The 228,849-nt window shown below is 72.5% G+C and carries 197 protein-coding genes and 1 pseudogene (2 of these 198 running past the window's edge); 110 read left to right on the top strand and 88 right to left on the bottom strand.

Translation table 11 applies throughout. The features are described 5' to 3' along the window. Positions 1 to 420 carry the 3' portion of a hypothetical protein gene (locus ACBJ59_RS32850; RefSeq protein ID WP_375114083.1) on the top strand. 39 nt of this gene lie to the left of the window's left edge, so 420 of the gene's 459 nt are visible here — the last part of the coding sequence; the start codon falls outside the window, past its left edge; its stop codon occupies positions 418 to 420. Between the two features lie 49 nt (positions 421 to 469). Here the strand turns inward: ACBJ59_RS32850 and ACBJ59_RS32845 are convergent, their stop codons facing one another. Beyond that, positions 470 to 1,633, bottom strand: a complete 1,164-nt coding sequence (locus ACBJ59_RS32845) for a pyridoxal phosphate-dependent aminotransferase (protein WP_375114082.1) — start codon at positions 1,631 to 1,633, stop codon at positions 470 to 472. A gap of 59 nt (positions 1,634 to 1,692) precedes the next feature. Further along, positions 1,693 to 2,817 (bottom strand): PP2C family protein-serine/threonine phosphatase, encoded by a 1,125-nt coding sequence (locus tag ACBJ59_RS32840; RefSeq protein WP_375114081.1) that lies wholly within the window; start codon positions 2,815 to 2,817, stop codon positions 1,693 to 1,695. 465 nt (positions 2,818 to 3,282) lie between these two features. Between ACBJ59_RS32840 and ACBJ59_RS32835 the strand changes: the two genes are divergently transcribed. The 7 genes from ACBJ59_RS32835 (at position 3,283) to ACBJ59_RS32805 (ending at position 14,186) form a co-directional block, all read left to right on the top strand. Beyond that, entirely contained in the window at positions 3,283 to 6,252 is a 2,970-nt protein-coding gene (locus ACBJ59_RS32835; RefSeq protein WP_375114080.1) for a lantibiotic dehydratase, read from the top strand. Next, entirely contained in the window at positions 6,252 to 7,667 is a 1,416-nt protein-coding gene (locus ACBJ59_RS32830) for a hypothetical protein (RefSeq protein WP_375114079.1), read from the top strand. The genes ACBJ59_RS32835 and ACBJ59_RS32830 overlap by 1 nt, the downstream gene beginning before the upstream one ends. Beyond that, the gene (locus ACBJ59_RS32825; RefSeq protein ID WP_375114078.1) at positions 7,664 to 9,172 is read left to right on the top strand and encodes a hypothetical protein; all 1,509 of its coding nucleotides are present in this window, start codon (positions 7,664 to 7,666) and stop codon (positions 9,170 to 9,172) included. The genes ACBJ59_RS32830 and ACBJ59_RS32825 overlap by 4 nt, the downstream gene beginning before the upstream one ends. A gap of 140 nt (positions 9,173 to 9,312) precedes the next feature. Then, complete coding sequence (locus ACBJ59_RS32820; protein WP_375114076.1) at positions 9,313 to 11,076, top strand: ABC transporter ATP-binding protein; 1,764 nt, start codon at positions 9,313 to 9,315, stop codon at positions 11,074 to 11,076. Between the two features lie 49 nt (positions 11,077 to 11,125). Beyond that, positions 11,126 to 12,955: an ATP-binding cassette domain-containing protein gene (locus ACBJ59_RS32815; RefSeq protein ID WP_375114075.1), complete on the top strand. Its 1,830-nt coding sequence runs from the start codon at positions 11,126 to 11,128 to the stop codon at positions 12,953 to 12,955. Continuing rightward, positions 12,955 to 13,803 carry an NAD-dependent protein deacetylase gene (locus ACBJ59_RS32810; protein ID WP_375114074.1) on the top strand — a complete coding sequence of 283 codons (849 nt, stop codon included), beginning with the start codon at positions 12,955 to 12,957 and terminating at the stop codon, positions 13,801 to 13,803. The genes ACBJ59_RS32815 and ACBJ59_RS32810 overlap by 1 nt, the downstream gene beginning before the upstream one ends. A 5-nt stretch (positions 13,804 to 13,808) precedes the next feature. Next, entirely contained in the window at positions 13,809 to 14,186 is a 378-nt protein-coding gene (locus ACBJ59_RS32805; RefSeq protein WP_375114073.1) for a YchJ family protein, read from the top strand. Here the strand turns inward: ACBJ59_RS32805 and ACBJ59_RS32800 are convergent. From ACBJ59_RS32800 to ACBJ59_RS32780, 5 genes are all read right to left on the bottom strand, one after another. Next, positions 14,168 to 15,016 carry an SAM-dependent methyltransferase gene (locus ACBJ59_RS32800; protein ID WP_375114072.1) on the bottom strand — a complete coding sequence of 283 codons (849 nt, stop codon included), beginning with the start codon at positions 15,014 to 15,016 and terminating at the stop codon, positions 14,168 to 14,170. The two genes, ACBJ59_RS32805 and ACBJ59_RS32800, sit on opposite strands and share 19 nt — an antisense overlap. A 71-nt stretch (positions 15,017 to 15,087) precedes the next feature. Then, positions 15,088 to 16,083: a LacI family DNA-binding transcriptional regulator gene (locus ACBJ59_RS32795; RefSeq protein WP_375114071.1), complete on the bottom strand. Its 996-nt coding sequence runs from the start codon at positions 16,081 to 16,083 to the stop codon at positions 15,088 to 15,090. Beyond that, on the bottom strand, positions 16,080 to 16,958 hold the full coding sequence (locus tag ACBJ59_RS32790) for a carbohydrate ABC transporter permease (RefSeq protein ID WP_375114070.1): 879 nt from the start codon (positions 16,956 to 16,958) through the stop codon (positions 16,080 to 16,082). Before ACBJ59_RS32790 ends, ACBJ59_RS32795 begins: the two co-directional genes overlap by 4 nt. After that, positions 16,958 to 17,842: a carbohydrate ABC transporter permease gene (locus ACBJ59_RS32785; RefSeq protein WP_375114069.1), complete on the bottom strand. Its 885-nt coding sequence runs from the start codon at positions 17,840 to 17,842 to the stop codon at positions 16,958 to 16,960. Before ACBJ59_RS32785 ends, ACBJ59_RS32790 begins: the two co-directional genes overlap by 1 nt. After that, entirely contained in the window at positions 17,839 to 19,155 is a 1,317-nt protein-coding gene (locus ACBJ59_RS32780; RefSeq protein ID WP_375114068.1) for an ABC transporter substrate-binding protein, read from the bottom strand. Before ACBJ59_RS32780 ends, ACBJ59_RS32785 begins: the two co-directional genes overlap by 4 nt. Positions 19,156 to 19,335: 180 nt before the next feature. Between ACBJ59_RS32780 and ACBJ59_RS32775 the strand changes: the two genes are divergently transcribed. The 7 genes from ACBJ59_RS32775 (at position 19,336) to ACBJ59_RS32745 (ending at position 27,054) form a co-directional block, all read left to right on the top strand. Further along, entirely contained in the window at positions 19,336 to 21,333 is a 1,998-nt protein-coding gene (locus tag ACBJ59_RS32775) for a beta-galactosidase (RefSeq protein WP_375114067.1), read from the top strand. Between the two features lie 9 nt (positions 21,334 to 21,342). Beyond that, positions 21,343 to 22,449, top strand: coding sequence for an arabinogalactan endo-beta-1,4-galactanase (locus ACBJ59_RS32770; RefSeq protein ID WP_375114066.1), 1,107 nt, complete (start codon positions 21,343 to 21,345; stop codon positions 22,447 to 22,449). Between the two features lie 68 nt (positions 22,450 to 22,517). Then, complete coding sequence (locus tag ACBJ59_RS32765) at positions 22,518 to 22,979, top strand: RrF2 family transcriptional regulator (protein ID WP_375114065.1); 462 nt, start codon at positions 22,518 to 22,520, stop codon at positions 22,977 to 22,979. 130 nt (positions 22,980 to 23,109) lie between these two features. Further along, complete coding sequence (locus tag ACBJ59_RS32760) at positions 23,110 to 24,300, top strand: globin domain-containing protein (RefSeq protein WP_375114064.1); 1,191 nt, start codon at positions 23,110 to 23,112, stop codon at positions 24,298 to 24,300. A 54-nt stretch (positions 24,301 to 24,354) separates the two neighbouring features. Continuing rightward, positions 24,355 to 24,993, top strand: coding sequence for a nitroreductase family protein (locus ACBJ59_RS32755; protein ID WP_375114063.1), 639 nt, complete (start codon positions 24,355 to 24,357; stop codon positions 24,991 to 24,993). Between the two features lie 55 nt (positions 24,994 to 25,048). Continuing rightward, positions 25,049 to 26,143, top strand: a complete 1,095-nt coding sequence (locus tag ACBJ59_RS32750; protein WP_375114062.1) for a uroporphyrinogen decarboxylase family protein — start codon at positions 25,049 to 25,051, stop codon at positions 26,141 to 26,143. Between the two features lie 77 nt (positions 26,144 to 26,220). Then, positions 26,221 to 27,054, top strand: coding sequence for an SAM-dependent methyltransferase (locus ACBJ59_RS32745; protein WP_375114061.1), 834 nt, complete (start codon positions 26,221 to 26,223; stop codon positions 27,052 to 27,054). Here the strand turns inward: ACBJ59_RS32745 and ACBJ59_RS32740 are convergent. The 8 genes from ACBJ59_RS32740 to ACBJ59_RS32705 all read right to left on the bottom strand — a co-directional run bounded on the left by ACBJ59_RS32740 (position 27,051) and on the right by ACBJ59_RS32705 (position 37,415). Next, a complete protein-coding gene (locus ACBJ59_RS32740; protein ID WP_375114060.1) occupies positions 27,051 to 28,442 on the bottom strand; it encodes a GH1 family beta-glucosidase in 1,392 nt (463 codons plus the stop codon). The two genes, ACBJ59_RS32745 and ACBJ59_RS32740, sit on opposite strands and share 4 nt — an antisense overlap. 1 nt (position 28,443) lies before the next feature. Next, a complete protein-coding gene (locus tag ACBJ59_RS32735; protein WP_375114059.1) occupies positions 28,444 to 29,211 on the bottom strand; it encodes a TIM-barrel domain-containing protein in 768 nt (255 codons plus the stop codon). A 192-nt stretch (positions 29,212 to 29,403) separates the two neighbouring features. After that, a complete protein-coding gene (locus ACBJ59_RS32730; protein WP_375114058.1) occupies positions 29,404 to 31,473 on the bottom strand; it encodes a beta-galactosidase in 2,070 nt (689 codons plus the stop codon). Next, positions 31,470 to 32,495: a LacI family DNA-binding transcriptional regulator gene (locus ACBJ59_RS32725; RefSeq protein ID WP_375114057.1), complete on the bottom strand. Its 1,026-nt coding sequence runs from the start codon at positions 32,493 to 32,495 to the stop codon at positions 31,470 to 31,472. The genes ACBJ59_RS32730 and ACBJ59_RS32725 overlap by 4 nt, the downstream gene beginning before the upstream one ends. 189 nt (positions 32,496 to 32,684) lie before the next feature. Continuing rightward, positions 32,685 to 33,644 (bottom strand): arabinan endo-1,5-alpha-L-arabinosidase, encoded by a 960-nt coding sequence (locus ACBJ59_RS32720; protein WP_375114056.1) that lies wholly within the window; start codon positions 33,642 to 33,644, stop codon positions 32,685 to 32,687. Between the two features lie 331 nt (positions 33,645 to 33,975). Beyond that, on the bottom strand, positions 33,976 to 34,980 hold the full coding sequence (locus ACBJ59_RS32715) for a LacI family DNA-binding transcriptional regulator (protein ID WP_375114055.1): 1,005 nt from the start codon (positions 34,978 to 34,980) through the stop codon (positions 33,976 to 33,978). Next, entirely contained in the window at positions 34,977 to 35,456 is a 480-nt protein-coding gene (locus ACBJ59_RS32710) for a hypothetical protein (protein ID WP_375114054.1), read from the bottom strand. Before ACBJ59_RS32710 ends, ACBJ59_RS32715 begins: the two co-directional genes overlap by 4 nt. A 51-nt stretch (positions 35,457 to 35,507) precedes the next feature. Further along, complete coding sequence (locus ACBJ59_RS32705; protein WP_375114053.1) at positions 35,508 to 37,415, bottom strand: aldehyde ferredoxin oxidoreductase C-terminal domain-containing protein; 1,908 nt, start codon at positions 37,413 to 37,415, stop codon at positions 35,508 to 35,510. Positions 37,416 to 38,020: 605 nt separating this feature from the next. Here ACBJ59_RS32705 and ACBJ59_RS32700 point away from each other — a divergent pair. From ACBJ59_RS32700 to ACBJ59_RS32685, 4 genes are all read left to right on the top strand, one after another. Beyond that, entirely contained in the window at positions 38,021 to 39,196 is a 1,176-nt protein-coding gene (locus ACBJ59_RS32700; RefSeq protein WP_375114052.1) for an ROK family transcriptional regulator, read from the top strand. Between the two features lie 139 nt (positions 39,197 to 39,335). Beyond that, the gene (locus tag ACBJ59_RS32695) at positions 39,336 to 40,508 is read left to right on the top strand and encodes a sugar phosphate isomerase/epimerase family protein (protein ID WP_375114051.1); all 1,173 of its coding nucleotides are present in this window, start codon (positions 39,336 to 39,338) and stop codon (positions 40,506 to 40,508) included. 94 nt (positions 40,509 to 40,602) lie between these two features. Next, complete coding sequence (locus ACBJ59_RS32690; protein WP_375114050.1) at positions 40,603 to 43,899, top strand: PQQ-dependent sugar dehydrogenase; 3,297 nt, start codon at positions 40,603 to 40,605, stop codon at positions 43,897 to 43,899. A 105-nt stretch (positions 43,900 to 44,004) separates the two neighbouring features. Continuing rightward, positions 44,005 to 45,264, top strand: a complete 1,260-nt coding sequence (locus tag ACBJ59_RS32685; RefSeq protein WP_375114049.1) for a cation:proton antiporter — start codon at positions 44,005 to 44,007, stop codon at positions 45,262 to 45,264. On the opposite strand, the gene ACBJ59_RS32680 is transcribed toward ACBJ59_RS32685, so the two are convergent. From ACBJ59_RS32680 to ACBJ59_RS32665, 4 genes are all read right to left on the bottom strand, one after another. Beyond that, on the bottom strand, positions 45,235 to 47,565 hold the full coding sequence (locus ACBJ59_RS32680; protein WP_375114048.1) for a WD40 repeat domain-containing serine/threonine protein kinase: 2,331 nt from the start codon (positions 47,563 to 47,565) through the stop codon (positions 45,235 to 45,237). The genes ACBJ59_RS32685 and ACBJ59_RS32680 overlap by 30 nt on opposite strands. 97 nt (positions 47,566 to 47,662) lie before the next feature. Continuing rightward, on the bottom strand, positions 47,663 to 47,833 hold the full coding sequence (locus tag ACBJ59_RS32675) for an MbtH family NRPS accessory protein (protein ID WP_364137353.1): 171 nt from the start codon (positions 47,831 to 47,833) through the stop codon (positions 47,663 to 47,665). Then, positions 47,812 to 53,400, bottom strand: coding sequence for an amino acid adenylation domain-containing protein (locus ACBJ59_RS32670; protein WP_375114047.1), 5,589 nt, complete (start codon positions 53,398 to 53,400; stop codon positions 47,812 to 47,814). Before ACBJ59_RS32670 ends, ACBJ59_RS32675 begins: the two co-directional genes overlap by 22 nt. Beyond that, complete coding sequence (locus ACBJ59_RS32665; RefSeq protein WP_375114046.1) at positions 53,397 to 59,837, bottom strand: amino acid adenylation domain-containing protein; 6,441 nt, start codon at positions 59,835 to 59,837, stop codon at positions 53,397 to 53,399. The genes ACBJ59_RS32670 and ACBJ59_RS32665 overlap by 4 nt, the downstream gene beginning before the upstream one ends. A gap of 436 nt (positions 59,838 to 60,273) precedes the next feature. Between ACBJ59_RS32665 and ACBJ59_RS32660 the strand changes: the two genes are divergently transcribed. The 9 genes from ACBJ59_RS32660 (at position 60,274) to ACBJ59_RS32620 (ending at position 70,915) form a co-directional block, all read left to right on the top strand. Next, positions 60,274 to 60,594 carry a phosphopantetheine-binding protein gene (locus ACBJ59_RS32660; protein WP_375114045.1) on the top strand — a complete coding sequence of 107 codons (321 nt, stop codon included), beginning with the start codon at positions 60,274 to 60,276 and terminating at the stop codon, positions 60,592 to 60,594. A gap of 38 nt (positions 60,595 to 60,632) precedes the next feature. Further along, positions 60,633 to 62,195 (top strand): glycosyltransferase, encoded by a 1,563-nt coding sequence (locus ACBJ59_RS32655; RefSeq protein ID WP_375114044.1) that lies wholly within the window; start codon positions 60,633 to 60,635, stop codon positions 62,193 to 62,195. Continuing rightward, positions 62,192 to 63,436 (top strand): glycosyltransferase, encoded by a 1,245-nt coding sequence (locus ACBJ59_RS32650; protein ID WP_375114043.1) that lies wholly within the window; start codon positions 62,192 to 62,194, stop codon positions 63,434 to 63,436. Before ACBJ59_RS32655 ends, ACBJ59_RS32650 begins: the two co-directional genes overlap by 4 nt. After that, a complete protein-coding gene (locus ACBJ59_RS32645; RefSeq protein ID WP_375114042.1) occupies positions 63,433 to 64,353 on the top strand; it encodes a thiamine pyrophosphate-dependent dehydrogenase E1 component subunit alpha in 921 nt (306 codons plus the stop codon). The genes ACBJ59_RS32650 and ACBJ59_RS32645 overlap by 4 nt, the downstream gene beginning before the upstream one ends. After that, positions 64,350 to 65,363, top strand: coding sequence for an alpha-ketoacid dehydrogenase subunit beta (locus tag ACBJ59_RS32640; protein ID WP_375114041.1), 1,014 nt, complete (start codon positions 64,350 to 64,352; stop codon positions 65,361 to 65,363). The genes ACBJ59_RS32645 and ACBJ59_RS32640 overlap by 4 nt, the downstream gene beginning before the upstream one ends. Continuing rightward, entirely contained in the window at positions 65,360 to 66,559 is a 1,200-nt protein-coding gene (locus tag ACBJ59_RS32635) for a 2-oxo acid dehydrogenase subunit E2 (protein ID WP_375114040.1), read from the top strand. Before ACBJ59_RS32640 ends, ACBJ59_RS32635 begins: the two co-directional genes overlap by 4 nt. Then, positions 66,556 to 67,866 carry a condensation domain-containing protein gene (locus tag ACBJ59_RS32630; RefSeq protein WP_375114039.1) on the top strand — a complete coding sequence of 437 codons (1,311 nt, stop codon included), beginning with the start codon at positions 66,556 to 66,558 and terminating at the stop codon, positions 67,864 to 67,866. Before ACBJ59_RS32635 ends, ACBJ59_RS32630 begins: the two co-directional genes overlap by 4 nt. A 102-nt stretch (positions 67,867 to 67,968) precedes the next feature. Then, on the top strand, positions 67,969 to 69,831 hold the full coding sequence (locus tag ACBJ59_RS32625; protein ID WP_375114038.1) for a LamG-like jellyroll fold domain-containing protein: 1,863 nt from the start codon (positions 67,969 to 67,971) through the stop codon (positions 69,829 to 69,831). Positions 69,832 to 69,934: 103 nt separating this feature from the next. After that, complete coding sequence (locus tag ACBJ59_RS32620; RefSeq protein ID WP_375114037.1) at positions 69,935 to 70,915, top strand: lytic murein transglycosylase; 981 nt, start codon at positions 69,935 to 69,937, stop codon at positions 70,913 to 70,915. Between the two features lie 5 nt (positions 70,916 to 70,920). On the opposite strand, the gene ACBJ59_RS32615 is transcribed toward ACBJ59_RS32620, so the two are convergent. The 4 genes from ACBJ59_RS32615 to ACBJ59_RS32600 all read right to left on the bottom strand — a co-directional run bounded on the left by ACBJ59_RS32615 (position 70,921) and on the right by ACBJ59_RS32600 (position 75,819). Then, on the bottom strand, positions 70,921 to 71,472 hold the full coding sequence (locus ACBJ59_RS32615; protein WP_375114036.1) for a hypothetical protein: 552 nt from the start codon (positions 71,470 to 71,472) through the stop codon (positions 70,921 to 70,923). Then, a complete protein-coding gene (locus tag ACBJ59_RS32610; protein WP_375114035.1) occupies positions 71,469 to 73,220 on the bottom strand; it encodes a histidinol-phosphatase in 1,752 nt (583 codons plus the stop codon). Before ACBJ59_RS32610 ends, ACBJ59_RS32615 begins: the two co-directional genes overlap by 4 nt. 159 nt (positions 73,221 to 73,379) lie before the next feature. Beyond that, the gene (locus ACBJ59_RS32605) at positions 73,380 to 75,134 is read right to left on the bottom strand and encodes a glycoside hydrolase family 15 protein (protein WP_375114034.1); all 1,755 of its coding nucleotides are present in this window, start codon (positions 75,132 to 75,134) and stop codon (positions 73,380 to 73,382) included. Positions 75,135 to 75,213: 79 nt separating this feature from the next. After that, on the bottom strand, positions 75,214 to 75,819 hold the full coding sequence (locus ACBJ59_RS32600) for a YitT family protein (protein ID WP_375114033.1): 606 nt from the start codon (positions 75,817 to 75,819) through the stop codon (positions 75,214 to 75,216). Between the two features lie 62 nt (positions 75,820 to 75,881). On the opposite strand from ACBJ59_RS32600, the gene ACBJ59_RS32595 reads away from it, so the two are divergent. Continuing rightward, a complete protein-coding gene (locus tag ACBJ59_RS32595; protein ID WP_375114032.1) occupies positions 75,882 to 77,312 on the top strand; it encodes a PLP-dependent aminotransferase family protein in 1,431 nt (476 codons plus the stop codon). Positions 77,313 to 77,314: 2 nt separating this feature from the next. Here the strand turns inward: ACBJ59_RS32595 and ACBJ59_RS32590 are convergent, their stop codons facing one another. Together ACBJ59_RS32590 and ACBJ59_RS32585 are read right to left on the bottom strand one after the other, a co-directional pair. Next, positions 77,315 to 77,923 (bottom strand): trimeric intracellular cation channel family protein, encoded by a 609-nt coding sequence (locus ACBJ59_RS32590; RefSeq protein ID WP_375114031.1) that lies wholly within the window; start codon positions 77,921 to 77,923, stop codon positions 77,315 to 77,317. 11 nt (positions 77,924 to 77,934) lie between these two features. Next, positions 77,935 to 79,416 (bottom strand): peptide MFS transporter, encoded by a 1,482-nt coding sequence (locus ACBJ59_RS32585; protein ID WP_375114030.1) that lies wholly within the window; start codon positions 79,414 to 79,416, stop codon positions 77,935 to 77,937. Positions 79,417 to 79,564: 148 nt separating this feature from the next. On the opposite strand from ACBJ59_RS32585, the gene ACBJ59_RS32580 reads away from it, so the two are divergent. The 3 genes from ACBJ59_RS32580 (at position 79,565) to ACBJ59_RS32570 (ending at position 83,539) form a co-directional block, all read left to right on the top strand. Next, a complete protein-coding gene (locus tag ACBJ59_RS32580) occupies positions 79,565 to 81,397 on the top strand; it encodes an AMP-dependent synthetase/ligase (protein WP_375114029.1) in 1,833 nt (610 codons plus the stop codon). Positions 81,398 to 81,505: 108 nt separating this feature from the next. Continuing rightward, positions 81,506 to 82,885: a hypothetical protein gene (locus ACBJ59_RS32575; RefSeq protein ID WP_375114028.1), complete on the top strand. Its 1,380-nt coding sequence runs from the start codon at positions 81,506 to 81,508 to the stop codon at positions 82,883 to 82,885. 156 nt (positions 82,886 to 83,041) lie between these two features. Beyond that, positions 83,042 to 83,539 carry a hypothetical protein gene (locus ACBJ59_RS32570; protein WP_364136119.1) on the top strand — a complete coding sequence of 166 codons (498 nt, stop codon included), beginning with the start codon at positions 83,042 to 83,044 and terminating at the stop codon, positions 83,537 to 83,539. Positions 83,540 to 83,602: 63 nt separating this feature from the next. On the opposite strand, the gene ACBJ59_RS32565 is transcribed toward ACBJ59_RS32570, so the two are convergent. After that, positions 83,603 to 84,250: an NAD(P)H-binding protein gene (locus ACBJ59_RS32565; RefSeq protein WP_364136122.1), complete on the bottom strand. Its 648-nt coding sequence runs from the start codon at positions 84,248 to 84,250 to the stop codon at positions 83,603 to 83,605. Positions 84,251 to 84,364: 114 nt separating this feature from the next. Here ACBJ59_RS32565 and ACBJ59_RS32560 point away from each other — a divergent pair, with 114 nt between their 5' ends. The 3 genes from ACBJ59_RS32560 (at position 84,365) to ACBJ59_RS32550 (ending at position 86,503) form a co-directional block, all read left to right on the top strand. Continuing rightward, positions 84,365 to 84,730: a helix-turn-helix domain-containing protein gene (locus ACBJ59_RS32560; RefSeq protein WP_364136125.1), complete on the top strand. Its 366-nt coding sequence runs from the start codon at positions 84,365 to 84,367 to the stop codon at positions 84,728 to 84,730. A gap of 313 nt (positions 84,731 to 85,043) precedes the next feature. Further along, positions 85,044 to 86,033: a GTP 3',8-cyclase MoaA gene (gene moaA, locus ACBJ59_RS32555; protein WP_375114027.1), complete on the top strand. Its 990-nt coding sequence runs from the start codon at positions 85,044 to 85,046 to the stop codon at positions 86,031 to 86,033. A gap of 212 nt (positions 86,034 to 86,245) precedes the next feature. Further along, positions 86,246 to 86,503: a DUF6457 domain-containing protein gene (locus tag ACBJ59_RS32550; RefSeq protein ID WP_364136131.1), complete on the top strand. Its 258-nt coding sequence runs from the start codon at positions 86,246 to 86,248 to the stop codon at positions 86,501 to 86,503. 305 nt (positions 86,504 to 86,808) lie between these two features. Here the strand turns inward: ACBJ59_RS32550 and ACBJ59_RS32545 are convergent, their stop codons facing one another. Then, positions 86,809 to 87,123, bottom strand: a complete 315-nt coding sequence (locus ACBJ59_RS32545; RefSeq protein WP_364136134.1) for a DUF3099 domain-containing protein — start codon at positions 87,121 to 87,123, stop codon at positions 86,809 to 86,811. Between the two features lie 99 nt (positions 87,124 to 87,222). Between ACBJ59_RS32545 and ACBJ59_RS32540 the strand changes: the two genes are divergently transcribed. Both ACBJ59_RS32540 and ACBJ59_RS32535 read left to right on the top strand, forming a co-directional pair. Further along, positions 87,223 to 87,435, top strand: a complete 213-nt coding sequence (locus tag ACBJ59_RS32540) for a dodecin (protein WP_364136137.1) — start codon at positions 87,223 to 87,225, stop codon at positions 87,433 to 87,435. 300 nt (positions 87,436 to 87,735) lie between these two features. Then, a complete protein-coding gene (locus ACBJ59_RS32535) occupies positions 87,736 to 88,293 on the top strand; it encodes a hypothetical protein (protein ID WP_375114026.1) in 558 nt (185 codons plus the stop codon). 19 nt (positions 88,294 to 88,312) lie between these two features. Here the strand turns inward: ACBJ59_RS32535 and ACBJ59_RS32530 are convergent, their stop codons facing one another. Next, a complete protein-coding gene (locus ACBJ59_RS32530) occupies positions 88,313 to 89,683 on the bottom strand; it encodes a metallopeptidase TldD-related protein (RefSeq protein ID WP_375114025.1) in 1,371 nt (456 codons plus the stop codon). Further along, positions 89,680 to 91,173, bottom strand: coding sequence for a TldD/PmbA family protein (locus tag ACBJ59_RS32525; RefSeq protein ID WP_375114024.1), 1,494 nt, complete (start codon positions 91,171 to 91,173; stop codon positions 89,680 to 89,682). The genes ACBJ59_RS32530 and ACBJ59_RS32525 overlap by 4 nt, the downstream gene beginning before the upstream one ends. A 77-nt stretch (positions 91,174 to 91,250) precedes the next feature. Between ACBJ59_RS32525 and ACBJ59_RS32520 the strand changes: the two genes are divergently transcribed. Then, entirely contained in the window at positions 91,251 to 91,946 is a 696-nt protein-coding gene (locus ACBJ59_RS32520; protein WP_375114023.1) for a beta-ketoacyl-ACP reductase, read from the top strand. Between the two features lies 1 nt (position 91,947). Further along, on the top strand, positions 91,948 to 92,712 hold the full coding sequence (gene fabI / locus ACBJ59_RS32515) for an enoyl-ACP reductase FabI (protein WP_364136152.1): 765 nt from the start codon (positions 91,948 to 91,950) through the stop codon (positions 92,710 to 92,712). A 45-nt stretch (positions 92,713 to 92,757) separates the two neighbouring features. On the opposite strand, the gene ACBJ59_RS32510 is transcribed toward fabI, so the two are convergent. After that, positions 92,758 to 93,591, bottom strand: coding sequence for a hypothetical protein (locus ACBJ59_RS32510; protein WP_375114022.1), 834 nt, complete (start codon positions 93,589 to 93,591; stop codon positions 92,758 to 92,760). Between the two features lie 160 nt (positions 93,592 to 93,751). Next, on the bottom strand, positions 93,752 to 94,699 hold the full coding sequence (locus ACBJ59_RS32505; protein WP_375114021.1) for an aldo/keto reductase: 948 nt from the start codon (positions 94,697 to 94,699) through the stop codon (positions 93,752 to 93,754). 64 nt (positions 94,700 to 94,763) lie between these two features. On the opposite strand from ACBJ59_RS32505, the gene ACBJ59_RS32500 reads away from it, so the two are divergent. The 6 genes from ACBJ59_RS32500 (at position 94,764) to ACBJ59_RS32475 (ending at position 100,371) form a co-directional block, all read left to right on the top strand. Beyond that, complete coding sequence (locus tag ACBJ59_RS32500; RefSeq protein ID WP_375114020.1) at positions 94,764 to 95,450, top strand: MSMEG_4193 family putative phosphomutase; 687 nt, start codon at positions 94,764 to 94,766, stop codon at positions 95,448 to 95,450. Positions 95,451 to 95,459: 9 nt separating this feature from the next. Further along, positions 95,460 to 96,008 carry a DUF3090 domain-containing protein gene (locus ACBJ59_RS32495; protein ID WP_364136164.1) on the top strand — a complete coding sequence of 183 codons (549 nt, stop codon included), beginning with the start codon at positions 95,460 to 95,462 and terminating at the stop codon, positions 96,006 to 96,008. Beyond that, the gene (locus ACBJ59_RS32490; protein ID WP_364136167.1) at positions 96,005 to 96,769 is read left to right on the top strand and encodes an SCO1664 family protein; all 765 of its coding nucleotides are present in this window, start codon (positions 96,005 to 96,007) and stop codon (positions 96,767 to 96,769) included. The genes ACBJ59_RS32495 and ACBJ59_RS32490 overlap by 4 nt, the downstream gene beginning before the upstream one ends. 32 nt (positions 96,770 to 96,801) lie before the next feature. Further along, positions 96,802 to 97,452 (top strand): NRDE family protein, encoded by a 651-nt coding sequence (locus ACBJ59_RS32485; RefSeq protein WP_375114019.1) that lies wholly within the window; start codon positions 96,802 to 96,804, stop codon positions 97,450 to 97,452. Positions 97,453 to 97,462: 10 nt separating this feature from the next. After that, entirely contained in the window at positions 97,463 to 98,686 is a 1,224-nt protein-coding gene (gene mshC / locus ACBJ59_RS32480; protein WP_375114018.1) for a cysteine--1-D-myo-inosityl 2-amino-2-deoxy-alpha-D-glucopyranoside ligase, read from the top strand. Positions 98,687 to 99,408: 722 nt separating this feature from the next. After that, complete coding sequence (locus ACBJ59_RS32475; protein WP_375114017.1) at positions 99,409 to 100,371, top strand: NAD-dependent epimerase/dehydratase family protein; 963 nt, start codon at positions 99,409 to 99,411, stop codon at positions 100,369 to 100,371. Between the two features lie 37 nt (positions 100,372 to 100,408). On the opposite strand, the gene ACBJ59_RS32470 is transcribed toward ACBJ59_RS32475, so the two are convergent. Genes ACBJ59_RS32470 through ACBJ59_RS32430 form a run of 9 tightly spaced genes read right to left on the bottom strand, consistent with a single transcriptional unit; the run spans position 100,409 to position 109,883 of the window. After that, complete coding sequence (locus ACBJ59_RS32470; RefSeq protein ID WP_375114016.1) at positions 100,409 to 101,371, bottom strand: UDP-glucuronic acid decarboxylase family protein; 963 nt, start codon at positions 101,369 to 101,371, stop codon at positions 100,409 to 100,411. Then, complete coding sequence (locus tag ACBJ59_RS32465; protein ID WP_375114015.1) at positions 101,368 to 102,255, bottom strand: glycosyltransferase family 9 protein; 888 nt, start codon at positions 102,253 to 102,255, stop codon at positions 101,368 to 101,370. Before ACBJ59_RS32465 ends, ACBJ59_RS32470 begins: the two co-directional genes overlap by 4 nt. After that, positions 102,246 to 102,920, bottom strand: a complete 675-nt coding sequence (locus ACBJ59_RS32460) for an SDR family oxidoreductase (RefSeq protein ID WP_364138585.1) — start codon at positions 102,918 to 102,920, stop codon at positions 102,246 to 102,248. Before ACBJ59_RS32460 ends, ACBJ59_RS32465 begins: the two co-directional genes overlap by 10 nt. Further along, positions 102,917 to 104,257: a PfkB family carbohydrate kinase gene (locus ACBJ59_RS32455; protein ID WP_375114014.1), complete on the bottom strand. Its 1,341-nt coding sequence runs from the start codon at positions 104,255 to 104,257 to the stop codon at positions 102,917 to 102,919. Before ACBJ59_RS32455 ends, ACBJ59_RS32460 begins: the two co-directional genes overlap by 4 nt. After that, positions 104,254 to 104,802: an SIS domain-containing protein gene (locus ACBJ59_RS32450; protein ID WP_364135003.1), complete on the bottom strand. Its 549-nt coding sequence runs from the start codon at positions 104,800 to 104,802 to the stop codon at positions 104,254 to 104,256. Before ACBJ59_RS32450 ends, ACBJ59_RS32455 begins: the two co-directional genes overlap by 4 nt. A 2-nt stretch (positions 104,803 to 104,804) precedes the next feature. Beyond that, positions 104,805 to 105,995, bottom strand: a complete 1,191-nt coding sequence (locus ACBJ59_RS32445) for a glycosyltransferase (protein ID WP_375114013.1) — start codon at positions 105,993 to 105,995, stop codon at positions 104,805 to 104,807. Then, positions 105,992 to 107,221: a glycosyltransferase family 9 protein gene (locus ACBJ59_RS32440; protein ID WP_375114012.1), complete on the bottom strand. Its 1,230-nt coding sequence runs from the start codon at positions 107,219 to 107,221 to the stop codon at positions 105,992 to 105,994. The genes ACBJ59_RS32445 and ACBJ59_RS32440 overlap by 4 nt, the downstream gene beginning before the upstream one ends. An 8-nt stretch (positions 107,222 to 107,229) precedes the next feature. Beyond that, a complete protein-coding gene (locus ACBJ59_RS32435) occupies positions 107,230 to 108,255 on the bottom strand; it encodes a glycosyltransferase family 2 protein (RefSeq protein ID WP_375114011.1) in 1,026 nt (341 codons plus the stop codon). Continuing rightward, positions 108,252 to 109,883, bottom strand: a complete 1,632-nt coding sequence (locus tag ACBJ59_RS32430; protein WP_375114010.1) for a carbamoyltransferase — start codon at positions 109,881 to 109,883, stop codon at positions 108,252 to 108,254. Before ACBJ59_RS32430 ends, ACBJ59_RS32435 begins: the two co-directional genes overlap by 4 nt. A 169-nt stretch (positions 109,884 to 110,052) precedes the next feature. Here ACBJ59_RS32430 and ACBJ59_RS32425 point away from each other — a divergent pair, with 169 nt between their 5' ends. Genes ACBJ59_RS32425 through ACBJ59_RS32415 form a run of 3 tightly spaced genes read left to right on the top strand, consistent with a single transcriptional unit; the run spans position 110,053 to position 111,893 of the window. After that, positions 110,053 to 110,646 (top strand): HAD-IIIA family hydrolase, encoded by a 594-nt coding sequence (locus ACBJ59_RS32425; protein ID WP_364135017.1) that lies wholly within the window; start codon positions 110,053 to 110,055, stop codon positions 110,644 to 110,646. After that, positions 110,643 to 111,578 (top strand): glycosyltransferase, encoded by a 936-nt coding sequence (locus tag ACBJ59_RS32420; RefSeq protein ID WP_375114009.1) that lies wholly within the window; start codon positions 110,643 to 110,645, stop codon positions 111,576 to 111,578. Before ACBJ59_RS32425 ends, ACBJ59_RS32420 begins: the two co-directional genes overlap by 4 nt. A 30-nt stretch (positions 111,579 to 111,608) precedes the next feature. Continuing rightward, positions 111,609 to 111,893: a WhiB family transcriptional regulator gene (locus ACBJ59_RS32415; protein WP_375114008.1), complete on the top strand. Its 285-nt coding sequence runs from the start codon at positions 111,609 to 111,611 to the stop codon at positions 111,891 to 111,893. Here the strand turns inward: ACBJ59_RS32415 and ACBJ59_RS32410 are convergent. Beyond that, on the bottom strand, positions 111,829 to 112,293 hold the full coding sequence (locus tag ACBJ59_RS32410) for a peptide deformylase (RefSeq protein ID WP_375114007.1): 465 nt from the start codon (positions 112,291 to 112,293) through the stop codon (positions 111,829 to 111,831). The two genes, ACBJ59_RS32415 and ACBJ59_RS32410, sit on opposite strands and share 65 nt — an antisense overlap. A 259-nt stretch (positions 112,294 to 112,552) precedes the next feature. On the opposite strand from ACBJ59_RS32410, the gene ACBJ59_RS32405 reads away from it, so the two are divergent. Then, positions 112,553 to 113,719 (top strand): uroporphyrinogen-III synthase, encoded by a 1,167-nt coding sequence (locus ACBJ59_RS32405; RefSeq protein WP_375114006.1) that lies wholly within the window; start codon positions 112,553 to 112,555, stop codon positions 113,717 to 113,719. An 88-nt stretch (positions 113,720 to 113,807) separates the two neighbouring features. Beyond that, a complete protein-coding gene (locus tag ACBJ59_RS32400; protein ID WP_375114005.1) occupies positions 113,808 to 114,527 on the top strand; it encodes a sirohydrochlorin chelatase in 720 nt (239 codons plus the stop codon). Between the two features lie 21 nt (positions 114,528 to 114,548). Here the strand turns inward: ACBJ59_RS32400 and ACBJ59_RS32395 are convergent, their stop codons facing one another. The 3 genes from ACBJ59_RS32395 to ACBJ59_RS32385 all read right to left on the bottom strand — a co-directional run bounded on the left by ACBJ59_RS32395 (position 114,549) and on the right by ACBJ59_RS32385 (position 117,008). Continuing rightward, a complete protein-coding gene (locus ACBJ59_RS32395; RefSeq protein WP_364135032.1) occupies positions 114,549 to 114,824 on the bottom strand; it encodes a TetR/AcrR family transcriptional regulator C-terminal domain-containing protein in 276 nt (91 codons plus the stop codon). A gap of 447 nt (positions 114,825 to 115,271) precedes the next feature. Then, a complete protein-coding gene (locus ACBJ59_RS32390; RefSeq protein WP_375114004.1) occupies positions 115,272 to 116,129 on the bottom strand; it encodes a PAC2 family protein in 858 nt (285 codons plus the stop codon). A 420-nt stretch (positions 116,130 to 116,549) separates the two neighbouring features. Then, positions 116,550 to 117,008 (bottom strand): universal stress protein, encoded by a 459-nt coding sequence (locus tag ACBJ59_RS32385; protein WP_375114003.1) that lies wholly within the window; start codon positions 117,006 to 117,008, stop codon positions 116,550 to 116,552. Positions 117,009 to 117,158: 150 nt separating this feature from the next. Between ACBJ59_RS32385 and metH the strand changes: the two genes are divergently transcribed. The 8 genes from metH to ACBJ59_RS32345 all read left to right on the top strand — a co-directional run bounded on the left by metH (position 117,159) and on the right by ACBJ59_RS32345 (position 128,340). Next, positions 117,159 to 120,623 carry a methionine synthase gene (metH, locus tag ACBJ59_RS32380; RefSeq protein WP_375114002.1) on the top strand — a complete coding sequence of 1,155 codons (3,465 nt, stop codon included), beginning with the start codon at positions 117,159 to 117,161 and terminating at the stop codon, positions 120,621 to 120,623. Between the two features lie 299 nt (positions 120,624 to 120,922). Continuing rightward, the gene (locus ACBJ59_RS32375; RefSeq protein WP_375114001.1) at positions 120,923 to 121,567 is read left to right on the top strand and encodes an HAD family hydrolase; all 645 of its coding nucleotides are present in this window, start codon (positions 120,923 to 120,925) and stop codon (positions 121,565 to 121,567) included. A gap of 96 nt (positions 121,568 to 121,663) precedes the next feature. Next, positions 121,664 to 122,167: a cellulose synthase gene (locus tag ACBJ59_RS32370; protein ID WP_375114000.1), complete on the top strand. Its 504-nt coding sequence runs from the start codon at positions 121,664 to 121,666 to the stop codon at positions 122,165 to 122,167. Positions 122,168 to 122,395: 228 nt separating this feature from the next. Continuing rightward, the gene (locus ACBJ59_RS32365) at positions 122,396 to 123,388 is read left to right on the top strand and encodes an ABC transporter permease (RefSeq protein WP_375113999.1); all 993 of its coding nucleotides are present in this window, start codon (positions 122,396 to 122,398) and stop codon (positions 123,386 to 123,388) included. A gap of 48 nt (positions 123,389 to 123,436) precedes the next feature. Then, positions 123,437 to 125,203, top strand: a complete 1,767-nt coding sequence (locus ACBJ59_RS32360) for an ABC transporter substrate-binding protein (protein WP_375113998.1) — start codon at positions 123,437 to 123,439, stop codon at positions 125,201 to 125,203. A gap of 85 nt (positions 125,204 to 125,288) precedes the next feature. After that, entirely contained in the window at positions 125,289 to 126,302 is a 1,014-nt protein-coding gene (locus tag ACBJ59_RS32355) for an ABC transporter permease (protein WP_375113997.1), read from the top strand. Next, entirely contained in the window at positions 126,299 to 127,324 is a 1,026-nt protein-coding gene (locus ACBJ59_RS32350; protein WP_375113996.1) for an ABC transporter ATP-binding protein, read from the top strand. The genes ACBJ59_RS32355 and ACBJ59_RS32350 overlap by 4 nt, the downstream gene beginning before the upstream one ends. A 32-nt stretch (positions 127,325 to 127,356) precedes the next feature. Next, positions 127,357 to 128,340: an ABC transporter ATP-binding protein gene (locus ACBJ59_RS32345; RefSeq protein WP_375113995.1), complete on the top strand. Its 984-nt coding sequence runs from the start codon at positions 127,357 to 127,359 to the stop codon at positions 128,338 to 128,340. 107 nt (positions 128,341 to 128,447) lie between these two features. Here the strand turns inward: ACBJ59_RS32345 and ACBJ59_RS32340 are convergent, their stop codons facing one another. The 3 genes from ACBJ59_RS32340 to ACBJ59_RS32330 form a co-directional block, all read right to left on the bottom strand. Next, positions 128,448 to 129,131 (bottom strand): response regulator transcription factor, encoded by a 684-nt coding sequence (locus ACBJ59_RS32340; protein ID WP_364135064.1) that lies wholly within the window; start codon positions 129,129 to 129,131, stop codon positions 128,448 to 128,450. Further along, positions 129,128 to 130,330 carry a sensor histidine kinase gene (locus ACBJ59_RS32335; RefSeq protein ID WP_375113994.1) on the bottom strand — a complete coding sequence of 401 codons (1,203 nt, stop codon included), beginning with the start codon at positions 130,328 to 130,330 and terminating at the stop codon, positions 129,128 to 129,130. Before ACBJ59_RS32335 ends, ACBJ59_RS32340 begins: the two co-directional genes overlap by 4 nt. 468 nt (positions 130,331 to 130,798) lie before the next feature. Beyond that, positions 130,799 to 131,659: a RecB family exonuclease gene (locus ACBJ59_RS32330; RefSeq protein WP_375113993.1), complete on the bottom strand. Its 861-nt coding sequence runs from the start codon at positions 131,657 to 131,659 to the stop codon at positions 130,799 to 130,801. 115 nt (positions 131,660 to 131,774) lie between these two features. Here ACBJ59_RS32330 and ACBJ59_RS32325 point away from each other — a divergent pair, with 115 nt between their 5' ends. Together ACBJ59_RS32325 and ACBJ59_RS32320 are read left to right on the top strand one after the other, a co-directional pair. Further along, complete coding sequence (locus ACBJ59_RS32325) at positions 131,775 to 132,911, top strand: site-2 protease family protein (protein WP_375113992.1); 1,137 nt, start codon at positions 131,775 to 131,777, stop codon at positions 132,909 to 132,911. A gap of 341 nt (positions 132,912 to 133,252) precedes the next feature. Next, positions 133,253 to 134,737, top strand: a complete 1,485-nt coding sequence (locus ACBJ59_RS32320) for an FHA domain-containing protein (protein ID WP_375113991.1) — start codon at positions 133,253 to 133,255, stop codon at positions 134,735 to 134,737. A 72-nt stretch (positions 134,738 to 134,809) separates the two neighbouring features. On the opposite strand, the gene ACBJ59_RS32315 is transcribed toward ACBJ59_RS32320, so the two are convergent. The 4 genes from ACBJ59_RS32315 to ACBJ59_RS32300 all read right to left on the bottom strand — a co-directional run bounded on the left by ACBJ59_RS32315 (position 134,810) and on the right by ACBJ59_RS32300 (position 140,366). After that, positions 134,810 to 135,682 carry a sugar nucleotide-binding protein gene (locus ACBJ59_RS32315; protein WP_375114172.1) on the bottom strand — a complete coding sequence of 291 codons (873 nt, stop codon included), beginning with the start codon at positions 135,680 to 135,682 and terminating at the stop codon, positions 134,810 to 134,812. Positions 135,683 to 135,759: 77 nt separating this feature from the next. Beyond that, entirely contained in the window at positions 135,760 to 138,132 is a 2,373-nt protein-coding gene (locus ACBJ59_RS32310; protein WP_375113990.1) for an AAA family ATPase, read from the bottom strand. A 403-nt stretch (positions 138,133 to 138,535) separates the two neighbouring features. Further along, positions 138,536 to 139,033, bottom strand: coding sequence for a hypothetical protein (locus ACBJ59_RS32305; RefSeq protein ID WP_364135081.1), 498 nt, complete (start codon positions 139,031 to 139,033; stop codon positions 138,536 to 138,538). A 247-nt stretch (positions 139,034 to 139,280) separates the two neighbouring features. Beyond that, positions 139,281 to 140,366, bottom strand: a complete 1,086-nt coding sequence (locus tag ACBJ59_RS32300; RefSeq protein ID WP_375113989.1) for a GNAT family N-acetyltransferase — start codon at positions 140,364 to 140,366, stop codon at positions 139,281 to 139,283. A gap of 55 nt (positions 140,367 to 140,421) precedes the next feature. Between ACBJ59_RS32300 and ACBJ59_RS32295 the strand changes: the two genes are divergently transcribed. The 5 genes from ACBJ59_RS32295 (at position 140,422) to dop (ending at position 148,618) form a co-directional block, all read left to right on the top strand. Further along, entirely contained in the window at positions 140,422 to 141,273 is an 852-nt protein-coding gene (locus ACBJ59_RS32295) for a tRNA (adenine-N1)-methyltransferase (RefSeq protein ID WP_375113988.1), read from the top strand. Positions 141,274 to 141,477: 204 nt separating this feature from the next. After that, positions 141,478 to 143,241, top strand: coding sequence for a proteasome ATPase (gene arc, locus ACBJ59_RS32290; protein ID WP_364135090.1), 1,764 nt, complete (start codon positions 141,478 to 141,480; stop codon positions 143,239 to 143,241). A gap of 182 nt (positions 143,242 to 143,423) precedes the next feature. Further along, positions 143,424 to 145,682 (top strand): carbamoyltransferase HypF, encoded by a 2,259-nt coding sequence (hypF, locus tag ACBJ59_RS32285; RefSeq protein ID WP_375113987.1) that lies wholly within the window; start codon positions 143,424 to 143,426, stop codon positions 145,680 to 145,682. Positions 145,683 to 145,919: 237 nt separating this feature from the next. Next, the gene (locus ACBJ59_RS32280) at positions 145,920 to 147,017 is read left to right on the top strand and encodes an acyltransferase family protein (RefSeq protein WP_375113986.1); all 1,098 of its coding nucleotides are present in this window, start codon (positions 145,920 to 145,922) and stop codon (positions 147,015 to 147,017) included. An 86-nt stretch (positions 147,018 to 147,103) separates the two neighbouring features. Next, positions 147,104 to 148,618 (top strand): depupylase/deamidase Dop, encoded by a 1,515-nt coding sequence (gene dop, locus ACBJ59_RS32275; RefSeq protein ID WP_375113985.1) that lies wholly within the window; start codon positions 147,104 to 147,106, stop codon positions 148,616 to 148,618. 35 nt (positions 148,619 to 148,653) lie between these two features. Here the strand turns inward: dop and ACBJ59_RS32270 are convergent, their stop codons facing one another. Beyond that, complete coding sequence (locus ACBJ59_RS32270; protein WP_375113984.1) at positions 148,654 to 149,058, bottom strand: hypothetical protein; 405 nt, start codon at positions 149,056 to 149,058, stop codon at positions 148,654 to 148,656. A gap of 146 nt (positions 149,059 to 149,204) precedes the next feature. Between ACBJ59_RS32270 and ACBJ59_RS32265 the strand changes: the two genes are divergently transcribed. Both ACBJ59_RS32265 and ACBJ59_RS32260 read left to right on the top strand, forming a co-directional pair. Continuing rightward, entirely contained in the window at positions 149,205 to 149,414 is a 210-nt protein-coding gene (locus ACBJ59_RS32265; RefSeq protein ID WP_148031422.1) for a ubiquitin-like protein Pup, read from the top strand. Between the two features lie 32 nt (positions 149,415 to 149,446). After that, positions 149,447 to 149,854: an endonuclease domain-containing protein gene (locus ACBJ59_RS32260; protein WP_375113983.1), complete on the top strand. Its 408-nt coding sequence runs from the start codon at positions 149,447 to 149,449 to the stop codon at positions 149,852 to 149,854. Positions 149,855 to 149,933: 79 nt separating this feature from the next. Here ACBJ59_RS32260 and ACBJ59_RS32255 read toward each other — a convergent pair whose 3' ends face one another. From ACBJ59_RS32255 to ACBJ59_RS32235, 5 genes are read right to left on the bottom strand one after another with little or no spacing between them, the layout of a single operon-like run. Then, positions 149,934 to 150,980 carry a DNA polymerase IV gene (locus tag ACBJ59_RS32255; RefSeq protein ID WP_375113982.1) on the bottom strand — a complete coding sequence of 349 codons (1,047 nt, stop codon included), beginning with the start codon at positions 150,978 to 150,980 and terminating at the stop codon, positions 149,934 to 149,936. A gap of 46 nt (positions 150,981 to 151,026) precedes the next feature. Then, positions 151,027 to 152,082 carry an ABC transporter ATP-binding protein gene (locus ACBJ59_RS32250; protein ID WP_375113981.1) on the bottom strand — a complete coding sequence of 352 codons (1,056 nt, stop codon included), beginning with the start codon at positions 152,080 to 152,082 and terminating at the stop codon, positions 151,027 to 151,029. Then, entirely contained in the window at positions 152,079 to 152,897 is an 819-nt protein-coding gene (locus ACBJ59_RS32245) for an ABC transporter permease subunit (protein ID WP_364137518.1), read from the bottom strand. Before ACBJ59_RS32245 ends, ACBJ59_RS32250 begins: the two co-directional genes overlap by 4 nt. Beyond that, positions 152,894 to 153,820: a sugar ABC transporter permease gene (locus ACBJ59_RS32240; RefSeq protein ID WP_364137520.1), complete on the bottom strand. Its 927-nt coding sequence runs from the start codon at positions 153,818 to 153,820 to the stop codon at positions 152,894 to 152,896. Before ACBJ59_RS32240 ends, ACBJ59_RS32245 begins: the two co-directional genes overlap by 4 nt. Then, positions 153,795 to 155,168 (bottom strand): extracellular solute-binding protein, encoded by a 1,374-nt coding sequence (locus tag ACBJ59_RS32235; protein WP_375113980.1) that lies wholly within the window; start codon positions 155,166 to 155,168, stop codon positions 153,795 to 153,797. The genes ACBJ59_RS32240 and ACBJ59_RS32235 overlap by 26 nt, the downstream gene beginning before the upstream one ends. 215 nt (positions 155,169 to 155,383) lie before the next feature. Between ACBJ59_RS32235 and prcB the strand changes: the two genes are divergently transcribed. The 8 genes from prcB to ACBJ59_RS32195 all read left to right on the top strand — a co-directional run bounded on the left by prcB (position 155,384) and on the right by ACBJ59_RS32195 (position 163,115). Beyond that, the gene (prcB, locus tag ACBJ59_RS32230; RefSeq protein ID WP_375113979.1) at positions 155,384 to 156,232 is read left to right on the top strand and encodes a proteasome subunit beta; all 849 of its coding nucleotides are present in this window, start codon (positions 155,384 to 155,386) and stop codon (positions 156,230 to 156,232) included. Between the two features lie 21 nt (positions 156,233 to 156,253). After that, complete coding sequence (gene prcA, locus ACBJ59_RS32225) at positions 156,254 to 157,048, top strand: proteasome subunit alpha (protein WP_375114171.1); 795 nt, start codon at positions 156,254 to 156,256, stop codon at positions 157,046 to 157,048. A gap of 296 nt (positions 157,049 to 157,344) precedes the next feature. Beyond that, positions 157,345 to 157,872: a hypothetical protein gene (locus tag ACBJ59_RS32220; RefSeq protein ID WP_375113978.1), complete on the top strand. Its 528-nt coding sequence runs from the start codon at positions 157,345 to 157,347 to the stop codon at positions 157,870 to 157,872. A 133-nt stretch (positions 157,873 to 158,005) separates the two neighbouring features. Next, on the top strand, positions 158,006 to 159,364 hold the full coding sequence (gene pafA, locus ACBJ59_RS32215; protein ID WP_357812676.1) for a Pup--protein ligase: 1,359 nt from the start codon (positions 158,006 to 158,008) through the stop codon (positions 159,362 to 159,364). A 360-nt stretch (positions 159,365 to 159,724) separates the two neighbouring features. Next, positions 159,725 to 160,666, top strand: a complete 942-nt coding sequence (locus ACBJ59_RS32210) for an FKBP-type peptidyl-prolyl cis-trans isomerase (protein ID WP_375113977.1) — start codon at positions 159,725 to 159,727, stop codon at positions 160,664 to 160,666. A 265-nt stretch (positions 160,667 to 160,931) separates the two neighbouring features. Further along, positions 160,932 to 161,876 carry an FKBP-type peptidyl-prolyl cis-trans isomerase gene (locus tag ACBJ59_RS32205; RefSeq protein WP_375113976.1) on the top strand — a complete coding sequence of 315 codons (945 nt, stop codon included), beginning with the start codon at positions 160,932 to 160,934 and terminating at the stop codon, positions 161,874 to 161,876. A gap of 81 nt (positions 161,877 to 161,957) precedes the next feature. Further along, positions 161,958 to 162,602: a helix-turn-helix transcriptional regulator gene (locus ACBJ59_RS32200; protein ID WP_375113975.1), complete on the top strand. Its 645-nt coding sequence runs from the start codon at positions 161,958 to 161,960 to the stop codon at positions 162,600 to 162,602. A gap of 33 nt (positions 162,603 to 162,635) precedes the next feature. After that, positions 162,636 to 163,115, top strand: a complete 480-nt coding sequence (locus ACBJ59_RS32195) for a DUF3291 domain-containing protein (RefSeq protein WP_375113974.1) — start codon at positions 162,636 to 162,638, stop codon at positions 163,113 to 163,115. Here the strand turns inward: ACBJ59_RS32195 and ACBJ59_RS32190 are convergent. Next, on the bottom strand, positions 163,061 to 164,128 hold the full coding sequence (locus tag ACBJ59_RS32190) for a DUF3866 family protein (RefSeq protein WP_375113973.1): 1,068 nt from the start codon (positions 164,126 to 164,128) through the stop codon (positions 163,061 to 163,063). The two genes, ACBJ59_RS32195 and ACBJ59_RS32190, sit on opposite strands and share 55 nt — an antisense overlap. A gap of 38 nt (positions 164,129 to 164,166) precedes the next feature. On the opposite strand from ACBJ59_RS32190, the gene ACBJ59_RS32185 reads away from it, so the two are divergent. The 9 genes from ACBJ59_RS32185 (at position 164,167) to ACBJ59_RS32145 (ending at position 174,347) form a co-directional block, all read left to right on the top strand. Next, positions 164,167 to 165,117: a helix-turn-helix transcriptional regulator gene (locus ACBJ59_RS32185; RefSeq protein WP_375113972.1), complete on the top strand. Its 951-nt coding sequence runs from the start codon at positions 164,167 to 164,169 to the stop codon at positions 165,115 to 165,117. Positions 165,118 to 165,175: 58 nt separating this feature from the next. Next, complete coding sequence (locus ACBJ59_RS32180; RefSeq protein ID WP_364131536.1) at positions 165,176 to 166,141, top strand: WYL domain-containing protein; 966 nt, start codon at positions 165,176 to 165,178, stop codon at positions 166,139 to 166,141. Beyond that, positions 166,138 to 166,338 carry a hypothetical protein gene (locus tag ACBJ59_RS32175; protein ID WP_375113971.1) on the top strand — a complete coding sequence of 67 codons (201 nt, stop codon included), beginning with the start codon at positions 166,138 to 166,140 and terminating at the stop codon, positions 166,336 to 166,338. The genes ACBJ59_RS32180 and ACBJ59_RS32175 overlap by 4 nt, the downstream gene beginning before the upstream one ends. A 29-nt stretch (positions 166,339 to 166,367) precedes the next feature. Next, entirely contained in the window at positions 166,368 to 166,718 is a 351-nt protein-coding gene (gene tatA / locus ACBJ59_RS32170) for a Sec-independent protein translocase subunit TatA (protein WP_375113970.1), read from the top strand. Between the two features lie 92 nt (positions 166,719 to 166,810). Next, positions 166,811 to 167,680 carry a twin-arginine translocase subunit TatC gene (gene tatC / locus ACBJ59_RS32165; RefSeq protein ID WP_375113969.1) on the top strand — a complete coding sequence of 290 codons (870 nt, stop codon included), beginning with the start codon at positions 166,811 to 166,813 and terminating at the stop codon, positions 167,678 to 167,680. Between the two features lie 41 nt (positions 167,681 to 167,721). Beyond that, entirely contained in the window at positions 167,722 to 168,609 is an 888-nt protein-coding gene (locus ACBJ59_RS32160; RefSeq protein WP_375113968.1) for a diacylglycerol/lipid kinase family protein, read from the top strand. A gap of 118 nt (positions 168,610 to 168,727) precedes the next feature. Then, entirely contained in the window at positions 168,728 to 171,451 is a 2,724-nt protein-coding gene (locus ACBJ59_RS32155) for a DEAD/DEAH box helicase (protein WP_375113967.1), read from the top strand. Positions 171,452 to 171,958: 507 nt separating this feature from the next. After that, complete coding sequence (locus tag ACBJ59_RS32150) at positions 171,959 to 173,608, top strand: ABC transporter ATP-binding protein (protein WP_375113966.1); 1,650 nt, start codon at positions 171,959 to 171,961, stop codon at positions 173,606 to 173,608. A 160-nt stretch (positions 173,609 to 173,768) separates the two neighbouring features. Next, the gene (locus ACBJ59_RS32145; RefSeq protein WP_375113965.1) at positions 173,769 to 174,347 is read left to right on the top strand and encodes a TetR/AcrR family transcriptional regulator; all 579 of its coding nucleotides are present in this window, start codon (positions 173,769 to 173,771) and stop codon (positions 174,345 to 174,347) included. A 127-nt stretch (positions 174,348 to 174,474) separates the two neighbouring features. Here the strand turns inward: ACBJ59_RS32145 and ACBJ59_RS32140 are convergent, their stop codons facing one another. The 3 genes from ACBJ59_RS32140 to ACBJ59_RS32130 form a co-directional block, all read right to left on the bottom strand. Next, positions 174,475 to 175,896, bottom strand: a complete 1,422-nt coding sequence (locus tag ACBJ59_RS32140) for an RNB domain-containing ribonuclease (protein ID WP_375113964.1) — start codon at positions 175,894 to 175,896, stop codon at positions 174,475 to 174,477. Between the two features lie 54 nt (positions 175,897 to 175,950). Continuing rightward, positions 175,951 to 176,274 (bottom strand): STAS domain-containing protein, encoded by a 324-nt coding sequence (locus tag ACBJ59_RS32135; protein WP_375113963.1) that lies wholly within the window; start codon positions 176,272 to 176,274, stop codon positions 175,951 to 175,953. Between the two features lie 221 nt (positions 176,275 to 176,495). Next, positions 176,496 to 177,086, bottom strand: coding sequence for a TetR family transcriptional regulator (locus tag ACBJ59_RS32130; RefSeq protein ID WP_375113962.1), 591 nt, complete (start codon positions 177,084 to 177,086; stop codon positions 176,496 to 176,498). Between the two features lie 153 nt (positions 177,087 to 177,239). Here ACBJ59_RS32130 and ACBJ59_RS32125 point away from each other — a divergent pair, with 153 nt between their 5' ends. Next, positions 177,240 to 178,193, top strand: coding sequence for a hypothetical protein (locus ACBJ59_RS32125; RefSeq protein WP_375113961.1), 954 nt, complete (start codon positions 177,240 to 177,242; stop codon positions 178,191 to 178,193). Positions 178,194 to 178,346: 153 nt separating this feature from the next. On the opposite strand, the gene ACBJ59_RS32120 is transcribed toward ACBJ59_RS32125, so the two are convergent. Then, positions 178,347 to 179,240 (bottom strand): siderophore-interacting protein, encoded by an 894-nt coding sequence (locus ACBJ59_RS32120; RefSeq protein WP_375113960.1) that lies wholly within the window; start codon positions 179,238 to 179,240, stop codon positions 178,347 to 178,349. Positions 179,241 to 179,397: 157 nt separating this feature from the next. Here ACBJ59_RS32120 and ACBJ59_RS32115 point away from each other — a divergent pair, with 157 nt between their 5' ends. Together ACBJ59_RS32115 and ACBJ59_RS32110 are read left to right on the top strand one after the other, a co-directional pair. Beyond that, complete coding sequence (locus tag ACBJ59_RS32115; RefSeq protein ID WP_375113959.1) at positions 179,398 to 179,973, top strand: hypothetical protein; 576 nt, start codon at positions 179,398 to 179,400, stop codon at positions 179,971 to 179,973. Positions 179,974 to 180,028: 55 nt separating this feature from the next. Then, positions 180,029 to 182,110 carry an alpha-galactosidase gene (locus ACBJ59_RS32110; RefSeq protein ID WP_375113958.1) on the top strand — a complete coding sequence of 694 codons (2,082 nt, stop codon included), beginning with the start codon at positions 180,029 to 180,031 and terminating at the stop codon, positions 182,108 to 182,110. A 19-nt stretch (positions 182,111 to 182,129) separates the two neighbouring features. Here the strand turns inward: ACBJ59_RS32110 and ACBJ59_RS32105 are convergent, their stop codons facing one another. From ACBJ59_RS32105 to ACBJ59_RS32090, 4 genes are read right to left on the bottom strand one after another with little or no spacing between them, the layout of a single operon-like run. Beyond that, positions 182,130 to 182,750, bottom strand: coding sequence for a hypothetical protein (locus tag ACBJ59_RS32105; RefSeq protein WP_375113957.1), 621 nt, complete (start codon positions 182,748 to 182,750; stop codon positions 182,130 to 182,132). Further along, a complete protein-coding gene (locus ACBJ59_RS32100) occupies positions 182,737 to 184,299 on the bottom strand; it encodes a substrate-binding domain-containing protein (protein WP_375113956.1) in 1,563 nt (520 codons plus the stop codon). Before ACBJ59_RS32100 ends, ACBJ59_RS32105 begins: the two co-directional genes overlap by 14 nt. After that, positions 184,296 to 185,438 carry a toxic anion resistance protein gene (locus ACBJ59_RS32095; RefSeq protein WP_375113955.1) on the bottom strand — a complete coding sequence of 381 codons (1,143 nt, stop codon included), beginning with the start codon at positions 185,436 to 185,438 and terminating at the stop codon, positions 184,296 to 184,298. Before ACBJ59_RS32095 ends, ACBJ59_RS32100 begins: the two co-directional genes overlap by 4 nt. Before the next feature lie 17 nt (positions 185,439 to 185,455). Then, positions 185,456 to 186,532, bottom strand: coding sequence for a hypothetical protein (locus tag ACBJ59_RS32090; protein WP_375113954.1), 1,077 nt, complete (start codon positions 186,530 to 186,532; stop codon positions 185,456 to 185,458). 187 nt (positions 186,533 to 186,719) lie between these two features. On the opposite strand from ACBJ59_RS32090, the gene ACBJ59_RS32085 reads away from it, so the two are divergent. Together ACBJ59_RS32085 and ACBJ59_RS32080 are read left to right on the top strand one after the other, a co-directional pair. Beyond that, positions 186,720 to 187,493 (top strand): neutral zinc metallopeptidase, encoded by a 774-nt coding sequence (locus tag ACBJ59_RS32085; RefSeq protein ID WP_375113953.1) that lies wholly within the window; start codon positions 186,720 to 186,722, stop codon positions 187,491 to 187,493. Between the two features lie 115 nt (positions 187,494 to 187,608). Continuing rightward, positions 187,609 to 188,433, top strand: a complete 825-nt coding sequence (locus tag ACBJ59_RS32080; protein WP_375113952.1) for an ACT domain-containing protein — start codon at positions 187,609 to 187,611, stop codon at positions 188,431 to 188,433. 94 nt (positions 188,434 to 188,527) lie between these two features. Here ACBJ59_RS32080 and ACBJ59_RS32075 read toward each other — a convergent pair whose 3' ends face one another. The 10 genes from ACBJ59_RS32075 to ACBJ59_RS32030 all read right to left on the bottom strand — a co-directional run bounded on the left by ACBJ59_RS32075 (position 188,528) and on the right by ACBJ59_RS32030 (position 199,743). After that, positions 188,528 to 189,418 carry a dihydrodipicolinate synthase family protein gene (locus ACBJ59_RS32075; protein ID WP_375113951.1) on the bottom strand — a complete coding sequence of 297 codons (891 nt, stop codon included), beginning with the start codon at positions 189,416 to 189,418 and terminating at the stop codon, positions 188,528 to 188,530. Then, complete coding sequence (locus ACBJ59_RS32070; RefSeq protein WP_375113950.1) at positions 189,415 to 190,755, bottom strand: aminopeptidase P family protein; 1,341 nt, start codon at positions 190,753 to 190,755, stop codon at positions 189,415 to 189,417. Before ACBJ59_RS32070 ends, ACBJ59_RS32075 begins: the two co-directional genes overlap by 4 nt. Beyond that, positions 190,748 to 192,022 carry an alpha/beta fold hydrolase gene (locus ACBJ59_RS32065; RefSeq protein ID WP_375113949.1) on the bottom strand — a complete coding sequence of 425 codons (1,275 nt, stop codon included), beginning with the start codon at positions 192,020 to 192,022 and terminating at the stop codon, positions 190,748 to 190,750. Before ACBJ59_RS32065 ends, ACBJ59_RS32070 begins: the two co-directional genes overlap by 8 nt. Next, entirely contained in the window at positions 192,019 to 192,831 is an 813-nt protein-coding gene (locus ACBJ59_RS32060; RefSeq protein ID WP_375113948.1) for an ATP-binding cassette domain-containing protein, read from the bottom strand. Before ACBJ59_RS32060 ends, ACBJ59_RS32065 begins: the two co-directional genes overlap by 4 nt. Continuing rightward, the gene (locus ACBJ59_RS32055; protein ID WP_375113947.1) at positions 192,828 to 193,628 is read right to left on the bottom strand and encodes an ABC transporter ATP-binding protein; all 801 of its coding nucleotides are present in this window, start codon (positions 193,626 to 193,628) and stop codon (positions 192,828 to 192,830) included. Before ACBJ59_RS32055 ends, ACBJ59_RS32060 begins: the two co-directional genes overlap by 4 nt. Next, positions 193,625 to 194,623, bottom strand: coding sequence for an ABC transporter permease (locus ACBJ59_RS32050; protein WP_375113946.1), 999 nt, complete (start codon positions 194,621 to 194,623; stop codon positions 193,625 to 193,627). The genes ACBJ59_RS32055 and ACBJ59_RS32050 overlap by 4 nt, the downstream gene beginning before the upstream one ends. After that, positions 194,620 to 195,555 (bottom strand): ABC transporter permease, encoded by a 936-nt coding sequence (locus ACBJ59_RS32045; protein ID WP_375113945.1) that lies wholly within the window; start codon positions 195,553 to 195,555, stop codon positions 194,620 to 194,622. The genes ACBJ59_RS32050 and ACBJ59_RS32045 overlap by 4 nt, the downstream gene beginning before the upstream one ends. Then, entirely contained in the window at positions 195,556 to 197,247 is a 1,692-nt protein-coding gene (locus tag ACBJ59_RS32040) for an ABC transporter substrate-binding protein (protein ID WP_375113944.1), read from the bottom strand. Further along, entirely contained in the window at positions 197,244 to 199,163 is a 1,920-nt protein-coding gene (locus ACBJ59_RS32035) for a glycoside hydrolase family 127 protein (RefSeq protein ID WP_375113943.1), read from the bottom strand. Before ACBJ59_RS32035 ends, ACBJ59_RS32040 begins: the two co-directional genes overlap by 4 nt. 208 nt (positions 199,164 to 199,371) lie before the next feature. Continuing rightward, positions 199,372 to 199,743: a hypothetical protein gene (locus tag ACBJ59_RS32030; protein ID WP_364131459.1), complete on the bottom strand. Its 372-nt coding sequence runs from the start codon at positions 199,741 to 199,743 to the stop codon at positions 199,372 to 199,374. 193 nt (positions 199,744 to 199,936) lie between these two features. On the opposite strand from ACBJ59_RS32030, the gene ACBJ59_RS32025 reads away from it, so the two are divergent. The 5 genes and pseudogenes from ACBJ59_RS32025 (at position 199,937) to ACBJ59_RS32005 (ending at position 203,158) form a co-directional block, all read left to right on the top strand. Next, positions 199,937 to 200,680 carry a hypothetical protein gene (locus tag ACBJ59_RS32025; protein ID WP_375113942.1) on the top strand — a complete coding sequence of 248 codons (744 nt, stop codon included), beginning with the start codon at positions 199,937 to 199,939 and terminating at the stop codon, positions 200,678 to 200,680. 36 nt (positions 200,681 to 200,716) lie between these two features. Beyond that, positions 200,717 to 201,595 carry a serine hydrolase gene (locus tag ACBJ59_RS32020; RefSeq protein ID WP_375113941.1) on the top strand — a complete coding sequence of 293 codons (879 nt, stop codon included), beginning with the start codon at positions 200,717 to 200,719 and terminating at the stop codon, positions 201,593 to 201,595. A 13-nt stretch (positions 201,596 to 201,608) separates the two neighbouring features. Further along, on the top strand, positions 201,609 to 202,136 hold the full coding sequence (locus ACBJ59_RS32015; RefSeq protein WP_375113940.1) for a hypothetical protein: 528 nt from the start codon (positions 201,609 to 201,611) through the stop codon (positions 202,134 to 202,136). Next, positions 202,123 to 202,377, top strand: a pseudogene (locus tag ACBJ59_RS32010) (aldo/keto reductase); the annotation flags it as partial. The gene ACBJ59_RS32015 and the pseudogene ACBJ59_RS32010, both read left to right, overlap by 14 nt. A 91-nt stretch (positions 202,378 to 202,468) precedes the next feature. After that, positions 202,469 to 203,158 (top strand): aldo/keto reductase, encoded by a 690-nt coding sequence (locus ACBJ59_RS32005; protein WP_375113939.1) that lies wholly within the window; start codon positions 202,469 to 202,471, stop codon positions 203,156 to 203,158. 97 nt (positions 203,159 to 203,255) lie between these two features. On the opposite strand, the gene ACBJ59_RS32000 is transcribed toward ACBJ59_RS32005, so the two are convergent. Then, on the bottom strand, positions 203,256 to 203,996 hold the full coding sequence (locus ACBJ59_RS32000; protein WP_364131444.1) for a GntR family transcriptional regulator: 741 nt from the start codon (positions 203,994 to 203,996) through the stop codon (positions 203,256 to 203,258). An 85-nt stretch (positions 203,997 to 204,081) separates the two neighbouring features. On the opposite strand from ACBJ59_RS32000, the gene ACBJ59_RS31995 reads away from it, so the two are divergent. Beyond that, complete coding sequence (locus ACBJ59_RS31995; protein ID WP_375113938.1) at positions 204,082 to 204,894, top strand: inositol monophosphatase family protein; 813 nt, start codon at positions 204,082 to 204,084, stop codon at positions 204,892 to 204,894. Here ACBJ59_RS31995 and ACBJ59_RS31990 read toward each other — a convergent pair. Both ACBJ59_RS31990 and ACBJ59_RS31985 read right to left on the bottom strand, forming a co-directional pair. Further along, on the bottom strand, positions 204,857 to 205,561 hold the full coding sequence (locus ACBJ59_RS31990; protein WP_375113937.1) for an HAD family hydrolase: 705 nt from the start codon (positions 205,559 to 205,561) through the stop codon (positions 204,857 to 204,859). The genes ACBJ59_RS31995 and ACBJ59_RS31990 overlap by 38 nt on opposite strands. Before the next feature lie 55 nt (positions 205,562 to 205,616). Next, complete coding sequence (locus tag ACBJ59_RS31985; protein WP_375113936.1) at positions 205,617 to 206,342, bottom strand: hypothetical protein; 726 nt, start codon at positions 206,340 to 206,342, stop codon at positions 205,617 to 205,619. Between the two features lie 135 nt (positions 206,343 to 206,477). On the opposite strand from ACBJ59_RS31985, the gene ACBJ59_RS31980 reads away from it, so the two are divergent. Both ACBJ59_RS31980 and ACBJ59_RS31975 read left to right on the top strand, forming a co-directional pair. Further along, complete coding sequence (locus ACBJ59_RS31980) at positions 206,478 to 207,314, top strand: Scr1 family TA system antitoxin-like transcriptional regulator (protein WP_375113935.1); 837 nt, start codon at positions 206,478 to 206,480, stop codon at positions 207,312 to 207,314. Positions 207,315 to 207,352: 38 nt separating this feature from the next. Then, positions 207,353 to 208,147 (top strand): SAM-dependent methyltransferase, encoded by a 795-nt coding sequence (locus tag ACBJ59_RS31975; protein ID WP_375113934.1) that lies wholly within the window; start codon positions 207,353 to 207,355, stop codon positions 208,145 to 208,147. Positions 208,148 to 208,247: 100 nt separating this feature from the next. Here ACBJ59_RS31975 and ACBJ59_RS31970 read toward each other — a convergent pair whose 3' ends face one another. Beyond that, the gene (locus tag ACBJ59_RS31970) at positions 208,248 to 208,901 is read right to left on the bottom strand and encodes a GntR family transcriptional regulator (RefSeq protein ID WP_375113933.1); all 654 of its coding nucleotides are present in this window, start codon (positions 208,899 to 208,901) and stop codon (positions 208,248 to 208,250) included. 68 nt (positions 208,902 to 208,969) lie between these two features. Between ACBJ59_RS31970 and ACBJ59_RS31965 the strand changes: the two genes are divergently transcribed. Genes ACBJ59_RS31965 through ACBJ59_RS31950 form a run of 4 tightly spaced genes read left to right on the top strand, consistent with a single transcriptional unit; the run spans position 208,970 to position 212,723 of the window. Further along, on the top strand, positions 208,970 to 210,157 hold the full coding sequence (locus tag ACBJ59_RS31965; RefSeq protein WP_375113932.1) for a CaiB/BaiF CoA transferase family protein: 1,188 nt from the start codon (positions 208,970 to 208,972) through the stop codon (positions 210,155 to 210,157). Continuing rightward, positions 210,154 to 211,083, top strand: coding sequence for an HpcH/HpaI aldolase/citrate lyase family protein (locus ACBJ59_RS31960; RefSeq protein WP_375113931.1), 930 nt, complete (start codon positions 210,154 to 210,156; stop codon positions 211,081 to 211,083). Before ACBJ59_RS31965 ends, ACBJ59_RS31960 begins: the two co-directional genes overlap by 4 nt. A 60-nt stretch (positions 211,084 to 211,143) precedes the next feature. Continuing rightward, positions 211,144 to 212,481, top strand: coding sequence for a TRAP transporter large permease subunit (locus ACBJ59_RS31955; protein WP_375113930.1), 1,338 nt, complete (start codon positions 211,144 to 211,146; stop codon positions 212,479 to 212,481). Positions 212,482 to 212,495: 14 nt separating this feature from the next. Further along, positions 212,496 to 212,723, top strand: a complete 228-nt coding sequence (locus tag ACBJ59_RS31950; RefSeq protein WP_364131420.1) for a hypothetical protein — start codon at positions 212,496 to 212,498, stop codon at positions 212,721 to 212,723. Between the two features lie 10 nt (positions 212,724 to 212,733). On the opposite strand, the gene ACBJ59_RS31945 is transcribed toward ACBJ59_RS31950, so the two are convergent. From ACBJ59_RS31945 to ACBJ59_RS31935, 3 genes are all read right to left on the bottom strand, one after another. After that, positions 212,734 to 213,375 (bottom strand): TetR/AcrR family transcriptional regulator, encoded by a 642-nt coding sequence (locus ACBJ59_RS31945; protein WP_375113929.1) that lies wholly within the window; start codon positions 213,373 to 213,375, stop codon positions 212,734 to 212,736. Between the two features lie 47 nt (positions 213,376 to 213,422). Next, positions 213,423 to 214,595 carry an FAD-dependent monooxygenase gene (locus ACBJ59_RS31940; RefSeq protein ID WP_375113928.1) on the bottom strand — a complete coding sequence of 391 codons (1,173 nt, stop codon included), beginning with the start codon at positions 214,593 to 214,595 and terminating at the stop codon, positions 213,423 to 213,425. A gap of 132 nt (positions 214,596 to 214,727) precedes the next feature. After that, entirely contained in the window at positions 214,728 to 215,471 is a 744-nt protein-coding gene (locus ACBJ59_RS31935; protein WP_375113927.1) for an SDR family oxidoreductase, read from the bottom strand. A gap of 81 nt (positions 215,472 to 215,552) precedes the next feature. On the opposite strand from ACBJ59_RS31935, the gene ACBJ59_RS31930 reads away from it, so the two are divergent. Both ACBJ59_RS31930 and ACBJ59_RS31925 read left to right on the top strand, forming a co-directional pair. Continuing rightward, positions 215,553 to 216,044, top strand: coding sequence for an RrF2 family transcriptional regulator (locus tag ACBJ59_RS31930; protein WP_375113926.1), 492 nt, complete (start codon positions 215,553 to 215,555; stop codon positions 216,042 to 216,044). 150 nt (positions 216,045 to 216,194) lie between these two features. Next, entirely contained in the window at positions 216,195 to 217,760 is a 1,566-nt protein-coding gene (locus ACBJ59_RS31925; RefSeq protein ID WP_375113925.1) for a phosphodiester glycosidase family protein, read from the top strand. Here the strand turns inward: ACBJ59_RS31925 and ACBJ59_RS31920 are convergent, their stop codons facing one another. After that, positions 217,761 to 218,636 carry an NmrA family NAD(P)-binding protein gene (locus ACBJ59_RS31920; RefSeq protein ID WP_375113924.1) on the bottom strand — a complete coding sequence of 292 codons (876 nt, stop codon included), beginning with the start codon at positions 218,634 to 218,636 and terminating at the stop codon, positions 217,761 to 217,763. A gap of 175 nt (positions 218,637 to 218,811) precedes the next feature. Between ACBJ59_RS31920 and sigJ the strand changes: the two genes are divergently transcribed. Continuing rightward, positions 218,812 to 219,699 (top strand): RNA polymerase sigma factor SigJ, encoded by an 888-nt coding sequence (gene sigJ, locus ACBJ59_RS31915; RefSeq protein WP_375113923.1) that lies wholly within the window; start codon positions 218,812 to 218,814, stop codon positions 219,697 to 219,699. Between the two features lie 28 nt (positions 219,700 to 219,727). Here sigJ and ACBJ59_RS31910 read toward each other — a convergent pair whose 3' ends face one another. Both ACBJ59_RS31910 and ACBJ59_RS31905 read right to left on the bottom strand, forming a co-directional pair. Continuing rightward, entirely contained in the window at positions 219,728 to 220,576 is an 849-nt protein-coding gene (locus tag ACBJ59_RS31910; protein ID WP_375113922.1) for a phosphotransferase, read from the bottom strand. 63 nt (positions 220,577 to 220,639) lie between these two features. Continuing rightward, the gene (locus ACBJ59_RS31905; RefSeq protein ID WP_375113921.1) at positions 220,640 to 221,452 is read right to left on the bottom strand and encodes an oxaloacetate decarboxylase; all 813 of its coding nucleotides are present in this window, start codon (positions 221,450 to 221,452) and stop codon (positions 220,640 to 220,642) included. 110 nt (positions 221,453 to 221,562) lie between these two features. On the opposite strand from ACBJ59_RS31905, the gene ACBJ59_RS31900 reads away from it, so the two are divergent. From ACBJ59_RS31900 to ACBJ59_RS31880, 5 genes are all read left to right on the top strand, one after another. Then, the gene (locus ACBJ59_RS31900) at positions 221,563 to 222,477 is read left to right on the top strand and encodes a LysR family transcriptional regulator (RefSeq protein ID WP_375113920.1); all 915 of its coding nucleotides are present in this window, start codon (positions 221,563 to 221,565) and stop codon (positions 222,475 to 222,477) included. A 64-nt stretch (positions 222,478 to 222,541) separates the two neighbouring features. Next, positions 222,542 to 222,997, top strand: a complete 456-nt coding sequence (locus tag ACBJ59_RS31895) for a MarR family winged helix-turn-helix transcriptional regulator (RefSeq protein WP_375113919.1) — start codon at positions 222,542 to 222,544, stop codon at positions 222,995 to 222,997. Between the two features lie 119 nt (positions 222,998 to 223,116). Beyond that, a complete protein-coding gene (locus tag ACBJ59_RS31890; RefSeq protein ID WP_375113918.1) occupies positions 223,117 to 225,129 on the top strand; it encodes an MFS transporter in 2,013 nt (670 codons plus the stop codon). A gap of 32 nt (positions 225,130 to 225,161) precedes the next feature. Further along, positions 225,162 to 225,545: an arsenate reductase family protein gene (locus tag ACBJ59_RS31885; RefSeq protein WP_364131383.1), complete on the top strand. Its 384-nt coding sequence runs from the start codon at positions 225,162 to 225,164 to the stop codon at positions 225,543 to 225,545. Between the two features lie 134 nt (positions 225,546 to 225,679). Next, positions 225,680 to 226,195 carry an XdhC family protein gene (locus ACBJ59_RS31880; protein WP_375113917.1) on the top strand — a complete coding sequence of 172 codons (516 nt, stop codon included), beginning with the start codon at positions 225,680 to 225,682 and terminating at the stop codon, positions 226,193 to 226,195. A 57-nt stretch (positions 226,196 to 226,252) separates the two neighbouring features. Here ACBJ59_RS31880 and ACBJ59_RS31875 read toward each other — a convergent pair whose 3' ends face one another. Then, complete coding sequence (locus ACBJ59_RS31875; RefSeq protein ID WP_375113916.1) at positions 226,253 to 227,815, bottom strand: choice-of-anchor I family protein; 1,563 nt, start codon at positions 227,813 to 227,815, stop codon at positions 226,253 to 226,255. A gap of 205 nt (positions 227,816 to 228,020) precedes the next feature. On the opposite strand from ACBJ59_RS31875, the gene ACBJ59_RS31870 reads away from it, so the two are divergent. Beyond that, positions 228,021 to 228,767, top strand: a complete 747-nt coding sequence (locus ACBJ59_RS31870) for a maleylpyruvate isomerase family mycothiol-dependent enzyme (RefSeq protein WP_375113915.1) — start codon at positions 228,021 to 228,023, stop codon at positions 228,765 to 228,767. A 33-nt stretch (positions 228,768 to 228,800) separates the two neighbouring features. Here ACBJ59_RS31870 and ACBJ59_RS31865 read toward each other — a convergent pair whose 3' ends face one another. Continuing rightward, a protein-coding gene (locus ACBJ59_RS31865; protein WP_375113914.1) for a hypothetical protein crosses the window boundary here: on the bottom strand, positions 228,801 to 228,849 show its 3' end. Its footprint extends 530 nt past the window's final position; only the last 49 of its 579 coding nucleotides appear in the window; its start codon lies off the right edge, out of view; its stop codon occupies positions 228,801 to 228,803.

Genomic DNA, 228,849 nt, shown 5'->3' with positions numbered 1-228,849 from the left:
GTGTTCCTCGGGCGGCGGTACTCCGACGGGGACGAGGACGCGCTGATCCGGATGGGTGACGAGCACGAGGGCCACGCCGCCGCGTTGCTGGGACTCGACGGCATGGGACGGGGCGACATAGGACGGGGCGGCACGGGTCCGGGTGGCACGGGTCCGGGTGGCACGGGTCCGGGTGACATGGGACCGGGTGACATGGGACCGGCCGGCACCGGCGCCCAGGTCGTCGGGCTCGGGCTGAAGGCGTCCGCCGGGATCGTGCTCGCCCACAAGGGGATCACCCTGCTGCAGTACGCCCTCACCGCGGCCGCGCTGGCCGAGACGCTCGCGACGGGCGGAACGCTGGCGCCGGTCGTGCGGCAGGCCGGGCAGCGGGCGCTCGACGCGGTCTCGACCGTCACGGTGAACGAGCTCCCGACCTGAGGTCACGGCCGGGGCGGGGCTCTCCCGCCGGGGCCCGGCTCCGGCCGGGTCACGCGGACAGCGGGTTGGCGCGCCTGTGGTGCAGGCCGATCACGGGGATCTCGTGCAGGCTGCCCGAGTACAGGAACTGCGTCATGCCGATCAGCAGCCGGCGCACGTCCTCCTGCGGGCGCACGACCAGGCGCAGGAACTGGCTGGTGGTGCCCAGCTTGTTGCCGCACTCGCGGACGTACACGCCGTGCTCGGTGAGCAGGTGGTCGCGCAGCGGCACCCCGTCGTGCCCGGGCGGCAGCTTCACCAGCAGGAAGTTGCCCTGCGAGGCGAACACCGACAGCCCCGGCATGGTGCTGAGCTGCTGGAACATCGCCCGCCTGTCGCCGCCGAGCCGCTTGAGGCTCTCCTGGTACTCGGGCATGAACTGCCGCATCATGAACACCACGACCTCGGCGAACGAGTTGAGGTTCCACTTGGGCAGCGCGTCGCGCACCCGGCCCGCGAGCGCCGGGTTGGCGACCATGTAGCCGAAGCGGATGCCGTGCAGGCCGAAGTTCTTGCCCAGGCTGCGCAGCACGATCACGTTCGGCCGCACGGCGGCCTCCGCCGCCACCCCCGGGTACGGCTCGGCGTCCACGAAGTCCCCGAAGGACTCGTCCACGATCACCAGGTCCAGGTCGATGAGCTGGTCGAGCAGGTGCAGGACCTCGTGCTTGGGCAGGTAGCCGCCGTCGGGGTTGTTCGGGTTGCAGATCACCGCCACCCGGGAGCCGCGCATGCGGATGAACGAGACGTAGTCGTTCACGTCCAGCGTGAAGTTGCGGCTCTCCAACAGCGGGTACATGTCCACCCGCTTGCCCGTCTCCAGCGGCTGGTCGGTCCAGCGGCCGAAGGTGGGGATCGGGATCGCCAGGCTCTCGCGCACCAGCAGGTGGTCGATCCACGTGATCAGCTCCGTCGAGCCGTTGCCCATCGCGACCGTCTTGGGGTGCAGCCCGAGCGTGGAGCAGAGCTCCTCGGTGATCGTCCCCGCGTCGCTGGGATAGAACTTGAGTATCGTCTCCAGGTTTCTCCCGAGGTGATCGAAGATCTCCGGCGTGGGGAAATACGGGTTGCACGGTATGCAGAAGTCCACCGGGGCGCGCTCTCCCGTCGAGCTGCGCATGAGTGAGAAGTACGACGGGCTGTGCGCTTGTGCCCGCAAGAGACTGAGCTCCACGACACCTCCATGGACCACGTGTCCGATGTGTGTAGGTACGCGCCAGTGGAGCGAGCGGTTCATGATGTTGGGCGGAAGAGCCTCAGGGATGTTTCCGTCCTGCGGAGCGTGAGGACGGCGATGTCGTCGCGCGGGGCGGCCCGGGTGAACTCCCGCAGGTCGGCCCCCAGCGTACGGGCGAGCCCGGCGGGCGGGTCGAGGGCCCACGCGCGCAGCCGCTCCTCCAGCGGGTAGAAGGCGCCGTCGGGGTCGCGGGCCTCGGTGACGCCGTCGGTGCACAGCAGCAGCGTCGCGCCCGGCGGGAACGCGAACCGCACGCCCCGGCGCGGCGTCTGCGTCAGCGACGCCAGGCCGAGGGGCACCGCCGCCTCGCCCAGGTTCGCCTGGTGGGCGTCGCCGTCGTGGATGACGTACGGGGCGATGTGGCCGCAGTTGACCGCCTCCACCCCCGGCTCCTTGCCGATGTCCAGCACGAGGGCGGTGACCAGCCGCTCGGGCTCGCCGGTCATGGAGGCGAAGGTGTTCTGGCGGACCACGGTGTTCTCCAGAGCGGCCACGACGCCGGTGAGCGTCTCCTCCCGGTAGGCCGCCTCCCTGAACGAGCCCAGCACGGCCAGCGCCGTGCCGATCGCCGGCAGGCCCTTGCCCTGGACGTCCGCGATCAGCACCCTGGTTCCGCGCCTGGAGGGCGCCACCTCGTACATGTCGCCGCCCACCATCGTGTCCTCCTCCACCGGCTGGTAGAGGCCGTCCACCACCACGTCCGCGGTGCGCAGCGGGAGCGGGCGCACGATCAGCCGCTGCAGGGCGGCCGCCGCCGAGCGCAGCCGGTGGACCTCCTCCTCGCGCCGTACGCGGTAGCGGCAGCCCAGCACGCTCAGCACCCCGAACAGCGCCGTGAAGCCGGTCGCCAGCAGGATGTCGTCCGTCTCCCCGCGCAGGTGGATGCCGGTGATCACCTCCACCACGACCACCCACACCGAGGCGACCACCGTCTGCCACACCTCGCCGAGGCCCGAGACGATCGCCGGCAGGAAGATCAGCAGCGGGAACAACCGCACCGCCGTGCCCGTGGTCACGTCCAGCGCGATCACCACTCCGGTGACGAGGAGGAGCCCCGCCACAAACACCGGTGTCCACAGGTGGGGCCCGTCGCCGCGCCGCCGCCGTCCGTCTTCCGTCACTGCTCCCCCTTCACCCCCGTGTCACCTTCTATCAGTCCGTTTCTCCTCTCCGGCGTGCTGGCACGCGCCCTTGACCCCACCTTGCCCTGGCGCGGAAATGGGAACCCGAATTAAACGCGATTGAACGAACGGCCGCGAGAAATCATCGGCCGGCGGTTCGGCCGCGTATTGAATGGGCGGCTGAATCGGCGGGCCGGGGCGCTGTTGCCGAATTTAATCGGGCGTTCTCGCGAGAGAGCATCAATGACCCTCTGTGCTGCAAGGATAGGTCGAATGGCTACGCAAAGTAAACAGCTGTGCCCCTTATGGCGGGGTTTGTTTGTGTTGGCGGTCAATTCTCCGTGGGGATTGGCGGTTCTCATTTTCTTCTAATCCGGCAACTCATTGACACATGAAAATGATCTTGTAAATATCTGAGTTGAGGCGCCGTGCGGCGAATTCACGCCAGGAAAGGGAGAAGTCCATATGGGCATCGAGCACGACTGGACCCTGCTGCCTGCCGTGGTCGTACGGAGTGCCGGGTTTCCCTGGGAGCTCGTCCTGTCCCTCGTCCACCCCAGGGCGGCGGAGGCGGCCGCGGCCGTCGTACGGCTGGAGCGGCAGGCGCTCGACCTGCTCGACGACGGGCCCGGCCACGGGGCGGACGCCGGTTCTTCCGGCGGGGGAAGGCCGCCCCGTGGCTTCCGCGGCCGCCTGCGCGCGCTACGCCCGCTGCCACCCGGCTCGCCCGGTCCCGACGACTGGCTGGCGGCCTGGAACGACGTGACCGGCCAGCTGGAGGAGGCGCGCCTCACCCTGGCCGGCATGGTCGCGGGCGACGCGGCGCTCGTCCGGGCGGCCATGGCCGGGATCGTGGCCGACGAGCGGTTCCTCGACGCGCTCGTGTGCTCCTCGCCCGGCCTCTACCGCGACCTGCGGCACGGGGCCAAGGGGAGCGAGATGCGCCGGCAGGTCGCCGCCCACGTGCAGCGGCTGTCGGCCTCGTGCGAGACGGAGGGCTGCTACGGGCCGCTCGGCTACGGGGCCGTCGAGGCGGGGGCCGGCGGCTACACCTGGGCGGGTCATCGCGAGTGCGACCGGCGGGTGGCGTTCGCGGCGGCGCGCGTGGAGGAGGCGCTGCAGCAGCGCGTCCTGGCCGATCCCGCGCTGGTGGCGGGGCTGGTGCCGCGGCGCAGGACGTGGACGGGGGAGGCGCCCGACGGCGCCGCGTTCGCCGGACACTGCGACGGGCGGCGCACGCTGGCCGAGATCGCGGCCGAGACGGGGACGGGGCTGGAGCGGGCGTCGGCGGCGCTGGCCGTGGCGGTGCGGCGGGGGCTGCTCACCCACGACCTGTGCCCGCCCGCCACCGTCTCCGACACCCTGGGCTGGCTCCGGGAGCGGCTCGCCGCCCGGGGGGTGCCGGTCGTGCCGGGGGCCGGGGGGAACGGCCCAGCGGTGGCGGGTGAGGCACCGGGGCGCGACCGGGATGGTCCGCGAAGCGCCCTCGGCGGGCCGCCCGGAAGGGACCGGGGCGGTCCGCGGGGGGCCTTCGGCGGGCCGCCCGTCTCCGGGCGCGGCCGGGCGGGTCTCGCCGGCGCCTGCGAGTGCGGTCTCGCCGGCCCCTTCGAGGAGGGGGTCGGCGGCGCCCGGAGCCCCTCCGAGCGGGAGGCGGGTCCTTCCGAAGAGGGTGCCGCCGGGGCATCGGGTTCCTCGGGGAGGGGCGCGGCGGGGGCGGCTCCTGCCGAGGACGGTGCCGGCGGCGGCGCGGGAGAGGGTGCCGGGGGGTCGGATCCCTCCGGGCCGGGCGGTGGCGGGTGCGGGCACGGAGGCGCGCGGGAGGTGCGCGGGCGGGGGCTCGCGGAGGCTCCCGGCGTGCCGGGGCAGGGGTTCGTGGCCCCTGCGGTCGTACCGGAGCGGGGGGACGGCCCGGCCGGGGTGCCGGCGCAGCGGGAGCACGTGGCCCCCGGCCATCGCGTGGCGGACGCCGACCTGCCGCTGGGCAGGCGCGTCGGCGAGATCGGCGAGCTGCTCTGGCAGTACCCCGCCGCCTCGCCCGATGTGAAGCTGGCCGTGCAGCGGCGGATCGAGGCGCTGGCCGGCGGGGGGCAGCGCGACGACCGGGTGATCGTGCACGAGGCGGCGGCCGGCACCCTGCGGGTCACGGTCGGCGACGCGCTCGCGGCCGACCTCGAGAGCCGCGTGCCCCGGGTGCTCGACCTGCTCGCCGAGGAGGCCGAGCTGACCAGGCTGCGTACCAACCGGCTGGTGGCGGGGCGGCTCGGGGCGGGCACGTTCCCGCTGGCCGAGGCCCTGCGGGCGACCGGCGACCTGGAGATCGAACACGGTGACCGGCTCGCGCGGCGCGTCGCGGCCATCGTGCGCGACGCGCCGGTGGCGGCCGAGCTGAACCTCGCCGGCCTGCTGGACGAGCCCGCCCCGCCGGCCGTGCCCGTGCTCTGCTCGGCCGACGTCATGGTGGCCGCGCCCTCGCTGGAGACGTACGAGCCGGGGGTGACCCCGCTGGTCCTCAGCCGGCTGCACGACGCGGTGCTGCTCACGCCGTGGGCGCTGCAGTTCCACGAGGAGCGCGCCATGTGCCTCGCCCAGCGGGACACGGAGATCAGGCTGGCGCTGTCCGGGTTCACCGTGCTGAACGTCATCTCCCGCCGCTCCGACGGCGTGCCACCGCTGGAGCTGCCCGGGCCCGTCCTGGAGCTGGGCGGGGTGGCGGCCGACCCGGGGCGGCGGCGGATCGGGCTCGACGAGCTGTACGTGCACAGCGACGGGCAGCGGGCCCTCCTGTACGCCAAGGGGCTGGACGAGCCGCTGCTGCTGCACAACGGCGGGCACGACCCGGCCCTGCACGCAGCGCTGCACACCTCACTGCACACGGCCCTGCACACGGCCCTCGCCCTGCCCAGGATCAGCCTGCCCCGCCTCCATGGCCTCGCCCGGGTCCCCCGGCTGACGTGGGACAACGTCGTCGTGTCGGGGCGGCGGTGGCGGGTGGGCCGATCGTCGTTCGAGGCGCTCGGGCAGGCGGCCGGCGATCGCGAGCTCCTGGTGGCGATGGCGCGCCTGCGGGAGGATCACGACCTGCCGGTCGCGTTCTTCGCCTCGTCGGCCCGGGAGCGCGAGCCCGTCTACGTGGACACCCGCGCGCCCGCGCTCCTCGAAGGGCTGGCCCGCCTGGCGGCCATGGCCGATGAGGTCACGGTGACGGAGGTGCCGGCGGGGCCGGACGAGTGCTGGCTGCGGGAGGGCGAGCAGCGTTTCGCGGCCGAGCTGCGCTGTGTCTACCTGCGACCGGCCAGAAAGGGGCGCCGCGACGGCCACCGGGACCCCGGCCGGGGCGCGTCCGAGAGACCCGGCCGGGGCGCTCCTCCGAGTCTTCCGGGCGGTCGCCATGAACCGGCGGCGCATCCGTACCCGTGGCCTGGAGGGGGCTGCTGATGGAGCTGCTCGTCATTCCGCCGTTCACGGACTTCACGACCGAGGTCGTTCCGCCGGCCGGGGTCGAGGTGGTCGATCTGGGAGCGCGGCTCGTCGAACGGCTCGCCGAGCCGGCGCGGCTGCGGGCCGCCGCCGAAGGGCTGCCTGACGGGCCGCTCACCGCGCTGTTCGGGCGGGCGGCGGCGGCCATCCTGGAGCGCGAGGCGTACGACGACGCCCATCTGCGGGCGGTCGGCACGGCGCTCCGGCTGGCGGGCGACCCCGCGGTCCGGCTCAGCATCGACGATCTGGAGCTGGCCGAGGGCAGCACGCAGAGCAGCCGGGACGTGCTCGGCGCGGCCGCCCGGTGCCGGTTGTTCCGGCCCGAGGTCGAGATCGCCCTGGAGGCGGCCAGGGGGCGGCGGGTGCACGTCGTGGTGGACGGTGAGCAGCAGCTTCCCGCCGCGTTCGCGCTGGTCAAGGCGTTGGGGGCGGAGCGGGTGACGTTGTGCGGGCGGCTGGTGGCCGAGCAGGTCGCGGCGCTGCGGCGGGTGCCGGAGCTGGCCGGGGTCGAGTGGCTGGACTGGTCGCCGGATCGGGTGATCAGGCGCTGCTGGACCGCCGGGCACGACGCGGCCGTGCGCTGGGTGACCGGGGCGGACCGGCCGCCGGTGAGCGGTCCCTGGGCGGGGTGGCTGGACGCGGTCCGGGCGGGGGCGTTCTCGCGGGAGGCGCTGGCCCGCTGCCGCGGCCTGACGATCACCGTGACGCGGATCGACTTCCTGGCCGCCGCCACCGGGCTCAACGGCGTGACCGTCAACCTGCGGCGGCTGCTGGCCGCGATCCCCGCCGAGGTGCCGGTGACGTGCGAGCTGGCGGTGGGCGCGCCGGGGATGGCCGCGGGCGTCGTGGGGGAGTCGCTGGAGCTGCTGGCGGACGGGCCCGGCGGGGTGCGGCCGGCGGGGCTGCGGCCGTACCGGATGGGCATCCGTACGGTCTGGGCCGGTCAGAGCGTGCGCTTCCCGCCACGCGCCGGGAACGACCTGGCCCGATGGATCGAGTTCGACGCGCCCGAGACCATGCGCGCCCGCGAGGTGACGGCCATGATCCGGGGGTGGCTGGACCGGCTTCCCGGGTTGCCGCCCGGCAGGCTCGCCGCCTGTTCCGTCGCGGGGCAGGCGCTGCCCGTGCCGGCGTGTGCGTGGGACCCGTGCGCGGAGGTGGTCGCGGGGGCCGGGCCCGACGGGCGGGGGCCGGGCACGTTCGCCGTGAGCCTGCGGTCCGGGCGGTCGTTCCGGTTGCATCAAGGGCTGGTCTCGCCGGTCGCGCGGCTGGCCGCCGACGACCCGCACGCCCTCGACGGCCTGACGGACGGGGCGCGGGAGCGGCTGACGGCGGAGCTGGCCGAGGCCGGGGTGTTGAGGGGGCGCGGGTGAGCGGCACGTGGCAGGGGGAGGAACCGCCTGGCGCCCGGGCGGCGGCGTTAGGCGGGGACGGCGGCGTCTCGGGCTCCGGGGAGATCTCGTGGCGGATCCGGGCCGGTGTCGCTGAGCTGGTCGTCGAGCTGCGTCCGTGGTTCCTGCCGCGGACCCCCGGGCTGCCGGCGCGGCTGCTCGACGGGATGGGCCATCCTGATCTGCGGCGGCTCACCGAGCGGCTGCTCGACGCCCGCCGGCGCCTGGCCGCCGAGCGCGAGCGCTTCCTGCGGCAGGCCGCGCCGCTGCGGGACGCGGTGCTGAGGCTGCCGCCCGAGCGGTGCGCGCTCGCCGGGCAGTGCCTCAGGAGCGTACGCGCCGGGGCGCCGCTCACCGGGGACGAGATCCGGCTGCTGGAGTCGCTCGGCATGGGGGAGCGGGCGCGGCGGTGGCAGTCCGCCGTCGTCGCGGCGGGTTCGGCGCGGGCCGCGGCCAGGAGTGCCCACGCCGCCGCCTGGCTGGTGACGCGGCGCAGGGTCGCCGAGGCGTACGACGACGAGTCCGTACGGCATGCCGCCCTCCTCGCCGATCCCGCCTTCCACCGGGAGATCGAGCGGCATCCGCTGGCCCGGCGGCCCGGGGACGGCACGGCCCGGCGCTCCCGGCTGCGCACCGCGGCCGCTCACCGGCTGCTGCGCCGCTTGGCGGTGGAGGGCGGCGGGCCCCGGCTGCGGGCGCGGTTCGAGCCCGGGGGCGGCGGGTCGTCGCGCGTGCGCGAGCCCGGATCGGAGCCGGTGGTGATCGGCGGGGCCGCGCTGGAGCGGTTGCGGGAGGCGTTGACGGCGGTGGTGCCGTTGTGGTGCCTGGCTGCCCTGCTCGCCCGGGAGGGCGGGGCCCGGCGGGAGCTCGGCGCCGTCCTGGCCGGGATGGCGTCGGAGGCGCTCCGCTCCGGAGAGGGGCAGGAGGTCGTCCGGCTGGACGCGCGGGCCGTGGCCCTGGCGACCGCTGGGTGGTGGGCGGAGGTGGGGGAGTGGCCGGACCCCGTGCCGCCCGGTCCCGAGCTGGTGGCCGCCGGGGCTGAGCCGGGTGCCGCGACGTGGCTGCTGTCCGGGACAGGACCCGGCCGCGGGCCCCTCTACGAAGGGCCCGGGACCGCGCCGGTGGAGGTCGACCTCGGCGCGCGGACCCCGCGCATCATGATCGGCGACCTCGTCTACCAGCGGGCGCGCTGGCGCCTGCACCTGCCCGAGGAGCGGGGCGCGGACCCCTTCGACCGCTGGCTGGCCATCCACCGCCTCCGCCGCGAACGTGGCCTGCCCCGGCACGTCTTCGTCCGCCACCCCGCCGAGCCCGGCCCCTTCCCCGTCGACTTCTGCGATCCCCTCGCGGTCGAGGACCTGGCCCGGCACGAACCGGCCGAGGTCCTGGTCACCGAGATGTCGCCGGTTCCCGGTCAGGAGCGGGGCGACGGGCAGGCATGGTGCGCGGAGCTGCGCGTGGCCTGCCTCGTACGACGGGAGCGCTGAAAATCGGTTGCCCGGAGGCGGCCCCGGCTGGTGTACTCCCCGGCGGAAGCAGATCGACCGGCGAAGGAGGCCCGCGATGCGGGAAGCGTTCTTGTCCCCCCAGCTCAGCGAATCCTCCTACGCAAAGGGCATGACGCTTCTTGACCCCGTACGAGCTCCGGACCCCACCACCTGACCCTTCCGTCCTGCGCCTGCTCGGCCCCGGGCGCCGCGCCACCGCCGGGCTGGCCGCGGCCATCGCCGCCGCCACCGCGCTCCCGCTGGCGGCGCCCCAGATCACCCGGCGCTTCGTCGACGACGCCATCGCCGGCGCCGGCATCCGCCACCTGACGCTGATCGCCCTCGGCTACCTCGCGCTCGCCGTCGCGGGCCAGGCCGCCAGGATGGTCACGGCGTGGCTGGCCAGCAGGCTCGCCTGGGACGGCACCAACCGCCTGCGCGAGCGCCTCGCCCAGCACGCGCTCGGCCTCGACCTCGACTTCCACGGCAGGCACACCCCCGGCGAGCTGATCGAGCGGGTGGACGGCGACGTCGTGGCGGTCGCCGATTTCGTCGTCGCGTTCGTGCTGGACGTCGTGGCCAGCGCGCTGCTCCTGGCCGGCGTGGTCGTCGTCGTGTTCGGCGTCGACTGGCGCATCGGGTGCGCGCTGCTGGCGTACTGCCTGCTCATCGGGTACGGCATGGCGCGGGCGCAGCGGCTGGCCGTGCCGTCGGCGGCGCGCTCCCGGGCGGCCGGCGCCGCCCTGTTCGGCACCCTCGAAGAGCGCCTCGCCGGGGCCGAGGACATCAGGGCGAACGGCGCCGGCGAGCATGTCGTACGCCGCTTCCACCAGGTCAGCGCCGCCCTCTTCCGGGCCGAGAACCGCGACGCCCGCGTCGGCACCGTGCTCCTGGCCGGCACCTCGGTGGCCTTCGCCGCGGGCACGGCGATCATGCTGGGCCTGGCCGCGTGGACCATGGAGGCCGGCGCGCTCACGGTCGGCACCGCCGTGCTGCTCTTCCAGTACACGCTCATGGTGCGGGCGCCGTTCGAGCGGCTGATCGACCAGATCAGGCAGTACCAGGCGGCCCTGGCCGGTCTGGCCCGCATCGCCGGCCTGCTGTCCGAGCGGCCCGCGCTGACCCCCGGCACCCGCCCCCTCCCCGGCGCCGGCCCGCTCGGCCTGCGCTTCGAGGGCGTCGGCTTCTCCTACCCCGGCGACGACGAGCAGGTGCTGTCCGGCATCGACCTCACGCTCGCCCCCGGCGAGACGCTCGGCCTGGTCGGGCGGACCGGCAGCGGCAAGACCACCCTGGCCCGGCTCGTGCTCCGGCTGCACGACCCCGTCGAGGGCACCGTGCGCGCGGGCGGCGTGGATCTGCGCGAGGCCGACCCGCGCTCCCTCCGGAGCCGGATCGGCGTGGTCACCCAGGACGTGCAGCTCTTCGCGGCGAGCGTGCGGGACAACCTGACCCTCTTCCGCCCGCCGTCGGGCGACAAGCGGCTGCGCGAGGTCCTCGACGCCGTCGGGCTCGGGGAATGGGCGGCGGCCCTGCCCGACGGGCTCGACACCGAGCTGGGACCGGGGCTGCGATCGGAGCTCGGCGCCGTGTCGGCGGGCGAGGGCCAGCTGCTCGCGCTCGCGCGGGCGTTCCTGGCCGACCCCGGGCTCGTCGTGCTCGACGAGGCGTCCAGCCGGCTCGACCCGGCCACCGAGCGCCGCATCGAGGACGGCATCGGCCGCCTGCTGGCGGGCCGGACCGGCGTGATCATCGCGCACCGCCTGTCGTCCCTGGCGCGGGTGGACAAGATCGCGGTGCTCGACCGGGGCAAGGTCGTCGAGTACGGCCCCCGCGCCGACCTCGCCGCCGACCCGCACAGCAGGTTCGGCCGGCTGCTGGACCTGGCGGGGGTGGCCCGGTGAAGCCCGTGCTGCTGGTGGCGCTGCCGCTGCCGCTGGCGGGGGTGGGCCGGTGAGGCCGGTGCTGCTGGTGGCCACCCGGCTGGCCACGTTCGACCTGCGCCGGTACCTGGTCGGGGCCCTGCTGTGGCTGCCGGTCCACGTGATCCCGCTGGCCTCCGGGCTCCTCCTGCAACAGGTCTTCGACCAGATCAGCGGGCACCAGCCGGCCGCCCTGCGGGCGACCCTGTGGTGGTGCGCGGCGTTCGTGGCGGTCGAGGTCGTGCGGGGGATGGTGATCGTCGTCGCGTGGACGTACGGCGTCTACTGGTGGACCGCGGCGGCGACCCTCCTGCGGGCCAACGTGCTGCGCTCGGTGCTCACCGCGCGCGGGCCCGCCGCCGCCCGGCTGCCGCACTCGTCCGGAGAGGCCGTCTCCCGCATGCGCGACGACGTGGCCGACGCGGTGGACCTCACCGACGAGAGCGTCAGCCTGGCGGGCACCACGCTGTTCGCCGCCGCGGCGCTGCCGATCATGGCCTCCGTCGATCCGGCGATCACGCTGGTGCTGGCCCTGCCGATGATCGCGGTGGGCGTGCTCAGCCGGATGATGCGGCGGGCGATCGCCCGGCTGCACGGGCGGGCCAGGCGGCTCGGGGCGGCCGTCACGGCGTACGTGGGGGAGATGTTCGCCGGCGTGCTCGCGCTCAAGACGGCCGGGGCCGAGGCCGCGGCGCTGGAACGGCTGCGCGAGCACAACCGGCGGCGGCGCGACGCCGCCGTCAAGGACCGGATGGCCACCGACCTGCTGGACGCCGCGACGACCACGACCGTCGAGCTCAGCACCGGGCTCGTCCTGCTCCTGGCCGCCCCCGCCATGCGCGGCGGCGACTTCACCGTGGGCGACCTGGCGCTGTTCACCAGCTACATCGGCTGGCTCACGGCGCTGCCGCGGTCGATCGGCACGGTCCTGTCCCGGCTGCCCCAGGCGGCGGTCGCGACGGAGCGGCTCACCCGGCTCATGGCGCCGCACGAGGACGCCGGCGACCTGTCGCGCGGCACCGGCGTCTGGCTGCACCGCGACCCGCCGCCCGCCCCGCCACCGCCGCCGCCCGCCGACCGCCTCCAGGTGCTGGAGGCGCGCGGGCTGACCGTGCGCGGGGTGCTGCACGGCGTCGACCTGCGCGTCGAGCGCGGCTCGTTCACGGTCGTCACCGGTGCCGTGGGCGCGGGCAAGACCACCCTGGTACGCGCCCTGCTCGGCCTCCTCCCGCTGGACGGCGGGACGATCTCGTGGAACGGCACCGCGGTCGCGGACCCGGGCACGTTCCTGGTCCCCGGCCGGGCCGCGTACGCCGGCCAGGTCCCCCGGCTGTTCTCCGAGACCCTGCGGGAGAACGTGCTGCTCGGCCGGCCCGCCGGCGACGACGAGGTCCGGCGGGCGCTGGAGCTGGCGGCGTTCGAGCGGGACCTGGCCGAGCTGCCCGAGGGGCTCGGCACGGTGGTGGGGCCGCGCGGGGTGCGGCTGTCCGGCGGGCAGGTGCAGCGCGCCACCGCCGCCCGCGCCCTCGTCCGCGCCCCCGACCTGCTCGTCGTGGACGACCTGTCGTCCGCCCTGGACGTCGAGACCGAGCGGCTCCTGTGGGACCGGATCGCCGGGCGCGGCCCCGAGACGGTCCTGGTCGTCTCCCATCGGCAGGCCGCGCTCGAACGTGCCGACCAGGTCATCGTCCTCGACCGGGGCCGCGTCGCCGGCCGGGGGCGGCTGGCCGGGCTGCTGGAGAGCTGCCCGGAGATGCGGCGGCTGTGGTACGCCGAACGCGTCGTGGAGGCGGAGGAGCGGGTGGGCGATCGATCGTGGGCTGCCGATCGTGGGCTGGGGCGGGAGCAAGCGGGCGGCTGATGCACCATAGGGATGTGACACCTAGCACCACGAAGGTGGCGGAGCTGGTCGAGCTGGTCGCCAGGGGACAGGTGGCCGTGCTCAGCGGGGCCGGGCTGTCCACCGAATCGGGCATCCCCGACTACCGGGGGCCGACAGGGCGGGCCCGGCGCGCCGAGCCGATGACCTACCAGCGGTTCGTCGGCAGCGCGCAGGCGCGGCAACGCTACTGGGCGCGCAGCCACGTCGGCTGGCGGCAGATCGGGCAGGCCCGCCCGAACGCCGGGCACCGGGCGGTGGCCGAGCTGGAGCGGCGCGGGCTGCTGGCCGGCATCGTCACCCAGAACGTCGACGGCCTGCACCAGGCGGCCGGCGCGGAGCGGGTGATCGAGCTGCACGGCGGGCTCGACCGCGTCGTCTGCCTGTCGTGCCGGGAGCGCACCCCGCGCGCCGAGCTGGAGCGCCGCCTGCGCGAGGCCAACCCCGACTGGGAGGGCAGCGGCCGGATCAACCCCGACGGCGACGCCGTGCTCACCGACGAGCAGGTCGCCGGGTTCCGGGTGGTCGACTGCTCCGGGTGCGGCGGGGTGCTCAAGCCGGACGTGGTGTTCTTCGGCGAGAACGTGCCCAAGCCGCGCGTGGACGAGTGCTTCGCGGTCGTGGGCGGGGCGCGGGCGCTGCTCGTGCTCGGGTCGTCGCTGGCGATCAGGTCGGGGCTGCGGTTCGCCGGCAAGGCCGCCGCGCTCGGCATCCCCATCGCCATCGTCAACCAGGGGCCGACCGGCGCCGACGCCGACGCGGCCCTCACCCTGGACGCCCCGCTCGGCCCGACCCTGACCGATCTCACGGTCCGGCTGGGGGCAGAATAGGGCGCATGCCTCCTCGTACGTGTCTCTGCGGCCTGCCCGCCCCCTACCAGGACTGCTGCGGCAGGCTGCACCGGGGCGAGGCGGCGGCCACCACCGCCGAGCAGCTCATGCGCTCCCGCTTCAGCGCGTTCGGCGTCGGGGACGAGGCCTATCTGCTGCGCACCTGGCACCCCTCCGCCCGGCCGGCCACCATCGGCCTGGACAGGAGGGTGAAGTGGGTACGGCTGGAGGTGCTGGAGACCAGCGGCGGCAGCGTCGTGCACACCGAGGGCACCGTCCGCTTCCGCGCCCACTACCTGGACCGGGGACGGTCCGGCGAGATGGAGGAGAACAGCCGGTTCGTGCGCCACGAGGGCCGCTGGGTCTACGCGGGCGTGGCCTGACCCTTGCGGCCGACCGCCCCGACGAAGGTGTGGTAGGTGATGCCGGGCTCGGCCCGGTCGTCGGAGTCCGGGCGCCACTCCGGGAGCGGCACCAACCCCGGCTCCAGCAGCTCCAGCCCGTCGAAGCAGGCGAGGATCTCCGCGCGGGTCCGCCACCGGCCGGTGCCCAGCGTCTCGTTGAAGATCTTCTCGGCCGCGAACGCCTGCCGAGACACCTCCGGATGGGCCAGGCCCGGGTTGTGGAAGTGGGAGACGGCCAGGTAGCTGCCCGGGGCCAGGCGGTCCACCATGCGGCGGGCGATCCCGGCCGGGTTCTCCTCGTCGGCCAGGTGGTGCAGGATCGCGAACATCAGCAGGCCCACCGGCCGGTCGAAGTCGATGAGGCGCCGGACCTCCGGATCGTCGATGATCCCGTCGGGGTCCCTCAGGTCGGCCTCCACGACCGTGGTGGCGTCGTCGTCCACGGCGAGCAGGGCGCGGCCGTGCACCAGGACGGTCGGGTCGTTGTCGACGTAGACGACGCGGGCGCCGGCGGTGGCCGACTGGGCGATCTCGTGGACGTTGCCCTGCGTGGGCAGCCCCGAGCCGATGTCCAGGAACTGGCGGATGCCGGCCTCGGCGGCCAGGTGACGGACCACCCGTCCGAGGAACTCCCGGTTGGCGCGGGCGGCCTCCGGGGCGTCGGGGGCGATCTCGAGCGCCAGCTCCGCCATGCGGCGGTCGGCCTCGTAGTTGTCCTTGCCGCCGAGCATGAAGTCGTAGACGCGGGAGACATTGGGTTTGGTGGTGTCGATGTTCCCCGGCGCCCGCTCCCGCTCGTAACCAGCCATCGCAGGCTCCTTCGGGTACGTCAGCTGGCGTGATCGTACTGCGGAAACTCCGGCAAGAGGGGCAAAACACCTCAGGCCGACTCGCGGATCACCAGCTCCGTGGGCAGTATCACCGGATCGACGTGCTCGGCCCCGTCGATGAGGGTCAGGAGCAGCCGCATCGTCTCCTGGGCCATCTCCGCCAGCGGCTGCCGGATCGTGGTCAGCGGCGGATGGGTCGAGATGGCCACCGAGGAGTCGTCGAAGCCGCCCACCGCCACGTCGTCGGGCACCCGGCGGCCCGCCGCGCGCAGCGCGGCGAGCGCCCCGGCCGCCATCAGGTCGGAGGCCACGAAGACGGCGTCGATGTCGGGCGCCCGCTCCAGCAGCTCCGTCATCGCCCGCTCGCCGCTGGCCTGCGTCCAGTCGCCGTGCGCGATCAGCTTCGAGGTCGCCTTGCGCCCGAGCACGTCGGCGAAGCCCTCCAGCCGCTGGATGCCGCCCGGCGTGTCCATGGGGCCGGTGATCATGGCGATCCGCCGGCGGCCGAGGGAGACGAAGTATTCGGTCATCTGGCGGGCGCCGAGCCGCTCGTCGGCGGCGGCGTACGGGATGACGGTCTCGCGGCCGATGACCGCGCCGCAGGAGACCGCGGGCGGGCCGGTGCGCAGCGCGTCGAGCAGCGGGTCGCCCGCGTGCGTCGAGACCAGCAGCACCCCGTCGGCGTGGCCGCCGCGCACGTAGCGCACCACCCGCTCGCGGTCGCCCTCGTCGCCGGCCAGCATCATCACCAGCGACAGGTCGCGCTCGGCCAGCATCCTGATGGCCACCCGGATGAGCGTGCTGTAGTTGGGGTCCTCGAACAGCTTCTCGTGCGGCTCGGACAGGACCATCACGACCGAGCCGGTGCGCTGCGTGACCAGGCTGCGGGCGGCCCGGTTGACGATGTAGCCGGTCTGCGAGATGGCCCGCTCGATGGCCACGCGCGCCGCGGGGCTGACGTATTTGTCCCCGTTGAGGAGGCGGGACACCGTGCCGCGGGACACGCCCGCGGCGGCGGCGACGTCGTGGATCGTAGGGCGCTTCACTTCACGGCTCCGGAGGACAGGTCGGTCTTCCAGTATCGCTGCATCGTGAGGAAGAGCGCGATCAGGGGCACGATCGACAGGAACGCGCCCGTGAGGATCAGGTTGTAGAGGGCGGGCTGGTTCGCGCCGGCCGCCAGCAGCGTGTAGAGGCCGACCGTGAGCGGGAACTTGCCGTCGTCGCCGAGCATGATGAACGGCAGCAGGAAGTTGTTCCAGATCGCCACGAACTGGAACAGGAAGATCGTCACCATGCCCGGCACCATCAGCGGCATCGCCACCCGCGACATCAGCCGCCACTCGCCGGCCCCGTCGATCCGCCCCGCCTCCAGCAGGGAGTCGGGGATGGCCGCGGTGGCGTAGATGCGGGCCAGGTAGATGCTGTACGGGTGCAGGATCTGCGGCAGCAGCACGGCCCAGTGGCTGTCGGCCAGGCCGATCTTGGAGAACAGCAGGTACTGCGGGATCGCCAGCACCACGGCGGGCACCAGGATGCCGCCGATGAGCAGGTTGAAGATGGCGTCGCGGCCGGGGAAGCGGAATTTGGCCAGCGCGTACCCGGAGATCGCCGAGACCGCCGTGGACAGCAGCGCGCCCCCGCCCGCGTAGATCAGCGTGTTGCCGGCCCAGAGCCAGAACACCCCGTCCCGGTAGGCGAACAGCTCGGCGACGTTGTCGAGGAAGCCGGTGCCGAAGGAGAGCGTCGAGGTGCTGAACAGCTCGGCCGGCGACTTGGTGGCCGCGATCAGCACCCAGGCCACCGGGAACAGGCAGTAGAGCGCGCCGATCAGCAGCAGCGCGGTCGGCACGGCGCCGATCGGCCGGCCCGCGCCCACGCGGGCCCGGCGGCGTGCGGGGGTCGCGGTGACCGTGACCATCAGCCCTCCCCGAAGGCGCGGTTGCGGACCACGCGCAGGAATCCGAACGACAGGACGAGCGAGACCGCCGCGATGACGATCGAGGTGGCGGCGGCCGAGTACAGGTCGCCGGTGACGAAGGCGTCGCGGTAGACCTTCATGAGCGGGCTCCAGGTGGAGCTGATCGTGTTGGTCAGCGGGCGCAGCGTGGTGGGCTCGGTGAACACCTGGACGGTCGCGATGATCGAGAACACGGTGGTCAGGATGATCGCCGGGGTCAGGATCGGGATCTTGACACGGACGGCGATCTGGAACTCGGAGGCGCCGTCGAGCCGCGCGGCCTCGTACAGGTCGCGCGGGATCGCCCGGAGCGTGGTGTAGAGCACGAGCATGTTGAAGCCGACCCCGCCCCACACCGCCACGTTCGCCATGGAGTACGTGACGGTGGTGGCGCCCAGGAAGTCGATGTCCAGGAGCTCCCTGATCGGGCTGAGCGAGGGCAGGTAGAGGAAGCCCCACAGCAGCGTGGCCGCCACTCCCGGCACCGCGTACGGCAGGAAGATCGCGATCCTCGAGAACCGGGCCAGCCGCACCCGCGCCGAGTCCAGCAGCAGCGCGAACAGCAGCGCCAGCCCCAGCATCACGACCAGCACCAGCGCGCCGTACCCGAGCACCCGCAGCCACCCGCTCCACAGCTCGCCGTCGGCCAGGGCGGCGGCGAAGTTGTCGAACCCGACGAACACCTCCCGCCGCGCGCCCCTGCCCAGCCCCAGCCCGGAGACCTTGGTACGGCGCGTCGCCAGGTAGACGGTGTAGCCGATGGGCACCGCGAGGAACAGCGTGAACAGCACCATCGCGGGGGTCAGGAAGAGATACGGCCAGACCCCCCGTTCCGAGCGCTTCATGACGCGAGCTGGAAGCCGGCCTTGCGCATGTCCGCGACCGTGGCGTCCTGCATGGCCCGCACGGCGTCGGCGAACGGGGTCTTCGCCTGCAGCGCCTTGTCGAAGCCGTCCCTGAAGGCGTTGTACGTCACGCCGACGTTCGGGCCGAAGGTGAACCCGCGGGCCCCGGCGGACACGGCGGCGGCCTGTTGCCAGAAGTCGGGCTGGCCGGCGAAGTACTCGGGAGCCGCGCCGAGCGCCGCCTGCGCCTTGGTCGAGGCCGGGTAGATCGCGGCCTCCTTGACGAGCAGGTCGATGGCGGCGGGGTCGGTGTTGAGCCACGTGATGAACCGGGCGGCGGCGGCCTTGTGCGGGGTCTTGGCCGACACGGCCGTGGACGAGCCGCCCCAGAAGCCGCTGTAGCTCTCACCGGCGTTCCACTGCGGCAGCGGCGCGACGGCCCACTTGCCCTTGGCCTTGGGCGCGTTGCTGGACAGCACGCCCGGCGCCCAGATCGCCGACGGCCAGGTCAGCAGCTTGCCGTCGTTGAGCGCCTTGTTCCAGTCCGGGGTGAAGTAGGGCATGTCGTCGATGGCGCCCTCCTTGACCAGGCCGTCCCAGTAGTCGGCGACCTTCTTCGTGGGCTCGTCGGCGATGTTCACCTTCCACGACTCGCCGCTGATCGACCACCACTGCGCCCCGGCCTGCTGCGCCAGACCTGTGAACGCTCCCGGATCCTTGCTGGAGAACGTGCCGAGGTACGCCTTCGGGTCCTTCTTCCTGACCGTGCGGGCCGCGTCCCCGTACTCCTGCCAGGTCTTGGGGACCGCGATGCCGTACTTGTCGAACAGGTCCTTGCGGTAGAAGAGCATCATCGGGCCGCTGTCCTGCGGGACGCCGTAGACGGACTCGGTGCCCAGCGTCACCAGGCCCCACAGACCCTCGGTGAACTCGCCCTTGATCGCGGCGGTCTCGGCCTTGAGGTCGGCCACCGCGTCGGCGGCGATGAAGGACGGGAGGTGCTGGTACTCGGCCTGCACCAGGTCGGGCGGGTTGCCGGCCTTGGCCGCGGTGAGGAACTTGGCCGCCGCGTCGTCGCCGCCGGCCTGCTTGCTCACCGTCACCTGGATGTCCGGGTGGGCCTTGTTCCAGACCTCGACGATCTTGTCCATGTTGGGGGCCCAGGTCCAGTACGTGAGCTTGACCGGACCCTGGGCGGCGGCCGTGGGGCTCTGCGCCGCCTCGGTGCTCTCGACGGGCTCGCTGGAGCCGCAGCTCGCGAGGGTGGCCGTGAGTGCGACGGCCAGGGCTGCTCCAAGGCGGGGGGCGCGCATGCGTACCTCCAGAGGGTTCTGTGAACGTGCACAGAGTGGAACAGCGCCGAAACGGTCGTCAAGGGGTCGTTACGTTCTCGTTAATCTCCTGCAAGAGCGTGAAATTAGCGGGCAACGGTTCCCAAGCAGGCCCGGTCAGCTTTACTGTGCACGTTCACAGAAGTATTTCGAGGGGGATGGATGTATCCGGAGCGTCCTGCCGGGATCGCCTTTGGCGGCGACTACAACCCGGAGCAGTGGCCGCGCGAGGTCCTGGAAGAGGACGTGGCCCTGATGCGCGAGGCCGGGGTGAACCTGGTCAGCCTGGGCATGTTCTCGTGGACGCTGATGGAGCCCGCGGAGGGGCGCTACGAGTTCGGCTGGCTGGACGAGGTCATCGACCGGCTGCACGCGGCCGGCGTCGCGGTCGACCTGGCCACCCCGACCGCAGCCCCGCCCGCCTGGTTCGTGGCCGCGCACCCCGACGTGCTGCCGGTGACCAGGGAGGGGCTGCGGATCGGGTTCGGCGGCAGGCAGAGCGCCTGCTCCAGCGCGCCGGCCTTCCGGGAGGCGACCGCGCGGCTGGTGCGGGCGCTGGGCGAGCACTACCGCGGCCATCCGGCCGTGGTCATGTGGCACGTGCACAACGAGTACGGGGCCCCGCTCGGCGAGTGCTACTGCGGGCACAGCGTGGCGGCGTGGCGGAGGTGGCTTGAAGCCACATATTGCGATATTTCCGCATTGAACGATGCCTGGGGCGCCACGTTCTGGGGCCAGACGTACACCGACTGGTCCGAGATCGACGCCCCGCGCGCCAACCACACGGTCGTCAACCCGGCCCAGCGCCTCGACTACGCCCGCTTCAGCGACGGCCAGCACCGCGAGCACTACGCGCTGCAGCGCGACATCCTGCGCGAGCTGGCACCCGGCCTGCCGATCACCACGAACTTCGCCGGCACCGTGAACTGCAAGTCCACCGACCTGTGGCAGTGGGCCCGCGAGCTGGACGTGATCGCCAACGACCACTATCTCAAGGCCGAGCGGCCCGACAACCACATCGAGCTGGCCATGTCCGCCGACCTCGCCAGGTCCGTGGCGGGCGGGGCGCCGTGGATGCTGATGGAGCACTCGGCGGGCGCGGTCAACTGGCAGCCGCGCAACCTCGCCAAGCGGCCCGGCGAGATGCGCCGCAACAGCCTGGCGCACGTCGCGCGCGGCTCGGACAGCGTGCTGTTCTTCCAGTTCAGGGCCTCGCGGTTCGGCGCCGAGAAGTTCCATTCGGGCATGGTGCCGCACGCCGGGACGGACTCCGAGCAGTGGCGCGAGGTCGTGCGGCTGGGCGCCGACCTGCGGCGGCTGGCCGGTCTGCGGGGCAGCCGGGTGCGGGCCGAGGTGGCGATCGTCTGGGACTGGGAGTCGTACTGGGCGCTGGAGCTGGACTGGCGGCCGTCGGTGGACCTGACGTTCCGGGAGCGGGTGGACGCCTTCTACGAGGCGTTGTGGCGGGAGCACGTCACGGTGGACTTCGTCCACCCTTCCGCCGATATTTCGGGATATCGGGTGGTGGTGGCGCCGAGCTCGTACCTGCTGACCGAGGCCTCCGCCAAGAACCTGCACCGGTACGTGGAGGCGGGCGGGAACCTGCTCGTGTCGTACTTCTCCGGCATCGTGGACGAGTACGACACCATCCACCCCGGCGCCCACCCCGGCGCGCTGCGCGAGCTGCTGGGCCTGTCGATCGAGGAGTTCCACCCCCTCCGCGAGCACGAGACGGTGGCCCTGACCGGCGGCGGCCCCTCCCCGGCCAGGGCCCGCGTCTGGTCCGAGCGGATCCGCCCGGCGGGCGCGGTCGCCGTCCGGGACTTCGCCGACGGGCCCGATGCCGGCCACCCCGCCTTCACCCGCCACGACCTGGGCGCCGGCACCGCCTGGTACCTCGCCACCGCGCCGGTCACCGGCCTGCGCGACCTGCTCGCCCAGGTGCTCGACCGCGCGGAGGTGTCCCGCCCGCGCGGCCTGCCCGACACCCTCGAACTGGTGCGCAGGGGCGCCCACGTCTTCCTGATCAACCACGGCGACCGGCCCGTGACGGTGGAGGGGGTGAGCGGCGTGAGCGTGTTCGACGGCGCACGGCACGACGGGCCGGTCACCGTCGAGGCCGGAGCGGTCACGGTCGTCGTGGAAGCCCCCCAACCCTAGGGAGACCCGATGAAACGGTTACTCACCGCGCTGCTGCTGGTCACCGCCCTGGCCGTGGCACAGCCGGCCCAGGCGCAGGCCGGCCCCGGCCGCCTGCAGATCAGGGGCGCGGACGTCTCCAGCCTGGCCAAGTCGGAGGCCTTCGGCGGCGTCTACCGCGACGCCCGCGGGCGCCAGGGCGACGCGCTGCGGATCCTGTCGCAGGCCGGGCTCAACTACATGCGGCTCAAGGTCTGGGTGAACCCGGCCGACGGCTACAACACCAAGACGCAGGTGCTCGCGGTGGCCAGGCGGATCAAGGCGCTCGGCATGGGCCTGCTCGTCGACTTCCACTACTCCGACACCTGGGCCGACCCGGGCAAGCAGTTCAAGCCGGCCGCGTGGGAGCCGCTCCCGTTCGACCAGCTCAGGCAGGCCGTGTACGACCACACGTACGACGTGCTCGACGCGCTGCGCCGCCAGGGCACCACGGCCGACATGGTGCAGGTCGGCAACGAGATCAACGGCGGCCTGCTCTGGCCGGACGGCTCCAACGCCAACTGGGCGAACACCGCCGCGCTGCTGAACGCCGGCTACGACGCGGTCAAGCGCGTGTCCGGCTCGACCAAGGTCGTGCTGCATCTGGCCAACGGCGGCGACAACGGCCTCTACCGGTGGTGGTTCGACAACGCCGCCGCCCACGGCATCCGGTACGACGTGATCGGCCTGTCGTACTACGCCTACTGGCACGGCACGCTGGAGGCCTTCCAGGCCAACATCAACGACGTGGCCACCCGGTACGGCAGGCCCGTGGTCGTGGTCGAGACGGCCTACCCGTTCACCACGGCCGACGACGACGGCTGGGAGAACATCATCGTCTCCGCGGAGCCGTACCCCGGCTACCGGGCCACGCCGCAGGGCCAGTCCGCGATGCTGACCAGGGTGGCCGACATCGTCCGCGCCGTGCCGAACGGCCTGGGCCTCGGCCTGTTCACCTGGGAGGCCACCTGGACCGGCGTCAAGGGCAACGGCTGGGACCCGGCCGACCCGGCGTCGGGCAACGGCTGGGAGAACCAGGCGCTGTTCGACTACGCCGACCGGGCGCTCCCGGCGATGTCGGTGCTCGGCCGCCTCTGACGCCGTCCCCCGGGCTGCCCCGGTCCTGACGGGCGGGGCAGCCCGCGCCGGCGCCTACCGTAAGAAATATGCGCCTGACCGCCTTCACCGACATCTCGCTGCGCCTCGTGATGCGCCTGGCCGTGGCGCGCCCGGACGAGCTGCTGACCACCCGCACCGCCGCCGGCATGCTGGCCGTCCCCTACACCCACGCCGCCAAGGCCGTGGCCAGGCTGAGCGAGCTGGGCGTGGTGTCGGCCAGGCGGGGGCGGGGCGGCGGGCTCCAGCTCACCGAGGCCGGCCGCGGCGCGTCGGTCGGGAGCCTGGTGCGCGGCCTGGAGGCCGAGGGCGACGTGGTGGGCTGCGAGGACGACCCGCCGTGCCCGCTGCGGGCGGCCTGCCGGCTGCGTTCCGCGCTGCGCCAGGCGCAGGAGGCCTTCTACGCCTCGCTCGACACGATCACGGTGGAATCCCTGGTCGGCACCCCCACCGGCCCGGTCCTGCTGTCCCTCACGGCACCCGCCGACACGACCGCCCCACGGACCAAATAATATGAATCTCAGATGCAAATTAATTTGGTCTGGGTGCTTCATGCTGTCCCCCGAAGCCGCGGCCGTCGTCCGGGACGCCCGCTCCGCCGTATGAACCCCAGACACTCATTCAGCTGTGTGGAGGTTCATCATGCTGTCCGCCAAAGCCGCGGAGCTCGTCCGTGCCACCCTGCCCGTCGTCGGGGCCGAGCTGGAGACGATCACGGCGCGGTTCTACGACACCATGTTCGCCGACCATCCCGAGTTGCTCGACGGCCTGTTCAACCGCGGCAACCAGCGCAGCGGCGAGCAGCGCAAGGCCCTGGCCGGAGCGGTGGCGGCCTTCGCGGGCGCGCTGCTGGCCAACCCCGGCGAGCGGCCCGACGCGCTGCTGGCGCGCGTCGCCCACAAGCACACCGCCGTGGGCGTGACCGACGACCAGTACGTCATCGTGCACAAATACCTGTTCGGGGCCATCGCCGAGGTGCTCGGTGACGCGCTCACGCCCGACATCGCGGCGGCCTGGGACGAGGTCTACTGGCTGATGGCCGGCGCGCTGATCGCCATGGAGGCCCGCATCTACGCCGAGGCCGGGGCACGCGACGGCCGGACCTGGCGCCAGTGGCGGGTGGTCGAGCGGCGCGAGGAGACGGCGGACGCGATCTCCCTGGTGCTGCGGCCGATCGGCGACGAGCCCGTGCCGCCGGCCCGGCCCGGACAGTACGTCAGCGTGCGGGTGACCATGCCCGACGGCGTGCGCCAGCTCCGGCAGTACACGCTGTCCGGGCACGGCGGCGACGGCTGCCGCAGCATCACGGTCAAGCGGGTGCGCGGCGACGGGCAGCCCGATGGGGAGGTGTCCTCGCTGCTGCACGCCACGGTCAAGGTGGGCGACGAGCTGACCCTGTCCGCGCCGTTCGGCGACGTGTCCCTCGAGGACGGCGACGCGCCGCTCGTCCTGGTCTCGGCGGGCATCGGCTGCACCCCGATCGCCGCGATGCTGCGCCACCTGGCCGACACCGGGTCCACCCGCCGGGTGCTGGTGCTGCACGGCGACCGCTCCAGGGACGGCCACGCGCTGCGCGCGGACATGGAGCGCCTGACGGACGCGCTGACCGACGGCGAGCGCGTCTTCTGGTACGAGGAGGGCGAGCACGAGACGGCCCGCCCCGGGCGGATGGATTTGGACGGCGTCGAGATCCCCGAGGGCGCGGTCGTCTACATGTGCGGGCCGGTCGAGTTCATGCGCGCCGTCCGCGGCGGGCTCGTCGAGGCCGGGGTGGCCCCGCGCGACATCCACTACGAGGTGTTCGGCCCGGACCTCTGGCTCGGCGCGGCCTGACACGCGGCGACGGGTGGTCTGGAGCGGACGTCCGGATATGGGCATGATGACCACATGATGATCTCAGCCGACGAGCTGCTCACCACCACCCGAAGCGTGCGCAAGCGCCTCGACCTCACCCGTCCCGTCCCGATGGAGCTGGTACGCGAGTGCCTGGAGATCGCCCTCCAGGCACCCACCGGGGGCAACTCGCAGGGCTGGCACTGGATCGTGGTGACCGACCCCGAGCTGCGCAAGGCCATCGGCGGCTACTACGCGCGATCCTGGCAGGCGTACTACGGCTCCGGCGGCGGGGCGCGCTCGCTGTTCAGGGACGACCCGGTGCGTTCGGCGGCCCAGGAGCGGGTCTCCGACAGCGCCGCGTACCTGGCCGACCACATGAGCGAGGTGCCCGTGCTGGTGATCGGCGGCATCACCGTGCCCGGCGGGCTGCCCGAGGGCAACCAGTCCGGGCTGTGGGGCTCGCTGCTGCCGGCCGCGTGGAGCTACATGCTGGCCGCCCGCGCCCGCGGACTGGGCACCGCCTGGACCACGCTGCACCTGGCGTACGAGAGCGAGGTCGCCGAGCTGCTCGGCATCCCCGGGAACGTCCGGCAGGGCGTTCTCCTGCCCACCGCGTACTACACCGGCGAGACGTTCCGTCCCGCCAACCGCCAGCCCCTGGACGAGGTGCTCCACCTCGATCGCTGGTAACCCCCGCGGGGCGGGGGCACAGTGGAGGCCAGGACCGACGTGAGGGAGGGCCCCCGTGATCTCCTTGCCGCTGCTGCCGACGTCGCTGGTCGGCAGCTACGCCCAGCCCGAGTGGCTGATCGACCGTGCCAAGCTGGCCGGCCGGTTCCCGCCCCGCGTGCGGGCCAGGGAGTTGTGGCGGGTCCCGCCCGGCCTGCTGTCCCAGGCCCAGGACGACGCCACCGAGCTGGCGATCAGGGCGCAGGAGCGCGCCGGGCTGGACATCGTCACCGACGGGGAGATCCGGCGCGAGAGCTACTCCAACCACTTCGCCACCGCCCTGGAGGGCATCGACCTGGACAACCCGGGTACGGCGCTGGACCGCAGCGGCCACCCGAACCCGGTGCCGCGCATCTCCGGGCCCATCCGGCGGCCCCGCCCGGTCGAGGTGGACGACCTGAACTTCCTGCGCGCGCACACCGATCACGTGGTGAAGATGACGGTGCCGGGGCCGTTCACGATGAGCCAGCAGGCGCAGAACGACCACTACCCCGACGCCGAGGCCGCCGCCATGGACTACGCGGCGGCGGTCAACGCCGAGATCCGCGACCTGTTCGCCGCCGGGGCCGACATCGTGCAGATCGACGAGCCGTACATGCAGGCCCGGCCCGAGGCGGCGCGCGCCTACGGCCTGGCCGCGCTGAACGCCGCCCTCGACGGCGTCACCGGCATGACGGCGGTGCACATCTGCTTCGGCTACGCGGCGATCATCCACGAGCGGCCGGAGGCGTACTCGTTCCTGCCGGAGCTGGCCGGCTGCCCGGTCCGGCAGGTGTCGATCGAGACCGCGCAGTCGGGGCTGGACCTCGGAGTGCTGTCCGACCTGAAGGACAAGACGGTCATCCTCGGCGTGATCGACCTGTCCACGCCGGAGGTCGAGCCGGTCGAGGTGGTGGCGGACCGGGTGCGCCGGGCGTTCGAGCGGGTGCCGCCCGAGCGGATCGTCATCGCCACCGACTGCGGGATGAAGTATCTGCCCAGGGCGTCGGCCGAGGGCAAGATGCGGGCCATGGCCGGCGCGGCCCGCCTGCTGCGCCGTGAACTGGGCCGTGAACCGGGCCGTGAACCGGGCCGTGAACCGGGCCGCGAACTGGATCGCGACATTTCCTGATGATTTTCCCGCCCGTACGGGAAACTCGCAATTAGGATCATGGGCCTGACCCCCTGAAGCATCGCAAGGAGCCGACAGTGCCCGACAGCGAGCAGGAGAGCGCGCCCAGCGGGATCGACACCAGCAAGCCGAGCGTGGCCCGCGTCTACGACTACTTCCTCGGCGGCAAGGACAACTACGAGATCGATCGCCACGTGGCCACGGCGGCGCTGCAGATCGCGCCGGACGCGCCCGAGGCCGCCCAGTCCAACCGGCAGTTCCTGCGGCGCACGGTCCGCCACCTCGCCGCCGAGGCGGGTGTCCGGCAGTTCCTGGACATCGGCTCGGGCCTGCCCACGCAGGGCAACGTGCACGAGGTCGCCCAGTCCGCCGCCCCGGGCGCCCACGTCGTGTACGTCGACCACGACCCGATCGTCCTGGCCCACGGCCGCGCCCTGCTCGCCGTCGACGAGACCACCGCGATCGTCGACGCCGACGTCCGCGAGCCCGAGAAGATCCTCGACGACCCCAGGACGCGCGCCCTCATCGACTTCAGCGAGCCGGTCGGGCTGCTGATGTTCGCGATCCTGCACCACCTGTCGGACGAGGAGGACCCGGCGGGCCTCGTGACCCGGCTCCTGCGCCCGCTGGCCCCGGGCAGCCACGTGGTGATCTCGCACTTCCACAACCCCGGACAGGTTCACCCCGAGGTGTCGCAGCAGGCCTTCACCGCGGAGAAGCTCTTCAACGAGCACCTCGGCACCGGCCGGTGGCGCACCCACGAGGAGATCCTCGCCTATTTCGACGGGCTCGAACTGCTGGAGCCCGGTCTGGTGCCGCTGCCGGAGTGGCGTCCGGACCCCGGCGAGCACCAGGCCGAGCTGGGCATCACGTATCACACCTTCGTGGGAGGCGTGGGCCGCAAGCCCTAGCCGGGGAGCTTGCCCGAAGCCACCACGTCCTTGTACCAGTGGGCGCTGTCCTTCCAGGTGCGCTCCATCGTCTCCCGGTTCACCCGGACGATGCCGAACCGCTTGGCGTAGCCGTGCGCCCACTCGAAGTTGTCCATCAGCGACCACACGAAGTAGCCCCGCACGTCCGCCCCGGCCGCGATCGCCTCGGTCACGGCCGTCAGGTGGCGGTGCAGGTAGTCGACGCGGTCCGCGTCGTGGACCAGGCCGTCGGGGGAGACCGGGTCGGGGAACGCGGCGCCGTTCTCGGTGATCATCGTCGGCAGGTCCGGGTAGTCGCGGTGCAGGCGCAGCAGCAGCTCGGTCAGGCCGGTCTCGTCGATGTTCCAGCCCATCTCGGTGTACGGCCCCGGCTGCTTGACGAACTCGATGTCCTCGCAGGCGATCCACGGGGAGACGGCCCCGTCCTGGTGCCCGTCGGCGGTCTCCCGCGGGGTCACGCCGTCCCACTGCCGCACCAGCGTCGGGTTGTAGTAGTTGACCCCGAGCACGTCCAGCGGCTGGCAGGCGGTGACCTCGTCGCCGTCGCGCACGAACGACCAGTCGGTCACCGAGGCGGTGTCGGCGATCAGGTCACGCGGGTAGGCGCCCTCCAGCATCGGGCCGAGGAAGGCCCGGTTGGACAGGGCGTCCGCGCGCCGCACCGCGTCGGCGTCGCGCTCGGACACGCCGCGCACGTGGTGCAGGTTGAGCGTGACCGACATCTGCGCGTCCTTGGCGGCGGTCGTCCGCAGCGCCTGCACGGCCAGGCCGTGGCCCAGGTTGAGGTGGTGCACGGCGGCCAGGGCGGCGGCCGGGTCGGTCCTGGCCGGGGCGTGCACGCCGGAGGCGTAGCCCAGGTAGGCCGAGCACCACGGCTCGTTCAGGGTGATCCAGGTCCGGACGCGGTCGCCGAGCGCCCCGCCCATGAGCCGGGCGTACTCGGCGAAGCGCTCGGCGGTGTCGCGGTGCGGCCAGCCGCCCGCGTCCTCCAGCTCCTGCGGCAGGTCCCAGTGGTAGAGCGTGGCCACCGGGGCGATGTCCCTGGCCAGCAGGCCGTCCACCAGCCGCTGGTAGAAGTCCAGGCCCGGCGCGTTGACCGGGCCGCGGCCGCCCGGCTGCACGCGCGGCCAGGAGATGGAGAACCGGTAGGCGCCGACGCCCAGCCCGGCGAGGAGGTCGAGGTCTTCCTCCAGCCGGTGGTAGTGGTCGCAGGCCACGTCCCCGGTGTCGCCGTTGGCCACCAGGCCCGGCGTGTGGGAGAAGGTGTCCCAGATCGACGGGCCGCGCCCGTCCTCCGTGGCGGCGCCCTCTACCTGGTAGGCGGCGGTTGCGGTGCCCCACAGGAAGTTCTCGGGGAAGGCAGGCATGTCACTCCTTGGCGCTGACGATGATCTCGATGTGGTCGGTCTCCGGAGCCGCGGCGGCGTTCGTCCCGGCGTGGCGCAGGTTCCAGGGGGCGGGCGTGCCCGCGAGGCGGCGGGCGCTCAGGCGGTCACCCTCGCGGGAGACCTCGAACACGGCCGCGGCGCCGCCGCCGAGCGCCGGCACGGGGGAGGGCACGGGGGAGGGCCCGGGGGAGGGTACGGTGACCGTCCTGGCGGCGCCGTCGGGGAGCTCGTGGACGGCCTCGAACCCGCCGATGTCGTGGCTCCAGAACCCGAACCCGGCCAGCCCCGGCGACAGCCCGCCCCGCAGCGACTCGGCCATCGCCTCGAACAGCGCGACCTCGCCCGGCCCGCGCCGCTCGGCCGGCACGTCGTGCACGGTCTGGTTGTAGAGCAGGCTGTAGTAGTTGTGCATCCGCTCGGGGTCGGAGCCGTCGGCGTAGCCGACGTCGGTCGGGATGCGCTCGCCGAAGTCGGTCTTGAACGCGTCCACCCCCATGTCGAGCAGCCCTCGCAGCTTGCCCGCGTACCAGTCGCGGGCCGCGGGCGAGGTGAAGTCCACCAGCGCCCGCCCGGCCTGCCAGCGATCATCCTGCCAGACCGTGCCGTCCGCTCTGCGCAGCAGGTGCCCGGCCGCGGCCCCCTCCTCGACCAACGCCGACGCCTGCCCGATGCAGGGGTTGATCCACAGGCAGACCCGCAGCCCGCGCTCCTCGAGCCGGCGCAGCATGCCCTTCGGGTCGGGGAACACCGCAGGACCGGCCCGTCGATGGTGCTGCCGCGGTGGACGATCTCCCGCGTGGGGGCGAGGATCCGCAGCGAGCCGGCCTCCGCGGTCACGTCGTGGGCCGCGACGGCGTACTCGCCGCGCACCCCCGGACGCATCCGCCGGTAGCCGTCTTTGACCTTCATGCCAGTCCGTTCTCGGGGTGAGGTCGGGGGTTCAGGGACGTAGGGCGGCGACCGCTCGGGGCGCCAGCGTGACGTGGCCCTCCGCGGGGGAGCCGGTCAGCAGGTCCTCGGCGGCGTGCGGGATCGGCACGCGTACGGTGGCGCCGCCGTGGTTGAGCAGGAACAGCACCTCGCCGCGGCGGATCGCCTCGACACCCTCAGGCAGCCCGGGGATCAGGCCGCTCACGCCGGCGTCGGCCAGCACCCGGCCGGCCAGCGCGCCGAGTGCGGCCGGCTCGGGCATCGTGGCCACGTACCAGGCGACGCCCGCGCCCGCGCGGTGCCGCGTCACGGCGGGCCGCCCGTCCAGGTCGCCCCCGGCGAACTCGGCCACCACCTCGGCGCCCTCGGCGGTGAGCAGCTCGGTCCAGGTGCGCGCGGCGAACTCCGCCCCGTCCTCGGTGCCGTTCTCCGTGCCGTTCTCCGTGCCGTTCTCCGGGCCGCCGTTCCAGCGGCAGCGCACGGGCGGGTCCTCGGGGGCGGGCAGCCACTCCTCGCCGGAGGCGCCCAGCACCTCCCGCAGCGGCGCGGGGAACCGCCCGGTACGCACCTGCGCCCGCGGGTCCACCACCCCGGAGAACGGCCCGACCACCAGCACACCGCCACCGCGCACGTACGCGGTCAGCCCGGCCGCGTCCTCGTCGCTGACCAGGAACAGGTTCGGCGCCACGACCAGCGCGTACGCCGACAGGTCGGCGGCGGGCGGCACCACGTCCACGCTCACCCCGCGCTCGAAGAACGGCACGTAGTAGCTCAGCAGCTGGTCCACGGCGTTGAGCCGGTCACTGGGCCGGCCCCGCTCCTCCAGCGCCCACCAGCTCTCCCAGCCGAACACCATCGCCACCCGCGCCGGCACCGGCTCGCCCGCCAGGTCCGCCAGCTTCCGCAGCTCCTGCCCGTGCGCGCGCACCGCCGCGTGCAGCCGCGTCTCCGCGCCGGCGTGCGGCACCATCGCGGCGTGGAAGCGCTCGGCGCCGAACCGGGAGGCCCGCCACTGGAAGTAGCACAGCCCGTCCGCGCCGCGCGCCAGCGCCTGCAGCGACTCCAGCCGGAACTGGCCGGGCGGCTTGGGCAGGTTGTGCGGGCGCCAGTTGACGGCGCTCGTGGACTGCTCCATCAGCAGCCACGGCCGGCCCCCGGCCAGGCCGCGCATGAGGTCGTGGGTGAGCGCCGTCCTGGCCGGGGCGAGCGGGTCGCCCGGCTCCGGGTACCAGTCGTTGGCGACCACGTCCTCCTCGGCGGCGACCGACCAGTAGTCCACCCGCTTGAACAAGCCCATGAAGTTCGTGGTGACCGGCGTGCCCGGAGTGCGCGCCCGCAGGACGTCCCGCTCGGCGCGGAAGTGGTCGAGCAGCGCGTCGGAGCTGAAGCGCCACCAGTCGAGGCGCTGGGAGGGGTTGATGAGGTACGGGGCGCGGCGCGGCGGCACCACCTCGGCCCAGTCGCCGTACCCCTGGCTCCAGAATGTGGTGCCCCACGCCTCGTTGAGCGTGCCGAGGTCGCCGTACCGCTCCCGCAGCCAGGCGCGGAACGCCGCGGCCGAGACGTCGCAGTGGCAGACCTCGCCCAGCTCGTTGCCCACGTGCCACAGGGCCAGCGCCGGGTGGCCGGCGTACCGGTCGGCCAGGGCGGTCACGATCTCCAGCGCCCGCTCCCGGTAGACGGGGGAGGAGGGGCAGAACTGGTTGCGCGAGCCGTACCAGAGCCGGTGCCCGCCCTCGTCCACCGGCAGCGTCTCCGGCCACCGGTGCCCCAGCCACGGCGGCGGCGAGGCCGTCGGCGTCGCCAGGTCCACCGCGATCCCGTGCTCGGCCATCAGGTCGAGCACCCGGTCGAGCCAGCCGAAGTCCCGCCTGCCCGGCTCCGGCTCCAGCCGCGCCCAGCTGAACACGCCGACTGTGACCAGGTTGACCCCGGCGGCCCGCATCAGCCGGGCGTCCTCCGCCCAGACCTCCTCCGGCCACTGCTCCGGGTTGTAGTCCCCGCCGAACAACAGCCCGCGGCCCTCGGTGAGCGTGTGCATCCCCAGCTCCGACGACGTGACACCCGCACCGGGCTTCATGACGTGACTCCCTCACGTGGCGGCGCGGAGCTGTCCCCGACCACCAGACGGCAGGGCACGAGCCGCTGCCGCGGCGGCGCGTTCCCCTGCAAGCGGTCGATGAGCATCCGCGCGCCGAGCCGCCCCAGCTCGGTGCTGGGCGGCTCCAGCGTCGTGAGCCGGGGGTGGAACATCTCGGCGACCCGGGCCGACGACAGCACCAGCATCAGCGTCAGGTCGCCGGGAATGCGCCAGCCGCGCCGCGCCACGGCCGCGATCACGCCGACCGCCGCGTGGTCGTCCATCACCGCCAGAGCGGTCACGTCGGGGTGCCCGGCCAGCAGCCGGTCGAACGCCTCGGCGCCCTCCTCGGGGGAGCCGGGGTGGAAGTCGTCCACGTACGCGATGCCGGCCTGCCGCGCGGCGGCGGCGAACTCCGCGCCGGCCCGGACCGCGGGGCCGTACCCGGCCGCGTACGCGTCGGCGGAGAGGTTGAAGAAGGCCAGCTTGCGATGCCCGAGCCCGGCCACGTGCGACACGGCGTCCCGGGCCGTCGCGGCGAAGTCGATGTCGGCGTGGTCGATCGGCCCCGGGTCGCGGGTGCGCCCGATCATGCCGAACGGCACCCCGGCCGCCGCCAGGAACTCCGCGCGCTCGTCGTCGAGCCGCACCTCCATCAGCAGCACGCCGTCCACCAGCCCCAGGCCGGTCAGGTGGCGCAGCTCCTCGATCGGGTCGGCGTTCTCGGGGGAGAGCAGCAGGTGGTAGCCCAGCTCGCGGGCCGCCTCGGCGGCGCCGGTGGCGAACTGCATCTCGGTCGGGCCGAAACCGCCGCGCGGGGCCGGGAACAGCAGGGCCAGGATGCGGGTGCGCTTGCTCTGCAGGCCGCGGGCCAGCAGGTTAGGGCGGTACCCGAGCTCTTCGGCGGCCCGCTCGACGCGCCGCCTGGTCGCCGCCGCCACTGGACGGGTGCCGTTGAGCGCCGCGGACGCGGTGCTGACCGCGACCTGGGCGCGCTCGGCCACGTCACGCAGCGAGGTCATGGAGCGAGGCCATGGAGCGAGGTCATGGAGGGCTCCGGGGACGGACCGATACGGGAGTCGAAACGTTTCGCACAACGCTAAAGTCCGGTTTGTGGGGATGTCAATGATTTGTATTCGGATGCCCGAAAAGGAAGCCCTCAGGGCAGCCGCCGGCCCGGGCGGTCGGAGCCTGCCCGGGCCGGCGTCCCCCTAGTACACGTACGGCCAGCCGGCCGAGTCCCAGCCGATGAGGTTGATCCCCAGCTTGGGCGTGCCGTTGTCGGCTCCGTCGTAGTAGTGGTAGACGAGCAGGTCGCCGTCCACGTCGGACATGACGCTCTGGCCGCCGGGCCCGATGTAGCGGCCGTGGGTCTCCAGGACCGTCGTGCCGCCGCCGCTCAGCATGGACCTGCCCGAGCGGTCCACGTACGGGCCGGTGGGGCTGGTGGAGCGGCCGACCTTGATCTTGTACGTGCTGCTCGTCCCCGCGCAGCACCGGTCGTAGGAGGCGAACAGGTAGTAGTGACTGCCGTGCCTGACGATGTCGGGCGCCTCGACGGCGTAGGGGGCGTCGGGCCGGGTGGCCAGGTGGTGCAGCGTCCGGTCGGTGGAGTGGCGCCTGCCGGTCGAGGGGTCGAGCCGGATCATGCGGATGCCGGTCCAGTAGGAGCCGAAGCTCAGCCACCACCGTCCCGAGGAGTCGACCAGCAGGTTCGGGTCGATGGCGTTGTGGTCGTCGCCGGTCGTGGTCGCGTGGACGACGCCCTGATCGCTCCACGTGCCTGGCTGGCCGGTGGGGCTGGTGGCCAGGCCGATGGCGGAGTTGTTGGAGCCGAAGCTGGAGACCGCGTAGTACATCAGGTATCTCCCGCCCTGCTGGGAGATGTCCGGCGCCCACGGGTCGTTGCCCGGCGAGTACGTCCGCCACCACGACGGCGGGGTGCGGAAGGCCGATCCCGCCCGGGTGAAGTCGACCCGGTCGGTGGAGGTGCGGGCCTCCAGGTAGCCGTGGGTGGAGTAGAGCACGTAGCCGGACGACGTGCGGATCATCGTGGGGTCGTGCACGACGACGTCCCCGGTGACCCGGCCGGGAGCGGGGTAGGCGAGCGCGGCGCCCAGGAGCGGGAGCGCGGTCGCGGCGGCGATGACGAGACGGGACAGGCGGCGCAAGGGTCCTCCTCGGCATGGGGGTATGCCGGTTCGCCTGCCGGGGACGCTGCGCCGGTGCGTCGGCCCGCACTTTAGGCGCGGCCTTTCGCGGCCGTCAACCGGCTGTGAAACTTACATCGCCGCCTGTCCTGGGCTGAGCTGCGGCTACCCCGGGCCACTTGGGGCGACCTTGACAGGCCCTGTCAGAGTTCGTAGGTTCGGGCCGCTTTCAACCGGTGATGTTAACGCTAACATCGCCGCCTGCCCGGGACGCTGCGCCGCGTCACCGTCCGGCCGGACCGCTCGTGTCCGGCCGGTTCCCGCCATGGCAGGAGTCAGCTCATGACCGGACTCATCCGTTCGGGGGAGCGGTCGAGCGGCGCTGGATCAGCTCGATCGGGCCGGCCAGCACCTCGGCCACCGTGTCGTCGGGCTTCAGGCTGCCCAGCAGCGTCACGCCCCGCCGGCCCAGCTCCGCCAGCGGCATCCGCACCGTGGTCAGCGCCGGGTAGAGGTAGCTGGCCAGGTCGAGGTCGTGCACGGCGACGATGGAGACGTCCCGGGGGATCTCCATCCCGGCCGCGCGCACCCCCTCCATCGCCCCGATGGCCGAGGCCACGTTCGCCACGAACACCGCCGTCGGCGGCTCGGGGACGGCCAGCAGCCGGGCCATGGCCGCCGCCCCGCCCGCCGGGGTGTAGTCGGCCGCCACGATCGGGCCCTCGGGCAGGCCCGCGTCGCGCATCGCCGCCGAGTAGCCGGCCGACCTGCGGGCGGCCGTGTCGGCGCGCGACGGGCCGGCCAGGTGGGCGATGCGGCGGTGGCCGAGGCGTACGAGGTGCTCGACCGCGAGCGCGGCGGCCCGCTGGTCGTCGAGGATGACGTACCGCTTGACGCCCCTGCTGCGGTTGTTGAGCATCAGCCACGGGATGGCCGCCTGGTCGAGCTGCGCGGTGAGCCCCGACTCGTCGCCGGCCCCGGCCAGCAGCAGCCCGTCGATGCGGCCCTGCCCGATCCGGTCCATGTACTCGCCCAGCCCGGCGCCCGTCGCGCTGCCGGTGACCAGCACGTATCCCTGCGCGGCCGCCTCCGCCTCCGCGCCCTTGATGATCTCGGCGTAGACCGGGTTGGCGAAGTCGGGGATGAACAATCCGAACATGTGCGCCCGCGAGGTGCGCAGGCTGCGCGCGGCGACGTTGGGCCGGTAGCCCAGCGCCTCGATCGCGGCCAGCACCCGCTCCCGCGTCTCCGGCCGGATGTTGAGCGTGGGGTCCTTGTTGACGACGCGCGAGACGACGGCCCGATCCACCTTCGCGATGGCCGTTACGTCGGCGAGCGTGACCCGGGTGCGCTTCATGAGGACGGTCCTGGCCGCCGGCTCTCGCCGCTGTCCATCGAGCGGTAGAGCGCGTCGAGCAGGCGCAGCGTGCCGAGGTTGTCGGCGCCGGAGGTCTCCGGCTCGCCGCCCTCGGCGATCGCCCGCAGCAGTGACCCCATCGGCCCGGCCACCGCGTCGGGCAGCCAGCTCCGGGTCACCGGGTACGGCAGCCAGCCGTCCGTCGGCAGCGCCCGGCTGTTGACCTCCAGGGTGTCGGGGCGGCCGTGCGGATAGTCGTACAGCAGGCCGAGCGTGCCCTTGATCGCGCCCTCGGTCCCGTCGATGCGGAAGGACGCCTCTCCGTCGCCGGCGCGGTTCTCGTGCGTGGCGTGCACCAGAGCGCGCACCTCGCCCGGGTAGACCAGCGTGCTCATCGTGCGCGTCTCGCCCTTGGCGACCTGGCCGGGCGTGCGGCTGCCGGTGCAGAAGACCACCTCGGGGTGGCAAGGGCTCACAAACCGAACAAGAGGGAGGTCAATCGTTTTTATTCGGAAATTTCCCCACCTTTAACGGCTCCTCCAGCCGAGCTCCTCGTAGAACGCCGCCCGGGCCCGCCCGAAGGCGTCCCGGTCGAGCACGGCCCCCTTGTACCGCCCGTCGGTGATCGGCTCGTCGTGCAGCCGCGCCGGCAACTCCTCGTCGAGCGGGCCCGGCCACCCGCCCGGCGCGCCTGCGGCCGGGTGCGGGGAGGTCGTGTGGGGGGCGGGCTCGGGGGCGGCCGCGGGCTCAGGGGTGGTCTCGCGCAGGGCGTACGCGCGCATCCCGTCCAGCCGCGCCTGGCCCGCCGCCAGCAGGTCCTCCCGCGTGAACTCCGTGCCGAGCACGGCCGTGACCAGGGCGGTCAGGTGGTCGATGGTCAGCGGTCTGGTGGGGGAGGAGGCGAACACGCACAGGTTGAGCGCGTCCAGCCCGCTCCACAGCCGCAGCAGCCGGGCGCTGCGCCGCCCCCGCTCCTCGTCCAGCACCCCGGCCGGGGCGGGCTCGGCACCGACCCGGGCGGCCTCGGGGAAGCTGAACGCCAGCCCGGCGACCGGGTCGAAGTCGAGGTCGTGCTCCAGGGCGTCGTAGCGCGGGCCGCCGGGGGCCAGCGCGTACCCGAGGCCGATGCCCGGCTGCGGGCGCGGGTCGAAGCACGGCAGCTCGGCGCCCTTGACCGTCATCGCGTACGCCTCCGCCCCCGGCCCGAGGCGCCGCGCCGCCCGCGCCGACCCCTCGGCGAGCAGGTCGCCCAGAGCCCCGGACCGCGCGGCCACGTCCTCGATCAGCCTCGCCGGCGCGGCCGCGTCACCGAAGGCGGGACCGCCGGGCAGCAGGCCGTGCCCGGCGCACTCCATGGCGAAGGCGAGCGTCCCGCCGAGGGAGACGGGGTCGAGGCCGAGGTCGTTGCAGCGGGCGTTGGCGTCCAGGACGGTGTCGAGGTCGTCGATGCCGAGGTTCCACCCGAGCGACAGGAACGCCTCCTGCCCCAGCCCACCGGCCCGCCGCTCCCCGGCGGCTTCCGCGCGCCCGCCGGGTCGCCGTCCGGCGGGGGGAAGCGGTGGGGCGTACACCTTCAGGCAGTCGTTCGGGCAGCCCGGGCAGGCGCCGGTGGTCGAGACCGCGCGGCCGTCGTAGTCGCGGGCGGCCGGGACCCGCAGCCCCGGCGCGCCCGGTACGGAGAAGTTGCGGACCGAGGCGTAGCCCGGATCGAGCGGATCGCCCGCCCAGCCCGCGAACCCGGGCAGCCCCGCCTGGAGCGCCGCCAGCGGGTTCGTGGCCATGGACGCCCGGTAGTAGGCGGCCAGCCCGGCGAGCGCCTCGGGATCCGCCACCTCGGCCGGCGCGTCGCCGTGGCACACGATGGCCTTGAGGTTCTTGGCGCCGAAGACCGCGCCCAGGCCGTACCGCCCGGCGGCGTAGGCGTAGTCGGTCACCACGCTCGCGTACCGGACGAGGTTCTCCCCGGCCGGCCCGATCGCCGCCACGTGCGCGCTCTCACCGTGCCGGGCCCGCAGCGCGTCGGTCGTGGCGGCGGTGCCGAGCCCGCGCAGGTCGCCCGCGTCGTGCACCGTCACCTCCCCGCCCGCCACCAGCAGGTACGACAGCCGCTCCGCCCGCCCGAGCACGGCCAGCGCCTTCGCCCCGGCCCCCCGCATCCCGGCCGCGAACGGGCCCAGCGCGTGCGCCTCCCCGGCCACCCCGGTCAGCGGCGACTTGGCCAGGAACACCGCCTTGGCCAGCCCGGGCGCCGCCGTCCCGCCCAGCATCCCGGCGGCCACGTAGAGCAGCGCCCGCGGATCGTACGGATCCAGCCCCGGAACGGTCCGCTCGCCCATCAACCGCAGCCCGAGAACGGACCCGCCATAGTGCCCCTTCTCCGAAGATCGGTGTTCCTTCTCCACGTTCCCGCTGGTCAAGTCCACAATGAACGGCATGACAAAGCCTCCTAGAGCCGGCGAGGGGACCAGGAGCGGCACCACATCACACACCACCCGGCCCACGCAACCCTGAGGAGGCTCCGGTGGGCTCCTTCCGGCGGGGGCGCCGACCGCTCGATGAACGTGGCCGCGGGCCGGGGACGGCTCGATGCCGGTCCGCCGGCGGGCGGGCACGACCGGGCAACCTGCGGCGGGAGGGCAGCCGGCCCGTGCGGCCGTGGTGAAGGTGCTGAGCATCGCCGCATTTCGGGCGGCGTAAATGAATGGCGTGCACGGATCCGGCCCGGGTGGCATTTCCCTGGGCCCGCGTCTCGGCGCGACGGCGGGTGTGGACCGGGCCGGATCCTTGGAGGCGGAGGAGGACGCTGGAGAGGGATCAGGGGTGCGGCGCGCGAGGGTGCGGGGCGGGCCGGAGGTTCGGTGAGCGCGTCGGGTACCACCTCCGGGTTCGCGCCCGTCCGGCGCGGAGAGCTCGGAAATCGCCGGACTTGCCCGGAAATTTCGCCCGAGCACCGCATATGTCCGGCATATTTCGGGACGATAGATCCGACTTTTAATTCTTGTCAACATAAGTCGGTCGATCTCCGAAGTAAGGTAGATCCATGCCAAGCGATTCCAGCGGCCAGAGCGCCGGGGCGGGGGCGCTGCTGGCGATCCTCCGGGATGGGCAGGCCCGCACCCGAGGGGAGCTGGCCCGGCTCACCGGGTTGTCCAGGTCCACCGTCTCCCAGCGGCTGGACGGCCTGATCGGCCAGCGCTGGGTCGTGGCCGGCGAGGGCTCGATCTCCTCCGGGGGACGGCCGGCCGCGGTGTTCGCGTTCAACGGCGCCGCGCGTGTCGTGCTCGCCGCCGACCTGGGCGCCACCCACGCCCGCCTGGCCGTCCTCGACCTCGGCCTCAACGTGCTGGCCGAGCGGGCCGCCGAGCTGCTCGTCGACCGCGGGCCGGAGCGCACGCTGGGGGAGGTGGTCGCCGGTTTCCGGGAGCTGCTGGCCGCGACCGGACACGACCTCACGCAGGTGTGCGGGGTCGGGGTCGGCCTGCCAGGGCCGGTCGAGCACGGCTCGGGACGGCCGGTGAACCCGCCGATCATGCCGGGCTGGGACGGCTTCCCCGTGCCCGGCTGGCTCCAGGCGCGGCTGGAGGCCCCCGTGCTGGTGGACAACGACGTGAACGTCATGGCGCTGGGCGAGCACTGGGCCGCCGGACCGGCCGTCGACCACCTGATCTTCATCAAGATCGGCACCGGCATCGGCTGCGGCATCATCTCCGGCGGCCGCCTGCACCGGGGCGCGCAGGGCGCGGCCGGGGACGTCGGCCACATCCGGGTCCCCGCCTCGGAGGCGCCGTGCCGGTGCGGCAACGCCGGCTGCCTGGAGGCCGTCGCCGGGGGCGCCTCGATGGCCGCCGTGCTGCGTGCCGCCGGGATCGAGGCGCGCGGCAGCAGGGACGTGGTCGCGCTGATGCGCGCGGGCGACCTGCACGCCACCCGGCTGGTCAGGCAGGCCGGCCGCGAGGTCGGCGCGGTGATGGCCTCCATCGTGAACTTCTTCAACCCCTCCGTCATCGTGATCGGCGGGGACGTGGCCGAGGCCGGCGAGCAGGTGCTCGCGGGCGTGCGCGAGACGATCTACAGCCGGTCGCTTCCGCTGGCCACGCAGCACCTCGGCATCCGGGCCAGCGAGCTGGGCGACCGGGCCGGGGTCGTCGGCGCCGGCGTGATGGTGGTCGAGCACGTGCTCGCCCCGGACGCCATCGACCGGATCGTCGCCAGATGAGCGCCATTGACCGGATCACCGCGGCGTAGTAACAATGGTGATCGTCTCGAGCTCCAGGGCGGTGGCATGCCCGGGGGACGGGCACAGATCCGCCGCGACGTGGTCGGCGCACGCGTCCCTCAAGGAAGGGAACCCTCGCGTGAGCCATCACCGTGCCCCAGAAGAGCCGACTCCCGACGATCAGGTCCATGAGGAGCGGGAGCGGGCCGAGACGCTCCGCCGCCGGCTCGGGCTGAGCCGCCGCGGGCTGCTCGCCGCCACCACGGGCCTGGCCGCCGCGGCCGCCATCCCGTTCGTCCAGCCCACAGCGGCCGCCGCCCAGACCGCCGGTACGGGATCGAGGCGAGTGCTCGTTCCGCCGGGCAAGCGCGGCATCATCCTCTACACCGTCCGCGACGCGATCTCCCGCGACCCGCTGGCCACCACCCTCCCCTCGGGCTTCCGCCGCGTGCTGGAGGCGCTGTCGGCCATCGGGTTCAGGCAGGTCGAGTTCGCCGGTTACCGCCAGCACGCCAACTCCGAGGGCGGGGCCAACCTGGAGAGCGTCGAGGGCGCCCGGCTGCTGCGGAGCTGGCTGGACGACAACGGGCTGCAGGCCGAGGGCAACCACGGCTTCATCCCGGGCTCGTGGCCGCTGACGCAGGCCGACCTCGACCGGTTCAAGCAGACGCTGGAGATCGCGAACATCCTCGGCCTGGGTCACGTCGGCACCGGCTCCGACCCGACCGGGAGCGCGTACAAGGCCGACTGGGACGTCGCGGCGGAGAAGTGGAACGAGCTCGGCTCGATCGCCTGCCAGGCCGGGATCAAGCTCTACACGCACAACCACGACGCGGCCTACGCGTTCCTGCTCGACAGCGGACCCCTCGACGAGCAGGGCCGGCCGACGCGCTCGTCCGGCATCCGCAAGCTGGAGTACTTCTTCACGATCAGCGACCCCGGGCGGGTCTACTTCGAGATGGACATCTTCTGGGCGCACGTGGCCCAGTTCAAGCACCGCACGTACACCGCGCCCGACGGGTCGGTCCAGACCGACGTCTTCGACCCGCTCGCCACCGTGCGGGCCCAGGAGAAGCGCTTCCCGCTGTTCCACGCCAAGGACGGCGCGTCCAACCCGGCCGTCCCGAACGGCTACGACATGGTGCCGTTCGGCACCGGCCACATCGACTACCGCCGCTTCTTCTCCAAGCTGCGGTCCCCCGGCTACCACAACCCGATGTACGAGCAGGACAACGCGCCCGGCACCGACCCGGCCCAGTCGCTGCGGTTCGCCGAGCTGAGCTACCGGAACATGGCCGCATTACGCGGCTGACGTAGACCGGACCGCCACGGGATCCCCCGCCGTTGCAGCGGCGGGCGTGGCGGCCCGGGTTCGTGACACTCCTCGTCCTAGGAGCGGCATCACCATGCAGCGTACCCTCGCGGTGCTCGGCGGCCTCGTGCTGACCGTCGCCACGCTGGCCTTACCGGCCCGAGCGCACGACCCGGCCACCGAGTGGTCGAGCTACGAGAAGATCACCCTGACCAAGAACGTGGGCGAGCCGATCGACCTGGCCGTCCTGCCCGACCGGCGGGTCCTGCACACCGCCCGCAACGGCGACATCCGCCTGACCGACCCCGCCACCGGCGTCACGAAGGTCGTCAACACGATCCCGGTCTACGCCAACTCCGAGGACGGTCTGCAGACGATCGCCCTCGACCCGGCCTTCGACGACAACAAGTGGGTCTACGTCTTCTACGCGCCCAAGACGATGTCGGCGCCGTACCCGGAGACCACGCCCACCGGGTCGGCGCCCAACACGCTGCCCGCCGGAGCCGACGAGACGTACTGGAACCAGTGGAAGGGCTACAACCAGCTGTCCCGCTTCAAGTGGACGGGCAGCGCGCTGGACCTGTCCACCGAGCAGGTCATCATCAAGGTCGAGGTGCAGCGCGGCCAGTGCTGCCACGTCGCCGGTGACGTCGACTGGGACGCTGACGGCAACCTCTACCTCGCCACCGGCGACAACACCCCCGCCGGCACGCCCGGCGCCAACGGGATGGAGCCCAACAACGACGCCCCCGGCATGAACCCCGGCCTCGACTCCCGGCGCGGCGCGGGCAACAGCAACGACCTGCGCGGCAAGATCCTGCGGATCAAGGTGGCCGCGGACGGGACGTACACCGTCCCGGAGGGCAACCTGTTCGCGCCGGGGACGGCGGGCACCCGGCCGGAGATCTTCGTGACCGGCGTGCGCAACCCGTTCCGCATGGACGTGGACGCCGAGACCGGCACCCTGTCCTGGGCCGACTACGGCCCCGACGCCGGGACCGCCGACCCCAACCGGGGCCCGCTCGGCTACGTCGAGTGGAACATCACCCCGATCGACAAGCCCATGAACAGCGGCTGGCCGTACTGCACGGGCAACAACTTCAACTACAACGACTGGGACTTCGCGACCGCGCAGCCGGGGCCGTGGTTCGACTGCGCGGCCGGGCCGCGCAACACCTCCCGCTGGAACACCGGTCTCGACCAGCTCCCGCCCGCCGTGCCCGCCGACCTGTACTACGGCGACAACAACACCCACCAGCCGGCCGAGTGGGCCGGGCTCGTCGACTTCGACCCGCAGGGCGGGCAGGGGCCGATGGGCGGGCCGGTCTACCACTACGACCCGGACAACCCGGCGCCCGGCAAGCTGCCCGAGTACTGGGACGGCAAGGCGTTCTTCGCCGAGTTCTCCCAGGACTACCTGGCCGCGTTCACCTTCACGGGCGCCGACGGCCCCGTCACGAAGATCGAGCACTTCCTGCCCAACAGCGCGCTGCGCACCGCCGCCCAGCCCATCACCGACAGCCCGATGGACATCGAGTTCGGCCCGGACGGCTCCCTGTACGTGCTGGACTACGGTGACGGGTTCTTCCGCGCCAACCCCGACGCCGGCCTCTACCGCATCGACTACACCCCGGCCAACAAGACGCCCCAGGCCCGGATCACCGTGGACAAGACGTCGAGCAGCACCGCGCCGCTCACGGTCGCCTTCGACGCCACCTCCTCGCGGGACACCGAGCCGGGCGCCCTGACGTACGAGTGGGACTTCGACGGCGACGGCACCTTCGACGGCACCGGCGCCACGGTCACCCACACCTACACCGAGCTGGGCCAGTACGCGGCCCGGCTGCGCGTCACCGACTCCGGCGGGCGGGCCGGGCTCACCTCCGTCGAGATCACCGTGGGCAACACCGCGCCCGTGGTGACCGTCCAGACGCCACCCGACGGCGGGTTCTTCGACTGGGGGAACGCGCTGCCGTACCGGATCGGGGTGACCGACGCCGAGGACGGCGACAACCCGGTGTGCTCGCGGGTGCAGTGGACGTTCGGCCTGGGCCACGACACGCACGCGCACCCGGAGACCACCGGCACGGGCTGTGCCGGCGCCTGGCCGACCCCGGCGAGCGCGCCCGAGCACGGCGAGACGGAGAATATCTACGGCGTGGTCGTCGTGAGCTACCGCGACAACGGCGCCGGCAACATCCCCGGCGCGCTCGGCGAGGACACGCTCACCCTCAACCCGAAGCTGGCGCAGGCCGAGCACGCCGACGAGAGCAGCGGCGTCACGGAGACCCCGGACGACACCGCCTCGGCCAAGGCGAAGGTCACCTCGTTCGACCCCGGTGACTGGATCGCCTACGACCCCGTCCACTTCGCCGGGATCACCGGCGTGCGCACCACGGCCTCCGGCGCCGGCACGCTCTCCCTGAGGTGGAAGTCGCCGACGGCCGAGCCGTTCGCCACCGTGACGATCCCCGCCGGGGACGACTGGCAGACGGTCACCACCGCGCTGGAGGGCCTGCCCGAGGGCACCGGCCGGCTGTACGTCACCTCCTCCGGCGGCGTGGAGCTGGACGCGTTCACCTTCCAGGGCAGTGGCGTGGCCGACACCACCCCGCCGGTCGTCACCGCCGCCCTCGCCCCGGCCCAGCCGGACGGCAAGGACGGCTGGTACACCGGCAACGTCACGCTCACCGTCACCGCCACCGACAACGGCACGGTCGCCGGCCGTCAGTACTCCCTCGACGGCACCACCTGGGCGAACGCCAACAACCCGGTCACCCTGAGCACCGAGGGCGCCAAGGAGGTCCGCTTCCGGGCCACCGACAACGGCGGCAACGTCTCACCGGCCGGCACGCTCACCGTCAAGATCGACAAGTCGAACCCGGTCCTGTCGATGACAGGAGTGGAGGCCAAGCCGTACGGCGACTCGGCGACGGTCACCCCCGTCCTGACGGCGACCGACGCGGTGTCGGGCGTGGCCGGGGTCACCGCCGAGATCGACGGCAAGGCCGTCGCGCCCGGGAAGCCGGTGCCGCTCTGGACGCTGCCGCTCGGCGAGCACCAGCTCACCGGCACCGTGACCGACCGGGCGGGCCGGACGGCCACCGCGACCGTGACGTTCCAGACCACCACCTCCTACGCCGACGTGCGGGCGCTGATCTCGCGGTTCCGGCAGTCTGGGGCGGTGACCGGGAAGGCCGCGTACGAGCTGCTGGAGCAGCTCGAACAGGCCGAGCGGCACGAGAAGAAGGGCAGGCGGGCGCTGGCCGTCTCGGCGCTCGAGCGGTTCGTGAAGATCGCCGAGCAGCGCGGGAACGTGCGGGACGCGGCGGCGCGGGCCGCGCTCGTACGCGATGCCAAGGCCCTGATCGAACGGCTGCGCACGGCGTAGCCGGGTGATCGCGCGCCCGGCCCGGCGATCGGGATCCCGGACCGGGCGCGCCACCCCTTGCCCGCCGGAGGGATAAGGGGCGATCTTGGGGGCAGCTGGCCCGGGATGTCCACCCTCGACCTCATCCTGGCCCTCGGCGGAGCCGCCGCCCTGCTCGCCGCGATCCTCCCCGAGGTGCTCGCCGGCCGCCCCCTCTCCCTGCCGCTGGTCTACCTGCTCGCCGGCGTGGTCCTGTTCGCGCTGCCCATCGGGTTGCCCGACCCCGACCCGATCGCCCACCGCACGGCCCTGGAGCACATCACCGAGCTGTGCGTCGTCATCTCCCTCATGGGCGCCGGCCTGGCGATCAACCGCCGGGCCGGGCCGCGCGGCTGGTCCACGACGTGGCGGCTGCTGGGCCTGACCATGCCGCTGACCGTGGCCGGGGTCGCCGCCGCGGCCATGGCCCTGCCCGGCTGGCCGATCGGCGCGGCGCTGCTGCTCGGGGCCGTGCTCGCGCCCACGGACCCGGTGCTCGCCTCCGACGTGCACGTGGGCGAGCCCGTGGACGCGGCGAACGCCGACGACGAGGTCCGCTTCGCCCTGACCTCGGAGGCCGGGCTCAACGACGGGCTGGCCTTCCCCATCGTGTACGCGGCCATCGCCGTGGCCACCGCCGGCGGCGCGGGCTGGCTGGGGGAGTGGGCGCTGGTGGACGTGCTCTACCGGACCGCTGCTGGCGTCGTCTCGGGGTTGCTGATCGGCCGCCTGCTCGGCAGGCTGTTCTTCCGCGCCAGGTCGGGCGGGCTGCGCCTGTCGGAGCGGCGCGACGGGTTCGTGGCGCTGGCCGCCACGTTCCTCGCGTACGGGGTGACGGAGCTCGCCCACGGGTACGGCTTCGTCGCGGTGTTCGTCACCGCCTGCACCATCAGGCGGGCGGAGCACGGGCACGGCTACAACAACGTCCTGCACGGCTTCGTGGAGCAGGTCGAGCGCCTGCTCACGGCCTGGCTGCTGCTCCTGCTCGGCGGCTTCGTCGCCACCGGCGGCCTGGCGGCGCTCACCTGGCGCGGCGCCGCCGTCGGGCTCCTGCTCCTGCTGGTGATCCGGCCGCTGGTCGGCTGGCTGACCCAGTGGCGCGGCCGGGCGGGGCCGAGGGAGCGGCTGGCGATCTCGTTCTTCGGGATCCGGGGGATCGGGTCGCTGTTCTACCTGGCGTACGCGCTGGGCGAGGCGGGCTTCGGGGTGCCCGCCGAGGAGCTGTGGGCGGTGACCGGCTTCACCGTCCTGGCCTCGGTCGTGCTGCACGGGGTCACGGCCACCCCGGTGATGGACCGCGTGGACGCCATCCGCGCCTCACGCCGGGCCGAGGCTCCAGACCTGTAACAGGCCCCCGTCGTCCGCGCCGGCCAGGACGGGCCGGCCGTCCAGCTCGGCCAGCGCCAGCCGGCGGATCGAGCCGCCCTCGCCGGCCCCCAGGACGCCGATGACCTCGCCGTCGTCGAGGTTCCGGACCCGCACGACGACGTCGCCGCCCCACGGGGCGTGGGCCACGGCGGCGACGGGCACGTCACCGAGCCGCCCCGCCACCAGGGCGGCGGCCCCCCGGTCGTCGGGGCTCCGGACGCTGAAGTCCCACTTCTTCCGGCGCTTGCCCGTCGCCAGGTCGTACACGCGCAGGGTCGCGTCCAGGTGCGTGGACACCAGGACGGGCTTGCCCTTCAGCTCGCCGCAGGCCAGCAGCTCGATGCCGCCGATCTCGCCCGTGTGGAAGGAGTGCGTCTGCCGGCCCGTGGACAGCCGCCACACCCGGACCCGCTGGCCGCCGTCACCGGTGACGAGCACGTCGTGGCCGCCCAGCCTGCCGAACGCGAGCCCGCGGATGCCCTGGAAGTGGTCGTTGATCGTGGGGCCGATCTGCTTGCCGGTGGAGATGTCCCACAGGCGCACCACGCTGCGCAGGTCCTTCATGCCGTCGTACTTCTGCGACACCGCGACCGCCCGGCCCGCGACCGCCCGGCCCGCGACCGTGACGGCCACGATGGGGTCGCCCGCGCGGTGGGTGGCGAGGCTCTCGCCCCGCGGGCCCCACAGCCGCATCCGGCCGTCACCGTGCCCGGAGGCCGTCACCTGCCGGCCGCCCAGCTCGCCGACGGCCATGGCCGTCACCGCGCCACCGCCGTCGCCGAGCGGGGTGACGGCCGCGTTCAGATCCCACGCGACCACCGTCCCCTTGGTGGTCCCGCACACGACGGTGGCTCGGCTCGCGGCCATCGCCGCCGGCTCGCCGCCGCCGCTCGCCACCGGAACGGGCCCCTTGACCGGCGTGCCGAACGGCTCGGCGGCCACGGCCGAGCCGGGCGACGGGGACGCCGACGCCGACGCCGACGCCGACATGGACGGAGGTGGCGACGTGGACGCGGTGGCCGACGGTGACGTGCCGCCGTCCGCCCGCAGCGAGCCGCTTCCCGGGCGGAGGACGGCGAACGCCGACACACCGATGGCAGCCGCGGCGGTGAGCCCCCCGATGAGCGCCCGCCGGCTGACCGGCCGCCCCTCGCTCGGCGCCGCGTCCTGCGCCGGCCTCACCCCGGAAGGAGGCAACGGCGGAGCCCCGGCATCCACCCGGCCCGGAGACACAGGCGCCGCATGTGAGGCGGGCGCAGGGGCACCGTGCGACGGGGACGCGGGCGCCGCCTGCGACGAGGCCGCTTGGGACGGGGTCGCCTGGGATGAGGCCGCTTGGGACGGGGCCGCCTGCGATGAGGGTGCCTGGGACCAGGCCGCTTGGGGCGAGGGTGCCTGGGGCGAGGGTGCGGGGTCGGGGGAGGAGGGTGGCGGGGACGTGGGGGCGGGGGCGGGTACGGACGCGGCGGCGCTTGCCGGCCCGATCAGCCGTCGCAGCAGGTCCGTAGGCTGTGGCCGCTGCGCCGGGTCCTTGGCCAGGCACCGCTCGATCAGCTCGCGCATCAGCCGCCCGGGCACCCCGGACAAGTCAGGAGTCCCGGTGAGGATCGCGTTCATGATGACCGGCACCGAGTCCCCGGCGAAGGGCGGGCGGCCGGTGGCGGCGAAGACCATCGTCCCGGCCCAGCTGAACACGTCGGAGGCGGTGCCGACCCGCTCGCCCCTGAACTGCTCGGGCGACATGTACGCGGGCGTCCCCACCGCGCCGGAGGTCCGGCTCGTCGCGTCGAGCGCCTTGGCGATCCCGAAGTCGATCACGATAGGCCCGTCCGGCCCGATCAGGACGTTGCCCGGCTTGAAGTCCCGGTGCACGATCCCCGCCTGGTGGATCGCGGCCAGCGCGGTCAGCGTGGAGATCGCCAGCCGGTCCAGCGCCCCGCCGCGCCGCGGCCCGGAGGCGCGGACGGCCGCGTACAGCGTGTCGCCGGGGACGTATTCGCTGACGATGTACGGCCGCTCGTCCAGCACCCCGACGTCCAGCACGGCGGCCGTACAGAACGCGGCCACCCGCCGCGCGGCCTCCGCCTCCCGCAGGAACCCGCGCGCGATGGCGTCGTCCTGGACGAGGTGCGCGTGCAGCAGCTTGATCGCCACCTCACGCCCCGACCCGGTCACCCCCCGGTAGACCACGCCCTGCCCGCCGGACCCGAGCACGCCGACGAGCCGATGGTCACCGATCCGCTCGGGATCCCCCGGCCGGAGCGGGCGCAGGTCGGGCATCCCACTCCTCTCTCAGGCCCCCAGTCTCTCAGACCCGGATGACGCGGCGATCGCCGCCGTGAGCCCGGGAAGCCCGTACGCTGCGCCCGTACACCGCTCATCTCGCGCTGAGAGGGCGCATGTCGGTCCACACCTCCTCGATGTACGCCAGGCAGTCGTCCCTGCCCCCGGCGAACCCGGTCGCCCGCCACCCGGCCGGGATCTCCCGGTCCGCGGGCCACACCGAGTACTGCTCCTCACCGTTGATCACGACCTGGTACTCGTCCACCTTTTCTCCTTCGCCAGGGCCCCGCGGCTGCGCAGGGCCTCGAATCCGATCACGTCGTCGGGCAGGGCGTCGGGCACGAGGTCGTCGAAGTCCCACAGCACCCGGCGGCGCCGGGCGACCAGCACGCACAGCGCGATGGCGGCGCCCAGCAGCAGGTACAGGAAGCCGATGCCGCGGCCCTCGCCGGTGCCGATCAGCAGGCCGACCGTGTCCGCGAGCGCGCCGCCCTCGGCGAACATCGGCTCGAACAGGGCGGTGCCCACCGGCGCCACGACCGCGTACCCCAGTGGCAGCGTCGAGAAGGCCACGAGCTGGTTGAGCGCGAAGACCCGCCCGTGATAGCGCTGCGGGATCTTGACCTGCACGATCGTCGTGTAGACCCCGTTGAGCAGGGTCAGCGACAGGAACAGGCTGAACACCCCGGCGGTGATCACGACGAGGTCCTCCCGGACCCCGATCACCACCGCCGACACCGCCAGCGTCAGCGTGAACATCAGCTGCCCGCGGAACCGCCGCACGCGCGGCCCGCCCCACACCGCCATGCCCAGCCCGCCGAGGAACACCCCGAGCCCGCCGAAGAAGGAGACCCGCCCCACGTCGGCGAGCGACCCGAACGACAGCACCAGCGGCGAGATCATCAGGAACAGCGCCGCCATGAACAGGTTGACCACCGCGAAGAACGTGACCATGCGGCGGAAGCCCTTGTTGCCCCAGGAGTAGCGGAAGCCGTTCACCAGCTCGGCCGCCATCGACTCGCGGCGGCGCAGGCCCATGGTGGCGGGGAAGCGGATGAACAGCAGGGTGCCGATGGCGATCGCGTAGCTGATCACGTCGATGGCCAGGATGCCCTCCAGGCCGATGACCGCCATCAGCCCGGCCGCGGCGAGGGGCACGATGAGCTGCGCGACCCCGTTGATCATGCCGACCACGCCGTTGGCGTGGCCGAGGAAGCGCTTGGGCACGAGCTGCGGGATGGCCGAGCCGTACGCGATCCGCTGGAAGGACAGGGCCACCGACAGGCAGAACAGCAGCGGGTAGATGTGCCAGGTCTGCAGGTTGCCGGTCCACAGGAGCAGGCCCAGCGCCAGTTGCGAGCCGCCGGCGCCGACGTCGCCGAGCAGCATGACGCGGCGCCGGTCGCTGCGGTCCACGACGGTGCCGGCCAGCGGCGCCACCAGCATCCCGGGTACGAGCGCCAGCACGGAGAACAGCGCGAAGTCGACCAGGGAGTCCGTGGTCAGGTAGATCCAGATGGGCACGGCGAACTCGGTCAGCGCCGAACCGACGATCGACAGCGCCTGCCCGGCGGCCACCCCGAAGAAGCGCCGCATGCTCGGCCGCGGCCCATCCCGCTCCGCCGTCCGCACGCCCACGCCACCCGAACCGCCCGCCCGCCCGTTGCCATCGGCGTCGTCCGCGCCGCCCGCCAGGCCGTGGCGATCCGCGCCGTCACCGCTGCCCGCGACCTCCGGAATGCCGGCGGTGGCGAGGGTGCTCGGGGTGCGGGGGGCGTTCGAGGTGCCGGGGGATGCCGTCGAGACGCCCTCCAGCCACCACGTACGCTCCCCGTCCCCCCGTTCCAGCCCGGTGGTCCCGCCGGTCGTGATGGCCACGTGCGTACGGGTGACGATCTCCGCCAGCTCCTCCGCCCGGTACCGGAGGAAGAAGTGCGCGGCCTCGTCCAGCACCGCGCACCCGGTGACGGGCGACAGGACGTGCCACTCCCGGTACCGCTCCTGGTAGTACTCCATGACCGGATCCCGCTCCCCGGCCACCGCGATCACCGGCGCCGCGAGCCGCTCGGCGTCCTCCTCGAACAGCCGGGTGAAGTACCGCTCCGCCGCCCGCGTGCCGTGCCGCCGGTTGCGGACGATCAGCTTGAGCTCCTCCGGCGTCAGGTCGGAGACGTCGAGCCCGGCCGCCGTGAGCGCGTTCACCCGGCCCTGGTCGCCGCGCAGATCCTCCAGCCGGTGCCGCAGCCGCGTCAGCCGTCCCTCCGGCCGCGCGAACGGGAAGATCCCGCCCAGGTAGACGGCCTCCACCGCGCGCCCCTCGGCGTGCAGCCGCCGGGCGATCTCCGCGGCGATCATGGCGCCGAGCCCGCAGTGGCCGTACAGGACGAGCGGCCCCCGGACGTTCGCCAGGATCTCCCCGGCGCAGGCCCGCGCCACCTCGTCCGGCGGCATGGGCTCCTCGCCGAGCTCGTGACCGGGCACGGCGATCGAGTACAGCGCCCAGTCGTCGGGCAGGGCGTCCGCGAGCGGCTTGTAGATCACCGCGCTGCCCCCGCCGTACGGGGCGCAGACGAGCGTGGTCGCGGCGGCCCGGGGCGGCGTGAGGAGGTGCAGCAACCCGCCCGCCGCGGCACCGGACCCGCCGTCGAGCAGCGCGGCCAGCTCCGCGACGGTGGAGTGCTTGAACAGGTCCATCAGCGTCAGCCGCCGGTCCGGGACGGCCTTGCGCAGCCGGGCCAGCACCCGCATGGCCAGCAGCGAGTGCCCACCCAGCTCGAAGAAGTCGTCCAGCGCGCCGACCCGGGCCAGCCCCAGCACGTCGGCCCAGATCGCGGCGACGCTCGCCTCGGCGGGGGTACGCGGCGGGACGAACCCGGCGTCCCCGGCGAGCCGGTCGTCGCCCGGGTCGGGCAGCGCGGCCCGGTCCACCTTGCCGTGCGACTTCAGCGGCAGGTAGTCGAGCCAGACGAACCGTACGGGGATCATGTAGTCGGGCAGCCGCTCACGCAGCCACGCCCGCAGCTCGGCGGCGGGAGCCCGATCGGCGCTCCCGGAAGGGCCGTCGGCGGGCAGGAGGTAGCCGACCAGCCGGTCGCCGCGCAGCTCGGCCACGGCCTGGGCGACCCCGGGCAGCTCCGCCAGCACGGACTCGACCTCGCCCAGCTCCACCCGGTATCCGCGCACCTTGACCTGAAGGTCGCGGCGCCCGAGGAACTGCAGGCTGCCGTCGGGCAGCCACCGCCCCAGGTCGCCGGTGCGGTACATGCGCGCCCCCGGCCCGCCCCCAGGATCGGGCAGGAACCGGTCGGCGGTCAGCGCCGGCTTGCCCAGGTACCCCCTGGCCAGCCGGGCGCCGCCCAGGTAGATCTCGCCGATCACGCCCACGGGCACTGGCCGCAGCCGCTCGTCCAGCACCTGGACGCGCGCGCCGGGCAGCGGGCGGCCGATGGGCAGCGTGGTCTCCCGCGCGGGCTCGGCCGGGTCCACCGGGAACGTGGTGATGCCGACCGTGGCCTCCGTGGGGCCGTAGTGGTTGACCACCGCGCAGCGGCCGAGCGCGGCCAGCTCACGCGCCCAGGCCCAGCCGGACGCCTCGCCGCCGAGGACGAGCAGCCGGCGCGGCAGCAGGTCGGCGGGATCGGCCTCGGCCAGCAGCGCCGCCAGGTGCGACGGGGTGATCTTGAGGTAGTCGGCGGGCGCGCGGCCGAAGTACTCGGCCAGCTCCGGGGCCGACGTCCTGGACGGGATCAGGTGCAGGCAGCCGCCGGTCATCAGGGCCAGGTAGAAGGTGGTGACCCCGAAGTCGAAGGCCAGCGACTGCAGCAGCGCGAAGGAGGAGCCGGGCTCGACCGCGAAGCGCTCGCGCACCCCCGCCAGGTACGTCACCACCTCGCGGTGCTGGATCGCCACCCCCTTCGGCCGCCCGGTGGTGCCGGAGGTGTAGATCACGTACGCCAGGTCGGACGGGCCGATCCCGGCCGCCACCGGCTCGGCGGGCCCGTCCGGCGGCTCCGGGCCGTCGATCGGCACCTCGGTGAGCCCGTCCGGCAGCGGCCCCCGGGACCCCGCCGACGTGATCGCGGTGCGAACTCCGGCGTCGCCCGCCATGTACGCGATCCGCTCGGCCGGCTGCTCCGGGTCGAGCGGCACGTACGCCGCCCCGGCCTTGAGCACGCCCAGCAGCGCGACGGCCAGCTCCGCCGACTGCTCCAGGCACACCGCCACCCGGTCGCCCGGCCGCACCCCGGCCCCGCGCAGCTGCCGCGCGAGCCGCCCGGCCCGCCGTTCGAGCGCCTCGTAGGTCAGCGTCCGCCCGCCGAACACCACCGCCGGCGCGCGCGGGGTGCGGGCCGCCTGCGCCGAGACCAGCTCGTGCAGCAGCTCGCTCCCCGGCGGCGCGGGCGCGGGGGCCGTGCCCAGCGCGGCCAGCCGGTCCCGCTCGGCGGCGGGCAGCAGCTCCAGGTCCGCCAGGCGGGTGTCCGGCGCGGCCACGGCCGAGCGCAGCAGCGCCGCCAGCCCCGCCGCCAGCCGCTCGGCCGTGCCCTCCTGGAACAGCGCGGTGTTGTAGACCAGCGTCCCGTCCAGCCCGCCGCCGGCCTCGTGCAGGTACAGGCTGAGGTCGAACCGGCTGACCACCGTGTCCGCGGCGAACCACGACAGCTCCCGCGCCCCCGGGTCGACCGGCTGGGCGGTGTAGTTCTGCAGCGCGAACATCACCTGGAACACCGCCGGCCGGGAGACGTCCCGCTCGACGTGCAGCTCGTTGACGAGCTGGTCGAACGGCAGCTCCTGGTGCGCGAACGCGTCCAGCGCCGTGTCCCGCACCCTCGACACCAGCTCGGCGAACCCCGGATCCCCCGCCAGGTCGGCCCGCAGGGCCAGCGTGTTGACGAACATCCCCACCAGGCCGTCCAGCTCCGGCAGCCCGCGCCCGCTGACCGGGCTGCCCACGGCGAACGAGCTCTGCCCCGACCACCGCCCCAGCAGTGCCTGGAACGCGGCCAGCAGCACCATGTACGGCGTCGCCCCCTGGGCCTCGGCCAGCGCCCGCACCCCCGAGACCAGCCCGGCGTCCAGCCGGAACCCGTGGGCGGCCCCGGCGAACGCCTGCTCGGCCGGCCGCGGCAGGTCGGTGGGCAGCTCCAGCGGCGGCACCCCGCTCAGCTGCCGCCGCCAGTAGTCCACATCGGCCAGGTAGCCAGGGGTGCCGACGCGCTCGCGCTGCCACAGGGCGTAGTCGCCGTACTGCACCGGCGGCGCGGCCAGGGGCTTCCCGTCGTGCAGCGCGAACAGCTCGTTCAGCACCACGTCCCAGCTCCACCCGTCGGCGACGGCGTGGTGCGCGGCCAGCATGAGCACATGGTCGGCGGCGTGATCAGCCGGGCCGAGCCGTACCAGCAGGACGCGCAGCAGCGGTCCCGCCGCCAGGTCGAACGGGCGGGCCAGCACCGCCGACACCAGCGCGCGGGCCTCCTCCGGCGACCCCGCGGAGGTCGTCCAGAACTCGGGGGCCGCCACTGGGTCGATCACGACGCGCGGCATCCCGTCGTCGGAGGTGACGAACCGGCTGCGCAGGCTCTCGTGCCGGGCGGCCACCTCGTGCACGGCCCGCCGCAGCGCGTCGTGGTCCAGCTCGCCCCGGACGCGCGCGGTGCAGGAGACGGTGTAGGCGGGGGTGCCGGGGACGTACTGCTCCAGGAACCACAGCCGCTCCTGGGCGTGGGACAGCGGCGGCGCGGTCCCCTCCGGGCGCGGTGGGATCGTGGTCGTGGCGGTGCGCCGCCGCAGCCGCTGTGCCAGCAGTGCCTGCTTGGCGGGGGACAGGCCGGTCACGACACCTCCGTGGAATCGAGCAGGCGGATGGCCTCCTCGTCGGACAGGCCCTCCAGGTCGGCCAGGAGGAGGTCCTCCATCGCGGCCGCGAACTCCTCCACCGTGCGATGGGTGAAGAACGTCCTGATCGGTACGTCGACGTCGACGGTGGCGCGCAGGCGGGCCGCGGCGCGTACCGCGAGCAGGGAGTGGCCGCCGAGGTGGAAGAAGTCGTCGGCCGCCCCCACGCGGGAGACGCCGAGCAGGTCGCTCCACACGTCGGCCACCAGCGCCTCGGCGTCGGTGCGCGGGGTGACGTACCCGGGCCGGAACCCGCGCCCCGACCCGCCCCCCGACCCGCCCACGGTGGCCGCGGCCGGCAGCCGCTCCACCCGCCCGTCCGGCCCCGGCCGAGCCCGCTCCCCGGTCGCGCGCGGCACGCCGTCCGCCCCGGCCTCCCACACCTCGCCGACGTCCCCGGGCGCGACCGGAACGCCCCACGGATCCAGCACCCGCACCGGCCCGGCCGCCCCATCCGCGGCCGGGCCGTGCGCCTCACCCCCGGCCGCCCCATCAGCGGCCGGGCCGTGCGGCTCGCCCCCGGCCGTCCGGTCGGCGGCGGGCGTTGCCAGTTCGGAGAGGTGCCGGTTCGGGGCGGCCGCCACCTCGTCGAGCAGCGCGGCGTACCGCCCGGCGAGCCGCTCCACGCCGGCCGCGTCCAGCAGCGAGGCGTCGTACCGGAAGGCCAGCGTGAGCCCCTCGCCCCCGGCCCAGGCCTCCAGGGCCAGGTCGTAGACCGTCTCCGGCGGCCGGGGCGCGAAGGGCACGTGCTCCAGCCCGCCGAAGGTCCCCGGCTCCGGCGGCGCCTCGTGCAGCGTCAGCGTCGTCTGGAACAGCGGCTCCTGCGCCGGATCCCGCTCCACGCCCAGCGCGGACACCAGCCGCTCGGGCGACAGGTCCCCGTGCTCGGCCGCCTCCCGCTCGGCCGCCCGGGTACGCCGCAGCAGCTCCGCGAACCCCGGATCCCCCGACAGGTCACCCCGGACCACCAGATGCCGGGTGAGGTGCCCGACCACCCCCTCCAGCCCGTCCGCCTCGCGCCCGCTCACCGGCCGCCCCACCATGAACCCCGTCTGCCCGGCCCGCCGGGCCAGCACCACCTGGTAGGCGGCCAGCAGCACGGTGTACAGCGTCCCGCCGGCCTCCCGCCCCAGCCGCTCCAGCGACGCGGCCAGCTCCGCGGTCAGCCGCAGCTCGACGAGCCCCCCGGTGCGGGCCGGTGGCCGGGGCCGGTCCAGCGGCAGATCCAGGACCGGCGCCCCGGCCAGCCGCCCGCACCAGTGCTCCAGCCCCGCCTCCGCCGCTGCCTCGCGCCGGCCTCGCCAGAGCGTGACGTCCCCGGCCTGTACGGGCGGCGCGGGCAGCTCGCGCCCCTCGTACAGCGCGGCCAGATCGCGCACCAGCACGCCCAGCGCCCACGCGTCGGCCACGATCGGATGCGCCGCCACGCACAGCACGTGGTCCTCCGGCGCCAGCCGGATCAGCGCCATCCGCACCGGCGGCGCCGCGGCCAGGTCGAACGGCTCGCCGGCGCACGCGCCGACCAGCCGCGCGGCCTCCTCCTCGGCGTCCGGCCGCCCGGTCAGGTCGTGGCGGGCGAGCGGCGGCTCGAACGTGTCCTGCACCACCAGCAGCGGCCGGCCCTCGTCGCCGGGGAACCGGCTCCGCAACCCCTCGTGCCTGGCCGCCACCCCGGCGACGGCCGCCGCCAGCGCGCCCTCGTCCAGCGGGCCGCGCAGCCGGTGGGCCACGCACAATGGGGCGGCGCCCTCCCCGCCGAGGTAGTCCAGGAACCAGAGCCGCTCCTGCGCCGGGGACAGCGGCACCGGCGTGCCCGCGCCCCGCGCGCGTAGCGGCACCTCCGCGCCGCCCGGCGCGGGCAGGGCCTTGCGGTCGACCTTGCCGTTCGGGGTGAGGGGCAGGGCGTCGAGCGGGACGAAGACCTGGGGGATCATGTACGGGGGCAGGCTCGCGGCGAGGTGGGCGCGCAGCGCGGCGGGCTCGGGGGCGTCGCCCGCCACGTACGCGATCAGCCTGTCCTGGTGGACGGCGGCGACGGCCTGGCGGACGGCGGGGTGGGTTTCGAGGGTGGATTCGATCTCGCCGAGTTCGATGCGGTGGCCGCGGAGTTTGATCTGGTTGTCGGTGCGGCCGAGGTAGTGGAGGGTGCCGTCGTCGTGGAGGCGGACGATGTCGCCGGTGCGGTAGAGGCGGGCTCCTGGTGGGCCGTAGGGGTCGGGGATGAAGCGGTCGGCGGTGAGGGCGGGGCGGTGGTGGTAGCCGTGGGCCAGGCCGAGGCCGCCGATCAGCAGCTCGCCCGGGGCCCCGGCGGGGACCGGCTCCAGGCGCTCGTCGAGCACGTAGACCTGGGTGTTGCCGATCGGGCTCCCGATGGAGACGCGCCCGACCTCGTCCGGCACCTCCCAGGCGGTGGACCAGATGGTGGTCTCGGTGGGGCCGTACACGTTGAACAGCCGGCCGGTCCTGCTCCTCAGCTCGGCCGCCAGCGGCTCGCTCAGCGCCTCGCCGCCGACCAGGGCCGTCACCGCGGGGTCGGCGTACCCGCCGGCCAGCAGCACCCGCCAGCCCGACGGGGTGGCCTGGACGTGGGTGACGCCCTCCCGCCGGATCAGCTCGGTCAGAAGGGCGCCGTCCAGGGCGGCGCCGGGATCGGCGATCACGGTCCGGCCGCCGGTGATCAGCGGCAGGTACAGCTCAAGTCCGGAAATGTCGAACGAGAGTGAGGTCAGGGCCAGCCAGGCGTCGTCCTCGGCCGCGTCCAGCAGGGTTCGCATCGACACCAGGAAGTTCAGCAGCGCCCGGTGCGGCACCACCACGCCCTTCGGCCGCCCGGTGGAGCCCGAGGTGTACAGGACGTACGCCGGATCGGCGGGATCGACGGAGAGGTTCAGGTCGCCCGGGTCGTACGCCGATGAACCATCACCTGTTTCCAGCACGGTGCCGTCGAAGGCGGGCAGCCGGTCGCGCAGGGGTCCGGGCACCAGCACGGTGCGGGCGCCGGAGTCGGCGAGCACGAGCTCGATCCGCGCGGCGGGGTAGCCGGGATCCAGCGGCAGGTACGCGGCTCCGGCCTTGAGCACCGCCAGCATGGCCACGAGCGCCTCGGCCGACCGCCCGGCGAAGATCGCCACCACGCCCGGATCCCCGGTGTCGAGCAGGCGACGGGCCAGCCGGTTGGCCGCCGCGTTCACCTCCCCGTACGACAGCGCCCGGCCACCGTCCACCACCGCCACCCGCTCGGGAGCCTTCGCCGCCCAGGCCTCGAACAGCGGCACCATCCCCGGCAGGGCCGGCAGCGGCAGAGCCGTGTCGTTGACCCCGTACAGCAGCCGCTCCCGCTCGTCCCCCGTCACCCGCGACAACCACGACAGCCGGGCACCGGGCGCGGCGGCGACGTCCCGCAGCAGGGCGGCGAACCGGTCGGCCAGGTGCTCGATCGTCGCCGGGTCGAACAGCGAGGATTCATACCCGAACGCCATCTCCAGCCCCCCGGCGTCGGGCCAGGCGTCCAGCGTGAGGTCGAAGCGGGCGGGCGTGTAGCCGGCGTGGAAGACCTCGGCGGTGGCGGCCCCGAGCCGCGTCGTGCCGCCGTCGTCCTGGGTGTGCAGAATCAGCATGGTCCGGAACAGCCCGGACCCGCCGCCGAGCCGCTCCATCGGCACGTCGCCGTGGGTGAACGCGTCGAGCACGGCGTGCCGCGTACGTACCAGGAGGTCGGTGAAGGCGGGGTCGCCGGACAGGTCGCCGCGCAGCACCAGCGTCTCGGCCAGGAAGCCGAACAGCGGCTCCAGCTCGACCCGGTCCCGCCCGGCGACGGCGGTGCCCACCGCGAGGTCGTGCTGCCCGCTCAGCCGGGCGAGCAGCGCCTGGTAGGCGGCGAGCAGCACCATGAACAGCGTCGTCCCGGTGCTGCGGCCGAGGTCCTCCAGCGCGGCCACCGTCTCGCGGGGCAGGCTGGCCCGGTGGACCGCGCCGTGCCGCTTCGTCCCGGCCGGGCGCGGGCGGTCGGCGGGCAGGTCGAGGGCGGGGAGCCCGTCCAGTCTCGCCCGCCAGTACGCCAGCGCGGCGTCACCCTCACCGGCCGCCTCCCGCTCCCGCCTCCAGTACGTGACGTCGCCGTGCTGCAGCGGCAGAGCGGGCAGCTCGCGGCCCTCGTAACAGGCGGCGAGGTCGGACAGCAGGACGTTCTGCGACCAGCCGTCGCCGATGACGTGATGGAACACCACGCACAGCACGTGCTCGCCGGCCGCCAGGCGGATCAGGGTGGCGCGCAGTGGGGGAGCGGCGGCCAGGTCGATGGGGGTGTTCACCCGTACGGTCACCAGCCGCCGCGCCTCCGCCTCGCGCTCGCCGGGCGGCAGGTGGGCCAGGTCGAGCCGCTCGACCGGGACCGGAGCGGGCGGCTCGACCACCGCGACCGGGATCCCGCCCGCCTCGGGGAAGCGGGTGCGCAGCGTCTCGTGCCGCGCCGCGACGCGGGTGAGCGCCGCGGCCAGCAGGTTCGCGTCCAGCGGCCCGCGCAGCCGCCGCGCCAGGTAGACGTTGTAGGAGGCGTCCTGCGGGTCCAGCCGGTACAGGAACCACAGCCGCTCCTGAGCGGGGGAGAGCGGCGGGGCGGTGCCGGCCGGCCGCGGGCGCGGCGGCGCCGACGGGGCCTCCAGGTCCTGTACGGCGGCGGCCAGCGCCTCCACCGTGGAGTGCGCGAAGAACGCCGCGACCGGCACCTCCACGCCGAGCCGCCGCGTGATCCGCGCCGCCGCCCTGGCCGCGAGCAGCGAGTGCCCGCCCAGCAGGAAGAAGTCGTCCCCGGTGCCCACCACGTCCAGGCCGAGCACCTCCGCGAACACCTCGGTCACCTGCCGCTCGACGGCCGTCCCCGGCACCCGCCCCGCGCCGCTCTCCGCGAGCTCCGGCGCGGGGAGCGCCTTGCGGTCGACCTTGCCGTTCGGGGTGAGGGGCAGGGTTTCGAGCGGGACGAAGACCTGGGGGATCATGTACGGGGGCAGGCGGTCGGCGAGGTGGGCCCGTAAGGCGGGGCCGTCCGGGAGGTCGCCGACGAGGTAGGCGACCAGGGTCTCGCGATGCACGGCGGCGACGGCCTGGCGGACGGCGGGGTGGGTTTCGAGGGTGGATTCGATTTCGCCGAGTTCGATGCGGTGGCCGCGGAGTTTGATCTGGTTGTCGGTGCGGCCGAGGTAGTGGAGGGTGCCGTCGTCGTGGAGGCGGACGATGTCGCCGGTGCGGTAGAGGCGGGCTCCTGGTGGGCCGTAGGGGTCGGGGATGAAGCGGTCGGCGGTGAGGGCGGGGCGGTGGTGGTAGCCGTGGGCCAGGCCGAGGCCGCCGATCAGCAGCTCGCCCGTGGAGGCCGGTCGGAGGCGGTCATCGACGATGTGGATCCGGGTGTTGCCGATCGGGCGGCCGATGGAGACGTGGTCCGGGTCGCCGGGGACCTCCCAGGCGGTGGACCAGATGGTGGTCTCGGTGGGGCCGTACACGTTGACCAGCCGGCCGGTCCTGCTCCTCAGCTCGGCCGCCAGCGGGACCGTCAGCGCCTCGCCGCCGACCAGGGCCGTGACGGCGGGGTCGGCGTAGTCGGCGGCCAGCAGCACCCGCCAGCCCGACGGCGTGGCCTGGACGTGGGTGACGCCCTCCCGCCGGATCAGCTCGGCCAGGCGGTGACCGTCACGCGCCGTGCCCGCGTCGGCGATCACCGTACGGGCGCCTGTGACGAGCGGTAAATACAGCTCAAGGCCGGAAATATCAAAGGAAAGCGAGGTCAGGGCCAGCCAGGCGTCGTCTTCTCCGGCGTCCAGCAGGTTTTCCATGGAGACCAGGAAGTTCAGCAAGGCCCGGTGCGGCACCACCACGCCTTTCGGCCGCCCGGTGGAGCCGGAAGTGTAGAGAATATAAGCGGGATCAGCCTCATCAATAACTTTGTCCAGATTACTGGCGCTATATGACGATAAATCGTCACCTGTTTCCAGCACGGTGCCGTCGAAGGCGGGCAGCCGGTCGCGCAGGTGTCCGGGCACCAGCACGGTGCGGGCGCCGGAGTCGGCGAGCACGAGCTCGATCCGCGCGGCGGGGTAGCCGGGATCCAGCGGCAGGTACGCGGCTCCGGCCTTGAGCACCGCCAGCATGGCCACCAGCGCCTCGGCCGACCGCCCGGCGAAGATCGCCACCACGCCCGGATCCCCGGTGTCGAGCAGGCGACGGGCCAGCCGGTTGGCCGCCGCGTTCACCTCCCCGTACGACAGCGCCCGGCCACCGTCCACCACCGCCACCCGCTCGGGAGCCTTCGCCGCCCAGGCCTCGAACAGCGGCACCATCCCCGGCAGGGCCGGCAGCGGCAGAGCTGTCTCATTCAGCTCTGCCAAGGCAGCCAAGGGGCTGGTGGGTGGATCGGGATCTCCCTCTGCGGCATTTCGCGCATCGCGCCATCCTTCGTCGGACAGGCGTGCTCGCCCCAGCTCGGAGGTGGGACCAGACGCCCGCTACGAGCACCCGCGGAACAGATTTCGTGGGAACGCTCCCACGGGCAGTCAGGTTAAGGAGGCGTTCGCTCTGCGGTCAACATCAATTGAAGATTTAACTTGATTGGTCTACCAAAAGGCCGCTATGTGCTCTCTAGCTGGGATTCCTTACAACGGCGTTTCGGAAACATTACTGAGACTGTTCTCTTGACATCTCTCCGCCGTGATCCCAGGCTCGTCCTGGGGGCCTTCCAGGGGCGTTTTTTGGGAGCGCTCCCACGACTCTGCCTGCCCTCTGAACGTCCGGAGAACGGTAATGACACCGACAGAGGAAGCCGTCATGGGGATCTGGACCGAGCTCCTGACCACCCCGCCACGCTCCCTCACCGACGACTTCTTCGCGCTGGGCGCGCAGTCGCTCACCGTGGTGCGGTTCCTGGCGAGGGTCCAGGAGCAGTACGGCGTCGAACTGCCCGTGGACGAGCTCTTCTCCGCCGAGTTCACCGTGTCCGCGGCGGCCCGCCTCATCGACGATGCGCTGCTCGGCGGGCTCGCCGACGACCAGCTCGCGGAGCTGCTCGACGAGCTGGACGGCATGTCCGAGGAGGACGTACGGGCGCTGCTGGACGAGACCTCGCCGCTCGGCGAGACCTCGACGTGACGGGCCCGGCGACCGCACCCGCGTCGAGCATGCTGCTGGTGACCCACGGGTCGGACGGCGACGTGCTGCCGTTCGTCCGGCTGGGCCGGGTGCTGCGGGAACGCGGGCACGAGGTGACGCTCCTGACCCACTCCCCGTACCGGGGGCGGGTCGAGGAGGCGGGGCTCGGGTTCGTACCGATCGACACGCCGGACGGGTTCGAGCGCTACTCCGCCGACACCGCCCTGCTGCCCGGGGGGAAGGCCACGCTGGACTGGCTGGACTTCTACCGCCGCAACGCCCTCTTCGACCAGCTCGCGACGGAGTGCCGCGCGCTCGCCGCCCGTGTCCTGCCCGGCCGCACGGTCCTGGTCGGCCGGCACACCTCCGCCCTGTCCGTGCTCCTGGTACGGGAGCTGCTCGGGGTACCCGCCGCCTGGGTGGCGGTGGCCCCGATCCAGCCCATGGCCACCGACGTCGCCCGCCACCTGCACCAGCACGTGCTCGCCGGCGGCATCGACGAGGTCCGCGCCCGCCTCGGACTGGGGCCGGTCGGGGACTGGCGGGCCTGGTTCTCCTCCGCCGACCTCCAGCTCGGCCTCTGGCCCCGCTGGTTCGACGAGGCCGGCCCCGGCACGGGCGCCGCAATCGTCCTGACCGGTTTCCCCCTCCCGGACGACCCCCCGAACCCACCTCCCACGACCCGCCCCCAGCCCGCCCCCGACCGCCGACCCGCCCCGGGAGACACCTGCCCCGGGCCCGAGCGCACCGATCGGGATGGCGACCCTGGGCCTGAGCCCCCTGACCGGGGCAGCGGGTTCGGGCGGGGGCCCGTCGAGGGGTTACCCGCGGAGGTGGTGGAGTTCCTGGCCGGGCCGGTGCGGCCGGTGCTGGTCACCGGGGGCACCGGGCGGATGTTGCACGAGGGGTTCTACCGGGCGGCCATGGGCGGGTGCCGGATCGCCGGGCTGCCGATGTTGCTGGTGGTCCCGCACGCCGAGCTGGTCCCCCAGCCCCTCCCGCCGGACGTTCGGTGGTCTCCCCGGCTGCCGTTCCGCACGGTGATGCCCCAGGTCGCGGCGGTGCTGCATCACGGCGGGATCGGCACCCTGACCAGGGCGCTCGTCGCCGGGACCCCGCAGGTGATCCTGGCGCACGGAGCCGACCGCCCCGACAACGCCGCGCGCCTGGCCACGGCGGGTCTGGCCCGCTGGCTCCCGGAGCACCGCTGGACCGCCGAGGAGGTGGCCGAAGCACTGGCCGCCGCCTTGAAGGACGGCCGGGCCCGGACCGGCATCGTCCCCCAGGACGCCGCCGGCAGCCTGGTCGTCGCCGCCGAACACCTGGAGTCCCTCCTGAAACCGTCCGCCACCCGCCCACCCCTGAACAACCGGCCGGCCCTCACCCCACAGGCCCGGTCCGCGCAGTCCCTCCCCGCGCAAGCCGCGCCCGGACAGTCCCTCCCAGCGCAAGCCGCGCCCGCCCAAGCCGCGCCCGCGCAGGCCTCGCCCGCGCAGCCCCCGCCCGTCCAGCCCTTGCGCGTCCAAGCCCTGCCCGTCGAGCAGCGGCGGGTGCTGGCCGCGCGGCTGCGCCGCCGCCGGGCAGAGCGGGGCGCGTCGTGAGAATCCTGCTCGCCCAGAACATGATCCACCTCCCCTCCCACGGCGGCGCGAACAAGTCCAACCGCCTCCTCATGGAGCGGCTCGCCGCCCGCGGTCACGAGGTGCACGTGGTGGCCCCCTTCTCCGGAGCCATGCGAACCACCTCACCCGAGGCGGGGACGGCGGAGCTGGTACGGCGCGGCGCCCGGCTCGTCGAGACCGGCCGGCCCGGCGAGGTCGGGTACGGCCACGAAGGCGTGACCGTGCACGCCGTGACCGAGCCGTCCCTGCTGGCCCGGCGGGTCGCCGACGTGGCCGCCGGGCTGGCGCCCGACTGGACGCTGGTCCCCTCCGACGACCCCGGCCTGGTCGTGCTGGGCGCGGCGCTCCGCGCGACCCCCGAGCGGGTCGTCTACCTGGTGCACACCCTGCAGCAACTGCCGTTCGGCCCGGGCGCGTTCTATCCGAGCGCGGCCGGCGTGCGGATGGTGCGCCGCGCGGCCGGGGTGGTCGCGGTCAGCCGGGCCGCGCAGGACTACTGCCTGCGCCACGCCTCCCTGGAGTCAACACTGATATATCCACACATTTACGAGGACACCGGCCACCAGACGGCCCCCGCCCCGTACGTCACCATGATCAACCCCTGCGGCTACAAGGGCCTGCCGATCTTCCTGGCCCTGGCCGACGCCTGCCCCGACGCGCCCTTCCTGGCCGTCCCGACCTGGGGCACCACGGACGCCGAACGAGCAGCCCTGGCCGCCCGCCCCAACATCGCCGTCATCCCGCCGAGCGACGACATCGGCGAGATCCTCGGCCGTACCAAGGTCCTGCTCATGCCCTCCCTCTGGGACGAGACCTTCGGGTACACCTGCGTCGAGGCCATGCTCCGCGGCGTCCCCGTCCTGGCCTCCGACGTGGGCGGCCTGGCCGAGGCCAAGCTCGGCGTCCCGTACCTGCTGCCCGTCAACCGCGTGGAGCGCTACCAGACGGCCGGGCACGCGCGCCCGGCCCCCGTGCTCCCCGCGCAGGACCTGGGCCCCTGGCTGGCGGCGCTGCGGCGGCTCCTGGACGACCCCGGCCACCACCGCGACCTCGCCGCCCGCTCCCGGCAGGCCGCCCGCCGCTTCACGGACGGCCTGGAGAAGGACGCACTGGAGCGGTACCTGACCACGCTGACCCCGGCCCGCCAGGCCCTGTCCGGACGGCGGGCGGCGCTGGCCAGGCTGGCCGCCGCCCGGGCCAGGACGGGAGGAACGGCATGATCGTGGCAGGGCTGGAGCGCGGCCTGTCGCCGCTCGCCCAGGACGACCTCGGCCGCCTCCTGCTGATCCGGCACTTCGAGCACGCCCTGCTCCGCCTCTTCGCCGAGGGCCTGCTGAGCGGCACCACGCACACCTGCCTGGGCCAGGAGTACGTGCCCGTCGCCCTGACCCCCCTCCTCCGCGAGGACGACTTCACCTTCAGCAACCACCGCGGCCACGGTCACTTCCTGGCCCGCTACGGCGACGAGGCCGGCGGCCTGCTGGCCGAGATCATGGGCAGGCAGGGCGCGCTGTGCGGCGGCGTGGGCGGCAGCCAGCACGTCTACCACCGCAACTTCATGTCCACCGGCGTGCAGGGCGAGAGCCTGCCGGTGGCGACCGGCATGGCCCTGCGCCTGCGCAGGACCGGCGGCGGCGCGCTGGTCTGCGCGTACGTGGGCGACGGCACCTGGGGCGAGGGCGCGGTGTACGAGGCGCTCAACCTGGCCGCGCTCTGGAGAGTGCCGCTGCTGGTCGTGGTGGAGAACAACGGCATCGCCCAGTCCACGCCCACCGGGAACGCGATGGCGGGCACGATCGCCGGCCGGGCGGCCGCGTTCGGCATCCCGTACCGGCGGATCCACTCGATCGACGTGAACGCCGTGCGCGCCGAGCTGGCCGCGCCGGTCGCGGCGGTCAGGGAGGGGTTCCCGCTGGTGGTGGAGTTCGTCACGCATCGGGTGGGGCCGCACAGCAAGGGCGACGACACCCGTGGCCCGGGCGAGCTGGCCCGTGTCAGGGAGAACGACTGGTACGAGCGTTACGCCGCCGCCTTCCCCCGTCAGTTCGCGGCGGCCGACGAGAGCGCGCGGCGGCACGTGGCCGCCCTGGTGGCCGAGGTGTCGGCGCGCCCGCCCGCGCCCTGGACGGCGACGTGACCGGGCCGGTCCGGGCCGAGCGGGTCGCCGAGCACCTGAACCGCGCGCTGCACGACGTCCTGGCCGCCGACCCCGGCGTGTACGTGCTGGGCGAGGACATCACCGACCCGTACGGCGGCGCCTTCAAGGTCACCAAGGGCCTGTCGTCGCGGTTCGGCGAGCGCGTGCGCTCCACCCCGCTCAGCGAGGGCGCCATCGTCGGCGCCGGAGCCGGGCTGGCGCTGGCCGGCGACAAGGCCATCGTCGAGATCATGTTCGCCGACTTCGCCGCGCTCGCCTTCGACCAGCTCCTGAACTTCGCCGGCAAGACCCCCACCATGTACGGCCGCCCGGTCCCCGTGCCCCTGGTCGTCCGCTGCCCGTCGGGCGGGCACCGGGGATACGGGCCGACGCACAGCCAGAGCCCGCAGAAGCACTTCATCGGCGTCCCGGGCCTGTCGGTGCTGGAGCTGACCCCGTTCCACGACGCCCGCGCCCTGCTGGAGCACTGCCTCGGCACGCGGCGGCCGTGCCTGCTCTTCGAGGACAAGGTGCTGTACACGCGGCGGATGTTCCGCGAGGGGGTGGTGGACGACCTGTTCCGGTTCGAGGAGGTGGGGGAGCGGCCGGGGGTGGCCCGGGTGTTCCTGGAGGGGGTCGCGGACTACGACTGCACCCTGATCGTGCCCGGCGGGATGGCGCACCGTGCCCTGGAGGCCATGCGCGAGCTGCTGCTGGAGCACGACGTCCTGTGCGAGCTGCTGGTGCCCGCCCGGCTGTACCCGTTCGAGCTGGGCGGGGTGCCGCCGCGCGGCCGGCACGTCTGCGTCGCCGAGGACGGTGGCGCGGGCGGCACCTGGGGCGCCGAGGTGGCGGCCCGGCTGCACCCCGTGCTGTGGGACCGGCTGACCCGGCCGATCACGCTGGTCAGCGCGGCAGCGGGCATCATCCCCGCCGCTCCTCACCTGGAACGCGAGGTGCTCGTGCACGCACATACCATCCGCCGGGCCGTCCTGGAGGCGCTGGCATGACCGGCGTCGTCGTACCGAAGATCAACAGCAACGACGCGCGGTACCTGCTGCTGGAGTGGGTCGCGAAGGACGGCTCCACGGTACGGCCGGGGGACGTCCTGGCGCTGATCGAGACGTCGAAGACGGTCGAGGAGCTGGCGGCCGAGACCGAGGGCCTGCTGCGGCACCTGGTCGGGGAGGGCGCCGAGTGCCTCCCCGGCCAGACCATCGCCACCCTCGCCACCCCCACCCCCTCACCCGCCTCCACCGCCGCGCCCGCGCCTACCCTTGAGCCCGCGGCCGGGATGGCTCCCGACGTGGTCATCACCGCCCCCGCCCGCACGCTCATGGACGAGCTGGGCATCGGCGAGGACCGGGTCCGCGCCCTGGGGAAGCGGCTGATCCGCCGAGCCGACGTGGCCGCCCTCCAAGACGGGGCCGCCCTGCAAGACGGGGCCGCCCCGCAACCGGCCGTCCCCGCAGCCCTCGGCGGCGCGGACGCGGCGGAGCTCGTCCTGCCCAGGACCCAGCGGCGCATCGCCGACGTGGTGAGCCGGACCCACCGCGAGGTGCCCGCCGCCTACACCGTGGTCAAGGTCGACGTCGAGGACGCGCTGCGGCTGGCCCGCGACCTCACCACCAGGGAACGCACCCTGGTCGGCCTGCCCGAGCTGCTGGTCAAGGCCGTGGCCGGGCTGGTCGGGCGGTTCGAGGTCGCGTACGCCACCCCGATCGCCCCCGGCCGCCTGCGCCGCGCCGCCACCGCGCACGTCGGCGTCACCATGGACGCCGGGAAGGGGCTGTTCGTCCCCGTGGTGCACGACGCCACGAACCGCTCGCTGGGCGAGATCTCCCGGACGCTCATGAAACACCGGCTGGCCGCGATGCGCGGCGCCTTCCGCGAGGAGGACCTGTCGGGCGCCAACATCGTGGTGACCCTGCACAACCAGGGCGCGGTCACGCTGGCGATCCCGATCGTCTTCCCCGGCCACGTCTGCGCCCTGTCGCTGGCGGCGCCGCGGAGGGAGGCGGTGCCGGTCGGGGACGGGTTCGAGGCGCGGCACACCGTGCACCTCGGGCTGGCCTACGACCACCGCTACGCCAACGGGCACGACGCCGTCCAGTTCCTGGAGGCGATCAGGGCGGCGCTCGAGTCACCGGCCGCGCTCGTCGAGGACACCCCACGACAGCCGACCGAGCGGCGAGGAAGCCGATGACGGAGCTCACCGACCGGCGGCGCGAGCTGCTGACCAGGCTGCTCGCCAGGAAGGCGGCGGCCACCGCCATCCCGCCCGTGCCCAGGACCGGCGAGCCGCTGGAGTGCTCCCACGAGCAGCGCAGGATCTGGCTGGCCGCCCAGGCCACCCCGGACGCGGCCCCGCCGAACGTCACCCTCGGCCTGGCCCTCACCGGCGAGCTGGACCTGCACCGGCTGTCAGTAGCGCGCACCGCGCTGGTGTCCAGGCACGAGGCGCTGCGCACCCGCTACACCGCCGTAGACGGCCTGCCGCACCAGGTGATCCGGCCTGTGCAGCCGGTGCCGCTGGAGCTGCTCGACCTGACCGGCCTGCCCGAGGAGGAGGCGCTGCGGCTGGCCCGGGCGGCGGCGGGGGAGCGGTTCGACCTCGAACGTGGCCCGCTCCTGCGGCTGACCGTCTACCGGCTCGGCCCGCGCGAGCACCGCCTGTTCCTGGCCTGCCACCACATCGCGGGCGACGGCGGCTCGGTGGCGCTGATGGCGGCCGAGCTGGCGGCGCTGTACTCGGGCGCGGACCTCCCGCCGCCCCCGTCCGTCCAGTACGCCGACTACGCCGCCTGGTCCCTGGCCAGGGCCGCGGAGCGGGTGCCCGGGCGGCTGCCGTACTGGCGGGACCGGCTGGCCGGGATCGAGCCGCTGTTCCCGCGCGTCCCGCCCGCGCGGGGCGGCAGCGCGACCGCCGTGGTGCGGGCCGGGCGGGAGGTGGTGGACGGGCTCCGCGGGGGCGGGCCGGTCACGCCGTTCGCCGCGCTGCTGGCGGCGTACCTGGTGCTGCTGCACCGGTTGAGCGGGCGCGGCGACCTGGTGGTGGGCACGGTGACGAGCGGGCGCGCCCGCCGCGAGCTGGAGCCGGTCGCGGGCTGCTTCATCAACCTCGTGCCGCTGCGCGTGCGGGTGCCGGACGGCTTCCCGGCGCTGCTCGCCCGCGTCAGGGAGGCCGTCGCCGGGGCGCTGGCCGCGGAGATCCCGTTCGACGCCCTCGTCTCCGGTCTCGGCGGCCACCGGCTGCCCGGCGTGCACCCGTCCTTCCAGGCCGCGTTCGTCCACCGCGACGACCCCGAGCCGCCGCCCGGCTGGACCGGCCTGTCGGCCCGCGTCTGGGAGCACGAGGTGGACGACGCGAGCTTCGACCTCGGCCTGACCGCCACGCCGAGGGGCGGCGAGTACGAGCTGGCGCTCACCGGCAGGCTCGCCCGCTTCACCCCCGCCGAGCTCGCGGACCACGCCAGGACCCTGCTCGCGATCCTGCACGCCCCGGACGCGTGACAAGATTTCGGCCCGCGGAGGGCGGGCGTTATCGCCCGCGGCACCACCGCGCCACGTACGACGATCATGGTGCTGGCGGCACCCTGAAACGGAGTACGACACATGTCCCACCCCTCCCTCGGCCGCCGGGCCCTGCTGACGGCGGCACTCGCGGCCCCCGCCGCCGGGACCCTCGCCGGCATGACGGCCCCGGCCCACGCGGCGACCGCCGACGCGGCGACCGGCGGCAGGTTCGACCGCCGGAGCCCGCGCTTCACCATCGGCGTGCTGCCCGACACGCAGTACCTCTTCGACGAGGACCGCTCCGACCCGGCCCCCGTGCGCCAGACGTTCCGCTTCCTCACCGGCGAGCGCGAGAGCCGGAACATCGCCTTCATGACCCACCTCGGCGACGTCACCGAGCACGGCACGGAGCAGGAGCTCGGCCTGGCCGCCGACGCGTTCCGGGCCCTGGACGGCCGACTGTCCTACAGCGTCCTGGCCGGCAACCACGACGTGAGCTCCGGCACCGACGACCAGCGCGGCGACAGCGCCTACCTCAAGGCGTTCGGCCCAGCCAGGTACGCCAGGATGCCCACGTTCCGCGGCGCGTCGCCCGACGGGTACAACAGCTACCACGTGCTCGACGCGGGCGGCCGGCAGTGGCTGGTGCTCGCGCTCGACTGGCGGATCTCCGCCAAGGGCCTGCAGTGGGCGCAGGGCGTCATCGACGCCAACCGCACGCTGCCCGTCATCCTCACCACCCACGACCTGGCCTGGGCGGGCGAGGACGGGGTGGCCGCGCTGTCGCAGTTCGGGCAGCGGTTGTGGGACGGGCTCATCAGGCGCAACGACCAGATCTTCCTGACGCTCAACGGCCACTACTGGCCGCCCGGCCGTACGGTGCTCAAGAACGACGCCGGCCACGACGTGCACGTGCACATCGCCAACTACCAGGACCGCTACTACGGCGGCGCGGGCATGGTCCGGCTCTATGCCTTCGACCTCGTCCGCAACGTGATCGACGTCGAGACGCTGTCGCCGTGGCTGCTGGAGCGTGACCCGGACGAGCGCACGCCGCTGGAGGCCGAGCACCTCGAGCTGACCGGCCCCGTGGACCGCTTCAGCATCGAGATCGATTTCGACGTGCGCTTCGCCGGGTTCGCCCCGCGTACCCCGGTCCCGCCCCGGCCGGCGCGGGAGGTGATGCCGAGGGGCACGGTGGCGTACTGGCGGTTCGACGGGGAGGGCCTGGCGGGCGCGGGAACGGACGGCGCGGTCGTCCCGGCCGGCACGGTCGCCCGCGACCTGACCGGCGGCGGCAACGACCTGACCATGGAGCTGCTGCACGCCAGCGCCCCCGAGACGCTGAAGTGGTCGGCCGAGCACCACGAGGGCCAGCCCGCCCACGCCAGCCTCCGCTTCGACGGCGGCAAGAACCCCGACCGGGGCGCGGTGCTCAGGTCGGCGGCGAACGCGCCGATCAACGCCATGACGTTCGAGTCCGGGTACACGATCGAGGCGTTCGTCAAGCTGCCGAAGCCGTTCGAGGGCGACCACGCGTGGATGGGCATCCTGAGCTGGGAGGGCCGCAGCGGCGACGCCGGCAAGTCCAGCGGCTGGTCGCCCGACGAGCCCACGTGCAGCCTGAACCTGTCGCCCGAGCGATTCCTGCAGTACGTCGTCTACCCGACGGACCGCGACGCCGACCCCACCTCGTGGAGCCACGCCCTGCCGGTGGGTCGCTGGATGCACCTGGCGGTGGTCAACGACGCGCGGCGGACGGTGGTGTACGTGGACGGCTCGAGGATCGCCCGCAACCCGTCGCAGCCGTCGAAGGGCATCTCGACGCTGGGCCGGCCGTTCGCGATCGGCGGGACGCAGTTCGCGCTGAAGTACGGGCAGGGCTACTACGGCTGGATCGGCGACGTGCGGATCGTCGCGCGGGCCCTGCGGCCCGGGGAGTTCCTCACCCCGTACGCGTGACCGCCGTGGGCTCGCGGCGCTGCCGGGTGCGGGGGGCGATCCGGGGCGTGGGTGCCGGGATCGATCTGGGACGGGCGCCGCGTACCGGGTAGGTTGGCCGTCCATGGAGGCACGCCAGAAGCAGCTGAGACGCCCGGGCCGCGGGGCTGCCGCAGCCGTCGCGGTCGCCGCGCTCGCCGGGACGGCGGCCTGCGGAGCGCCCGACGGGAGCGGCTCCGCGGCGCCGCTCCCGTCGTCGGCCCAGTCGTCAGCCCAGTCGTCAGCCCAGTCGTCAGCGCCGTCGTCAGCGCCCAGCGCGACGGCGGGCGCCCCGGAGAAGGCGCTTCCCGAGCCCGGCGAGAAGGTCCCGGCGAGCGCCGCCAGGATGGCCGCGGCCCTGAAGGAGACCACCGCCGCGCTCAACGACGCCATCGACGCCTGGACCGGCGACGGGGCGGCGGCGCGCGGCGCGCCGCCCGAGGACGTCGAGCTGCTGGCCCTGTACCAGCAGCGCATCTACCGCCATGCCGCCCGCCACCCCGAGGTCGCCTCCCGGGCCTTCGCCCGCCTGCCCTCCGCCCTGGCCGCCCAGGCCAGGGACAACACCGGGGCGATCCGCGAGCTGCTCGCCCTGGCCCGCCCCATCAAGCCCACCGCCGTGTTCCGGACCCAACCGGCCCGCCCCGCCGCCGAGCTGCTCGGATTCTTCAAGAAGGCCGAGCGCCGGTTCGGGGTGGAGTGGGAGGTGCTGGCGGCGGTGATGTTCGCCGAGACGAAGTTCGGCCGGGTGAAGTCCGACAGCCACGCCGGGGCCCAGGGGCCGATGCAGTTCATGCCCGCGACCTGGAAGGCGTACGGGCTGGGCGGTGACGTGCAGGACCCGCGTGACGCGATCATGGGCGCGGCCAACTACCTCAAGGCCACCGGCGCCCCTCGCGACTACCAGCGGGCGCTGCACGCCTACAACCCGTCGCAGGCGTACGTGAACGCGATCCTGCTGCACGCCCGCCAGATCAAGCGGGACCCGCGCGCGTTCTACGCCTACTACAACTGGCAGGTGTTCGTGCTCACCACCGAAGGCGAGCGCCGCCTCACCGGCCCGTAAGAGGCTCAGGTGTGGTCGGCGCAGCAGGGAGTCGGGTTCGGCACCTCGGCGGGGGCGAGCCGGCCACCGGCGGCCGGCATGGTGAGCAGGGTCATGAGCCCGTCCCGCCAGACCGGCCTGACGTGCTCGTTCGTCACGATGAGCACGTCGTCGGCGGGCGGGTCGGGTGAGGCGAGCACCAGCACCCGGTCGATGGCCGAGCCACTGCGGAGCTCACCAGCGCTGAGGGTGCCGGTGAGCAGGTCACGGCCGGGGAAGGTGACGATCCGGCCGCCGCGCCGCGCGGCGTGCTCGGCCGCCGCCAGCGCCGCCCCCGCCGCCAGCGGCCCGGTACGCGCGTCGCCGAGCGCCCACGACGTGGCCGCCGGGGGAGGGGTCACCGGGCCCGGCACGGCCAGCGAGCAGGCCACGTGCGGCTCCTCGCCCGCCGGTCCCGCCGGGACGAAATGGGTGCAGCCGACGGCGTCGCCCGGCAGGCCGAGCTCCCGCGCCACGGTGTGGAGCAGGTGCTCGGCCTCGGGGAGCGTACGCGCGCCCGTGTCGAAACCGAGGATCATCGGCGCGGCAGGACCCAGATGGGGTTGCTGTAGAACCACAGGTCGTTCCACGGGTCGGCGTCGCCGTACACGTCGATCTGCGGGCCGTTCGGGTCCACCGCGGCGCCCAGCAGGCCGGGGGCGCCGCGCTTGCCGTCGGTGCCGCGCAGCCGCACGTACACCGGGCGGTCGACGGCGCCCAGCTGGTACGTGAAGGTGACGGTGCCGCTGTTCCTGCCCACCTCGAACGACTTCACGACCTTCGTGCTCGGCGTGGTGAAGGCGTCCTTGTCGGCGGCGGGGCCGGTGACGTCGCCCTGGATGACGTCCACCCGGGCCAGCGCGGGCACGAACTGCGCCCAGTTGGGCCGCCCGGCCAGGGTGATCTCGATGGCCAGCTCGACGCGGGCGCCCCTGCGTACGTGGAGGGTGTCGCCGAGCGTCACCCCGCGCTGACCGGTGCCGGCCGCGCGGGCCCGCACCACCAGGGCGCTGATCAGGCCGCCGTGGTCCACCCAGACGCGCCCGGCGCGCAGGCCGTCCATGACCGCGCGGTAGGAGAAGTCCTCCGCGCCGACGTGGGTCCTGCTGTAGTAGCCGGGCCAGAAGTCGCCGGAGCCGAAGTTGGCCACGCCCTTGTAGATGGGGTCCTCGTAGCGGCCGTTGGCGTTGAAGTCGCTGTTCGGGCCGCGGTCGCTGGTGTCGGCGTGCACCCAGTGGGCGTCGGAGTTCGCCGTGATCCACCACGGCTTGCCCTCGGCCAGCAGGCTGTCCCAGAGCCCGCCCACGGTGGCGGTCATCCAGTCGAACCCGCCGAAGGTCTTGTAGCTCTCGGCCGGGTAGCCGGGGAAGGAGTCGGGGCCGGGGTTGCTGTCGTAGATGCCCCGCCCGCCGCCGGGGCCGTTCGGCTTGGGGATGCCGGCGGCCTGGTGGCCGGGGGCGCCCTCCATGCCGACCGCGATCGACGGCTGGGCGTCGCGCCAGCCGCGGATCTCGTGCGGGGAGTCGATGCCCTTCCTGGAGGGGTGGTTGGCGAGGAACAGCGCGTCGGGGATCCGGCGCTTCCTGACGGCGTCGGCCAGGAAGTTCAGGCCGGCGATGGCCAGCGCCTCGTTCTGCGGCGTGTTGGAGCTCGCGCCCTTCACCGAGCCGTCGAAGGAGTTCTCGAACTCCTTGAGCGTCTCGACCTCGCCCCGGCCGGGGGCGACGAACACGGTGCCGTGCTCGGCGGCCGGGATGTTCCACTCCAGGCCCTGGAAGACCAGCGTGTCCTTGACGGACTCGCGGGCCGCCACGATGTCGGGGTTGACCTTGTCCACGCCGATCTTGGCGTGCGTGGCGCCACCGTGGTCGGTGATGACCATCCAGCCCAGGCCGTACGCGTTGCCGTGGCGGACCTGGTCGATGACCCGGTAGATGCCGTCGGAGCTGTACTGGGTGTGGATGTGGTGGTCGCCGGCCAGCCACTGGTAGCCGTCCCTGGGCTCCCGGCCGCGTCCCTCGTCCCCAGGGGTGGTGGCGGCCGCCGCCTGGCCCTGACCCCCCAGGACGCCGGCGGCGGTCAGCCCGGCTCCCAGCAGGCCCGCCCGGCGGAACATCCGCCGCCGGGAGAGCTGCCCGGGCGGCAGCTCGCCGTCCGGGATCGAAAGGTCCCGCGCCTGTGCCGCCTCGTTGTCTCCGAGGTCCTCGTGCACATGGTCGTGCGTGTGCCCGTGCCCGTGCCCGTGCCCGTGCTCGTGCTCGTGCTGATGGTGATGGCCGTGACTCATGAAGGTGCTTTTCTCCGTCCCGCCGAAAGGGTGCTCCGGCTACGGCGGGAGCGTGGCGGAACCGGATGAATCGGACATGAACGGCGGAAGATCAGCAAATGCCGGGCAGATGCCGGGCCGTCTCGCGCGGGGGACGGCCCGGTTCAGGCGGGTGATCTGCTACGACAGGGCGCGGGCGGCGTGCACCAGAGGCACGTGGCTGAAGGCCTGCGGGAAGTTGCCGACCAGGCGGTCATATCGCGGGTCGAACTCCTCCGCCAGCAGGCCCACGTCGTTGCGCAGCGCCAGCAGCCGCTCGAACAGATCCTTCGCCTCCTCCTTGCGGCCCTGCATCGCCATCACCTCCACCAGCCAGAAGCTGCACGCCAGGAACGCGCCCTCGCCACCCGGCAGGCCGTCCACGTCGTTGTCGGCGGCCAGCGGGTAGCGCAGGACGAAGCCGTCGGACATGAGCTCCTTCTCGATCGCCGCGACCGTCCCCGCCACGCGGGGGTCGTCGACGGGCAGGAAGCCCACCACGGGGATCATCAGCAGGGCCGCGTCCAGCTCGGAGGAGCCGTACGACTGGGTGAAGGTGTTGCGCTGCCGGTCGTAGCCCTTCTCGCAGATCTCCGCGTGGATGACGTCGCGCAGCGCCCGCCACTTCTCCACCGGCCCGGTACGCCCGAAGCCCTCGACGTATTTGACCGCCCGGTCGAGCGCCACCCAGCACATCACCTTCGAGTGCACGAAGTGCCGGCGCGGCCCCCGCACCTCCCACAGGCCCTCGTCCGGCTCGTCCCAGTGGTCCTCCACATAGTCGAGCAGCTGCCGCTGGATGCTCCAGGCCCGGTCGTCGGGCGACAGGCCGCGCGAGCGCGAGACGTAGAGGCAGTTCATGACCTCGCCGTACACGTCGAGCTGGAGCTGCTTGACCGCCTCGTTCCCGATCCGGACGGGGCGGGAGTCCTCGTAGCCGTCGAGCCAGTCCAGGCGCAGCTCGGGCAGGCGGCGCTCGCCCGCGACGCCGTACATGATCTGCAGGTCCTGCGGGCGGCCGGCGATGGCGCGCAGCAGCCACGCCCGCCAGTCGGCCGCCTCCTCCAGGTAGCCCGAGCTGATCAGCGCGTCGAGCGTCAGCGTCGCGTCGCGCAGCCAGCAGAAGCGGTAGTCCCAGTTGCGCACCCCGCCGATGTCCTCGGGCAGGGACGTGGTGGCCGCGGCCACGATGCCGCCGGTCGGCGCGTACGTCAGCCCCTTCAGCGTGATCAGCGACCTGACCACGGCCTCCCGGTAGGGCCCCGAGTAGGTGCACTTGGCCACCCACTCCGCCCAGAACGCCTCGGTCTCCGCGAGCTGCTCATGGCAGTCGATCTGCGGCGGCATCGGCTCGTGCGAGGGGTGCCAGGTGAACACGAACGGCAGCCGGTCGCCCTCCTTGACGGTGAAGGTCGCCCGGTGGGCGTAGTCGCCGCCCTTGAGCGGCACGGGGGAGTGCAGCCACACCGAGTCGGGCCCGCCGATGGCCTGCATGTGCCCGTTGGTCCGGCGCACCCACGGCACGATCCGGCCGTAGTCGAAGCGCACCCGGAGCTGGGTGGAGACCTCCACGGTCCCGGAGACGCCCTCGACGATGCGGACGACGTCGGGGTTGCGGTCGCGCGGCGGCATGAAGTCGATCACACGGACGGTGCCCGTCGGGGTGTCCCACTCGCTCTCCAGGATGAGCGTGTCGGGGCGGTACCGGCGCCTGGTGGCTGGCTTCCTCCCGGTGGGCCCGAGCCACCAGCTGCCGTTGCGCTCGGTGCCGAGCAGCGCCGAGAAACACGACGGCGAGTCGAACCTGGGCAGGCAGAGCCAGTCGATCGAACCGTCCCTCCCCACCAGCGCGGCCGACTGCATGTCTCCGATCAGGGCGTAATCCTCGATCCGCATGCCTAGACGCTACTGCGAGGAGGGGTGATCCCGTGGCCGGGCCGATCATGTCGCGTCATGATCGGCCCGGCCACGAGGATCACGTCAGAGGGAACCAGCGGGTGAACAGCTGCGTCAACGGCCCGATGGCCAGCGCGAACGCCAGCGTCCCCAGGCCCACCGTCCCGCCCAGCAGCCAGCCGGCGATCAGCACGGTGACCTCGATGAGCAGCCGCGAGAGCCGTACCGACAGGCCGAGGCGCATCAGGCCGGTCATGACGCCGTCGCGGGGGCCCGGGCCCATGCCGGCGCCGATGTACAGGACCGTGGCCAGGGCGATGGAGGTGACGCCGAGCGCCACGTACAGGGCCTGCAGCACGACGTTGCCCGGGGCCGGGAGCAGGAAGATCGCGGCGTCGGCGAACAGGCCGAGGAACACCACGTTGCTGATCGTCCCGAGACCCGGCTTCTGCTTCAGCGGGATCCACAGCAGCATCACCAGGGCGCCCACCGCGATGATCACGGTTCCGATGGACAGCCCGAGCCTGAGGCCGAGGCCCTGGTGGAAGACGTCCCAGGGGTCGTTGCCCAGCCCGGACTCGACCTGGAGGCCGATGCCGGCCCCGTACAGGGCCAGGCCGCCGTAGAGGCGGAAGAGGCGGGCGGGCAGTGAACTCCGCTCGGGGACGGTGGTGGTCTCGCTCATAGTGGACCCAGATTGGCATCTTGCCACTTGCCAAAACAGGGCCAATAACGAAAAGTGGCCTTATGAGACATGTCTCAGCGACGCAGGTGGCCCGGCTGGTCGGCATCGGCCCGGACGCGCGGCCGTACTACCGCGCCCTCGCCGACGGCGTCCGCGGCCTGATCATGGACGGCCGGCTCCCGGTCCGCGTCCGCATGCCCGCCGAACGCCACCTGGCCGAGGTCCTCCAGGTCAGCCGCACCACCGTGACCTCGGCCTACGACCTGCTGCGCGAGCGCGGCTACCTGGAGAGCCGGCAGGGCTCGGGCAGCTGGACCGCCCTGCCCGACCCGGCCACGACGGCCGAGAACCCGTGGCTCAGCACCGACGGCGACAGCCTCGTCCAGCTCCACTGCGCCGCCCCGCCCGGCCCCACGGCGCTCACCGCCGCCATGGCGGAGGCGGTCGAGGACATCCCCCGGTACGGCATGGGCAACGGCTACGACCCCATGGGCCTGCCCGTGCTCAGGGAGCGGATCGCCGCCCGGTACACCGCCAGGGGAGTGGCCACCAGGCCCGAGCAGATCATCGTCACCACCGGCTCCCAGCACGCCATCCAGCTCGTCATGGGCCTGCTCGTCGGCGCCGGCGACGCGGTGGTGGTGGAGTCGCCGACGTACCCGCACGCCATCGACGCGGCCCGCCACCGCGGCGCCCGCATCGTCCCGGTCGGGATCTCCCACGAGGGCTGGCAGCAGGACCTGGTCGCCGGGGCCATGCGGCAGTCGGGCGCCCGCCTGGCCTACCTCATGCCCGACTTCCAGAACCCGACGGGCGCCCTCATGGAGGACCCCGTCCGCGCCGCCGTCGCGGGCGCCGCCCGGCGGAACGACACCATGGTGCTGGTGGACGAGACCTGGTCGGAGCTGGCGCTGGACGAGGTGCCCCGCACCTCGCCGATGGCGGCGTTCGACAGCGACAGCCGGATGATCAGCATCGGGTCGGCGTCCAAGCTGTGGTGGGGCGGGCTGCGCATCGGCTGGATCCGCACCACCGCCGCGCTCGCCCGCCGCCTGGCCACCTTCCGCTCGTCGGTGGACATCGCCAGCCCGGTGCTGGAGCAACTCGTGGTGGCGCGGCTGTTCGACCGGCTGGAGGAGACCCGCGCCGAACGCCGCCGCACCCTGCGCGCCTCACGCGACGCGCTGGTCGCGGGCCTGCGCGAGCACCTGCCGGAATGGACGTTCGAGCTGCCGCGCGGCGGCGGCACCCTGTGGGTACGCCTGGACGCCGGCGGCTCGACCCCGCTCGCCGAGGCGGCCGCCTCCCACGGCGTACGCCTGGCGCCCGGCCCCTGGTTCGGCCTGGAGGGCACCCACGAGGGCTACCTCCGCCTCCCCTTCACCCAGCCGCCCCAGGCCCTGACGGACGCGGTCGTCCGCCTGCGCGCCGCCCGCGACCACGGCCCCTCCGGCACCCCCCGCCCCCCGGACTCGCTCATCGCGATGGTGTGACCTCACTCGTTGAGGCCCCTGGCCAGCGGTGCCTGCCACTTGCGGCGCATGGCCGCGATCCGCAGGCCGAACGCCAGCATCGCCGCCGCCAGCACCGCCGGCCACCCGTGCAGACCGTACGACGACAGCCCCGCCATCACCCCCGACCCCAGCATGGCCGGCACCGCGTAGAACTGCCGGTCGTACAGGAGCGCGGGGATCTGCCCGGCCAGCACGTCGCGGAGCATCCCCCCGCCCACCCCCGTCGTGACGCCCAGCAGCGCCGCGTGCAGGGGGCTGAGGCCGTACTCCATGGCCTTCTCCGTCCCGACCGCGCAGAACAGCCCGAGCCCGGCCGCGTCCAGGACCAGGATGGCCGGCATCACCCGGGCCACGTGCGGGTGCCAGAAGAAGACGATCACCGTCGCCACGACCGGCACCAGCACGTAGCCGACGCTCTGGAAGGCGATCGGCCGCACGTTGAGGATGAGGTCGCGGACGACGCCCCCGCCCAGCGCGGTCATCTCGGCCAGCACCCCCATCCCGACCACGTCGAGCCGCTTGCGTACGCCCATGAGCGCGCCGGACAACGCGAAGACGAAAATGCCGGCTAGATCCAGAATTTCGGACACGATCGAAATGTCTACCGCATGGCGGGTTCGTGATGCTCGGCCATCATCACCCGCAGCCTCCGCGTGAACATGAACAGCGCGATCCCCGCCACGACCGCCATCGCCGCCAGCACCAGGTAGTACATCGGCTCGGACAGCACCCGGTTGAGCCGCCCCGTCTGCCCGCCGACCGCGTCGCCCACCGACACCGCGATGAACCAGATCCCCAGCATCTGCCCCTTGAACGCCTCGGGCGCCAGCTTCGTCGTCACCGACAGCCCGACCGGGCTCAGCGACAGCTCCCCGAACACCTGGACCAGGTAGACCAGCACCAGCCACCACACCGAGACCCGCCCGGCCCCGGCCAGCCCCGCCGCCACCGCCATGACCACGAAGCTCAGCCCCACCATGACGAGCGCGAACCCGAACTTCTGCGGCGTGCTCACCCGCGTGCCCAGCTTCACCCACAGCGCCGCGAACACCGGCACGAAGATCATGATGAACAGCGGGTTGAACGACTGCGTCGTGGCCGCCTGGATCGGGACGCCGAACAGCGACAGGTCGGTGTGGTCCGCGGCGAAGAACAGCAGCTTGCTCGGCGCCAGGTCGTAGAGCATCCAGAAGACGGCCGCCGCCACGAACAGCCAGATGTAGGCCTTCATCCGGATGCGCTCGTCCTCGGTCAGGTCGTGGCTGCCGAGCATGATGTACGCGAAGTAGGCGATGGGCACGATCAGGATGACCACCGTGATCGCCACGGTGAGCCGGTCGATCGTGAGCGTGCCGGTCGCCGCCCAGGCCGCCAGCGCGATCGCCACCGCCGCCGTGCCGAGGGTCACGACCCGGGCGAAGCGCAGGCGTTCGCGGCGGGTCAGGCGCAGGCCGGGGCGCTCGCCGACGCCGCGCAGGTTGCGGCCGCCCCAGACGTACTGGACCAGGCCCAGCGCCATGCCGACCGCCGCCGCGCTGAACCCCAGGTGCCACCGGTCGCCGGCGGCCAGCCAGCCCACCACGATGGGCGCGAAGAAGGCGCCCAGGTTGATGCCCAGGTAGAACAGCGAGAACCCGGCGTCCCTGCGCGCGTCGTCCTCGTCCGGGTAGAGCCGGCCGACCATGACGGAGATGTTCGGCTTGAGCAGGCCCGTGCCGGCGATGATCAGCAGCAGCCCCAGCCAGACGAAGAACGGCGACGTCACCGGGATCGCCATGCTGATGTGCCCGAGCATGATGACGAACCCGCCCCAGAACACCGACCGGCGCGCCCCGAGGATGCGGTCCGCGATCCACCCGCCCGGCAGCGCCACCAGGTAGATGAGCGCGCCGTAGACGCCGACGACCGCCTGGGACGTCTCCTGCGACAGGCCCAGGCCCTGGTGCGCGGGCGACGCGGCCATGAAGGTGGCCAGGATCGCCCGCAGGCCGTACCAGGAGAACCGCTCCCACATCTCGGTGCCGAACAGCGTGGCCAGCCCCCAGGGATGCCCGAAGAACGTCCTGCCGCCACCGTCGCTCATATACCCCCCTGTCGAGCACTTTCCGCATGCAAGTGATCACTCTACGTGAAGCTCGCGGATCTCTCTCCGCAAGCACTTGCCGCTGCTCCGGGGGTGTGGTGCGATGCATCCCATTCATGCAAGTGAATACTGACTGGAGGCGGGTGCCATGGCCGAAGTCCTCGAAGTCCGGGCCGAGATCGAGCGTCAGATCGCCGGCCGTACCGTCTGTGAGCAACTCAGACAGGCGGCCGAGCAACACGGTGACGCGCCCGCCTACTCCGATCCGGACGGGGACGGCTGGAAGACGCTGACCTACGGCCAGGCCCGCCGGCGGATCCTGGAGATCGCGGCCGCGTTCGCCGCCCTCGGGCTCCGGCCCGGCGAGGCGGTGGCCCTCATGATGGTCAACCGCAGTGAGCACGTGCTGGCCGACCTCGGCGCCGTGCACGCGGGCGGGGTGGGCTGCACGATCTACTCGACGTTCGCGTCCGACCAGATCGCCTTCGTGGCCGGCGACGTGGACGCCCGGTACGCCGTCCTCGGCGGCCCGGCCGACCTGGCCCGCTGGGAGCCGGTGCTCGACGGGCTGGACGGCCTCCGCAAGATCATCATGCTGGACGGGGCGCCCGCCGGCGACCGGTTCATGACCTGGGCCGACTTCCTCGACCTGGGCCGGGAGCGGCTGGCCGCGGACCCGGACACGGTCGAGGCCCGCTGGCGCGCGGTCACCCCCGACGACGTGGCCACCGTCCTCTACACCTCGGGCACGACCGGCACCCCCAAGGGCGTGCCGCTCACCCACGCCAACATCTTCTACGAGGTCGCCGCCACCGACCGCCTCACCTCGCTGCCCGTGCGCGGCACGCAGATCTCCTACCTCACCTACGCCCACATCGCCGAGCGGATCCTCAGCCTCTACCTGCCCCTGGTCAAGGTCTCCCACGTGCACTTCTGCACCGACCTGGCCAACCTCGGGGCCACATTAGGCCAGGTCAGGCCGATGATGTTCTTCGGCGTGCCGCGCGTGTGGGAGAAGATGATGGCCCGCCTGCTGGCCGTGCTCGCCACCCAGCCGGAGGAGCAGCAGGCCGCCGTGCGCAAGGCCATGGAGGCGGGCGCCGCGTACGTCGAGGCCGGCCAGTACGGCCGCACGATCACCCCCGAGATCCAGGCCGCCTACGACCAGGCCGACGCCTCGCTCCTGTCCGTCATCCGCGGCATGATCGGGTTCGACCGCGCCGAGTGGACCGCCACCGGCGCCGCGCCGCTGGCCCCCGAGGTGCAGCACTTCTACGCGGGTCTCGGGCTGAAGGTCATCGACGTGTACGGCATGACGGAGACCACCGGCGCCTTCACCGGCAACAGCCCCGCCTGCTACCGCCTGGGCACCGTCGGCAGGGCCGAGCCCGGCGTCGAGATCCGCATCGCCGAGGACGGCGAGATCCTCACCCGCAGCCCGCTCAACACCGGCGGCTACCTCCACCGCGCCCAGGCCACCGCCGAGCTGCTGGACGCCGACGGCTGGCTGCACACCGGCGACATCGGCACGGTCGACGAGGACGGCTTCTACCGCGTCGTGGACCGCAAGAAGGAGCTGATCATCACCGCGGGCGGCGAGAACATCTCACCGGCCGAGATCGAGAACCACCTCAAGGAGCACAGCCTCATCGGCCAGGCCCTCGCCTACGGCGACAACCGGCCGCACCCGGTGGCCGTGCTGACGCTGGACGCCGAGGTGGCGCCCGGCTGGGCGCAGGCGCGCGGCATCACGTTCGACTCGCTCGCCGAGCTGGCCGAGCACCCGGAGGTCCTCAAGGAGGTGGAGTCGGCGGTGATGGCCGCCAACGCCAAGCTGGCCAGGGTGCAGCAGGTCAAGAAGTGGGCGCTGCTGGGCGTGGAGTGGACGGCCGAGACCGAGGAGCTCACCCCGAGCCTGAAGCTGAAGCGGCGCATCATCCACACGAAATACGCCGACATCATCGAAAGGCTCTACGGGTAACCGCATCCGGCCGGCCGGATGCGCGTCTCTTCGGGTTGAGCCGGTTTTGCCATTAGGGGCGTGTGTTGTGGTCCTGGTCATTACCGGACGGTTCCTACCGTCTCGATCATGACCAGAAGCTTTCTTCTCGTCTCGCTCGCGGCGGGGTCGCTCACGGTGCCCGCACCCGCCTTCTCCGCCGCGAGTGAGCTCGACATCAGCGCCATCACCGTACGCCCCGCCGATCCGGTCGTAGGGGCGCAGGGTTCCGTCCGCCTGGTGATCGACGTGATCGCCAAGGGGGCGCGGGGCAAGGACGGCGTCACCGTCAAGGTCGAGCCCGGCGCCCCGCCGGCCCACGTACCGGACCTGTCGAAGACACCCCCGTCCGCGCCTTCACCCGCGGACCCACCGGCCCGGCCCCCTGTCCAATCCCCGGTACGGCCTCCTGTCCAGCAACCCGACCAGCCGCCCGCCCAAGCACCACCTCAGACGCCTGCTCAGTCGCCGGCCCAGGCGCCGGATCAGGTCCCCGCCCAGCCTCCGGCGCACGCGCCGGATCAGGCTCCCGGCCAGGCCCCGGCCCAGGCTCAGGCGCCGGTCCTGGCCCCGGGCCAGGAGCCGGCCCAGGCCTCGCCGCTCACCCCGGCCCGGGCGTCGGGCCGGACCGACGGGACGGACCCGGTTCACGGGTCGGGCCAGTCCCGCGGGTCGGCTCAGGCCCCCGCCGCGGACCCGTCACCGGGTCTCGCCCCGGCCGAGGACTCGGCCCCGGCCCCGTCGCCGGGCCTCGCTCCAGCTCCCGCGCCCGATCCGGGCACAGGCACAGGCTCAGGCCCGGGCACGGGTGCCGCGCCGTCGCCCGCCGCGCCGGGCGCGGCCGGTTCCGTTGCCGACCCCGTTGCCGGTTCCGTTGCCGACCCCGTGGCCGACCCGGTGGCGGATCCCGTCCCGGCCGGCGCGGGCCCCAAGGACGGCGTTCCCGCGCAGTCGCACCCGCAGATCCCGCCGCGCCTGGTGTGGCGCCTGGCCCCGCCCCCGCCGGCCCGGATGGCCGACGGCTGGCAGACCTGGAGGTTCCTGCCGGACAAGAAGCTGAACCGCTTCTACCCCGCGGGCACCTGGACGATCACCGCCACCGCCAGGGGCGCGGGCGGGGCGACGATCACGGAGTACGCGTCGTTCGAGCTCAGGCGCGAGACCAGGCTCTCGGAGGTGCGGGCGGAGAAGTCGGCCCGTACGGACGGCGTACGCATGCGTGGCTCGCTCACCCGGGTGGACCCGCGCGGCCTCACCGACTACGGCCCGTTCGCCAAGCAGCGGCTCGAGATCCTCTGGCGTCCGGACGAGGCCGCGGCCTGGGAGACGGTGGGGGAGACGACCACGGACGCGGCCGGCGCGTTCATGGGCACGGTGCAGGGTCGTACGGGCGGCTACTGGCGCGTCCGCTACCCCGGAACAGGACACTACGCCTCAGATGTCTCTAAATCCCGACAAATCGCGCAATAGTGCCTGAACCAAAAAGCGCATCAAACGCCACACGAAACGCCGTTGCCGAATCGTGATCAACTTTGTCGCAACTTTTCCTTCCCCTTACGCGTCATTGGCGGTGACGTGCCCCGGCTTGGGGCGCGTTTTCCAGACGGGGAAGGAAATCTGATTTTGATGATGCGACGCCTAGCCGCCGGTCTGGCGGCTGCTGCCCTGGGCGCCACGATGGTGGCCACCGCCGCCTCGCCCGCGCTCGCGGACCCGGACCCGGGCCTGGACCCCGACGTCGCGGGCGGCTACACGACCCTGCAGTTCGACGCGAACCCGGAGCCCGCGTGGCGGGGCAAGCCCCTCACCCTTGAGGGCAAGCTCTCTGTGCAGTGCGACGAGGACTACATCAGCGGCTTCGTCTCGGTGCACCACGCCGACACCTGCAAGAAGTCGGAGCGCTGGCACCGCCTGGCGTACAAGCGGATCGTGATCCTCTTCCAGCCTGACGGCAGCGGCCGCTGGGAGCACGTGGACACCGTCCGCACCGGCGGCAAGGGCTACTTCGGCCTGAGGGTGCCGGCCCGCACGTCGGGCACGTGGCGCGCGGTCTTCGAGGGGAGCCGCTACCTGGCGCCCTCGGAGGGCAAGGACTGGGTCAAGGTCGTCGGCCACCGCCACTAGTCACACCCGGACGCCCGGCCGACCCCGGCCGGGCGTCCGCCATGTCCGGGGCCGTGAACGCCGTCAATAGGACACGGCGACCTGAACCCGGTGATGCCGGGGACGGTCCACCTCGTCCACGAGCGCCACCGCCAGATCCGCGTACGAGAACGCCGGATCCCCCTCCCCGGACTCCGGCACCCGCCCGTCCCCGAACCGGTACCGCCCCGTCCTGCCCGCCTCGGCGTCCAGGAACACGGGCGGCGGCGCGATCACCACCCAGTCGAGCGCCGACCCCTCCAGCACCTCCAGCTCCGCGGCGTGCCCCAGCGAGAACGCCCGCGCGTCGGCCGGGAACCCCGGCGTGTCCACGAGCCGCACCCCGGGCGAGACCTCCAGCAGGCTCCCGATGCCCAGCGCCACCAGCCGCGGCACCCCGGCCCGCGCCAGCCCGTCCACCAGGGCCCGCGCGGCCGCGGTGTAGAACTCCTCCGACGGCATGTCCAGCCGCGCCGCGACCTGCAGCGCCGCGTCGTGCCCCGCCGCGAGCCCGGCCACGCCGGCGGCGTCGGTGACGTCTCCCGCCAGCACCCGCACCCTCTCGCCGCCCAGATCCGGATATTTCCCCGGATCCCGCACCACGGCCGTCACCTCGTGCCCGCGCCCGGCCGCCTCCGCGACCACCTTCACCCCGGCCCGCCCGCCGGCGCCGAACACCACGATCCTGCTCATGCCACACACTCCGTCCACGCGATCCCGACCGGCGGCCGGATCGCCCGGCCGCCTCCGCAGACGGTAGATGGGGAGATGTCGCTTTCCGCAACGATAGTTGCCTACGATGACGGGATGGCCGAGCCCCTCGATCCGGACATGTTCACCGGCTGCCCGCCGGTCGCCGCGCCGATCCGCATCGGCGACAAGTGGACCGCGAAGATCATCCGCTGCCTGGAGCTCGGCCCGCGCCGCTTCAACGAGCTCCAGACGGTCCTGCGCGGCATCACCCCGAAGGTGCTCACCGAGTCCCTGCGCGCCATGGAGCGCGACGGCCTGCTCACCCGCACCGCGTACGCCGAGATCCCGCCCCGCGTCGAATACGCGCTCACCGACCTCGGCCGCAGCCTCCTGGAGCCGATGAACGCCGGCTGCGAGTGGTCGCGCAAGCACCTGGCGGAGCTGGTGCGCGCCCGCGAGTCCTGGCACGCCGCCCTCTGACCGACACCCACGCGCTCTCGGGGCGCCGGCGCCATGTCCCGCCAGGACGTGTACGAGGCACCCACGAGACCGCCGACCGCCCCCCGTACCGATCACCGACGACGCCGCGCCCGCGCCGCCGCCCTGGTAGACGGCTGATGCCGCGCGAAGGACTGCGGACCGCCGTCCGGAAACGCCGGAAACGTCCCCCACCGGCAAGGAATCGATCTAGGGAAGAATGTGTTGTCGTGCGATGAAGAGGCGGATTTTGAGCGCAGGCCGACCGCCGACGTAGTCTGGCCCTCTGGCTCAAACGAACAGGAGGTGACGCCCCGTGTTGCGAGACTCGTTCGGACGGGTGGCGACAGATCTTCGGGTGTCCCTCACGGACAAGTGCAATCTGCGCTGTACGTACTGCATGCCTCCCGAGGGCCTCGACTGGCTGCCCAACGCGAAGCTCCTCACCGCCGACGAGATCGTCCGGCTCGTGACGATCGCCGTCGAGCGGCTCGGGGTCACCGAGGTCCGCTACACCGGCGGCGAGCCCCTTCTGCGGCGTGAGCTGGTCGACATCGTCGCCCGCACCACCACGCTGTCCCCCAGGCCCCAGATCTCCCTGACCACCAACGGCATCGGCCTGGCCCGCCTCGCCGAGCCGCTGGCCGCCGCCGGCCTCCACCGGGTCAACGTCTCCCTCGACACGCTCGACGCCGGCACGTTCAAGCGGCTCGCGCACCGCGACAGGCACGCCGACGTTATCGACGGGCTCGCCGCCGCCGACGCCGCCGGCCTGCGCCCCGTCAAGGTCAACACGGTGCTCATGCGCGGCGTCAACGACCACGAGGCCGCGCCGCTGCTGCGCTGGTGCCTGGCCCGGGGCTACGAGCTGCGCTTCATCGAGCAGATGCCGCTCGACGCCCAGCACGGCTGGAGCCGCGAGGACATGGTCACCGCCGACGAGATCCTCGGCCTCCTGTCCGCCTCCTTCGACCTCACGCCCGACGACCTGGAGGAGCGCGGCAGCGCCCCGGCCGAGCGGTTCCTCGTGGACGGCGGGCCCGCCCGGGTCGGCGTGATCGGCTCGGTGACACGGCCGTTCTGCGGCGCGTGCGACCGGGTCCGCCTCACCGCCGACGGCCAGGTGCGCAACTGCCTGTTCGCCACCGAGGAGTCCGACCTGAAGACGGCGATGCGCGCCGGGGCCTCGGACGAGGAGCTGGCCGAGCGGTGGATGGTGGCGGTGTCCCGCAAGCGTGCGGGCCACGGCATCGACGACCCGTCCTTCCTCCAGCCCTCCCGCCCCATGTCCGCCATCGGCGGCTGAAGCGCCATGCCCGGCGCCCCGGCACCGCCCGCCGCTGCTCAGACCGGCGTGCCGGGCGCTGCCGGGCCGCTCCGTCTGGCGGGCCGGGTGACGGCACTTCCGCGCCGGCCGGCGGCTCGGGCCCCCTGGCCGTCGCGCGTCCGCCTCGCACCGCCGGGAACGGACGCCCCTGGTTCGACCAAGACACAATGAACGACCTGGAGGAGGCTCATATGCACGTGCTGAACGAATGGACCAGCCTGGCCTGCAAGGAGCTGGGCATCGACCCGGCGCTGGTGGACCGGGACCAGATTCTCGAGCTCACCAAGGAGGTCGCCCACGGCGTCGCCAGGCCGGCCGCGCCGCTGACGGCGTACCTGCTCGGCCTGGCCCAGGGCGCCGGCGTGGCCCCTGAGGACGCTGTGGCGCGACTGACCACATTGGCGAAGAACTGGGGTCAGGCGACAACTGAGACGCTGACAGACGGCTAAGACTCGAACGAACTCTTGAAGTCAAGCTCGCCACCCGCCTGAAGATTTCCTGGGAATAACGAGGCGGGGGCGAGTGTAAACGATTTCGGGAAAGCCGCCCTATCCAACTGCGTGGATCGCGTGGAGTGATCAAATCACGGCCGGGAAAAGGGCGACGCCGGGTGGTTACGGGGGCAAACCACCCGGCGTCGCTTCATCGGCGTTCCGACGGGGGCCCGGAACGCCGGCACCAGCACTCCGACGGGGGACCGGAGCGCTATGGCTAAAGCGTACACCTACAACCCGTGGGATGCGTCAAGACTTAGTCACGACCCGATCTCGCGTCGATGCAGCGGTATCTCGGTTTGGTTAGCCTCAGGGGACTGAAAGGTAGGTGGCGGGCCTGCCTCGCCCCTCTCATTGGCCCCGATTACCGCTATGTATGGCAAAAAGACCGCCGCCGCGATGAACAGCAGCCGGTACGGCCACGGCACCGGCACCACCACGGCCAGGATCAGGCAGAGCGTGCGGATCCCCATCTTGATGAGGTAGCTGATCTCCCGCTTGCGGATGTCGGACGTCAGCGACGGCTTGGCGTCCGTCACCTGGTGGACATCCGGTTTCTTGCGCCACCCCTTCATAGTTCCCACGGTAGACCCAGGAGGGCCGGGTCGCCACGGCACCCCCGGGCGGGGAGGGAGGTCATGCGATCATGGCCTTCGAGTAAGGAGGATGTGGAGATGACGGATCGTACGTACCGGGTCACCGAGATCGTCGGCACATCGGGGGAGAGCGTCGACCAGGCCATCCGCAACGGCCTCAAGAGGGCGTCCGAGACCTTGCGGCACCTCGACTGGTTCGAGGTGACCGAGATCCGCGGGCACCTCGACGCGGGAGAGGTCGCGCACTTCCAGGTAGGCATGAAGGTGGGCTTCCGCCTCGAGGACACCTGAGCCGCCGGCCGCGGGGCGGGACGGCCGTCCGCCACCCGCTCCGCCGGCCCGCCCGCCGGAACGCCTCAGCGCCCGTCTCAGCGCCGCGCCCACGCCCAAGAACGCCTCAGCACCGCACCCGCGCTGAGGAACACGCTCAGTGCCACACCCGCGCCCGGGAACGCCTCAGCGCCACACCCGCGCCCGGGAACGCCTCAGCGCCGCGCCCGCGTTCGGGAACGCCTCAGCGGCCCCCACGGCGCCGGCGCCCGCCACGAATCTGCCCCACCCGGGACGGCGGGAGCGATTAGATTGGCGGGCGTGAGTGGTGAGTTCCGCATCCTGCTGGTGTGCACGGCCAACATCTGCCGTTCCGCCATGGCAGAGGTGATCGCCAAGGCGATGCTCCACTCCGCGGCCATGCCCGTGGCCACGGGGAGCGCGGGCGTGCGCGCGCTGGTCGGCCACCCGATGGCCCCCCACGCGGTCGCCGCCCTGGGCAGGCTGGGCCTCGACGGCCGCACGCACCGGGCCCGCGTGCTGGACCTCGATCTCGTCAGGTCCTCCGACCTGCTGCTGACCATGGAGAACGGGCACCGCGCCGTGGCCGTCTCCCTCGACCCGCAGGCGGCGCGCAAGACGTTCACGCTGCCCGAGTTCGCCGCGCTGGCGGCCGGCGCCGGAGGGCGCCGTTACCGCTCCGACACGGCGGAGCGGGCGCGCGCGATCGTCCAGTCGGCCGCCGAGCGCCGCGAGGAGCGGCGGGCCCTGGAGGTGTACGACCCGTACGGCGGCCCGCCCGAAGGCTACGAGGCGTGCGCCAAGACGCTCGGCGAGTCGCTCAGCCACGCCCTGGCCGCCCTCCTGGGCCCCCGCTGAGGAGGGCCCGTGAGGGGCGTCAGCTCGCCTGGCTGACCGTGGACATGTTGAAGTCGGGCACCCGCACCGCCGGCATGATCGTGCGCTGGAAGTAGTCGTTCCACTCGCGCGGCAGCGTCCGCCCGGCGGCGCCCACCTCCGTCAGCCGTCCCAGCAGGTCCACCGGGCTCTCGTTGAAGCGGAAGTTGTTCACCTCGCCCACGACCTCGCCGTGCTCGACGAGGTAGACGCCGTCCCTGGTCAGCCCGGTCACCAGCAGCGTCTGGGGGTCGACCTCGCGGATGTACCACAGGCAGGTGACCAGCAGCCCGCGCCGCGTGGAGGCGATCATCTCCTCCAGCGACCGCCCGCCCTCGGGCCCCGACATGATCAGGTTGTCGATGCCCGGCGTCACCGGCAGCCCGCTCAGCTCCGCCGAGTAGCGGGTCTGCAGCAGCGACTCCAGCCGCCCGTCGCTGATCCAGTCGGTCGGCCCCAGCGGCAGCCCGTTGTCGAACACCGAGCTCTGCCTGCTGGAGGCGTGCGCCGTCACGAACGGCGCGCACGCGATGCCCGCCGCCCCGGGGTCGCTCGACAGCGAGACGGGCAGCCGGGCGAGCTGCTCGCCCACCCGCGTGCCCCCGCCGGGCTTGGCGAACACCGAGCGCCCGTCCAGCGCGTCCCTGGCGCCCGCCGACCAGAACAGGTAGATCATCAGGTCGGCCACCGCGCTCGGCGGCAGCAGCGTCTCGTAGCGGCCCGCCGGCAGGTCCACCCGGGTCTTGGCCCACTCCAGGCGCTGGGCCAGGGCGGAGTCGAGGGCGGCCACGTCGACGTCGGTGAAGTCCGGCGTGGACACGCCGGTCCACGCCGAGCGCTTCAGGTCGGCCGACTTGGCGTTGAGCTCCAGACGGCCGGTCGGCTGGTCGTGCCGCAGCCGCACGCCCGTGGAGGTGCCGAGGAAGGTCGAGGTCAGCGAGTGCTCCGCGAAGCCGTACAGCCTCCTGCCGCCGGCCTCCGCCGCGGCGAACGCGTCGCCGAGCGCCGGCGCGAACCCCTCGTAGACCCCGATGTCGGTCGGCCGCACCTCCTCGTCCCAGTGGGGCGAGGCGGCGCCGCCCGTGACGAGCTCGCGGGCGTCCTCGGCGGGCTGCGCGTCGCGCGCCGCCGCGTCGGCCGCCGCCACCACGTCGGCGAGCTGCTCGTCGCGTACGGCCGACCGCGACACCACGCCCACGCCCTGTCCCGCGATCGAGATCACGGTCAGCTGCGCGGACCGGGCGACGCCGTTCGTGGTCAGCGTGTTGCCCGCGAAGCGCAGGTTGGCCGTGGACCCCTCGTCCACGAGCACCACGCAGGCGTCGTTACCGGAGAGCTCGAGTGCCCTCTCCACCATCTCCTGAGGCGTCACTTCCCGCCCTCCTGCACCGTGTTGAGGATCCGCACGCCCCTGAACAGCGCCGACGGACATCCGTGGCTGACCGGCGCGACCTGTCCCGGCTGTCCCTTGCCGCAGTTGAAGGCGCCGCCGAGCACGTAGGTCCCCGGCCCGCCGACCGCCTCCATCGACTGCCAGAAGTCCGTCGTCGTGGCCTGGTAGGCGAAGTCCCTGACCTGCCCCGCCAGCTTCCCGTGCGAGATCCGGTACGCCCGCTGCCCGGTGAACTGGAAGTTGTAGCGCTGCATGTCGATCGACCAGCTCTTGTCGCCGACGATGTAGATGCCCCGCTCGACGCCCGCGATCAGCTCGTCCGTCGAGGGCCCGTCGGGCGCCGCCGCCAGCGACACGTTGGCCATGCGCTGGATCGGCATGTGGCCCGGCGAGTCGGCGAACGCGCACCCGTTGGACCGCCCGAACCCCTTCATCAGCGCCATCCGCCGGTCGAGCTGGTAGCCCACCAGGATGCCGTCCTTGACGATGTCGAAGCTCTGCCCCCGCACGCCCTCGTCGTCGTAGCCGATCGTGGCCAGGCCGTGGGTGACCGTCCTGTCGCCGGTCACGTTCATCAGGGGAGAGCCGTAGACGAGCTCGTTGAGCTGGTCGAACGTGGCGAAGCTGGTGCCGGCGTAGGCCGCCTCGTAGCCCAGCGCCCGGTCCAGCTCCGTGGCGTGGCCGATCGACTCGTGGATCGTCAGCCACAGGTTGGACGGATCGATCACCAGGTCGTAGTCGCCCGCCTCGACCGAGGGCGCCGCCAGCTTCTCCGCCAGCAGCTCGGGCAGCCTGGCCAGCTCGTCCGGCCAGTCCCAGCCGGTGCCGGTCAGGTATTCGTACCCGCGCCCGACCGGCGGCGCGATGGTCGACATGTCGTCGAAGCCGCTCTCGGCCGCCTTCATCGCGTTGAGCTTCGGATGCACCCGAACCCGCTGCTGCGTGGTCACGGTGCCGGCCGTGTCGGCGTAGAACTTCTGCTCCTTGACCTGCAGCAGCCGCGCGGAGACGTGGTCGGCGCCCTTCAGCAGCCCGGCCGACCACTCCGCCAGCAGGCCCACCTTGTCGGCCGGGGCCACGTCGAACGGGTCGACGTCGTAGGCCGACACCCACACGGCCTCCGCGTGCGCCGGCTCGGGCGCCAGCTCGATGGGCTCCCGGTTGATCGGGGCGCTCACCTCCGCCACCCGCACCGCCTGCTCGGCCACCACGGCGGCGGCCTGCGGCGTCAGGTGGATGCCGGCGGCGAACCCCCACGTGCCGCCCTTGACGACGCGCACGGCGTAGCCCAGGTCGTCGGCGTCCATGGCGCCCTCGAGCCGGGCGTCGTACAGGCTCAGGGTCTCCGCTCTGACGCGTTCGAGCCGGAAGTCGGCGTGCTCGGCGCCGAGGTCGCGGGCGCGCTGCAGGGCGGCGTCCGCGAGCTGCCGCAGCGGCAGTTCCAGGAAGTCGGGATCGATCTGGCGCATGTCCACGATCCTAACCCTGTGATCTTGTCTCACCCGGACAAGCCGATACCGGCGGGTAGGAGATAGCGTCAGGTCTCATGGCACGCTCTGTACTCGTCACCGGGGGCAATCGCGGCATAGGCCTCGCGATCGCCCGTGAACTCGCCGCGGCAGGCGACGCCGTCGCGGTCACCTACCGATCCGGGGAGCCGCCCGAGGGCCTGTTCGGCGTGCGCTGCGACGTCACCAGCATGGCCGACGTCGAGGCCGCGTTCGAGAAGGTCGAGGCCGAGCACGGCCCGGTCGAGGTCCTGGTCTCCAACGCCGGCATCACCAAGGACACGTTGCTCGCGATGATGAAGGAGGAGACCTTCACCGACGTCATCGACGCCAACCTGACCGGCGCCTACCGCGTCGCCAAGCGGGCCATCAGGCCCATGATGAAGCTCAAGCGCGGCCGGATCGTTCTCATCTCCTCCGTCGTCGGCCTGAGCGGCCAGGCGGGCCAGGCCAACTACGCCGCCTCCAAGGCCGGCCTGGTCGGCTTCGCCCGCTCCCTGGCCCGCGAATACGGCTCCCGCAACATCACGGTCAACGTCGTCGCGCCGGGCTTCGTGGCCACCGACATGACCGCCGACCTCGACCAGGAGGCGATCGTGGCCAACATCCCGCTCGGACGGCAGGCGGTCCCCGAGGAGGTGGCGCGCGTCGTGCGCTTCCTGGCGAGCGACGACGCCTCCTACATCACCGGGGCCGTGATCCCCGTCGACGGCGGACTCGGAATGGGGCACTGACGTGGGAATTCTCGAAGGCAAGCGGATCCTCGTCACGGGCGTCCTGACCGACGCCTCGATCGCCTTCTCGGTGGCCAAGCTGGCCCAGGAGGAGGGCGCCACGGTCGTCCTGACCGGTTTCGGGCGGCTGAGCCTGGTGGAGCGCATCGCCAAGCGCCTGCCGCAGCCGGCGCCGGTGCTGGAGCTCGACGTCCAGAACAACGAGCACCTCGACACGCTCGCGGCCCGGGTGGGGGAGCACGTCGACGGGCTCGACGGGGTCGTCCACTCGATCGGCTTCGCCCCGCAGACGGCGCTCGGGGGCAACTTCCTCAACACCTCGTGGGAAGACGTCGCCACGGCGCTGCAGGTGTCGACCTACTCGTTCAAGTCCCTGGCCGTGGCCTGCCTGCCGCTGATGAAGGAGGGCGGGGCGGTGGTCGGCCTCGACTTCGACGCCTCCAAGGCGTGGCCGGTCTACGACTGGATGGGCGTGGCCAAGGCCGGGCTCGAGTCCTGCAACCGCTACCTCGCCCGCGACCTGGGCAAGCAGAACATCCGGGTCAACCTGGTGGCGGCCGGGCCGCTGCGCACGATGGCGGCCAAGTCGATCCCGGGCTTCAAGGAGTTCGAGGACAGCTGGCCGGAGAAGGCCCCGCTGGGCTGGGACCTGTCCGACACGGTCCCGGCGGCCAAGGCCTGCGTGGCGCTGATGTCCGACTGGTTCCCGGCGACGACGGGTGAGATCGTCCACGTCGACGGCGGCGTCCACGCCATCGGCGGCTGACCCCCTGAACCCCCGAGCCCGCGGGCTCGGGGGCTCGGGGGACGGTCAGGCCAGGCGGTGCCGCCCGCTGCCCGCGCGCGCCGGCTCGAACGGGATCGACTCCGTCGGCTCCGTACGGTGCCGGCGCTGCTGCACGATCCGCGTGGCCAGCACCGCCGACCCCAGCAGCGCGATGGTCAGCACCGTCCCGATCACGTCGGAGGCCGGCGGGCTCGGCCGCACCACGCGCTGATCCTGCATCGGCACCGCCAGCTCGTGCGCGAACGGGTTGGGCCACAGCAGGTCCACCCGGGGCTCCTCGGCGTGCGCGGTCTTCTTCTCGGCCACCGGCCGGCCCGTGTCCACGAGCTGCGGCCGGCTCTCCGGCCGGGAGGGCTGCGTGGTCGGCACCGCCGAGGCCCGCTCCTCGCCCTCCAGGCGCCCGCCCGTACGCCCGGGCGACGGCGTGGGCGTCGGCCGCGGCGTCGCCCTGCCGACGACCCCCTGGTCCTCGCAGGCCAGCACCGGCAGGCAGACGTCATCGAGCGTCTCGGGCACCAGCCCCGTCCTGGTCGGCGACGAGCTCGGCGTCGATGACGGCTTGGCCGGCCTGCCGGGTGTGGTCTTGGTGGTCGGCACCGCCTCGCCGACGCGGCCCAGCACCTCGTCGGTCGTCTTGTCCAGCCCGTCCGTGACCTTGTCGGTCGTGCCGCCGGTCAGGGTGTCGACCGTGCCCGTGACCGCCTCGACGACGTCGCACAGGGTGTTGGTCACCCCCGAGAGCAGACCCCCGTCGCGCGTGCAGTCCTGGGCCGCCGCCGAGGCGGCAGGCGCCGCCACCGGGACGGCCGCCAGCGCCACCGCGAGAACTCCAGCCGAGATCGCGGTCCTGCTCCCCATCCGTCCCCTCCTGCGTCGCTTCCGGGGGAAATCTTTATGGACATCGCGCGTCAGACGCAGGTGTTTACCGGGTAAAGTTGCGATTCGGTATCGACTAGTGATACGCGAGAGAGTCTCTCGTTCCCTGTCGGCCGGGGGCCGGCGGCTCCCGTCCATCGGGTCAGTCGAGGGACGACACGTCATCGAGGGCCTCTCGGATCTCAATCGGCAGCACCACGTCTTCCGCCGGAAGAACGCCTTTGAGCTGCGCATGCGTACGGGCGCCGACGATGGCCGAGGCGACGCCCGGCTGGTCGCGGACCCACGACAGGGCCACGGCCAGCGGGGACACGCCGAGCCCGTCGGCGGCGGTCATGACCGACTCCACGACCCGGCGGCTGCGCTCGTCCAGGTAGGGGCGGACGAAGTCGGCGAAGTGCGGGGTGGCCGCGCGGGAGTCGGCCGGGATGCCGGTGCGGTATTTGCCGGTCAGCACCCCGCGCCCCAGCGGCGACCAGGCCAGCACGCCCACGCCCAGATGGGCCGCGGCGGGCAGCAGCTCGCGCTCCGGCTCGCGGGCCAGCAGGGAGTATTCGGCCTGGGCCGCGGTGATCGGGATGCGGCCGGGGACCATCTTCTGGGTGACCGCGGCGGCGGCGAGCTGCCAGCCGGCGTAGTCGCAGACGCCCGCGTAGACGGCGCGGCCCGAGGAGACGATCGCGTCGAGCGCGGCCATGGTCTCCTCCAGCGGCACCTCGGCGTCGTACGTGTGGAGCTGCCACAGGTCGACGTAGTCGAGCCCGAGGCGGTTGAGCGAGTCGTCCACGGCGGCGATCAGGTGGCGCCTGGAGGCGTCGCGCGGGCGGCGGCCCGTCGGCGTCACCACGGCCTTGGTGGAGATCACCAGCTCGGAGCGCGGCACGGAGTCGCGCAACATCCGGCCCAGCAGCCGCTCGGAGTCACCGCCGGTGTAGACGTCGGCCGTGTCGACGAGATTGCCGCCCGCGTCAAGGAACGTGCGGAGCTGGGCGGCGGCCTCGTCCGCGTCGGTGTCACGCCCCCAGGTCATCGTGCCGAGCCCCAGCCGGGACACCGACAGGCCACTGTGGCCGACATAGCGCTGCTCCATGATCCCGCCAGGTTACCGTTCAGGTCGATGAAACGTTGTGATCGACGCCTGCGACACTTGCTTGATGACCACGCTGCTTCTGGCCCGGCACGGGCTGACGGACCTCACCGGGCCGGTGCTGGCCGGCCGCACCCCGGGTGTGCATCTGAGCGAGGCGGGACGGGCGCAGGCCGCCGCGCTCGCCGGGCGCGTCGCGGGCGTCAGGCTCGACGCCATTGTCTCCAGCCCGCTGGAGCGCTGCCGGGAAACGGCGCAAGCGGTCGCCGAGGAACGCGAACTCGATGTGGTGACCGACGACCGCTTCATCGAATGCGGCTACGGCGAGTGGACCGGGCGCCCGCTGAAGGAGCTCGCCAAGGACCCGTTGTGGCAGGTCGTGCAGGCACACCCGAGCGCGGTGACATTTCCGGAAGGGGAATCGCTGGCCGGAATGCAACATCGCGCGGTCGCGGCGGTCCGCGAATGGAACCAGCGCCTCGGGGTGAAGGGTGTCTACCTGGTGTGCAGCCACGGCGACGTGATCAAGGCGATCGTCGCGGACGCCCTGGGCCTCCACCTCGATCAATTTCAACGGATAACGGCCGATCCGGCGGCCCTCACCGTCATTCGCTATGCCCCCTTGCGTCCCTTTGTTCTCAGGGTCAACGATATGGGGGAATTGAGGCTTCCCGAGGATTCGGAGGAGAAAGACGGGGGAGAAAACATCACCGGGAGCGATGCCGCCGTCGGCGGCGGACCCGGAACCACGTAAGGTCAGGCTATGCCGGTCTTCGACTACGACCCACCAGAGAGGTTCGTCGCCGGTGCCTTGGGGCAGCCGGGCGCACGGGTCTTTTTTCTGCAGGCCAGGGCCGAGGGCAGACTGACCACGGTGACGCTGGAGAAGCTGCAGGTCGCCGCACTCGCGGGCAGGCTCGACGAGCTGCTCGACGAGGTGCTGCGGCTCAGCGGGGGCACCGCGCAGGTGCCCGCGCTCGCCCCCGCCGACCTGGCCGACGACGCCCCTCTCGACGTGCCGGTCGCGGAGGACTTCCGCGTCGGCACCATGGCGCTGACATGGGACGCCGAGAAGTCCCAGGTGGTGATAGAGGCGCAGGAGGTCATCGACGAAGACGATCTGGAGACTCCCGACCCCGCTGTGCTGCGCGTGCGCATCAGCGCGGGAGCCGCTCGCGCCTTCACCCAGCGAGCCCTCCAGATCGTCGCGGCGGGCCGCCCGCCGTGTCCCCTGTGCGGGCAGCCGCTCGACGCCGCCGGACACGTCTGCGTACGTCTCAACGGCTACCGCGGGGGTGAGGCGGCTTCATGACCGCTCCCGAGAGCGAACCGGCCATCAAGCCCTCCCCACCGCCGTCCATGCATGACGAGGAGGCGCTCGCGCTGCTGCGCGACGGCAGCCTGGAGGTCGCCGGCCGCCTCGTCGAGGCGACCAACATGACGCTCTACTGCTCGGTCAAGCTGGGTGCGCGCTCGGCCGCCTGCGTCTACAAGCCCGTACGCGGCGAGCGCCCCCTGTGGGACTTCCCCGACGGCACCCTCGCCGCCCGCGAGGTGGCCGCCTTCGAGGTCTCCCAGGCGACCGGCTGGCGCATCGTGCCGCCCACGGTCTACCGCGACGGGCCCTTCGGGCCGGGCATGTGCCAGCTCTGGATCGACACCGAGCGCGAGATCGACCTCATGCGGCTGGTCAGGAGCCGCAACCCGGTCGTGCGCCGGATGGCGGTGTTCGACGCGGTGGTCAACAACGCCGACCGCAAGGGCGGTCACCTGCTGCCGCTGCCCACGGGCCACGTCTACGGCGTCGACCACGGGGTCTGCTTCTCCGTCGAGGACAAACTGCGCACCGTGCTGTGGCAGTGGCGCGGCAAGCCGCTGGCCCGCGAGGCGGTGGCGGTGCTGGCCAAGCTCGAGCGCGACATCGAGTCCGGCTCCCTGGGCCGCAAGCTGCGCGAGCTGCTGACGCTGGCCGAGGTGGAGGCCACCTGGCAGCGGGTCAGGCGGTTGCTGGACACCGGCGTGCATCCGTACCCGTCGGAGGGGTGGCCCGCCATACCCTGGCCCCCCATATGAAAGAGCCAAAGCCCGTTTAATACTCTTTGCCCATGTGCACGCTGATCGTGAGATCCGGGCAGCCGCTGACCCTCATGGGCGTGCGGGACGAGTTCGCCGACCGGCCCTGGGAAGGGCCGGGGGAGCACTGGCCGGAATACCCGGGGGTGATCGGCGGGCGCGACCTCAAGGCCGGCGGCACCTGGCTGGCCGTCAACCCGGCGGCCCGTCGCGCCGCGGCGCTGCTCAACGGGCACGGCCGGGCGGCCGAGGAGACCACGAAGGTCTCGCGGGGCGACCTGGCGCTGCGGGCGGCGTGCACCGGGGAGCTGCCGGGCCCCGACCTGAGCCGCTACGACCCCTTCCACCTGGTGCTGGCCGACCTGACGCGGGTGCGGATGTGCAGCTGGGACGGCGAGCGCGCGTCCGTCTCCGAGCTGCCCGCGGGCACCAGCATGGTCGTCAACTCGGGCCTCGACCCCGCGAGCGAGCGGGTCCTCGCGTACCTGCCCAGGTTCCGGGACACCGCCGAATGGCGGGAGCTGATCAGGGCGGAGCCGTCCTCCGACCGCGGCGCGCTCATCATCCGGCACGAGCTGCCGGACGGGCGGATCTTCGCCTCCCTGTCGGTGATGGAGGTCGCGATCGCGCCCGGCGGCGTGACGTACGAGTTCACCGACCTGACCGCCGATCGGGACGGATAGGCTCAAAGGCATGAGATCGTGGTCTGCCCCGAACGTCCCCAAGCTCCCAGGTGAGAGCATTCCGCTGCGTCTCTACGACACCTCGGCGAAGCAGGTCCGGCAGACCGATCCCGGGCCCACCGCCAGGATGTACGTCTGCGGCATCACCCCCTACGACGCCACCCACCTCGGCCACGCCAACACCTACCACGCCTTCGACCTCGTGGGCCGGATGTGGCGCGACGCGGGCCACGAGGTGCACTACACGCAGAACGCCACCGACGTGGACGACCCGCTGCTGGAGCGCGCCGCGCAGACCGGCGTCGACTGGCAGGAGCTGGCCGAGCGGGAGATCGAGCTGTTCCGCAGCGACATGGAGGCGCTGCGGATCGTGCCGCCCCGCGAATACGTCGGGGTCACCGAGGTCGTCGGCGGCGTGGCCGAGCTGATCGTCCAGCTGGCGGCCAAGGGCGTGACCTACGACCTCGACGGCGACGTCTACTTCAGCGTGGCCGACGCCCCCAAGTTCGGCCAGGTGTCCGGCTACGACGAGCAGGAGATGCTGGCCCTGTTCGCCGAGCGCGGCGGCGACCCCGACCGGCCGGGCAAGCGTGACCCCCTCGACTGGCTGCTGTGGCGGGCCGAGCGGCCGGGCGAGCCCGCGTGGGAGTCACGGCTGGGCCGGGGCCGGCCCGGCTGGCACATCGAGTGCACCGCGATCGCCCTCGACAACCTGGGCCCCGGCTACGACGTGGCCGGCGGCGGCTCCGACCTGATCTTCCCCCACCACGAGTGCGGCGCCTCCGAGGGGCACGCCGCGACCGGCGAGTGGCCGTTCGCGAAGTTCTACACCCACGCCGGGATGGTGGCGCTCGACGGCGAGAAGATGTCGAAGTCCAAGGGCAACCTGGTCTTCGTCTCCAAGCTGCGCCTGGAGCACGACCCGATGGCCGTCAGGCTCGTGCTGCTGGCCCACCACTACCGGGCCGACTGGGAATACGTGCCCGAGCAGATGGCCGAGGCCGAGCGGCGGCTGGCGCTGTGGCGCTCGGCGACCGGGCTGTCCGCGGGTCCGAACGCCGACGACCTGCTGGCCACGGTGCGCGAGCGGCTGGCCGACGACCTCGACTCGCCGGGCGCGCTGGCCGCGATCGACGCCTGGGCCGACCAGGCCCTCACCGGCCCCGGCACCGATCCTGGCGCCCCCGGCCTGGTAAGAGACCTCGCCGACGCCCTGCTGGGCGTCAAGCTCTAACTTAACCGGCCCGCCCCGGCCCGCACTGGCTCAGGACGGTCGCGGGTCACACCGGCTGCACGGGCCTGCACCGGCTCAGGCCGGTCTCGGGCCACACCCTCAGCAGCCCGAGAGCGCACCCGGGGCGCACCTGAGCGTCCCGGCGTGAACCCAGGGTGCGTTGAGCGTCCCGGCGAGCGCACCCCTGGCGCCCTGAGCGGCTTCCGCCCGAACCGGGGCGGAACCTCAGCGGCTCCCGAGCGGGCCGCCCGAGCCCTGGGCGAACGACGTGTCGGCCAGGGCAGCCTCAAGCCTGCACGCCCCGACACGTCCGCGTGCCCCGCGCCGCGCCTCGCTGTGCCCCGCGCCGCGCCTCGCTGTGCCCCGCGCCGCGCCTCGCTGTGCCCCGCGCCGCGCCTCGCTGTGCGCCGCGCCGCGCCGTGCCCCGCGCCGCGCCGCGCCGCGCACGACGCGTGCGGCGGCGCCGACCGCGTCCCGCCACCCATGCCGCCCACCGCGTGCCGGGTGCCGCGTGCCGGTCTCCCCGGTCGGCCGTCTCATCGATCACCTCCCCGACCGCGAGATCGCCTTCAACGCTCATTGCACACGGGAGCCGAAGGTCTCCCGCCGGTCCTGCGGCCCCGGACGCGCTCGTGCGCATCCAGCGCCGCCGTGGCTCCACTACCGCTGCGTAGCATGCTAGCCTGATTATCAGTAAAGCTGATGATCTGAAAGGCTGACCATTGATCCTGATCACCGGCGGGCTGGGCTTCATCGGCACGCACACCACCCGCGCCCTCCTCGACCTCGGCGAGTCGTGCGTGCTCGTCCAGCGCCGCCCCGCAGAGGTGCCGGCGGCCTTCGCGGCCGAGGCCGGTGAGCGGCTCTTCGTCGAGCGGGCCGACCTCACCGACGAGCGGTCACTGCTCGACATCGGCGACCGCCACAAGATCACCGGCATCGTGCACCTCGCCGGGTCCGTACCGTGGCCGCCCGGCGCGTACGAGCCGCTCGAAGGGGCGGAGAAGTCGGTCAGGAGTCTGCTCAACGTGTTCCGGGCGGCCCGCGACTGGCAGGTGCGCCGGCTCGGGCTGGCCAGCACCATCGGCGTGTACGGCGGCGTCACCGCGGAGGGCGCGCTCGGCGAGGACCTGCCGCTGCCGATGACCGCGTACCACCCGATCCCCGCGTTCAAGAAGATCGGCGAGCTGATGGCCGGCCACCTGGCCGGCGCAATGGGCGTCGAGGCGGTCACCTACCGCATCGCCGCCATCTGGGGGCCGCTCGGGCACACCCCGTCGCCGTTCTTCGCCGCGCCCCAGCTCGTCCACGCCGCCGCCCGCGGCGCCGAGCCCGACCTGTCCACCCTCCGCGCCGGCGGGCACACCGACGACGGCATCGACCTGTGCTACGTCAAGGACTGCGGCCGGGCCATCGCGCTGCTGCAGGTGGCGGAGCGGCTGCGGCACCGCACGTACAACGTGGCGTCCGGGCGCCTGACCACCAACGGCGAGGTGGTCGCGGCGATCAGGGGGCTCGTCCCGGACGCCCGCGCCGGCCTGCCCGAGGGCCGCGACCCGTCCGGGCACGACACCTGGCTCGACATCACCCGGCTGCGCGAGGACACCGGCTTCGAGCCCGCTTACGACACCGGGCGCGCGGTGGCCGACTACCTCGCCTGGCTCCGCGCGGGCAACCAGCGCTGACCCGGACAGCGCTCACCCGTCAGGGCCCCGGCGGCCGTCAGACCTCCAGCCGTTCGAGCTGCTTGATCGCGGCCAGTTCCATCGAGAACCAGTCGATCGTGCGCCGCAGCCCCTCGGTGGCCGGCACCTGGGCCCGCCAGCCGAGCCGCTCGGCCGCGAGTGACGTGTCCGGCCGCCTGACCTTGGGATCGTCGGCCGGGCGGTCGATGAACCTGATCTCCGACGACGACCCGGCCAGGTCCCGGATCAGGGTGGCCAGCTCCATCATGGTCAGCTCGTCGGGGTTGCCGATGTTGACCGGCCCGGCGAAGTCGCTGCGGGCCATGGCCAGGATGCCCGACACGGTGTCCTCGACGTAGCAGATGGAGCGCGTCTGGGAGCCGTCGCCGGTGATGGTGATCGGCTCGCCGGTCAGCGCCTGCCGGATGAACGTCGGGATCGCCCGGCCGTCGAACGGGCGCATGCGCGGGCCGTAGGTGTTGAAGATGCGTACGATCCCCGTGTCGGTCCCGCGCGACTGGCGGTAGGCGGTGGTCAGGGACTCGGCGAAGCGCTTGGCCTCGTCGTACACGCTGCGCGGGCCGACGGGGTTGACGTTGCCCCAGTACGTCTCGCGCTGCGGGTGCTCCAGCGGGTCGCCGTACACCTCGCTGGTCGAGGCCAGCACGAACCGGGCACCCTTCTCCCTGGCCAGCCCCAGCGCGTGCAGCGTGCCGACGCTGCCCACCCGCAGGGTCTCGATCGGATAGCGCAGATAGTCGGCCGGCGAGGCGGCCGAGGCGAAGTGCAGGACGAGGTCCAGCCGGTCAGGTACGTGCACGTACCCCGTCAGGTCGCACTCGATGAGCCGGAACTCCGGCCGTTCCAGCAGGTGCTCGACGTTGCGCGGCCCGCCGGTGAGGAAACTGTCCATGCAGACCACGTCCGCACCCTCGTCCAGCAGGCGTTCGCAGAGATAGGAGCCGAGGAACCCGGCGCCCCCGGTGACCAGAACCCTCACGATGTGACCTCCATGGCGGCGTCGACGACTTCGGAAACCTCGATCTTCAGCAGGCCGGGGTCCGGCCGCTCCCCGTGCGGGTCGCCGTTCTGCCCGGCCCACAGCGCCACGTGGCGCCAGCCCGGCGGCGGTCCCCACAACGCGGGGGAGACCGGCCCGAACAGCACCACCGACGGCACGCAGAACGCCGTCGCCAGGTGCGCCACGCCGGTGTCGCCGCAGACCACCAGCTTCGACCTGCTGACCAGGTCGACCAGGTCGGCCATGCGGGTCCGTCCGGCCAGCATCCGCTCGGGCGGCAGGCCCGCCAGCTCGGCGACCCTTCTGGCCAGCGGCACTTCGGCCGCGGTGCCGGTGACCACCACGTCGTCCAGCGCGGAGGCCACCTCGGCGAAGCGCTCGGGCGGCCAGCGGCGCGCGGGATAGGCGGCGCCCGGATGCACGATCGCGGGCCCCGTACGGTCGGAGATGCCCAGCGTCAGGTCGGCCGGGTCGGCGGGCACGCCGTGCCATTCCAGCAGGCCGCACCAGCGCCGCACCTCGTGCACGCCGTCCTGCCACGGGGGGCCGGTGCCGAAGCTGATCAGCCGCCCCGGATCCGTACGGCGCAGCGCCTCGATGCTCTGCGGCCCCTTCCCGTGCAGGTTCACCGCGATGTCCGGCCGCTCGAACGGCAGCGCGTCCGGCGGGATGGGCCCCGGGCCCGACACGTCCACCTGGGCGTCCACCGCGCCGGTCAGCGGCGGCAGGGCGTCCAGCGCCCGGGGCGCCGCCAGCGTGATCCGGTGCTTGGGGAAGCCCTGGCGCAGCGCCCGCAGGGCGGGCACGGCCGTGAGCAGGTCACCCAGGCCGAGCCCGCGCAGCACCAGGAGTTCTAGGGCCATGACGTCTCCGTGGACGGGCAGACGACGAGCTCCCTCACCTCACATCCGGCCGGCTGCCGCAGCGCGAAGACGATCGCCTGGGCCACGTGCGCCGGATCGTTCAGCCCTGCCTCGGGTCCCGGTTTGTACTGTTCGGGACGGCCGTCGAAGAAGCTCGTCCGCATGCCGCCGGGGATCAGCAGGGTCACCCCCACCTCCCCGCGCAGCTCGATCGCCAGCCCCCGGGTGAAGCCGACCACGCCGAACTTCGAGGCCGAGTACGCCGAGGCGTCGCTGAGCGGCCGCAGCCCCAGCGTCGAGGCGCAGGTGACGACCTTGCCGCGGGTGTGCTTCAGGTACGGCAGCGCGGCCCGCACGACCGCGGCCGTGCCCAGCAGGTTCACCCGGATGACCCGCTCCCAGTCGTCGGCCGGGACGTCCTCCAGCCGCCCGCACGCGTCGATGCCCGCGGCCGTCACCACGCCGTCCAGGCCGCCGGCCCGCTCGGCCAGCTCGCGTACCGCGCGCTCGGCCTGCCCCCGGTCGGCCAGGTCCGCCGTCACGTGCTCGAAGCGCTGGTCCGGCTCCCGCACGTCGACGACCAGGGCCTTCCAGCCCTCCTTCTCCACGGCCTCCGCGGTGGCCAGGCCGAGCCCGGAGGCACCCCCGGTGATCAAAATATTCACTGGATCTCCCTGATCAGATTGGTTGTCGAACGCCCCGGCAGCGTGCTCAGCACGACGGTCTCCGCGCCGAGCCTGCCGAGGACCTCGGATTCGGGCAGCACTTCCCCCTCGTAGTCGCCGCCCTTCACCCACACGTCGGGGCGGAGCAGCTCGATGGCGGTCGCGGGGGTGTCCTCGTCGAACACCAGCACCGCGTCCACGCAGCTCAGCGCCCGCAGCACCTCGACGCGGTCGCGTACGTCCACGATGGGCCTCGGCGGGCCCTTCAGCCGGCGTACCGAGTCGTCGGAGTTGACGCAGACGACCAGCGCGTCGCCCAGCGCCCTGGCCCGCCGCAGCAGGCTCACGTGGCCGGCGTGCAGCAGGTCGAAGCAGCCGCCGGTGGCGATCAGCCGGCCGCCGTACGCGCGGGTGAGCCGGGCCACCTCGATGGCCGTGCGCGGCCGGTCGCCGAGCCGCTGCTCCTGCACCTTCACGCCGGCGGCCCCGCCGCGCTCGACGAAGCGGGAGGCCTCGCCGACGCCGATCGTGACCGCCTCCTCGGTGCCGGCGCCGTCACGCAGTGCCAGCGCCGCGGCGCCGGCGAGCCGGTCGCCCGCGCCGCACGCGTCCTGGCCGCCGGCCCGGACCGGCGGCGGGACCTGGGTCAGGGGGCCGCCCTCCACGGCCAGCGCGGCTCCGCGCTCGCCAGTCGTGACGGCCACCGCTCTGGCCCGCAACGCCCGGACCAGGCGGCGGGCCGCCTGGTCGGGGCCGTGGTAGGAGCCGGACGGGCACAGCAGTCGCGCCTCCGCCTCGCTGGGCGTGAGCAGCGCGCAGCCGGGCATCGGCCGCTCGCCCCGGGGATGCGGGTCCCACACGACCGGCACGGTGCTCTCCTGCAGCAGCTCGTGGGCCATCCTGGCCACGCCCCTGCCGTAGTCGGAGACCAGTACGGCGCCGGCCCGCTCGATCGCCTCGGCCGCCTCGGCGGTGGGCGAGTACCTGGCCGTGCCGTCGCCGGTGTCCAGCCTGACCAGCGTCTGGCCCCTGGACCTGACCCGCGTCTTGCGTACGGTCCCGCCGCGCAGCGGCAGCCGGACGAGGTCGAGCTCCTCCGACAGCAGCCCGCACAGGCGGTGCCCGTCGGGGTCGTCGCCGACCGCCGTGATCAGCACGACGTCGGCGCCGTCGCGGGCGGCCAGCAGCGCCGCCAGCCCGGCCCCGCCGGGCCGGCCCTGCTCGGCCGACACGTCGAGCACCGGTACGGGCGCGTCCGGGCAGAGCCGCTCGGCCTCGCCCTCGACGTCCACGTCGAGCACCGTGTCCCCGATGACGACCAGCGGCCCGCCCGTCACAGCGCCTCCTCCACCGCGTCACACAGCAGGTGGATCAGCGCGAGATGCACCTCCTGCACGGTGGCCGTCTCCTCGGCGGGCACCGCCACGGCCTCGTCGCACACCTCCGCCAGCGGGTTCGGTGCGGGCCCGGTCATGCCCCAGGCCACCAGCCCGGCCTGCTGGGCGGCCCTGGCCGCGGCCAGCACGTTCGGGCTGCCGCCGCTGGTGGACAGGCACAGCAGCACGTCGCCGGGCCGGCCGTGCGCCCGCACCTGGCGGGCGTAGACCTCCTCGGCGCCGAAGTCGTTGGCGATCGCCGTCAGTGACGAGCCGTCGGCGTGCAGCGGGATCGCCGCGTACGGCTGCCGGTCCTCCCTGAACCTGCCGACCAGCTCGGCCGTCAGGTGCTGGGCCTCGGCCGCCGAGCCGCCGTTGCCGCAGGCCAGCAGCCTGCCCCCGGCGGCCAGCACGCCGGCCAGCTTGCCTCCCCAGGCCCGGACGGTGACCGCGTGGTCATCGACCTTCTCCAGGGTGTTCCAGAGTTTCTCCAGATGAGCATCCATGATCAACCCCCCAGGGCGGCCAGATGGCAGACCTTGCCGTCGATGGCCTGCGTGTACACGGCCTCGGTGCGTTCGGCCACGTGCGGCCAGCCGTACCGTTCGCGGGCCCGGCGGGCTCCCGCCGCACCGAGCGTCGCCCGCCGGTCCGGGTCGCCGAGCAGCTCCTTCAGGGCTCTGGCCAGGGCGCGCGGCCGGCGCGGGGGCACCAGCACGCCGCAGCCCGCCACCGTGTCCAGGTGGCCGCCGACCGCCGAGGCCACGACCGGCACGCCGCAGGCCATCGCCTCCACCGGGACCATGCCGAACGGCTCGTACCAGGGCACCGTCACCACGACGTCGGCCGAGCGCATCAGGGCCGGCACGTGGGTGCGCGGCACGCTGCCGATCACGTGGACGCGGCGCTCGATCCCGTACCCCTCGGCCAGCTCGCGCAGCCGCGCCGACTCCTCGTCGTCATCGGCCCCGCCGGCGATCACCAGGTCGGCGCCGGGAAGCTGGCGCATCGCCCTGATCAGGGTGTCCACGCCCTTGCGCGGCACCATCCGGCCGATGCTGAGGACGACCTTGCCCGCCGGGCGCGGCGCCACCGGCCCGTCGGGGCAGAACGCCGCCAGGTCCACCCCGCACGGCACGACCGCGATGCGCCGCTCGGGGATGCCCATCGCGCACAGCTCGCTCACCTCGTCGCTGCAGGTGGCCAGCACGGCGTCGGCACGCAGGCCGATCTCGCGCTCGGTGTCGATCCGGTGCGATGGGCTGGTGTCCGCGTCGCCCTGCCAGCGCCGCTTGACGGTGCCGAGGGCGTGGAAGGTCTGCACCACCGGCAGCGCGCCGGCCGCCGCACGCAGCGCCGCCTGCCCGCTCATCCAGAAGTGCGCGTGCGCGACGTCCGGCGGGCGGGCGGCCCAGCGCTCGGCCAGCCGCTCGGTGAACTCCGGCATGTACGGGGGCAGCTCGTCCTTGGGGACGGGGGCCGGGGGACCGGCCGTGACGTACTCGACCGTGACGCCCGGCGCCAGGCTCACCGACTTGGGTTGCGACTCGGAGGAGCGCCGGGTGTGGACCGTTACCGTGTGCCCGCGCTCGGCGAGGGCCACGGCCAGCGCGGCGACGTAGACGTTCTGGCCGCCGGAGTCCACGCCGCCGACCGTGGCCAGCGGATCCGCGTGCTCCGAGATGAGATCGACCTTCACTGCGTCAGCTCCCTCACTGCCTTGACCACCTGCTCACTTGTCACCTGGGACAGGCACGGGTGCCCGGGCACCGGGCAGGTGCGCGCCCTGCTTCCACGGCAGGGCGCGTGTTGGTCACCCAGCAGCACCACGGGCACGCCGTACGGGGCCCACCGCGCCGCCGGGACGACAGGGGCGAACAGGCTCACGACCGGTGTGCCGACTGCCGCGGCCAGGTGCGCGGGGCCGGTGTTGCCCGCCACGAGCACGCTGGCACGTTCGATCACGGCAGCCAGTTCTGCGAATGTGGTCACGCCGCCCAGGTTGACCGCGACATCGCTGGCCACGTAGGCGGTGAGGTCACTTTCCGTTCCGGTCACGACGACCTGGTGCCCGTCTTCGGCCAACTCCCGGACGGTCTGGCGATGCCTGTCGGCAGGCCAGGTCCGGGCGGGGGCCGAGGTCCCTGGGTGCACCACGACATACGTGCCTTTGTCGGCCACGCCGCCGACGCCTAGAAAGTGCCCCGTAAATTTCTCTATATCCGGCAATGGCCGCTGAACAGCGAGTTCGCCGTCATCGCCCGCCGGCAGCTCGAATCCGGCCGCCCGCGCGACCGCCAGCATCCGCTCCGCCTCCGGCACGTCGACGCTCTCGTCCACCACGTGCCGCACGTCGAGCAGCGAGCCCGGGTAGTCGTTGCTGATGGCGGTGATCCTGGCCACCCCGGCCAGCCTGAGCAGCAGCGCCAGCGGCAGCGCCGACTGGTGGAACGAGGTGAGCAGCACCGCCTCGTCGATGCCCCGCAGCTGCCCGGCGAGGTCGGCGACCAGTTCGGGGGTGACGGGTGGCGGGGTGTGGTCGATCCAGGGGGCGTGCCAGCCGATCACCCGGTCCACGCCGGGCAGCAGCTCGGCCGCGGCCCGGCCGTTCGGGCCGGCGAGGAACACCACCTCGCGGGCCTGCGTCCGCACGGCCCGTACGGCGGGGCCGGCCAGCAGCACGTCGCCGGCGTCGTCGAGCCGCGCCACGAGCACGCGCCCCCGATCCCGCCCGTCGCGCCGCCGTCGCCGGGCCGTCCCGCGCGCGGGCGCACTGCCGGGCGCACTGCCGGGCGCGCTGCCGGGCGCCGCGCCGCGCGACCCGGGGTCTCCCGACGTGGTCTCGGGTGCCGGGGGGTCGTGCGTCGCCGTCCCGCGGACCTCGACGCCGCTCGGCGCCGCGCCGCGCGGGGTCGTACCGGTCATGCGACCGCTCATCGCCGCACCCTCCATTCCCCCCGCACCCGGTGCGCGCACGCGACCGGCGGGATCACCACGCTGGTGACGGCCATCCGCAGCACCTCGCCCGGGGTACGCGGCCCCGGAGCGACGCGCCGCCACGCGAACTCGGCGGTCAGCGCCGCCCACGCGCCTCCGGCGGCCACCGCCAGCGCGGGCAGCACCCGCGGGGCCGCGGGCCGCCGCCGGATCGCCGCGAACAGGCGGTCGGCAGGGCGGCGGTCGGCGGGGCGGCGGGTGGCGGGGCGGCGGGTGGCGAGGGCGGCGCCGGCGAGGAGGGCGGCGGCCAGCCCGGCGGCGGTCGTGAGTGCGTGCAGGCGCAGCCGGCCGGGCCCGCCGCCGATGGCGGCCCGCCACTCCGGCCCGTGCAGGCGCCGCATGAGCGCGTCGTCGGCGTTGCCGCGCTGGAAGCGCACGCTCGCCCAGAACCCGTCGGACCGCACCGGATGCGCCGTCGCCCGCGCGCCCCTGACCAGCCGGTGCCCGGCCCGCGTCACCCGCAGCGCCAGGTCGGCATCCTCCCGGTACGCCCGGGGGAACCGCTCGTCGAACCCGTCCAGCGCCTCCAGCACCGTACGCCGGTAGGCCATGTCGGCCGTCACCCACAACGCCTCGGCCAGCCCGGCGGTGTTCCGCTCGGCGTCGGTGGGCCGGCGGCCGGCGGGCAGCGGCACCACGATGCGCCCCTGGCTGCCCGCCACGTCGTCCGGCAGGTCCACCAGGTCCTTCCAGACCGCCTCGGCCCACCCGGGCTCCGGGATCACGTCGTCGTCGAGGAACACCACCCACGGCGTCTCCGCGGCCCGCCACCCGGCGTTCCGTGCCGCCGCGGGCCCCCGCCCGCCCGACCGGACGACGCGTACGTGCGCGGGCAGCGAGAGCCCGGGCGCGTCCGCCGGCTTCCGGTCGTCCACCACGACCACCGGCACGCCGGGCCCCACGGCCGCCAGCGTGTCGCGGAGCGTGGGCCGTCCGATGGTGGGGATCACCACGGTGATCACGAGGCGAACACCTCCGCCCGCCGTACCAGGTACGGTCCCAGGGCCAGCACGTCCACCGGCGAGGAGCCGAAGCACTCCAGCGCGTCGCGCGGGTCGTCCACCATGGGCCGCCCGGCGGTGTTGAGGCTCGTGTTGACCACCACGGGCAGCCCCGTACGCGCCTCGAACTCGCTCAGCACCCGCGCCATCAGCGGCTGCTCCTGCGGCGAGACCGTCTGGATCCGGGCCGTCCCGTCCACGTGCACGACCGCCGGGATGCGCGCCGCCCAGTCGGGGTGCACGTCGTGGACGAACAGCATGTACGGCGAGGGCACCGGCCCCCGCCCGAAGATGTCCCCGGCCCGCGACTCCAGCACCATCGGCGCGATGGGCCGGAACTGCTCGCGCCCCTTGACGTCGTTCAGCCGCTCGGTGTTGCGGGCGTGCCCCGGATGCGCCAGCAGCGACCGGTGCCCGAGCGCGCGCGGCCCGTACTCGGAACGGCCCTGGAACCAGGCCACGATCCGGTCGGCCGCCAGCTCGGCGGCCACGGCGGCGGCCAGGTCGGCCGGGCGGGTGTGCGGCACGCGGGCCACGTCCAGCCAGGCCCCGAGCTCCTCGTCGGTGAAGCCGCGCCCGAGCGCCGCCCCGGGCATGGGCGCGGCCGGCTCGCCGTAGGCGTGCGCCAGGTGCAGCGCCCCGCCCAGCGCGGTGCCGGAGTCGCCCGCGGCCGGCTGGACCCACAGCTCGTCGAACGGCCCCTCGTCCAGCAGCCTGGTGTTGGCCACGCAGTTGAGCGCCACCCCGCCGGCCAGCGCCAGGCGCCGCTCGCCGGTCCGCTCGTGCAACCAGCGCACCAGCTCCAGGAGCACCTCCTCCAGCCGCGTCTGCACGCTGGCGGCCAGGTCGGCGTGGTCGGAGGTCCAGGGGGCGCCCTTCTTGAGCGCCTTGGCGTACACGTTCCAGTCGACCGGCTCGACGCGGAACCCGCCGTCCCCGGTCGTGTGGATCACCTCGCGCAGCGCCTCCAGGTGGCGGGGACGGCCGTAGGAGGCCATCGCCATCACCTTGTACTCGTCGCTGGAGCGCAGGAAGCCGAGGTGCTCGGTGACGTCCTCGTACATGAGGCCCAGCGAGTGCGGGAGCTCCTGCGTGGCCAGCACCTCCAGGTCGCCGCCGCGGTAGACGCCCGCCAGGTGGGAGACGTTCTCGCCCCGCCCGTCGCACACCAGGACCGCGCAGTCGCGCCAGGGCGCGGCCAGGCCGGCCGAGGCGGCGTGCGCCACGTGGTGCGGCACGTAGCTGACCTGGCCGGGATCCAGGCCGGGCAGCGCCGTGGCGAGGAAGGCCGGGGCGCGCACCGCGTACCTCGTCCGCAGGTCCTCCCAGTCGCCCTCCGGCTTCTGGACCACCAGGGACGGGTCGTAGGAGTAGGCCACGGCGTCGATGTCCTCGGGGGCGAGGCCAGCCTCGCGCAGGCACCAGGCGGCGGCCTGCTCGGGCAGCTCCCACGCGGAGAACGCCAGCGGCCGCTTGCCGTGCTTGCGGCGGCTGAAGCGCTCTTCCTCCGCCGCGGCGACGATCCTCCCGTCGACCACCAGGGCGGCGGCCGGGTCGTGGAAGATCGCGTTGATGCCGAGAAACTTCATGCTTCCTCCCCCTAAGGATGTCGAGAACCGCTACCGAGAGAAGCGGTCCTCAAACATTCCGCGAGCTCCCGAGATGCGGAAACAGGCGCGGCCGCCTGGGATTGGTCACCCTGAGTAGTTGTTTGCCGGGGCAGGCGCCGGGTAGCTGCCGGACACGCGACGGAGGTGAATGGTGTTCGAAAAGCGACGTCCCGGCGCCGTGCTCTTCGACCGGGACGGAACCTTGATCAGGGACGTGCCGTACAACGGTGATCCGGACCTCGTCGAGCCCATGCCGGGCGCGGTCGAGGCGCTCGGCCGGCTCAGACGCGCCGACGTGCCGGTGGCCGTGGTCACCAACCAGTCGGGCGTCGCCAAGGGCCTGCTGTCCCCGGACGACATGGACCAGGTGAACGCCAAGGTGGAGGAGCTGCTGGGGCCGTTCGACGCGTGGGCGATCTGCGTGCACGACGACGGCGACGGCTGCACCTGCCGCAAACCCGCTCCCGGGCTCGTGATCAGGGCCGCCGCCGTGCTCGACGTCAGCCCCCGCGACTGCGTGGTGGTGGGCGACATCGGCCGCGACATGGAGGCCGCCAGGGCTGCCGGAGCCAGGGGCATCCTGGTGCCGACGAAGGAGACGCTGCGGCGGGAGATCCAGGAAGCCGCCGAGGTCGCGGACGACCTGACCGACGTCGTGGACCGCGTGCTGAGCGACGCGGCGGCGCCCGTGCCGGCCGTGTCGGCGCCCTGGGCCCGCGCCATGGGCTGGAGCCGCTGGTGAGGATCCTCATCTGGCACGTGCACGGCTCCTGGACCAGCGCGTTCATCAGGGGCTCCCACGACTACCTGCTGCCGCTCGTTCCCGGCCGTGGTCCCGACGGCCGGGGACGGGCGGCCACGTTCGACTGGCCCGGCAGCGCCCGGGAGGTGCCCTGGGACCGGCTGCGCCACGAACCCGTGGACGTCGTCGTCTACCAGCGCCCGCACGAGATCGACCTGGCCCGCGAGTGGCTGGGCCGCGAGGTGCCCGGCGTGTACGTCGAGCACAACACCCCCGCCGGCGACGTGCCGCGCGCCCGGCACCCGCTGGCCGGCCGGAGCGACGTCACGCTCGTGCACGTCACCAACTTCAACGAGCTCTACTGGGACAACGGCCGGGCGCCCACCCGCGTGATCGAGCACGGCATCCCCGACCCCGGCCACCTGTACACCGGCGAGCTGCCCAGGGCGGGCGTCGTGGTCAACGAGCCGGTACGCCGCACCAGGGTCGCCGGCACGGACCTGCTGCCCCGCTTCGCCGAGCGGGTGCCCCTCGACGTGTTCGGGATGAAGGTGGCGGAGCTGACGGCGGCGGGGCTGCCGTACGGCGCCCACGAGGACCTGCCCCAGCACGTCATGCACGCCGAGCTGGCCCGCCGCCGGGTCTACCTGCACCCCTACCGCTGGACCTCACTGGGGCTGGCCCTCATCGAGGCCATGACGCTGGGCATGCCCGTGGTCGCGCTCGCGGCCACCGAGGCGATCGAGGCGGTGCCGCCGGAGGCCGGCGTGCTGTCCACGAAGGTGAACGTGCTGGCCGACGCGTTGCACGCGTACGCGGAGGATCCGGAGACGGCGCGCCAGGCCGGCAAGGCGGCCAGGGCGGCCGCGCTGGCGAGATACGGGCTCGGCCGGTTCCTGGCCGACTGGGATCGGCTGCTCAGCGAGGTATAGCGCCCAGGTCAGTGGGTAGGCGTCAAGGTCATGATGATGCTCGACTGGACACGCAGGGCCGCCTGCCTCGACCTGGACCCGGAATTGTTCTTCCCGATCTCCATGGAAGGTCCGAGCCAGTATCAGGTCGAGCGGGCCAAGCGGGTGTGCGACGGCTGCCCCGTACGCGAGCCGTGCCTGAACTACGCGCTGAACACCAGCCAGGCGTACGGAGTGTGGGGCGGCACCGACCCCGCCCAGCGGAGGGAGCTCAACCTGCGGGCAGAGCCTCCGAGAGAAAGCGTTCCCGCTCGGCCGCTTCGAGGTGGTCGCTGAACAGCACGCCGTCGAGGTGGTCGGCCTCGTGCTGCAGCACCCTGGCCAGCACGCCGAGCGCCCGCACGGTCACGGGTTTGCCGAACATGTCACGGCCGCGCGCCGTGACCATGTAGGAACGTTCCAGTGGCCACCACACCCCGGGCGCCGAAAGGCATGCCTCGTCGGCGGTGACGCGCCGCTCCGACAGCTCCAGCCGCGGGTTGACCAGATGGCCCGACTTGCCGTCGTAGGAGTAGACCACCACCCGCACCGGCTCGCCGATCTGCGGCGCCGCCAGGCCGGCCCGCCCCGAGACGGCCCGCATGGTGGCGGTCAGTGACTTCACCAGGCGCCGCAGCTCCCGATCGAAGTCCTGGACCGGCGCCGCGACCGAGCGGAGCACCGGATCATCGAACATGCGAATAGGGCGAACCGTCACCCGCAACTCCCCGATAGGCGGCGTCGTCATGACCTACGTTTCCCTGGACCGCCTCCCGTCAACCCCGAAGCTCCTGCCTTGTAGCACAGCGGTAACAGAAGAGACCCAGCGGTGAAACCACCCGAAAGCAGTATCGGAGGGTGATCTCACTTGCGTCACACGCGCCTGTGATGCCTGGCCGGGTGCTCGGGGCCCGGCCAGGCATCCACGACTACCTGGACGACCTGGAGGTGCAGGCATGAGTGCGCTTCCCCTGGAGGGCGGCTCTTCCCCGGAGACGGCGCCCGACGCCCTGTCGGGCTTCACCGTCGGCGTGACCGCGACCAGACGGCGGGAGGAGTTCGGGGCGCTGCTGGAGCGCCGCGGCGCGCGCGTCGTCAGCGCCCCCGCGATCCGCCTCGTCCCGCTGGCGGAGGACACCGACCTGCTCGCGGCCACCCGGCTCAGCCTGGAGGCGCCGCTGGACGACGTGGTGGTCACCACCGGCGTCGGCTTCCGCGGCTGGATGGCCGCCGCCGAGGGCTGGGGGCTGTCCTCCGACCTGGGCGAACACCTGGCCACCGCCCGCCTGCTCACCCGCGGCCCCAAGGCCAGGGGAGCGGTGCGAGCGGCCGGGCTCAACGACCACTGGACCCCCGCGACCGAGTCGTGCGAGGAGGTCAAGCAGTATCTCCTGGCCCAGGACCTGCGCGGGCGGCGCATCGCGGTGCAGCAGCACGGTGAGCCGCTCAGCGAGTTCGTGGCCGAGCTGCGCGGGGCCGGGGCCGAGGTGATCGAGATCCCGGTCTACCGGTGGCTGCCCTACCGCGACATCTCGCCGCTGCGCCGCCTCATCAGCCAGACGATCTCCGGCTCGGTGGACGCGGTGGCCTTCACCAGCGCGCCCGCCGTGCACGCCATGCTGGGCGCGGCCCGGGCCGAAGGGCTGGAGGAGGCGCTGCTGGCCGCGTTCAGCGGACCGGTGGTGGCCGCCTGCGTGGGCCCCGTCACCGCCGACCCGCTCACCTCGCGCGGCGTGCAGACGCTGCAGCCGGACCGCTCGCGGCTCGGCGCGCTGGCCCGCGCCCTGGCCCGGCACCTGCCGGAGCACGGCGTCACCAGGGTCACCGCCGGTGACCACCAGCTGGAGATCCGCGGCCACGCCGTGGTCGTGGACGGGGAGCTGCGGCCGCTGCCGCCCGCCCCGATGGCGGTGCTCAAGCGCCTGGCCGACAAGCCGGGGCACGTGGTGTCCCGGGCCGACCTGCGTACCGTGCTGCCGGGCAGCGTCGCCCGCGACTCGGCCGAGCACGCCGTGGAGATGGCCATCACCCGGCTGCGCCGGGCCCTCGGGCCCAGCGGGATCGTCGAGACGGTGGTCAAGCGCGGCTACCGGCTCGCCTGCCTGTACGAGGCGGGATTTTGACCCGCACGCCCGTCCGTTCCGCTGAGGAGTCCACCATGTCCTGGGGCACCGCGTCCCCCGGCCGCGCCCGTTCCGGCGGGGGAGCCCTGTGACGCCCGCACTCGTCCTGGCCGCGCACGGCACGCGCAGCGCCGAGGGGGAGCAGACCCTGTCGTCGCTGGCCGAGACGGTCAGAAGGGCCCGTCCCGGGCAGCGCGTGGAGCTGAGCTACCTGGAGATCAGCTCGCCCCTCCTGTTGGAGGTGCTGCCCGCGGTGCGCGGCCCGGTCGTCGTGGTCCCCCTCCTGCTGGCCGGCGGCTACCACGCCCACATCGACCTGCCGGACGTCATCGCCGAGCACCGCCCCGACGCGGTCGTGGCCGGGTGGCTGGGGCCGCACCGGCTGCTGACCTCGGCGCTGGCCCGCAAGCTGGCGCGGGCCGGGCTGCGCTCCACGGACGCCGTGCTGCTCGGCGCGGCCGGCTCCTCCGACCCGGCGGCCCTGGCCGACGTGCGCGCCGCCGCCCACCAGCTCGCCGTGCGCCTGGCGCGCCCGGTGACGGCCGCCTTCGCGTCGGCGGGGACGCCGACGCTGGAGGAGGCCATGGAGCGGCTGGGCTCGACCCCGGCCGCCCGCGTGGCGATCGCGTCGTACGTGCTGGCGCCCGGCTTCTTCCACTCCCGGCTGGTCTCGGCCGGGGCGGGGCTGGTGAGCGCGCCGCTGGGCGCCGATCCCGACGTGGCGGCGCTGATCTGGCACCGCTACGACGAGGCCCTGCGCCGCCGCCGGAGCGCCGCCGGCCTGAACGTCGCCGCGGGCAGGGCCTGATCGGATGGCGGGGGAGGGTGGTCAGGCGGGCTGGACGACCGGTTCCAGCCGCAGCTCCCGGACGATCTCCTGGGCGGATTCGTCCTGCCCGGGCCCTCCGTCGGAGCCGATGAACATCTCGATGTAGGCCCGGTGGAAGCAGCCCGCGATCAGCAGTCGCGCGCTGGCCTCCGGGTCCACGTCGTGCCGTACCCTTCCCAGCTGCTGCTCGGCCGCCAGGTAGGCGGCCAGCGGCGCGGTCTCCGTACGGGGCCCGAGCCCTGTCTCGCGGATGGCGTGGCGGAAGCGGACGGTCACGTTCGGGGAGGTGAAGGCGGGAAGTGCGGCACTTTGTACGTCTATGTAGTATTCGATGCCCGCACGAGCGATTGGTAGAAGGTTGTCCGTTACAGACCCTTTTCCAATGCGGTGGGATAAATCGTGAAGAATGCTCAGCCAGAACGGGAGCCGGTCCTGCAGCAGGGCGAGGAAGTAATCCACCGAGCCGCCGCTGCGGTCCTCCCTGAGTGAGACGGCCATCTCGAGGATGCGCCGCCTGGTGTCCTGGCTCCTCTGGTGCGGATCTACGTGGGATGTCGCCATGGCATGCCTAACGTGCGCGGTTAGTTGAGTAGGCATCACGTGCGAAGCCGGGTTTCAGGTTTCGGGTGACTTAAATCTGGGGTCCCAACTTGATGTAATCTTGTACGGGTCCCCGATTATTACCCGAAACCGCGAAAAATTGTCGGATTTAATCCCTGAAGATTAGCTGTCAGTGTCGCGGTTGTCCCTGCGCCGCAGGTAGCGCTCGAACTCGGCCGCGATCGCGTCCCCGCTGGCCTCCGGCAACTCGGCGGCGTCCTTGCGCTCCTCGAGCTCCTTGACGTATTCGGCCACCTCGCTGTCCTGCGAGGCCAGCTCGTCCACGCCACGCTCCCACGCCCGCGCCTCCTCGTCGAGGTCGCCCAGCGGCATCGGGATCTCCAGCACATCCTCCAGCCGGCGCAGCAGCGCGAGCGTGGCCTTCGGGTTGGGCGGCTGGGCGACGTAGTGCGGCACCGACGCCCACAGCGAGATCGCGTCGAGCCCCGCCTGGCCGAACGCGTGCTGCAGCACCCCTACGATCCCCGTCGGGCCCTCGTAGCGGCTCAGCTCCAGGTTGGTCGAACGCGCCAGCCCCGCGTCGGTCGCGCCGCCCAGGATGGGCACGGGACGGGTGTGGGGAGAGTCGTTGAGCAGCGCCCCGAGCATGACCGCCAGCTCGACGCCCAGCTCGCGGCAGATGTAGATGATGTCGGAGCAGAACGAGCGCCAGCGCATGTTGGGCTCGATGCCGCGCAGCAGCACGACGTCGCGCTCCAGCCCCGGCGGCCGGGCGCGCAGCAGCCGCGTCGTCGGCCACACGATCGACTGGGCCAGCCCGTCGTTCATCTCCACCACGGGGCGGGTCACCTGGAAGTCGTAGTAGTCGTCGGGGTCGAGCGCGATCAGCGGCTCGGCCTTCCAGGCGGACTCGAGATGGGCGATCACACCGCTGGAGGCCTCGCCCGCGTCGTTCCACCCCTCGAACGCGGCAATGAGCACCGGGTCGACGAGCTCGGGGAGCCCTTCGAGCTCTATCACGTGTCGCCTCCTCTCTCCATCGTCCCGCTAAGCCTATGCGGTAAGGAGGCATCACCGTCACCGATCTCTCCGCGAACGCCCGCCGGGCGCGGCCTCGCGGTACACCGGCCGGCGGGGGAGCGGCGCGGCCTCGCCGGCCCGGGATCGCGGGGGCCGGTGGCGGGGGCCGGAGGCGGGAGAGCGGTGGAGGCGGGTAGCGGCTGGTCGCCCCGCACACCGCCCCGCGTCCCCGCACCCGGGCCGCCGGGTGGCCGTCGCGCCGGCGCCGGGCGTTCGCCCGCCCTCCGCCCGCGGCCGGCGTCCGGCCCCCGCGCATGCCGTTCGCGCCCCGCGAAACCCGCTCGCCCGGGGGCCTGTGAGCGCTCCCGGGCGAGGACCGGCTATATAGAGGTGTGCCGCCCGCCGGCGGGCGGGCGGGGGTCAGCGGCCGCCGGCGGTGGTGTGCACGACGAGCACGTCGCACGAGGCCCGATGGGTGACGCCCGACGGCACCGACCCCAGCAGCCGCCCGGCCAGGCTGTTGAGCCCCCGGTTGCCCACCACCAGCAGGTCGGCGCGGTGCCGGGAGGCCAGGGATATGAGCACGTCCACCGCCTCACCCTGCTCGGCCGCCAGGACCAGCTCGGTGGCGCCCGCCGCCACGGCGTGCTCGCGCGCCGCCCGCAGGGCGTCGTCCGCCGGGGTGGACCCGCTCACCTTGTACGCCAGGTCGCCGAGCCGTTCGGCCGCCGCGGCCCGCTCGCTCTCCCGCATCGGCAGGTACGCGCACGCCAGCACGAGCGTGGCCCCGGTCGCCCCGGCCAGGGACGCCGCCGCCGAGACGGCGCGGAAGGAGGAGGCGGACCCGTCGGTGCCGACGAGGACGGTGCGGTAGGCCATGGAGCCCCCAATTAGACGTCCTGTCAATGACGTGACGTACGATAGCGCTCGTCCCCGGAAGGCGACAGCGCGAGCGCCCCGAAGCCGGCCCGCCCGGCACTCAAGCCGCACTCGAACGGCGCTGGAAGCGCACCCGATAAGCTCTACCCCATGAGCATCTCCCCGTCCTTCCGCGAAGTGTTGTCCCAGCGTGTCATCGTGGCCGATGGCGCGATGGGCACGATGCTCCAGGCCCAGGACCCGACGCTCGACGACTTTCACGGCCACGAGGGCTGCAACGAGGTGCTCAACGTCACCCGGCCCGACATCGTGCGCGGCGTCCACGACGCCTACTTCGCCGTGGGCGTCGACTGCGTGGAGACCAACACTTTCGGTGCCAACATGGCCGCGCTCGGCGAATACGACATCTCCGACCGTGTCTATGAATATTCAGAGGCGGGCGCCAGGATCGCCCGCGAGTCCGCCGACCACTGGTCCACCCCCGACCAGCCCCGCTTCGTGCTCGGCTCCATGGGTCCCGGCACGAAGCTCCCGACCCTCGGCCACCTGCCCTACGCCAGCCTCCGCGACGCCTACCGCGACAACGCGGCCGGCCTGATCGCGGGCGGCGCCGACGCGCTGATCATCGAGACCTGCCAGGACCTGCTCCAGGTCAAGGCCGCCGTCGTGGGCGCCAGGCGGGCCATCGAAGACGCGGGGCGCGACGTCCCGATCATCGCCCAGGTGACGATCGAGACCAACGGCGCGATGCTGCTGGGCTCCGAGATCGGCGCCGCCCTGACCGCGATCGAGCCGCTCGGCGTCGACGTGGTGGGCCTCAACTGCGCGACCGGCCCGGCCGAGATGAGCGAGCACCTGCGCTATCTCGCCCGCCACTCCCGGCTCCGGCTGTCCTGCATGCCCAACGCGGGCCTGCCGGTGCTGACAGCCGACGGGGCGTACTACCCGCTCACCGCGGAAGAGCTGGCCGGCGCCCACCAGTCCTTCACCCGCGACTACGGCCTGTCCCTGGTCGGCGGCTGCTGCGGCACCACGCCCGAGCACCTGCGCCAGGTGGTCGAGAGGGTGCGCGGCAAGGAGATCGCGAACCGCCGCCCGCACCCGGAGCCCGGCGCGTCCTCTCTTTACCAGACCGTCCCGTTCCGCCAGGACACCTCCTACCTGGCCATCGGCGAGCGCTGCAACACCAACGGCTCCAAGGCCTTCCGCGAGGCCATGCTGGAAGGCCGCTGGGACGACTGCGTCGAGACGGCCCGCGACCAGGCCCGCGACGGCGCCCACATGCTCGACCTGTGCGTCGACTACGTCGGCCGCGACGGCGTGGCCGACATGAAGGAGCTGGCCTTCCGCTTCGCCACCGCCTCCACGCTGCCGATCATGCTCGACTCGACCGAGCCGGAGGTGCTGCGGGCCGGGCTCGAGATGCTGGGCGGGCGCGCCGCGGTCAACTCCGTCAACTACGAGGACGGCGACGGCCCCGACTCCCGCTTCCAGAAGATCATGCGCCTGGTGAGCGAGCACGGCTCGGCCGTGGTCGCCCTGACCATCGACGAGGAGGGGCAGGCCCGCACCGCCGACTGGAAGGTGCGCGTGGCCACCCGCCTGGTGGAGGACCTGACCGGCAACTGGGGCATGCGGGTCGAGGACATCATCGTCGACTGCCTCACCTTCCCCATCGCCACCGGCCAGGAGGAGACCAGGCGCGACGGCCTGGAGACCATCGAGGCCATCCGCGAGCTCAAGCGCCGCTACCCGGGCGTGCAGACCACGCTGGGGCTGTCCAACATCAGCTTCGGCCTCAACCCGGCCGCCCGCATGGTGCTCAACTCGGTGTTCCTCAACGAGTGCGTCAACGCCGGGCTCGACTCCGCCATCGTGCACGCCTCCAAGATCCTGCCGATGGCCCGCATCCCCGACGAGCAGCGCCAGGTCGCGCTCGACATGGTCTACGACCGGCGCCGCGAGGGCTACGACCCGCTGCAGAGGTTCATGGACCTGTTCGAGGGCGTCGACGCCGCCGCCATGCGCGCCGGCAAGGCCGAGGAGCTGGCCGCGCTGCCGCTGTGGGAGCGGCTCAAGCGGCGCATCATCGACGGCGAGAAGAAGGGCCTGGAGGCCGACCTCGACAGCGCGCTGGACCAGCGGCCCGCCCTGGAGATCATCAACGAGGTGCTGCTCGACGGCATGAAGACGGTCGGCGAGCTGTTCGGCTCCGGGCAGATGCAGCTGCCGTTCGTGCTGCAGTCGGCCGAGGTGATGAAGTCCGCCGTGGCCTACCTCGAGCCCCACATGGACCGCGTCGAGGGCGAGACGAAGGGCCGCATCGTGCTGGCCACCGTCAAGGGCGACGTGCACGACATCGGCAAGAACCTCGTGGACATCATCCTGTCCAACAACGGCTACCAGGTCGTCAACCTGGGCATCAAGCAGCCGGTCTCGGCCATCCTCGAGGCCGCCGACGAGCAGAAGGCCGACGTCATCGGCATGTCCGGGCTGCTGGTGAAGTCGACGGTCATCATGAAGGAGAACCTGGAGGAGATGAACTCCAGGGGCCTGTCGGAGCGCTACCCGGTGCTGCTCGGCGGCGCCGCCCTGACCCGCGCCTACGTCGAGCAGGACCTCGCCGAGCTGTTCGAGGGCGAGGTGCGTTACGCCCGCGACGCGTTCGAGGGGCTGCGGCTGATGGACGCGTTCATGGCGGTCAAGCGCGGCGTGGCGGGCGCGACGCTGCCGCCGCTGCGCGAGCGGCGGGTCAAGACCGGCGCGGTGCTCGCCCGCACGCCGGTCGGGGAGCTGCCGGCCCGCTCCGACGTGGCGGCCGACAACCCCGTGCCGACGCCGCCCTTCCACGGCGAACGCGTCGTCAAGGGCATCTCGCTGGGCGAATACTCCGCCTTCCTCGACGAGCGGGCGCTGTTCCTCGGCCAGTGGGGGCTCAAGCCCACCAGGGGCGGCGACGGGCCCGGCTACGACGAGCTGGTCGAGACCGAGGGCCGGCCGCGGCTGCGCATGTGGCTGGAGCGCATGCAGACCGAGGGGCTCCTGGAGGCGGCCGTCGTCTACGGCTACTTCCCGTGCGTCTCCGACGGCGACTCGCTGATCATCCTGGGCGACGACGGCAACGAGCGCACCCGCTTCACCTTCCCGCGCCAGCGCCGCGACCGGCACCTGTGCCTGTCCGACTTCTTCCGCTCCAAGGACTCCGGTGAGGTCGACGTGGTCGGCTTCCAGGTGGCGACCATGGGGTCGAAGATCTCCGAGGCCACGGCCGAGCTGTTCGCGAAGGACGCCTACCGCGACTACCTGGAGCTGCACGGCCTGTCGGTGCAGCTCACCGAGGCGCTGGCCGAATACTGGCACGCCCGGGTGCGCTCCGAGTGGGGGATCGGCGGCGAGGAGTCGCTCGACGACATGCTCAAGGTCAACATCCAGGGCTGCCGCTACTCCTTCGGCTACCCGGCCTGCCCCAACCTGGAGGACCAGAAGCAGCTGTTCGAGCTGCTCGAGCCCGAGCGCATCGGGGTGTCGCTGTCGGAAGAGTTCCAGCTCCACCCCGAGCAGGCCACCTCCGCGCTGGTCGCCCACCACCCCGAGGCGAAATACTTCAACGTCTGACCCTCCCCCTGCCGGATCCCGGCCGGGGGAGTGCCCGGCGGTCACGGGCGGCACGGAGGGGCGCCAGGAGGCGTTCCGAGGGGCGTCGGGCGTTCACCGGCGGCACGGGAGGGCGCCAGGCGTTCGGAGGAGCGTCCGGGCGTTCCGAGGAGCGTCAGGAGTTCCGAGGAGTGCCGGGCGTTCACCGGCCGGTACGGAGGGGCGCGCCGGGCGTTCACGGGCGGGCGGTGGCGCTCTCGCCCGCCGTTCACGCACACCGGGCACAATCTCACGCAGGCACTACGGATCGGGGGCGGGGCTTGGAAGCGGTCTTCTTCGACATGGACGGGCTGCTGGTCGACAGCGAGCGGGTCTGGCTGGAGATCGAGACCGAGGTGATGGCCAGGCTCGGCGCCGAGTGGACGCTCGCGCACCAGGCCCACCTCGTCGGCGGGTCCATGGAGCGGACGGTCGACTACATGCTGGCCGTGTCCGGGGCCGACGTGCCGCCCGAGACGGTGAGCGAGTGGATGACCGGCGGGATGGTGGCGCGGCTGACGGACGGGGTGCACGTCATGCCGGGCGCCTCCGAGCTGCTCGAGGCCCTGCGCGCCGAGGGGGTGCCCGTGGCGCTGGTCACCTCCTCGCTCCGGCAGATCGCCGACGCCGTGCTCAAGGGCTTCGGCAGGGAGCGCTTCGACTGCGTCGTGACGGCCGACGACGTCACCCGTACCAAGCCGGACCCTGAGCCGTACCTGACGGCCGCCCGGCTGCTCGGCGTGGAGCCGGTGCGCTGCGTCGTCCTGGAGGACTCCCCGAACGGCGTGGCCGCCGCGACCGCGGCGGGCTGCGCCGTCGTGGCCGTCCCGAGCCTGCTGCCCGTCGAGGCGGCGCCCGGGCGGCTGGTGGTCTCGTCCCTGACGGAGATCAGGGTCGAGGACCTGAGAACTCTGGTGGGCTCCTGAGCGTTCCCCTAAGGGAAAAGTGGTTCTCACGGAGGAGGCGGACGGGCCTCCGCGTGCCAGGATGGACATCAGGAGCCACGACAAGGGGGCGGCGAGATGGGTACCTTCAATGCGATCGCCTGGCTGCCACTGTGCGCCGGAGTGAGCATCGCCGGGCTGGTCCTGGCGTTCCTGGCCTTCAAACGCAGGGGAGCGGCCGCGGGCATGCGGATGGCCGCCTGGGCCCTGCTGCCGGTGGCGGCCTACCTGACCGGCGCGCTGCAGGCGCTGTGGACCATCGGCACCACCGTGGTGGGCTTCGTGACCAGCCTGGTCTTCAACCCGACCGTGTGGATCGGCGTGGCCGTGGCGGGGCTGTCGGCGGTGCTGTTCGTGGTGTCGGGCGTCATGCGCGGCCGGAAGCTGGGCCGCCGCAGGAAGAACAAGAGCGCGCCGGAGGCGGGCGAGGGACAGCGTCCCGTTAAGCCCTCAGCTGAAAAGCCGGCCGTCGCGAGCCGGCCGCCGGCCGCCGCCGCGGCACCCAAGACGTCGCAGAAGGCGAAGGGCGATGACGACTTCTCCGACATCGAGGAACTGCTCAAACGCCGTGGAATCAGTTGATCCCGCGTTGTGTCACAGTTCCGAGACGCAACCGGGACAGGGCCCGGACATTCAGATCAAGATCGATACGAATGAGTTTCGCGTCAATCACAGTTGAGCCACATAGCAGCCGGAGGGACTAGTCAGTCCAGCTCAGGCCATAGATTCTGCCTCCTGAGGTCGCGACTCGCGGTCTAAAGTCAGTACGCGAAAAAGACGCGTCGTTTGGGCAGCAGGGGGCAATTCGGCATGACCGCACCGCTAGACGTTTCCGGTTCCGCCGCAGAAGCGCATCCGGAGTCGGTGCTCGTGGGAGCGGGCAAGGCCATCCAGGGCCGCTCGCTCACCCGGATCGCCTGGATGCGGCTACGCCGTGACAAGGTCGCCCTGGCCGGCGGCGTGGTCGTCGTGCTGCTGATCCTCGTGGCGATCTTCTCCACGCCCATCATCGCCGCGTTCGGTCACCCGCCGCTGGAGTTCCACCAGGACGCGATCGACCAGAGCACGCTCCTGCCCAAGGGCTCCTTCGGTGGGATGAGCGGCGAATACCTGCTCGGTGTCGAGCCGGTCAACGGCCGTGACATCTTCAGCCGGATCGTCGCGGGCGCGTGGATCTCGCTGCTGATCGGCTTCCTGGCCACGATCCTGTCCGTCATCATCGGCACCACGCTGGGCGTCATCGCCGGCTACTTCGGCGGCTGGGTCGACCAGGTCATCGGCCGCCTCATGGACGTCTTCCTGGCCTTCCCGCTGCTGGTCTTCGCCATCGCGCTGGCGGGCGTCATCCCCGACAAGGGATTCGGCCTGGAGGGCAACGGCCTGCGCATCGCGATGCTGATCTTCATCATCGGCTTCTTCAGCTGGCCCAGCATCGGCCGCATCGTCCGCGGCCAGACCCTGTCGCTGCGCGAGCGCGAGTTCGTGGACGCGGCCAAGAGCCTGGGAGCCCGTAACGGCTACATCCTGTTCCGCGAGGTGCTGCCGAACCTGATGGCGCCGATCCTGGTCTACTCGACCCTGCTCATCCCGACCAACATCCTTTTCGAGGCCGCGCTCTCCTTCCTGGGCGTCGGCATCAACCCGCCCACCCCGACCTGGGGCGGCATGCTCTCCGAAGCGGTCCGCTTCTACACGTTGCCCCACTTCGTGCTCTTCCCGGGTCTGGCGATCTTCATCACCGTTCTCGCGTTCAACGTGTTCGGTGACGGACTGCGGGACGCCTTCGACCCGCGCGCACGCTGATCTTCGCCATCGCTCCATCCCCCATCTCACTAATCAAGGGGTTAGTCAATGAGAAGGAAACACGCACTGGCAGGAGCCGCGACAGCGGCGCTCGCCCTGGTGCTCTCCGCCTGTGGCGGCGGAGGTGGCGGCACACCACAACAGCCCGCCCAGTCGGCGTCCGGCGGTGCCGCGCAACCCGCGTTCAACGCCGGTCTGACCCAGGTGTACAACCCGTCCACCAAGAAGGGCGGGACGCTCAAGGCGGCCCACTCCGCCGACTGGGACAGCCTTGACCCGGGCGACACCTACTACGGTTACTCGTTCAACTTCGGCCGGTTCTACTGGCGGACGCTGACGATGTACAAGACGGGTCCCGGCCCTGAGGGCAACACCGTCGTCCCCGACCTGGCCGAAGGGCTCGGCACCCCCAGTGACGACGGTAAGACCTGGACGTACAAGCTCAAGAGCGGCCTGAAGTTCGAGGACGGCGCGGCGATCACGGCCAAGGACGTGGCCTACGCCGTGGCCCGGTCGTTCGACAAGGAGACCTTCCCCCACGGTCCCTCCTACCTGAACGAGCTGCTCGACTGGCCGAAGGACTTCAAGGGCGTCTACAAGACCCCCGACGTGGACTACAAGTCGGCCGTCGAGGCGACCGACGACTCGACGGTTGTCTTCCACCTGAAGAAGCCGTTCGCGTCCATGGACTACATCGTGCAGATGCCGATGACCGCGCCGGTGCCGAAGGACAAGGACACGGGCGCGAAGTACAAGGAGAAGGTCGTCTCCTCCGGCCCGTACAAGTTCGAGACGAACGAGATCGGCAAGCGTTTCACCATGGTCCGAAACGACCAGTGGGACCCCGCGACCGACCCGAACCGTCCCGCGCTGCCGGACCGGATCGAGGTCCAGCTCAACGTCAACGCCGATGACCTGGACAACCAGCTCATCTCGGGCAGCATCCACCTGGACATCCCCGGCACCGGCATGCAGCCGGCCGCCCTGGGCAAGGTCCTTCCCGACCCGGCGCTGAAGGCCCGTACGGACAACCCGACGATCCCCAGGCTCTGGTACGTCTCGGTCATCCCGGACACGCCGCCGCTGGACAACGTCGAGTGCCGCAAGGCAGTCCTCTGGGCCGCCGACCGCGTCGCCAACCAGACCGCCTACGGAGGCCCGCTCGCCGGCGGTGACATCGCCACCAACGTGATGCCGCCGCCCATCGTCGGCCAGGAGAAGTTCGACCTGTACGCCACCCCGGAGAACAAGGGTGACGTGAACAAGGCCAAGCAGGCGCTGGCCGCCTGTGGCCAGCCGAACGGCTTCTCCACCACCATGGCGTTCCGCTCCGACCGGCCCCGCGAGAAGGCGCTGGCCGAGTCGATGCAGCAGGCGCTGGCCAAGGTCAACATCAAGCTCGAGCTCAAGGGCTTCCCGGGCTCCAGCTACTTCTCCGACTACGCCGGCAACGTCGACTACGTCAAGAAGAACGGCATCGGCCTGGCCGGTCACGGCTGGGGCTCCGACTGGCCCGACGGCTACGGCTTCATGCAGGCCATCGTGGACAGCCGCACCATCCGCGACGCGGGCAACTACAACCTCAGCGTCAAGAACTCCGAGGTCGACAAGCTCATCGACCAGGCCTCGGCCGAGCTCGACGAGGCGGCCCGCGCCAAGCTCTGGGTCGACGTCGACAAGAAGGTCATGGAGGACGCCTCCATCCTTCCGGTCGTGTGGGCCAAGTCGCTGCTCATGCGGGGTCAGGGCCTGACGAACGTCGCCTACAACGAGGGCCAGAGCATGTACGACTACGTGATGCTCGGCGTCGAGTGACCAGGCGGGGTTCGGGGATCTAGCGAAGGCAGGTGAAGGCAGGAGTGGCCCGCCCGGCGGCGGGCGGGCCACTCGGCCGGTAGCGGTGGTCACATACATCATCAGGCGTCTAATCGGCGCGTTCGCCATGCTGATCGTGATCAGCATGGTCACGTTCGGCATTTTCTTCGTCGTGCCGCAGTGGGCCGGGGCGACACCCGAGGCCCTCGCGTCGCGTTACGTAGGCCGGGCGGCCACACCGGAGACGGTCCACCTGGTGGCCGAGCGGCTGGGCTTCAACGATCCGGTGGTCGTGCAGTACGGCAGATTCGTCAAGGGCATCTTCGCCGGCGCCGAGTACGACTACGGTGCGGGCGTCGAGCAGTGCCCCGCCCCCTGCTTCGGTTACTCCTTCATCAGCGGGCAGCCCGTCTGGCCTGACCTGGTCGACCGCTTGCCGGTGACCTTCTCCCTGGCCATCGGCGCCGCGCTCATCTGGGTGGTGGCCGGCGTGAGCGTGGGCGTGCTCTCCGCGCTGCGCAGAGGCAGCTTCTTCGACCGCCTCTCGATGGGCACCGCGCTGGCCGGCGTGTCGCTGCCCATCTTCTTCACCGGCATGATCTCCCTGGTCGTCTTCAGCTACGGCCTGGGCTGGACGCCGCCGGGTGGCGCGTGGACGGACTTCACCGCGAATCCGGCGCAATGGGCCTACAACCTGCTGCTGCCGTGGATCACACTGGCGTTCCTGTTCGCCGCCGGTTACGCCCGCCTGACGCGGGCCGGGATGCTGGAGACGATGGGCGAGGACTACATCCGCACGGCCAGGGCCAAGGGCCTGTCCGAGAGCCGGGTCGTGGTCAAACACGGCCTGCGCGCCGCGCTCACCCCGATCCTGACCCTGTTCGGCATCGACTTCGGCCTGCTCATCGGCGGCGCCGTCCTCACCGAGACCACCTATACTCTGCCCGGGCTCGGCCAGTTCGCCATTCTGGCCATCAGGAACCAGGACCTGCCTCAGGTCATGGGCGTGGTTCTGGTCGCCGCCGGTTTCGTGGTGGTGGCGAGCCTGGTCGTCGACCTCCTGTACGCGGTGGTCGACCCGAGGGTGAGGTTGTCATGAGCTTCCTTGACGTCAAGGACCTGAAGATCCATTTCCCGACGGACGACGGTCTCGTCAAGTCCGTCGACGGGCTGACGTTCAGCGTCGAGCGCGGTCAGACCCTCGGCATCGTGGGCGAGTCCGGCTCCGGCAAGAGCGTGACCAGCCTCGGCGTGCTCGGCCTGCACAAGGGCGGCCGGGCCCGGATCTCCGGGGAGATCTGGCTCGACGGCGAGGAGCTGAACGGCGCCTCCGCCGAGCACGTGCGCCGGCTGCGCGGCAAGAAGATGGCGATGATCTTCCAGGATCCGCTGTCGTCGATGCACCCGTACTACACGGTCGGCCACCAGATCATCGAGGCGTACCGCATCCACAACGACGTCTCCAAGCAGGTGGCCCGCAAGCACGCCATCGACATGCTCGGCCGCGTCGGCATTCCCGAGCCGGCCGGCCGGGTCGACAGCTACCCGCACGAGTTCTCCGGCGGTATGCGGCAGCGCGCGATGATCGCCATGGCGCTCTCCTGCGACCCCGAGCTGCTCATCGCCGACGAGCCGACCACCGCGCTCGACGTGACCGTGCAGGCCCAGATCCTCGACCTCATGCGTGACCTGCAGCGGGAGTTCAACTCCGCGCTGATCGTCATCACGCACGACCTGGGCGTGGTGGCCGAGCTGTCCGACGACATCCTCGTCATGTACGGCGGCAAATGCGTCGAGTACGGCTCCGCCGACGACATCTTCTACCGGCCCGAGCACCCCTACACCTGGGGTCTGCTCGGCTCCATGCCCCGCCTGGACCGCGAGCCCACCGAACGGCTCCTGCCGATCAAGGGCTCGCCGCCGTCCCTGATCAACGTGCCGCCGGGCTGCGCCTTCCACCCGCGCTGCCCGTACGCCGAGCGCACCGGGGACAAGGCCGCCACCGAGGTGCCGGCCCTCGCCGAGACCGAGGGAGGCCACCTCGTACGCTGCCACATGAGCAGGAGCGAGCGGCAGGGCCTATGGGAGAACGAGATCAAGCCAGTGCTGGAGATCCAGTGAGCGAGAATGAGCCGCTTCTTTCCGTGCATAACATGGAGAAGCACTTCCCGGTGACGAAGGGCCTGCTCAAAAGGCAGGTCGGCGCCGTCAAGGCCGTGGACGGGATCAGCTTCGAGGTGTTCAAGGGCGAGACGCTCGGCCTCGTGGGGGAGTCCGGCTGCGGCAAGTCGACCACGGGACGGCTGGTGACCCGGCTCCTCGAGCCCACCGCCGGCGAGGTCGTCTTCGAGGGCCAGGACATCACGCACATGAGCCAGGGCCGGCTCCGGCCGCTCCGGCGCGACATGCAGATGATCTTCCAGGACCCCTACTCGTCGCTCAACCCCCGCCACACGGTGGGCGCCATCGTGGGCGCGCCCTTCCGCATCCAGGGCATCAGGACCGAGAACGGCACCAAGAAGGCCGTCCAGGACATCCTTGAGCTGGTCGGGCTCAACCCCGAGCACTACAACCGCTACCCGCACGAGTTCTCCGGTGGGCAGCGCCAGCGCATCGGCATCGCCCGCACGCTCGCGCTCAAGCCCAAGCTGATCATCGCCGACGAGCCGGTCTCCGCGCTCGACGTGTCGATCCAGGCCCAGGTCGTCAACCTGCTCGAAGACCTGCAGAAAGAGCTGGACCTGACCTACGTGGTGATCGCCCACGACCTGTCGGTGGTGCGGCACATCAGCGACCGGGTGGCGGTCATGTACCTGGGCAAGATCGTGGAGATCGCCGACCGCAAGCGGCTCTACAGCTCGCCCATGCACCCGTACACCAACGCCCTGATGTCGGCCGTGCCCGTGCCCGACCCGAAGGCGCGCAAGGAACGCGAGCGCATCCGGCTGACCGGCGACGTGCCCAGCCCGCTCAACCCGCCGCCCGCCTGCCGCTTCCACACCCGCTGCTGGAAGGCGCAGGAGATCTGCAAGCAGGTCGAGCCGCCGCTGGAGGAGCTCGCCAGCGGCCACCGGGTGGCCTGCCACTTCCCGGAGAACGCCCCGGCGACGCCGGAGGTGGCCGGCAAGGCCGGCTGAGCCTGCCTGAAACGCCGGGCGCCCGCTCAGAGGATGGCGCCCGGCGTGACCGGCATCGAGGGGATGGCGCCCGGCGCGATGCCCTCAGGAGATGGGCGTGACCGGCCTCAGGAGATGGCGCCCGGCGTGATCAGGCCGGTCTCGTAGGCGAGCACCACGGCCTGCACCCGATCGCGCAGCCCCAGCTTGGTCAGCACGTTGCCGACGTGGGTCTTCACCGTCGTCTCGCTCACCACGAGCTTGGCCGCGATCTCGGCGTTGGACATGCCCTTGGCGATCAGCCGCAGCACCTCCAGCTCCCGCTCGGTCAGCCGGTCGAGCCGCGCCGGAGCGGCCTGCTCGTACGCCGACGGCAGCCGCGTGGCGAACCTGTCCAGCAGCCGCCGCGTCACGCTCGGCGCCACGATCGCGTCGCCGGCCGCCACCACCCGGATCGCCTGCACCAGCTCGTCTGGCGGAACGTCCTTCAGCAGGAACCCGGACGCGCCCGAACGCAGCGCCTCCACGATGTACTCGTCCAGGTCGAACGTCGTCAGCACCAGCACCTTCGGCACGTGCGCCGCGGGCGCCGCCTCGCGCACGATGCGGCGCGTGGCCTCGATGCCGTCGACCCCGGGCATCCGGATGTCCATCAGCACCACGTCGGGCAGCAACGCCCGCGTCTGCTCCTGCGCGCCCTTGCCGTCGCCGGCCTGCCCCACCACCGTGATGTCGGGCTCGGCCTCGAGGATCAGGCGGAAACCGGTACGCAGCAGCGGCTGATCGTCCACCAGCAGCACTCTGATCGTCATTGGCCGTCCTTCAACGGGAACCTTGCCCGCACCCCGAAACCGCCCCCCGGCAGCGGACCGATGCTCAGGATTCCACCATAGAGGGCCACCCGTTCGCGAATCCCCACCAAACCATGCCCTGGCGGCAGGGACATCTCCCCGGCCGGCTCCCGCGGCGCGCCCTGGCCGTCGTCCTCCACCCGCACGTCCAGCTCGTGCGCGTCATGGCGGACGGTCACCACGGCCTCCGCCCCCGCGCCCGCGTGCCGCAGGCTGTTGGTCAGCCCCTCCTGGACCAGCCGGTAGGCCGCCAGGTCCACACCCGCGGGCAGCGGCGCCGGCTCGCCCTCCGTCCGCAGCCGCGTCGGCAGCCCCGCCTCCCGCATCTGCTCCACCAGTGCCGGCAGGTCCCGCACACCCGGCTGCGGGCCCAGCTCGGCCCGCGCGTCCGCCCGTGAGTCGGTACGCAGCACGCCCACGATGTTGCGCATCTCCGTCATCGCCATCCGGCCCGTGTGCTCGATCGCCGACAGCGCCTCGCGCGCCAGCTCGGGGTCGGAGGCCAGCACCCGCCGCGCCGCCGCGGCCTGCACGGTCATCACGCTGACGTGGTGGGCGACCACGTCGTGCAGCTCGCGGGCGATCCTCGACCGCTCCTCCGCCCGCGCCGCCCGCGTGTCGGCCGCGTGCGCCCGCTCCAGCCTGGTCGCCCGGTCCTTCAGCTCCTCCAGGTACGCCCGGCGCAACCGCAGGCTCCGGCCCGCGCCCCACACGGCCACCAGGACCACGGCGACGACCACGTACTCGTTCCAGCCGGCCGCCCGCACGGGCCCGGCGACGGCGCCGGTCACGTACGTCACCAGCGACAGCAGCAGCGCGCCCAGAGCGATCGCCAGCCCCCGGTAGGACGCCACCGAATACAGCAGCACCAGGCCGGACAGGCTGGACATGCCGGTGCCGTAACCGAACACGTTGAGGAACGTCTCCGGCACCAGCCCCGCGCACAGCGCCGCCAGCGGCCAGCGACGGCGCACCGCAACCGGGACGCACGCCAGCACCACCAGCAGCACCCCGAGCGCGTCGGGCCGCCGCATTCCCCCGACAGGCAGCCCCTCGGCCTGCAGGCGATCGGGCCCGTAGAGCACGAACAGCGCCACGGAGATCGCGGCCACGAGCCCGGCGAGCACCGTGTCGTGGAGCCTGCTCCGATCTATGCGCACGGCTTCACTGTAAGACCAGGTGAGAGCCCTCAACCTCCTCCCTCGGGAGGATAAGCCCCCAAACCCGCCCACCCACGCACCCGAGTCCGCCGCGGACCATCCGGGACGACCCACGCCACCAGCCCCCCACCGGCCGCGCCGCACCTCAGCCACCCTCGACCCCGCCCCGTCCGCGCCCGCTCCGTCCGCCGGCCCCGCCTGTCGGCGCCGCCAGGATGCCGGGCGGCCTCCAGGCCCTGAACCCGCGCGCTCCCTCGGGCCCCGCGCATCGCCGCCGCCCCCGCCTCACACCTCGCGTGCCGCTAGGGCATCCGCGTGTTGGTGGGTGCGCCTTTGGACGTCCGCGCGCCTCAGTGGGACAGTCGCGCGCGTCAGAGGGACGGTCGCGTGTCGGAGGGACGGCTGCTCGCCAGAGCGGTCGGCCACGTGTCGGACGGACGGTCGTGGGTCAGTACGGACGGTCGTCGGTCAGAGTTCGTCGGTGGCCGAGCGGCGGCTGCTGCGGACCGTGTCGCCCGGTTGCCGGTCGGGCACCGGCGGTGGGGTGCCGCCGAACTCCGGGCACAGTGCCTGGTGGTCGCACCAGTCGCACAGCCGGCTGCGCCGCGCCCGCCACTCGCCCGTCTCCAGCGACCGCTCGATCGCCGCCCACAACGCCATCACCTTGCGCTCGGTGGCCAGCAGGTCGGCCTCGTCGGGCGCGTACCGCAGCACCTCGCCCTGGCCGCCCAGGTAGACCAGCTGCAGCAGCCGCGGCACCTGCCCCCGCACCCGCCACAGCACCAGCGCGTAGAACTTCATCTGGAACAGCGCCTTGGCCTCGAAGTCGGGACCCGGCGCGCTGCCCGTCTTGTAGTCGACCACCCGCACCTCACCGGTGGGCGCCACGTCGAGGCGGTCGACGTAGCCGCGCAGCATCAGCCCGCCGTCCAGCACCGCCTCCACGTAGAGCTCCCGCTCGGCCGGCTCCAGCCGCGTCGGGTCCTCCAGAGTGAAGTAGCGCTCCAGCATGCCGCGCGCCTGCCCCAGCCACTCGGCCTGCTCCGCGTCGTCGGTGAACATCCGCGCGTATTGCGGGTCGTCGGCCAGCAGCCGCTCCCACTGCGGCTCCAGCAGCTCCAGCGCCGCCCGCACCGAGCGCCGCGGCGCCGGCAGGTCGTAGAGGCGCTCCAGGACCGCGTGGACCACCGTGCCGCGCACCGCCGCCTGCGACGGCTTCTCGGGGAGCTGGTCGATCACCCGGAAGCGGTAGAGCAGCGGACACGTCATGAAATCGCCCGCCCGGGACGGGGAGAGAGCTCCGATGATCACCGGTTCGGTCAACGTCATGCACCGCACTCTAGGTCAAGACCCCGACAGAATAACGCCCGCGGGACGAGGATCACGTGATCCGGCGCGTAGCATCAAGGCAGCAACAGCACGTAATGGACGTTCAAGGAGTGCGGTGAGCGAGCAAAGCCCGCGGCGGGAGTTCTCCGGTCTTCGGATGGGGAAGCCGTTCGGCATTCCGGTGTACGTCTCGTGGACATGGTTCCTGGTGGCGGCGTTCATCACCGTGATGTTCGGGCCACAGATGCGGCAGATGCTGCCCGAGCTCGACAGCGTCGCCGCGTACGGGGTGGCGTTCCTCTTCGCGGTGCTGCTGTACGTCTCGGTGCTGCTGCACGAGCTGGCCCACAGCGTCCTGGCCAAGGCGTACGGCCTGCCGGTCCGCAGGATCACCCTCTACCTCCTCGGCGGGGTGTCGGAGATCGAGAAGGAGCCGCCCACGCCGGGCAAGGAGTTCATGGTCGCCGCCGCGGGGCCCGCGCTGTCCCTCGGGCTGGCCGGGATCGGGCTGGCCGCCGACGTCTGGGTGATCAACAACGGCGGCATCCTCGAGGTGCTCACCTGGCAGCTGTGGTTCGCCAACCTCATCGTCGGCGTGTTCAACCTGCTGCCCGGGCTGCCGCTCGACGGCGGCCGGATGTTGCGCGCCGGAGTGTGGAAGCTCACCAGCAACCCCGGCTCCGGCACCATCGTGGCGGCCTGGGGCGGGCGGGTGCTGGCCGCGCTGCTGGTGGTGTTCCCGGTCGCGACCGCGCTGTCCAGCGGGCGCGACATCGACCCGGTCGACCTGGTGTGGCCGCTGGTGCTGGCGTCGTTCATCTGGATGGGCGCCAGCCAGTCGCTGCGCATCGCCAAGATCCGCCAGCGCATCCCGCAGGTCAACGCGCGCGCCCTGGCGCGCCGGGCCATCCCCGTGAGCGCCGAGACGCCACTGGCCGAGGCGCTGCGCCAGGCCACCGAGCGCCGGGCGGGCGCCCTGGTCGTCGTCGACCACGAGGGCAGGCCGCTGGCGATCGTCAGCGAGGCCGCCGTCCAGGCCACCCCCGAGCACCGCCGCCCCTGGGTGAACGTCGGCTCCCTGGCCAAGACCCTGGAGCCCACCATGATGCTCGCGGCCGACCTGACCGGCGAGCCGCTCATCGAGGCCATGCGCGCGGCCCCGGGCAGCGAATACCTGCTCGTCGAGGACGGTGGCGAGATCTACGGGGTGCTGGCCACGGCCGACGTGAACAGGGTTTTCACCGGCGTCTGATTTGTCCCACTCGTTTAAGCGGCGGGCCATCGATAGGGTCGTGTCCAGCAGTTTCGGGTGGGCCGGAGCCGACTCCGGCGATTTCTGCGATGCGACGACTGGCCGATAGTGTGCTGTTTGGCCAAACTTGCACAGTTGAGGGGTTTGCCGCGGTCCACCGGTTCACCGAATCGAGACGAGGGGGCCGCGACACGGCCTCGTCGTCTGGGTATGCGTATGGCTGGTGGCCAGCACGGCAGTGCGGGTGCCGTAATATCGCCGGCTTCCGGGGAGGAGAGTTGAGTGACCGAGCGCAGCGAGGGCACCAATGAGCGCAGCACGGTCGTCATGAGGGAGGACGCATGACCGACCACGGCCTCGGAGTGGTGCGTCCGCTTCCTGGAAACGGGCTGGTCGCCTATGTCGGCGGGCTGCTGCTCGTGTGCGATTCGGCCGAGTCGGCCGCCGATGACCTGCTCGAGGCGCTGCGCGAGACGGCCGCCTCCGGTGGCGACGGCCGGGCGCTGGCCCGCCGCGCCGCTCAGGTGCTCGCGGCCAACATGGCGGGCGACCCGGCCACCTGCGCGGTCGCCGGTCCCGTCGGCGGCGGCGTCGCCGTCCTGGTCAGCGGCTCGGCCGCGGCCACCATCACCACCGCGGCCGGCGAGACCCGGCTGGCCGGCAGCGACTCGCTGACCTGGGCCGACCGGCTCGTCACCGGCACCGTCGAGCGCGTCGAGCTCAGCCTGCCCGGCGCCGGCAGCCCGCACCCCGCGGTCCGCTTCGAGGGCGGCGTCGTGCACGGCGGCGGCCTCGTCGGCGACTTCACCGACCGGCCCGCGCCCTCCGCACCGTCCGCGCCCTCCCGGCCACTGACCAGCGAGATGCCCAACACGGCCTTCCACATGGAGGCCGACCTGATCCAGCCGCCGGTCCAGCAGCCCGTGGAGCGTCCTCCCTACCCACTGGCCGACCAGCCGCCGGTCGTCCCCGGCCCGCCCTCGGGTCCCCAGCCCGCGCCCCCGGTCATGGACCAGCCGTACCACACCCCGCAGGACCCGCCGCCCTACCACACTCCCCAGGACCAGCCCCCCTACCTGCCGCCGCAGGAGCCCGCCTACCACCCGCCGCAGGAGCCCCCCTACCAGCCCCCGCAGGACTACCAGGAGCAGCCGCCGCCCCTGCACGAGCAGCAGCAGTTCCCGTCCTACGACGAGCCGCCCTCCGGCAACGGCGCCGCCGACCAGCCGGTCCCGCAGCACATGGGTCCCGGCGACCACTACGACCAGCCCGCGCCGCCCGTCCTCGGCCCGCCCGACCACTTCGACCACCCGGGCCCGCCGCAGCAGGACCAGCAGCCCGAGCACGGCGACCGCCCCCTGGTCTACGGGGTCGACTGCAAGAACGACCACTTCAACGACCCCCGCGCGCCCTACTGCGCGGTCTGCGGCATCGCCCTGGTGCAGCGCACCCTCGTCCCCTACAAGGGCCCGCGCCCCTCGCTCGGCGTCCTGGTCCTCGACGACGGGACGGCGCTCCCCCTGGAGAGCGACTACCTGCTCGGCCGCGACCCGGAGCGGGCGCCCGAGGTGGCCGGCGGCACCGCCAGGCCCGCCAAGGTGACCAGCCCGGACGGCTCGGTCTCGCGCCGTCACCTGCGGGTGGCGCTCGACGGATGGGACGTCAACCTGGTGGACCTGGGCTCGGTGAACGGCACCCAGATCCAGCCGCCCGGCGACCCCAACTTCTACGACATCCCGCCCAACGAGCCCGTCACGATCGCCCCGGGCACCACGGTCCGCGTCGGAGTGTCCCGCACGCTCCGCTTCGAGGCGCACCGGGGGTAGGTCTCGTCGAACGCCCGCGTTCCCCGGGGTTCCGGGGCGCGGGCGTTCGCACGTTCGGGGCGTGGCGCCGCCTCACGAGGTCGTGTCCCGTACGGTGCGGCCGTCCGGCGCCGCCGCGTGCCGGGCGGCCGGCTCCGCCAGGAACTCCCGGGCGCCGCGGAGCCGGGTCCCCAGCCGCCGCCGCGTCGCCGAGCAGTCCAGCCGGACCTCGAGCGGCCCCGGCACCCCCGCCTCGGCCCGGCTCCCGGCGACCAGGAGAGCCTCGTCCAGGCCGTCCCGGCGGGCGATGAGCACGCCCAGCTCGTAGCGGCTGACCGCATCGGCCCCGGCGACGTGCAGCACCCCCGGGCACCCCCGGACCGCCACCTCCGCCAGCGCCGCCGCCAGGTCGGAGACGTGCACGGGACACCGCACGTCATCCGCGAACAGCACCCCCGAACCCGGCCGCGCCACCAGCGAGTGCACCAGCGCCTCGTGCGCCGATCCACCGCGCCCGATGATCAGGGACGTCCTGGCGATGGCGGCATCGGGCAGCACCGCCCGCACGGCCGTCTCGGCGGCCGCCTTGGCCGCACCGTACGGGCTGATCGGGTCGGGCACGCACGCCTCGGCGTACGAGGGCGCGGATCCGGAGAAGACGGCGTCGCTGGAGACGTGCACCAGCCGCCCGCCCGACCGCGCGACGGCCACGGCCACGTGGGCGGCGCCGTCCGCGGTGGCCGTCCAGTCCGACGAACGGTACGCCGTGTTGATCGTCACCTCCGGCCGGAACGCGTCGAACACGGCGGCCACGGCCTCCCGCGACCGCACGTCCAACGGCAGCCACCGCGCGTCCGGGTCGTTCCCCGGCCGGGTGTGACAGGTCGCGCCCACCTCGTGGCCCGCCACCACGCACAGTCGCACGAGCTCGCCGCCCAGATGGCCGCTCCCGCCGACGATGAGCATCCTCACGGGCGGAAACGTTACTCTCCGCCGGGCGTTCCGTCTCAGGGAAGTGCCGCGCCGGGGTCTCGGACACCGGGTCATGCGGGGTGGGGGCGCCAGCCGGGCCGGGCGCCGTCGCGCAGGGCCTTCGCCTGCGCTCTCGCCTCCGTCGCGAAGAGCCGCAACCCCGTGGCGTCGAACCCGGCCGCGACCTCCGCCAGCGCCGCCGCGTCGCCTTCGGCCAGGGCGCGGGCATGGCGCGCGGCGAGGCGTACGCGCGGCCCGTCCAGGACCGCCGCCAGCTCGCTCAGCCGGGGGAGCGCGCTGATGGGGGCGCCCAGCCGTACGGCGTCGTGCAACGCGATCGCCTCGAAGAACGCGGGCCCGCCCTCCCGGCACTCCTCCGCGTGCGCCAGGGCGAGCTCCACGGCCCGTGACGGTCCTCCCGACGCGGCCTCCGCCCAGACCTCCGCGAGCGCCCTCCAGTGCCGGAGCGCGGTCCACGTGGCGCGTCCGCGGGCCGCCTCCAGCGACGTCCGCGCGCCCGCCGCGTCCCCGTGCAGCGCCTGGGCCGTCGCGTACGCCGCCATCCGTTCGGCGGTGTCCTGGGGCGTCTCCCGCCGGGCCGGGGTCCGCAGGATGAGGAGCGCGGCTCCCAGCTCGCCCCTGAGCATCGCCAGCCGTGCCTGTGCGAGGGCCTGCTCGTTCCGGCCCGGCCAGCCGTGCTCGCCGGGCGGCCGGCGCATGGCGGCGATGGCACGGGCGGTCAGGTCCAGGTCGCCGGAGAAGCAGCCGCACATGGCCGACGTCGCGTACGGCGACGTGTACGGCCGCCCCGGGCCCTCCTCGGCGCGCGGCGCGTCCTCGACCGCTCCGGCCGCCTCGCCGGTCCGGCCCGCGTGGCAGAGGGCCAGCGCTCGTGCCCCTGCGACCTCCGCGTCCGTCACCGCGCCCGAACCGGCGCTGAGGCCCCTGTCCGTGCCGCGCGCACGGCCGATGAGCCTGAGTGCCTCGTCGGCTCGGGCGGCTTCGGCCAGCAGGACCGCCCGCGCCGCGTCCGCCTCCCGCCGCGGGCCGGGGTCGGGGACCTCCTTGCGCGTGGTGGCCAGCAGGTCCAGCGCGTCGCCGAGCCGGTTCAGGCCCCAGGCCAGGTTCTCGGCCCTGGCCACGGCGAGCCGTACCCGGTCCCGATCGTCACCGGACCAGCGCTCCTCCGCCCGCAGGAGCACCGCCTGCGCCTGGTGCGGCTGCCCGGCGTCCTCCAGGGCGGCGGCCAGTTCGACGGCCGCACCCGTGCCGCCGCCCGCGCGTACGGCGGCGCGGCCGAGCCGGATCGCCGCCGGGTGATCGTGTACGCCGCCCGCCAGCCGGCACGCGCCCAGCAACGGCCCGGGGTGGGCCTCCAGCCCGCCGGCCAGGCGCCACCCGGCGAGCACGGCCGGATCGCCGCTCCCGTCCGCCTCCACGGCGGCAACCAGCCTGGCGTACCGGTCATCGCGCCGCTCGCGCGGGCAGCGTTCGCGGGCCGCCGACCCGTACAGCGGGTGCGCCGGTCGTGCGACCTCCCCGCGTCCCTCGGCCGCCACGGTGATCAGCCCGCCCTCGGCCGCCTCCCGCACCGCCGTCCCGGAACACAGGGCCGCCAGCGCAGGCATCCCTACCGGCTCCCCGAACGCCGCGTACTCCAGCACCTCCCCGACCTCCGACGGCAACGCCCCCACCCGCCGGCCGACGAGCTCCTCCGGCCCCCGCGCCTCCGGCGGCTCCCCGGTCAGCCGCCACACCCCCCCGGTCCGCTGGAGCGCTCCAGCCGCTCGGGCGAGCTCCACCGTCTCGCGCAGCCACAGCGCGTTCCCTCCGGTGAGCTCCGCCAGCCGCGCCACGGCAGTCTCATCGACCGGGCCGTCCAGCGCCGCCGCGAGCACGGCCGCCACGTCGCCCTCGCGGAGAGGCTCCACCTCGAACCGCCTGAGCCGCCCGTCCCGCCACAGCTCCACGACCGGCCCGTCGGGGGGCTCTCCGGAGCACACGGTCGCGATCAGCCGGATCCGCCCGGTGCGTACCAGGGTGGCCACCACCTCGGCCGAGTGGCGGTCCAGGAGGTGCGCGTCGTCCACCGTCACGACGGCGGCGCCGGCGTTGCGCAGCAGCCACTCACCGCACCGCTGCACCGTTTCGGCCGCCGCGCAGGCCGGGCCGGGCGCGGGGGTGCGGGCCGTGCCGGGATCGGGCGGGAGCGAGGTGGTCAGGGCGCCGCCGGGCACGTCCCGCAGTGCCGTGGCGGCCCTGATGGTGCGGACGCCCCCGAGCAGCCCGGCCGGCAGCTGCTCGGTCAGGTGCGTGGCCAGGGCGGTCTTGCCCGCTCCCGGTGGTCCCGCGAGGAGCACGCCCTGGGCGGTGGGGTCGCACGCGAGGCGGAGCAGGTGCCCGAGCTCCTCTCCGCGCCCGGCGAACGGCCAGGTGGTCCCCATAAGGGCAGGTTACGCCCTAGATGCGAGAAGGTGATCAGCTATTTCCGTGTTTATAGCCTGACGAGGACTAAAAGCGGCACAAGCCGGGACAGGTGCCGCCCGCCCAGGGCCGTCAATGACGCGCCGAAAGGCCGGGGAGGACGCGGTGGGGCGGGCAGTGCGGGCCGGATCGGCGGCGCCGGCGGGGTGCGGGTGGCGATGGCGGGGGAGTGGTGCAGGTTGTATTAGGACTACTCGCGAAAAGTCGGGGAATATATCGCTTAATCCGGTAAATGGTGAAGATCTTTCGGAAAATGAACGGTGGGAAACGAGCCTGCCATGTGGTGATTGGCGGGGAAATGCGGCACGGTACCGGTCGTCCTGATCCTGGTGATCCGGTCCGTCTCGAAGCCGCGGGGCCCGGCTAGGCCGGTCGGAAAGACCGTACGCCCCGCAACAGACGTACCGCCGCCTCCAGCCCGCTGGCCGCCTCCAGGGCCCGCCCCGTCGCGGTCGCGAAGCGGCTCAGCAGATGCTCGTCCCTGTCGCAGAACCCCCGCCCGGCCACCCACACGAACGTGTGGTCCCGAGCCGCCACGGGCACGGGAGTGGCCAGGAACCCCGGCTCGCCCATCGAGGCGTCGTGCGCCAGCCGTACCGTCACCGACGACGCGGCCAGCTCCTTCAGCACCCCCGATTCGGCCAGCCACCGCCGCAGGCCCAGCGGGTCGCCGGGAGGGGCGTGCACATGGACGGCGCTCGCCTCCTGGCGCAGCGCGTCCACCCGGACGAATCCGGAGTAGCCGGTGCCGGCGACGGCGGCGGCGGTACGCGCCAGCCGTTCGAGCAGGTCCCCGGCCTCCAGGCAGGAGAACGAGGCGATGAGTTCACGCACGGCGACATCGACACGGTTGTATGGCATCGCGGTGGTCCCTCGGAGCGGAGGGGCGAGATCGCGCAGCCCGATCACGCGAAGCTCGCCTGCGGGTGCCCTGACTATCACCCTCGACGCGGCTCTTGACTAGCCCTCAACAGGAAATCAGGATTTTTGACCTTTTCGGCCCGCCGCCAGGCCCCCGCCGCAACGCCCGCATGCGCCAAGGACGGGCCGGCCGCGACCTCGACCAGGGCGGGCGCCCACCGGCGACCCCCGCCGCGGCAGCCCGCGCCTACGACGACCGCAGCCGCACCCACTGCACGTCGTCGGCCCTGGTGCCGTCCGGCCTGGGGAACAGCTCCCGGTGCACGCCCTCCCGCTCGAACCCAGAACGTTCCAGCACCGCGTGCGAGGCCGTGTTGTCCACGTCGGTCCCCGCCACTATCCGGTGCAGGCCCGTGTTCGCGAACGCCCACTCCACCAGCAGCCCGACCGCCCGCGTCATGAACCCCTTCCCCCGGAACTCCGGCACCAGCGAATAGCCGATCATCGCCTGCCCCAGGGCCGGGACCACCTGCATCAGCTGCAGATGCCCCGCGAACGCCCCCGAGGCCGCGTCCCTGACCGCCAGCTCCACCCGCTGCCCCGACACCCACCAGTAGCCGGTGTACCGGCAGCGCCGCTCGTCGTCCTCCAGGGTGGTCGGCGGCGCCAGGGAGTAGGCCCGCACGCCCGGCTCGGCCATCATCCGGTGGAAGTCCCCGGCGTCCCCGGCCGCCATCGGCACCAGCCGCACCACGCCGTCGCTCAGCTCCCCGCCCGGGAAGAACGGCAGGTACGGTGCCACCGGCGCGTCCCCCTTGAGCCTGGCGAACGTCACGAGATCGACGTACCGCCCGTCCCGCAGCCGCTTGGCCGCCCGCCGCCGCCCCTCCTCCTGGAACCCCGCCTTGTACGCCACCCGCAGGCTCGCCACGTTCTCCACCTCGGCCTGCAGCTCGACCCGGCGCACCCCCTGGTCGAACAGCCAGTCCGACACGGCCCGGGTCGCCGTCGTGGCCACGTTCCGGCCCCGCGCCCACGGCGCCACCAGGTAGCCCAGCTCCGCCACGCCCCAGTGGTCCGCCGGGCGCACCCCGATCGACCCGGCGAACCGCCCGTCCTCCGTGATCGCGTACTCGGCGCCGCCGTCCTCCCACTTCCCCGTGGAGCTCTTCACGTAGTCGAGCGCGTGCTCCAGCGTGTACGGCCGCGGCAGCAGCGGCATGAAGCGAACCGTCACCGGGTCGTCGCACATCTTCACGATCGGCTCGGCGTCCGCCTCCACGGGAGGACGGAGGATCAGGGAGCCGGACGAGATCACATCACGCGGGAGCATCCCCCATAGATATCGTGCGTCCGGACCTGCTCGAAAGCCCTATAACCTTGCCGCCATGGGTTTCCGCAGGCATGGGCCTTTCCAGGTGGGGGATCAGGTGCAGCTCACCGACCCCAAGAACAAGCGCCACACGATCACGCTCAAAGAGGACGGCGTCTTCCACACCCACAAGGGCGCCATCCCGCACAGCGAGCTGATCGGGCAGCCTGAAGGCTCCGTCGTGCGCTCCTCCGGCGGCACCCAATACCTGGCCTTCCGCCACCTGCTGCAGGACTACACGCTGGCCATGCCGCGCGGCGCGGCCGTCATCTATCCCAAGGACGCCTCGATGATCGTCGGCATGGCCGACATCTTCCCCGGCGCCCGCGTGATCGAGGCCGGCGTCGGCTCCGGCGCGCTGACGTGCTTCCTGCTGCGCGCCGTCGGCCCCGAGGGCCGCGTGACCTCCTACGAGCGCCGCCCGGAGTTCGCGGACGTGGCGCGCAAGAACGTGGAGAAGTTCTACGGCGGCCCCATGGACGACAACTGGCGCCTGGTCGTGGGCGACCTGGTCGCCTCCATCGACGAGGTCGACGTCGACCGCGTCATCCTCGACATGCTGGCCCCCTGGGAGTGCGTCGACGCCGCCGCCAAGGCGCTCACCCCCGGCGGAGTGATCTGCTGCTACGTGGCCACGACCACGCAGATGTCCAAGACTGTCGAGGTCATTCGCGATCACGGGTGTTTCACCGAGCCACATGCGTGGGAGACCCTGGTTCGCGACTGGCATGTCGAAGGACTCGCGGTGAGACCGGATCATCGGATGATCGGTCACACCGGTTTCCTCGTCTCCGCCCGCCGCATGGCCGACGGCGTGACCCCGCCGCCGCGCCGTCGTCGACCGAAGGGGACCACCGAGGAACTATGACAATTTGGCCACGAGGGTGCTTTGGTGCGTGACACGGGAACAGATCGCCGTGTTCATATGCTGGGAGTATTAAACGCACCATTAGGCATTATTCAACGAACACTGAATGTCACTCGACGAACACTGCCCGGCCAGGTTACGGAGGGGCCCGAGATAGGTAAGGTCCTTAGTAGTCGCCCTCGACTGGGAAGGAGGTGACGGGGCGTGGCAGCTCGCGATGATGCTGAGGCTCGAGCCGCGCAGCGCGAACGGGAGGTCGCTGATCTTTCAACACAGGTCTCCTTCCTCCAGGAGGAGATCACCGCGCTGAGGCGGAAGCTGGCCGAGTCACCCCGTCAGGCCAGGGTCCTCGAAGAGCGTCTCCATGAGGCACAGGCGAATCTCGCGGCCGTTACAGGCCAGAACGAGCGCCTGGTGGCAACCCTCAAGGAGGCCAGGGACCAGATCGTCGCTCTCAAGGAGGAGGTCGACCGGCTGGCGCAGCCGCCATCCGGCTTCGGCACCTTCCTTGAAGCCAGAGAAGACGGCACGATCGAGGTGTTCACCGGAGGCCGCAAGCTCCGGGTGAACGTCAGCCCGGCCGTCGACGTCGACTCGCTGCGGCGTGGCCAGGAGGTCATGCTCAACGAGGCGCTCAACGTGGTCGAAGCCCTCGGCTACGAAGAGGTCGGCGAGATCGTGATGCTCAAAGAACTGCTCGACGAGGGCAAGCGGGCCCTGGTCATCTCGCACGCCGACGAGGAGCGCGTCGTGCGACTGGCCGAGTCGCTGGTCGGCCAGCCCATCAGGGCCGGCGACTCGCTGCTGCTCGAACCTCGTTCCGGCTACGTCTACGAGCGCATACCCAAGTCCGAAGTCGAAGAGCTGGTGCTCGAAGAGGTCCCCGACATCTCCTACGAGGAGATCGGTGGCCTCATGCGGCAGATCGAGCAGATCAGGGATGCCATCGAGCTGCCCTACCTGCACGCCGACCTGTTCCGCGAGCACAAGCTCCGTCCCCCGAAGGGCGTGCTGCTGTACGGCCCGCCCGGATGCGGCAAGACGCTCATCGCCAAGGCCGTCGCCAACTCCCTGGCCAAGCAGGTCGCGGAGAAGACCGGCCAGTCCGGCAAGAGCTTCTTCCTCAACATCAAGGGTCCGGAGCTGCTCAACAAGTACGTCGGTGAGACCGAGCGGCACATCCGCCTGGTCTTCCAGCGGGCCCGCGAGAAGGCCTCAGAGGGCACCCCGGTGATCGTGTTCTTCGACGAGATGGACTCGATCTTCCGCACCCGAGGCTCCGGCGTGTCCTCCGACGTGGAGAACACCATCGTCCCTCAGCTGCTGTCGGAGATCGACGGCGTCGAGGGCCTGGAAAACGTCATCGTCATCGGCGCCTCCAACCGCGAGGACATGATCGACCCGGCGATCCTGCGGCCCGGCCGCCTGGACGTCAAGATCAAGATCGAGCGGCCGGACGCCGAGGCGGCCAAGGACATCTTCTCGAAGTACCTGGTCGCGGACCTCCCGCTGCACCCGGATGACCTCACGGAGCACTCCGGCTCCCGCGAGTCCACCATCCAGGGCATGATCCAGAGCGTCGTGGAGCGGATGTACACCGAGAGCGAGGAAAACCGCTTCCTCGAGGTGACCTACGCCAACGGCGACAAGGAGGTCCTCTACTTCAAGGACTTCAACTCGGGCGCGATGATCCAGAACATCGTCGACCGGGGCAAGAAGATGGCCATCAAGCAGTTCCTCGAAAGCGGCCAGAAGGGCCTGCGGGTGCAGCACCTGCTCACGGCCTGCGTGGACGAGTTCTCCGAGAACGAGGACCTGCCCAACACCACCAACCCCGACGACTGGGCCCGCATCTCCGGCAAGAAGGGCGAGCGGATCGTCTACATCCGCACGCTCGTCTCCGGCAAGCAGGGCACCGAAGCCGGCCGGTCCATCGACACCGTCGCCAACACCGGTCAATACCTGTAGAACCCCTGGACGGCAGGGCCGCGCGGAACCATCCGCGCGGCCCTGCCGCCTTTCCACCGCGAGCGCCTTGTGTCCGGTTGCGCGGCAAAGGCGAGGGTGCTCCCGGGGCGAAGGCGCGGTGAAGGCGCGACGACACGGCCGATACGCATGCACGCCATCCCGATGAAGCGCACACTGGGCCTGTGACCACGCTCAAACGGGTAGACGTGCACGTCGAAGGCATTGTCCAGGGGGTCGGCTTCCGGCCCTTCGTCTACTCGCTCGCCAACCGGCTGGGGCTGGCCGGGCGCGTGCACAACGACGTCAACGGCGTACACATCGAAGTCGAAGGAGCCCTGGCCGGGGTCGAGGAGTTCCTGACCGCCCTCGAACGCGACGCGCCCGCCCTGTCCGAGATCGAGCGGGTCACCGTCGTCAGCGGCGAGCCCGCCGGGCACAGCGGCTTCACCATCGCCGCCAGCGACCCCTCCGGGCTGCGCCGCGCCCTCGTCTCGGCCGACGGCGCCACCTGCGACGACTGCCTGCGCGAGCTGCACGACCCGGCCGACCGCCGCCACCGGTACCCGTTCATCAACTGCACCAACTGCGGGCCGCGCTTCACCATCGTCCGCGGCGTCCCGTACGACCGGCTGCTGACCACCATGGCCGGCTTCAGCATGTGCGACGCCTGCGCCCGCGAATACCACGACCCCGCCGACCGCCGCTTCCACGCCCAGCCCACCTGCTGCCCCGACTGCGGGCCCCAGCTGCGGCTGCGCGACGCGCGCGGCACCGAGCTGTGCGGCGACCCCGTCGCCTGCGCCGCCACCCTGCTGCGCGCCGGGCGCGTCGTCGCCGTCAAGGGCCTGGGCGGCTACCACCTCGCCGTCACCGCCTCCGACGAGCGGGCCGCCGCCGCGCTGCGCGGCCGCAAGCACCGAGAGGACAAACCGTTCGCCGTCATGGCCGCCGACCTGGCGCAGGCCCGCCGGCTGTGCGAGATCGACGACGCCGCGGCCGCGCTGCTCGCCGGCCGCGCCCGGCCCATCGTGCTGCTGCCCCGCCGCGCCGGCGCACCCGTCGCGCCCTCCGTCGCGCCCGGCCACCGCCGCCTCGGGCTCCTGCTGCCCTACACGGCCCTGCACCACCTCCTGCTGGCCGAACTCGGCGAACCCATGGTCCTGACGAGCGGCAACGTCTCCGACGAGCCCATCGCGTACGAGGACGCCGACGCCCTGACCCGCCTCGGCGGCATCGCCGACGCCTTCCTCGTCCACGACCGCGCCATCCACACCCGCACCGACGACTCCGTCGTACGCCCCGCGCCCGGCGGGGTCACCGTGCTGCGCCGGGCCCGCGGGTACGCCCCCGAACCGCTCGCCCTGCGCCGGCCCGCGCCCCGGCCCGTGCTCGCCTGCGGCGCCGAGCTGAAGAGCACCTTCTGCCTCGTCCAGGGCCGGCGCGCGTTCGTCTCCCAGCACATCGGCGACCTGGAGAACCAGGACACCCTGCGCTCCTTCGTCGAGAACATCGACCACTACTGCGGCCTGTTCGGCATCCGCCCCGAGGTCGTCGCGCACGACCTGCACCCCGGCTACCTGTCCACCAGGCACGCCCTGGAGCTCCCCGGCGTCGAACGCGTCGGCGTCCAGCACCACCACGCCCACATCGCCTCCTGCCTGGCCGACAACGGCGACCAGGGGCCCGTGATCGGCGTCGCCTTCGACGGGATCGGCCACGGCACCGACGGCACCCTCTGGGGCGGCGAGTTCCTCCGCGCCGACCTGGCCGCCTTCGAGCGCCTCGGCCACCTCGCCCACGTCCCCATGCCCGGCGGCACCGCCGCGATCAGGCACCCCTGGCGCATGGCCGCCGCCTACCTGCACGACGACCACCCCGGCCTGGACGTGTACAGGCGCAACGCCGAACGCTGGACCGACGTGCTGCGGCTCGCCGACAGCGGCCTCGCCTCGCCCCTGACCTCCAGCGCGGGCCGCCTGTTCGACGCCGTCTCGGCGCTGCTCGGGATCCGCGACAAGATCACGTACGACGGCCAGGCCGCGATCGAGCTCGAACAGCGCGCCGACCCCGGCGAGACCGGCGTCTACCCCGCCGCCATCACCACCCCCGGCCCGCTCGTCGTCGAGGGCGCCGACCTCGTCCGAGCCGCCGCCGCCGACCTGACCGCCGGGGTCGACCCGGGCGTCATCGCCGGCCGCTTCCACAACGGCGTCGCCGCCGCCATCACCCGCGCCTGCGTGGAGCTCAGGCAGCGGACCGGGCTGACCGCCGTGGCGCTGTCCGGCGGGGTCTTCCAGAACGCCCTGCTGCTCGAACGCACGGCCGAACGGCTGCGGGCCGCCGGGTTCCGGGTGCTCAAGCACGTACGGGTGCCGCCCAACGACGGCGGCCTCAGCCTGGGCCAGGCCGCCGTCGCCGCCGCCCGCGACCACGCCCTGTGACGGCACCCCACGGCACCCTCGGTAGGGCTGCACTGCTCGGGCGGGGTCGACCGGAGGCCACGCGGGCTGCGCCGATGGGGCAGCGCCGGAGCAAGCGGCGCCCGTACATGTGCTCGTGTGCCCCCGGCGTGTTGCTGATGGGAACAAAGGGCCCGATGGAACCAAAGTGATCAGGGTTACGTCAAAGATGGCGTGCATTCCCCCAACCGGTCAAAGCATGCTCGGGGAGACGGCCGGTTGGCCGAACTCGACCTCCTGCGCTTCCTCGCCGCCCTGGCGGTCGTCGCCTTCCACTACCTGGTCGCGTACGCCTCGGTGTGGGGAGACAGGCCCGCCGAGCTGTTCCCGGCGCTGGCGCCCATCGCGGGGCTCGGCATCCTCGGCGTCGAGCTGTTCTTCATCATCAGCGGGTTCGTCATCCTGATGAGCGTCTGGGGGCGCGGACTCGGCGCGTTCGCCCGCTCCCGGCTGGTCCGCCTCTACCCCGCGTACTGGCTCAGCCTGGCCGCCATCGCGGCCCTCTACGGCCTCACCGGCGCCAAGGCGCTCGACCCAAAACTTTCACCAGGCGAATACCTGGTGAACGCCACCATGTTCCAGCGGCTGTTCAAGCTCACCGACGCCAGCGGTGTCTACTGGTCGCTCTGGGCCGAGCTCCGCTTCTACCTGCTGATGGCCATCCTGGTGATCATCGGGGTCACGCGCGGGCGCGTCCTGGCCTTCTGCGGCATCTGGCTCGCCGCCGCGCTCGGGGTCAAACTGCTCGAGGAGTACGAGATCTTCGAGAACGAGCTCGTCCGCGAGATCGTCATGCCCGGCTACGCCGGATACTTCGTCGCCGGCATGGCCCTCTATCTCGTGCACAAACACGGCGGCGGCTGGTTGCCCTGGCTCTACGTCGCCGTCTCCTACGGGCTTTCCCTGCACTCGGCCCTCGGTCGCGTGCACGGCCGCATCGAGCTCGCCGGATTCAAGAACATGCCCGTCACCGACCTCAGCGTGATCGTCACCCTGACGCTGATCTTCGTCGCCATGGCCCTCGTCGCACTCGGCGCGGTGCGGATGCGGACCTCCCGGGTGCTCACCGCGCTCGGCGGCACGACATACCCGCTTTACCTCTTCCATAGCGTTGTCGCGGTGGCCCTCATCCCGCTGCTCACCGGCGATCTGCCCCCCTTGGCCGTCGCCACGATCACGACCCTGGCCGCGATCCTCCTGTCATATCTCGTCTACTCCTTTGCCGAACGCCCCATCCAGCGGCTACTCAAGCCCCGCAGACGTACACAAACCCCATCAGCTCCCGTCGTACAGGGTGAAAAGGCGTCGGTGCCATAACTCTGTGGCCCTGGGGCACTGTGAAGGGCATAGGCTCGGGCATATAAACGGCGGATAGACAGACCCGGACGAACAGAGGGTGTTGCATGACGGTGCGTCGGGTGATGGGCATCGAGACCGAGTACGGCATCTCCGTACCAGGTCAGCCAGGCGCCAACGCGATGGTGACCTCCTCCCAGGTCGTGAACGCCTACCTGGCCGCCTCGGCGGCTCGCGCGCGCAGAGCACGATGGGACTTCGAGGAGGAGAACCCGCTCCGCGACGCGCGCGGCTTCGACCTGGCCAGAGAGGTGGCCGACACCAGCCAGCTCACCGATGAGGACCTTGGCCTGGCCAACGTCATCCTCACCAACGGCGCCAGGCTCTACGTCGACCACGCCCATCCGGAATACAGCTCGCCCGAGTGCACCAACCCCCGGGCGGCCGTCATCTGGGACAAGGCCGGCGAGCGCGTCATGTACGACGCCGCCACCCGCGCCTCCGCCATCCCCTCCAACGCGCCCATCCAGCTCTACAAGAACAACACCGACGCCAAGGGCGCCTCCTACGGCTGCCACGAGAACTACCTGATGCGGCGCGCCACCCCCTTCGCCGACATCGTCCGGCACCTCACCCCGTTCTTCGTCTCCCGGCAGGTCGTCGTCGGCGCCGGCAAGGTCGGCATCGGCCAGGACTCCCGCGGCGAGGGCTTCCAGATCAGCCAGCGCGCCGACTTCTTCGAGGTCGAGGTCGGCCTCGAGACCACGCTCAAGCGGCCCATCATCAACACCCGCGACGAGCCGCACGCCGACCCGGAGAAATACCGCCGGCTGCACGTGATCATCGGCGACGCCAACATGTCCGAGATCTCCACGTACCTGAAGCTCGGCTCCACCGCGCTCGTCCTCGCCATGATCGAAGAGGGCTTCCTGACCCGCGACCTCGCCGTCGAGAACCCCGTGCAGGCCCTGCGCGCCGTCTCCCACGACCCCAGCTGCCGCTACGAGATCCCCATGCGCGACGGCCGCAAGCTCACCGCCGTCCAGCTCCAGATGGAATACCTCGAGCAGGCCCGCAAATACGTCGAAGAGCGCGGCACCGCCCAGGACGAGATGAACAAGGACATCCTCGACCGCTGGGAATCCGTCCTCACCCGCCTCGCCGAAGACCCCATGCAGCTCTCCCGCGAGCTCGACTGGGTCGCCAAGCTCGAACTCCTCGAGGGCTACCGCAGCCGCGACGGCCTGGCCTGGTCCCACCCCCGGCTCCAGCTCGTCGACCTGCAATACTCCGACATCCGCCCCGACCGCGGCCTCTACAACCGCCTGGTCGCCCGCGGACGCATGCAGCGCCTCGTCACCGAAGAAGAGGTCCAGCGCGCCGTCGAGAGCCCGCCCACCGACACCCGCGCCTACTTCCGTGGCCGCTGCCTGAGCCAGTACAGCGAATCCGTCGCCGCCGCCTCCTGGGACTCCGTCATCTTCGACATCCCCGGCAGGGAATCACTCCAGCGCGTCCCCACCCTCGAACCGCTGCGCGGCACCAAGGCCCACGTCGGAGAGCTCTTCGACCGCTGCCACACCGCCGCCGACCTCGTCGCCGCCCTCACCGGCGGCGACTGACCCGCCCACCGCTCGCTCCCGGGGCCGGCCGGCCGTCACAGCAGGCCGATCCCCAGCGTCAGCGTGCCCACCGCCAGGCACGCACCACCGGCGACCGTCAGCCAGATCAGCTTGCTCGGCTTCGTGTCGCTCGGGCGCACCACCGACAGGAAGAACCCCAGCGGCATCAGGATCGGGGCCGCCACGATCAGCGTCCTGGTCAGCGCCTTGAGGCCCTCCGGCAGGCCCGACTGGTCCACGTACAGCATCGCCACCAGGGCGAACAGCACCAGCACGCCCGCATGGGCATGACCCGCGCGCCACAGGCCGCGGCGAACCGGGTTGTCCAGGTAGCCCGGGACGTTCTTCATCAGGAACGACAGCAGCGACACGCCACCGAAGGCCACCAGCGGGACTGTGATGAGGAGCACACCAGCCGTGCTCAGGGACGAAGGGGACATCTCAACCTCCTGTGTCTACGGGGGTTCATTATTGGATAGGACTGCTATCTAGTCAACCCGGCAAGATCGACGGGCGATCGGCGCGAAATGTCGCCCGGTTCGGGGAAGATATGCCTAGAGGCAGTCCCCCAAAGCGGAGGTAGGACATGGCAACCAAGGACACCGGCGGCCAGAAGCAGACCGGCCGTCGCGAGAGCGAAGTCGAGGAGACCGAGGCCTCGGCGGCACCGGACGTTCAGGAGCGGCAGGAGAAGCTCACGGACGATGTCGACGCGATTCTGGATGAAATCGACGAAGTTCTCGAAGAGAACGCAGAGGAGTTCGTGCGCAGTTACGTCCAGAAGGGCGGAGAGTAGGGCACAACGGACAGGCGCAAGGGGTAGATCTGGTGGAGTCGCCGGGTGATGCGACGTGGTGTCCGGACCGTGGTGAGCTCAAGGCGATCGACGGGTTCGGGCTCAACAAGCGCATGGCCGATGGGCGGGCGCGCTACCGCAAGGTCTGCTTTCGGCGGCGTTCCACTCAGAGTCATCGGAAGTGGAAGGCCGATGTGACGCGTGAGAACAAGGCCGAGAAATACCGCTACGGCATCACAGAGGACGACTTCGCGCGCATGCTCGCCCACCAGGGCGGGCTCTGCGCCATCTGCCGGGTCGTTCCGGGCACCTTCGTCGATCACAGTCATGAGACCGGGCAGGTGCGGGGTGTTCTCTGTTTCCACTGCGACAACGGGCTCGGATCTGGACGGGGAGGTGCTCTGGCCGGAGTTCGTGGTTCTGCCGGAGAGGCGCGGTGACGTTTCTGTGGTTTGAGGTTCGGGTCTCGGCGTTCTGTCGGCGGGTGACGCGGGCCGGTCAGCCCGCCTGTCCGATCTGTCAGCCGGGCATCGTGTAGTCGACGGACACGCCCACGAGGCGGATGGGGCGGGTGAGGTCGTGGCGGTCGAGGATGGCCAGGGCCGTCCGGGTGACGGTGTCGGGGTCGGTGGTGGGGTGGGGGAGTTTTGACTGGCGGGTGCGGGTCAGGAACGGGGTGGAGCGGATCTTGACCCGGACCAGGGTGATCTCGCGGCCGGCGGCGGTGGCGTCGTGGGCGACCTGCTCGGCCAGGGCGGTGAGGTGGCGGGTGAGGTCGGCCCGGTCGGTGAGGTCGTGCGTGAAGGTGGTCTCGCGGCTGTGGCCGCGGGCGATCCAGGGAGTGGTGACGACTTCGGCCTCGCCCTTGCCGAGGGCGAGGTAGCGGTACCAGGGGCCGTTGGTGGGGCCGAAGCGGCTCGCCAGGTCGGCGGGGTCGGCGGCGGCCAGCTGGGCGACGGTGTGCAGGCCGAGGGCGGCCAGTTTCCTGGAGATCCGGGCGCCGATGCCCCAGAGGGCGTCGGTGGGGCGGTCGTACATGACCTCGGCCCAGTTGTCGCTGGTGAGGCGGTAGATCCCGGCGGGTTTGGCGAGGCCGGAGGCGAGTTTGGCCTGGTGTTTGTTGTCGCCGATGCCGACGGAGCAGTCGAGGTCGGTGCGGGCGCGTACGGCCTGCCGGAGGTCGGCGGCGAGGGCTTCGGGGTTGTCGGTGGTGGCGCCCAGGAAGGCTTCGTCCCAGCCCCAGATCTCGACGCGGACGGGAAATTCGCGCAGGACGGCCATGACGCGTTCGGAGGCGGCCTCGTAGGCGGGTGGGTCGCTGGGCAGGAAGACGGCTTCGGGGCAGCGTCTGAGGGCGGTGCGGAGCGGCATGCCGGAGTGGATGCCGTGTTCGCGGGCCTCGTAGGTGGCGGTGGCGGCGACGGTGCGGGGCTGGGTGGGGTCGCCGGAGCCGCCGACGACGACGGGTTTGCCGCGGAGCTCGGGGTGGCGCAGGAGCTCGACGGCGGCGATGAACTGGTCGAGGTCGACGTGCAGGATCCAGTCCCTGGTGGACGTGGTGCCCATGTGTCCAGTATGGCCGGGCCGGGGTGGGGCGCCGGGGTAGGCCGGGTCAGGGGAGGGTCGTGAGGAGGTCGTCGTCGCGGTAGAGGAGGGCGCGGCGGGGGACGGCCCAGGCGGGGGTGCCGAGGGATGGTTCGTCGCCTTCGGGGACGACGAGCTGGATGAGGGTGTCGGGGGCTTCGAGGGTGACGAGGGTGTGGGTGCCGAGGTTCTCCAGGACGGAGATGACGCCGGGGAAGGCGTCGGGGCGTTCGGTGGCGGACAGGTCCATGTATTCGGGGCGTACGCCGTAGGTGAGGTGGCCGTCGCCGGCGGCGAGGGCCGTGGGGGCGGGGAGGGTGGCGCCGGCGACGTGGAGTGCGGTGGCGGTGGCGTGGGCGGGGAGGAGGTTCATCGGGGTGGAGCCGATGAAGGAGGCGACGAAGGTGGTGGCGGGGCGGTGGAAGATCTCGGCCGGGGTGCCGACCTGGATCATGCGGCCGTGCGACATGACGGCGATGCGGTCGGCGAGGGCGAGGGCCTCGGCCTGGTCGTGGGTGACGAAGACGGTGGTGACGGCGAGTTCGCGCTGGAGGCGTTTGAGGAAGGTGCGGGCTTCGAGGCGGAGGCGGGCGTCGAGGTTGGAGAGGGGCTCGTCGAAGAGGAAGGCGGTGGGATGGCAGGCGATGGCGCGGGCGAGCGCGACGCGTTGCTGCTGGCCGCCGGAGAGCTCGGAGGGGCGGCGATGGAGGAGCTCGGTGAGGCTGAGGCGGGCGGCGACGCCGGCGGCCTTGGCGGTGCGTTCGGCGCGGGGGACCTTCTTGATGCGCAGGGGGTAGGCGATGTTGGCGGTGACGTTCATGTGGGGGAAGATCGCGTAGTCCTGGAAGACCATGGCGACGTCGCGGTCGCCCGGGGGGAGCGCGGTGACGTCCGTGTCGTCGATGCGGATCTGCCCTCTTGTGGGGGTCTCCAGGCCGGCGATGGTGCGCAGGAGGGTGGTCTTGCCGCAGCCTGAGGGGCCGAGCAGGGCGAAGAACTCGCCGTCGGCGATGGTGAGGTGCAGGTCGTCGAGGGCGTGGACCCCGCCGGGGAACACCTTGGTCAGGCCGTGCAGGGAGATCACCGTTTGATCCCTCCGTGGAAGCGGAAGCCGTAGCGCTGGGAGACGAACAGGTACATCGCGACGACGGGCAGCGAGTAGAGCAGCGAGAAGGTGGAGATGAGGTCGAGCTTGGGCGCGCCGCCCTCGGTGTAGAGGGTGTAGAGGATGACGGAGCCGGGGGCCTTCTCGGGGTCGCGCAGCAGGATGAACTGGAAGAGGAAGCCGCCCCAGACGCTGGCCAGGGCCCAGACGGCGATGGTGGCCAGGCCGGGCCGGACCAGGGGGACGACGATGTGGCGCAGGATCTGCAGGGACGAGGCCCCGAAGACGCGGGCGGACTCCTCGTACGAGGTGGGGGTCTCGTCCATGAAGTCCTTGAGGATGAAGATCGCGGCGGGCAGCAGGCCGCCGGAGACGACGAGGACGACGCCGAGGTGGGTGTCGATGAGGTCGAGCCGGGTGGCGAGCTCGAAGATGGGCACCATGGCGGCGGTGCCGGTCACGACGGACGACAGCAGCAGCAGGACGTAGAGGAGGGCGTCGCGGCCGGGCACGCGGACGCGGGACAGCGCGTAGGCGGCGAGCGCGGCCAGGACGACGACGAGCGCGGCGGCGCCCCCGCCCTGGATGAGGGAGTTGCGGATGGAGCCGAGCGCGTAGGGATTGTCGAGGATGGCGCGGAAGTTGTCGAGCGTGAACTCGGGGACGGACGTGGTGATGGTGGGGGTCTCGTCGAAGGGGGCGCTGGCCAGCCAGAGCATGGGGAGGGTGAAGAAGGCCAGGACGACGGCGATGAAGACGGTGGCGGCGAGCCTGCCGACGGTGTGGCGGATCATGCGGGTGGCCCTCCGGCTGCGGCGACCTCCTGTTGCCGGCGCTGGCCGCGCAGCAGCCGCAGGTACGCCAGGGCGAAGACGAGGTTGATCAGCAGGATGAGGAAGGAGATGGCGGCTCCGACGCCGAGCTGGCCGTCTCTGAGGGCGACGCGGTAGACGTACACGGGCAGGATCTCGGAGCGGCCCTCCGGCCCGCCGCCGGTGAGGACGAACGGCGTGAAGTCGTTGAACGTCCACAGGCTGATGAGCAGCAGGTTGGTCAGGATGTGGCGGCGGATGCGGGGGAAGACGACGTCGCGCAGCTGCTGCGGGACGCGGGCCCCGGCGAGGCGGGCGGTCTCCAGGTGGGACGGCGGCACGTTCTCGAGGGCTGCGGAGTAGAGCATCATGGAGAACGCGGTGCCGCGCCACACGTTGAAGATGATGATCGACAGCAGCGGGTGGTCGAGCAGCCAGGCGAACCCCGGGGTGTTCAGGAGCGCGTTGAGGGTGCCTTCGTCGCGGTCGAGCAGCGCGTACCAGAGGAAGCCGACGACGGTGCTGGGCAGGATCCACGACAGCAGCACGACGCCTTCGACGATCCGGCGGACGGGGCCGGTGCGGGAACGCAGGATCCAGGCGAGGGCGAAGCCCAGGCCGGCCTGGCCGATGATGGCCGAGCCGCCGACGTACAGGAGGGTGAGCCACAGCGAGCTGAGGAAGCGGGGGTCGGTGAGGGCGCCGCTGTAGTTGTCGAGGCCGACGACCTGGGGGTTGGCGGCGGCCAGGCCGGTGAGGCGATAGTCGGTGAGGCCGAGGTAGACGGTCCACAGGGCGGGGAAGATCAGGAAGACGGCGATGAGGACGAGGGCGGGCAGGACGAACGCGACCGCCCTGCCCCTGCCGAGCCCCGCGGCGTCAGCCGCCGACGTTGGCCGCGCCACCGACCAGTCCCTCCAGCTTGCCCTGGTAGGCGACGGCCGCCTCGTCCGCGCTCTTGCCGCTGATGACGGCGGCGGTGGCCTCCTGCAGGGCGGTGGAGACCTGCGGGTAGACGGCCAGGCCGGGCCGGTAGGCGGTGATGGGCAGGACCTCGTCGGCGATGTACTTGAGCATGGGGTCGGCGGTGAGGACCTCGTCGTTGACGTCGGTGCGGGAGCTGATGCGCGCCTGCCCGGCGAGCTGCGACTTGGTGGCGGCGGCCGAGTGCATGAAGGCGAGCAGGTCCCAGGCCAGCCTGGGGTTCTTGGAGAACGGGTTGAGCACGCGTACGGCGCCGCCTGACATGCTGACGAAGTCCTGGCCGCGCAGGCCGGCTCCGGGCTGCTTGGCGGGGATCTTGGCGTAGCCGACGGCCTGGTCGCGGTCCTTCATGGGGGCGACGCCGGCCTGGGGCTCGATGACCGAGCGCCAGAAGTAGTCGCTCTCGGCGAGGATGCCGATCTTGCCGGCGGCGAACTGGGCGAAGGACTTGTCGCGGCCCTTGGCCTCCTGCTGGAGCCTGGGGTCGCCGAGGCCGCTGCCGCCGTAGATCTGCTGGTAGAGGCCGAGCGCGTCCTTCATGGCCTGGGAGGCGCCGGTCCATTTGCCGTCGGCGTAGATCTCGGCTCCGGCTCCGGCCAGCAGCGGGAGCACGCCCTGCATGGTGGTGGCCTCGCCCATGGCGGTGCCGGCGTTGAGCTGGATGGGGGTGGGCACGCCCGCGGCCTTGAGCTTGGTGCCGGCGTCGATGATCTCCTGCCAGCTGGTGGGCTGCCAGGGGTCGGGCAGGCCGGCCTTCCTGAACAGCGTCCTGTTGTAGAACAGGACGCGGCCGTCGGTGCCCTGCGGCAGGCCGTACTTCTTGCCGTCGAAGATGCCCAGGCCCTGCACGGCCTGCGGGATCTGCGCCCAGCCCTCCCACTGCTCGACGGTGGCGCCGCCCACCTCGGCCAGCGGTTTGATGTAGCCGGCCTGGGCGAACTCGCCGACCCAGATGCCGTCGACGTCGATGACGTCGGCGCCGGTCCTGGACTTGAGGTCGAGCGCGATCTTGGTCTTGTACTGCTCGTCGTCGACGCCGCTGGGCTGGAACAGCACCTTGACGTCGGCGTGGGTCTTCTCGAACTCGGGGATCACCCACTGCTTGATCCACTGGGCGGATTCGGCGTTCTTGCCGCCCTCGATGGAGTTGGCCGCGATGGTGAGGGTGATGCTGCCCCCGCCTCCCTCAGACCCGGTGCCGGTGCCGCAGGAGGTGAGGGCGAGAACGGTGATGGCCCCGATCAGCACAGGTCGGCTGGGGAGTCTCATGTCGGCCTCCTGTTCAGGACGTGCAGACATACCGACAATCGCATGGGCGGTGGCGGCCGTAAAGAAACGATCTGAACACGGACCTTCCGCGTTAATCGGATCTTCAAGGCGGTATCGCGGGGATGGTTCGCCGTGAGCTGATCGTGGGAAGTGCAGACAGCAACCCAACATGAGTAGGGTCGCCCTAGGAACACTGAACGTTTGGAGGGAGTCGCGTGGCATCGCACAGGGATCTGCCCGTCGGCTTGGTGAATCAGCTTTTCCGGAACACCGGGAGTTCCTCGTTCACGGAGTTCGTCGCCTCACATGCGCCCGAGTTGCTGCCACGGCGGGACGAGGTGCTGGCCACCCCGATCGGCGACCAGGTTCCGCACGCGACCACGATCGTGGCCGCCACCTTCGCCGGTGGCGTGGTCGTGGCGGGCGACCGGCGGGCGACGTCGGGCAACATCATCTCGCAGCGTGACATAGAGAAGGTGTTCCGCGCCGACGACTACTCGTGCATGGGCATCGCGGGCACGGCCAGCACCGGCATCGAGATGGCCCGGCTCTACCGGGTGGAGCTGGAGCACTACGAGAAGCTCGAGGGGCGCACGATGTCGGTGGCCGGCAAGGCCAACCGGCTGGCCACCATGATCAGGAGCAACCTCGCCATGGCGATGCAGGGGCTGGTGGTGGTGCCCCTGTTCGCCGCCTACGATCCCGACAGGGACGAGGGGCGCATCTTCAGCTACGACGTGGCGGGCGGGCCCTACGAGCGGGAGAGGTTCGACGCGATCGGGTCCGGCTCGATCTTCGCCCGCGGGTCGCTGAAGAAGCTCTACCGCGACGGCGCGACGGCCGACGACATGGTGATGACGCTGATCCAGGCGCTGTACGACGCCGCCGACGACGACTCGGCGACCGGCGGGCCCGACGTGACCAGGAAGATCTGGCCGATCGTCTCGGTGATCGACGCCGACGGCTACCGCCGGCTGTCCGAGGACGACGTGGCCGGTTACGTCCAGTCGATGCTCGACGCCCGCCTGATCTCGCCCGACGGCCCCATCGCCCCGCTGCGCTAGCAAAGGATCACCACTGTGTCCATGCCTTTCGGATATGCGTCCCCCGAGCAGATCATGCGGGACAAGGCCGACTACGCGCGCAAGGGCATCGCGCGGGGCCGTTCCGTCGTCGTGCTGCAGTACGTGGACGGCATCCTGTTCGTCGCGCCCAACCCGTCGCGGGCGCTGCACAAGATCAGCGAGATCTACGACCGCATCGGCTTCGCGGCCGTGGGGCGCTACAACGAGTTCGAGGAGCTGCGGCTCGGCGGCATCCGCTACGCCGACATCAACGGCTACACCTACGACCGCTCCGACGTGACCGGGCGCGGGCTGGCCAACCTCTACGCCTCCAACCTGGGCCGCATCTTCACCGAGTCGATCAAGTCGCTGGAGGTGGAGGTCGTCGTCGCCGAGGTGGGCGAGACCAAGGACGGCGACGCGATCTACCGGCTGACGTTCGACGGGTCGGTCTTCGACGAGCACGGCTTCGCGGCCATGGGCGGCCAGGCCGAGGCGGTGTCGACGCGGCTGAAGGAGCGTTACCGCGAGTCGATGTCGCTGGCCGACGCGCTGGAGGTGGCGCTGGCCGCGCTGACCGAGCCGGGCGGGGAGCGGCCGCCGGTGGGGCAGCTGGAGGTGGCGGTGCTCGACCGCAACCGGGAGCACCGCAAGTTCCTGCGGCTGACGGGCGCGCGGCTGGATCGGCTGCTCGCCCAGACCACCACCCCGCCGCCCGCGGCCACCACCCCGCCGCCGTCCTCGGAGGGCACCTCCCCTGAGGCGCCTCCGACGGGGCCTGAGGGCGACGTGGACGACGGCTCCTCACCGCTGTAGGCCCGGGCCGGGCCAAGGGGCGCGGGAGCCGTTCCGGCCGCTGCAGGGCACCGCACGGGGAGGGCTTCCCGCCGCTGCGGGGCGGTTGGGGTTCCTGGCCGTCGTGGTGCGGGACGCGGACTTCTCGGCGGGGGTCGCCAGTGGCGGCCCCCGCCGCCTTTCGTACGACACTGTCGGCGAATCTGGGTTTGGTGCCTACGCAGCGTCTTGTCGTACGGGGCGGGGGCCGTTCCGGTGTGAGCTGTTTCACTCCGGTACGCCCGAACTCACCACGGTGATCGAGGATCTTAAGATCCGTGAACACTCCACTGCGCGGCCTCCTCGCGGCCGGCGCCGCCACGGCCGTGATGCTCACCTCCGGGGTGGCCGCCGAAGCCGCCACCACCGCGTTCCCGAAGTACAAGGCGCCGAAGACCTTCGGCACCACGTTCCAGGCCGACCCGAAGCACGACTTCACCAGGGGCATCCACCCCCGCCACAACGGCATCCTGCGCGGCTGGATCACCGACGTGCGGGGCGGCGTGGCCGAGTACGCGCCCATCAGGTGGAAGAAGGGCACCCACACCGAGGGCTACTTCGAGGGCCCGCCCGAGGGCGACTCCATGGCCTACGCCTCGCCGATCGCCAAGGACGTCGTCTTCCTGTCGGCGTACGGATGCAAGACCACGCTGTCGGACCTCACCGTCAGCCGCAGGACGGGGCTCGGCGCCAAGCGCTGCTCCAGGACCACGCTGATCAAGCGGCACGACCGCGAACGTCGGCCGGCCCTCATCACCGTTCACCAGGGGAAGATCGTCCAGGTCCAGGAGATCTACACTCCCTGACCCGTGCACCCGCGCCCCGTGGGGGCGGGCGCGGGGGGCGAAGGGGGCATATGCGGCGGTCATCGGGGGCCGGGCGGGAAAACACCTGGGAAGATCTCTCCCGCTCGCCGATCCGTGGGCATAGTGTGAGGTGATGGATCGTCGCATCTTCGGGCTGGAGAACGAGTACGGCGTGACCTGCACGTTCAGGGGCCAGCGCAGGCTGTCCCCCGACGAGGTCGCGCGCTACCTGTTCCGGCGGGTCGTGTCCTGGGGCCGATCGAGCAACGTCTTCCTTCGCAACGGCGCACGTCTCTATCTCGACGTGGGCAGCCATCCTGAATACGCAACACCCGAGTGTGACAACGTCATCGAGCTCGTCACCCACGACAAGGCCGGGGAGCGCATCCTCGAGGGCCTGCTCGTGGACGCCGAGAAGCGGTTGCGTGAAGAGGGCATCGCGGGTGACATCTATCTGTTCAAGAACAACACCGACTCGGCCGGCAACTCCTACGGTTGCCACGAGAACTACCTGGTGGGCCGGCACGGGGAGTTCGGCCGGCTGGCCGACGTGCTGATCCCGTTCCTGGTGACGCGGCAGATCGTGTGCGGGGCCGGGAAGGTGCTGCAGACGCCGCGCGGCGCGGTCTACTGCGTCTCGCAGCGGGCCGAGCACATCTGGGAGGGCGTCTCCAGCGCCACCACCCGGTCCCGGCCGATCATCAACACCAGGGACGAGCCGCACGCCGACGCCGAGCGCTTCCGCCGCCTGCACGTGATCGTGGGCGACTCCAACATGAGCGAGACCACCATGCTGCTCAAGGTCGGCGCCACCGACCTGGTGCTGCGCATGATCGAGTCGGGCACCGTGATGCGCGACCTGTCGCTGGAGAACCCGATCCGGGCCATCCGCGAGGTCTCCCACGACATGACCGGACGCCGCCGGGTCCGCCTGGCCAACGGGCGCGAGGCCTCCAGCCTGGAGATCCAGCAGGAATACCTGTCCAAGGCGAAGGACTTCGTCGACCGCCGCGGCGGCGACGCCATCGCCCACCGGGTGCTGGAGCTGTGGGAGCGCACGCTCAACGCGGTCGACACCGGCAACCTCGACCTGGTCTCGCGCGAGATCGACTGGGTGACGAAATACCAGCTCATCGAGCGCTACCGGAAGAAGTACGACCTGCCGCTGTCCTCGCCCCGCGTGGCCCAGCTCGACCTGGCCTACCACGACGTGCACCGCAAGCGCGGCCTGTTCTACCTGCTGCAGAAGCGCGGCTCGGTGGAGCGGGTGGCGTCCGACCTGAAGATCTTCGAGGCCAAGTCGGTGCCGCCGCAGACGACCAGGGCGCGGCTGCGCGGTGAGTTCATCCGCAAGGCGCAGGAGAAGCGGCGCGACTTCACCGTCGACTGGGTGCACCTCAAGCTGAACGACCAGGCCCAGCGCACCGTCCTGTGCAAGGACCCGTTCCGCAGCGTGGACGAGCGGGTGGACAAGCTGATCGCCGGCATGTAGCTGGGTGGAGGATGGGCGGCGGGTGGCCGGCCAGCTCCCGGGCGAGCCGGTCGGCTCTCGGGTGGGCCGGTCGGCTCCCGAGCGGGCCGGACGGGCAGCTGGGCTGTTCGCGGGTCCGGACACGCGTGGGCGGGCAGCCGGTCTGTTGGCAGGCCCGGACACGCGGTGGGCGGGCGGTCTGTTCGCGGGCGTGAGCCGGGCGGGTGGGCGGCCTGTTCCCGGGCGCGGACGCGGGCCTGGCGGGTGGGCGGCTTCCTCGCGGGCCGGGTTCGCGGCCTGGACGTGGGGTTCCGTTTACCCCGGCCCTACCGGGAAGTCGGGTAGGGTGACGCGAATCTGACGTCTTTCCGAGGGAAACCCATGCGCCGCGCTCTGGCCGTACTGGCCGCCGTGCCATTGATCTTGTTCGCCGCCGCGTGCGGCTCCGACGACGGCGCCGGCACCAGCGCCACGACCGGCGGAGCGACCAGCGGGTCCTCCGGGCTCAAGGTCACCGGCACCGTGGGCGCCAAGCCCACGGTGACCTTCCCGTCCGGCTCGCCCGCGACGAAGTCGTCCTACGAGGTGATCCAGCCGGGCACCGGCACCGGTGTCAAGGCCGGTGACCGGGTGATCGTCAACCTGACCGTCTACAACTGGGACGGCAAGGGCAACGCCGCCGCCGGCTCCTCCTACGACACCAAGGCGCCGGAGACGATCGCGGTCAACGAGCAGCTCCCGCAGGTGCTGCAGGAGGGCTTCACCAAGGTCAAGCACGGCGGCCGGCTGCTGGCGGTGCTGGCCAACGACTCCGTCCCCCAGCAGCAGACCGCGCCGGCCGAGCCCACCAAGGTGTTCGTGTTCGACGTCGTCGGCACCCAGCCGCCGGCGCTGAAGGCCGCCACCGGCAAGGAGGTCGGCGAGTCCATCAAGGGCGTCAAGGTGGAGAACCCGGGCGGGGAGAAGGCCCCGACGCTGACCACGAAGACCGACGAGAAGGCGCCCAAGGAGCTCGTCGTCAAGACGATCATCCAGGGCACCGGCGCGAAGGTGCAGGCCAACCAGACCCTCAGCGTCCACTACACGGGCAAGATCTGGGGCACCGACAAGCAGTTCGACTCGAGCTGGGAGCGGGGCCAGCCGGCCGAGTTCCCGCTCGGGCAGGTGATCCAGGGCTGGCAGAAGGGCCTGGCCGGGGTGCCCGTCGGCAGCCGCGTCGTGATGAGCATCCCGCCGGACCTCGGCTACGGCGACCAGGAGCAGCAGGGCATCCCCGCCAAGAGCACGCTGGTGTTCGTGGTGGACGTCCTGGGCGCCTACTGACCCCTGGGCGCCTGACCGACCCGGGGCGCCGAGAGACCGACCCGGGCCGGTCGCCCGGGTCCGTCCCGGGCGCTCACAGGCCCGATCGCAGGCATCCGGCCCAGGCACGGGCGCCCGTCGTGAGTGCGGGCGTCCGGCTCGGGCGGCTGCTGGGCCGGTCGTGCGCGGGCGTCCTGAGCGCTTGCTGACGCGCGATCTTGTGACGCGGTAGCATCGCGAGCCCGGCGGCGCGGTGCCGCCGGGCCGCTTCGCGTTGGGAGGGCCGATGCGCCGCCGCCGTGCCACCGCGCTTCCGCTGCCGCGCCCGCCGTCCGTGGCCCCGCTCTCGGTGGCCCTGCTGCTGGCGCCCCTGCTGGTGACCGGCTGTACGGGGGAGCCCGCCGGGGCGCTGGACCTGAAGGTGGGCGGCTCGTTCGGCGCCCGGCCGACGATCGTCTTCCCCGACGGCAAGCCGGCGGCCGGGCTGCAGGTGGACGAGCTGGCCGCGGGCAAGGGCGAGCGGCTGGCCACCGACGACGTCGCCATCGTCCAGTACACCGCGCACGTGTGGGACGGCAGGGACAACCGCCTGGTCGACTCCAGCTTCAACCGGGGCACCCCGGCCGCGTTCCCCGTGGGGGAGCTGCTGCCCGGGCTGGAACGGGCCCTGCGGGGCCGCAGGGTGGGCAGCCGGGTCATCGCCGCCATCCCGCCCGAGGACGGGTTCGGCGCCAACCCGCCGCAGGGCATCGGCACCGAAGAGGAGCTGTTCTACGTCGTCGACATCCTCGGCGCCCACCACAAGGGCGTCTCGGTGAAGGCGGCCGGCGGGACGCTCGCCGGAGTGCGCGTCGGCGGCGGCGCCCGGCCCGCCCTGGCCGTCCCCGCCACCCCGCCGCCCGCCCGCTTCACGGCGAAGGTGCTGGCCAAGGGGAGCGGCCGCAGGACACAGGCCGGGCAGCTCGTGGTCACCCAGTACGAGGGCGCCCTCTGGAGCCGCCGCCGCGTCTTCGACGCGACCTGGACGACGGGCCGGCCCAAGGCGTTCAAGCTCGGCGACGGCAGCGTGATCAAGGCCTGGGACAAGGCGCTGGTCGGCGTGCCCGTCGGCAGCCGCGTCCTGATGATCGTCCCGCCCGCGTACGGGTACGGCCCCGGCGGTCACCCCGCGTACGGCATCAAGGGCTCCGACACCCTGGTCTTCGTCGTGGACGTCATCGCCGCCTACTGAGCGGACGGCGGCGGCTCGGTCGAGCCCGGCCGCTCTCGCGCCGATGAGCACGCCGGGCGCGAGCTTTCATAGACTCCCGCTGTGAGTAGCGACGACCTCGAGGCGCTGGCCCTGTTGCACGACCCCGTCCGCCGCAGCCTGTACGACGTCGTCGCATCGAGGGGCGGCGACGTGGGCCGCGGGGAGGCCGCCGAGGCGGCGGGCGTGTCCAGGACGCTGGCCGGGCACCACCTCGACAAGCTCGTCGAGGCCGGGCTGCTGGAGAGCGGCTTCCGGCAGCAGGAGCGCAAGGGGCCGGGCAGCGGCCGGCCCGCCAAGGTCTACCGCCGGGCCACGGGAGAGCGGTCGGTGAGCCTGCCGCCGCGCGACTACGCCACCCTCGCCTCCGTTCTGGCCGACGTGGTGGACCTGCTCGGCGCCGAGGAGCGGGCCGAGGAGGTGGCGCGCGGCGCGGGCGCCAGGATCGCCAGGAAGCACCGCGGCGAGCCGGTGGAGCGGGTGCTGAGCGAGCGCGGCTACGAGCCGTACGCCGAGGAGGGCACGCTGCGGCTGCGCAACTGCCCCTTCCACGTGCTGGCCGAGGAGCAGCCGCTGCTGGTGTGCTCCATGAACCTGGCCCTGTGCCAGGGGCTGCTGGAGGGGCTCGGTGACGATCCGGGCCGGGCGGCGCTGGATCCGCGGCCGGGGGAGTGCTGTGTCACCCTTTCTAAAACAAATAATGATTGACATAGAAGGCCGGGGGATGGTGTGCTGAGCGTCATGCACATCGCCGAACTCAACATCGCCCACTTGCGCGCGCCCATCGACTCCGACGAGCTGGCCGAGTTCGTCGCCCTGCTCGAGCCCATCAACACCCTCGCCGACGAGGCGCCCGGGTTCGTGTGGCGGCTGAAGGAGAGCGAGGCCGACCCCACCGCGACCGTCGTCCACGACTACGGCGACTACCTGCTGGTCAACTTCTCGGTGTGGGAGTCGCAGGAGTCGCTGTGGAACTACGTCTACCGCAGCCCGCACCTGGGCGTGCTGCGCCGGCGCAGGGAGTGGTTCCTGCGCATGGCGGAGCCGTACATGGTGATGTGGTGGATCCCCGAGGGGTACATCCCGTCGCTGGCCGAGGCGATGCAGCGGCTGGAACGCCTCAGGACCGAGGGGCCGAGCCCCGAGGCGTTCACGTTCAAGGACTTCTACGACAGCAGCGAGGCCGTCAGCCTGCCCGCCGCGGCCGAGGCCAGGAAGTAGGGCAGGTCCTCCTCCAGCCCCCTGCCCATCGTCGACAGCCGCACCGGGGACTCCCGCAGCGCCTCGTGCAGGCCGTCCACCGGGACGGAGACCAGCCGGTGGCGTACGGCCAGCAGCTCGGCCTGGTCCCTGACCCGCTCCCCGAACTCGCCCGGCAGCTCCGGCACCGGCACGTCGGCCGGTGACAGCGCGACCCGGCCGTAGGCCGTCAGCGAGTGGTGCGAGACGCCGTAGTGGCGCTCGCGCCGGTCACCCTCGCTGACCCGCAGCGCCGCCACCGGCCGCCCCAGCAGCACGCCCGCCGCGTTCACCGCCTCGCCGGCCGACACCCCCGAGAAGCCCCACCGGGTGCCCGTGCCCAGGTTGCCCGGCCCCTGCGTGACGATCGCCACGTCGGCCTCCAGCACGTGCCTGGCCGCCAGCAGCCCGGTGTGGGCGGTGACCGCCTCGACGTCGCCGCCGAACGACTGGCCCACCGTCACCACGCCCGCCAGCCAGCCGATCTCCCGCAGCCGGGCCGCCGCCATCGAGAACCACACCGGCAGCGCCCCGCCGTCCAGCATCACGTACGCCACCCGCACGCCGGGCCGGTCGGCGTACAGCCCGCACAGGATCGGGGCCAGCGCCGAGTGCAGGTCGGCGACCACCACGGGCATGCCGTCCAGCGAGTCCGCCTCGCGCAACCTGGCATGATACGGGGAATCCTGCTCGTCGGCGCCCAGCACCGTGGCCTGCAGCGGGGTGTACCTGGCCTTCACCAGGTGCCCCGGTCCCTGCGGATCTTGCGGCAAACGGTTCGGGACGGCCACCACCATGGCGTAACCTCCCGTACCGAGACCCATCGCGAGCGCGGTCGTGTTGAGCAGCACCTCGTCGCCGGGTTCCGGGCGCCCGACCAACGGCGGATACGCCAGCGCCCGGCACTCCCCCTCGGGGACGGCGACGTCCAGCTCCACCGCTCCCGGCCACTCGCGTCGGATCCGTAGGACCTCGCCCTTGCGCCATCTGATCACGGGGGCAGGGTAGCGTCGATGAAGGAGGAGTGAGGCAGATGTCGCGCCGGAAGACAGAACGGTTGCTCAATCTGGTGATCTGCCTGCTCGCCACCCGGCGCCCGCTGTCGGCCGAGCAGATCCGCCAGGCCGTCCCCGGATACGACCGCGATGGCGACGAGGCGTTCCAGCGCATGTTCGAGCGGGACAAGAACGAGCTGCGCGAGATCGGGATCCCGATCGACGTGGTGCGCGACCCGTGGGAGGACGAGCCGGGCTACCGGATCGAGCGGCAGTCGTACGAGCTGCCCGAGATCACCCTGGAGCCCGACGAGGCCGCCGTGCTGGGCCTGGCCGCCCAGGTGTGGCAGCGCGCCAGCCTGGCCGAGGCCGCCTCCGGCGCGCTGCTGAAGCTGCGGGCCGGCGGGGTCTCCACCGACCAGCCCGTCGGCACCGGGGCGCTGGAGCTGCGGGTGGACACCCGCGACCCGGCCTTCCCCGCGCTGTGGGACGCCGTGCGCGACCGGCGCGTGGTGCGCTTCGACTACCGCGGCGCGGGCAGCGAGACCGTGCGCAGCCGCACCGTCGAGCCGTGGGGCGTGGTCAGCCGGCGCGGCCGCTGGTACCTGGCCGGGTTCGACCGCGACAGGGACGCCCCCCGCGCCTTCCGGCTCAGCCGCATCACCGGGCAGGTCGCCACGCTCGGCCGGCCGGGCGCGGTCGAGGTGCCCGAGGGCGTCGACCTGCGGGCAATGGTGGGCTTCCCCGACGAGCCGATGGAGGAGCGGGTGGCCGTCGTCCGCGTGCGCCAGGGGGCGTGCGAGGGGCTGCGCCAGCTGTCCAGGGCCGTACACCCCGGCGCCGACGGGTGGGACGAGGCCGAGCTGACCTTCTCCGACCCCGAGCGGCTGGCCGGCTGGATGGCCAGCCTCGGCGCCGACGTCGAGGTGGTCGAGCCGCCGGATGCCCGCGAGGCCGTCATCCGCAGGCTGAAGGGGGCCATGGCGTGAGCGGGCGAACCATCGGGCACGGCAGAGGTCCGCTCGTGCGGGCGGCGGAGGAGGGGGCATGAGCGGTTCGGCGGACAGGCTGCCGAGGTTGCTGGCGCTGGTGCCGTACCTGATGTCCCATCCCGGGGCGCAGGTCGGCGAGGTGGCCGCGGTGTTCGGGCTGAGCGAGAAGCAGCTCATCGACGACCTGCAGCTCGTGTGGATGTGCGGGCTGCCCGGGCACACCCCCGGCGACCTCATCGACGTGTCCTGGGACGGCGGCGAGATCCTCATCGACAACGCCGACACCATCGCCAGGCCGCTGCGGCTCGGCATCGACGAGGCCAGCGCGCTGCTGGTCGCGCTGCGCATGCTGGCGGCCACGCCGGAGCTGGCGGAGGTGCGGGGCGACGCGCTGCCGCGCGTCATGGCCAAGCTGGAGCGGGCGGCCGGCGAGGGCGCCGCCACCGTGAGCAGCCAGGTCGCCGTGGACGTCGACGCCGCTCCCGACGCCCTGCCGCGCGTGCGCGAGGGGCTCACCAAGGGCCGCCGGCTGTCGCTGCGCTACTACGTGCCCGGCCGCGACGAGGTGACGCCGCGCGAGGTGGACCCCATGCGGGTGGTGGTCGTGGACGGCCGCGCCTACCTGGAGGGATGGTGCTACCGGGCCGAGGCGATGCGGCTGTTCCGGCTCGACCGGGTGCTCGGGGTCGACGTGCTCGACGTGCCCGCCGACCCGCCGGACGAGGCCGAGCCCATCGACGTCACCCGGGGCGTCTTCCGGCCCTCCCCGACCGACGAGCTGATCGAGCTGGAGCTGAGCGCCGCCGGGCGGTGGGTGGCCGAGTACTACCCGTGCGAGCAGGTCACCGAGCTGGGCGAGGGGCGGCTGCGGGTGGCGCTGCGGGCGCGCGACGAGGACTGGATACTCAAGCTGGCGCTGCGCCTGGGCGACACCGGCCGGGTCGTCTCGCCGCCCGACATGGCCGAGACCGTACGCCAGGAGGCCGAGCGCGCCCTGGCCCTGTACGCTCACCGGTCATGACCTGGATCTACCTGTCCGCCGGGCTGGGCGTGGCCGGGCTGGCCGTGCTCGGGGTCGCCGGTGCCCGCGTCGTCGTCGCGGCACGTACTCTGAAGAGGGAAATCGCCGAGGCGACGGCCGAGCTGGAGCCGAGGCGGGCCAGATTGGCGGGCCAGGGGGATGAGACAACGCCCAAGGCAGCGTACGATCGTGGCTGAAACAGGCAACTCGCTAGAAAGGGCGTTTCATGCCGAACCTCGGAGTTCCTGAACTCCTGATCATCCTTCTGGCGCTCGTGCTGCTGTTCGGTGCGAAGAAGCTGCCCGACATGGCCAGGGGCGTCGGCCGTTCGCTGCGCATCTTCAAGTCGGAGACCGCCAAGCTCCGCGACGATGACGACGACGACGTGCAGCACACCGTCCAGGCCCAGGCGCAGGCCCCGGCTCAGCCGCAGCCGCAGCCGCAGCCCGTGCAGCCGCAGCCGATCCAGGCCGCCCCCGCTCCGGCCCTCTCGGCCGAGGAGCAGGCCCGTCAGCTCGAGGAGCAGGCCGCCAGGCTGCGCGCCGGCGCCGCCACGCAGGCCGACAAGCACGCCTGATCCCCGTCCCTCCTCGTCACCTGGACTGCTAGATGGCGCTGCTCAAACGGTCGAGCACTTCGGCAACCGACCCCGAGGGTCGCATGCCTTTGATGGAGCATCTGCGGGAGCTGCGCAACCGCCTGCTCGTCGCGCTGGCCGCCATGATCGTCGGCATCGTCGTGGGCTTCATCGTCTTCGATCCGGTGTGGGCGTTCATCAAGGAGCCGTTCTGCGAGACGCCGCAGGCCGGTCAGCTCCGCCCCGGCGAGTGCACGCTCATCTTCGGCGGCATCTTCCAGTCGTTCTTCCTGACGCTGAAGGTCTCGGCGATGGTCGGCATCGTCGTGTCCTCACCGGTCTGGCTCTACCAGCTCTGGGCGTTCGTGACGCCCGCGCTCTACCGCAACGAGAAGCGTTACTCCATCACCTTCCTCGGGCTCGCGGTCCCGCTGTTCCTGCTCGGTGCCGCGCTGGCGTACTTCATCATGGACACCAGCCTGGCGATCCTGCTGGGGTTCGCGCCGACCGACTCCGTCGCGGCCATCCAGATCGACGAGTACGTCAGCTACGTGCTCATCATGCTGGTGATCTTCGGGATCTCGTTCGAGTTGCCGCTGCTGCTGGTGTTCCTGAACATCATCGGCGTCCTGTCCCACGCCACGGTCAAGAAGCACCGCCGTACCGTGATCTTCGTCATGTTCATCTTCGGCGCGATCATCACGCCGGGCGGTGACCCGCTGACGATGATGGCGCTGGCCATGCCCATGATCGTGCTCTACTTCGTGGCCGAGGGCGTCATGTTCCTGCGCGAAAGGCGCAGGCCCGCCACGGAGGACTTCTCCCACCTGTCCGACGACGAGGCATCCCCGCTGGTCGAGGACGACTCGCCGCTCGACGACGGCACGCCCGTGGGCGATGTCACGCCTGTAGGCGACGCCACGCCTCTCGAGGAGGACCCGCCCGGCACGGACAAGCGGTAAAGGGCATTCCGGATCCGTCCCGTAGGCGATAGGTTCCGGGCGTGTCCCCACAACTCGCCCTGCTCGTCAACCCCGCCGCCCGCGGCGGGCGTACGCTGCGCCTGCTCGAGCCCGTGGCGCGCCGGCTGCGCGCCGGAGGGGCCGAACTGTCGGTGATCGTCGGTGACGACGCCGCCGACGCCCTGGAACGCGCCTGCACCGCCGTCTCCGAGCGCCCCGACGCGCTCGTCGCCTTCGGCGGCGACGGGCTGGTGCACCTGGCCGTCCAGGCCGTGGCCGGCACCGACGTGCCGCTCGGCATCATCCCCGCCGGGACCGGCAACGACATCGCGGCCGCGCTCGGCCTGCCCCGCAAGGACCCCGTCGCAGCCGCCAGGACCGTGCTGCGCATGAAGACCCGGCTGGTGGACGCCGCGCGCATCCGCGCGGGCACGGTCGAGGAGCTGTTCGCCGGGGTGGTGTGCTGCGGCTTCGACTCGCGGGTCAACGAGCGGGCCAACCGGCTCACCCGGCCGCCGGGCATGGCCCGTTACCTGGTGGCGATGGCGCAGGAGCTGCGCTCGTTCCGGCCGATCCCGTTCCGGGTGACGCTCGACGAGAAGCAGGTGATCGAGCGGGAGGCCATGCTGGTGGCGGTGGCCAACACCCGCTCGTACGGCGCCGGGATGCGGGTCTGCCCCGACGCCAGCCCCGACGACGGGCTGCTGGACGTGATGATCCTGGAGGCCGTGTCCAAGGGCGAGTTCCTGCGCGTGTTCCCCAGCGTCTACCGGGGGACGCACGTGACCCATCCGGCGGTGTCGGTGCGGCGGGCGCGCACCGTGCGGGTGGAGGCGGCCGACGTGGTGGCCTACGCCGACGGCGAGCGCATCGGCGCGGTGCCGCTGGACTGCGAGGTACGGCCGGGAGCGCTGCGCGTCATCGTTTGAAATCTACAATGTAAAGGCGCCCGCTCGGCGTCCCCCACGCGCCGAGCGCCGAAAACCCCGCGGCGAAGCCGGAATGGGCGGGACGGACCGGAATGGCGATTTCGGTAGGCTGACGGGTATGACAACGCCAGCGGAACGCTACGCGGCCTTCCGTCAGAAGCACGGGGACGACGGGGCCGCTCTCAGATCGTTCCGAGGTCTCTACGACTTCGAGCTGGACGACTTCCAGCTGGACGCCTGCCGGGCCTTGGAGGCCGGTGACGGCGTCCTGGTGGCGGCGCCGACGGGGTCGGGCAAGACGGTCGTCGGCGAGTTCGCCGTCCACCTCGCTCTGGAGCAGGGACGCAAGTGCTTCTACACCACCCCCATCAAGGCGCTGTCCAACCAGAAGTACAACGACCTGGTCAAGCGCTACGGCACCGCCAAGGTCGGCCTGCTGACGGGCGACAACAGCGTCAACGGCGAGGCCCCGATCGTGGTCATGACCACCGAGGTGCTGCGCAACATGCTCTACGCGGGCTCGGCCACGCTGGCCGGGCTCGGGTTCGCCGTGATGGACGAGGTCCACTACCTGGCCGACCGCTTCCGTGGCGCGGTGTGGGAAGAGGTCATCATCCACCTGCCCGAGTCGGTCCGGCTGGTGGCGCTGTCGGCGACGGTCAGCAACGCCGAGGAGTTCGGCGAGTGGCTGGGCGACGTGCGCGGCGACACGACGGTGATCGTCGACGAGCACCGCCCGGTGCCGCTGTGGCAGCACATGATGGTGGGCAACCTGGTCTACGACATGTTCATGGCCGACGACCTGACGCCGCGCATCAACCCGACGCTGATGCGGGTCACGCGGGACGCCGAGCGGCTGATGCAGGGGCGGGGCCGGCGCGGTTACGGCCGGCCGCAGCGCTCGCGCCCGCCGGACCGCGTGCAGGTGATCGAGAAGCTCGATTCCGAGGGGCTGCTGCCGGCGATCACGTTCATCTTCTCCCGAGCCGGCTGCGACGCGGCGGTCCAGCAGTGTCTCAACGCCGGGATCCGGCTGACCAGCGACCGGGAGCGGCACGAGATCAGGCAGCTCGTGGACGAGCGGACCGCGCACCTGCCCGACGAGGACCTGGCGGTGCTGGGCTACCTGGAGTGGCGCGACTGCCTGGAGCGGGGCCTGGCCGCGCACCACGCGGGCATGTTGCCGGCGTTCAAGGAGGTCGTGGAGGAGCTGTTCACGCGGGGGCTGGTCAAGGCGGTGTTCGCCACCGAGACGCTGGCCCTGGGCATCAACATGCCGGCCCGCAGCGTGGTGATCGAGAAGCTGGACAAGTGGAACGGCGAGACCCATGCCGACCTGACGCCGGGGGAGTACACCCAGCTCACCGGCCGGGCGGGGCGGCGGGGCATCGACGTCGAGGGTCACGCGGTGGTGTTGTGGCAGCCGGGCATGGACCCGCTGTCGGTGGCGGGGCTGGCGGGCACGCGGACATATCCGTTGCGGTCGAGCTTCCAGCCGTCGTACAACATGGCGGTCAACCTGGTCGGGCAGTTCGGCCGGGAACGCGCCAGGACGTTGCTGGAGGAGTCGTTCGCGCAGTTCCAGGCTGATCGGGCGGTCGTGGGGCTGGCCAAGCAACTGCGCAAGCACGAGGAGGCGCTGGAGGGCTACCAGGAGGCCATGACGTGTCACCTGGGGGACTTCCCGGAATACGCGGCGCTGCGGCGCCGCCTGTCGGACCGGGAGGCGGAGCTGTCGCGCCAGCGCGGCGCCGCGCGCCGGGCGGCGGCGGTGCGGTCGCTGGAGGCGTTGCAGCCGGGTGATGTCATCCGGGTGCCGGGCGGGCGGCGGGCGGGTCTGGCGATCGTGCTGGACCCGGGGCGCAACCCGCGCGGCACGGGGCCGAGCCCGCTGGTGCTGACGATCGGCAAGCAGGTCAAGAAGCTCGATCCGGCCGACTTCCCGGTGCCGGTGGAGCCGCTGGAGAAGCTGCGCATCCCGAAGAACTTCAACGGCCGCTCGCCGAAGGAGCGTGCCAATCTCGTCTCCACGCTGCTGGCCAAGATGGGTGACCGGGATCTGGGCAAGCCGGTCAGGGCGCGTGACCACACGGTGGAGGACGACGAGGTCAACGAGCTGCGCCGGCGCATCCGCCAGCATCCGTGCCACGGGTGCGACGAGCGTGAGGATCACGCCCGCTGGGCCGAGCGCTACTACAAGCTGCTGCGTGAGACCGAGGGGCTGCGCCGCCGGGTCGAGGGCCGTTCGCATGTGATCTCGCGGACGTTCGACCGGATCTGCTCGGTGCTGGAGCAGCTGGGTTACCTCGACGGCGAGGCGGTCACCGATGAGGGGCGCCGTCTGGGCCGGCTGTACACCGAGCTGGACCTGCTCACGGCCGAGTGCCTGCGCATGGGGTTGTGGGAGGAGCTGGAGCCGGCGGAGCTGGCGGCGTGCGTGTCGGCGCTGGTGTTCGAGTCGCGGGCGGCGGACGACACGCGGCGGCCGAAGATCCCCGCCGGGCGGGCGCAGGACGCCCTGTCGGCCATGATCAGGCTGTGGGGGGAGCTGGAGGGCATCGAGTCCGACCACGGGCTGTCCACGATCAGGGAGCCGGATCTGGGGTTCGCGTGGGCGGCGTTCCGCTGGACGAAGGGGCACACCCTCGACGCGGTCCTGATGGAGGGCGTCAACGGCAACGAGCTGGCGGCGGGTGACTTCGTGCGGTGGGTCAAGCAGCTGATGGACCTGCTGGGCCAGCTGGGCAACGCGGCGCCGCCGGGGAGCAAGATCAAGCAGACGGCGGGCAAGGCGGTGGACGCGATGCGGCGCGGGGTGGTGGCGTATTCGTCGCTGACCTGAGCCGTCGTCCCCTGGGCGAAGATGCTTCTGAGAACCACTTCTCAGAAGCATCTTTTGCTTCGGCCTGACCTCCCCCTGTCGTTTTACTTCTCCTCCGGCGACTTTACGCATTCGCCGTCATGGCCTTTCCGCTCGGGTTTTACCAGTCAAGTCTCTCTGAAATCGGCGAATATCTGCTGATTTATCGCAATTCGGGTGCTAGCGTCCGATTTGTCAGTGTTCAGCCAACGGGGGAGGAATCATGGCGAACACGCAACTGTCCCAGGCCGGATACCAGCAAGGATGGGGATGCCGTCGTAGGCGCCGCTGCTACCGGAGGTGGAGCTGCTGTGGCCGCCGTAGGTGGTGGGGGTGCTAGAGCGCCCCATTGATGAGAGTCGGCGGCCCGGCCGCCGGCTCTCATTGAGCGTCTCCGGCCGTGAACTGGCGCCGGCGATTTCCATTCGCCGGACATTTCGCGAGTTCTGGCCGGACACCCGCGGATTGCGCCGGCTATTCGCCGCCGGAGTGGCGTTCGCCATCCTGGCCGCGCTCTGTGAGGTCGCCGCGATCCGCCTGTTCGGGCACATCACCGACGAGGTGCTCACGACCAGGAACCTGGAGGCCTTCTGGGTCCCCGCGTTCATCTGGCTGGGGCTCGCGGTGATCGCCGGGGGGATGGCCTTCGCGGGAGCGTACGCCACCGCCCTGGGTGCCGAACGGTTCCTGCTGGCCCTGCGCGACCGGGTGTACACGCACCTCCAGACGCTCGCGCCGGACTTCTCCGAGAAGCGGCGGCTGGGGGACCTGATGGCCCGCCTGACGGACGACATCGAGGCCATCGAGGAGCTCGTCGGGTCCGGAATGGTCAGGGCGATCACCACGGCCGCCAGCGTCGTCTTCTTCGCGGGGGCGGCGTTCTTCATCCGGTGGGACCTCGCGCTCGTGACGATGGCGCTGATCCCGCTGTTCCTGGTGGTCTCGAAGGTCTTCGCCGGCCGGTTCAGGTCGGCGGCGGCGCGCGAGCGGGCCAGCAACGGGGCGATGAACAGCGTCCTGGAGGAGGGGCTGGCCAACCAGCCGCTCGTGCAGGCGTACAACCGGCAGGACGCCGAGTCCCGGCGCCTGCACAGGGAGGGCCGCGGCTGGCTGCGCGCCAACATGGCGCAGGCCTGGCTGGCGGGCCTCTACAGCCCCGCGGTCCAGGTCATCGAGACCATGTGCCTGATCGTCATCCTCGGGTTCGGGGCATGGGAGATCGCGGCGGGCCGGCTGACGCTCGGCGGGCTGCTGTCCTTCGCGGCGTACCTGGCCCTGCTCTACCCGGCCGTCCAGGGCCTGGGTGAGCTGGCCCTGAACGTGGCGGAGGCGGCGGCCGGGTCCGACCGCGTCATCGAGGTCCTGAGTGCCCGGCCCGCCGTCACCGACGCCGCCGACGCCGTGCCGGTGGGTCGCAGCCACGGCCGGATCGCCTTCGAGCGGGTCGGCTTCGCCTATCCGGGGCGCGGGCGGCCGGTGCTGCGGGACGTGTCGTTCACCGCAGAGCCCGGCGAGGTCGTCGTCCTCACCGGGATCAGCGGGGCGGGCAAGTCCACGCTGGCCAAGCTGCTGCTGCGCTTCTACGACCCGGACAGGGGGCGCATCCTGCTCGACGGCGCCGATCTCCGGGGCCTGACGCGGAAGTCGGTGCGCGACAACATCACGATCCTGTACCAGGAGACGATGCTGTTCTCGGGATCGGTGCGCGACAACATCGCCTACGGCCGGCCGGACGCCTCGTTCGACGAGGTGATCAGGGCGGCCGAGGCGGCGGGGGTGCACGACTTCGTCAAGCTGCTGCCCCAGGGGTACGACTCGCCGGTGGGGCAGCGGGGCCGGCTCCTGTCCGGCGGGCAGCGGCAGCGGATCGCGATCGCCAGGGCCATCCTGCGTGACACGCCGGTGCTGGTGCTCGACGAGCCCATGACCGGGCTGGACGAGGCGACGGCCGCACAGGTGATGAAGCCGCTGCGGCGGCTCATGGCCGGGCGGACGACGCTGCTCATCACGCACGACCTGCGGCAGGTGCCGGAGGGGGCGCGCGTGGTGGAGCTGGAGCCGGTGCCGCGGCAGGAGCGGATCCGGCTCAAGCGCGTCGGCGTACCGTTCCGGGGCGCCCGCTCGACCACGGCCTGGTGAGCCCACGGTCTGGTGACCCTGCGGTCTGGTGGGACGTGACGGCAACCGGCACCCGCTCCGAATCCACGGGGCGGGTGCCGTCGTTCCGGGGTGTATGTCCGGGATTCTCCTCGATAGAATCGGAGAGCTCTCTCCGTTTGTCCGAAGGCAGGTCGAGGTCATGGGCGACGATCACAGCACCGCCAGGCCGCTGCGCGCCGACGCCCGCCGCAACCGCGAGCGGGTCCTGCAGATCGCGCAGGAGGCCCTGGCGAGTGACGGGCTGACCATCTCCTTCGACGAGATCGCCCGGCGGGCCGGGTTCGGGGTCGGGACCGTCTACCGGCACTTCCCGACCAAGGAGGCGCTGTTCGAGGCGGTGCTGCTGGGGCGGATCGAGCGGTTCGTGGCCGACGCCCGCGCGCTGGCCACCGCCGAGGACGCGGGCCGGGCGTTCTTCGGCTGGTTCACGCAGGTGGTCGAGCAGGCGGCGGGCAACCAGGCGCTGTGCGACATGCTGGAGAGCGGCTCGGGCCTGACGCTGCGGCCGGGCTCCACGCTGGAGGACGACTTCGCCGCCGCGCTGGGCCGGCTGCTGGCGCGGGCGCAGCGGGTGGGAGCGGTGCGCGGCGACCTGGTCACGCAGGACGCGCACGACCTGCTGCGGGGGTGCCTGGTGGCCGAGCGGAGGGCGCGGGCCAGGGGAGGGGCGGTGCGGATGACGGAGGTCGTCTGCGACGGGATGCGCGCGAAGCGGTGACGCCGCTCCGATCGTGCGGGTGAGCAGGACGCGTGGCCAGGTGCCGCCGCTGCGATCGTGCGGTCAGGGGCTCGCGTGGGCGGGGCTGTGGCGAGGCCGTGTGCCCGCGGGCTCAGGTGGCCAGGGTTCAGGTGGTCAGGGTGAAGCGGACCTCGCGGGTGGCCGGGTCGGCGCGGGAGAGCCGTACGGTGACCTGCTCGCCCAGGGGCAGGGGCCCGTCGCAGCGGGCGATCACGGCGGGATCCACGAGCTGCACCTGCCCGCCCCCGCGCCGCTCGTCCACGTCGATCACCACCGCCTCGAACGCCTGCCCGATCCGGTCCCGCAGCAGGAACGCCTCCACCAGGTCCACGCACGCCCGCTCCACCGCCCCGGCCCGCCGCCCGGAGGCGGACATGAGGTCCGGCAGGGCCGCGAGCCCCGCCCGCACGTCGGACGGCACCGGCTCGCCGGCCGCGATCGCCAGGCACACCTCCGTCGCGTAGCGGTCGACCAGGCGCCGCAGCGGGGCCGTGACGTGCGCGTACGGGGCCGCCACCGCCGAATGCTCGGCCAGCCGGGGCGGCGCGCCGTCGAAGGCCACGTAACCCGCGCCGCGCAGCAGCACCTTCGACTCGTGCAGGAACGCCGCCTGCCGCCCCACCTTCGGGTCCAGGTCGTGCACCACGGCCCCGTAGCCGGCCCCCTCCGGCCACGGCACGTCCAGGGCCCGCGCCACCCGGCGCACCTTGGCCAGGTCGCCGCGCTGCGGGCGGGGCAGCACGCGCAGGATGCCGATCTCGGCGTCGAGCATCATGGTGGCCGCGGCCATGCCGGTCAGCAGCGAGATCTGCGCGTTCCACGCCTCGGCGGGCAGCGGCAGCCGGAACTCCAGCCGGTAGCCGCCGTCGGTGTGGACCACCTCCTGGTCGGGCGTGGGCAGGGTGACGCCGCCGCGCTCGCGTTCGAGGGCGAGCCTGAGCTCGCCGATCTCGGCCAGCAGCTCCAGGACGCCGTCCGCGGTGCCGGTGTCGAGGACCGCCTGGACGTAGCCGTAGTCGTAGCGCTCGCGGCTGCGTACGAGGGCGCGCTGCACGTCGGCGCCCACCATGCGGCCGTCGGAGTCGAGGTCGATCCGCCACACCGCGGCCGGTCGCAGCGCGCCGGGCAGCAGGCTGGCCGCGTCCTCCGACAGCGCGGTGGGGTGCAGCGGCACCTTGCCCGCCGGCAGGTAGACGGTCTCGCCCCTGCTGCGGGCCTCGGCGTCGATCACGCCTCCCGGGCGGACGAACGCGCCGACGTCGGCGATGGCGTACCAGACCCGGTATCCGGCGCGCAGCCGCTCCAGGTGCACGGCCTGGTCGAGGTCCATCGAGCCGGGCGGGTCGATGGTCACGAACGGGACGTCGGACATGTCCTTGGCGTCCAGCCGGGGCACGCGGGCCACCCACGCGGCCTCGTCGAGCACGGCGCGGGGGAAACCGCCGGGCAGCTTCAGCTCCCGCCTGATCCGTTCGAACCCGTCTTCCAGCTTGAGAGGTATCTCATCGGGAACCTGAATCGTTGGCACGCGTGACAACCTACAGGCGCCCCCGACCGGGGAGCGGAGGGCGGGCCCGCCGGATCAGGTGAGGTGCTGGTCGAGGCCGGTGATCCGGAGCAGCCGCCGCATGGCCGGCGGCACGCCCGCGATGTGCAGCGGTGTGCTCTGGCTCATGGCCTGGTTCTGTACGGAGACGAGGATGCCGAGCCCGGCGGCGTCGATGAAGGACAGGCGGCTCATCTCGATGACCAGCCCCATGCCCGGGCGCCGCGAGCGGGCCGCCTCCTGCAGCAGGGCGAGCAGGTGGCTGCGGAACAGCTCGGTGTTGGCGATGTCGAGCTCGCCGGACACGCTCACGATCACGGTCCCGTTGCTGCGGCTGGTGGTCAGATGAAGTGGGTCCATATCCGGCTCCGCGCTCTCTCAGGGCCGGGATCATCTGGAGGTAGCGCGGACCCGCCCTTGCCGAAGGCACCAGAATGTCATGCTTGCGTTACATAGAGCGACTGTGTGCTTCCGGAATGGAGTGTACCTCCCTGTTCGCGCACGTCGAGAGGGTGGCTCCTGCTCGGGTAGACAAGAGAATCACTCAGGAAAACAATTCCGGTTACCAGGGTGAAGAATTTTCACCCTTGGCGGGGTTCCAGCCCGAGCAGGATGAGGTCGCACAGGGCGGCGAAGTCGTCCTCGATGCCCGGCCGGCTCCAGCCGGCGGCGTGGGCGGGGTTGTGGAAGGTGGCCGTGGCGTGGAAGACGGCGCGCGCGGCCAGGCGGGTGTCGGGGGCGGAGAACTCGCCCCGCTCGGCGCCGGCGGCGATGATCTGCTCGATCTGGTCGACCAGGTCGTCGACGTGCCGGTTGATTACCTCGCTGGCCTCCTGCACCAGCACCACGTACGTGGCGAACAGCTCCGGGTCCTCCAGCGCCCGCCGGCGCTTGGCCCCGAACAGCGTGGCCAGCCAGTTGCGCAGCCGCTCGGCGGCCGGGCCGTCCTTCGCCACGACGGCGGCCAGCCCGGAGTGCGCCTCGTCCAGCCAGCGCTGGGTGACGGCCTCGCGCAGGGCCGTCTTGCTGGCGAAATGGCGGTAGACGCTGCCGTGGCTGACGCCGAGTGCCCGCGCCACGTCCACGACCGTCGCCTTGGCCGGGCCGTAGCGGCGCAGGACGTCTTGGGCCGCCGTGAGGATCTGCTCGGCCGTCAGGATGCCATCTGTCACATTTCCAATTCTGTCAGCTGTTCGAGGGTGCGTGTCGCTACGGGTACGGCTGATCGTATTTTGGGGAAATTTCCGGGCTTGCGGCGGTTGATCACACTACGCTGCTAGCCCTGTCATCACACGGGGTCATTACGAGGGGAAAGCGAACACATCGTGTTAGTCGCAGTCGTGGTCGTGGTGCTGGCCGCCGCCGTGGTCGGTGCGCTGGTCTGGTGGCTCCGCCGGGATCCGGTGGGCGGAGGCGACTCCGGCAGGTTCGAGGCGGAGCGGAAGTGGGGCTGGGAGTTCCTGCTGGGGCCGGAGGCGGAGGCGGCGTTCCTGGAGGGCCTGCGGGCCTACCACGAGGCCGGTGGCGCGTTGCGGGTGGACGCGGAGGAGGGGGTGCTGACGACGTACGAGCCGCCTCGGCTGATCTCGCTGCACCTGCTCGCGGACGCCTTCGCGGCCCGGGGGGACGCCGCGATGCACGACCCGCAGGGGACCGTCGCGACCCTGATGGACCAGCTCGCGTCGGCCGAGCGGCCGGGGGTGCTGCACCTGCGGCCGGGGTGGCTGGAGGGTGAGGTGGACGGCATGGACGCCGCCGCCTTCGCCGCCGCGGTCGGCGAGGTCGTCGGCGGCGCTGGCGGTGGGAGCGGCGGGGAGCGGTCGGGCGAGGCGGGCATTGGAGCGTTGCACGTCGCCGTCCCGGGCGCGGGCCCGGCCGCCGAGGGCGTGCTGTCGCACGTCAACGGCACGCCGCTCAAGACGGTGAGCAAGGACGCCGCCGCCGGAGCTCCGGAGCCGCCCGCGCCGGAGCGGGCGAAGGGCGAGGCCAACACGCTGATGCTGGACCTGGGGAGGGTGCTCGACCTCTACCGGGAGGCCCGCGAGCGGCAGCCGGACGCCGATGCGGGGGCGCTGCTGCGCGAGGTCGTCCCCGCGCTGATCGCCGCCGGCGGCCCCGGCCTGACCTGGACGAAGCCACCCACCCCCGCCGAACTGCGGGCCGCACTCGGCACCCCGGCCGCACCCCGGGCGGCCGGTGGCTCACCGGCGCCGCGCGGGTCGGCGGATGGCGAGCCGGAGGCGCGCGACACGGCCGAGGACGCCTCCGAGCCGCACTGACGCGCCGGCCGCCGGGGGGCTGCGTCGGCCGCCGGGCTGTGCTGGCCGTCCCGGCTGTGCCGGCGGCGACGGTCCGGTGGGCCGTGCCGGCCGGTGTCGCGGCTTCCGAAGGGCGCGAATGCGCGGAGGGGAGCCGGGCCGGCGGCAGGGTGGTTACTCGTTGTGCTCCGAGCGGCCGTGGCGCCAGTAGCCCATGAAGGCCACCGAGCGCCGGTCCATGCCGCGCTCGGCCACCAGGTGCCGCCGCAGGGTCTTGATGACGGCCGCCTCGCCGGCCAGCCACGCGTACAGCGGCCCGTAGTCCGTGGTCTCCTGCGGCACCTCCCACAGCTCGTCCGTGTCGACGTCCACGTCGTCGAAGGTGTCCGGGACGGGCAGCGGCGGCAGGAGGCGGCCGGCGGCGGCGCGGACGGCGGGGACGAGGCCGGCGCCGCGTTCGCCGCCGTTCCTGGCCAGCCAGGTCACCTTGACCGAGGCGGCCGTCTCCACCGGCAGGAAGTCGTCCTCGCAGGGCACCTCCATCAGCACCTCCCCGGCCAGGTCGGCGGGCAGGCGCTCCAGGACGGAGCAGATGGCGGGCACGGCGGTCTCGTCCCCGGCGATGAGCACGCAGCCCGTGCCGGCGGGCGGGTGGAACTCCAGGCCGCCGTGGCGGCCCTCGTAGCGGGCGTCCGGGCCGAACAGGGCGGCGAGGTCGCCGGGCCGCACGCGTTCGGCCCAGCGGGCGACCGGGCCGCCGTCCGGGTGCATGACCACGTCCACGTCGACCTCGGCGGCCTCGGGGCGGACGAGGCGAGCGGTGTAGGTACGCATCGGGTTGCGCTTGTCGTCGTCGAGCGCCCGCCACCGCATGAACCAGTCCGGGCCGGTCGGCAGGTGGGCCAGGCCGTGCTCGGGGAGCGGAAGGATGAGCTTGAGCCGCTGGTCGAAACCGTTGTCTGCGAACAGGTGCAGGTCGTCGCCGGTGAAGGTCACCCGCAGGAACGACGGGCTGAGCCGTTCGAGCCGGTCCACCCGTACGTCGAACATGCGAAAAGGCTCGGTCATCCCCGAATACTCCGATCGTAGTTAGGCGAGGCTAACCTAATCGATCGCCGGGATTTAGGCCAGCCGGGGAGCGCTTGCCGGCTGTGTCCGATGCGTTGCGATGGGTGGAAGTTCGCAGGTGAGAGTGGTTCCGCACATCCGCGAACGGGGCGGAATCGTGCGAGAGAGAATCAACCGCAGAACAGCCGCCCTCGTCGCGGGCGTCGCCGTCGCCCTGTCCGGCACCACGGTGGCCGGCGTCGCGGTGGCGTCGTCGGCGGCCGCCGCACCGGCGTCAGGGACGCCAGCATCTTCGCGGGCAAGGCCGTACAGCAGGAGAGCTGCACCGGCGCCTCCGCCCGGCAACCCGACCGGGCTGGTCGGCTGGGCCACCCAGGGCGGCGGCACCAGCGGCGGCGGCGGCGCCTCGCCGGTCACCGTCACCAGCGCCTCGGCCCTGACCAGCGCGCTGTCGTCCGGCAGCGCCGCGGTGATCCGGGTGTCGGGCACGATCTCCTGCTCGGGCATGCTGCGCGTGGCCTCCAACAAGACCGTGCTGGGCAACTCGGGCGCGACGATCAGCGGTTGCGGGTTCAACATCTCCGAGGCCGCCAACGTGATCGTGCGCAACCTCACCTTCCGCGGCTGGAACGACGGATCTCCGTCTGACGGCCACTCCCCACGGCCCCTCCGGCACCCGCCGCCGGAGGGGCCTCGTCGTGAGCGCGCGGGACCGGGGACGGTAGCGTCGTAGCGCTGAAGCCGTTACAGGCGCCGGGCCGCGCCTGCCCCCGAGATAGGAGCCCGACTTGTCTCCCGTGATCCTCTCAGCGGCGGGCGCCGCGCTGGTGCTCGACGATCCCGATCCGCAGTGGGGCCTGCCGCGGGTGCGGCACTTCGGCGCGGCGCTCGGGCCCGTGTCCGGTGCCGCGCTGCTGCCCGCGCTGGCCTCTCCCGCGCCGCCGCTGCTGCCCGCCCAGGGGGACTCCTGGTACGGCCGGCCGGGCCTGTCGGGTGGCCGGGACGGCGACCAGTGGCCGGTCCGGTGGAGCCTGGACCGGCTGGACGCCGACACCGTGTCCGGCTCCGGCGGCACGGTGACCATCACCGCCTCCGACGCCAGGGCGGGCCTCGGGCTGGTGTGCGAGCTGGTCATGGACGGCGGCGGCCTGGTGCGGATGCGGCACGCGGTGACGAACACGGCCGCCTCGCCGTACCGGGTGGACGGGCTGGTGTGCGCGCTGCCGGTGCCGGGGCGGGCCGCGGAGCTGCTGGACTTCACCGGCCGGTGGGCGCTGGAGAAGGTGCCGCAGCGCGCGCGGTTCCGGCACGGGGTGTGGTCGAGGGAGAACCGGCGGGGCCGCACCGGGCACGACGGCACCGGGCTGCTGGTGGCGGGGACGGAGGGGTTCGGCTTCCGCGGCGGCGAGGTGTGGGCGGTGCACGCGGGCTGGAGCGGCGACCACGTGCACTACGCCGAGCGGCTGCCCGAGGGCGTGTCACTGCTGGCGGCGGGCGAGCTGCTGGAGCCGGGCGAGGTCGTGCTGGGGGAGGGGGAGAGCTACCGCACGCCGTGGGTGTACTTCACCTGGTCCGGCGCCGGGCTGGACGACGCCGGCGCCCGCCTGCACGATCACCTGCGGGCCCGTCCCCTCCCGGTACGCCCGGTCACGCTGAACAACTGGGAGGCCACCTACTTCGACCACGGCCTCGACCGGCTGCTGGAGCTGGCCGACAGGGCGGCGGCGGCCGGGATCGAGCGGTTCGTGCTGGACGACGGCTGGTTCCGCCACCGCCGCCACGACCGGGCGGGCCTGGGCGACTGGTACGTGGACGAGGGCGTGTGGCCGGACGGCCTGCACCCGCTGGCCGATCGGGTGCGCAAGCTGGGCATGCAGTTCGGCCTGTGGTTCGAGCCCGAGATGGTCAACCCGGACTCCGACCTGGCCCGCGAGCATCCCGACTGGATCCTGGGGCGGGCGGAGCGCATGCCGCCGCCGCAGCGCCACCAGCAGGTGCTCGACCTGGCCCGGCCGGAGGCGTACGCGTACCTGCTCGAACGGCTGGACGCGCTGGTCGGCGAGTACGCGCTCGACTACATCAAGTGGGATCACAACCGCGACATCGCCGAGCCGGTGCACGCCGGGGTGGCGGGTGTGCACGCGCAGACGCTGGCCACGTACCGGCTGCTGGACGAGCTGCGCGCCCGCCACCCCCGGCTGGAGATCGAGTCGTGCTCGTCGGGCGGCGCGCGCGTCGACTTCGGCATCCTGGCGCGCACCGACCGGGTGTGGACCTCCGACAGCAACGACGCCCTCGACCGGCAGGCGATCCAGCGCTGGACCGGGCTGCTGGTGCCGCCGGAGCGGCTGGGCTGCCACGTCGGCGCGCCGCACGACCACGTCACCGGCCGGTCGCTGCCGCTGGCCTTCCGCGCCGCCACCGCGCTGTTCGGGCACATGGGCGTGGAGTGGGACCTGACCTCGGCGAGCCAGGCCGAGCTGGAGGAGCTGGCCACGTGGATCGCGCTGCACAAGCGGCTGCGCCCGCTGCTGCACGCGGGGCGGGTGGTGCGCGCCGACCATCCGGACCCGTCGGCGCTGCTGCACGGGGTGGTGCTGCCGGAGCGGGCGGTGTACGCGTACGTCCAGCTCACCTCGCGGACCGACCTCGTGCCCGGCCCGCTGCGGCTGCCGGGGCTCGACCCGGACGCCGTGTACGAGGTGCGCGTCGCGGGCCCGGCCCCCGAGCGGGCGGCGCTGCCGGCGTGGGCCGTGCCGGCGGACGGGGCCCCGGTGCGGCTGCCCGGCTCCGTGCTGGGTGAGCTGGGGCTGCCCGCCCCGGCGCTGCGGCCGGCGTCCGCGCTGCTGGTGGAGCTGGAGAGGGTGTAGCGCCGGATGCCTGGGCCGGTCAGCCGAGGTCGAGGTCGGAGCCGCCGAACCGGTCGCGCAGGAACCGGCCCTGGTCGCGCAGCGCCTGCTCGTCGCCCCGGTGGATCGCCTCGGCGACCTTGCCCATCTGGGCGTCGAGCAGCGCGAGCTGGGCCAGCAGTTCCTCGTGGGCGCTGCGCTCCCGCCCGGTCCCCCGGGTGAGGGCGTAGCGGCGGGGCAGGTTCGCGTACGCCTCCAGGCTGGCGGGCAGGTAGCGGCGGATGGTCTGCGAGACCACGTGGAGCTGGTCGGGGGAGGCGGTGAGCTGCTCGGCCCTGGCCAGCACGCCGCCGATGACCTCGGCCAGCCCGTGCACGGCGGCGTGCACGTCCTCGGGGAAGCGCCGGTCGATGCGCCGCAGCAGCCCGTCCAGGTCGGCGCGCAGCGCCCGCGTCTCGACCTCGGCGTGGGAGATGGTCAGGCGGACCCGTTCGGGCGGGGCGAGCAGCGCGCCCGCCCCGTACAGCGCGAGCACGACCACCGGCCAGAACGTGCCGGTCAGCCCCAGGAAGTGGCCCAGCAGGCCGAGCAGCGCCAGGCTGGAGCCGGCGATGTTCCTGGTCGAGCCCAGGTAGCGCAGGATCCGCTCACTGGTAGCCACGGATCTCCTTGAACGCGCCGGTCAGCGAGGTCGTGCGGGCGTCGAACACGGCGCCGCCGGTCAGCTCGGCCACCTGGCGCATCTCCTCGACGTCGCTCTCCCCGAACAGCACCACGAACGTCGGCGGCCGGCGGCGCTCCTCCGGCAGGGAGCGGTAGTGGGCCTCGAACGCGGCGTAGTCGGAGCCGTCGGTGTTCTCGCCGTCGGTCATGAGCACGATCGAGGTGTAGTGGCCGGGCGTGAGCGGCCGGTCGTAGGCCGCCCTGAGGCTGTCGTAGATCGCCGTGCCGCCGGCCGCGTCCAGCCCCTCGGCGAACTGCTTGATCTCGGCGAGGACGGGCGCGGGGTCGCGTTCGGGGACGGTGAACGGGACCGGCTGCCTCGTCGTGCCGCTGAACGGGATCATCGTGACGGTCTCGCGGTTGCGGAAGCGGGAGAAGGCGCCGGAGGCGGAGGTGTCGGCGCCGGTCAGCGCCACCAGGGCCTGGCGCAGCGCGTCGATCCGGTCGCCCCGCATCGAGCCGGACGTGTCCAGCACGAACCTGGCCTCGGCCGGGACGCGCATCTGGTTGAGGTAGGTGGAGATCAGCTCGTCGGCGGTGCTGCGCCGGTTGGGGAAGGGCAGCTCGATGAGCTGGGCCGAGCCGAAGCGCGGGTCCAGCGGCACGCCGTTGACGATGGGCCGGCGGTGCGTGCCGGTCATGATCTCCTTCTGCACGGCGGGGGTGCGCAGCCAGGCGGCGAGCTTGCCGTACAGGGCCTTCTTGCCCTCCGGGGCGGAGGCCAGCAGGGTGAGCGGGTAGTCGGCGCTGACCACGCCGTCGGCCGGGTGGACGAGCGTGAGCGGCTCGCGCGCGCCCAGGAGCACCGACTCGTAGTTCACCATGCCGTCCACGCGGGGGTCGCGGGCGTAGGCGTCGGCCAGCCAGCCCGACGAGCCGGCCGTCAGCCGCTGCGCGGAGAAGAACTCCTTCAGCCGGGGCGTGACGGAGGTGACCTGGCCGGCGCTGAGCGCCCCGTCCGCGTCCGACAGCGCCGCGGCCACTCCGACGAGGGCGGAGAAGCCGGAGTTGGAGGAGGCGGGGTTGGTCATGCCGAAGCTGAACCGGCCGTCCCTGGCCGCCGCCGCGATGTCGGACCAGGAGACGGGCTTGGCCTCCCAGCCGAGCTCGCGCGCCTTGGCGGGCTTCAGGCCGAGCACCACCGGCGAGACCATGATCTTGGTCTGGGTGGACAGCTTGTTCTGGGCTCCCTCGATGAGTGACAGGTAGCGGTTGGAGGAGAACCAGGTGGCGTCCAGGCCGCCGTCGGCGCGGCCGCTCGCGACCTGTTCGGCGCCGTCGAGGGTGCCGGTGTAGGTGAGCTTCACGCGGACCCCGGCCTCGGACTCGGCCCGCTTGAGGAGGGGCTCGAGGTCCTTGATCTCGCTGCCGGCCAGGACGCGCAGGACGTCGGGGCCGTCGGCCGGGTCGCCGCCGGGGGCGCAGGCCGCCGCCAGGAGGAGCGCGGGGACGAGCGCCGCCGCCCAGCGCGCCGGGCGTGCTCTCATCGGTCCGTCTCCTTGGCGCGCTCCAGGTACGTCCTGGCGTGTTCGAGCTCCGACGACAGGCTGTCGACCGTGGCGGCCATGTTGTCCACGGCCTTGGCGCGGAAGGAGTCGATCAGGTCCATCGTGGCGTAGACGTTGTCGAAGGCCTGGCGCAGCGTGTCCAGGTCCACGGTCGTGGCGGCGGCCTGGTTCTGGATCGCGCCGGCCTGGGTGCGCAGCATCTCGCTGGTGGCCAGGATGAGGTCGCCGGTCGTGGCGTTGAGCGCGGTGATCTGGTCGAGCACGAGCTTCTGGTTCGCCAGGGCCTGGGCGACGGTCACCGCCGTGCGCAGCGCCGAGACCGTCGTCGTGGTGGCCCGGTCCACGCCCTTGCTGAGCTCGAGATTGTTCTTGCGTACGAGGTCGAGGGCCAGGTAGCCCTGGGCGGAGACGGCGAGCTGGGTGAGCAGGTCCTGGTGCTTCTGGCGGACGGTGAACAGCGCGTCGGAGCGCAGCGCCGTGGCCCGCTCCTCGCTCGCCACCACGATCTGCTCCTCCAGGGCGGCGTCCATCGCCTGGGCCATGACCGCGTACTCCTGCAGCCGCGTCATGCTCTCCCAGAGGTTGGCCTTCTCGCCCTCGATGGCGGCGTTGTCGCGCAGCAGCTCGTCCTGGCCGGACTTGAGCGCGCGGATGATGTCGTCGAGGTGTTTCTGCGCGGAGTGGAACTTGGCGAAGTAGTCGCGCAGCCGGTCGCCGAACGGGATGAGCCCGAGCAGCTTGCGCGGCCCGCCGGCCGCCTGCTTGGGGTCCAGGTCCACGACGGTACGGCGCAGGGCCACCAGCCCGCCGGCCACCTTGGCCTGGGCGTCGGCGCCCTCGCCCCGGGCCGCGTCCAGCGCCGCGACCGGGCGCTTGAGCATGCGGTTGGCCACCTGCGAGGCGGACCTGATCTCGGTGTCGCCCATCGAGGAGATGTCGTGCACCTTGCGGGAGAACTCGGGCGAGCGCGGGTCGAACCCGCTCAGCTCCCCGGCGAACTCCCTCGCCTTGGCGGTCAGCTCGGCCGCGCGCTCGTCGGCCATCGGCAGCATGGTGGCCGCCGTCTCGGCCGGTACCGGGGTGACCGGCGCGGGCGGCGTGAGCACCAGATCGGACACGTGCGGTATCTCCCTTGCTAGGGCCGGGCGGAGTCGATGGTGGTGATGAGCCGGTCCAGCCGCTCCCAGGTGGGCGGCTCGACCACGTCCACCAGGTCGGCGGCGGCCGGCGCCTTCGTCTTGGCGACCAGGCCGGCGAACGCCCGCGGGTCGGTGGTGCGGAAGCCGTACGCGGCGGCCAGGGACTGCAGCTCGGGGTCCTGGGTGAGCAGCTCGCCGACCCGGGAGCCGGGACCCGACAGGGGGACCAGCGTGTGCTTGCTGAGCACGGTCGGCGACGGGTAGACCAGCCGCATCTCGGGCTTGATCGCGCCGTCGGCGGCGAAGACGTGGGCGAGATACTGGGCCTCGTAGACGACCAGCATCGGCGTCTTGCCGGCGCCCAGCGCCAGGTAGTCGTCGAACGACGCCTCGCTGGTGGACTCAGAGAAGCCCTGGTCGAGCACGGCCGGCGCGACGAGGGGCGCGATCTCGGCGATCTGGGCGTCGGAGCTGATGACGTCCTCGCCGTTGGCCACGTAGCCGATCGCGGACAGGTACATGGCGGCGGAGTTGGAGGTACGGATGTCGGTCGTGGTAAGCAACACCCGCTTCCGTGCCCGATAATCCGAATTATCCGGAATTTCGTCCCATCTAGTGCCTTTAGCCACTAGTTCGAGATATTTCTTTATGTCGAAGGTTTGGTGGCCTTTGCCGGAATCGCTGAGCACGCCCGCCTTCGCCAGCAGTGCCGCGATCGGCTCGAACGTGGCCACCGCCATCGGCGAGTAGAACGGCGAGTACGTGGTCGTCGCCCCCCGGTCCCGCTTGATCCGCTCGGCGGCCGGGACGCTGGAGGGGAAGGCGAAGGCGTAGCGGCTCAGGTCCACGTCGGTGACGATCTGCCGGGACCCGGCGGTGTCCACCTCGACGCGCAGGCCGTGCTTGGCGAAGGCCGCCTTGACGCGCGGGTCGTCGAAGAACGGCTTCTTCTCCGACCCGATGACACCCCGTACGAGGGCCGCCTCCGGCTCCCCCCGATTCCCGGTCACGATCGCGACCACCGCCACCCCGACCAGAACCGCGGCCAGAATGACGCCGATCCATCGCTTCATTGAACCCCGTTTCCTGAAATAACCCCCATGACTGGAATTATGGAAGGGACAATGTGGGCCGCGCGCGGGTGGAAAGGCGACCGTACGGCAGAATTCACCCCCCGTTCACGATGCGGCGCCGACGCCCGCCGCGGCCCTGTTCCGCCGGGCACAGAACCCGCGAACGGCTCCCTCTATGATGCCGATCATGCGTTTTTCCACCCTTCTCGCCGGCCTCCTGATCACCCTGCTCTTACCGGCGAACACCGCCCACGCCGCCGCGTACCCCATCAAGGACCGCGTCCTGACCGCGAACAAGCTGTACGGCACCGGCAAGCTCCAGCCGAGCCAGTGCCAGGAGCGTGAGGTCGAGCCGGACGACGCCGCCATGGCCAAGCGCTACCTGACGTCCGTGCTGGGTTGTCTCAACACCATCTGGGGCGCTCACTTCAAGCGCGCCGGCCTGCCGTTCGCCAAGGCCAGGATCGGCTTCATCACCAAGCCGCGCCGCTACTGCGGATCCTCCTGGGGCGAGGCCCAGGCGATGTACTGCGACGCCGAGAAGCGCTTCATCGTCCTGCTGAACCGCGACGTCCTCGAGGACCCCTCGGACCTGTGGCTCTTCAGGCTGGCCGCCCACGAGTACGGGCATCACGTGCAGCGCATCACCGGCATGGCCCGCGCCTACGACCGCTACCCCTACGACGGCAAGAGCGAGCTGAACGAGCAGACCCGCCGCAACGAGCTGCAGGCCGAGTGCCTCGCGGGCGTCTTCATGGGCAGCGTCTGGGACTCCCTCGACCGTACGGACGAGGACTGGGAGTACCTGCTCGACATCATCCGGGAGAGCGGTGACGAGCAGTCGAAGGTCCGCGACCACGGCAAGGGCCGCAACATCGCCGCCTGGCTCGTCAAGGGATTCCGCGCCTCCTCACCGGCGGCGTGCAACACCTGGACGGCCTCCTCCGCCAAGGTCTCCTGAGGTTGGCGGACCGTAAAGCGGCGGCTGATTTCGGGCCAAGTGGTGAATCCGGTTTAATGCCGCCGCAACCGCGACACCCATGATCAGGTAACACGGTGCACGCAGACTGGGGGTCATGAGCGATGCACCGAAGGTAATTCACCCACGTACCGGGCACGGCCGCTCCTGGCGGCGGGAACTGGCCGAGCTTGCCGCCCTGTTCCTCGCGGTCGGCCTGGCGCACCTGCTCGCGACCCTGCTCGGGCACGATGATCCGGGCCCCGTCGTCCTGGTCGGGCTGGGCGTGGCGTTGATCGCCGGAGCCGCGATCCACAAACGGCTCGGCCACCGCCCCCGGCGGGGCGCGGCGCCGCTGCCCGTGGACGACGGCGCCGGGCAGCCCATGGCGTTGTGGCGCATCCGCATGCGCGTGGTGGAGCGGCCCGGCAGGCTCGCCAACGTGGCGGGCGCGTTCGGCCGGCTGGGCTGCAACATACTGGCGCTGCACATCGCCCCGACCGGCAGCAGCGCCATTACGCCGGCCGGGTGCGACGCGCTCGACGAGTTCGTCATCGAGGCGCCGCGCGACCTGGCGCTCGGTGTGCTGGCACGCGCGCTGGCCGAGGCGGGCGGGCACGACGTCGTGATCGTGCCCGCGCAGGTCAAGGACCTCACCGACCCCGGCGTGCAGGCGCTGGTGCTGGCGCAGCGGGTCAGCGCCGACCCCGACCGGCTGCCGGAGGCCATGGCCGAGCTGCTGCGCGTCCCGCGGGTGGAGTGGCGGCGGCCCGGCGACACCGTGGACGAGGGCGCCGAGCTCAACACCACCATGGTCATCTCCGTCAACCCCGACCGCGCCCTGCTCATCAGACGGCCCGAGCTGCCGTTCACGCCGACCGAGGCGGCGCGGGCGGCGGCGCTGACCGCGGCCGCCACCCACGCCCGGTACGGCGCCGGCTGACCGCCCGCCGCCTCCCGCCCCGCCGTACTCCGGCGGGGTCCTTTTGAAGGGGAAGGCGGGGGTGACGGGAGCTCACTCCGAGGGGCTCTTTGGGTTAGCGGTAGCCCTTGGCCAGGACCGCTTCGGTGTCGCGGGTGATCCTGGCCGCCGTCTCGGGGGTGAGGGCGGTGCGCGGCGGGCGGCAGGCGCCGCCCTTGCGCCCGGCCAGGTCCATCGACAGCTTGATCGACTGCACGAACTCCGTCTTGGAGTCCCACCGCAGCAGCGGGTGCAGGTCCCGGTAGAGGGGCAGGGCCTTGGCCACGTCGCCGGCCACGGCCAGGTGGTAGAGCTCCACCGTGGCCCGGGGGATCATGTTCGGGTACCCGGCGATCCAGCCGACCGCGCCGGCGATGCCCAGCTCCAGCAGCACGTCGTCCGAGCCGACCAGCAGGTCCAGCCCGGGCGCCAGCTCGGCGATCTCGTACGCCCTGCGCACGTCCCCGCTGAACTCCTTGACCCCGACGATCAGCCCCTCCTGGTGCAGCTCGGCGAGCAGGTCGGGCGTCAGATCCACCTTCGTGTCGATCGGGTTGTTGTAGGCCACGACCGGCAGCCCCGCCCTGGCGACCTCCCGGTAGTGGCCCACGACGGCCCGGCGGTCGGCGCGGTAGGCGTTCGGCGGCAGCAGCAGCACCGACGAGGCGCCCGCCTCGGCCGCCTGCTCGGCCCACCGCCGGGACTCGGCGGCGCCGTACGCGGCCACGCCCGGCATGACGTGGAAGCCCTCCGGCGCGGCCTCGACCGCGGTGCGCACCACGCGGGCCCGCTCCTCGTCGGTCAGCGTCTGGTACTCGCCGAGCGAGCCGTTCGGGCAGACGCCGTCGCAGCCGCCCTCGGCCAGGAAGCGCACGTGCTCGGCGTAGCCGTCGTAGTCGACGGACAGGTCGTCGTGGAAGGGCAGCGCGGTCGCGACATGCACGCCGTGCCACACGGGGCGGGTCATACGTTCTCCTTGTTCCAGTTCTCCAGCCCGCTCGCGTCGATGGGCAGCGCGGCGGACAGGATCTCCGCGCCGTCCGCCGTCACCAGCAGGTCGTCCTCGATGCGCGCGCCGATCCCGCGCAGCTCCGGCGGGACCGTGCGGTCGTGGGCGTGGAAGTACAGGCCGGGCTCGACGGTCAGCACCATGCCCGGCGCCATCCGGGCGCCCTGGTAGGCCTCGTGGCTCGACTGCGCGCAGTCGTGCACGTCCAGGCCGAGGTGGTGGCCGATGCCGCAGATCAGGTAGCGGCGGTGGTGCTGGCCGGTCTCCGACAGGGCCTCGTCCACCGACACCGGCAGCAGCCCCCAGTCGTGCAGGCCGCGCGCGATGACCTCCATGGCCGCGTGGTGGAAGGCGGTGAACGGCCGGCCCGGCGCCACCTGCGCCAGCCCCGCCCGGTGCGCCCGCTCCACCAGGTCGTGCACCTGCCGCTGGGCGGGCGAGAAGGCGCCCGAGGCGGGGAAGGTGCGGGTGACGTCGGCGGTGTAGTGGCTGCGGGTCTCCACGCCCATGTCGAGCAGCAGCAGCTCGCCGTCCAGGACGGGGCCGTCGCAGCGCACCCAGTGCAGGGTGGGGGCGTGCGGGCCGCTGCCCACGATGGAGGCGTAGCCGGGGCCGTTGCCGTACGTCCTGGCGTACCGGTCGAACGTGCCCTGCAGCCAGCGCTCGCCGCCGCCCGCCATCGCGGCCGGGACCTCGGCCAGCACCGCGGCGAAGCCCTCGACCGTGCGGTCCACGGCCTCGCGCAGCTGCCCGACCTCCCACTCGTCCTTGATCATGCGCAGCTCGGCCAGCACCTGCCGCACCTGTTGCGAGGAGTCGGTGACCAGGGCGCCGTCCGGCGGGCCCGGGTAGTCCGGCAGCGGCAGCACCTCGACCCCGAGGGCGGCCGACCACTCGGCGAGCGAGGGAGACGGGCCCACCCACAGCTCGCCGTAGGCGGCGTCGGCGTAGAAGCCGGTGTCGCCGGGGCGGGCGGGCGGCGGCAGGTACAGGGTGGCCGCGCCGTCCCTGACCACGGCCACCGCGTTCTCGGCCGCGCAGCCGGTCAGCCAGTAGAAGTCGCTGTCCACGCGGAAGTCGTAGGCGGTGTCGTTGCTGCGTACGGGAGCCCGGCCGGCCGCCACGACCACCGTGCGGCCGGGCAGGGCGGCGGCGAGCCTGGCCCGGTGGCCGGCGGCGGCCTCGGCGGCCCCGGGCACCAGGCCCGGCTCGCGGGCGGGGGAGTCCCAGCCCTGGGCGATGTACTCGGCGAACGCGGGGATCTCGGACAGCCTGGGCAGCCTGCCGTCACTCACCGGTGATTCCTCCTCCTATGTCGCGTACGAGCTGGGTGAGCCTGGCGAAGACACGTTCCTCGCCGATGCCGTCGTGCTCGTACTCGTTGGTGACCCAGGCCTGGGTGTTGCCGACCCTGGCGGCGGTGTTCAGTTGCAGGCCCGAGTCGACGTACATGTCGTCGAAGTAGACGGCGGCGGCGACCGGCACCTCATTGGCCGCCAGCCGGTCCAGGTCGTACAGCGGCGGCCAGCCGTCCCGCTCGGCGAGCAGCTCGACCGCGCCGCGGAACGGGCGCAGCGCGCGGATCTCCTCGAACATCCAGGGGTAGATCATCTCCCCGGTGAACAGCAGCGGCCGGGCGTCCTCGGCGAAGGCGGGGTGCCGGGCGCGCTCGCGCTGCGCCGCCCACGCGGTGGCGCCGGGGCCGGAGCCGTAGATGCTCTCCTGCAGCGCGGCGAACAGCGGGTTGTCGGCGTAGGAGGAGCGGGCCAGCACCTGGTGCAGGAACGTCTCCGGCAGTTCCGGCGATTCGTCCAGCAGCCAGTGCATGCGCTCGTAGCCCGGCTTCATGCCGAAGTCGATGCCCAGCGACTGCAGCCGCCGCACGGTGAGGGTGTCCCCGTCGGGCAGCAGCACGTCGCCCTCGGCCAGCCGGTCGGCCAGCCGCGCCGTCGTCTCCACGTGGTGCGGGTAGCGGCGGTAGAACTCGGCGTTCTTGGCCGCCACCCGCGGATAGGTGCGCCGGTAGACCTCCGCGGCGTCCGGGTCCAGCGACGGCAGGCCGCCCGCCACGTAGCAGGCGCTCAGCCCCTCGGGCGCGTTCGACAGGTACGTCAGCGTCAGGAAGCCGCCGTAGCTCTGCCCCAGCGTCGACCAGCGCCGCCCGCCGAACACCGTCCTGCGCAGGTGCTCGGCGTCGGCCACGATCGAGTCGGCGCGGAAGCGGGCCAGGTAGCCGGCGCCCTCCTCGGCGCCGAGCGCGCTCATCACCCGGCCGTCGATGCGGGAGCTGCGGCCCGTGCCCCGCTGGTCCAGCAGGACCACCCGGTAACTCTCCAGCGCCCGGCCCAGCCAGCCCGACGTGCCGACCGGCCGCGGGCCCTTGCCGCCCGGCCCGCCCTGGAGGTAGAGCAGGCAGGGCAGGTCCTCGCCGTCGCGCGCCGGGTCGACCAGCTCGCGGGCGAACACCGTGATGGTCGCCTCGGGGTCGGCCCAGTCGAGCGGCACCCGCTCGACGTGGTCGCGCACCCGCATGCCGGGGATCGTGTAAGTCGCGGTGATCAAGACCTCTCCCTCCTGCGGCGGTCCCACTCCGGGTTGATCCGGGGGATGGCCGCGAGCAGCGTGCGCGTGTACTCGTCCCGGGGATCGCCGAACACCTGCTCCGTGGAGCCGAGCTCGACGATCCGCCCCTTGCTCATGACCGCGACCCGCTGCGCGATCTGCCGCACCACCGCCAGGTCGTGGGCGATGAACACGTAGCTGAAGCCGCTCTCGCGCTGCAGCCGCCGCAGCAGCTCGATCACCTGTGCCTGCACCGACACGTCCAGCGCCGAGACGGCCTCGTCGCAGATCACCAGCTTGGGGTTGACGGCCAGCGCGCGGGCGATCCCGATGCGCTGCGCCTGCCCGCCGGAGAACTGCGCGGGGTAGCGCAGCGAGTGGTCGGGGTTCAGCCCGACCCGCTCCATCAGCTCCTTGGCGTGCGCCCGGCGGCTGCCGTTGGGCGCGATGCCCTGGTAGACCAGCGGCGCCATGAGGATCCGCTCCACCGTGTGGCGGGGGTTGAGCGAGGAGAACGGGTCCTGGAAGACGACCTGGACGTTGCTCCGGAAGCGGGCCAGCGCGGCCCCCTTGGCGTCGGTGACGTCCTCGCCCTCGAACTCGAGGGTGCCCTCGGTCGGGTCCGTCAGCTTGGCGATCATGCGGGCGGTGGTCGACTTGCCGCTGCCGGACTCGCCGACCACGGCCAGCGTCTCGCCCAGCCGCACCTCGAAGCTCACCTGGTCCACGGCGGTGAACGCGGCCTTGGTCCCGAGGGGCCCGCGGGAGACGAACCGCTTGGTCAGGCCCTCGGCCCGCAACAGCGTCATGCGTTCACCTCGTCGTCGATGCGGGGGATGCTCTCCAGCAACATCCGGGTGTACTCGTGCCGGGGCTCGGCGAAGATCTGCTCGGCGGTGCCGTACTCGACCTGCTCGCCCCGCCGCATCACCAGCACGCGGGTCGCGATCGAGCTGATCACGGCCAGGTCGTGGGTGATGAACACCATCCCGGTGCCGCTCTGCCGCCGCAGGTCGGCCAGCAGGCGCAGGATCTGCGCCTGCACGGTGACGTCCAGCGCCGTGGTCGGCTCGTCGGCGATCAGCAGCTCGGGCCCGCACACCAGCGCCATCGCGATCATGATGCGCTGCCGCTGCCCGCCGGAGAACTGGTGCGGGTAGTAGTCGATCCGCCGCTCCGGCTCCGGCAGGCCCACCTGTTCGAGGGCCTCGATCGCGACCTGCCGCGCCGCCCTGCGGGAGCGGTCGCGGTGCGCGCGGTACATCTCCTCGATCTGCAGCCCCACCGTGTAGTACGGGTTCAGCGACGACAGCGGATCCTGGAAGATCATCGACATCTGGTCACCGCGCAGCCGCCGCAGCTCCCGGTCCGGCCGGCCGAGCAGCTCCGCGCCGTCCAGCCGGATGCTGCCGCTGGCCCGCGCGCCCTTGGGCAGCAGACCCATGATCGCCAGGCTGGTCATCGACTTGCCGGACCCGGACTCGCCGACGATGCCGACGGTCTCGTCCCGGCCGACGGTGAAGGACACATTCCTGACCACCTCCACCGGGCCACGCGTGGTCGGGAAGGTGACGGTGAGGTCCTCCACCACAAGCAGTTCGCTCATCGGGCCGTGATCCTCACTCTCGGGTCCAGCCTCGTGTAGACGAGGTCCACCACCACGTTGCCGACCACCACGAAGAACGCCGCCAGCAGCGTCACCGCCATGATCACCGGCTGGTCGTTCTTGGCGATGGAGTCGGCGGCCATCTTGCCCACCCCGTTCAGCCCGAACACCGTCTCGGTGATCAGCGCGCCGCCGAGCAGCGCGGCGAAGTCCATGCCGAAGATCGTCGCGATCGGCGTCAGCGCCGGCCGCAGCGCGTGCCTGCGCATGGTCAGCCCCGGGCTCAGACCCTTGGACCTGGCCGTGCGCATGAAGTTCTCCGCCAGGGTGTCGATCACGTTGGCGCGGGTGAGCCGGGCGTAGAGGCAGGCGTAGCCGGTGGCCAGCACGATCCACGGCATCAGGTACGACTGGAACCACACCACCGGGTCGTCCCCGAACGCCACCGCCTGCGGGAACGGCAGCACCTGGAGCCGCACCACCAGCACGTACTGCAGCGCCAGCGCCAGCACGTAGTTGGGGATGCTGGAGCCGCCCAGGGCCAGCCCCATCGCGGTCCGGTCCCACCAGGTGCCCTCCTTGACCGCGCTGAGCAGCCCCGCGAGGATCCCGACGAGCAGCCACAGCACCGCCGCGCCGATCGCCACCGTGGCGCTGACCGGCAGCCGCTCCACCACCATCTCCATCACGGACTGGTTGGTCTGGAAGCTGTAGCCCAGGCACGGCGCGGCGCAGTGGACCAGGTTCGCGCCGTGGCCGTAGTCGCGCCCGGCGAAGATGCCGCCGAGGAAGCCGAAGAACTGCGTCAGGAACGGCTGGTTCAGGCCCAGCACGTCGCGGATCTGCTCGATGCGCTCGGGCGTGCAGGTCTTCCCGCAGATCATGACCGCCGGGTCCGGCTGGATCGTGAAGAACAGCAGGAACGTGAACAGGCACACCAGGAACAGGATCACCACGACGCCGGCGAGCCGGCCGGCCACGTAACGGGCCATCATGACGCCTCCCCCGCGTCGAAGGCCGCCCGGATCCGGTCGCCGAGCACCGTCAGCGACAGCACCGTGAGGAACAGGAACGCGCCGGGGATCGCGAAGTACATCGGATCGACGGCGTACCAGCCGACCGAACTGGAGATCATCTGACCCCACGACGGGGTGGGCGGGGTCACGCCGACGCCCAGGAACGACAGGCCCGCCTCGGTCCCGACGTACCCGGGCACGGCGAGGGTGGTCATCACGATGAGGGAGCTGCGCAGGTTCGGCAGGACCTCCTTGAACACCAGCGCTCCCGTGGAGGCGCCGGAGGCCCGCGCGGCCTCCACGAACTCCCGGTTGACCAGCGTCAGCGTCTGCCCGCGCACCACCCGCGCCAGGTACGGCCAGCCGAACACGCTGATCACCGCGACCAGCAGCACCGGCCGGTTGCCCTGCGGCAGCGCGGACAGGACGGCGATCATGAAGATGAGCGCGGGGAAGGCCATCAGGAAGTCCATGACCCGGCAGATCACCTGGTCCACCCAGCCCTGGTAGAACCCGGCCAGCATGCCCAGCACCACGCCGAGCAGCGTGGTGAGCGCCGTGGCCGAGGCCGCGATGATCAGTGAGACGCGGGCGCCGTAGGCGATGCGGACCAGGATGTCGCGGCCGTTCTGCGGCTCGACGCCGAGCAGGTGCTCGGCGCCGATCCCGCCGAGCGAGCCGTGCGGCACCCCGCCCAGGTCGGTGTCGACCGCGGCCATGTCGAATTCGTTGGGGCCGTGCCCGGTGATCGCGCTGATGAGCGGCGCGCCGATCGCCATCAGGACGATCAGCGCGAGGTACGCGCCGCTGACCACCGCGCCCCGGTCACGCAGCAGCGCGCGCGTGACCCGCCGGCCCGAGGTGGCGGGCGTGCCGCCCGCCACCTGCTGTGGATGAGCTGCGACGGTCATCTACTTCGTCGGCTTCGCCAGCCCGACGGAGACCAGGTCCACGCCGCCGGAGTAGGAGTCGGTCTGGTAGGCGCCCGCGATGTTGGCGCCGTTGACCAGGATCAGCTTCTCGTAGGCCAGCGGCACGACCGGAGCCAGCTCCATGATCTGCTTGTCCAGCTCGCCGTAGGCCGCGTTGGCCTGCTCGACGTCGGTCATCGCGGCGATCTCGTCGATCTTCGCGTTGATGTCCTTGTCGTTGAGCTGGGCGAGGTTGGAGTTGCCCTTGGCGGTGATGTTGCGGCCGTCGAACAGCGGTGGCAGGAACGTCGCGCCGGAGGCCCAGTCGGGGCACCAGCCGGTCACGGCCATGTCGTTCTGCTTCGCCGGGGTGCCGATGACCTCGTAGTACGTCGAGGTGTCGATGTTGTTGATCTTGACGTCGATGTTCACCTGCTTGAGCGCCTCCTGGATGGCGACCGAGACCGCCGCCATCTTCGGCTGCGCCCGCGTGTCCAGGGTCAGCGAGAACCCGCCCGACAGGCCCGCCTCGGCCAGCAGCTTCTTGGCCTGCTCGACGTTGTAGGGGTACGGGTCGTAGTCCACCCGGCCCGCGACCGTGGGCGGCTGGATCGAGGTGCCCTTGGCCGCCAGCGTCGACCCGCCCATGGCGGCCACGACGGTGTCCTTGTTGATCGCGTGGTTGATCGCCTGGCGCACCCGTACGTCGCTCAGGTGCTCCTTGGTGGTGTTCATGCCCATGTAGGTCGTGCAGCCGTTGAGCCCGGACAGGGTGCGTGCCTTGATCTGCGGCGTCTGCACCCGCGCCACGGTCGCCGCCTGGATGCTCTGGCCGAGCGCGTCGGCGTCGGTGCCCTGCCCGGCCAGCATGCGCTCGTCGATCGTGGCCGGGTCCAGGCCGAACGTCCACTCGAACGCGTCCGGCCTGGCCGTCCGCACGGTGTCGGTCTCCGGCTTCCACTGCGGGTTGCGCACCAGCTTGAGCGAGGCGTTGCGCTGGTAGCTCGCCACCTTGTACGGCCCGCTCGCGATCGGCTTGCTGTCGAACGCGGCCCCGGCTCCGGTGCCCTTGGGGAACGGGGTGAAGTTCGCCAGCGCCAGCGCGCTCGGGAAGTCGGCGAACGGCTTCTTGAGGTGGATGACGACCGTCTTGTCATCCGGCGTCTCGATCGTGTCGAGGTCGCCCGACAGGTACGGGCCCTTGTAGTCCTTGGGCGCGTCGAGCAGCAGCTTGCCGTACGGCGAGCCGATCCCCGCCTCCGGGTCGAAGGCCCGCGAGAAGCCGAACTTGACCGCCTCGCTGGTGATCGGCGTGCCGTCCTCGAAGAACAGGTTGTCCTTCAGGGTGAACGTCCACGTCTTGGCGTCGTTGGATGGTTTGCCCGTGTCGGTCGCCAGGTCGGCCACGATCTTCGTGCCCTCGGCACCCGGCCCCGCGCCGAACGTCGTCAGACCCCGGTAGATGAGCCGGTAGAAGTTATTCACACCGCCGTCGAAGCCGCGTACCGGGTCCAGGTGGGAGAAGTCCGCATTGGCCAGGACGTGAACCGTACCGCCCGTCGCGGGCTCTGCCGCGGACCCGCTCGCGCCGCCGCCGCCGGTGGCGGGTGCGGCGGCGCCGCCTCCTCCGCACGCGGTGAGCGCCAGCGCGGCGGTCATGGTGACGCTCGCGAGCGCCGCCTTTCTCCTCATGTCGCCTTCTTTCCGGTTGTCATCGGGGTCCTGACCCAGACCCGCATGGCTTCGGGGCCGCGGTTGCCCCAGAGGAAGTAGGGGACGAAGGTCGCGGTGACCGTCGTCTCCGGGAGCGCCTGCTCCAGCGGCAGCTCCGGGTAGAGCTCCGCGGGGGGCGGGGGAGCGGCGCAGGCGGTCACGCCGAGCACGACCGTCCCGTCCCGCCGCTCGATGTTCGCGTTCACAATCTCCGGCACGCCGACGACCAGGTCGTCGACGGCGGCCGCCGGGCTGTCCTGCTGCTCGACGCAGTAGACCAGCGGGCCGCGGGCCACGGCGACCGCGCCCCTGGTGGCGTCGAGGTAGGGGTGCGAGCCGTGCGCCCGGACCGGCATCGGCAGGGTGAGCCGTACCTCGTCGCCCGCCGACCAGCGGCGCTCGACGGCCAGCCAGCCGTCCTGCGGGTCGCCGGCGTGCGGCTCGCCGTTCACGGTGACCGTGGCGCCGCGCGCCCAGCCCGGGATGCGCAGCACCAGCGCGTACGGGCCGTCCGCCGCGCGCTCGACCGTGAGCCGCACGTCGCCGTCCCACGGGTAGGCCGTCTCCATCGCCAGGCCCAGCCCCGCCGACTCGATCCGGGCCGAGGCGTAGGAGGCGACCAGCAGGGCGCCGTCCCGCTCGGCCGCCAGGTAGTCGGCGAGCTGCGCCATCCAGCGCACGATGTTCGGCGGGCAGCACGGGCAGCCGAACCAGGCGCGGCGCAGCGGCTCCCCGCCGTCCTCGGCGCCGCTGCGCTGCTCGTGGTCGGGGCGGCGCTGCAGCGGGTTGTCGTAGAAGAACGCCTTCCCGTCCGCCGACAGGCCCACGGCGTAGGCGTTGTAGAGCACGCGCTCGAACACGTCGAGGTACTTGGCGCCGTCGGTGGCCAGGAACATCCGCCACGCCCACTGCATGACGGCGATGGCCGCGCAGGTCTCGCTGTAGGCCCGCTCGGACGGCAGCTCGTAGCGGTCGCCGATCGCCTCGTCGGAGTGGCGGCTGCCCAGCCCGCCCGTGACGTACAGCTTGGCCGCCACCATGTCGTCCCAGAGCCGCTCCAGCGCCTCGAACAGCGACCGGTCGCCGGTCTCCAGGAACACGTCGGCCGCTCCGGCCGCCAGGTACGCCATGCGCACCGCGTGCCCGGTCACCGAGGGCAGCTCGCGGAAGGGGAGGTGGTCCTGGAAGTAGTCGCCGGGGAAGATGCTGTGCTTCAGCTGCCCCGCGCCGCGCCGGTCCACGAACGCGCCGGCCAGGTCGAGATAGGCGCGCTCGCCCGTCTCCCTGAACAGCTCGACCAGCGCCATCTCCACCTCGGGATGCCCGCACACCCCCGCCTCGGCGAACCGCTCCACCACCAGGTCCGCGAAGCGGCCGGCCACGCGCAGCAGCCGGTCGTCGCCCATCCTGCGCCCGGCGGCGACGGCGGCCTGGATGAGGTGGCCCAGGTTGTACAGCTCGTGCCCCCAGGCCAGGTCCTCCCACGGCTTCCTGGTCGCGGCCGGGTCCTGGAAGAAGGAGTTGAGGTAGCCGTCCTCGGCCTGGACCCGCTCGAGGAGGCCGACGACCTCCTCGTAGAACTCCCGTACCGGCTCCGGGGCGTCGCCGTCACCGAGCTCGTACGCCAGACCCTCCAGGGTCTTGTACAGGTCGGTGTCCAGGAAGGGGTAGCGGCCGCGGTACGGCGCCGGGTCCTGCTCCAGGAGGCGGCTCAGGTTGGCGACGTTGCCCGCCGCGCGGAGCTGCTCGATGGTGTGCGGGATTGTGGCCGTGCTGTTGCGTCGCTGCCAGTGGTGGAGCAGACCACCGGTGATGCGCGCGCCCGGCACCGGTCGTACGGCCCCGGAGGCCGTTCGTACGGCGCCGGCCAGCGGCTTGACCTGCTTAGACGTCATGAACCTTCCCAGTAATGTGTGGCATTGCACTGAACCATAGGTGTCTGGGAGGTGTGTTGCCAAGGGTTACGGGCTTACGTAAAAGGAACGTAACCCGTCCGGAACGGGCGGGTATGGCGCCGGGCAAGCCGCCCGGAAACGCCGGACGCCCGCCACAAGGGCGGGCGTCGCTGCCGGTTGACCTGCGATGATGCGGGCGCGGGCGTGGTCACGCGGGCATGGGCCGCCAGGCCGCCCAGTCGATGCGGACCCGCTCGTGCCGCTGCGGGTCCACCTTGACCGGCACCACCGCGCCGGGTGCCACCACGCCCATGGGGATGCGCGGCAGCGACTGCCGGTGCGTCACCCGGTACGCCTGCCCGCCCTCCAGCCGGACGCCGAGCACGAAGGCGACCACCGGCTGCCCGTTCACCGTCATGCCGGTGTCGCCCATCGACTCGACCACCGCCTGCGCGGGGATGCCGGTGGCCAGCAACCGCTGCCCGTTCCGCGCGATGATCAGGAACGGTAACCCGACGCACGCCAGGATCAGCATCGTCCCGCCCGTGATCGCCACCGACAGCCAGATTCCCGTGCTCACGACTTTCTCCCCAGTTCTCCTCCCTCGCAGGAGGCGCATTTCCGGATCTTCCGGAGATGTTGTAACCAGGGGGGATTGCACGCGGCTTGATCGCCGGTTGCACGGTCGCTCGCGGACTGAGTAGCGCCTACTCAGGCGTCCGGCACCGGACCGCGCTCTACTGGCGGCTGTCCACACGAGTGCGGAGGCCAAGATGCACGATCACGACCACCACAAGGAGACGTTCGACGTCCACGGGATGCTGCTGTTCGGCGAGGATCCCCTGTACTTCTCGCACCTGCCGATGTTCGAGCACCCGGCCCACCGCTTCCAGGTGCTCATGGAGGTCGACTTCCGCCCCGACGTACGCGAGATGGTGCGCCGCGACCTCAAGGCGGCCGACGGCATCCACACCTTCGTGCCCGAGGCGTTCGACATCCTCGACCTCGACCCGGCCGCCGGCGGCGGGCCCGCCAGGACGGCCGTGGCCGGCACCATCCACCGGGGGCACTTCGAGCGCGGCGGCACCCCGATCGCCGAGGGCGTCACCGCCCGGGTCGCGCGGGTGGCGCTCTTCGAGCGGCTCGATCCCGGGCGGCGTCACGACGACGGAAGGCCGCTGACGTACGTGTGCTTCGGCCGGGCCGGCGGGCTGCACCTGGCGCACGTGATCACCGCCCGTCCCGACTTCGACCAGGTCCTCGCGGTCCGGATCGTGCCCGGCACCGTCCGCCCCGGCCCCGGCCCGCAGGTGCCCGGGGACGTGCCGGGCGAGGACTTCGAGCGGCCGGTGCCCGTGACGGTCGGGCGGCTGGACATGCCCCGGCGGCGGCTCGTGGCGGGTGACATGGTGGAGGGGTCGTTCTTCCCAGGCGTGTCGCGTACCGGGAGCCACGGCTTCACCGCGCAGGTGGAGGTGGTGCGCGAGATCTACATGGAGACGGGCGATCTCGTCTGATCCGTCGCCCCGACAGAATGGATCAAGGAGGTGGTCGTGGAGATCCGGGAACTGCTGGCCGGTGCGGGATGCGACGGGTGGCTGTGCGTCATGGAGATCGATGGCGACGGCGAGGTGCACGCCGGCAGCGACGAGCCCGTCGTGGCCGCGTCCGTGTTCAAGGTGATCGTCGCGCTGGAGGTGTTCCGGCAGGCGGCGGCGGGGGAGCTGGACCCGCGCGAGCGCGTACGCGCCCGCCCCGGCGAGACCACGCTCGGGCCCACCGGCATGTCGGTGTTCGCCGACGAGGCCGAGGTGTCGGTGCGCGACCTGGTCACGATGATGCTGACGATCAGCGACAACGCGGCCACCGACCTGCTCGTCGAGCGCGTCGGGCTCGACCGGATGGCCGCGACGCTGGCGGAGCTGAAGCTGGCGGGCACCGCGGTGCCGTACTCGCTGGGCGGCCTGCTCGACTCCATCGCCGTGGACGTGGGCCTGGCCACCTGGCGCGAGCTGATGGCGGCCCACCACCCCGCCGGGCCCCCTGACGAGTTGCTGCACGCCTCCCGCGCCCTGCGCCCCGAGCACTCGATCCGCACCACGGCCGGCGACATGGCCCGGCTACTGAAGCTGATCTGGCTCGACCGGGCCGGGCCCGCCGAGGCGTGCGCGAACGTGCGCGCGGTCATGGGGCAGCAGATCACCAGGCACCGGCTGGCGACGGGGTTCCCGGACGACGTGCGCGTCGCGGCCAAGAGCGGCGGGCTGTTCGGCGTCGTGCGCAACGAGGTGGGGGTCATCCGGTTCCCCGACGGGCGCCGGTACGCCGCCGCGGTCTTCACCCGCGCCCACCGCCCCCGCGCCGGCGAGAACGCGATCAACGCGGTCATCGGCACCGTCGCCGCCGCGGCCGTGGCCTCGCTGCGCCGCTGAGTACATTTTCCTGATGCGACGCGTATCCGTGGTGGGGAACACCGGCTCCGGCAAGTCCACGCTGGCCCGGGCGCTGGCCGGGCGGCTGGGCGTGCCGTGGCTCGAACTCGACTCGATCTTCCACATGCCGGGCTGGACCCCGCGGCCCCGGGAGGAGTTCCGGGCCGAGGTCGAGCGGTTCACGGCCGCCGACGGGTGGGTGGTGGACGGCAACTACTCCGCCGTACGCGATCTGGTGTGGTCGCGCGCCGACACCGTGGTCTGGATCGACCTGCCCCGGCGCACCGTGATGCGCCGGCTCCTGAACAGGACCCTGCGGCGCATGGCGACCGGCGCCGAGCTGTGGAACGGCAACAAGGAGTCGTTCCGCTTCCTGCTCGACAAGGACGAGTCCATCATCCGCTACGCCTGGCTCAACCACGCGGCCTACCGCGCCCGTTACCGCGAGGCCGCCGCCGACCCGGCCAACGCGCACCTGAGGTTCGTACGGGTCGCCTCCCGTGCCGACGCCGAACGACTCACGCGGAATGACAGAAATTGAAATCTGTCATCTCAAGGTGCATACTTCTCGTATGAGAACTTTGGGTACTGGCGGGCCGGCCGTGTCCGACCTCGGCCTTGGCTGCATGGGGATGTCCGACATGTACGGGCCGGCCGACCGGGCCGAGTCCATCGCCACCATCCACGCCGCGCTCGACGCCGGCATCAACCTGCTCGACACCGGCGACTTCTACGGCATGGGCCACAACGAGCTGCTCATCGGCGAGGCGCTGCGCGGCCGGCCGCGCGACTCGGTGCGGATCAGCGTGAAGTTCGGGGCGCAGCGCGACTACGACGGCAACTGGCTCGGCTACGACGGCCGGCCCCGCGGCCGTGAAGACCTCGCTCGCCTACACGCTGCGCCGCCTGGGCACCGACTACGTGGACGTCTACCGGATGGCGCGGGCGGACCCGGCCGTGCCGATCGAGGAGACGGTCGGGGCCATCGCCGAGGAGGTGCAGAAGGGGCGCGTACGGCACATAGGGCTGTCCGAGGCCGGCGCCGAGAGCATCCGGCGGGCCCACGCGGTGCACCCGATCGCGGACGTGCAGCTCGAATACGCGCTGCTGACCCGGGGGATCGAGCGGGAGATCCTGCCCGCCTGCCGCGAGCTCGGGATCTCCGTGACCGCGTACGGGGTGCTGTCCCGGGGGCTGATCAGCGGGCACTGGCGCAAGGACCGCGAGCTGGCCGCCGGCGACTTCCGCGCCACCAGCCCACGCTTCTCCGGCGACAACCTCGCGCACAACCTGGGGCTGGTGGACGCGCTGCGGGCGCTCGCCGAGACCAAGGGGGTCACGGTCGCGCAGCTGGCCATCGCCTGGGTGCTCGGGCGGGGCGCGGACATCGTGCCGCTGGTCGGCGCGCGCACCCGGGAGCGGCTGGCCGAGGCGCTGGGCGCGCTCGACGTGACGCTGACGGAGCGGGACCTGGCCGCCATCGAGGCCGCCGTCCCGCAGGACGCCGTCGCGGGCACCCGCTACGGCGAGGCGCAGATGGCCCACCTCGACAGCGAGCGCTGACCACCCGCCCGCTCGGTGGGCGCGCAGCGTTCGGCGAGGGGTGCAGCGTTGGCGAGAGGCGCAGCGTTCGGCGGGCGGCCCGGCGTTCGGCGAGGGCTCAGCGTTCGATGAGCGTGACCTCGAGGGAGTAGTGCGAGGCGCGGTAGACGTGCGAGCCGTGCTCGACGGCCCGGCCCTGGTCGTCGTACGTGGTGCGGATCATCGTCAGCAGCGGCGCGCCGCGGCGCTCCTCCAGCAGTCGGGCCTCCGCCTGGGTGGCGGATCGTGCGCCGATGCGCTGGTTGGCCACCCGCATCCGCACGCCCGCCCCGCGCAGCAGCTCGTACAGGCCGCGTCCCTCCAGATCCGCGGCGCTGAGCTGGGCCAGGCCCGGCGGCAGCCAGTTGTGCAGCACGGCGAGCGGCTCGCCGGCCGCGAAGCGCACCCGCTCCAGGTAGAGGATCTGGGAGCCGGGCTCCACGCCCAGGACCCGGGCGATGTCCTCCTCCACCGGCCGCGTCTCCAGGGCCAGCACCTGCGTGGCCGGCTCCTGCCCCGCCCTGCGCAGGTCGTCGTACAGGCTGGTCAGCTCGACCGAGCGCTTGACCTGCCCGTGCACCACCTGCGTGCCGACGCCGCGCTTGCGCACCAGCAGGCCCTTGTCCACGAGATATTGGATGGCCTGCCGGATCGTGGGCCGCGACAGGCCCAGTTTGTCGGCCAGCAGGATCTCGTTGTCCAGCCGCGAGCCGGGCGCGAGATCACCCCGGCGGATGGCCTCGGCGATCTGCTCGGCCACCTGGAAATAGAGCGGCACCGGGCTGGATCGGTCCAGGTCGATGCCCAGGTTCGCGGTCATGCTGATCAGCTTAACCGAGGTCAGAATGTCCAGACAAATGAGTCATGGCGTGTGCGGCGGGCGCACGGGAGGTAGAGGAGAGGGCATGGACGCGACATACCTGCTCGACACCGCCACCGAGGCGGCCAGGGCCGTCGGCCCCCGGCTGCGCGCCGCCTTCAGGTCCCGGCCGGGCGTGGCCACCAAGCGCGACTTCCACGACCCGGTCACCGAGCACGACCGGGCCGCCGAGGACACCATCCGCTCCGTCATCGGCGCCCGGGCCCCGCACAGCGCGATCGTCGGCGAGGAGGGCGGCACGACCGGCTCCGGCGACCTCGTCTGGTACGTCGACCCCATCGACGGCACCGCCAACTTCGCCGCCGGCCTGCCGTTCTTCTGCGTCTCCATCGCCGCCGCCGTCCGCGGGGAGCTGGTGGCGGGCGTCGTGTACGACCCCGTACGCGGCGACGAGTTCACCGCCACCACCGAGGGCGCCTGGTGCAACGGCGAGCCCCTGCGCAGCGCGGGCGCGACCGGCGACCGGGAGGCCATGCTCCTGTCCAGCTACCCGACCCCGCTCGACCTGGACGAGGACGGCGACGTGGCGCTGCGCCGCTACGGCCGCTTCCTGGAGTCCTTCTCCGCCGTCCGCAAACCCGGCAGCGCCGCACTCAAGCTCGCGCACGTCGCCGCCGGCTGGTCGGACGCCGCCTACGGCACCCGCTCCCACCCCTGGGACGTGGCGGCCGGAGCCCTGCTGGTGCGCCGGGCAGGCGGCGTCTACCTGGGGGATCCGCTGGTCAAGGGGGACTATCTGGCGCATGTGGGCGGGTTCGACCTGGAGCGCTCGGTGCTGGCGGAGGTGGCGCCCCGGGAGCTCAGCCCAGGACAGCCGCCAGCTCCGCCAGTGAGGTGATGCGGGGGAAGCCGGCGGGCGCGGGGTCGCTGCCGTGGCGGTCAAGCCAGACCGAGCGCATCCCGGTCACCGCCGGGCCTGTCACGTCATTGGTCACGTCGTCGCCCACCAGCAGCACCTGCCGCGGCTCCAGCCCGAGCGCCGCGGCGGCAGCCGTGTAGGAGGCGGGCGCGGGCTTGAAGCAGCCGCCGAGCACCTCGCCCGTCAGCACCGGCCCGACCAGGCCGTCCAGCCCGATCGCGCGGACCTTGTCCTCCTGCATCCGCTGCGCGCCGTTCGTCAGGACCCCGAGCGCGAACCCGCCCAGCCCCGCCACCGCCTGCGCCACGTCCGGGAAGGCGGCCCAGTTCCGGCGGTAGCGGGCGGCGAAGTCGGCGTAGGCGGCGTCGAGGTCGTCCGGTACGGGGACGGCCAGCTCCGCGCACAGGGCGGCCAGGCGCAGGCGCCGCTGCTCCTGCACCGAGCACCTGCCCGCCTGCCACATCGCCAGGTAGGGACCTTCGAGCTCGGCCCAGAGCCCGGCCACCTCGGCCAGGCGCGGATGGCCGGGCGAGCGGTCGGCGAACCAGGACACGATGCCGGTGTCGGCGGCCGTGCGGTGGTCGAGCAGGGTGCCGTCGAGGTCGAACAGGATCCCCTTGACGCCGGCCGGCGCGGGCGCGGTCACCGGGCGGCCCCGGCGTCAGGAACGGCACCGGTCGCGGCGTGGGTCGCGGGCGTGGTCACCGGGCGGTTCCGGCGGCGATGCGGGCCGCCGTCTCGCGGGGCGGGTAGCCGAGGGTGAGGCCGCGTACCGACAGGGGGGCCTGCGCGAAGAGGGCCTCGGCGTCCTCCGTCAGCACGTAGTCCAGCGCCGGCGAGCGGGACCGGTGCGCGTCCAGCGCCGCCGACTCCCGCTCGGCCAGCTCCCGGGGCAGCGCCTCCTGGTAGTCGGCGATCAGCGCGTCCAGGTCGAAGAGCTGGGAGTACCGCTCCGAGGTGCCCGCCACCACCCGCACCAGGTCGCCGTCGTGCTTCGCGTGGTAGACCAGGTTCGTCCCGCCGCTCTTGGCGAACCAGCGCAGCGCCTCCGGGGCGGGCAGCGTGAAGGCGCCGTACGGCTTGCGCCCGTACAGCAGGGCCTCGGCGATCCACCGGTCGCACCACAGCTCGTCGCGGTAGGGCGCCGGTGAGCGAGGGTCGACGGTCAGGCCCTGGGCCAGCACCGGGTTCCAGGCCGACACCAGCGGGCTGCTGAAGCGCGGCATGCGCGGACCGCGCCACTGGCTGAGCGCGTAGCCGTACCATACGGTGACGACCTCGACCCGGAGCCTGGGCAGGGGGCGCTCGTAGGTGCCGTTCATGATCTGGCCGCCGTCGGGGTGCCGCCATGGGCCGGGCGTGATGTCCGCATCTGTGGGGACCGGGGGAGTCCGGTAGTCGGGATGGAGAATCCACGCGTCCGCCACAGTCTCTGCCTTTCCGATTGGGCGTATGCATTACGTGTCAGACCACTAGAGTGGCAATCGTGCATCACCCGTCACTCCGTTGCAATAGACCAGGTGTAAACGCTGATTTTTGTCATCGGCGGTTGTGACAGACGTATGCAGTTAAGCGTTGTAGCGGCCCGGCTCTCCTCGTTGCGGGCCGGGAGCAGCCTGTCGATGAAGTCCGCGGCCGAGGCCGCCGGGCTCAACACCTCCACGATCTTCCGCATCGAGCACGGGCTCGTGGCGCCGCGCGAGGCCACCGTGCGCACCCTCCTGGAGCTGTACGGCGAGGGCGAGCACGCGCCCCGGCTGCTGTCGCTGCTGCGGGAGGAGCGGGTGCCCGGCTGGTACGACGCGCCCGGGGTGCCGCTGGGGCTGTCGGCGTTCCTGGAGTTGGAGGACCAGGCGCAGGTGATCTACACGTACTGCCCGCACCAGGTGCCCCCGCTGCTGCAGACCCCCGCGTACGCCCTGGCCGCCGCGCCGGCCACCCTGCCGCCCGGGGCCACGTACGAGCGGGCCGCCCACGCCGCCGGGCTGGTCGCGGTCCGGCAGAAGGTGCTCGACCGGCACCGCGGGCCGCACCTGTGGGCCCTGCTCGACCGGCCCGCGCTGCTCGACCCGCCGCTGTCCCGGCCCGAGGACCGGGTGGCGCAGCTCGACGCGCTCGCCTTGGCCGCAAAGCAGCCGCACATCGCGGTGCAGATCTCCCGGCCCGCCGCCGAGAGCGGCTACCTCTACCAGGGGCCGCCGTTCACGCTGCTGCGCTTCCCCGACCGGGACCGTCCGGACGCGCTGGTGCTGCACCTGCTGCACGCCCCGGTGGTGGTCGAGGACCGGCGGCGGGTCGAGGAGCACCAGCAGGCGTTCGCCCGGCTGTCCCTGTCGGCCTACCCCGTGGACGCCACATCCGAGGTGCTGGAAGGGGTACGCGCTACGCTTTCCGGCTGACAGGATGAAATCTGGTCGATCGGGACGGAGGTCACCAGGTGCCCAAAGACGACAGTCCGGTCGTGTCCCTCGCCGGGGCCAGCAGCGCCCGCATGTACGACGCCGCCCTGCGCGGGAAGCAGAACTTCAGCGCCGACCGCGAGGCGCTCGAGCTGGCCGAGCGGCTCAGCGCCGACGCCGCCACCGCCCTCGTCGCGCACCACCGGCACGTGCACCGGGTGGTGCGGCACCTGGCGGGTCGGGGGGTGGACCAGTTCGTGCTGTACGGGACCGGCCTGCCCAGCACCGGGCAGGCCCACGAGACCATCCACGCGGTGTTCCCGCCGGCCAGGGTGGTGTACGCCGAGCAGGACCCGTACATGCTGGCCCACGCCCAGGCGGTCACCGCCAAGGGCAGTGACCGGGTCAGGGTCGTGGGCTGCGACCTGGCCGACCCGGCCGGGCTGCTGGACGACCCCATGGTGCGGACGTTCGTGGACTGGGCCGAGCCGGTGGCGGTGGGTGTGCTGTCGGTGCACGAGATCCCCATCGGGGACACCGCCTGGGCGGCGGCGCTGCGCCGGTCGATGGCGGCCGGGAGCCATCTGTGGCTGACCGCGCTCAGCATGGACGCCTACGACGAGGAGATGCGCGCGGCGGTCTCGGCCGCCAACCGGGACCTGGGGCTGACGGTGCACTTCCGGCGCCGGGAGCAGGTGCTGGCCCTGTTCGGCGGGCTGGAGCTGCTCGATCCCGGCCTGGTGTGGGCGCCGCAGTGGCGGCCGGACGGGAACGAGGCGCCTGTCGCGCCCGAGCGCACGGCCTGGCTGGCCGGCGTCGCCCGCGTCGGATAACCGGATCGCGCGAGCCCGCGCTCTCCCCGATCGCGCGAGCCCGCGCTCTCCCCGCTTGCCCCGGTCTGCCGTGCGCGCCGGTCCGGCGGTTGCGTGGGGGTCAGTGGTGCCGGCGGAACTCGCCGGCGCGGCGTACGTGGTCGATCATGATGCGTTCCGCGCGCTCCCCGTCGCCCGCCTCCAGCGCGGCCAGGATGCCCTCGTGCGCCGCCAGCTGCACGTTGACCTGCGTCTCGTCCAGCCACAGCGACGCCTCGGCCGGCACCGGGAAGCTGTTGCGCACCGACCTGGCGTGCTCGCCCAGGAAGGCGGGGCCGCCGATGTCCACGATGCGCAGGTGGAAGCGCAGGCTCTGCTCGCCGAGCCGCTCGTGCCTGCCGTGCGCGGCGTCGTCCGCCATGGAGGTGTGCAGCTCGCGCAGCGCGGCCAGCTCCTCGGGGGTGATCCTGGCCGCGGCCAGGCGGGCGCCCAGGCCCTCGACGACCGAGCGCACCCCGTAGTACTCGGCCAGCGCCTCGTCCCCCAGGTCCACCACGGTCGCGCCGTGATGCGCCTCGTAGCTGATCAGCCGGTCCTTCTCCAGCCTGCGCAGCGCCTCGCGGACCGGCGTGACCGAGACGCCGAGGCGCTTGGCCACCTCCCCGGCCCGCAACGCCGTCCCTCCGGGGATCCGCGCGCTGCGGATCTCGTCGAGAAGCACGCTGTAGACGTACTCGGCCTTGCTCATGGGCGGCCGCGGCTCGCTGGTTGACATGTCCCCAAGTGTCGCGCATAACGGTCATTCGGTTGACCTATGACATATTTCTTATAAGTTACATGCTTATGACGAGCCTCGACGGCCTGCGGGTCATCGACGCGGCGACACTGTTCGCCGGTCCTTCCGCCGCGATGATGCTGGGCGACTTCGGCGCCGACGTGATCAAGATCGAGCATCCCCGCCGCGGCGATCCCTCGCGCGGCCACGGCGCCTCCGTGGACGGGGTGGGCCTGTGGTGGAAGACGCTGTCGCGCAACAAGCGCACGGCAGCCGTGGACATGTCGCGCCCTGAGGGGCAGGACATCCTGCGCCGCCTGGCCGAGCGGTCCGACGTGCTGATCGAGAACTTCCGCCCCGGCACCCTCGAACGCTGGAACCTGGCCCCCGAAGACCTCCTCGAGCTCAACCCCCGGCTGATCGTGGCGCGGATGACCGGGTTCGGGCAGTTCGGGCCGATGGCCAAGCGACCGGGCTTCGGGACGCTGGCCGAGGCCATGAGCGGCTTCGCGGCCATGACCGGGGAGCCCGACGGGCCGCCGACGCTGCCGCCGCTGGCCCTGGCCGACGGCATCGCGGGCCTGGCCATGTCGTACGCCATCATGGTCGCCCTGCGCGCCCGCGAGCAGACCGGGCGCGGGCAGGTCATCGACCTGGCCATCATCGAGCCGATCCTGGGCCTGCTCGGGCCGCAGATGAGCGCGTACAAGGCGCTGGGGGTGGTGCCGAAGCGCACCGGCAACCGCTCCAGCAGCAACGCGCCGCGCAACACCTACCGCACCCGCGACGGCCGCTGGCTGGCGATCTCCACCAGCGCCCAGCCCATCGCCGAGCGCGTGGTCACCCTCGTGGGACGGCCCGACCTGGTGGCGGAGCCGTGGTTCGCCAGCGGGCACGGCCGGGTGCAGCACGTGGACGAGCTGGACGAGGCGGTCGCCTCCTGGATCGCCGAGCGGGACGCCGACGAGGTCATCGCCAGGTTCGAGGAGGTGCAGGCCGCGGTCGCGCCCATCTACGACGTCACCGACCTGGCCGAGGACCCGCAGTACGCGGCGCTGGGCACGTTCGTGGAGGTGCCGGACGAGGAGCTCGGCTCGGTCACCATGCAGAACGTCCTGTTCCGCATGTCGGACACGCCGGGCGAGATCCGGTGGCCGGGGCGGCCGCTCGGCCGGGACACCGACGAGGTGCTCGGCGAGCTCGACTACTCCGGCGAGCGGATCGCCGCCCTGCGCGCGGACGGGGTGATCGCGTGACCACCTCCAACCCCGTGACCTGGCTGTATGTGCCCGGCGACCGGCCCGAGCGCTTCGCCAAGGCGGTGGCGTCGGGCGCCGACGTGGTCATCATCGACCTGGAGGACGCCGTCGCCCCCGTCAGGAAGGACGAGGCCCGCCGGAACGCCGTCGCCTACCTCCGCGACCGGCCGGACGTGAGCTGCCAGGTGCACGTGCGGGTCAACGACCCGGCCACCGCCCGCGGGCGCGCCGACGTGGCCGCCGTCGGGGACCTCGCCGACGCCGTACGGCTGCCCAAGGTCGAGTCGGCCGCCGTGATCGACGCCCTGCCCGGCGCGGCGCCCGCGTACGCGCTGCTGGAGTCGGCGGCCGGGATCGTCGCGGCCGGGGAGATCGCCGGCCACCCGCGCGTGGCCGGGGTGGCGCTCGGCGAGCAGGACCTGTCCGCCGAGCTGGGCATCACCGACGAGCAGGCGATGAACCACCTCAGGCTCCAGGTCGTCCTCGCCGCCGCGGCGGCCGGGCTGCCGCCGGTGCCCATGTCCGTCTACCCGGACATCAAGGACGAGGCCGGCCTGCTGGCGTCCTGCCGGGTGGGCCGCGCGCTCGGGCTGTTCGGCAGGACCGCGATCCACCCGCGCCAGATCCCCGCGATCCGGCGGGCGTTCCGGCCGACGGAGGAGGAGGCGGCCAGGGCCGCCGAAGTCGTGGCCGCGGCGGAACGGGCCGAGGCGGCCGGCATCGGCGCGGTGGCGCTGCCCGACGGCCGGTTCGTGGACGCCCCCATCGTGGCCAGAGCCCGCCGCACCGTCGACCTGGCCCGCCGCCTCGCCGACCCCCCGCCGTCCGACTCCCCGCCGTCCGCCCCCCTGCCGTCCGACCCCCTACCGTCCAACCCTCTGCCGTCCGACCCGCCGTCCGACCGGCCGGTGTCCGGCACCTGACCGAAGGCGCGAACGGCGCGCCGATCACCCCCAGCTCGTCCCCATCGGAGGTCATACGCCATGGGAATCGCCGTATGGGCGCTCATCGCCTACATCGCCATCATCGTCGTCTGGAACGGCGTGCTGAAACGCAACATCGGTGAGGCGATGCTCATCGGTTTCGCCGGCGTGTGCCTCTTCGGCGGCACCGGGTTCTTCACCCTGGCCTGGGCGGGCATCGCCGACGCCATGGCCGAGGAGGTCGTCTTCGCCGCCCTGGCCTTCGTCTTCATGGGTTACCTGCTCACCAGGCTGGGCCTCATCCAGGAGCAGGTCACGGTCCTGAACTCGATCTTCGGCCGCCTGCGCGGCGGCGCCGGGTACGTCTCCACCTCCGCCGCCGCGCTGCTCGGCGGCCCCTCCGGATCCGGGTCCGGCATCTCCGCGTCCGTCGGCTCGGTGACCATCCCGTGGATGATCCGGTCGAACTGGCGCCCCGACCTGGCCGCCTCGCTGGTGGCGGGCAACGCCGGGCTGGGCATCTCGATCCCGCCCAGCTCGTCGATGTTCCTGCTGCTGGGCTCGGCCGCCGTGGCGCCCGTGCTGACCGCCGACCAGCTCTTCGTGCCGGCTCTCGTGGGCGGGCTGTGGACGGTGGCGTACCGGTTCGTGGTGGTGTTCGTGTGGGTGCGCAGGCACCGCATCGCGGCGGCCGACGCGGCCGATCTCGTGCCGCTCCGCGCGGCGCTGCGGGCGGGATGGACGTCGCTGCTGGTGTACGCGGGCATTCTCGTCCCGGTGCTGATGACGCTGGACTTCGGCGTGGCGCTGCTGGAGTCGCGGGTCGGCGAGGCGGCCGACGACATCAGCATCGTCGTGTGGATCCCGGTGCTGACGGTGCTGGCCACGTTCGCGGTGGCGTGGAGGCGGCTGCCGCGCACCGCGCGCGCCTGGAACGAGTTGCTCGGCGAGATGGCCCCCCGGTACGCCGTCATCGGCGCGACGCTGTTCTTCGCCTTCGCGGCCGCCGCCAGCCTGGGCGAGCTGGGCCTGGTCGACCAGCTCACCGCGATCATGAAGGGGCTGGACGCGCCGGCCGTCGTCATCGCCACCCTCGTCGGCCTGCTGCTGGTCATCATCGCCGCGCCGCTGACCGGCACCGCCACGATCGCCGCCGTCGGCGGGGTGGCCTTCAGCGCGCTGACCGCGGCCGGGGTCGCCCCCGCCGCCGCGGCCACCGCCATCATGATCTTCGCCTCGACCGAGGGCGCGTCCCCGCCGGGCGCGGCCCCGATCTACATCGCCAGCGGCATCGCCCAGGTGGACCCGGCCAGGACGTTCGGCCGGCTGATCGTCTGGTTCGTCATCCCGACCCTGGTCCTCGGCGTGCTGGTCGCGACCGGCGTGCTGCCGATCTGAGAGGAGGTCCCGTCGTGAAGAGCCTCATCATGATCCTGTTCAAGGCCGGCCTCGTGCTGTTCCTCGTGCTCGGCGTCGCGGTCGTGCTGCTCCAGGTGGCCGGTCTCGTCGCCGGGAGCCCCGGCCTGGTCTCCGGCGCGGTGTCCGCGCTCGGCATGGCGATGACCGTCTCGGCCGGGGTGACCGGGCTGCTCGGCTTCGTGATGTCGTACCTCTACCACTGGAAGACCGGCGAGGACTGAGGCGGGGAGGCTACGCCTGCGGGGCCCACCAGCGGGCCGAGAGCTCCTCGTCCTCGGGCGGCGGGCCGGGCAGGTCGCGGTGGGCCGGCGGCACCCGCAGCGAGTCCATCATCAGCGTCAGGTAGCGGTGGCGGAGCTGCACCGTGCGCTCCTCGCCGCCCAGCTTGATCGAGGCGATCTGCTCGAACAGCAGCGCGATGTCGGCCACCGTCACGTCCGGCCGCAGCACGCCCGCCTCCACCGCGCGGTGGTGCACGTCGGTGGCCACGACCGAGGCGCGGACCGCGTCGCGGCCGAGCTCCTCGGTCGGCGTGAACGTGCCCGCCAGCTTGATCGTCAGTGAGTTCGTGTCGGCGTCCACGATGCCGCGCAGGTAGCCCGCGAACGCCTCCCACGGATCGCCGTCGTCGGCCAGCGCCCGCTCGGTGACCTCGATGTACAGCTTCAGCCCGTCGCCGCACAACTTCTGCAGCAGGGCCTCCTTGCTGGGGTAGCGGCGGTAGAGCGCGCTGATCCCGACGCCCGCCTTCTCGGCCACGGCCGCGATGGGGGCGCCGGGGTCGGCGGTGAAGACCGCCCGCGCCGCCTGGAGGATCAACTCGTCGTTACGCGCGGCCTGCGCCTTGCGGCCGCTCATGGGTGCGCTGGTCATGAACCCCAGTGTACGGGAACGTAAGATTCCGTTCTACTGTCCGGCGGTCAGCGGGCCCGGGTGAACTTCGAGCCCAGCCGCCACAGTTGCTCGGTGAGCTGGCCGGTGCGGTAGAACAGCCGCGGCGGGACGTACGGGAGCAGCCGCGAGGTCCGGTTGTCGAGCAGCGCGATCACGTGCTGCACCGGCAGGTCGATGTAGCGCGGAAGGTTCTCGTACCACCGGGCGCTGAGGCGGGCCGCCCGCTGCGGGACCTTGATCGCGGCCCTGCGCAGCCGGTCGTAGCGGGCCAGCGCCGCTTCCAGGTCCGGCTCCCCGTACAGCGCGTCGACCAGGAAGGCGGCGTCCCCCAGAGCGAGCACGGTGCCCGCGCCGACGGAGTAGTGCGTGGTGTGCGCGGAGTCCCCCAGCAGGGCCAGGTTGCCGTGGTACCAGGTCCGGTTGGTCAGGGTGCGGAAGTTCAGCCAGTTCGCGCCGCCGTCGGACTGCGTACGGCCGATGAGCCGGTGGCCGTCGAGCACCTCGGCGAAGAGCTTCTCCAGCACGCCCAGGCTGTCGGCCTCGTTCGCCTCGTGGAGCCCGAGACCCCGCCAGGTCTCGGGAGAGCACTCGACCACGAGCGTGCTGCCCTCGTGGCTGTAGCCGTAGCCGTAGCACCAGATCCAGCCGTGCGGCGTGTCGACGAAGGCGAAGACGAAGGCGTCGAAGACCTTGGTGGTGCCGAGCCAGACGTACTTGTTCTGCCCGACCTCGACCTGGGTGCCGAAGTGGTCGGCGTGGCGCTCGCGCAGCACGCTGTTGATGCCGTCGCCGGCGATGACCAGGTCGGCGTCGGCCAGCTCGGCCTCGTCGGCGATCTCGTGCTCGAACTCGACGCGCACGCCGAGGGAGCGGGCCCGCTCGGCGAGGATCTCGAGCATCCGGTGCCGCCCGATGCCGTAGCCCTGGTCGCCGTGCTCGATCGTGACCTTCGCGCGTTCGTGCAGGTCCACGACCCAGCTGTCCCAGGAGACCGAGCTCTCGCGGATGGCGTGCGCGGTCTCGGGGTCGACGCCCTGCAGGAACTCGAGCAGCTCGCCCCAGTAGGTCACGCCCCAGCCGTACGTCGAGCCGACCGGGTTCCGCTCGTAGACGGTGATCTCATGGGCCGGGTCGACCCGCTTCATCAGGATCGAGAAGTACAGGCTGGCGGGTCCGCCGCCGGCGCAGGCGACCTTCACAACAGCTCCCTACTATACGCAAAGTAACCAATCTATAGCAGAGAGTATCAGTCGGCCCGTAGGGTGAGGCGACCCCGACCGGCTGGGACGCCGGTCATGAGATGACCAATTTTCGGCGGCGCGTTCACGCCGTCAGCGCTGTCCCGCGAGCCACTCGTCGAAGGTGGTCGGCGCGATGCGGGCGTCCTTGCCGGGCAGCAGCACGTCGCCGGCCATCGAGGGGCCGAGCGGTCCCGACCACGTCGGCACGAGCCGTACCTCGACGCCGCGCGCCTGGTGGGTGCGCCGGGCCATGTCCACGAGGTCCTGCGGCTCGGGCCCCGCCACGTCCACGTGACGGCCGCGCGGCTCGCCCAGCGCGATCTCGGCCAGGATCTCGGCCACGTCCGCGGGTGCGATCGGCTGTACGAGCAGCGGCGGGATCGTGGCGATGCCGTCCTGCTCGGTCCAGCCCGCCACCATCGCGGCGAAATCGTGGAACTGCGTGGCCGGGACGATCGTCCACGGCACCGGACCCTCGGCCACCAGGCGTTCCTGCTCCCGCTTGCCGGCGTAGTGCGCGTTGCCCTCGACCCGGTCGATGCCGACGATCGAGAGCAGCACGTGGTGGCGGACGCCGGCCCGCTCCTCGGCGGCGAGCAGGTTGCGCGTGGCGGTCCCGAAGTACGCCACCGTCTCCGCCCGGCCGGTCGCCGGCCCGTTGGTGACGTCGATGACCGTCTCGACACCGGTGAGGGCGGCGTCGAGCCCGTCGCCGGTCAGCAGGTCCACGCCGAGCGAGCGGCTGACGCCCACGACGTCGTGCCCCTCGCGCTGGAGGGCGGCGACGGTCAGTGCCCCGATGTTCCCGGTCGCGCCGGCGACTGCGATCCGCATGATGATCTCTCCTTCACTCGTTGCACCGCCACCATATCTCGGACTTAACAGATCCTCAATATCCGCGATAGAATGAGTGCCGTGAAGCTGCCCGTGAGCACCGAATGGCTGTTGCACTGCGCCACGACGCTGGCGCAGCTCGATCCGGGAGCCACCGCGTCGGCGGCGCAGCTCGCGGAGTACTACGACCTCCCGGCGCCCTATCTCGCCAAGCAGTTGCAGGCGCTTGTCAGGGCCGGGGTGCTGTCCGCGACGACCGGGCCGCGTGGCGGGTTCCGGCTGGCGCGGCCGGCTGCCGAGATCACGCTGCTGGCGATCGTCGAGGCGGTGGACGGCGCGTCGTCGCCGTACGAATGCCGCGAGATCCGGCGGCAGGGCGTGGGCGCGCTGCCGGTCGAGGACTGCCGGCGAACCTGCGTCCTGGCGGTGAGGATGGCCGACGCACACGAGGCGTGGCGGGGGAGCCTGGCCGGCGTCTCGCTCGCCGACATCCTGGCCGAACTGCCCCCGACGGCCCCGGCCCGCACCCGGTCACGCATCGCGGCCACCACGCGACCCGCACCCCACCGCTGACCGCCGGGCCCGCCCGTCGCGGCCTTCCGCGCGAAACCGGGCGCTGTTCACCTGGGTGCTTCGCGGGCAGCGCCTGCCGTTGGGTTCGGGGCCATCCGGAAGTCCTTGACTGCCAGCGCACCTATTTCGCTCTGGAACCAGAGGACGTACATGCACCGCAACACCCTCTCCGCCGTCGCGGCGGCCGTGACGCTGCTGGTCGCGGGCGCGCCCGCGGTGGCCACCCCGCAGGACTCCTTCTTCGGCGGGCGGCTGCCGCTGAGCGCGCCGCCGGTCACCACGACCGTGGCGCCCGGCGTGACGCTGACCTCGATGTCGCTCGGGGCCAAGGACGCCGGCGACCACTGGACCGTCCACGTGTACCTGCCGGGCACGGTCGACGGGCCGCTCAACACGGCCGCCACCGCGCTGGGGGCCAGGGAGATCGCCGACAGGGTGGCCGGGGCGGTGCGGGAGAAGGGGTTCGAGCCGCGGGTCGAGGAGGTCGCCTCGCCCGCGTTCGCCGACCGTCCCGCGGGCACGCTCGGCTGGATCGTCCGCGTCGGCCAGTACGCCACCGGCGCCGAGGCCACCGCCGCGCTCGCCAGGCTCAGGGCGGCCGGTTTCGCCGGCGGCACGCGCTACACCGCGCAGGACGGCATCGACGCGGGCGCGCCGCAGAAGGTGCACGTGCTGCGCGTGGACTTCCGCGCGTTCGGCGGCACGGTCGGCACCGACTTCGGCCCCGCGCTGAACGGCACCGAGAAGCTCACCGACCTCGCCGCCGCGGCGGGCGCCGTCGCCGGCATCAACGCGCAGTGGTTCTACAACAGCGCCCCCGGCGGCATGTACGTCAAGGACGGCAGGCTGATCGGCTCGGCCACGCAGGGCCGGGGCGGGATCAGGATCACGAAGGGCGGCCGCTCGGTGGACGTGGACGCCTACACCGCCCACGTGACCCTGCGCGCCGGGCGGGACAGCGCCGAGATCGACGGCGTCAACCGGGTCCCGGGCGAGATCTGGAACTGCGGCGGCGTCGGCGGCGACCAGCCGACCGAGAAGCCACAGCACGACCTGAAATGTACGGACAGCAGCGAGCTTGTGCTGTTCACACCCGAATGGGGCACGCCGCCGGCCGGCGCGGGCGCCGAAGCGGTGCTGGACGCGCGCGGCGAGGTGACCGCCGTGAACGCCTCGCGCGGCGCGAGCGTCCCCGCCGGCGGGTCCACCGTCCAGGCGATCGGCGACAGCGCCGCCTGGCTGCTCGGCCACGCGAAGGTCGGCGAGCGGCTGCGCGTCAGCGAGCGCGTCGAGGACAGCCGGGGCCGGCGCGTCGCGCTGACCCCGGACACCACGATCCTCCAGGTCGGCCCCACCCTGGTACGCGACGGCCGGGTGTCGGTGAACGCGGCGGCCGACGGCCTGATCCGCGAGGGCACGGACCAGACGTTCACCTACAACTGGGCCGTGCGGGCCAACCCCCGGTCGGCGATCGGCGTGGACGACCGGGGGCGGCTCATGCTGGTGGTGGTCGACGGGCGGCAGGACGGCTACAGCGAGGGGCTCGGGATCGCCCAGACGGCCGAGCTGATGAAGCTGCTCGGTGCCCGGGAGGCCATGAACCTCGACGGCGGCGGCTCCAGCGTCATGGTCACCTCGGCCGCCGGCATCGTGAACCGGCCCTCCGACGCCACCGGCCAGCGCTCCCTGGGCAACGTCTTCCTGGTACGCCCGTAGTCACGCCGCGCGGAAGTGGTGCGCGTGCTCGCGCGCCCACTCCGCGTACGTGCGCGGCGGCCGGCCGGTGACCCTCTCCACGTGGTCGGTCAGCGTGGTGCCGTACTCGTTCGGCGTCCCGTACAGCTGCAGCAGCAGCTCCACCGGATCCGCGGCGCCGGACGAGGCGGCCTGGCCGAGCACCCGGAAGACGGACAGGTCGGGTCGCCGGCCGGGGATGCTCCACTCCTGGCGCACCTGGTCGGGGGTGAGCTCCTCGAACCGCAGCGAGCGGCCGGTGGCCTCGCCGATGATGGCGACCATCTGCCGGGCCGTCAGCACCTCGGGGCCGGTGAGGTGGTAGGACTCCCCGGCGTGGCCGTCCTCGGTCAGCACCGTGGCGGCCACGGCGCCGATGTCGGACTCGTCGACCGGCGGGCTCTTGCGGTCGCCGTACGGCTCGCGCACCAGGTCGCCGGCCCGCAGCGGCCCGCCCCAGTCGACGAGGAAGTTGGCCATGAACTGCACCGGGTTCAGGAAGGTCCACTCCAGGGCGCCGGCCCTGACCGCGGCTTCCAGGGTGCCCTCCTGCCAGCCGACCAGGACCGAGGCCCGGCGGACCCCGGCGCGTACGGCGAGGTCGACGATCTCCTCCCCGTTCGGCAACGGCCGGTAGCCGTCGCCGAAGTTGATCAGATGGACGGCGGTGACGCCGTCGAACGCCGGCTCCAGCGTCCCGGCGTCGGTGAGGTCGCCCGCGACCACCTCCACGCCGGCGGGCAGGACGGCGGCGGCGGGATCGCGGGTCAGGGCGCGGACCTTCGCACCGCGCCCGAGCAGGTGGCGGACGACCTGGCGGCCGACGGTGCCGGTGGCTCCTGTGACGAGGACGGTCATGCCGTGCACTCCTTCGAGCTCGATCTGACTGATGTGTCGGCGTCCTGAGAGGGCCCGCGGCGCGCGAGTGTGACGCCCCCGGCCGCCGGTGTGACGCGCCTCACCCGGCCGATGTCACACTTGCCGGCCCGGAGGACCTCTTGAGGGGGTATGCGTGCTGACAAGGAGTTCTCTGATGCATGACACCGCCACACCCGACGCCTCCCAGGTCTTCGCCGGCCAGCGCGAGCTGCTGTTCTCGATCGTCTACAACATGCTCGGCAGCGTCGGCGACACCGAGGACGTGCTCCAGGAGACGTGGCTCGCGTGGTCGGCGGTCGATCTGGCCCGCGTCGAGAGCCCCCGTGCCTACCTGGTGCGCATCGCGGTCAACCAGGCCCTCGCCCACCAGAAGGCGCTGCGGAGGCGGAAGGAGACCTACCCGGGTCCGTGGCTTCCCGAGCCGCTGGTCACCGACGGCGACGCGGCCGAGCCGGCCGTACGCGCGGAGTCGGTGTCGCTCGCGATGCTCGTGGTGCTGGAGACGCTCAGCCCGCTGGAACGGGCGGTGTTCGTCCTGCACGAGGTGTTCGCGTACCAGCACACCGAGATCGCCTCCATGATCGACCGCAGCCCGGCCGCGGTCCGCCAGCTCGCCCACCGGGCCCGCGAGCACGTACGGGCGCGGCGGCCCCGGGCCAGGATCGACCGGCGGACGCACCAGGCGGTGACCGAGCGGTTCATCGAGGCCGCGTTCGGCGGGAACCTGGCCGCGCTGATGGAGATGCTCGCGCCCGAGGTCACGCTCTGGGCCGACGGCGGCGGGAAGTCGGCGGCGGGCGGGCCACGGCAGATCCGCGGCCGCGACAAGGTCGCCCGCGTGCTGGTGGCCAACGCGCGGGCCAACCAGGGCGTGGACATCCAGTACCGGCAGGTCAACGGCGATCCCTCGGTGGTCGTGTTCGAGCAGGAGGCGCCGTTCGCCGTCATGGTGCTCGACCTCGACGGCGAGCAGGTACGCGACGTCTACGTGGTCAGCAACCCCGACAAGCTCGGCACGATCCCCGACAGGACCGGCGGATGACCCCGTACGGGCGCGCGAGGGGCCGGGGTCACGGTGCTTTCAGGGCCGCGTCGATGGCCGGGCCGTTGCGGTCCAGCCAGGCCTCGCGCCGCTTGATCCGGTCCCCCACGCCCTCGTCCCACATCCGCGCCCACCCTCCGCCCTGCTCCTCCGCCGCCTGCTTCATCAGGAACCACGACCGCCGGCTCCGCAGCACGGCCACCTCGACGACCCGCGAGCGGTCGACGTCCGACATCCCGTAGGCGTCGGCGAGGATCCGGCAGCGGCGCGGCACGTCCACCTCCCGCAGCAGCGGGTCGGCGTCGGCGGGGTCGCCAAGGGGCGCCCAGTACAACATCGCGTTCACCGCCTCATCCACCCTGGTGACCGGCTTGGCGAGATCGAAGTCGATCAGCGCGGCCGCCTCGCCGCCACGGAAGACGATGTTGTCGGGCGTGTAGTCCATGTGCCCGGTCACCTCCGGGGGATAGGGCGGCAGGGGCGGCGTGCCCGGCGCCTCGGCGTAGCCCGTCTCCGGGCGCACCCCTTCCGGGGGCACGAAACCCGCGACCGCGTCGTCATAGTCGCGTACGAGGCGCCCGACGGAGGCCAGCCGTTTCTCGTCGGCGAGCCACGCCGGCCGCGGCCGCCCGGCGACCTCGCCCGGCAGGTACGTCAGCACCTCGCGGCCGCCCGCGTCGATGCCGAGGAAGCGCGGGGCGCCCGGGAACCCGACCGCCTCCAGGTGGCGCAGCAACGCGTGGACGAAAGGGGAGTTGGGGCCGACCGGACGGCGCACGGTGTCGCCGACGCGCACGACCCCCTCGGTGACGTCACCGCCGGCGAGCGGGATCTCGGGCAGGGACGGGGCGGGCTCCGCGTAGGCGTGAGAGTTCATGGGACCCTTCGGGTGTGGAGGCGGCGGAACCCTTGATCTTACGTGGCCGGCGACCTTCGGGGCTCAGGGGTTGAACGCCTGGTGGAGCTCCGGGAGCGAGACCATCTCGGTGACGAAGCCGAACCGGCCCTCCCGCATCTGCCTGGCGCCGTCGAGGAACGAGCGCAGCGCGAGCCGGGACAGCGCGCCCCCGATGCTCACCCGCCGCACGCCGATCTCGCCGAGCTGCTCCAGCGTGATCGACGGGTCCGCGAAGCCCATTACGACGTTGACCGGCCGGCCGACCGACGACACGACCGCGCGCATCTGGTCGAGGGTGCGCAGGCCGGGCGCGTACAGGACGTCCGCGCCGGCCGCCTCGAACGCCTGCAGCCGCCTGATGGTGTCGTCGAGCCCCGCGACCCCGTACAGCAGGTTCTCGGCCCTGGCGGTCAGGACGGGCGGGACCGGCAGGCCGCGGGCGACCTCGACGGCGGCCCGCACCCGCTCGACGGCGAGCCCGAAGTCGTAGATCGGCGCCCGGCGGTCGCCCGTCGCGTCCTCGATGGAGGCGCCGACGGCGCCGCTCGCGCACGCGTCCGCGATCATCTTCGCCGCCTCGGCCGGGTCGTCGGCGTAGCCGTTCTCGAGGTCGGCGTTCACCGGCAGGGGGGTCGCCTCGCTGATGGCGCGGCAGTTGTCGAGGACGTCCTGCCGGGTGGCGCGGTGGCGGCCGAGCGTGTTCGCGACGCCGAGGCTCGTGGTGGCCAGGGCCTCGAAGCCGAGGCCGGCCAGCAGCCGGGCCGTGCCCGCGTCCCAGGGGTTGGGCAGCAGGAAGGGCTCCGGGCGCTCGTGCAGGGCACGGAAGCGGGCCGCCCGCTCCGTCTGATCGGTCATGATGCGCTCCCTGGGTGGGCCGGTGTCATCGACTCACTCTCGCCACTACCGAAGCCATCAGTCAAATGCATAGCGTGAATCCTCATTATCAGGAAAACTTATGGATTGTGATGACGGTCGAGGAGATCGAGGCGTTCGTCGGCATCGCCCAGTGGGGCGGGTTCACGGAGGCGTCCAGGAGGCTCAACCGGTCCCAGCCCGCGATCAGCCGCCGGATCCGGGAGCTGGAGCGGTCGCTGGGGGCGGAGCTGTTCGAGCGGGCCGGGCGCCGGGTGGTGCTCACCGACGCGGGGCGGGCGCTGCTGCCGTACGCGGAGGCCACGCTCGCGACCATCCGTGACGGCGAGCGGGCCGTACGCGAGGCGGCCAGGGCGCCCGTCGGCCCGCAGGCCCTCGCCCTGGCCATCGTCGGCACCCTGGCCGACTCGCACATCGTGGACGCGTTGCGCACGTTCGAGGCGGAGTTCCCCGAGGCGGCGGTCGAGCTGCGGACGGCGACCAGCCGCGAGGTGAGCGCGCTCGTCCGCAGCGGCGAGGCGTCGCTGGGGCTGCGCTACTTCCCCGACGCCGACCCGCGGCTGGAGTCGATCCCGCTCGGCACGGAGAAGCTCCTGGTCGTGGTGCCCGCCTCGCACCCGGTGACCGCCCGCCGGCTGCCCGACCTGCGGGCGCTGCAGGGGGAGCGGTGGCTCGGCTTCCCGCCCGCGCGGGGCCAGTCCGACTCCTTCGGCCACCTGCTCGAACGCCACCTGCCGGCGCATGGGCTGGTGAACCCCTCGATCACCCGGATCGACAGCCTGACCGCGCAGCGCAGGCTGGTCGAGGCGGGTCTCGGCGTCGCGCTCATGCCCACCAGCAGCGTCCGGGAGGAGCTGCGCATCGGCAGCCTGCGGGCGATCGAGATCGAGAACATGGACGCCGGCCTGCCCGTGGTCGTCGTACGCAGGCGGCGCGGCCACCAGGGCCGGCTGGCCACGGCCTTCGTCGAACTGCTCAAGGAGCGCACGCCGGGCCTGCTGCGATGATGTGCACCCTGCACGCCTTGTGTATGATGCACTTTCGCGTCGAGGGAGGGACGAAAGACCGGCCATGGGCAAGCCCACAGAGTGCATCGAGTACGAGACCATGCTGCTCGGGCGGCACCGCTACCTGGCCCCTTCCCGGCCCCGCTCCGACGGCGAGCGCCTCGACCGCAGCGCGTACATCCTGCTCAGCCGCCTGGAGCTGGACGGCCCGATGTCGATCGGGCAGCTCAGCGAGGCGTTCCGGCTCGACCCCTCCACCCTCAATCGGCAGACCTCCGCGATGATGCGCGCCGGGCTGGTGGAGCGCATCCCCGACCCCGAGGGCGGCATCGCGCGCAAGTTCCGCGTCACGGAGGAGGGCGAGCAGCGCCTGCGGAGCGAGCGCGAGCAGAACCTCCGGGGCCTGGAGAAGGTGCTCGCCGGCTGGAGCGCCGAGGACGCCGCCACCTTCGCCGCCTACCTCAAGCGGTTCAACTCCGACATCGAGCGACTCGAAGGGCGCCCCTGGCCCCGCCCGTGAACCGGGCGGCCCGCCCGATCATCCCCGTAGGCCGCCCAGTGATGTGCATCATGCATAAGTTGTGCAAGAGGCATGAGGTGTGTATGGTGCATTCGGAATAATCGGGCAAAGGGGGACATATGGTGCACTCCGCACCTGCCGGACGCCCCGGCGGCGGGATCGTCAGCGTCCTCGCGGTGGCCGGCATCGTCGGCTCGCTCATGCAGACCCTGGTGGTGCCGCTGGTCGGCGAGCTGCCCCGGCTGCTCGACGCCACGGCGGCGGACACGTCGTGGGTGATCACCGTGACGCTGCTGGTCGGCGCGGTCGCCACCCCCGTGGTCGGCAAGCTCGGCGACCTGTACGGCAAGCGCCGCATGATGCTGATCTGCTCGCTGCCGCTCATCGCCGGCTCGGTGGTGTGCGCGCTGGCCGGCTCCCTGATCCCGATGATCGCCGGACGTGGCCTGCAGGGCCTGGGCGTGGGCATGATCCCGCTCGGGGTGAGCGCGCTGCGCGACCTGCTGCCGCCCCAGCGGGTCGGGCCGGCGATCGCGCTGATGAGCTCCTCGATGGGCATCGGCGGCGCGCTCGGCCTGCCCCTCTCGGCGGCGGTCGCGGAGTACGCGGACTGGCGGATGTTGTTCTGGGGCTCGGCCGTGCTGAGCGTGCTGGTCGCCGTGCTGATCTGGCTGCTGGTGCCGGCCACGCCCGTGAGCGCCAAGGGCCGCCTCGACGTCGTCGGCGCGCTCGGCCTGGGGGCGGCGCTGGTCTGCCTGCTGCTGGGCGTGTCGAAGGGCGGCGACTGGGGCTGGGGGAGCGGCACCACGCTCGGGCTGCTCGGCGCGGCGGTGCTGGTCCTGCTGCTGTGGGCCCTCTTCGAGCTGCGCGTCCGCGACCCGCTGGTCGACCTGCGGACCACCGCGCGGCCCCAGGTCCTGCTCACCAACCTGGCCTCGATCCTGGTCGGCTTCGCCATGTACGCCCAGTCGCTGGTCCTCATCCAGATCCTGCAACTGCCCGAGGCGACCGGGTACGGCCTGGGCCAGTCGATGCTGGCCGCCGGGCTCTGGCTGGCTCCGTCCGGTCTGATGATGATGGCCGTTGCCTCGCTCGGCGCCCGGTTGTCGGCCGCCCGGGGGCCCAAGACCAGCCTGTTCCTGGGTGTGCTGATCATCGCGCTCGGGTACGGTGCCGCGCTGGGGCTGATGGACTGGGCCTGGGGGCTGATGATCGCCGGGTGTGTCGCCAGCATCGGTGTCGGCCTGGCGTACGGGGCCATGCCCGCGTTGATCATGGGTGCCGTGCCGCAGAGCGAGACCGCCTCGGCCAACAGCTTCAACACGCTGATGCGCTCCATCGGCACCTCGGTGTCGGCCGCCGTGGTCGGCGTCGTGCTGGCCCAGATGACGGTGACGGTGGGCGGGCACGCGCTGCCCTCGGAGTCCGGATTCCGTACCGCGCTGCTGCTCGGCTGCGGTGTCGCCCTGGTGGCCGCCCTGGTCACGCTCACCCTCCCCAAGCCCCGCCCCACCGCCCCCGCGGCCTTCCAATCGGCGGACGACGTCCTCAGCCCGGCCGGCGCCGCCGGTCCCGTGGTGGCACTTGGGCCGGGGGCGGCGTTCGGTACGGCGGAGGTGTCCCGTCCCGGTGGGCATGGCGAGCAGGTCCGGCCGCCCGGGCCGGCCGCGCAGGGCGGTGCGCCCCTGGCGCAGGGCGGAGCGCCCCTGCCTCCCGCGCAGGGCGGTGCGCCCCTGCCTCCCGCGCAGGCCGAGGTGGCCCGGCTGACCGCCCGGGCCACCCGGGCCATGGAGCGCGGGCACGAGGAGCTGGGCCCCTGGGGGGACGCGTTCCGCTCGCACGACGCCGGCACCGGCCGTCACCAGGCGCCCGCCGACCCCTTCCGCCCACAGTGGCACGACCCGGGGCGAAGCCCGGGACACGATCCGCGGCCCGGCAACGGCGGGCTCTCCGCCGACGAGCGGGCCGAACTGCTCTGGACACGTGCGGAGAACGCCGAACTCCGCGCGGCGAACGCGGGCCTGCGCAGCGCGAACGAGGAGCTCACCAGGGAGAACGGGGTGCTGCGCAAGGAGCTCGACGTGCTCATGCAGAGCGTTTCCCTCTGGGTGAAGAACCTCGCGGAGCGCTGAGCGGTGCCAATCGATCGGTAGGGTCGTGGGTCATGGAGATCTGGATCAATCCCGCGTGCTCCAAGTGCCGCTCCGCGCTGTCCGTTCTGGACGCCGAGGCCGCCGACTACACCGTACGCCGCTACCTGGAGGATCCCCCGAACCAGGGCGAGATCCGTGAGGTCCTGGCCCGGCTCGGCCTCGAACCGTGGGACATCACCAGGACCGGCGAGGCGAAGGCGGCCGAGCTCGGCATGGACGGCTGGCCGCGTGACGCGCGGGCCCGGGACCGGTGGATCAGGGCGCTGGCGGAGAACCCGATCCTGATCCAGCGGCCGATCATCACCGCCGACGACGGGACGACGGTGATCGGCCGCTCGGAGGAGGCCGTGCGAAGCGTGCTCTCGACGGACTCCGCACGCGCCTCCGGCAGGTGACGGGGCGCTCGACGGGCTGCGGGAGTGCGTCCGGCCCGTGACGGTGGCGCGTGCTCGACAAACTCCGTGCGTGCCTCTCGGTTGTGGCGGTGGCGTCCGGGCGAGGGCGCATGACTTCGTGTCAGACTGCCCACATGACCCACACCCACGAATCAGACCCGGCGTGTGAGGTGGCCCATGCCGAGGCTCCGGCCGGGGAGACCGGGCGGACGCTGGTGGCCGTCTTCGCCTCGCCGGTGGCCGACTGCCTGCTGAGGTTCGGGGCGGAGCTGGGCTACCGTCCGATCCTCGTCGAGCCCGACCCGGCGCGCGGTCTCGACGGGCACGCGGCGGTGCGCGAGCTCGGCGACCTCGTCGACGCGACCGCCGACGTGGTGCTCACCGACCACCACCGCGAGGAGATCGGCCCGGTCCTCCGCGACCTGCTCAAGTCGCCCGCCCGCTGGATCGGCATCATGGGCAGCCCCCGCCACACCGCGCCGCACGTGCGAGCGCTGGCCGACCTGGGGGTGCCGCCGGAGGAGATCGCCCGGGTGCACCGGCCCATCGGCCTCAACATCGGCTCGCAGACCCCGCCCGAGATCGCCGTCGCCACCCTGGCCGGCCTGATCGCCGACCGCAACGCCCGCCCCGGCGGCTTCGATTTCTGAGCCTTCTCCAGCCGTGCGGCGCGCGAGGGGAGTCCCACGCGCGCCGGCCCGCATCGGCTAGGACCTGATCTCGTACACCGCGGTGGTGCCGCTCACCTCGTTGCCGACGACCAGCAGCGGCTTGCGCGTCGGGCTGTCGTGGGCGTCGATGAACAGCACGCCCTCGGGGCCGACGTCCCCGGCCGTGCCCGCCTCGACGTCGCCGGCGAAGTCGCGCGTGTTGACGTACCCGGCCAGGGCGGGCTTGCGGGGGTTGGACAGGTCGTACGTGACGACGCCGCCGACCCGCTCCAGGCCCACGAAGGCGTACGTGCGGCCGCGTACCTCACCGACCGCCACGCCCTCCGGCTCGGGCCCCTTGTTGTCGCTGCGGGAGTCGAAGGAGTCGTTCTCCTCGTTGTCGAAGTTGAACTGCCCGGGCAGCTCCCGCGCGACGAGCCGCTCCAGCTCGCTGCCGGAGTCCCAGACCAGCGACCCGTCGGCGGCGCGGACCGAGACGGACCGGGCGCCGAACACGCGCAGCTCGGTGTACCTGCCGTCGGCGTCCTTCGGCGAGTCGGACAGCACGGTCAGCCGCCCCAGCTCGGCGTCCTGCTTCAGGGCGGCCGCGTTCGGGAACGCCGTCGGCGACAGTTCGGCGCTCTTGACGCGTACCTCGTCGGTGTGGCACTCCCAGTCGCGGCTGTCGCCCTCGTTGGCGGTCACCAGGTAGGTACGGCCGCGGTCGCCGAAGTGACTGATCGCGTCCGGCATGTACATGCCCTTGACCGGGTGCGTACGGATGTCGATCTTGCCGTCGCGGTCCGAGGCGTCCAGCGCGTTGGCGGGCTGGGCGTGGTCCTTCAGCCCGAGCGGCACGATGTCGCGCACCGTGGCCCGCTCCAGGTCCACCACGGCCAGCGCGTTGTTCTCCTGCAGCGTCACCCAGGCGGTGCCCTTGTCGATGGTGATGTACTCGGGCTCCAGGTCCTGGGCCGCGCTCACCCCCGGCCCGCTGATCCGCACGCCCTTGGCGCGCAGCCGGTCCTCCTGCCCGTTCCACGCCCGGAACCCGGCGGTGCGCACGGTGCCGCGCCGCACGTCGATGACGCTGATCGACCCCTCGGGGTCGTCGACGGCACCCGTGCAGTACGAGGCGGCCTCGCCCTCGTTCGCCACGACGACCCGCCGACCGTCGGCGGTGAACGTCAGCATGTCCGGCAGCGCCCCCACCGTGACCTCACGCTGCTTCTTGCCGGTCCGGGCGTCGAAGAACGCGACAGTGCCCGCGGCCGTCTTGTCGGCCGCCTGCTGGGCGACCGCCACCAGACCGTCGTGCACGGCCACGCTGTTGGCGCCGGGCGTGGCGAGCGTGGCCACCTTGCGCGGCGCCCGCGGGTTCCGCAGGTCGAGCACGTCCACCGTGCCCTGCTCCGCGTTGACGACGAAGACGCGCCTGGTCTTCGCGTCGTACGCGGTGATCTCCGCGGCCCCGGCACCGACGGCACCGGCGGAGTAGCGGCCGAGCAGGGACAACTCGATGCCGGAGCGCTCGGCCCGAGCGGCGGCGGTGGTGGCGGGCAACATGGCGAGCACGGACATGGTGGCCGCCGCCAAGCACAGTGGGGTGGTGGTACGCATGTGGCGGAGTGTCACGATATTTCATGACTGGTTTCCGCCGTACAGATGACCACCGTCTGAACCGCGGCTGACGACCTGCCCCTCCACGTCCCCTCGGCAGCTCCGCCCGCACCAGCCCCGAGGCCGCTCGGCGGGGTCGCGATCCAGGAGGCCGGCGGGGGCGGGCGGCAGTGCCGCGCCCGGGTGCCTGTGTTTGACTTGGCGGATGGAGCAGCACCGGTACTTGCACCTGATCGAGCTGGATCACGCGCGCATGCGTGAGACCGCCACCCGTGACCTGGCCGCCCCGGTGCCCTCCTGCCCGGGGTGGACCACCGCCGACCTGCTCAAGCACGTCGGCGACACCTTCCTGCACAAGGTCGAGACGATGCGCCGCGGCACCTGGCCGAAGCCCTGGCCGCCGGAGCCGGACCCGAACGGCCCCGGAGCGTACCTCGACCGCGCCATGGCCGGGTTGCGCGGCGAGCTCACCTCCCGGAAACCGGAGGAGCAGGCACTGACGTGGTACGACCCCGACCAGACCGTTGGTTTCTGGGCCCGCAGGATGGCGCTGGAGACGGCGGTGCACCGGGTGGACGCCGAGCTGGCGGCCGGCGAACCCATCACGCCGATCCCGACCGACCTGGCCGTGGACGGCATCGATGAGATCCTCGTGACGTTCCTCGCCTTCGCCTCCCGCCAGTGGCCGGAGGACTTCGGTGCCGCCCTCGCCGGCGCGGACGGGCGCGCGGTGTCGATCGCCGCGGGAGCGGATCGCCTGCTCGTCCGCCTGGCCGCCTCGGGCGTCGAGGTCTCCAGGGACGATGACGCAGGAGAGGCGTCGATCTCGGGTGCACCCCAGGATGTGCTGCTGTGGCTGTGGAGGCGGGCCGACGGCGCGGCGCTGACCTTCGACGGCGACCCCGAGCTGGTGAAACGGCTGGGCGACCTGCTCAAGGAGGCGACGCGGTAACCTCCGGAAGCTCCGTGCTCGTCATCGACGCTCTCAAAGGGCAGCGGCCGGTTCAGGGGTGTCCCAGCCGGAGACGAACCAG

The organism is Nonomuraea sp. MTCD27 (assembly GCF_041950495.1).
In the GTDB taxonomy this organism is placed as follows: domain Bacteria; phylum Actinomycetota; class Actinomycetes; order Streptosporangiales; family Streptosporangiaceae; genus Nonomuraea.
Note: the sequence above shows the minus strand (reverse complement) of the source record. Positions and strands in the feature narration are given on the sequence as shown.

Bases quoted from the DNA above. Each gene is read 5' to 3' on its own strand.
- ACBJ59_RS32060 (WP_375113948.1), bottom strand. From the start codon at position 192,831: ATGACGCTGTTGCGGGCCGAGGGCCTGACCAAGCGGTTCGTCTCCCGC.
- ACBJ59_RS32575 (WP_375114028.1), top strand. From the start codon at position 81,506: ATGACCAGAAGCTTTCTTCTCGTCTCGCTCGCGGCGGGGTCGCTCACG.
- ACBJ59_RS32345 (WP_375113995.1), top strand. From the start codon at position 127,357: ATGGAGAAGCACTTCCCGGTGACGAAGGGCCTGCTCAAAAGGCAGGTC.
- ACBJ59_RS31970 (WP_375113933.1), bottom strand. From the start codon at position 208,901: ATGTCAACCAGCGAGCCGCGGCCGCCCATGAGCAAGGCCGAGTACGTC.
- ACBJ59_RS31995 (WP_375113938.1), top strand. From the start codon at position 204,082: ATGGACGCGACATACCTGCTCGACACCGCCACCGAGGCGGCCAGGGCC.
- ACBJ59_RS32175 (WP_375113971.1), top strand. From the start codon at position 166,138: ATGACCTGGATCTACCTGTCCGCCGGGCTGGGCGTGGCCGGGCTGGCC.
- ACBJ59_RS32690 (WP_375114050.1), top strand. From the start codon at position 40,603: ATGCAGCGTACCCTCGCGGTGCTCGGCGGCCTCGTGCTGACCGTCGCC.
- ACBJ59_RS32680 (WP_375114048.1), bottom strand. From the start codon at position 47,565: ATGCCCGACCTGCGCCCGCTCCGGCCGGGGGATCCCGAGCGGATCGGT.
- ACBJ59_RS32755 (WP_375114063.1), top strand. From the start codon at position 24,355: ATGATGATCTCAGCCGACGAGCTGCTCACCACCACCCGAAGCGTGCGC.
- ACBJ59_RS32560 (WP_364136125.1), top strand. From the start codon at position 84,365: ATGGCCGAGCCCCTCGATCCGGACATGTTCACCGGCTGCCCGCCGGTC.
- ACBJ59_RS32415 (WP_375114008.1), top strand. From the start codon at position 111,609: ATGATGATGCTCGACTGGACACGCAGGGCCGCCTGCCTCGACCTGGAC.
- ACBJ59_RS32410 (WP_375114007.1), bottom strand. From the start codon at position 112,293: ATGTTCGATGATCCGGTGCTCCGCTCGGTCGCGGCGCCGGTCCAGGAC.
- ACBJ59_RS32205 (WP_375113976.1), top strand. From the start codon at position 160,932: ATGCGCCGCCGCCGTGCCACCGCGCTTCCGCTGCCGCGCCCGCCGTCC.
- ACBJ59_RS32660 (WP_375114045.1), top strand. From the start codon at position 60,274: ATGGGGATCTGGACCGAGCTCCTGACCACCCCGCCACGCTCCCTCACC.
- ACBJ59_RS32810 (WP_375114074.1), top strand. From the start codon at position 12,955: ATGCACCATAGGGATGTGACACCTAGCACCACGAAGGTGGCGGAGCTG.
- ACBJ59_RS32120 (WP_375113960.1), bottom strand. From the start codon at position 179,240: ATGACCGAGCCTTTTCGCATGTTCGACGTACGGGTGGACCGGCTCGAA.
- ACBJ59_RS31875 (WP_375113916.1), bottom strand. From the start codon at position 227,815: ATGCGTACCACCACCCCACTGTGCTTGGCGGCGGCCACCATGTCCGTG.
- ACBJ59_RS32760 (WP_375114064.1), top strand. From the start codon at position 23,110: ATGCTGTCCGCCAAAGCCGCGGAGCTCGTCCGTGCCACCCTGCCCGTC.
- ACBJ59_RS31980 (WP_375113935.1), top strand. From the start codon at position 206,478: ATGCAGTTAAGCGTTGTAGCGGCCCGGCTCTCCTCGTTGCGGGCCGGG.
- ACBJ59_RS31935 (WP_375113927.1), bottom strand. From the start codon at position 215,471: ATGCGGATCGCAGTCGCCGGCGCGACCGGGAACATCGGGGCACTGACC.
- ACBJ59_RS32805 (WP_375114073.1), top strand. From the start codon at position 13,809: ATGCCTCCTCGTACGTGTCTCTGCGGCCTGCCCGCCCCCTACCAGGAC.
- ACBJ59_RS32835 (WP_375114080.1), top strand. From the start codon at position 3,283: ATGGGCATCGAGCACGACTGGACCCTGCTGCCTGCCGTGGTCGTACGG.
- ACBJ59_RS32305 (WP_364135081.1), bottom strand. From the start codon at position 139,033: ATGCCATACAACCGTGTCGATGTCGCCGTGCGTGAACTCATCGCCTCG.
- ACBJ59_RS32550 (WP_364136131.1), top strand. From the start codon at position 86,246: ATGCACGTGCTGAACGAATGGACCAGCCTGGCCTGCAAGGAGCTGGGC.
- ACBJ59_RS32050 (WP_375113946.1), bottom strand. From the start codon at position 194,623: ATGATGGCCCGTTACGTGGCCGGCCGGCTCGCCGGCGTCGTGGTGATC.
- metH (WP_375114002.1), top strand. From the start codon at position 117,159: ATGAGCATCTCCCCGTCCTTCCGCGAAGTGTTGTCCCAGCGTGTCATC.
- tatC (WP_375113969.1), top strand. From the start codon at position 166,811: ATGGAGCATCTGCGGGAGCTGCGCAACCGCCTGCTCGTCGCGCTGGCC.
- pafA (WP_357812676.1), top strand. From the start codon at position 158,006: ATGGATCGTCGCATCTTCGGGCTGGAGAACGAGTACGGCGTGACCTGC.
- dop (WP_375113985.1), top strand. From the start codon at position 147,104: ATGACGGTGCGTCGGGTGATGGGCATCGAGACCGAGTACGGCATCTCC.
- ACBJ59_RS31925 (WP_375113925.1), top strand. From the start codon at position 216,195: ATGCACCGCAACACCCTCTCCGCCGTCGCGGCGGCCGTGACGCTGCTG.
- ACBJ59_RS32570 (WP_364136119.1), top strand. From the start codon at position 83,042: ATGATGCGACGCCTAGCCGCCGGTCTGGCGGCTGCTGCCCTGGGCGCC.
- ACBJ59_RS32785 (WP_375114069.1), bottom strand. From the start codon at position 17,842: ATGAAGCGCTCGGAACGGGGGGTCTGGCCGTATCTCTTCCTGACCCCC.
- ACBJ59_RS32790 (WP_375114070.1), bottom strand. From the start codon at position 16,958: ATGGTCACGGTCACCGCGACCCCCGCACGCCGCCGGGCCCGCGTGGGC.
- tatA (WP_375113970.1), top strand. From the start codon at position 166,368: ATGCCGAACCTCGGAGTTCCTGAACTCCTGATCATCCTTCTGGCGCTC.
- ACBJ59_RS32615 (WP_375114036.1), bottom strand. From the start codon at position 71,472: ATGATCCTCGGTTTCGACACGGGCGCGCGTACGCTCCCCGAGGCCGAG.
- ACBJ59_RS32180 (WP_364131536.1), top strand. From the start codon at position 165,176: ATGAGCGGTTCGGCGGACAGGCTGCCGAGGTTGCTGGCGCTGGTGCCG.
- ACBJ59_RS31880 (WP_375113917.1), top strand. From the start codon at position 225,680: ATGACCCACACCCACGAATCAGACCCGGCGTGTGAGGTGGCCCATGCC.
- ACBJ59_RS32025 (WP_375113942.1), top strand. From the start codon at position 199,937: ATGCACGATCACGACCACCACAAGGAGACGTTCGACGTCCACGGGATG.
- ACBJ59_RS32245 (WP_364137518.1), bottom strand. From the start codon at position 152,897: ATGATCCGCCACACCGTCGGCAGGCTCGCCGCCACCGTCTTCATCGCC.
- ACBJ59_RS32525 (WP_375114024.1), bottom strand. From the start codon at position 91,173: ATGCGCCAGATCGATCCCGACTTCCTGGAACTGCCGCTGCGGCAGCTC.
- ACBJ59_RS32490 (WP_364136167.1), top strand. From the start codon at position 96,005: ATGACCGCTCCCGAGAGCGAACCGGCCATCAAGCCCTCCCCACCGCCG.
- ACBJ59_RS32135 (WP_375113963.1), bottom strand. From the start codon at position 176,274: ATGGACCCACTTCATCTGACCACCAGCCGCAGCAACGGGACCGTGATC.
- ACBJ59_RS32350 (WP_375113996.1), top strand. From the start codon at position 126,299: ATGAGCTTCCTTGACGTCAAGGACCTGAAGATCCATTTCCCGACGGAC.
- prcA (WP_375114171.1), top strand. From the start codon at position 156,254: ATGCCTTTCGGATATGCGTCCCCCGAGCAGATCATGCGGGACAAGGCC.
- ACBJ59_RS32035 (WP_375113943.1), bottom strand. From the start codon at position 199,163: ATGACGTCTAAGCAGGTCAAGCCGCTGGCCGGCGCCGTACGAACGGCC.
- ACBJ59_RS32090 (WP_375113954.1), bottom strand. From the start codon at position 186,532: ATGAAGCGATGGATCGGCGTCATTCTGGCCGCGGTTCTGGTCGGGGTG.
- ACBJ59_RS32000 (WP_364131444.1), bottom strand. From the start codon at position 203,996: ATGACCGCGAACCTGGGCATCGACCTGGACCGATCCAGCCCGGTGCCG.
- ACBJ59_RS31895 (WP_375113919.1), top strand. From the start codon at position 222,542: ATGGGCAAGCCCACAGAGTGCATCGAGTACGAGACCATGCTGCTCGGG.
- ACBJ59_RS32770 (WP_375114066.1), top strand. From the start codon at position 21,343: ATGAAACGGTTACTCACCGCGCTGCTGCTGGTCACCGCCCTGGCCGTG.
- ACBJ59_RS32075 (WP_375113951.1), bottom strand. From the start codon at position 189,418: ATGACCCGCCCCGTGTGGCACGGCGTGCATGTCGCGACCGCGCTGCCC.
- ACBJ59_RS32715 (WP_375114055.1), bottom strand. From the start codon at position 34,980: ATGAAGCGCACCCGGGTCACGCTCGCCGACGTAACGGCCATCGCGAAG.
- ACBJ59_RS32265 (WP_148031422.1), top strand. From the start codon at position 149,205: ATGGCAACCAAGGACACCGGCGGCCAGAAGCAGACCGGCCGTCGCGAG.
- ACBJ59_RS32625 (WP_375114038.1), top strand. From the start codon at position 67,969: ATGTCCCACCCCTCCCTCGGCCGCCGGGCCCTGCTGACGGCGGCACTC.
- sigJ (WP_375113923.1), top strand. From the start codon at position 218,812: ATGCATGACACCGCCACACCCGACGCCTCCCAGGTCTTCGCCGGCCAG.
- ACBJ59_RS32635 (WP_375114040.1), top strand. From the start codon at position 65,360: ATGACCGGCGTCGTCGTACCGAAGATCAACAGCAACGACGCGCGGTAC.
- ACBJ59_RS32440 (WP_375114012.1), bottom strand. From the start codon at position 107,221: ATGACCGGTACGACCCCGCGCGGCGCGGCGCCGAGCGGCGTCGAGGTC.
- ACBJ59_RS32340 (WP_364135064.1), bottom strand. From the start codon at position 129,131: ATGACGATCAGAGTGCTGCTGGTGGACGATCAGCCGCTGCTGCGTACC.
- ACBJ59_RS32630 (WP_375114039.1), top strand. From the start codon at position 66,556: ATGACGGAGCTCACCGACCGGCGGCGCGAGCTGCTGACCAGGCTGCTC.
- ACBJ59_RS32600 (WP_375114033.1), bottom strand. From the start codon at position 75,819: ATGAGCGAGACCACCACCGTCCCCGAGCGGAGTTCACTGCCCGCCCGC.
- ACBJ59_RS31955 (WP_375113930.1), top strand. From the start codon at position 211,144: ATGGGAATCGCCGTATGGGCGCTCATCGCCTACATCGCCATCATCGTC.
- ACBJ59_RS32780 (WP_375114068.1), bottom strand. From the start codon at position 19,155: ATGCGCGCCCCCCGCCTTGGAGCAGCCCTGGCCGTCGCACTCACGGCC.
- ACBJ59_RS32485 (WP_375114019.1), top strand. From the start codon at position 96,802: ATGTGCACGCTGATCGTGAGATCCGGGCAGCCGCTGACCCTCATGGGC.
- ACBJ59_RS32740 (WP_375114060.1), bottom strand. From the start codon at position 28,442: ATGCCTGCCTTCCCCGAGAACTTCCTGTGGGGCACCGCAACCGCCGCC.
- ACBJ59_RS32295 (WP_375113988.1), top strand. From the start codon at position 140,422: ATGGGTTTCCGCAGGCATGGGCCTTTCCAGGTGGGGGATCAGGTGCAG.
- ACBJ59_RS32595 (WP_375114032.1), top strand. From the start codon at position 75,882: ATGAGACATGTCTCAGCGACGCAGGTGGCCCGGCTGGTCGGCATCGGC.
- ACBJ59_RS31910 (WP_375113922.1), bottom strand. From the start codon at position 220,576: ATGAACTCTCACGCCTACGCGGAGCCCGCCCCGTCCCTGCCCGAGATC.
- mshC (WP_375114018.1), top strand. From the start codon at position 97,463: ATGAGATCGTGGTCTGCCCCGAACGTCCCCAAGCTCCCAGGTGAGAGC.
- ACBJ59_RS32145 (WP_375113965.1), top strand. From the start codon at position 173,769: ATGGGCGACGATCACAGCACCGCCAGGCCGCTGCGCGCCGACGCCCGC.
- ACBJ59_RS32085 (WP_375113953.1), top strand. From the start codon at position 186,720: ATGCGTTTTTCCACCCTTCTCGCCGGCCTCCTGATCACCCTGCTCTTA.
- ACBJ59_RS32645 (WP_375114042.1), top strand. From the start codon at position 63,433: ATGATCGTGGCAGGGCTGGAGCGCGGCCTGTCGCCGCTCGCCCAGGAC.
- ACBJ59_RS32705 (WP_375114053.1), bottom strand. From the start codon at position 37,415: ATGCCGTTCATTGTGGACTTGACCAGCGGGAACGTGGAGAAGGAACAC.
- ACBJ59_RS32450 (WP_364135003.1), bottom strand. From the start codon at position 104,802: ATGGATGCTCATCTGGAGAAACTCTGGAACACCCTGGAGAAGGTCGAT.
- ACBJ59_RS32505 (WP_375114021.1), bottom strand. From the start codon at position 94,699: ATGGAGCAGCGCTATGTCGGCCACAGTGGCCTGTCGGTGTCCCGGCTG.
- ACBJ59_RS32080 (WP_375113952.1), top strand. From the start codon at position 187,609: ATGAGCGATGCACCGAAGGTAATTCACCCACGTACCGGGCACGGCCGC.
- ACBJ59_RS32730 (WP_375114058.1), bottom strand. From the start codon at position 31,473: ATGAAGCCCGGTGCGGGTGTCACGTCGTCGGAGCTGGGGATGCACACG.
- ACBJ59_RS32040 (WP_375113944.1), bottom strand. From the start codon at position 197,247: ATGAGGAGAAAGGCGGCGCTCGCGAGCGTCACCATGACCGCCGCGCTG.
- ACBJ59_RS32100 (WP_375113956.1), bottom strand. From the start codon at position 184,299: ATGAGAGCACGCCCGGCGCGCTGGGCGGCGGCGCTCGTCCCCGCGCTC.
- ACBJ59_RS32465 (WP_375114015.1), bottom strand. From the start codon at position 102,255: ATGGCCCTAGAACTCCTGGTGCTGCGCGGGCTCGGCCTGGGTGACCTG.
- ACBJ59_RS31965 (WP_375113932.1), top strand. From the start codon at position 208,970: ATGACGAGCCTCGACGGCCTGCGGGTCATCGACGCGGCGACACTGTTC.
- ACBJ59_RS32300 (WP_375113989.1), bottom strand. From the start codon at position 140,366: ATGCTCCCGCGTGATGTGATCTCGTCCGGCTCCCTGATCCTCCGTCCT.
- ACBJ59_RS32270 (WP_375113984.1), bottom strand. From the start codon at position 149,058: ATGTCCCCTTCGTCCCTGAGCACGGCTGGTGTGCTCCTCATCACAGTC.
- ACBJ59_RS32580 (WP_375114029.1), top strand. From the start codon at position 79,565: ATGGCCGAAGTCCTCGAAGTCCGGGCCGAGATCGAGCGTCAGATCGCC.
- ACBJ59_RS32320 (WP_375113991.1), top strand. From the start codon at position 133,253: ATGACCGACCACGGCCTCGGAGTGGTGCGTCCGCTTCCTGGAAACGGG.
- ACBJ59_RS32310 (WP_375113990.1), bottom strand. From the start codon at position 138,132: ATGGGGACCACCTGGCCGTTCGCCGGGCGCGGAGAGGAGCTCGGGCAC.
- ACBJ59_RS32765 (WP_375114065.1), top strand. From the start codon at position 22,518: ATGCGCCTGACCGCCTTCACCGACATCTCGCTGCGCCTCGTGATGCGC.
- ACBJ59_RS32315 (WP_375114172.1), bottom strand. From the start codon at position 135,682: ATGCTCATCGTCGGCGGGAGCGGCCATCTGGGCGGCGAGCTCGTGCGA.
- ACBJ59_RS32045 (WP_375113945.1), bottom strand. From the start codon at position 195,555: ATGACCGTCGCAGCTCATCCACAGCAGGTGGCGGGCGGCACGCCCGCC.
- ACBJ59_RS32405 (WP_375114006.1), top strand. From the start codon at position 112,553: ATGAGTGCGCTTCCCCTGGAGGGCGGCTCTTCCCCGGAGACGGCGCCC.
- ACBJ59_RS32500 (WP_375114020.1), top strand. From the start codon at position 94,764: ATGACCACGCTGCTTCTGGCCCGGCACGGGCTGACGGACCTCACCGGG.
- ACBJ59_RS31890 (WP_375113918.1), top strand. From the start codon at position 223,117: ATGGTGCACTCCGCACCTGCCGGACGCCCCGGCGGCGGGATCGTCAGC.
- ACBJ59_RS32700 (WP_375114052.1), top strand. From the start codon at position 38,021: ATGCCAAGCGATTCCAGCGGCCAGAGCGCCGGGGCGGGGGCGCTGCTG.
- ACBJ59_RS32430 (WP_375114010.1), bottom strand. From the start codon at position 109,883: ATGAAGTTTCTCGGCATCAACGCGATCTTCCACGACCCGGCCGCCGCC.
- ACBJ59_RS32365 (WP_375113999.1), top strand. From the start codon at position 122,396: ATGACCGCACCGCTAGACGTTTCCGGTTCCGCCGCAGAAGCGCATCCG.
- ACBJ59_RS32385 (WP_375114003.1), bottom strand. From the start codon at position 117,008: ATGGCCTACCGCACCGTCCTCGTCGGCACCGACGGGTCCGCCTCCTCC.
- ACBJ59_RS32330 (WP_375113993.1), bottom strand. From the start codon at position 131,659: ATGACGTTGACCGAACCGGTGATCATCGGAGCTCTCTCCCCGTCCCGG.
- ACBJ59_RS32210 (WP_375113977.1), top strand. From the start codon at position 159,725: ATGCGCCGCGCTCTGGCCGTACTGGCCGCCGTGCCATTGATCTTGTTC.
- ACBJ59_RS32830 (WP_375114079.1), top strand. From the start codon at position 6,252: ATGGAGCTGCTCGTCATTCCGCCGTTCACGGACTTCACGACCGAGGTC.
- ACBJ59_RS32545 (WP_364136134.1), bottom strand. From the start codon at position 87,123: ATGAAGGGGTGGCGCAAGAAACCGGATGTCCACCAGGTGACGGACGCC.
- ACBJ59_RS32360 (WP_375113998.1), top strand. From the start codon at position 123,437: ATGAGAAGGAAACACGCACTGGCAGGAGCCGCGACAGCGGCGCTCGCC.
- ACBJ59_RS32605 (WP_375114034.1), bottom strand. From the start codon at position 75,134: ATGCGGATCGAGGATTACGCCCTGATCGGAGACATGCAGTCGGCCGCG.
- ACBJ59_RS32685 (WP_375114049.1), top strand. From the start codon at position 44,005: ATGTCCACCCTCGACCTCATCCTGGCCCTCGGCGGAGCCGCCGCCCTG.
- ACBJ59_RS32195 (WP_375113974.1), top strand. From the start codon at position 162,636: ATGCACATCGCCGAACTCAACATCGCCCACTTGCGCGCGCCCATCGAC.
- ACBJ59_RS32725 (WP_375114057.1), bottom strand. From the start codon at position 32,495: ATGACCTCGCTGCGTGACGTGGCCGAGCGCGCCCAGGTCGCGGTCAGC.
- ACBJ59_RS32610 (WP_375114035.1), bottom strand. From the start codon at position 73,220: ATGAGTCACGGCCATCACCATCAGCACGAGCACGAGCACGGGCACGGG.
- ACBJ59_RS32235 (WP_375113980.1), bottom strand. From the start codon at position 155,168: ATGAGACTCCCCAGCCGACCTGTGCTGATCGGGGCCATCACCGTTCTC.
- ACBJ59_RS32620 (WP_375114037.1), top strand. From the start codon at position 69,935: ATGGAGGCACGCCAGAAGCAGCTGAGACGCCCGGGCCGCGGGGCTGCC.
- ACBJ59_RS31920 (WP_375113924.1), bottom strand. From the start codon at position 218,636: ATGACCGTCCTCGTCACAGGAGCCACCGGCACCGTCGGCCGCCAGGTC.
- ACBJ59_RS32370 (WP_375114000.1), top strand. From the start codon at position 121,664: ATGGGTACCTTCAATGCGATCGCCTGGCTGCCACTGTGCGCCGGAGTG.
- ACBJ59_RS31870 (WP_375113915.1), top strand. From the start codon at position 228,021: ATGGAGCAGCACCGGTACTTGCACCTGATCGAGCTGGATCACGCGCGC.
- ACBJ59_RS31905 (WP_375113921.1), bottom strand. From the start codon at position 221,452: ATGACCGATCAGACGGAGCGGGCGGCCCGCTTCCGTGCCCTGCACGAG.
- ACBJ59_RS32510 (WP_375114022.1), bottom strand. From the start codon at position 93,591: ATGGGGAGCAGGACCGCGATCTCGGCTGGAGTTCTCGCGGTGGCGCTG.
- ACBJ59_RS32055 (WP_375113947.1), bottom strand. From the start codon at position 193,628: ATGAGCGAACTGCTTGTGGTGGAGGACCTCACCGTCACCTTCCCGACC.
- ACBJ59_RS32800 (WP_375114072.1), bottom strand. From the start codon at position 15,016: ATGGCTGGTTACGAGCGGGAGCGGGCGCCGGGGAACATCGACACCACC.
- ACBJ59_RS32520 (WP_375114023.1), top strand. From the start codon at position 91,251: ATGGCACGCTCTGTACTCGTCACCGGGGGCAATCGCGGCATAGGCCTC.
- ACBJ59_RS31885 (WP_364131383.1), top strand. From the start codon at position 225,162: ATGGAGATCTGGATCAATCCCGCGTGCTCCAAGTGCCGCTCCGCGCTG.
- ACBJ59_RS32155 (WP_375113967.1), top strand. From the start codon at position 168,728: ATGACAACGCCAGCGGAACGCTACGCGGCCTTCCGTCAGAAGCACGGG.
- ACBJ59_RS31900 (WP_375113920.1), top strand. From the start codon at position 221,563: ATGACGGTCGAGGAGATCGAGGCGTTCGTCGGCATCGCCCAGTGGGGC.
- ACBJ59_RS32185 (WP_375113972.1), top strand. From the start codon at position 164,167: ATGTCGCGCCGGAAGACAGAACGGTTGCTCAATCTGGTGATCTGCCTG.
- ACBJ59_RS32565 (WP_364136122.1), bottom strand. From the start codon at position 84,250: ATGAGCAGGATCGTGGTGTTCGGCGCCGGCGGGCGGGCCGGGGTGAAG.
- ACBJ59_RS32585 (WP_375114030.1), bottom strand. From the start codon at position 79,416: ATGAGCGACGGTGGCGGCAGGACGTTCTTCGGGCATCCCTGGGGGCTG.
- ACBJ59_RS32775 (WP_375114067.1), top strand. From the start codon at position 19,336: ATGTATCCGGAGCGTCCTGCCGGGATCGCCTTTGGCGGCGACTACAAC.
- ACBJ59_RS32540 (WP_364136137.1), top strand. From the start codon at position 87,223: ATGACGGATCGTACGTACCGGGTCACCGAGATCGTCGGCACATCGGGG.
- ACBJ59_RS31945 (WP_375113929.1), bottom strand. From the start codon at position 213,375: ATGACCAGCGCACCCATGAGCGGCCGCAAGGCGCAGGCCGCGCGTAAC.
- ACBJ59_RS32015 (WP_375113940.1), top strand. From the start codon at position 201,609: ATGCGACGCGTATCCGTGGTGGGGAACACCGGCTCCGGCAAGTCCACG.
- ACBJ59_RS32255 (WP_375113982.1), bottom strand. From the start codon at position 150,980: ATGGGCACCACGTCCACCAGGGACTGGATCCTGCACGTCGACCTCGAC.
- ACBJ59_RS32495 (WP_364136164.1), top strand. From the start codon at position 95,460: ATGCCGGTCTTCGACTACGACCCACCAGAGAGGTTCGTCGCCGGTGCC.
- ACBJ59_RS32425 (WP_364135017.1), top strand. From the start codon at position 110,053: ATGGTGTTCGAAAAGCGACGTCCCGGCGCCGTGCTCTTCGACCGGGAC.